The following is a 230686-nucleotide window of genomic DNA, read 5'->3' as shown; positions in this document are numbered from 1 at the left end:
GGCCGCGCCCCCTCACACTCGTTCCCGCTTTCGGGGAGACTTCCTGGCGTCAGGGGGACTCGTAGCGCAACGCGGCCCGCGCGGGCCGCACAGCTGGGAGAGTCGTGTCCATGCAGGTCTGGCCTGGAGAGGCATATCCGCTCGGCGCCACCTATGACGGCGCCGGCACCAACTTCGCGGTCTACACGGAGGCCGCGGACCGAGTAGAGCTGTGTCTGCTGCACGACGACGGCTCGGAGACGGCGGTGGAACTGCGCGAGAGCGACGCGTTCGTGCGGCACGCGTACGTGCCGGGGGTGATGCCCGGGCAGCGGTACGGCTTCCGGGTGCACGGACCGTACGACCCCGGGCGCGGGCTGCGCTGCAACTCGGCGAAGCTGCTGCTCGACCCGTACGCGAAGGCGATCGCCGGCCGCATCCGCTGGGGCGAGGAGGTGTACGGCCACCACTTCGACGCGCCCGAGCGGCGCAACGACCTGGACTCGGCGCCGCACACCATGTCCTCGGTGGTGATCAACCCGTACTTCGACTGGGGCGACGACCGGCCGCCGCGCACCGAGTACCACCACACGGTGATCTACGAGGCGCACGTCAAGGGCCTGACCATGCGCCACCCGGACATCCCGGAGGAGCTGCGCGGCACGTACGCGGGGCTCGCCCACCCCGCCCTGATCGAACACCTGACCAAGCTGGGCGTGACGGCCCTCGAACTGATGCCCGTGCACCAGTTCGTGAACGACCACCGGCTGGTGGACCTGGGCCTGAGCAACTACTGGGGCTACAACACCATCGGCTTCTTCGCCCCGCACAACGCGTACGCCTCCTGGGGCGACCGCGGCCAGCAGGTGCTGGAGTTCAAGTCGGCGGTCCGCGCCCTGCACGAGGCAGGGATCGAGGTCATCCTGGACGTCGTCTACAACCACACCGCCGAGGGCAACCACCTGGGCCCCACCCTGTCGTTCAAGGGCATCGACAACCCGTCGTACTACCGGCTGGCGGACGACCCCCGCTACTACATGGACACCACGGGCACCGGGAACTCGCTGCTGATGCGGTCCCCGCACGTGCTCCAGATGATCATGGACTCGCTGCGCTACTGGGTCACCGAGATGCACGTCGACGGCTTCCGCTTCGACCTCGCCGCCACCCTGGCCCGGCAGTTCCACGAGGTGGACCGGCTGTCCTCGTTCTTCGACCTGGTGCAGCAGGACCCGGTGGTCTCCCAGGTGAAGCTGATCGCCGAGCCCTGGGACGTGGGCGAGGGCGGCTACCAGGTGGGCAACTTCCCGCCGCTGTGGACGGAGTGGAACGGCAAGTACCGGGACACCGTGCGGGACCTGTGGCGGGGCGAGCCGCGCACGCTCGGGGAGTTCGCCTCCCGGCTGACCGGCTCCTCCGACCTCTACCAGGACGACGGCCGCCGCCCGCTCGCCTCCATCAACTTCGTCACCTGCCACGACGGCTTCACCCTGCACGACCTGGTGTCGTACGACGACAAGCACAACGAGGCCAACGGCGAGGACAACCGGGACGGCGAAGGCCACAACCGGTCCTGGAACTGCGGGGCGGAGGGCGGCACCGACGATCCGGCCGTCCTGGAGCTGCGCGCCCGGCAGATGCGGAACTTCGCGGCCACGCTGATGCTGTCCCAGGGCGTGCCGATGATCAGCCACGGCGACGAGTTCGCCCGCACCCAGCACGGCAACAACAACGCCTACTGCCAGGACAACGAGCTGAGCTGGCTGGACTGGCCGGAGGACGGCGGCGAGCTGCTGGAGTTCTGGCGCACGATGGTGTGGCTGCGCCGTGACCACCCGGTGCTGCGCCGGCGCCGCTTCTTCCACGGCCGTCCGGTCGAGGGCACCCACGACGAGCTGTCCGACATCGCCTGGTTCACCCCCGAGGGCGAGGAGATGACCCAGCGGGACTGGCAGTCGGCGCGGGCCTTGGCGCTCACGGTGTTCCTCAACGGCAACGCGATCTCCGAGCCGGGGCCGCGCGGCGAGCGGATCACCGACGACTCGTTCCTGCTGATGTTCAACGCCTCCCCGCAGCCGCTGGACTTCCTGGTGCCGGTGAACCACGGCCGGCAGTGGCAGGTGGTGGTGGACACGGCCCGGCCGCAGGGGGTGCCGCCCGGCTCGGGGGCGAAGGCGGGGGCGGGCGACCGGCTGCGGCTGACCGATCGCAGCCTGACGGTGCTGCGGCGCCCGGCGTAGGGCCTTTCGTCTGGATCAGGCCGGGCTCGCGGCGCCCGGCCCGATCCAAACGAAGACCTAGCCCGAGCGGACCACCCGGTCGGCCCTTCGGCGGTGACAGGGAGGGCGGGATGGGTACCTAGGTTCCCATGACCTCAGCGCGACCCGGACCGGGGGTGCCCACGGCCACCTACCGGCTCCAGCTCCAGCCCGCCTTCCCGTTCTCCGCCGCCGCGGCGGCCGTCCCGTACCTCGCCTCGCTCGGCGTGTCGCACCTGCACCTGTCACCGGTCCTGGAGGCCGTGCCGGGCTCCACGCACGGCTACGACGTCGTGGACCACGGCCGGGTGCGCGCGGAACTCGGCGGGGAGGAAGGGCTGCGGGCGCTGGCCGGCACCGCCCGGGAGCACGGTATGGGCCTGGTGCTGGACATCGTGCCCAACCACATGGCGCTTGCACCCCGGCACAACCGGGCCCTGTGGGAGGTGCTGCGCGAGGGGCCGCGGTCGCCGTACGCGCGCTGGTTCGACATCGACTGGGAGGCCGGGGGCGGCCGGGTGCTGCTGCCGGTGCTGGGCGGGCCGCTCGGCACGCAGCTGGAGCACCTGAGGGTCGACGGCGACGTCCTGCGCTGCCACGACCACGTGCTGCCGCTGCGCGAAGGAACCGCGCGGCTGCCGCTGCCCGAGCTGCTGGACGCCCAGTGGTACCGCCCGGTGTGGTGGCGGCTGGCCCGCACGGAGCTGAACTACCGGCGCTTCTTCAGCATCTCGGAGCTGATCGGGGTGCGGGTGGAGGACCCCGAGGTGTTCGACGCCACCCACGGCAAGATCCTCCAGCTGCTGGCGGAGGGCGTGGTGGACGGGCTGCGCGTGGACCACCCGGACGGGCTCGCCGACCCGGACGCCTATCTCGCGCGGCTGCACGAGGCGACCGGCGGGCGCTGGACGGTGGTGGAGAAGATCCTCGCCGACGGCGAACACCTGCCCTCCTCCTGGCCGGTCGCCGGCACCACCGGCTACGACGCCCTGCGTCAGGTCGACGGCCTGTTCACGGACCCGGACGGCGCGGTGGAACTCCTCGCCGAGTACCGCGACTTCGCCACTCCGCAGCCGGACCGCGGCGGGGTCTGGGACGCCACGGTACGGCGGGCGGCCTACAAGGTGCTCACCCACGAACTCGCCACCGAGACCGACCGGCTCACCCGGGTCGCCGCCCGGCTGTGCGCGACCTCCCCGGACCTGGAGCTGCGCGACCGGGCGCCCTGGGCGCTGCGCACGGCCCTGGAGGAGCTGCTGGTCCGCATGCGGGTCTACCGGCCCTACGCCTCCGGCGACGCGGCCCTCGCGATCACCGAGGAGGCCGCCGAGGAGGCGCGGCTCGCCTTCGTGGTGCCGGAGGAGGCGGCGGCCGTCGACGTCGTGCGCCGGCTGCTGGTGGAGCCGCCCGGCGACCCGGCCGCGCCGGACCACGCCGACCGGGTGGAGCTGCGCACCCGGTTCGCGCAGACCGCCTCCGCGCTGCGCGCCAAGTCGGTGGAGGACACGGCGTTCTACCGCTATGTGCCGCTGCTGTCGGCGGCCGAGGTGGGCGGCGACCCGGGCCGGCCGGGGGTGTCGCCGCGCGAGTTCCACGCCTACTGCGCACGGGTGCAGCGCGACTGGCCGCTCACCGGTACGGCGGTCACCACGCACGACACCAAGCGCAGCGCCGACGTCCGCGCGGCCCTCGCGGTGCTCACCGAATGCCCCTCCCGCTGGGCGGAGCTGGTGGCCGAGGTGACCCGGCAGCAGGAGGGCGTGCCCGACGGGCAGCTGGTCTGGGCGGCCTGGCAGACGGTGTTCGCCCTGGGGCCCGCCGAGGAGGAACGGGTGCGCGAGGCCCTGCTGAAGCATGTGCGCGAGGCGGGCATGTACACCAGCTGGACCGAGCGGGAGGCGCCCTACGAGGAGGCGGTGGCCGCCTTCGTGGCGAGCGGTCCCTGCGGGCCGCCCGGCGACCGTGTGGCCGCCTTCCGCAAGGCCCTGGAGCCGCACATCCGCGCCAATGTCCTCGGCACCGCCCTGGTCCATCTGACGATGCCGGGGGTCCCGGACGTCTACCAGGGCGCCGAGGGCGAGTACCGGGCCCTGGTGGACCCGGACAACCGCCGCCCGGCCGCCTTCCCGCCCGCGTCACCCGGCGAGAAGAACACGCTGACCGCCGCCGCGCTGCGGCTGCGCGCCCGCCGCCCCGACGCCTTCGGCCCCGCCGCCTCCCACACTCCCCTGCCCGCCGAGGGCGCCGCGGCGGAGCACTGCACGGCCTTCACCCGCTCCGGGGAGGTGATCACCGCGGTCACCCGTCTCTCGCTGCGGCTGGCCGAGTCGGGCGGCTGGCGGGACACGTTCCTGCCCCTGCCCCCCGGCCGCTGGACCGACGTCCTCCATCCCGAACGCGAGTTCACCGGCCGCGTCCGGGCGGCGGACCTGTTCGCGCCCCTGCCGGTCGCGCTGCTGGAACGGAGCACGGCGGACTGACCCGCCGGCACGGAGCGGCGGACGCGTCCGCGCCGTCCCGTGCGCCGGGTTTCCGAGCACGGCCGGCCGGATGCCCGAGGGAGTCCGGCTGCGGACGCCCGGACCCGCGCCCCCGGCCGTCACCGCCGGTCCGCGTCACGTGGGGCCGGGCCGCTGCGGAAGCCCGCTCACGCTGGGCCAGACGGCCCGCAGCAACGCGACGAAGGCCTCGGCGGCCCCGGTGGGCGGCACCCGCGCGTAGACGGTGAGCGGGCGCCGCCAGACCGGGTCGGGCGTGAGCACGACGCAGTCCTCGCCGACCGCGCCGCGCACGATGTGGGCGGCCGCGGCGCACACCCCGACCCCGGCGGCCGCCATCCGTACCGCCGTGGACGCCTGCTCGGTCCACACCGCCGTCCGGGGCGTGAACCCGGCCTGCCCGCAGGCCCAGTCGAGGAAGCGCGCGCCGTGCACCACGGGCTCCATCGCGCAGCGGACCCAGGAGCGGTCCGCGAGTTCGGGCAGCGTCACCGTCGTACGCCCCGCCAGCCGGTCGTCGAACGGCACCACCAGGACGATCTCCTCCGCCCCGATCGGCACCACGGTCCCGGGCTGCTCCACGGGCTCGGGGCCCACGGCCAGGTCGGCGGTGCCGCGCCGCACGGCCTCCTCCAGCGCCTCCGACGTGGCGTACTCGTGCAGCCGCAGCAGGACCCTCGGATGGGCGGCGCGCCAGCGGGCGAACACGTCCGGGAGGGCCCCGACGGCGATGGAGTGCAGGGCGGCGACGTGCAGTTCGCCGCCCTCGGCCCCGGCGGCGGCGCGGGCCGCGCGACGGGCCTGGGCGGCGCTGCGGACGGCGAGTTCGGCGTGCGGCAGGAAGGCGCGGCCCATCGGGGTGAGCCGCACGCCCCGGGGCAGCCGCTCCAGCAGCGCCCCGCCGACCGCCTTCTCCAGCGCCTTGATCTGGTGCGAGAGCGCGGGCTGGGTGACGTGCAGGGCGTCCGCCGCGCGTGTGAAGGACGCCTCCTGGACGACCGTCACGAAGTACTCCATCTGCCGCAGGCTCAACTCCCCGCCCTCCCATGAGCGTTCTGCATGGATTCCACAAGAACATTGCCTTGGACGCATGGCAAGGGACGGCCGCAGGGTGGTGACCATGAGCATGGACACAGCGGATGTGATCGTCATCGGCGGTGGCACGGGCGGCTACGGCACCGCCCTGCGCGCCGCCGCCCTCGGCCTGGACGTCGCCCTCGTGGAACGCGACAAGCTGGGCGGCACCTGTCTGCACCGCGGCTGCATCCCGAGCAAGGCGATGCTGCACGCCGCCGAACTGGTCGACGGCATCGCCGAGGCCCGGGAGCGGTGGGGGGTGAAGGCCACGCTGGACGACGTGGACTGGACGGCGCTGGTGGCCACCCGCGACGACATCGTGGAGCGCAACCACAAGGGGGTGGCGGCGCACCTGGAGCACGCGGGCGTGCGGGTGGTGCGGGGCAGCGCGCGGCTGACGGGACCGCGCACGGTGGCGGTGGAGGGCGTGGGGCGGCCGGAGGCTCCGGCTGCCGCGCCCGGCGCGCACCGGCTCACCGCACGCCGGGGCATCGTCCTCGCCACCGGTTCGCGCCCACGCACGCTCCCCGGGCTCGTTCCGGACGGGAGCCGGGTGGTCACCAGTGACGACGCGCTGTTCGCCCCGGGGCTGCCGGACTCGGTCCTGGTGCTCGGCGGGGGCGCGATCGGGGTGGAGTACGCCTCCTTCCACCGGTCGATGGGCGCGGAGGTCACCCTGGTCGAGGCGGCCGAGCGGATCGTGCCGCTGGAGGACGCGGACGTGAGCCGGCATCTGACGCGCGGGCTGCGCAGGCGCGGCATCGACGTGCAGGCGGGGGCCCGGCTGCTGGACGCGGAGGTGCTGGACGGCGGGGTGCGGGCCCGGGTGCGCACCGCGCGCGGCGAGACCCGGACGCTGACCGCGCAACGGCTGCTGGTGGCGGTCGGGCGGGTGCCGGTCACCGAGGGCCTGGACCTGGCCGCCGCGGGCCTCACGGCGGACGCGCGCGGATTCGTCGTACCCGCCGACTGGGACCGGCTGGAGACGGCCGTGCCGGGCATCCATGTCGTCGGCGATCTGCTGCCGCCGCCCTCGCTCGGTCTCGCGCACGCCTCGTTCGCGGAGGCGCTGGTGGTGGCCGAGACGCTCGCCGGGCTGCGGCCGGCGCCGGTCGACTACGCGGCCGTGCCCCGGGTGACGTACTCCTCGCCCCAGACCGCCTCCGTGGGCCTCGGCGAGGAGGAGGCGCGGGCGCGGGGGCACGAGGTGGACGTCAACACCATGCCGCTGACCGCCGTGGCCAAGGGGATGGTGCACGGCCGGGGCGGGATGGTGAAGGTGGTGGCGGAGGCCGGCGGCGGGCGAGTGCTCGGGGTGCATCTGGTCGGCCCGCACGTCTCGGAGATGGTCGCGGAGGGTCAGCTGATCGTCGGCTGGGACGCCGAACCCGCCGATGTGGCCCGGCACATCCACCCGCACCCCACACTCTCCGAGGCGGTGGGCGAGGTGTTCCTGACGCTCGCGGGGCGGGGGCTGCACCAGCGGTGAGCACGGCAGATCCGGTGGCCCGTCCTCCGGTTGGCGCTTGCCGGCGGGGCGTCCCACCGGATGCTTGACAGCCACCCCGTGCCGTGCGGGACTGGGAGGGCGAAGCCGGGTGGGACCAAACGGGGGTGAGTCTTCTGCCGGAGCTGCGCTACCCCAGCGTTCCCGAACTGGTCGCCAGCGCACAGGCGTTGGCCGCTCAGGAACCCGGGCTGTGCACGCTGCGGCAGGTGGGCCTGTCCCGGGCGGGGCGACCGCTGCACCTGCTGTCGGTCGGCCACGCGCGGCGGGCGGTGCTGGTGGTGGCGGGCGCCCACGCCAACGAACCGGCCGGCGGCTCCACCCTGCGGGCGCTGGCCCGACGGGTGCTCGCCGAGCGGGAGTTGCGTGCCGGCGTCTCCTGGCACTTCCTGCTCTGCGCGGACCCGGACGGCGCCGCCCTGCACGTCACCCCGGCCCCGCGCAGCCTGCTCGATTACCACCTCGGCTTCTACCGGCCCACCGGCGCGGAGCAGCCGGAGTGGTCGCCGTCCGTGCTGCCCCCGGACCGGCTGCCGCCCGAGACCCGCGCCCTGACCAGGGTGATAGACGAGCTGCGTCCCTACCTCCAGGTGACGTTGCACGGCACCGATCTGGGCGGCAGCTGGGTGCAGTTGACCAAGGACGTGCCCGGCCTCGCCGAACCGTTCGCCAAGTCGGCGGCGCAGTTGCACATCCCGGTGGAGACGGGCGCCTCGGACGCGGCGGGCTGGCCGGCCTCGGGGCCGGGGGTACATGTGATGCCGGGGCCGGAGACGGGCGCCGCCTACCCGAGCATGCCGGACGACGCCCGCAACAGCACCTGGTACCACGCCCACCGCTACGGCGGGCTGACCGCCGTGGTGGAGGTGCCGATGTGGGCCAGCGATCTGGTGGACGACCCCGCGCCGCATCCGGCGCCCGCGGCGGCGATACGGCGGCTGGCCCAGCGGCTGCTGCGGGACGCGCGGGAGGTGGAGCGGGTACTCGCCGAGGCGCTGCCCCGCCTCGACGGTGCGGACGGGCCGCTGCTGCGGGCCGCCCGGTGGGCGCTGGAGCTGATCCCGGGCCTGGCCGAGGACTGGATCCACACCCCGCCGGCCGGCACGACGATGGCGTACGTGGGCAGCGTGGACGCCTTCGGGCGGCGGCTGCCGCTGCGGGCGGCCGCGATGCTGCTGCGGGTGCTGCGGGAGAGCGACGACCGGGCGGCGCCGCACCTGGAACGGCTCGTCGCCGCCTGGTCGGAGGCGTTCGGCGAGCGCTTCCGGGCCCGCTGGGTGCCGCTGGACCACCAGGTGGAGCACCAGTCCCGCACGGTGCTGCTGGCCGCCCAGCAGGCCCGGGAGCAGGCGGAGGGGTAGGCCGCCGGTCAGTCCCCCAGGGCGAAGACGGCTCCCGTCCGCGCCCGCAGTTCGCAGGAGTTGGTGTACGTCCTGCGGAAGTCGACGGTCCGTCCGTTCCAGTGGCCGCGCGCGGTGGCGATGACCGGGGAGTAGATGCGCGGGCAGAAGACCTTGCGGGCCGGGATGCGGTCGATGTCACCGCGGGCCGCCGTCAGTTCGGCGCAGGCCTCGGCCGCATGCGGGTGGCCCTGGGGTGGGGCGCAGCGCAGCAGCACGTCGTGCGCGCCGCCGGCCCCGGCGCCGTCCCGGGTGACCGTGAGGTGCAGCCGGTTGCCGTGGGGGTGGGACGCCGCCCGGGCCGGGCCCGCGGCGAGGAGACCGGCGGCCGCCAGGAGGGCGCCGGCGGTCGCTGTCGCTCTGGTGAGATACGTCATGCCCGTTGCATCGGCAGGACGCCCGGCGTGCCGCAGGGCGAGTCACCCGTTCGCACCACCGCGGCCGGTACGGGCGCTCAGCTCACCGCCAGCCGGTAAGCCACCCGCCCGAAGGCGACCTGGTCGCCCTCGCGGACCGCGACCGCGCCGATGACCCGGCGGCCGTTGACGGTGGTGCCGTTGGTGGAACCGAGGTCCCTGAGGATCCACAGACCGCCCTGGTGGCTGAGTTCGGCGTGCACCCGGGAGACGGTCTCGTGGGTCAGCCGCAGCCCGTTGCCCGGGTCGCGGCCGATGCGCAGCGGACGCAGGTGCTCCGGTCCGGGCAGCAGCAGCTTGGGCAGCCGCTCGGCCTGCCAGGCGCGGCGCAGTCGTACCGTGAACCCGGAGACCGCCTCGACGCTGCCGAACAGCGCGCGGGAGAAACGGTTCTCGCGGGGCAGGTCGGCGACGAGGACGGCGATCTCGTCGGCGTGGCGGGCGCCGAGCACCAGTTCCATGCGGCGCACGAACGTGTCGTGCGACAGCCGGCCCTTGGCGACCCCGTCCCGCAGCACCTCCAGCGCCCTCTCCCGCTCCGCGTCGGACAACCGCGCGGACGCCGGTACGGGGGCGGAGGAGGTGGAGAACTCGAAGGACGACGTCACGCTTGTGATTGTCGGTCAGCGGACGTCGGGTGTCCAGAAAGCGGGGAACCGGCGCCCGCGCGCGGCCACTTCCGCACGGGCCGCCGGGAAACGTTCCACGACACCTGGGAGGAAAGGCCCCGATTCGAAAGCGGATTGATCGTCCGGACGGCACGATGGGGACGCGGGACATCACGGTGAGCAGACGAAGGGGAACCGTCCGTGCAGTTCGAGGTGTGGGCACCGCAGGCAGACCGAGTGACGCTCCAGTGCGAGGGCGTGGCGCACCCGTTGGGGCGCGATCCCGAGCGGGCGGGCTGGTGGAGGGGGGAGGCGGAGGCCAGCGACGGCGCGCGCTACGGGTTCGCGCTGGACGACGGTCCGGTGCTGCCCGACCCGCGCTCGCGCCGCCAGCCGGACGGCCCGGACGGGCTCAGCGCGGTCGTGGAGCACGAGCGGTACACCTGGCGCGCCGACTGGCCGGGGCGGGCGCTGCCGGGCGCGGTGCTCTACGAGCTGCACGTGGGCACGTACACCCCCGAGGGCACCCTGGACGCGGCCGCCGCCCGCCTCGGCCACCTGGCCGAACTGGGCGTCACGCACGTGGAGTTGATGCCTCTGTGCCCGTTCCCGGGGCGGCACGGCTGGGGGTACGAGGGGGTGTCGCCGTGGGCGGTGCACGAGCCGTACGGCGGCCCCGAGGCGCTGAAGCGGTTCGTGGACCGGGCGCACGAGCTGGGCCTGGCCGTGGTCCTGGACGTGGTGCACAACCATCTGGGGCCCTCCGGGAACCATCTCCCGCGTTTCGGGCCGTACTTCACGGACGCGTACACCACCCCGTGGGGAGCGGCGGTCAACCTGGACGCGCCCGGCTCGGACGAGGTGCGGGCGTTCCTGATCGGCAGCGCGCTGGCCTGGCTGCGGGACTACCGGCTGGACGGGCTGCGCCTGGACGCGGTGCACGCGCTCTACGACACCCGCGCCCGCCACTTCCTGGAGGAGCTGTCCGCCGCGGTGGACGACCTCGCGGCCGAGCTGGGCCGGCCGCTGTCGCTGATCGCCGAGTCCGATCTCAACAACCCCCGGTTCATCACCCCGCGCGCGGAGCACGGGCTCGGGCTGCACGCGCAGTGGAACGACGACTTCCACCACGCCCTGCACACCGCGCTGACCGGCGAGTCCCAGGGCTACTACGCGGACTTCGCGCGCGCCCCCTTCGCCGCGCTGGCCAAGACGCTCACCGGGGGCTACTTCCACGACGGCACCTACTCCAGCTTCCGGGGCCGGCACCACGGGCGTCCGCTGGACCGGGCGCGGGTGGGCGGGCACCGGCTGCTCGGCTACAGCCAGACCCACGACCAGGTCGGCAACCGCGCCCAGGGCGACCGGCTCTCCGCCCACCTCTCCCCCGGACTGCTGGCGTGCGCCGCGACGCTCGTGCTGACCGCGCCGTTCACCCCGATGCTGTTCATGGGCGAGGAGTGGGCGGCCGGCACGCCCTGGCAGTTCTTCACCGACCACACCGACCCCGGGCTGGCGGAGGCGGTACGGCGGGGCAGGCGGCGGGAGTTCGCGGCGCACGGCTGGGCCGAGGAGGACGTACCGGATCCGCAGGACCCGGCGACCCGGGAGCGGTCCTGCCTGGACTGGTCGGAGCCCGGGCGTCCGCCGCACGCCCGGGTGCTGGACTGGTACCGGCGGCTGATCGCACTGCGCCGCGAGCAGCCGGACCTCACCGATCCCGACCTCGCCGACACCAAGGTGGCCTACGACGAGGAGGCCCGCTGGCTGGCCTTCCGGCGCGGGGACGTCCGGGTCGCCGTCAACCTGGGCAAGGACCCGGCCGCCATCCCGCTGGGCAGCCGCCCCGCGCTGGTCCTCGCCGCGTGGGAACCGGTGGCGGCGCCGGGGGCGGACGGGCTGCTCCAGCTCCCCGGCGAGTCCTGCGTGGTGCTCGCCCAGCCCTGATCTCATCCACCGGCCGGGCGTGCCCCGGTGCCCGGGGTGTCCCGCGGCGGGCGGACCAGCCGGGTGGCGAGGCGGTAGTGGACGCGGATGCCGCGGTACTCCCGGCCGGCGGCGACCGTGTCGGGGAGGTTGGTCCGCTCGCTGCGTGACGACGACTCCCGTTCGCCGGTGCCGGGGAAACCGACGGCCGTCCGGGGCTCGTCCTCGAAGCGGAGCCGGTCACCGCGGACGGTCGCCTCGAACGAGATGTCCGGGTGCGGCGGTCGGGCGGTGCCGGCCGCGGGCGGGGAGCGGTCCGCCGCTCCCGGGGTGGGACGTGCGGCCGTTCACGGCGGCTCCTGCCGCCGGCGCGCGGTGCGCCGCCTGCGGGGCGGGGCCGGGTCCTCGTCCGCGCCGTCCTCGTCGCGGGCCCGGCGGGCCCGGGCGGTACGGCCGGGTTCGGTCCGGCCGGCCTCGGTGCGGTCGCCTCGCCGGGTGGCCCGGCGCGCCGCCGAGGTGGCCGTGCGACGAGCCGCGCCGCGCTCCGCCGAGGTGGCGCTCCGCGCGGTTCCCGGGGCACCTTCGACGGCGTCCTCGGCGGTGCCCGCGGCCCGCCGCGCGGTGGGCCCCGCCTCGCCCACGGCCCTCCCGGCCCCCCTCGCGACCCGGCCGGTCTCCCGCACCGCGCCGCCCGCGCCCGTCCCGGCGTCGCTCACGACCCGGCCCGCCCGCTCACCGACGTCCTCCACCATCCGCCCGGCCCCGGCCCCGACGTCCTCGACCACTCGTCCCGCCCCACCACCGACATCCTCCACCGCACGCCCCGCCCCACCACCGACATCCTCCACCGCACGCCCCGCCCCACCACCGACATCCTCGACGGCCGCGCCCGCGCCCGTCCCCACGTCCCGCACGGCGTGTCCGGCGCCGCGGCCGACCTCGTCCACCGCGGAGCCCGCACCCCGGCCCACGTACTCGACCGCGCCCCCGGCGCCGCGTCCGATGTCCCGCACGGCGTACCCGGCACCGTGGCCGACCTCCTCGACGGCCCGGCCCGCCCCGCTGCCGAGTTCGCCGACGGCCTGCCGGGCGCCGCCGCCGACGTCCCGTACCGCCGACCCGAGTCCGCCCGCCAGTTCCTCCAGGATCTGCGGATTGCGGTCGAGGGTGGTGAGCACCCGGTTGATGATCAGCGCGACGTTGTCGAGCCGCACCCTCAGCTGGGCCTGCGCCTCCACGCCCGAGATGCCCAGGTGCACCCGCCCGAGGGAGACGTCGGCGCCCACGTTCAGCCTCAGCAGGTCCAGCACCTCGGCCTGGAGCGAGACGTGGGCGCGCAGGTCCTCCACGTCCAGGTCGATCTCGTCGACCCTCAGCTGCGGGACGTCCAGGAAGACGTCGGGCTCCACGTCGGCCCGGGTGCGCGAGGGCGCCGCGACGTACGCGTCGGCTTCCCCGGCCTCCTCGTCGTACCACTCGGGTTCCGCGTCCTCGTCGGGTTCTTCGGCCGCGTCCTCGTCGTACTCCTCGGGCTCCTCGACGGCTTCCTCGTCGTTCTCGGCGTCGTTCTCGGCGTCGTCGCGCATCCTCGCACCTCCGCGAGCCGGGCGGGCGATCTGTCCGTTCCCTCCCAGTATGGTGAGCGGCGGGGTGGGAGCCACAGGCGGCAGGGCGCCGTCGCCGTCCCCGTGGGCCCGCCCGGACCGCGCCCCGGGCGTTCCCCGGCGGGGCCTCGCGGCACGCGGGCGGTGGCGCGCCGGTGGGCCGGACGGGTGACGGCGGCGGGCGGGCGGATGGTTGACGGCGGCGGGGCGTACGGGGGCCGCGGCGGTTCAGGAGGGTCGGGTCAGGGCTCTTCGCCGGCCGTTTTGAAGTCCGTCAGCCGCTCCAGCAGGATCGGCTCCCAGGCCCGCTGCAGCTGGGTGCGCAGCAGGGGCAGGGAGCCGGTGGCGCGGCCGTCGAGGTGTTCGGTGAGCCGCAGGACGGTGTCGCAGCGGGCGAGCCACAGGCCGCGCAGACAGGGGCGGGCGCCGTAGCCGGCGAGGGTGGCGGCGCGGACGGCGGCCGGGGAGCCGACGGCGACGGCGAGTCCGGCGATGTCCTCGGCGGGGTCGCCGAGCACCGCCTCCGTCCAGTCCAGGATGCCGCGCACCCGCCCGTCCGCGCTGACCACCACGTGTTCGCCGGACAGGCCGTGGTGGGTGAGCACGGCCGCGCCGGGCTTGGTGGCGAGCTGGGCGGCGCCGGCGGGGGTCAGCTGGTGCATCCGCTCGGCGTCGAACTCGTCGGCGGCGGCGAGCCGTTCGGCCGCGTGCACGGCCATCCGGCGCAGCGCCTCCAGGGACCGGGGTGCGGAACGCGGCACGCCGAGCGACTCGGCCTGGCGGGCCGGCACCGCGCGCAGCCCGTTGAGCAGTCCGGCGAGGTCCGCCTCGCCGGCCGCCGAGACGTCGTGTTCCTCGGCGGTGCCGCCGGGCACCACGGTGTCGAGGGTGCAGGCGAGACCGGGCACCCAGTCGGCGTGCGCCACGCTGGTGGGCACGGCCACCGGGACGTGCGGGCGGACCAGGGCGCGCAGCCGCAGTTCCCGGCGGCGGCGGGCGGAGGCCTCCCGGTCGGGGGCGAGGCGCAGCACCCGGCGGGCGCCGACCCACCAGGTGTACGGGTGGCCCGCACGGACGGGCCGGACGTCCGGTGCGTGCGCGCCCTCGGTGTCCTCCGGGTGGTCCTTGAGCAGCGAACGGACCACTGCGCGGACGCTGTCCGGGGTGGGGATCGGTGCCTGGGTCATGGGGTCCTGCGTTGCCGTTCCGGTGTCGTCGGGGTGGCCTCCCGGCCCTTTCCGGGCCTGTCAGTCCACTACGACCATCTCACGGGTGGTGTTGTTGAGGCGGCGGCCACCGTCCTCGGTCACCGTGACGATGTCCTCGATGCGCACCCCGAAGCGGCCGGGCAGATAGATGCCGGGCTCCACGGAGAAGCACATCCCGGGCACCAGCGGCAGTTCCTCGCCCTCGATCATGTACGGCGGCTCGTGCGTGGTGACGCCGATGCCGTGCCCGGTGCGGTGGATGAAGTACTCGCCGTATCCGGCGTCGGTGATCACCGCGCGGGCGGCGCGGTCGACCTCCTGGCAGGCAACGCCCGGCCGCACCGCCTGGCAGCCGGCCTCCTGGGCGGCGCGCACGACGTCGTGGACCCGGCGCTCCTCCTCGGTGGGCTCGCCGACGTGCACCGTGCGCGTGGTGTCGGAGCCGTAGCCGTCCTTCAGGCCGCCGAAGTCGAGGACGACCATGTCGCCGCGCCGGATGACGCGGTCGCCGACCTCGTGGTGCGGGTTGGCGCCGTTGGGTCCGGAGCCGACGATGGTGAAGTCGACCTGGGAGTGGCCGAAGCGGCGCAGCAGCGCGGCGAGGTCATGGCCGACGTCGGACTCGCGGCGCCCGGCGAAGGGCATCTTGCGGATCTCCTCGAACGCCGCGTCGGCCGCGGCCCCGGCGGCCGCGAGCAGTTCCACCTCGGCGGCGTCCTTGACGGCGCGCAGCATGGGCAGGGCCTCGGTGAGGGCGGCGTAGGAGCTGTCCGGCAGGGTGCGCTGGAGGCCCAGCACGTGCATCGCCCAGGTGTTGTCGCTGATGCCGTACCGGCCGCGGCCGTCGAGGAGGTCGGCGGTGACGGCGTAGGGATCCTTGCCGTCGGTCCAGTCGCGCAGCGTCAGCACCTCGCCGGCGGCGGAGTGCTCGGCGTCCGGGGCCTCCAGGGTGGGGACGACGAGCACCGGGTCCCGGCCGGGGGCGAGGACCAGCAGGGTGAGCCGCTCGGTGATCGCGGTGGGGGTGTAGCCGGTCAGCCACACCAGGTCCGGGCCGGGTGCCACGAGCAGCCCGGCGAGACCGGCGTCGGCCGCGGCGCGGGTGGCGCGCTCCATGCGGGCCCTGTGGTCGGCGGCGCTGAAGGGCGTGGTCGTGGTACCGGTCATCCGGGCCTCCGGGCGGATCTCGCTGGTCGGGCGGGTGGCGCGACGGTTTGGTGGCGTCCCGGGCAGCATCCTGCCCGCCCGGCCCGGCCGACGCGAGCCCATTCGGCGATCCCGCGCCCGCGACGGACGCCGCGGGACGCGGCCACCGGACCGGCCCGGCCGGGACCCGACCGGATCGGACCGGTGGCCGGGACCCGGACCGTGGCCGGGACCCGGTCGCGAATGCTCGCCGCAGTTCCCCGAATGCCCCGTTCCGTGCGAGAAGACTCGGAATCTTCCGGTCAGCCCGGTGTGAGCACCGGCCGTGCGGGCATGCGGTCGGGCAGGAAGCGGTGGGCGCGCCGGCTCAGCCACGCGTCCTGGTAACGGTCCACGCTCCGGTGCCAGTTGAGGATGCCGGCCAGCCAGTTCTGCAGATCGAGGACGTAGCCGTCCATCGCCCTGCGGGCCTCCTGCGACAGCTCGAAGTCGTCGTAGAGGACGGGGAGTTCGTGGGCGACCACGTGCTCGAACTGCTGCATGCGCTGGGTGGTGAGGTCGTGCACGACGCCGAGCGCGGTCGGGTAGTCGATGCCGAAGAAGTTCTGCACGACCAGGATCGCGTTGTGGATCTCGCCCTCGTACTCGATCTCCTTCTGGTACGAGAAGATGTCGTTGAGCAGACAGGCGTAGTCGATGGCGGCGTTCTCCAGGGAGCGCACCGGGCCGCTGCGGTACACCTCCGGCGGGATCGCCGGGCCGTGGCCCATCCGGCACAGGCTCAGGGTGAGGTCGGAGCCGAAGGTGGAGCGGCGCATCTCCAGGTAGTCGACCGGGTCGGGGACGCGGTTCTGCACCTGGTTGGACAGTTCCCACACCCAGCTCTCGGTCATGGTGTCCACGGCGGCCTTGAGGGTGCGCCGCTGGTCGGCGGTCATCTCGGCGGTGGTGCGCGCCCACAGGTCGATCAGGGAGCGTTCCATGGCGTTGCCGGGCACGAGCGCGGGCTCGCCCTCGACGGGCATGCAGGCGGACAGCCGGGCGGTGGTCAGGCGGGCGGCGGCCAGGTCCCTGCGGTGCCCGTAGACGAGCGGGTAGTAGTCGTCGCCGTAGGTGCCGAAGGCGAGCCACTGGGCGCTGAGGTCGAGGGCCTCGGGGGTGGCGTCGGGGTCGAGTCCGGCGGAGCACAGGGCGAGGTCGTAGGCGCGCAGCTTGTCCTCGTCCCAGACGCCCTCCTGGAGGATGCCGACCTGGTCGCACCAGGTGCGCAGATTGCGGCGGGCGGCGTCGAGGTGGGGGCTCAGCGTCAGCGGGAACGGCATGTGGAACTCGGGCAGGATCGACGGGCCGACCTTCTGGTAGGGCACGTGCGAGTAGGCGCGCAGGCGCTCCTGGGCGGCGGCGGCGAGCAGGGTGCCGATGTGGGCGGCGGAGGTGCCGGGGCCGCTCGGCAGCTGCCAGGGCGAACTGCTGCGCGCGCCCTGGTTCATGTAGCGGCTGGAGCGCAGGTGCCATTCGTGGCCGCCGGACTGCCAGTCCTGGAGTCCCTTGGTGTACGCGGCGATCGCGGCCGTCTCGGCCGGGGTGAGGCCGTTCTCCAGGGCGACGGCGGGGACTTCGGTGAGCGCGGTGTGCTCGAACTGGTGCAGGCGCGAGGTGAGGATGTCGTTGACGGTGTCGGCGGCCTGCTGCGTGGTGCAGCCGAAGAAGGTCTCCAGGACGAGCACGCCGTTGCTGTTCTCGCCCTCCTCCTCGACCTCGCGCTGGTAGGAGAACAGGTCGTTGCGCAGGTGGACGGCGTCGGCGAAGGTCTCCATGAGCACCCGCAGCGGCCGGCTCCCGGCGACGGCCGCGGGTACCTCGGCGGTGGCGTACTCCACGAGTCCGGCGGACCAGGGGGCGCCGCCGACCTTGCGGCGCATCTCGATGTACTCGACGGGGTTGGCGATGCGCCCCTCGTTGATGTTCGACAGCTCCCACATCGACTCGTTGAGCAGGTGCTCGGTGGCGACGGAGAAGCGGTGGCGCCAGTCCACCGACATCGACGGCACCGTGCGCGCCCACAGGTCCTTCAGGCCTGCCTCGACCGGGTTCTGCGGCTCCGGTACGGGGGTCGCCGGGTCGAGCGGCATGAACAGCGGCAGCCGGTCGAGGTGGGCCTTGCCGGCGGCGCGGTCCTGGGTGCGCTTGTACATGTCCAGGAAGTGGTCGTCGAAGAAGAAGACCCACACGTACCAGTCGGTGATCAGCGAGAGGGCGGGCCCGTCGCAGTCGGGGTGGGTGTAGGCGCACAGCAGTCCGTAGTCGTGCGCCTCCAGATCGGCCTGGTCCCAGATCCCGGAGCCCTCCAGCATGCCCATCTCCCGGGCCCACGCGGTGGAGTGGGCCCGGGCCTCGTCCAGGTGCGGATTGAGCCGTGCGGGATACGGCATGTAGAAGTGCGGGAGTTCGAACGGCTGCGTCATGGCCCGGCCCTACCCGTGCCCCTCAACCCCCATCCGCCACGCGGGACATGATCACACCATCGCGTGAACCAGCGCCGAGGTCCGCCCCGTCCGCGCTCTTGCCGTGCTTCGGCGCGAGGGACACGGTAGGCGCATGAACTCCTTCGTGCTGCCCCATGAGGTGCACGGCGACGGCGCCCACCAGGTGTTCGCCGTGCACGGCTGGTTCGCCGACCGGTCCGCCTACGCGGCCGTGCTGCCGGACCTGGACCGCACCGCCTTCACCTATGTGCCGGTCGATCTGCGCGGCTACGGCGAGGCCCGGGACGTCACCGGGTCCTTCACGACGGCCGAGGCGGCCGCCGATCTCCTCGCGCTGGCCGACCGGCTGGGCTGGGCGCGGTTCTCGGTGATCGGGCACTCCATGGGCGGCGCGGTGGCCCAGCGGCTGCTCGCGCTCGCCCCGGACCGGCTGCGCCGGATCGTCGGCGTCTCCCCGGTGCCCGCCTCGGGCATGCCGCTTTCGGGCGAGCAGGGCGCGCTGTTCACGGAGGCGGCGCACAAGGCGGGGAACCGGCGCGCGATCCTCGACTTCACCACCGGGGGCCGCCGTCCCGCCGCCTGGCTGGACCGGATGGTGGCGCGCTCCCTGGAGCGCAGCGACGCCAAGGCGTTCCGGGCCTGGCTCGACTCGTGGGCGGGCGAGGACTTCCACACCGAGGTGGCGGGCGCCACGGTGCCCGCGCTGGCCGTGGCGGGCGAGCTGGACCCGGCGCTGTCCCCCGCGCTGATGCGGCGGACATGGCTGTCCTGGTACCCGCACGGCCATCTCGTCACCCTGCCCGGCGCCGGCCACTACGCGATGGACGAGGCACCGCTGGACCTGATCCGGGTCGTGGAGGACTTCCTGCGCGCGGACGGGGAGGACAGAGCGGTCGGGGCGGACGGGGGTGATCCGGCGTGAGCGGTGCGGAGTCGGGGCGGGCGCCCGGCCCCGGTGAGGTGCCGGACGTCTTCGACCCGCGCCGATACGCCGCCGCCGTGCCCTACGACGACTACCGCGCGCTGCGCGAGCGGCGGCCGGTGGTCTGGCAGGAGGAGCCCGAGGTGCTGGGCTGGCCGGCCGGGCCCGGGTTCTGGGCGGTGACGCGGCACGCGGACGTCGTACGGGTCCTGAAGGACTCGGGCACGTACTCGTCGTACCTCGGCGCGACCCAGATCCGGGACCCCGACCCGGAGGACCTGCCGTTCATCCGGCGCATGATGCTCAACCAGGACCCGCCGCAGCACGGCAGGCTGCGGCGGCTGGTGAGCCGGGCGTTCACCCCGGGCCGGATCGAGCGGTTCGCGCAGGTCGCCCGGGAGCGGGCCCGGACGCTGCTCGCGGGGGCGCTGGAGCGGGCCGCCGAGGGCGACGGCACGGTCGACCTGGTGGCGGCCGTCACCGACGAGTACGCCCTGCTGAACCTGACCGACCTGCTGGGCGTCCCGGAGCACGACCGGCGGCTGCTGCTGCGGTGGACCCACCGGGTGATCGGCTACCAGGACCCGGACGAGGCCGGCCCCCCGGCGCGGGACCAGGCGGGCCGGCCGGTGAATCCGCGCTCCCCGGCGATGCTGCGGGACATGTTCGGCTACGCGCAACAGTTGGCTGTATACAAACGACGGTATCCCGCCGACGACATCCTGACGACCCTCAGCCACGACGCGGAACTCACCGGCCCCGAGCTGGAGATGTTCTTCTTCCTGCTCACCATCGCCGGCAACGACACCGTCCGCAGCGCGGCCCCCGGCGGACTGCTGGCCCTGGCCGAGCACCCGCAGGCGTACGACCTGTTGCGCACCGGAAGGGCGGAACTCGCACCGGCCGTGGAGGAGTTGCTGCGCTGGCACCCGCCCGTGCTGACCTTCCGGCGCACCGCGGCCGAGGACACCGAGCTGGCGGGCCGGCGCATCAGGGCGGGCGACAAGGTCGTGGTCTTCCACGCCTCCGCCAACCGCGACGAGCGGGTCTTCACCGACCCGGACCGGCTCGACCTCGGCCGCTCCCCCAACCCGCACGTCTCCTTCGGCGACGGTCCGCACGTCTGCATGGGCGCGCACTTCGCCCGGCTGCAACTGCGCGTCCTCTACGAGGAAGTGCTGCGCGCCCTGCCCGTCCTGCGCCCCGCCGGACCGCCCGAGCGGCTGGTGTCCAACTTCATCAACGGCATCAAGTCGCTGCCATTGCGCATCACTTGACCTGGATCAGCGCGTGCGTGCCGGCGGTGCGCCAGCGCTGCTCCTCCGCCGCCACCAGCTCCGCCTCGGTCCCGGCGGACAGGCCGGTGATCACCTCGGACTTCAGGGTGCGCAGCGCGGCGACGGGGCCCGGGAAGTACGCGGTCGCCGCCGCGAAGGACGTGGTCGGCGGCCACATCCGGTCGCCCACCAGCCGGCGGTAGTTGAGGTCGCCCTTGAGCACGGTGAGGGTCGCGGCGGCGAACTCGGCGCGCAGGTCGTCCGGCATCCGCTCGTACGGCAGCGGAGCGCAGGAGAAAGGGTGGGCGCGCACGGCGAGCCGGCCGTCGGACAGCGCCGACCACAGCAGCCGCCCGTACTCGGCGGCCTCGCCGGGAGCGGCGCGGAGCCGGTCCAGGGCGTCGAGCACATCGGCGGTGGTGGCGTCCGAGACGTAGTACGGGTACGGCTTGACGTGCAGCACCGCCCGCGCGGCCCGGCCCCCGGCGAAGAGGTGGGCGATCAGCAGCAGGTCGGGGACGAGTTCGCGGCCCGCGTTGTCCGCGACCAGGACGAGGGTCGCGTCCCCGCCGGGCGGCAGCAGCGCCCACAGCCGTGCGCTGTCGTCCGCGACCAGCGCGGGCGCGGGCGCGCGCTTCTCGGCTCCCTCGGCGGAGAGCCGGAAGCCCAGGTCGGCGCGGTTGCCCCAGAGCGAGCCGTGCAGCAGGGCCCGTCCGCGCTCCGGTTCCGGCAGCTCCCGCAGTCCGTCGAGGGCGGCGAGTTCCCGGTCCGTCTCCGGGGCGTCCAGCTCGGCGCGCTTGACGGGCCGGAAGGGATCGATGCCCTGCCAGGCGCCGGGGCCGAAGTAGCCGACCGCCGCCAGCAGTTGGCGGTAGAAGTAGCTTTCGGACCACAGCCACGGCACGTCGTACCAGCGCTGTCCGGTGTACGCGTCCGCTCCCCACTCCTGCCAGCGCTCGCGGTCCGGGGCGTCGTCGGGCAGCGGCTCGATGGTGCCCTCGGTGCAGCTCGCCAGCAGTGCGTCCAGCGCCCTTTGCTGTACGGGGGCGTACGGGAAGGCGTCGCGCACCTGCCGGATGATCGCCGGGTGCCGCTCGGCCAGGACGCTGTGCGGGAAGGAACCGGGTACGTTGCCGAGGATCACGGGTGCGAACGGGGTGTCGGGCATGTCCGTCACCGTACCGCGCGGTTCAGGCGGTTCTGATCTCCCGCTCCAGCTGCGTGGCGAGGGTGACGTAGCGGGGGCGGCGGTGCACCGGGACCAGGCCGCGGATCATCAGGTGCCACATCTCGGCGACCCGGCGCGGCAGCCGCCCCACCGGTTCGAACCGGCCGGTGACCCGGGTGCCGAAGAAGAAGCAGACGAGCGAGTGGGCGGCGGCGGCGACGTCGAGGTCGCTGTGCACATCGGCCTCCCGCACGGCCCCGCTGAACTTGCGGGCGGCGAACTCCAGCCATTCGGTGTAGGGGTGGCGCAGCGGCGGCCGTACGGCGACGTCGGCGGTGGCGAGGCGGAGCCCGGCGCGCGGCACCGGGTCGTCCACGGCGAGCCGGGCGACGCCGAAGGTGGTGCGCATCAGGCCCTCCAGGGAGGAGTAGCCGCGGCCCTCGACATCGGCCACGAGCTGCCGGGCCGCCCGGGCCTCCAGCTCCAGGATGGCGTGCGCCAGGTCCTCCTTGGCGGCGAAGTGGAAGTAGAGGGCACCCTTGGTGACCTTCGCGTGTGCGACGATGTCGCTGAGGCTGGTGGACTCGTAGCCGTGCTGGTCGAACAGATCCGCGGCGGCGGAGATGATCGTCGACCGGGTCTGTTCGGCGCGTAACTGCCTCGCCATCGTGGGACCCCTCCTCGCGAGAAGAACGAACGGGACATGCGGTTTGTTTTAACCCCTTGCATACGATAACTCACCGAATGCCAACGGGAGTCCGGCGTGCGAGGGCCCGGCACCGGCCTCGAACGGCAGGTCGACGGCCGCCTGGCGCACCCATGATCGCCACGATACGAGGCGGACGGCCGGCTCCTCAACGGGGCCTTGGGGGCGGCCGGGTGCACGCACAGCACGGCGGCGCCGTCCCGGTGGGGGTGCCCACCGGGACGGCGCCGCCTCGCGCCATGTTCAGGCAGTGCCGGTCAAACCACCGTTCGTACAGGTCAGTTGACGAACACCTTGGCCCCGCCGTCGGTCACCGGCGCGTACTTGGCCGAGAAGTAGGCCGTGGAGAAGCACAGCGACGAGCCGGAGATCTTGGTGAACTGCTGGTTGGTGAAGGTGATGCTGTTGTCGCTGTTGTCCGCCTTGCCGGTGAGGCTCGGGCCCTGGTAGACGCAGGTGACGCTGCCCAGCAGGGTGTTGAGCTTGACCGTGGACTGGATGACGGAACCGCTGCGAGGCGTGACGGTGAGGGTGCCGTCGGAGGCGACCGTCGCCGAGTAGGGCAGGTTGTCGATGGTGATGCCGCCGACGCTGAGCACACCGGTGACATTGCTGGTGCAGTTGGTCGCGGTGTGCGCGGTGACGGACTCGGTGGCGGTGCCGGGGGCGGTCGGGTTGCCGGTGACCGAGGCGGTGAACTGGGAGCTGCTGCACTTCACGCCGCTGGTGCCGGTGGCGCTGGAGTAGAAGGTGGCGTTGGTGCCGCTCGCCAGGGGCGCGGTGAGGGTGTCGCCGACCGCGACGGCGGTGCCGCCGGCGCTGCCCGTGGTCAGGACCGCACCGGCCGCGGAGGCGGGGCCGGCCGACACGAGGGCGAGAGCGGTGGCGGTGGCGGTGCCGGCGAGGGCGACGAGGATTCGCGTACGCATGCGGGTGCCTCTCTGCTAAGTGGGGTTGGGGACGTGGGGGGTGGCGGGCGGTGCAGAGGTGGTGCGCCCTGGTACGGGGGTGGTACGCGTCGTACCCGGGTGGTACGCGTCGTACCAGGGGTATTTCGTCGTACTCGGGTGGCGCTCCGCATACCGGGGCGGCATGCGTCGTGCCGGGGCGGTGCGAGCGGTGCCGGTTGGTGCGCGTGCTGCCGCCGGCGCGGGGCCGTCACGCCTTCTCCTTACGCGACGGACCGGCGACGGCGACGGGCCGGACACCGGCCGGTACCCGGAGGAATCGGCCGGGCCGGACGATCTGAGGGATGCCGGTACGGACCCGTGGGGAGCTGCCCGTGCCGTGCTCGCGCGGAGTGCGAAGGGGTGCTCGTGCGAACGGATCACCGTGAGGTCGAGCGTGCCACGAGAGGGCCGGGAACGCGGCCGGTGCCCGTACGGGACACGGCCGCTGCCGCTCGGCGGATCCGGCGCCACGGATCCGGGGAATCTGGGGAAGTTGTAGCCCCGCCAACCATCGGCGTCAAGACGCGCGGCACGGCAACACCGCGGCGGATAAGGCGAGTTGAACGGGCGGATCGGCTCGCACGCACCGTCAACACCCTTTTTTCACATCTCCCTTGACCCCAAAAAGTAACCGGCGGTAACTTCCTCGAAAGGCTACCGCCGCGTAACGAGAAAGCCCTCGCACCCGCCGGGAGTGCGGGGAGGCGTCCGCGGCGGCCGCTGTCCGCGCCAGGACATCGGGCCACTGAAGCCCAACCCGCATTGAATCCATGCCCATGGGAGCAGACATGGCCTTGTCCCCGGACGTCTCGTCCACCGGCAACACCCCCGAGAACCCGGGAAGCGGTTCACCCTCCGACGCACCGAGCAGCACCGCCGCCCCCACCGGGGAGAGACGGGGCCGCGTCCGGGCCCGCCGCGCCGCGGTGATGGCGGTGCCCGCCACGATCGTCGCCGCCGGCCTCGCGGTGCTCACCGCGCAGGGCGCGCTGGGCGTGCAGTTCGCCATCTCCGGCATGCCGTTCACGGTCACCGCGGAGCAGCTGAACGGCACCGGCTTCGAGCAGTTCGGCGGCCTGGACAACATGGCCGACGGCAGCCCGAACGCGGGTGACACCGGCGGCCAGGTGCTGGTCGTCACCTCCGCCATCAAGAGCGCCACGCTGTCCAGGCTGTGCCAGAGCGTCGACCTCGGCGGCACCAACCTGCGGATCACCGCGGGCAACGGCGCCAACAAGGTCACCGCCTCCGATCTGACCACCGACTCCACCGAGATGTCGGGTGACGCGGCGTTCAACAACATCGAGATCGGCAACGACGCCAGCACCCTGACCGAGGCCAACGCGAAGGGCCCGAAGGGCGTCTTCAGCCAGCAGGCCGACAAGGTGCACATCGACAACCTGCGGCAGACCAACTACGCCACGACGGCAGGGGTGTTCAAGCTGCCCGGCCTCAAGCTCGGCTTCAGCGACAAGGCTTGCTGAGCGCCATGGCGGACCGTACGCGCCGGGGCCCGCGGGGCACCTTCCGGGCATGGCGGGCCCGGCGGCCGTTCTGGGGCGGGCTGCTGCTCGCCCTGGGCGGCGGCGAGATCCTGCTGACCGAGAAGGCGTCGCTGAAGGTCGTGATGCACATCGGCATGCAGGGGCTCGCCGGCTATCTGCTGCCGGGCCTGATGGTCCTGCTGGGCCTGCTGCTCCTCTTCAACCCGGCCCAGCGGCTCTTCTACTCCATCACCGGAGCGCTGCTGTCGCTGGGCACCTGGCTCACCTCCAACCTGGGCGGCTTCTTCATCGGACTGCTGCTCGGGGTGGTCGGCAGCTGCCTGGCCTTCGGCTGGCTGCCGGACCAGGAGCCGCGCATGAGCCGCCGCAAGCGCCGCCGGGCGCGGGCCCTCGCCGCACAGGAGGCCGAGGGAACCGCGGCATGACGTCCCGGAACTTTCCGGCCCCACCGGCAGTTTCTACGGTGTTGTAGAAGTTGCCGGTGGGGTGCCGTGGGGCACCCGCCGCGGATACGAGGAGCAAGCATGGCCCTGTGGGACCGCATCAAGGAGTCGGCGTCGCAGATGCAGACCCAGCTGGTGGCGAAGAAGAACGACCTGAAGAGCGGTGCGTTCCGGGACGCGAGCATGGCGATGTGCGCGCTGGTCGCCGCCGCCGACGGCACCGTCGACCCCTCGGAGCGTCAGCGTGTCGCCCAACTGATCGCCACCAACGAGGTGTTGCAGAACTTCCCCGCGGACGATCTGCGGCGCCGCTTCGACGACAACCTGGACAAGCTGACGGCCGACTTCGCCTTCGGCAAGGTGAGTGTGCTCCAGGAGATCGCCAAGGCGAAGAAGAAGCCCGCCGAAGCGCGGGCCGTGGTCCAGATCGGCATCGTCATCGGCGGCGCCGACGGCGACTTCGACAAGACCGAGCAGGCCGTGGTCCGCGAGGCCTGCTACACCCTGGACCTGCCGCCGCACGAGTTCGACCTCTGAGCGAAGCGGAAACGGGGGGCGCGGCCGAGGATCTCGGCCGCGCCCCCCGTGCGTCGGGCCTGCGTCAGTCGAGCCCGGCCGACTTCAGCCAGGTCTTCGCGACGTCCAGCGGGTCCTTGCGCTGGTTCTGCACCTGCGCGTCCAAGTCCAGCAGGGTCGCGGTGTCGAGCTTGGCGGAGACGGCGTTCAGCGCGTCCACGCCCTTCTGGGACACGGCACTCTTGACGACGAGCGGCTGCACGTTCTGGAAGCCGAAGAGGTTCTCCGGGTCCTTGAGGGCGACGAACTTCTCCTTGGCGATGGTCGGGTCGGTGCTGAAGATGTCGGCGACCTGTACGTCGTCCTTCTTCAGGGCGGTCTGGGTGAGCGTGCTGCCCGCGTCCAGCGCCTTGAAGGACTTGAAGTCGAGGCCGTAGACGGACTTCAGGCCCACCAGACCCTGCTGCCGGGTCTGGAACTCCGGCGAGCCGCCGATCACCAGGTCCTTCGCGACGCCCTTCAGGTCCGCGATGGTGGACTTGTCGGTGAGGTGGTACTTCCGCGCGGTGGCGGCGTTGACCGCCAGCGAGTCCTTGTCCTCGGCCGCCGAGGGCGCCAGCAGGGTCAGCTTGGCGTCCAGTTTCGCCTTGATGGCGGCCGTGGTCTCCTCGGCGCTCTTCGGCGTCGCCTTGGGGTCCAGATAGGCCAGCAGCGCGCCGTTGTACTCCGGCAGCACCGAGAGGGAGCCGTTCTTCAGCAGGCCGTAGGTGGTCTCCCGGCTGCCGATGTTCGGCTTGTACGTGACCTTGATCCCCTTGGCCTTGAGGGCTTCGCCGTAGATGTCGGCGAGCAGTGTGCTCTCGGGGAAGTTGTTGGAGCCGACGACCACTTCGCCGCCGCTCGCCTTGCCCCCCGACAGGGGGTCGGATTTTCCGGAGTGGGAGGAGCAGCCTGCCAGCAGGGCCGTCGCCGCCGCGAGGGCGACCACCGCCGCGCCCCGGTTCCTCCGCATGGACCTGCTGATGTCGGTTGTGGAAGTCACCACCTGATCCAATCCAGCCGCTCGACGCCGAGTCAACCGCGTACCGCCGTCTCGTAATCCATTCTTGATGAAGACCGCGCCGCCGGTCGCGCACGCGGATTCCCCGCCGATGACCGCGCCACGCCACGGGGGGGTCAGGCGCTTCCGCGCACCCCCCGGGACACCGTGAGCCGGGACACCGCCCAGAAGAGCGCGAGAGTGGCCAGGGCCAGGGCGGCGACGAGGGCGGCACCGCCCACGACCTTCTCGTAGTCGCGCTGGTACAGGCCGTCGATGATGTAGCGGCCGAGGCCGCCGAGGCTGACGTACGCGGCGATGGTGGCGGTGGAGATGATCTGGATGGCCGCCGTGCGCAGCCCGGAGAGGATCAGCGGCAGCGCGACGGGCACCTCGACCTGGAACAGCACCCGGGCCTCCGACATCCCCATGCCCCGGGCGGCGTCCACCGGGGACGGGTCGACGGAGCGCATCGCCTCGTAGGTGGTGACCAGGATCGGCGGCACGGCGAGCACCACCAGCGGGATCATCACCGGCACCAGCCCGAAGCCGAGCCAGATGAACATCAGCACCAGCAGCCCGAAACTGGGCAGCGCGCGGCCCGCGGTGGCGATCAGCGCGAGCGCGTTGCCGCCCCGGCCGTAGTGGCCGGTGACCAGGCCGACCGGCAGCGCGACCACGGCGGCGAGCAGCAGGGCCTCCAGCGAGTAGGTGAGGTGCTCGACGAGCCGGGCGGGGATGCCGTCGTAGCCGTGCCAGTGGGCGGGGTCGCCGAAGAACGAGTGCGCGAAGTCGAGTACGTTCACCGGGTGGCGCCCTTCCTCGGCATCCAGGGGGTCAGCAGTCGGCGCAGGAGGACCAGCAGCGCGTCGGCGAGGATGCCCAGCACCGCCGTGGTCAGCACCGAGTTAACGGCCAGGGCGGGCCGGTGGTAGGTGTTGGCGTCGTAGAGCATGTTGCCGAGGGCGCCCTGGTTGCCGATCAGCATGCCGACACTGACCAGGGACAGGCTGGAGACGACCGCCACCCGCAGGCCGGCGATGATCGCCGGTGCGGCGATGGGGAGTTGGACCTGGAGGTAGCGGCGCAGCGGGCCGAAGCCCATCGCCTCGGCCGCGGCCAGGGTCTCCCGCGGCACCGAGCGGACGCCGTCCACGATCCCGGGCACCAGCACCACCAGGCTGTAGACGGCGAGCGGGATCATCACCGTGGTCTCGCTCTGCCCGAAGTAGTCGATGAGGACGACGAAGAAGGCCAGCGAGGGGATCGAGTAGAGCACGGTGGTGACGCCGAGCACGGGCGGGTAGATCCAGCGGAACCGCGCGCACAGCTGGGCGACGGGCAGCGCTACCAGCAGCCCGGCCAGCACCGGCAGCAGCGCCTCGCGCAGATGCAGGCCGACGAGTCCGAGGTAGCTGTGCTGGAGGTCGCTCGGCAGATCGAAGAAGCCGTTCATCACGCGGCCTTCACCCCGGCGCCCGCCCGGCCGTGCGCGGCGCGGATCGCCTCCCCGATGACCTGCTGCGAGACGACACCCACGGCGCGCCCCTCCCCGTCCACCGCGACGGCCCAGCCGGTCGGCGACAGCACCGCCCCGTCGAGCGCGGTGCGCAGCGAGTCGGCGCCGGGCCTGAACGGCCGCCCGTGGTCGAGCAGCCGCTCCCGGTCCAGGGGCCCGTCGGGCTCGGCCCAGCCGAGCGGTCTGCCGTCGGCGTCGGTGACCAGGAGGTAGGGGGCGTCGGCACGGGCGGCGCGCTGCGCCGCGTCCGCGTCCAGCGGGACCAGCGGCCCGGTCTGCAACGGCAGTTCGTCGGACGGGAAGAAGGAAAGCCGCCGGATCCCCCGGTCGGCGCCGAGGAAGTCCTCCACGAAGGTGTCGGCGGGCGCGCTGAGCAGCTCGGCGGGCGGCGCGAACTGGGCGAGCCGGCCCCCGGTGCGCAGCACGGCCACCATGGTGCCCAGCTTGATCGCCTCGTCGATGTCGTGCGTGACGAAGACGATCGTCTTGCCCAGCTCGTCCTGGATGCGCAGCAGTTCGTCCTGGAGCCCCTTGCGGACCACCGGGTCGACGGCGGAGAACGGCTCGTCCATCAGCAGCACCGGCGGATCGGCGGCGAGCGCCCGCGCCACCCCGACGCGCTGCTGCTGGCCGCCGGAGAGCTGGTACGGGTAGCGCTTGGCGAGCGAGGTGTCCAGACCGACCCGCTCCATCAGCTCGGCGGCCCGGCCCCGCGCCTTGGGCTTGCTCCAGCCGAGCAGCCGGGGCACGGTGGCGATGTTGTCGAGGATGGTGCGGTGCTGGAAGAGGCCGGCGTTCTGGATGACGTAACCCATCGAGCGGCGCAGGGAGTTGACCGGCTGCTGCCGGATGTCCGCACCGTCCAGCAGGATGCTGCCCTCGGTGGGCTCCACCATCCGGTTGATCATGCGCAGCGTCGTCGTCTTGCCGCAGCCGGAGGGCCCGACGAGGACGGTGATCGCGCGGTCCGGTATGTCCAACGACAGCCGGTCGACCGCGACCGTGCCGTCCGGGTACCGCTTCGTGACTGCATCTATCCGTATCAAAACGCCGAACACCCTTCGGGTCTGGCAGCTTTCCGCCCGTTCGCGGCCACGGGCCGGAAAGGCTCGGGCCGTTGCCGGGAGAGTCTAGGGCCTCTCGTTTGGATCTTGCCGGCCTCGCGGACCCCGGCATCGCGCCCTGATCCGGCCCGATCCGAACGAAAGAACCTGTACGGCCGCCTTCCCCGCACTCCGGCGATCACGCCGCCCGTTCATCTCCCGGTCACAAGCCGCGACGGCGGCGCGCACCGGCCCGGCGCCGCTGCCACCCGGGTCGGCGATCGGCGGGGAGCGGCGACTACTTTCGGTCGGCCCGGCCCGGCGCACCCGTACCGGCCCCCGGAACGCGCCCCGCGCGCACGCCCGCGCACCCCGGCGGGCGCGCGCGGTCCACGAGGAGGGCGCGGTACGCGTGCGTCATCGCCCCGGGGCCGACGCCACTTCCGCATCGCCGGCCACGGGCCGCGCTCGCGCTGCGCCCCCGGCCGGTGATCCGGGCCCCGGCCTCACTCGTCGGCGGGTTCGAGCCGCAGGGAGATCGAGTTGATGCAGTAGCGCTGGTCGGTCGGGGTCGGGTAGCCCTCCCCCTCGAAGACGTGCCCAAGGTGCGAGCCGCAGCGGGCGCAGCGGACCTCGGTGCGCACCATGCCGAGGGAGCGGTCCTCGACCAGCTCCACGGCGTCGGTGTCCTTCGGGTCGTAGAAGGACGGCCAGCCGCAGTGCGAGGCGAACTTGGTCTCCGAGGTGAACAGCTCGGCGCCGCAGGCGCGACAGGAGTAGACGCCCTTGGTGGTGGTGTCCGTGTACTCACCGGTGAACGCGGGTTCGGTGGCGGCCCGGCGCAGTACCGCGTACTCGTTCGGGCTCAGCTCCGCGCGCCACTGTTCGTCCGGCTTCTCGACGTCGTACGACATGAGCCTCAGCCCCTTACTGCTGCGACAGCCGGTCCAGGATCAGCGGGCCCAGGTCGGTCACGTCGCCCGCGCCCATGGTGAGAACGAGATCACCGGGCTTCGCCATTCCCGCGATCGCGGCCGGGATCTCCGCCTTGTCGTGCACCGCGGTGACGTCGGCGCCCGCGGCCCGCGCGGACTCGATGATCAGCTCGCTGGTGACGCCCGGGATCGGGTCCTCGCGGGCCGGGTAGATGTCCAGGACCACCGAGGCGTCGGCGAGCGCCAGGGCCTGCCCCATCTCCTTGCCCAGCTCCTGGGTGCGGGAGAACAGGTGCGGCTGGAAGACGACGAGGATGCGGGCGTCGCCGGCGGCGCCCCGCATGGCCTCCAGGTCCGCGGTCATCTCGGTGGGGTGGTGGGCGTAGGAGTCGATCACCTGGACCCCGGCGGCCTCGCCCTTGAGCTGGAGGCGCCGCTTGACGCCGGTGTAGGCGGCGAGCGCGGGCGCCAGCTCGGCGGCCGGGATGCCGAGCGCGGCACCGGCGGCGAGCGCGGCGACGGCGTTGAGGGCGTAGTGCCGCCCGGGCACGGAGACCGCGAAGGTCAGTTCCTCACCGTCCAGCACCACGGTGACCTGGCTCTTCAGTCCCTGCGGCACGATGGCGGTGACCCGGACACCGGCGTCCTCGGCCTCGCCGTACGTCACCGTCCTGACGGTTCCGGCGAGCCGGCGGGTCAGCTCGCGGGCGCCCTCGTGGTCGGCGGAGATCACCAGGGTGCCGCCGGGCACGATCTTCCCGGCGAAGGCCTCGAAGGACTCGTAGATCTCGTCCATCGAGGCGTAGTTGGCGTGGTGGTCCAGCTCGACGTTGAGGACGATGGCGACCTCGGGCGCGTACTTGTGGAAGCTGCGGTCCGATTCGTCCGCCTCGGCGACGAAGATGTCGCCGTCGCCGTGCAGCGCGTTGGAGCCGGGCCCGTCCAGGTCGCCGCCGATGGCGTACGACGGGTTCAGGCCCAGCTCGCCGAGCGAGACCGCCAGCATCGAGGTGGTGGTGGTCTTGCCGTGGGTGCCGGCGACGGCGATCGGGCGCAGCCCGGCCATCAGCGCGGCCAGCGCGTCCGACCGGTGCACGACCGGGATGCCCAGCTCGGCGGCGCGGGCCAGCTCCGGGTTGTCCTGGCGGATGGCCGACGAGACGACGACACAGCTGGCGTCGTCGGCGAGGTGCTCGGCTGCGTGCCCGATGTGCACGGTGGCGCCGAGCGCCCGCAGCGCCTGCGCGGTCGCCGAGTCCCTGGCGTCGCTGCCGGCCACCTTCGCCCCGCGCTGCGCGAGGATCTTGGCGATCCCCGACATCCCGGCGCCGCCGATGCCGATGAAGTGCGGTCGGTCCATGGCGGTAGGAAGGCCGGGTGCCATGCGTTTCTCCCCAGAGACGGTGCGAGCTTGAGCGGCCCTAGCCTATGCGCTGGCACCCCGGGCTCCGCGCAAGGAGGGCCGGCCGGTCCGGCCCCCGGGCTACGCCTTGCTGTGCGAGAACAGCTTGAGCACGGGCACGCCGACCCGGTGCCGGGCCCGGGAGGCCCAGTCCCGGTGGAAGAACTCCTCCACGTAGTGCGGATCGGTGAGCACGATCACCTCGTCGGCCCCCACCTCGGCGACCATCGACTTCAGCGCGTCCAGTGGGTGGTCCTCGATCAGCCGGCCGTCCGCCGTGCTCCCCGACGCCCGCAGGGCGGTCACGGACACGTCCAGGGCCCGCTGCCCGACGCTCCGCGCGTCCTCGCCCTCCGGCGTCTCGTGTTCCCGCACCGCCTCGTCGAGCTCCCCGAGCGCGATGTCGTCGATGGCGCGCAGCAGGCGGTCCGCCTGGTCGCCGCGCGGCTGGAGGAGCACATGGAAGGTGACGGGCTCGTCCCCGTGCAACGTGGTGACGAACTCGACGTCGGCCGACGTCATGGCCTTCTCGATCATCAGAACGCTTGTGAACACCAGACGCCTCTTCTCCTCCGTGGGCCCGGGCGAGCCCCCCTGCGGAAACCATCCTTCCCCGTGTTCGCACGGGTACTGCCGGTCTAAGTGTGCCCGTCGGAGACTAAACGGAACGACATGTTCCGCCGATCTCAGGGCCGACGGTAACGACCGAACAGAAATCCGTCCTCCTCCAGCAGGGACACGAGCTCGAACCGGCGCGGCACGGCGACCGAGGGCCCCCCGGCGATCCGCTGGGCGTCGCCCGCGGTGAGCGTCGGCGAGAGGGTCAGGCACAGCTCGTCCAGCACCTCGGCGGCGATCAGCTGGCCGAGCAGCCGGGGGCCGCCCTCCGTGAGCAGCCGGGTGTGGCCGAGGGCCGCGAGGGCGCTCACCGCGCGGGCCGGGTCGACGCCCATGCCCTCGCCTGCGACGACCACCCGGGCGCCCGCCCGCTCCGCGGCGGCGACGCGCTCGGGCGCGGCGGCGGCCCCGGTCAGGACCAGGGTGGGCACGAGCGGCGAGGTGAACAGGGGGAGCGAGAAGTCCAGGTCCAGGCTCGCGGTGACGACCGCGATCGCGGGGGCGGGGGTCTGTCCGGCGGCCTCGCGGGCCGCGGCGAAGTCCGTCCGGGCACGGGCCGGCCGGTACCCCTCCTGCCGTACCGTTTCCGCACCGACGACGATCACATCCGCGACCGCCCGCAGGGTGCCGAAGATCCGCATGTCGGCGGCGCTGGAGATGGGCTGGGAGTGCCCGTCGTGCTGGGCGGCGCCGTCGAGCGAGGAGACCATGTTGCCGCGCAGCCAGGGCCGGGGCGCGTCCGAGGCGTGGTCCCGGGGCTCCGGGTAGGCGTAGGCGGCGGCCAGCTCCGCGGGGCTCCACTCCCGGTCGGCGGTCTGGGCTGGTGTTTCGTCGGTCACAGGGAACAGGCGTCGCATGTCGTGCAGTGTGACACGGCGCTTAGCATGGGTAATCGTGTCGTCCTCCACCAGCGCCCCCGGATCCAGCGCCCTGACCGAAGCGGTCCCCCTCTCCCTGTGCGAGCGCGAGCCGCACGTCCCCGCGGACCGGCTGGTCGCCGAGATGGTGCCGCCGCCGCGCTTCGACTCGGTCCGCTTCTCGACCTACATCCCGGACCCGAACCAGCCCAGCCAGAGCGAGGCGGTCACGGTCCTGGAGGGCTTCGCGGCCGGGCTCGGCGGGGCGCACACCTCCGGCTCGGGCCGGCGCGGCTTCCTCGGCTTCGGCCGGGCCAAGGCGCCCAAGACCCCGGCGGGCCCGCGCGGGGTGTACCTGGACGGCGGCTACGGCGTCGGCAAGACCCATCTGCTCGCCTCCCTGTGGCACGCCACCCCCGCCGAGCCCTCCCGCAAGGCGTTCGGCACCTTCGTGGAGCTGACCAACCTGGTGGGCGCCCTCGGCTTCCAGCAGACCGTGCGCACGCTCAGCGACCACCGGCTGCTGTGCATCGACGAGTTCGAGCTGGACGACCCGGGCGACACGGTGCTCGTCTCCACGCTGCTCGGCAAGCTGGTCGAGGCGGGCGTGGCGCTGGCCGCCACCTCCAACACACTGCCCGGCAAGCTGGGCGAGGGCCGGTTCGCCGCCGCCGACTTCCTGCGCGAGATCCAGGGCCTGTCCGCCCACTTCCGCACCCTGCGCATCGACGGCGAGGACTACCGCCACCGCGGCCTGCCCGAGGCGCTGGCGCCGTTCACCGACGAGCAGGTGACCCGGGCGGCGCACGCCACCGAGGGCGCCTCCCTGGACGACTTCCCGCGGCTGCTCGAGCACCTGGCGAAGGTGCACCCGAGCCGGTACGGCGCGCTGACCGACGGACTCAGGGCGGTCTGCCTGACCGACGTGCGGCCGGTGCCGGACCAGTCGACGGCGCTGCGCCTGGTGGTGCTCGCGGACCGGCTCTACGACCGCGAGGTCCCGGTGCTGGCGTCCGGGCTGCCGTTCGACCGGCTGTTCAGCGAGGAGATGCTGAACGGCGGCTACCGCAAGAAGTACTTCCGCGCGATATCCCGGCTCACCGCCCTCGCCCGGGACGCGAAGGGGCTCGTCGGCTCCTGAGCGGAGACCCACAGGTCAGCATCGCCTCTCATCCCCCCATCGGGTGAATTGCCACCCATGGGGGACTTTGCCGCGCTAATGTCTTTCTTGACCATTCATTGACCAGTGATTGGCCTGCGCGAGAGGCATGGTCCGTCTATGCAGCCCCTCATCGACAACGCCCGCGACTTCGGACGGCGCCCCGAGGAGTTCGCCCCGCTCGCCGCGGGCCAGTCCCCCCAGGCCCTGTTCATCACCTGCTCCGACTCCCGGGTCGTCCCCGCCCTGATCACCGGCGCCCGCCCGGGCCAGCTGTTCGAGCTGCGCACCGCGGGCAACATCGTCCCGCCGCACACCTCGGCGCATCCCACCAGCGAGGCGGCCACCATCGAGTACGCCGTCCAGGTGCTCGGCGTCCGCGACATCGTGGTCTGCGGCCACTCGCACTGCGGCGCCGTCGGCGCGCTGGTGCGCGGTGACGACCTGACCGCCGTCCCCGCCGTGCGCGACTGGCTGGCGCACGCGGCGCACCGCCCGTCCGGCGCGACCGAGGACCCGGAGGTCGCCGAGGCGGTGCAGGGCCACGTCCTGACCCAGCTGCTGCGGCTGCGCTCCTACCCCTGCGTGGAGCGCGCTCTGGCGCGGAACCGGCTCGCGCTGCACGGCTGGTACTACGAGGTGCACACCGGCGCCGTGCGGGCGTACCGGGCGGAAACCGACTCCTTCGACTCCCTCTGAGGAGTGACAAAAGTGGCATATCGTTGCATGGACAGATGAAACGGACCTCTGTGCGAGGGGGTCATCATGACCCAGGAGCTGGTGGGGGCGATCGTCGCGCTGATCTGCGTCGCCCTCGTGTACATGGGGATGGCGGCCCGGGTCGTCAAACAGTACGAGCGAGGGGTGCTCTTCCGGCTCGGCCGGGTCGCCGGTGACGTACGGCCACCGGGTCTGACGCTGATCCTGCCCTTCGTGGACCGGCTGCAAAAGGTCAACATGCAGATCGTCACGCTGCCGATCCCCGCCCAGGAGGGCATCACCCGCGACAACGTCACCGTCCGCGTGGACGCGGTCGTCTACTTCCGGGTGGTCGACGCGACGAGCGCGCTGGTGAAGGTCGAGGACTACAAGTTCGCCGTCTCCCAGATGGCCCAGACCTCGCTGCGGTCGATCATCGGCAAGAGCGATCTGGACGACCTGCTGTCCAATCGCGAGAAACTCAACCAGGGCCTGGAGCTGATGATCGACAGCCCGGCCGTGGGCTGGGGCATCCAGGTGGACCGGGTCGAGATCAAGGACGTCTCGCTGCCCGACACCATGAAGCGGTCCATGGCCCGCCAGGCCGAGGCGGACCGGGAGCGCCGGGCCCGGATCATCAACGCCGACGCCGAACTCCAGGCGTCCAAGAAGCTCGCCGAGGCGGCCGAGCAGATGTCGGGCACCCCGGCCGCGCTCCAACTGCGCCTGCTCCAGACGGTGATGGCGGTCTCGGCCGAGAAGAACTCCACCCTCGTCCTGCCGATCCCGGTGGAACTGCTGCACTTCCTGGAGCGGGGCAACCGGGAGCCCGCGCCGAGCGGGCAGTCCGCGGCCCGTGCGGAACCGGTCCCGCTCACGCCCGACGGCGCCGAGCCGGACCCGCGGGAGAAGGTGCCCGACGGCGAGGCGGGGGCGGTTCCCGGCCTGCGGCTGGCCCCGCCGACCGGCGGCCCGGACCTGGAGCAGGCACCCCCGGTCACCGCGCCGAACGGCGAACCGGCGGCGCACCCGGGCCTGCGACTCGACCCACCGGTCGGCGCCCCCGACCTGGAGCCGGGCCTGCGGCACGGCGCGCGGGACGCCGGACCGGGCAGGCGCCCCGACCAGTAGCCTGCCTGGATGTCACGATCCATACCTTCGGACGCACGGGTGAGCGGGGCGCAGGTGCGCGAGGCCGTCGCCCACTGCGTCGAGACCCTTTCCGGGGTGCCGTCCGACCAGTGGGGTGTTCCGGCCGGCGACCTGGAGTGGACCTGCTGGGAGACTCTGGAACACCTCGCGGACGACTTGCTGACCTACGCGTTGCGCTTCGGGCTCGCGCGTCCCATGGACGTCCCGCGGGTGCCGCTGCGGCTGTCCCGTGACCGCGCCGGCGGCCCGGCGAACGTCGTCTTCGGCGACGCGGCGGCGGGGCCCGAAGGACTGCTGACGGTGGTCGAGGCGTGCGGCGGACTGCTCGCGGCGGCCGTGGACGGCGCCGACCCCACCGTGCTGGCCCCGCATGTCTTCGGCGCTTCCGACCCGGAGGGGTTCGCCGCCATGGGTGTCGTCGAGACCCTCGTCCACACCTACGACATCGCCCGGGGAGTGCGGCGCGACGGGACCCCGCCGGAGGACCTGAGCCGCCGCGCCCTGGTCCGGCTCTTCCCGGACGTGACCGTCACCGGCAGCGCCTCGGCCACCCTGCTGTGGGCCACCGGCCGCACCGACACCCCCGAACGGCCCCGCCGAACGGACTGGCGCTGGTACGGCGCCCCCCGAGGAACCCGGTGACCGGCTGAAGGGCCGCGGGGGCTGCCCGGTCCCGCCGCGCGCCTCCCGCTCCGCCCCGGCACCACCGGGGCCGACACGTCTCGTCAGTCCGTGCCCGGCAGGGCGTTCGCCAGGAGCACCTCCGCCGCCGCCCGCGCGTGGCGGCCGTAGTCCGCCTCGCCCAGCACCATGGCACGGCTGGCCGCCCCGTCCGCGAGCGTGACGAGCTGTTCGGCGAGTGCGGCGGGCTCGCGGCAGCCCAGTTCCGTCACCAGCGCGGTCACCAGCCGCACCATCCGCAGTTTCTGTTCGCGGGCGTAGGAGTGGACCGCGCTGTGCGGGTCGGGGAACTCCGCGGCGGCGTCGATGAACGGGCATCCGCGCACCGGGGCCTCGTCCGCCGGGGGCAGGACGAACAGCGCGAGGATCCGCTCCCGCGCCGGGACGTCCTCGCGCAGCAGCACGCTCTCCAGGGTCCGGCCCGTCGTGGCGAGGTCCTGGAGATGGGCGACGACCAGGTCGCTCTTGGTCCGGAAGTGCGCGTAGAGGGTGCGTTTGGACACCGGCGCCTGTTCCGCGACCTGTTCCATGCCGGTCGCGTTGATCCCCTGGCTCGCGAACAGCCGGGCGGCGGCGGCCAGGATGCGTTCGCGCCCACCGCGCCCCTGCCGCCGGGGCGCCGTCGTCACCGTACTCATGCCGCAAGTATACGTTCCCGTTTACTCCAGGGGGCGCGGTTGGGCTACAGTGGCGCCGCAGGTAAACGCATTCGTTTACCTGAGCCTTCCCGAGGAGAGTTCATGAACGGGCTGGATCCCATCGAGCCGAGCCACCACACCGAGCTGAGCCACTACGCGGAGAAGCTGATACGCGGCCGGCACGCGACCCGCGCGTTCCGCCCCGACGCGGTGCCCGAGGACACGATGCGCGCCGTCTTCTCCCTGGCCGGCGCCGCGCCGTCCAACTCCAACGCGCAGCCGTGGCGGGTCGAGGTGGTCAGCGGCGCGCGGCGCGAGCGCCTGGCGGACGCCTTGCTGGCAGCCCACGCCGAACAGCGCACCTCGGTCGACTTCCCGTACTCCGAGGGCATGTACGCCCCCGTGCACCAGGAGCGGCGGGCGGCGTTCGGCGCCGGTCTGTACGGAGCACTGGGCATCGGCCCCGACGACCACGCGGCACGCGCGGCCTACGACGCGGAGAGCCTGCGCTTCTACGGGGCGCCCCATGCCGCGTTCCTGTTCGTCACCGGCGACGGCGGCGCACGGCTGGCCGCCGACGTCGGCGCCTACCTGCAGACGCTGCTGCTGGCCATGGCCGCCTACGGGGTGGACAGCTGCCCGCAGGGCCTGCTCAGCTTCTACGCCGACACCATCCGGCGCGAACTGGGCGTTTCCGAAGGGAAGTTGCTGGTGGGCGTGTCGTTCGGTTACGCCGACGACAGCGCGCCGGTGAACCGGGTCACGACCGAGCGCGCCGCCCTGGAGGCGACCACCGCCTTCCACGACTGACGGCTTCCCGCGGCTCGCCGGTCCCGCTGCCCGCGTCCGCGGCCGGTGGTGAACCTAGGGCCTCTCGTTTGGATCAGGCCGGGCTCGCGGGGCCCGGCACGCACATCTGCCGCGTTGTCGTCAGTCGCCAACTCCCCCACGCTCGGCTTCACTCGCGCGGGGGCACCCCCATCGCGTCGACTCCCTCCTCCGCCTTGCATCTGCACGCACCAGACCCCGCTCCCTGATCCAGCCTGATCCAAACGAAAGGCCCTGGCGTGCCGAGCATGCGCAAGGAAGTGGCGATCATGGCGGCCGTCCTGGCGACCGCCGTCACGGGCTGCGCGGGCGGTGCCGGCGGGGGCTCCCCCACGACCGCCCCGGCCCCCGCATCGGCCCACCGGATGTCCGTGACGAGCCCGGCCTACCCCGACGGCGGCACCATCCCGCGCCGCCACACCTGCGACGGCGAGGACGTCTCGCCCCCGCTCGCCCTGACCGGTGTGCCCGGCGGCACGGACTCGCTGGCCGTGGTGATGCGGGATCTCGACACCCCGCACGGCGGCTTCGCCCACTGGCTGGTGTGGGACATCGGCGCGGGCACCCGCCGGCTGTCCGCCGGGGAGCGCCCGCCGGGGGCGAAGGAGGGCCGCAACGGCTTCGGCACGGACGGGTACCGGGGCCCCTGCCCGCCCCGGGGTGACCACCCGCACCGCTACCTCCTCACGGTCTACGCCACCGACCGCCGTCCGCCCGTCTCCCCCGGCGCCTCCCTCGACACCCTCCGGCGCGCCCTGTCCGGCCACACCCTCGCCACCGGCACCCTGATGGGCCGCTACGGTCACTGAGCGGGGACCATCCGGCGGTTCCCGCGCCGCCCGACGGCACCATGGAAGGACGCGTACGCGGAAGGGGCACCCGTGGCCAGGAAGAGCGAACTGCGCGAGCTGCTCCGTCTCCCGCCGGGCGAGCCCGTCGTGCTGGCCGCGCACGACACGGCGGCCACCCCGGGTGCCCCCGGCGGCAAACGGGCCTCGTGCGCCGATGCCGCCCGCACCGGCAGGAAGCTGGCCCGCCTCCAGGAGCGGCTGTGGGCGGCGGGCACCGCGGGCGACCGGCGCCGGGTGCTGCTGGTGCTCCAGGGGATGGACACCAGCGGCAAGGGCGGCACGGTCAAGCACGTGATCGGCCACCTCGACCCGTCGGGCTGCCGTGTCCACGCCTTCAAGGCGCCCACCGGGGAGGAACTGCGGCACGACTTCCTGTGGCGGGTGCGGCGGGAGCTCCCCGAGCCCGGTGAGATCGGCGTCTTCGACCGCTCGCACTACGAGGACGTCCTGGTCGCCCGCGTCCGGCATCTGGTCCCGCCCGCCGTGGTCGGCAGCCGCTACGGCCTGATCAACGACTTCGAGCGCGCCCTCGCCGAGGACGGCATGACGGTGATCAAGTGCTTCCTCCACCTGTCCCCCGAGGAGCAGCGGCGCCGGCTGCTGCGCCGCCTGGACCGCCCGGACAAGCGCTGGAAGTTCGCCCCTTCCGACATCGACGAACGCACCCGGTGGCCGGCCTACCAGGAGGCGTACGAGCTGGCCCTGGAGCACTGCTCGGCGCCGTACGCGCCCTGGTACCTGGTTCCCGCCGACCACAAGTGGTACCGCAACTGGGCGGTCGGCCGGCTGCTCCTGGAACACCTCCGTGAACTGGACCCGCGCTATCCGGAGGCCGGCTTCGACGTGGCGCGGTGCCGGGAGCGGCTGCTGAAGGAGACGTGAGCCGGGCCGGGGCGGGGGTACCCGGCGGCCATGCGCAAGGTCACCGAGTCGTACTGGCTGGGCACCGCCCCAGGACCCCGGCACCCCGCCCTGACCGAGGACACCGAGACCGACGCGGCGGTGGTGGGCGCCGGGATGGCCGGGCTCTGCACCGCGTACGAGCTGGCCCGGGCCGGGCTGCGGGTGGTGGTGCTGGAGGCCGACCGGGTCGCGGGCGGGGTCACCGGCCGCACCACCGCCAAGCTGACCGCCCAGCACACCCTGATCTACGACCGGCTGCGGCGCACCCGGGGCCCCGAGGGGGCGCGGTTGTACGCCCGTTCGCAGTCGGAGGCGATCGATCACGCGGCCGCCCTGGTGGCCGAGTTGGGCATCGCCTGCGAATGGGAGACCCGGGACGCGTACACGTACGTACGGGACCCGGAGCGGGCGGACGAGGTGCGGGCGGAGGCGCGGGCGGCGCGGGCCGCCGGCCTGGACGCCTCGTTCACGACGGAGACCGGGCTGCCGTTCCCGGTGGCGGGCGCGGTGCGGGTGACCGGGCAGGCGCAGTTCCACCCGGTGAAATACCTGCGGGCGCTCACCGAGGACCTGATCGCGCGCGGCGGCCGGGTGTACGAGGGGACGCGCGTCGTCGGCCTGGACGAGGGCGGCGGTTCGGGTCCCTGCCGGCTGACGACGGAGTCGGGCCGCACCGTGATCGCCCGGGACGTCGTCGTCGCCACCCACTATCCGGTGTTCGACCGGGCCCTGCTGTTCGCCCGGCTGCACCCGCGCCGCGAACTGGTCGTCGCCGGGCCGCTGGGCGACGGCCCGGACCCGGAGGGCATGTACATCACGCCGGAGGAGAACACCCGCTCGGTGCGCACCGCGCCGTACGGCGAGGACGGGCGGCTCCTCGTGGTCACCGGGGAGCACTTCACCCCGGGCACCGGCGATCCGGGGGCCGGTTTCGACGGGCTCGCCGCCTGGGCCGAGAGGCACTTCCCCGGGGTGGCACTGGACCACGCCTGGGCCACGCAGGACAACGACTCCACCGACACCGTGCCGCTGGTCGGCCCGCTGCACCCGGGCGCCCGGCACACCTATGTGGCGACCGGCTTCGGCGGCTGGGGCCTGAGCGGCGGCATCATGGCCGGGCTGCTGCTCACCGCGCTGATCACCGGTCGGGACAGCCCGTGGCGGGAGCTGTACGACCCCCGGCGTCTGAAGTCCGTGGTGCGTGAGGCGCCCTCGCTGCTGAAGACGCAGGCCGAGGTGGCCCGGCACTTCGTCGGCGACCGGCTGAAGCCGCCGGCCGCCCTGGACGACCTGGCACCGGGCGACGGCGCGCTGGTCCGGGCCGGGGACCAGCGGCTCGCGGTGCACCGCGACGACGAGGGCGCCCTGCACGCCGTCTCGGCCCGCTGCACCCACCTGGGCTGCCTGGTCTCCTTCAACCGCGCCGAACGCGCCTGGGAGTGCCCCTGCCACGGATCGCGCTTCGACGTCGACGGCCGGGTGCTGCAAGGGCCCGCGGTGCGCCCGCTGGAGCGGCGGGACATCGGGTCCTCCGAGTGAGGCCGCGCGGGTGACCGTACCGCCACGCCGCGAGTCATATCGGCATACAAACGGGCAATCAGTCCTACGTTCGTAGGGTGATCCCACCAGCACGCCGTATTACCGCCGTCACCGCCGTCTGCGCCCTGGGCGCGGCCCTCGCCGCCTGCGGGACCGAGAGCCCCGCGGGCCCCACCCGCCCGGCCCCGGCCAGGTCCTCCGTCTCCGCCTCCCCGTCCGCCTCCCGTCCGCCCGTGCTCACCCCGGGTCCTAACGGCCTGACCCCGGTCTTCGAACACGGTCCGCGCACGCTGGGCAAGACCGTGGCGTTCACCTTCGACGCCGACATGACCGCCGACGAGGGTCCCCGCGCGGCCGCCGGCGAGCACTTCGACAACCCCGGCCTGATCGGCGCCCTGCGCGCCCTCAAGGTGCCCGCGACCGTCTTCATGACCGGCCGGTGGGCCGAGCAGTACCCGGACGAGGCCCGCAGCCTCGGCGCCGACCCGCAGTTCGAGGTCGCCAACCACTCCTACAGCCACTACGCGTTCACCCCCAGCTGCTACGGCCTGCCCACCATCGACGCCTCGAAGATGCGGGCGGACGTGGAGCGGGCGTACACCGCCTTCCGCAAGGCGGGTCTGCGCGACGCGCTGCCGTACTTCCGTTTCCCGGGCGGCTGCTACAACGACCAGGTGCTGCGCACGCTCGGCGGGCTCGGCATGACCGCGGTGCAGTGGGACGTGGTGAGCGGGGACGCGTTCGCCACGGACGCCGACGCGGTCGCCAAGCAGGTCCTGGACGGGGTGAAGCCGGGCTCGGTGGTCATCATGCACTGCACCCGCAGCGCCGCCCCGACCACCGAGACCGTCGTCCGCACCGTCGTACCGGAACTGCGCAAGCGCGGCTACCGGTTCGTCAAGGTCTCCGAGCTGATCGGCGAGAGCGTCGGCCACCGCTGAGCCGGCTCAGGATGTTCTGCGGGCGGTGAGCGCGCAGGCCAGCGCGAAGGCCGCGGCCGTGAGCAGGGCCGCCCCGGCCAGCGGCAGCAGCGGCACCGGCACCCGGCCGGACTGCGAACCGGTGACCAGATCGCCGACCGCGGCCCGCGCCGGGGAGCCCGCGGCGACCGTGGCCAGCAGCGCGCCCAGCAGCATCGCGGGCACCGCGCGCCCGGCGCCGCGCAGGAGCGGCCAGTGGGTGAGCGCGCCGACGGCCGCGCCGAGCAGCGCGCACACGAGCACGGCCGCCAGCCCCGCGGCCCCGGCCGCCGGGCGGGACACCGGGACCCGGTCGCCGTTGCTCGCCGGATCGCTGATCAGGGTGAGGACGACCGTCGCCGCCGTACCGAGCAGCGCCGCCGCGAGCAGCGCCGTCAGCAGACAGGCGAGGTGCGCCCGGGCGGGCCCGCGCGGGGCGGCGGCGCAGGCGCGGGCGGCGGGCGGCTCGCCGGTGACACAGATCCGCACCAGCCAGGCGGCCACCGGCAGCAGCCCGGCGGCCGTGTAGCCGAGCGAGTCCAGCACCGGCTGGCCGCCCTGCACACCGACCGCGAGGAACGCGGCGTACAGGATCGCCGGGGGCAGCCAGCGCTGGGAACGCAGCAGCAGTTCGGCGTGGTAGCGCAGGAGTGCGGTCATGGCCGGGGCTCCGGGTTCGGGGACGGTGCGGGTCCGACGCTCACCACGTGCCAGGGCGGACGGGCGGTGAGCAGGGCCCGCAGCAGGACGTCGGAGCGCGCGGCCGGCACGGTCAGCCGGTGGCCGCCGTGCCCCGCCGCCTCGGCGGAGACGACGAGCCGTGCCGCGTCGGCCGGCAGCGGCGCCCCGGCCGGGCCCTCCACGACCACGACCGCGCACGCCCCGGCCGCCTCGGGGGCCACGGGCGTACGGCGCTCAAGTGCGCCGTCGACCACGGTGTACGTGGCGTCCGGGGCCCCGGCCAGCCGGCGCGGGTCGTGGTCCACGAAGACGACGGCGCCGCCCGCGGCGGTCCGCTCGGCCACCGCCCGCTCCAGTTCGGCCCGCGCCGCCGCGTCCAGCCCGGTCCAGGCCTCGTCGAGGACCAGCAGCTCGGGGTCGGCGAGCAGCGCCTGCGCGACGGCGACCTTCTGGCTGCCGCCCTTGGACAGCCGTGCCATCGGCGTGCCCGCGTACCCGGCCGCGCCGAACCGCTCCAGCCAGACCCCGGCGGCGCGGGCGGCGGAGGCGCGGGACAGCCCGTGCACGGTGCCGAGTCGGGTGAGGTAGCCGGCGGCGGTGAAGGGCAGCGCGGACGGGAACCGCTCCGGCACGTACGCCGTGCGGGGACGGCCGGTGATCCGGCCCTCGGTGGGCGCGTCGAGCCGGGCGAGCAGCCGCAGCAGGGTCGACTTGCCGCTGCCGTTCGCCCCCTCCACGCGGGTGAGGGTGCCGGGGGCGATGGCGAGGTCGACGCCGCGTAACACCCAGGGGCCGCGCACGCCGTAGCGGCGCCCCACGGCGGTCAGGCGCAGATGACGGTGCATGGGGGTCATTCTCGTGCGGCGCGCCCCGGCGCGGGGCCGTGGCCGGGATGCGGGTCCGCGCGTTGATCGGCGCGCGGGCGGCTTCGTAGGCTGGACCCTCGTGAGCGAAGTTCCCGAGTACGTGCTGCCCCTCGTCGTCCGCATCGAACGCGCCGCGCCGCCCGCGCGCACCGATGCGCTGGAGACCTCCGCGCGGGCGGTGCTGACGCTGCTCGGCGACGAGCGGGCGCGCGGCGACGGCGAGTGGGCCGAGGTGGTGCGCGGCTGGGAGGACGCCCGCATCCGCAAGGTGGTCCGGCGGGCCCGGGGCGCCGAGTGGCGGCGCGCGCAGGCGCTGCCCGGCATCACGGTGACCGGCAAGACCGCGGAGGTACGGGTCTTCCCGCCGGTCCCGCTGGACGGCTGGCCCAAGGACCTGGCGAAGCTCCAGGTCTCCGGCACCGAACTCGACGACCCGGAGCCGCCCCGGCCCGCCGACCCCGGCACGCCGGTCCTCTGGCTCAACCCGGAACTGACGATGTCCGCCGGCAAGACCATGGCCCAGACCGGCCACGGCGCCCAACTGGCCTGGTGGGCCCTGCCCGAAGAGGCCCGCACCACCTGGCGCGCCGCCGGCTACCCCCTCTCCGTCCGCACGGCATCCCCGACCGACTGGCCCCACCTCACCCGGAGCGGCCTGCCGGTGGTCCGCGACGCGGGCTTCACGGAGATCGCGCCGGGGTCGTGCACGGTGGTCGCGGACCATCCGGCACTGCGCTGAGCGGGCCGGGCGTGCGCCGGGTGCCGCGTGCGATTCCCGGCTCGGTCGGCGGCGGCAGCACTCATGGAGTCTGGCGCCTCTTAGCCGACCCCCGGCTTCGCAAAACGATCGTTCCGAGACGAACGACAGCCGAGTGGGCTCGAAGACGCGGCTCTGACCAGCAAAGGTAGCGAACCGCAGCTGGAGCACTAGCCGCGGGCGTGACAGCGGATGAGGTCGATCACCGCGTTCAGAACGGCTTCGAGGGCGACGGTGTCGCGCCGCGTCTGGGTCATGAGAAGACCGCCCTGCAACGCGGTGAGCAGGGCGAGGGAGAGGTCACCGGCATCGGCTTCCTCATCCAGTTCGCCCCGCTCCTGCATGGACGCCAGCCCGTCGCGGATGGCGCCCTCCCACTGCGCGTAGCCCGCCGCGAGCCTCGCACGGGCCTGCGGATCCGCGTCTGACAGTTCCGCGGCCAGGGATCCGATGGGGCAGCCGCCCTTGCATCCGCGCGCACGCTGTGCCTGGACGATGGCATCGCGCCACGCCTCCAGCGCCTCGAAGCTGTCCAGGCGCTGCAGAAGAGGGCGCTGGAACTCGAGAACACACTCGGTCTGGTACTCGATGACGGCTTGGACCAGGGACTTCTTGTCGTCGAAGTAGTGGTACAGCTGCGAGGGACTGGTCACCTGGGCGGCCGCGAGGATGTTGTCCGTGCTGGTGCCTGCCACGCCCTGGTCGTACATGACAGCCGCGGCCGCGGCCACGATGCGGTCGCGCGTTGCACGCCCCTTCGCCGTCAGGCGCCGCGTCTTCGTACTGCTGTTCATCCGCCCAGGCTAACAGCCCCAACCTCCATTTTTAGAGTTGACATTCTAATCTCTGTACGCACAGGATTAGAACCGTCGATCTAAAAAATCGGACCACCACACCTTCCCCTCGTCGCAAGGACGGACATGACCAGCCCTATAGCCGATCAGGTGACTGCCCTCACGCAGACCATGGCCTCACAGGCGCCGACCGACGCCCTGGACGCCTTTCATGCCGAGCAGATGGAACTGGACGCCGCCGGAGTGCCGGCCGGCGTCGCCGCGGAGGGCACTGTCCTCCCGGACGCCTCGTTGCAGGACGCGCACGGAAACCCCACCACCCTGCGGCAAACGCGCGCGGGTCGGCCCGCTGTCATCGTGTTCTACCGCGGTGCGTGGTGCCCGTACTGCAATGTGGCCCTGCGCACCTACGAACGCGAACTGGCCGCGGAGCTGGGCGAACGAGGTGTCGCCCTGATCGCCGTCAGCCCGCAGAAGCCGGACGGTTCGCTGACCATGGCCGAGACCAACGAGTTGTCCTACGCCGTCCTGTCCGACCCCGGCAACGTACTTGGCCACGCCCTGGGAATCGTCACCCGGCCGAACGACCGGGCCCTGCAGGCCCAGGCATCCCTCGGTCTCGACCTCGCCGAGGTCAACGCCGACGGCACCCCTGACATCGTCATGCCGACCGTGGTCGTCGTCGACGCCGAGGGCGTGGTGCGCTGGATCGACGTCCACCCCAACTACACCACTCGCACCGAGCCCGTCCAGATCATCGAGGCCGTCTCGCGGACGATCGGCTGAAACGTCTCGCACATCAGGGTGCCCAACGGCCTCGGCGCTCGTGCCATCCGAACGGAGAGGCACGTGCCCCCGTACGGAAAGGTCGCCCTGGCCACGGGGGCGGGCCGCGGAATCGGACGCCCCCTTGCCGCCGCCCTCGCCGGGTCCGGCGCGCCAACGGCGTCCCCGTACGCCACCCGGCTCATGCCGCTACTGGACGCGATTCAGGCTGTGCGGCGGGCGTAGGCGCGGGCGGCGCGGGCGCGGTCGCCGCAGCGGGTGGAACACCAGTGACGGCGGCCGTAGCGGAGTAGGTAGCGGTTGCAGGGGGCGGAGCCGCAGGCGGTGAGGCGGTCCGCGTCGGGGCCTGTGAGCAGGTCGGCAGCGTCGGCGGCGAGGGCGGCCAGGGCGTGATCCACGATTGCGGTGGTGGGGTGGGGGGCGGCGCGGTAAGGGCCGGTTTCGTCGTCCCACTGCAGCAACGGTGCGGTGGGTACGCGGGTCATCGCGTCGTTGACGGCCTTGACCGCGGCGGGCAGGGCAGGCAGCCGTTCGGTGCGGGCGGCGAACAGTGATCTGATCTGTTCGCGCAGCGAGCGCAGCTGTGTCGCGCACATCTCCCGCATGTCGGCGTCGACCGGTGCGAGACCACGTTCCGTCAGCCAGTGGTTCGCCTGCGTGGGAGTGCCCAGAAGATCGACCATGTGCCCGCCCGTCAGCACCATTGCGCTGTTGACGAGGGCGAGAGAGAGATGCTCTTCCTCGCCCTGAGCAGGCGGCAGTCCGGGTTGGTCGGTCAGGGGCCCCTTCATGCTCCTCACGGTACACCTTGCATGCATCCGTGAGAAGCGGTTACCGTCGCCTCACGGTTAAAAGGACGCTCATCCGTGAGGTGCCGCATGTCTTCCCTTCCCTCCACGACCAACCCGTTTCCCGTCCGGGTCTTCGGCGGCCCGACCGCCCTCTTCGAGTACGGCGGCCTGCGCTTCCTGACCGACCCGACCTTCGACGCCCCGGGCGACTACGCCCGTCCCGACGGCCGGTCCCTCACCAAGACCGCCCCCTCCAGCGGGGCCCCCGCCGATCTCGGCTCCATCGACGTGGTTCTGCTCTCGCACGACGAGCACCCTGACAACCTGGACGTCTCCGGCCGGTCCCTGCTTGCCGACGTCACGCTCACCCTCACCACCCCCGGCGGCGGACAACGCCTCGGGGACAGGGCCAAGGGCCTGGCCGACTGGGAATCCATCGAGCTGAACCGCCCCAACGGCGGCACCATCACCGTGACTGGCGTCCCCGCCGTCCACGGCCCAGGCCCGCGTGAAAAGGTCGAGCCGATCACCGGACAGGTGGTCGGCTTCGTTCTGACCGGAGAGGATCTGCCGACCGTCTACGTCAGCGGCGACAACGCCTCCCTCGACGTGGTCAAGGAGATCGCCGGGCGCTTCGCCCCCATCGACACCGCCCTCCTCTTCGCCGGCGCCCCCCGCTTCCCCGAACTTTTCGACAACCAGCTGATCGTCCTTGACAGCACCCAGGCCGCCGAGGCCGCCCAACTCCTCGGCGCCCGCCGCGTGGTCCCCGTTCACTACGACAGCTGGGCCCACTTCACCGAAGGCCGGGACGAGTTGGTCGCCGCCTTCACCGCTGCCGGTCTGGCCGACCGCCTGGACTGGGGCCGGCGAGGCTGAACTCCGACGCCTGAAACACCAGCGGCGATCGCATCACGCGTGCGAATTCCGGTGCCACTGCCGCGGGTCGAGGCGAGCACCTTGATGGGAGCAACCTCTACGTCGACGTGCGGCCCTCTCCCTGCCCTTCGCCGGGCGGGCGTCCGGATCGTCGTCGCGGGTAAGGGGCGCTCTGGTCGCGCCCGTCGTCTCCGTCTCGGCCGTCCCGCCCCGCCGAACCGGGCGGCCCGGATCCGTGCCCAACCTCAAATGTTGCTCTGAAGCCGGCGAGGGCGGGTTCGGGGTCGGCTCGGTGGGCCATAACCCCCGTCGTGAGATGGGGGGCGGGGATGGATCGGCTGGGGACGGGGATCGGCTGGCGGCCCGAGATCGCCGAGGCCGTGGAGCGCATGCCCGGCGTCGACTGGGTGGAGGTCGTGGCGGAGAACGTCTGCCCGGGCCATCTCCCGGCGTCGCTGCGGCGGTTGCGGGAGCGCGGGGTGGCCGTGGTGCCGCACGGTGTCTCGCTCGGTCTCGGGGGTGCGGAGCCGCCCGACGAGGGGCGGCTGACGGCCCTCGCGGAGCGCGCGGCCGCGCTCGGGTCACCGTTGGTCACCGAGCACATCGCGTTCGTCCGGGCGGGTGGCCCGCTCACCGCCTCGCCGCGTCTCGAAGCGGGCCATCTGCTGCCCGTGCCGCGCACCCGGGACGCACTCGACGTGCTCTGCGCGAACGTGCGGATCGCGCAGGAGGCGCTGCCGGTCCCACTGGCCGTGGAGAACATCGCCGCGCTGTTCTCCTGGCCGGGCGAGGAGCTGACCGAGGGGCAGTTCCTGTACGAGCTGGCCGAGCGGACCGGCGTACGGCTCCTCGTCGACGTGGCCAACCTGCACACCAACCACGTCAACCGCGGCGAGGACCCCGCCGAGGCGCTGGCCGGGCTGCCCCTGGAGGCCATCGCGTACGTCCATGTCGCGGGCGGCTTCGAGCGCGACGGCGTCTGGCACGACAGCCATGCGCACCCCGTGCCCGACGCCGTGCTCGGCATCCTCGCCGACCTCGCCTCCCGGGTCGCCCCGCCCGGAGTGCTGCTGGAACGCGACGAGAACTTCCCCGAACCGGCCGAGCTGGCGCGCGAGTTGGACACCATCAGGGGGGTCGTGGGGGCGTGCGGGGCCGCCGCCGGGAGTGTCGGCGGGGGGCGTAGCGAGGTGGCGGATCCGGGGGACGCGCGGCAGCGGATCGGGGTCGCGCAGGCCGCCGTGCTGTCCTCGCTGGTCGCCGGGACGCCGGTGCCGGAGGGGTTCGACCGGGCGCGGATGGGGGTGCAGGCGCGGGCGCTCGCGAGCAAGCGGGCGGACGTGGTGGCGAAGGTGGCACCGGAGTTGCCGGCGCTGCTGGGAGCCGGGTACCGGGAGGCGTTCCTGGAGTACGCGCGGGACTCGCCGATGCGCGGCGGGTACCGCAGGGACGCGCTCGACTTCGCCGCCTTCCTGCTTAAGCACCGGCGGCCGGGGGTCCCTCGGCGGGAGCTGCGGGAGTGGTGGCTGGACCGGGCGGGACCGGCGCCGCGGGGGCGGCTCGCACGGGCCGCGGGACGGGTGCTGGCGCGCAGATAGTGTCCGTGGTCCGGGGTCCGCGCCCCGCCGCCCGCAAACGGAACGTCACATACCGGCGACACTATGTCCACATGGTGAAAAGAGCATGGCATCCGCCCGGACCCCTGGCATACAAAAAGCGTCATGTTCTGGCTCCTCCTCCTGCTCCTGGCCTGGGCGTTCGCCGGTACGGCCTGTACGCGCCTGTGTGTGACGGCGGTCCGCGCCGCGGACTCGGACCCCGGTCCCGAAAGCGCGGACGGTGGGCCCGATCTGACCCTCTACGAGGCGGCGTTCCTGTCCGGGGGGCCGGAGCGGGTCGCCGATGTCACCCTCGTCTCCATGGCCCGCCAGCGACGGCTGCTCCTCGCGCACACCGGCTGGGCCACGGTCGTGGACCCGTGTGGGCGGGACGAGATCGAACGGTCCGTCATAGGGGCCATAGGTCCGCAGGGTCAGTCCCGGATCGCGCCGGTACGGGCCCGCGCGGCCGGCACGGACGAGGTGCGGCGGCTCGCCGACCGTCTCGTCCGTGCCGGCCTCGCCGTGCCCGAGGGCGCGCCGGCCGTCGGCACCGCCGTGCGCCACGTGCGGGCCGCGGCACTGGCCGTGGCCGTCCTCGGCGCGGTCGCGCTGCTGCTGCCCCTGCAGACCGGCACCTCGCGGCTGATGGTCGGCCTGTGGTTCGCCCTGCCGCTCGTCCTGAGCCTGAGCTGCCTCGCCATAGCCCGCTTCGAGGTGCATCCGTACTCGCCGTGGGCCTCCGCGGCCGGTCAGCGGCGGCTGGGCACGCTGCTGCGCCGGCGGCGGGACGGTGACGAGCCGTCCCTCCTCACCGCGGTCGCCCTGCGCGGCATCCGCGCGATCGGCGAGCCGGGGCTGCGCGCCGCGTTCGCCCACCGCGACGCGCCGCCCCGGGAGTAGGGCGCTTCTGCCGGATCGGGGGCGCATCGGGGCACCGGGGCCGACACCGGCCGGTCGGTGCTTGCCTTCGCCGGCGGCGGGCCGAAACATCCCTTGTGCCGTCGCCGGACGCACCGAAGGGATGCCCGTGAAGACCCTCGCCCTGTACTCGGCCGCCGGGTCCTTGCTGCTGACCACGCTGGGCGCCGCCCCGGCGGGAGGCGCGACCGCCGTCCCCGGCGCCGCCGAGCTGCGCGGCACCATCGTGGCCGCCGTCCGCGCCCGCGCCGCGGGGATCCGCTTCGGCCCCTGCGACCCCGCCGACGTGCCACGGATCCCGCACTCCCCCGCCGGACTGCGCTGCGGCACCGTCGCCGTCCCGCTGGACTACGCCGACCCCGACGGCGCGCGGATCCGGCTCACCGTCAGCCGCACCCCGGCCACCGGGAAGGACGGCGGGCGGACGGTGCCCCGGCAGGGCGCCCTCGTCTACAACCCGGGCGGCCCCGGCGCCTCCGGGATGTACTTCGCGCTGGCCGGCACGCTCCCCGTGTGGCGGCGGATCGCTGCGGCCTACGACCTCGTCGGCTACGCCCCGCGCGGCGTCGGCCGGTCGGCCCCGCTGTCCTGCGAGGACCCGAAGCGGTACGGCAAGGCGCCCACCCAGGCGCCGACGCACCCCTCCCAGGCGTACAAACGGCAGCGCGTCGCCGAGGCGAAGGCGTACGCGCGCGGCTGCGCCCGGCGCTCGGGTCCCGGCCTGCGCTTCTTCAACTCCCTCAACAACGCCCGGGACCTGGACGTCCTGCGGGCCGCGCTGGGCGAGCAGCGGCTGACGTTCATGGGCGCGTCGTACGGCACCTACTTCGGCGCGCTGTACGCGGCGATGTTCCCCACCCATGTGCGGCGGATGGTGCTGGACGCGGCGGTGAACCCGGACCCGGAGAAGGTCTGGTACCGCAGCAACCTCGACCAGTCGGCCGCGTTCGAGGAGCGCTGGGCGGACTTCCGGGACTGGATCGCCCGGCACGACGACGTGTACCGGCTCGGCGGCACGCCGTCGAAGGTGCAGGCCGGTTACGACAGGGCCGCCGCGCGGCTGGCCCGGAGGCCGGCGGGCGGAAAGGTCGGCCCCGGCCAGTTGCAGAACGCGTTCCTGACGGCCGGGTACTACGACACCTACTGGCCGAGCCGGGCCGCCGCCCTCTCGGCGTATCTGCGCGGCGACCCGAAGCCGCTGATCGCGTTGGCCGCGCCGGGCCCCGGCTCGGCCGCGGCGGAGAACGGCGGCGCCGTCTACACGGCCGTCGAGTGCAACGACGCGCCCTGGCCCACGGACTGGGCGGTGTGGGACCGGGACAACACCCGGCTGGCGCGGGTGGCGCCGTTCGAGACGTGGGACAACGCGTGGATGAACCTGCCCTGCGCCTACTGGCCCGCGCCCCGGCAGCGGCCGCTGGACGTGCGCACCGGCCCGGGCGAACTGCCGCCGGTGCTGATCCTGGCGGCCGAGCGGGACGCGGCGGCCCCGTACGCGGGGGCGCTGGAGATGAACCGGCGGCTCGCCGGCTCCCGGCTGGTGACCGAGCGGGACGCGGGCACGCACGGCATCGGAGGCGGCCCCAACACATGCGTCAACACGTACCTGTACGACTATCTGTTGGAGGGCCGCCTCCCCGAACGGCACGCCTCCTGCGCACCGCACGCGGAACCCGAACCGGACGCCCGCCGGAGCTGACCGGCGGGCGTCCGGCCGTCGGGCGGGCGGGCCGTTACGCCAGGTCGGACACCAGCTGGGCGACGTCCTTGCGGCGGCCCGTGAAGAACGGGATCTCCTCGCGGACGTGCATCCGGGCCTCGGAGCCGCGCAGGTGGCGCATCAGGTCGACGATGCGGGCCAGCTCGTTGGCCTCGAAGGCGAGGATCCACTCGTAGTCGCCGAGCGAGAACGAGGCGACGGTGTTGGCGCGCACGTCCGGGAAGCCGCGGGCCATCTTGCCGTGGTCGGCGAGCATGCGGCGGCGGTCCTCGTCGGGCAGCAGGTACCAGTCGTAGGAGCGCACGAAGGGGTAGACGCTCACGTAGTCGCGGGGCGTCTCGTCGGCGAGGAACGCCGGGATGTGCGAGCGGTTGAACTCGGCCGGGCGGTGCAGCGCCATGTTGGACCACACCGGCTCCAGCGAGCGGCCCAGCCTGGTGCGGCGGAAGAGGTTGTACGCCTCCTGGAGCTGGTCGCTGCTCTCGGCGTGCCACCAGATCATCAGGTCCGCGTCGGCCCGCATGCCGGACAGGTCGTACGTGCCGCGGATGGTCACGTCCTTGGCGGCGAGCTGGTCGAACAGCTCCTGGACCTCGTCGGCGTAACCCGCGCGGTCGGCCGGCAGCACGTCCTTCAGCTTGAAGACGGACCACAGGGTGTAGCGGATGACATCGTTGAGGTCCTTGGCCAGCTTGCCCTTGTTGGGGATCCTGCCGGACTCGGTGGTGGGGGCGTCGTCACTCATGTTCCTATTCTCCTGCTCCGCCATGAAGGCTCTGCACCGGGTGGGCCGTCAGCTCCTCGACGCCGCCGAGATCCCCGGACAGCTGGTCCACGGCCGCGTGGGCACTGGCGATGCACCCCGGGATGCCCACGCCGTCGTACTGCGCGCCGCACACCGCGAGGCCCGGCAGCTTCGCGATGTGCTCACGGATCCGGGCCACGCGCGCGTGGTGCCCGACCGGGTACTGGGGCAGTCCGTCGGTCCAGCGGGTGACGCGGGTCTCCACGGGTGCGGCCTCGACGCCGGCGGCCTCGCGCAGGTCGTGCCGGGAGACGTCGACCAGGTCGGCGTCGTCCCGGCCGAGCACCGCGGTCTCGCCGTACCGTCCGACGGAGGTGCGCAGCACGACCGTCTCGGGGTCGTCCTCGGCGATCCAGCCCCACTTCTGGGAGGCGAAGGTGGCGGCCTTGATGGTGCGTCCGTCGACCGGCGGGACCAGGAAGCCGCTGCCCTCGGGCAGGGACAGGTCGGCGCGCCGGTAGGCGAGGGTGATCAGGGCCATCGAGGCGTACTCGACGGCGGACAGTTCGGCGGCGGCCGCCGGGGACTCCTCGCGCAGCAGCCGCGCGGCGGCCGGCGCGGGTACGGCGACGACCACGGCGTCGGCGCGCAGCTCGCGCTCCCCGGCGGTGACGCGCCAGCCGCCGGCGGGCTCGCGGCGCAGCGCGGTGACCGGGGTGCCGGTGAGGATCTCGCCGCCGCGCGCCCGCACCGACTCGGCGACCGCGAGCGGCAGGGTGCCCACGCCGCCCTCGATGCCCATGAAGACGGGCCCGGTCTGCCGGCTCGCCGCCGCCTTCGCCTGGATCTCGCGGACGCCCTCGGTGAGGGAGGTGTGCGCGCGGGCGGCCTGGAAGAGCTGGGGGACGGCCGAGCGCATCGAGAGGCGGTACGCGTCGCCCGCGTACACCCCGCCGAGCAGGGGCTCGACCAGGCGGTCCACGACCTCGCGGCCGAGCCGGGCCGCCACGTACTCGCCCACCGCCACGTCGTCGCCGACCTCGGTGCGGGGCAGTTCGGCGTCCCGCTCGATGCGGGCCAGGCCTTCCTCGGACAGGACGCCGGAGAGGGCGGCGGCGGTGCCGGGCACGCCCATCACATGGCCCTTGGGCATGGGGCGCAGGGCGCCCCGGGTCCAGATGGCGGCGCTCGCGACGGCGGGCGGCCGGAGCCGGTCGGCGAGGCCCGTCTCGCGGGCGAGGGCCACCGCCTCGGGTCGGCGGGCCAGCATCGACTCGGCGCCCAGGTCGACCCGGACGCCCGCGATCTCGCCGGGCAGCAGCTTGCCGCCGACCCGGTCGGCGGCCTCCAGCACCGTCACCCGCGCGCCGCGCGTCAGCAGCCGGTGCGCGGCGGCCAGCCCGGCGATACCGGCTCCGATGACGACGACCTGCCCCGGACTCGTACCCGTTGTGCTCATGGCCCCCACTCTCTCAGACGCCGCCGACCGTGCTGGTAGGGCCACAGGTCCCCCGGTGCCGCGCGGCCCGGTGAGCGTTTAGCGTTGCCCCCATGAGCGTGCATCAGGGGCGGGAGCGGCTGGTCGTCGTCGGCGGGGACGCGGCCGGCATGTCGGCGGCGTCGCAGGCGCGGCGGATGAAGGGGCCCGAGGAGCTGGAGATCGTGGCGTTCGAGCGCGGTCACTTCACCTCCTACTCGGCGTGCGGCATCCCGTACTGGGTGGGCGGCGCGGTCGCCGAGCGGGACGCGCTGATCGCCCGCACCCCCGAGGAGCACCGCGCCCGGGGCATCGACCTGCGGCTGCGCACCGAGGTCACGGAGCTGGACGTGTCCGGCGGGCGGGTGCGGGCGCGGGACGTCGACTCCGGCGCCGAGTCGTGGACGTCGTACGACCGTCTGGTGATCGCCACCGGGGCCCGTCCGGTGCGCCCGGAGCTGCCGGGCGCGGACGCCCCCGGGGTGCACGGGGTGCAGACCCTGGACGACGGGCAGGCGCTCCTGGACACCCTGACCCGGGCCCGGGGGCGGCGCGCGGTGGTCGTGGGCGCCGGGTACATCGGCGTGGAGATGGCCGAGGCCCTGATCGACCGGGGTTTCGAGGTGACGGTCGTCAACCGCGGCCAGGAGCCGATGTCCACCCTGGACCCGGACATGGGCCGCCTGGTGCACCGCGCCATGGAGGGCTTGGGCATCACCATGGTGAACGACGCCGAGGTCACCAAGATCCTCACCGGTGCGGACGGCCGGGTCCGCGCGGTGGCCACCCAGCACGCCGAGTACCCCGCCGACGTGGTGGTCCTCGGCATCGGCGTGCGCCCGGAGACCGCGCTCGCGCGCGCCGCCGGGCTGCCGCTCGGCGCCCACGGGGGGCTGCTCACCGACCTGGCCATGCGGGTGCGCGGTCACGAGAACATCTGGGCGGGCGGGGACTGTGTGGAGGTGCTGAACCTGGTCTCCGGGCAGGAGCAGTACGTCCCGCTGGGCACCCACGCCAACAAGCACGGCCAGGTCATCGGCACCAACGCGGGCGGCGGCTACGCCACCTTCCCGGGGGTGGTCGGCACGGCGGTCAGCAAGGTCTGCGACCTGGAGATCGCCCGCACCGGGCTGCGCGAGAAGGACGCCCGCCGGGTGGGCCTGCGCTACGAGACGGTCACCATCGAGTCGACCAGCCGGGCCGGCTACTACCCGGGCGCCTCCCCGATGACGGTCAAGATGCTCGCCGAGCGCCGCACCGGGCGGCTGCTGGGTGTGCAGATCGTGGGCCGGGAGGGGGCGGCGAAACGGGTGGACATCGCCGCGGTGGCGCTGACCGCGGGGCTGACCGTGGAGCAGATGACCGCCCTCGACCTCGGCTACGCGCCGCCGTTCTCGCCGGTGTGGGACCCGGTGCTGGTGGCGGCGCGCAAGGCGGCCGCGAAGGTGCGGGAAGGCTGACCGGCGCGGGGACCACCCGATTGGCGCAGGGACCGGCGGGCACTACTTGGGTGTGGTCATCCCCGTCCATGACGTCAATCCGGTGCGGCGCACCCCCTGGGTGACGTACGCCCTGATCCTCGCGAACGTCCTCGTGTTCCTGTCCACGCCCGGCATGCCCGGCTCCGTGACCGGCGCGGAGAACCTGGCGCAGCTGTGCCATCTGGAAGCCTTCATGAACCGCTTCGCCGCGGTCCCGAGGGAGCTGGTCCACGGCCAGTTGCCGCATCTGGTGCCGACCGGCCAGGTGGGGATCGGCCCGCACGGCCCGGGCTGTGTGGTGGCGCCGCCCGCCTACCGGAAGTCGCCGCCGCTGTCGGTGTTCACGGCGATGTTCGTGCACGGCAGCTGGCTGCATCTGCTGGGCAACATGCTGTTCCTGCTGATCTTCGGCAACAACGTCGAGGACCGGATGGGCCACATCCGCTTCTTCCTCTTCTACGTGGTCTGCGGCTACGCGGCGGGATACGGCTTCGCGCTGCTCAACGCGGGCTCGGCCGATCCGCTGATCGGTGCGTCCGGCGCGATCGCCGGGGTGCTCGGCGCCTACATCGTGCTGTGGCCGAGGGCGCGGGTCTGGGTGCTGGTGCCGTTCCTGATCTTCCTGCCGCTGCGGCTGCCCGCCTGGCTGGTGCTGGGCTTCTGGTTCGTGCTCCAGGCCGTGTACTCGTCCGGGCAGGCGGTCTCGGACGCCGGGACGGTGGCGTACGCGGCCCATGTGATCGGCTTCCTGGTGGGTCTGCTGATCGCCCTGCCGCTCAAGGCCGGCACCCCGCCCCCGCCGCAGCCGCCCGGCATCCTCTTCGGCGGCAGGGCGCGGCCGCGGCAGGTCTGGTAGGCGCACCGGGGCGGGGCCGACCGGCCGGAACCGGCCCGCGCCGACGCTCCCGGCCCCGACCGGTCGTTTCCTGCCTGACGGCGCACCGTTCTGTTCCGACAGCGCACGTCTGTTCCGACAGGGCACGGCACGCGGGGCGCGTGTCCGCTCGCGCGATTTCTGCCTGCGGTTCTGCCTGGAGACGCGGGGGGTCCGCTGCTTGGCTGTTCGGTGCGGGCGGGAACCCGGGCCTCGCCGATGCGGTCCGGTTGCGCTCCAGCGAGGTCGCTGCCCGTACGACGTACCGTCCGGCTCAGCCGGGCACCGGCCGCGGCCCTCCCGGGCGTCACGCGGCCGGCCGTCCCGTTCCCGTCCGCCACAGCCCCGAAGCAACGCCCCCTGAGGGGAGAACAACGTGAGTACGGTGTTGACGACGGCCTCCGTGCCGGACCGGGACAAGGTCGTGTACTGGAACAACGCGGTGAGCAGGACACTGGTGCCGATGACGGTCGCGCCGCGCGGCGACGGCCCGTTCGACGGCCGGATCGCCACCAACCGTCTCGGGTACCTCCAGGTCTCCACCCTGGAGGCGGACGCCAACCGGGTCAGCCGCACCCCGGCGCTGATCGCCCGTTCGCCGCAGGAACTGGTCGCGGTCGGTGTCCAGGTGTCCGGCACCGCCACCTTCATCCAGGACGGCCGCAGGGCCGAGGTGGGCGAGGGTGATCTCGTCGTCTACGACACCACCCGGCCGTACTCCTTCGACTACCCGCAGCGGTTCACCACGCACATCTTCCAACTGCCGCGGCGCGTGCTGGGCCTGACGGACACCGACATCCGGCAGGTAACGGGCAACGCCATCGGCACCGGGGACGGCTTCGGCGCGATGCTGCTGCCGTTCCTGGCCACCCTGGCCTCCTCGGCGGACGGCTATCCGCCGGCCGTCGCGGACCGGCTGGCCGGCAATGTCGTCGACCTGTTCGCCACTCTGATAGCCGAGCGGGCCCATCCGGGCGGCCCGGACGCGGACACCGCCCGCGGCCACCTGCTGACGCGTATCCGCGAGCACATCAACCGGAACCTGGGCGACCCGGACCTGTCACCGGAGAGCATCGCCCGCACCCACCGGATCTCCGTGCGGTACCTGCACCGGCTGTTCCAGGGCGAGGGCACCACCGTCGGCCGGCTCATCCAGCAGCGGCGCCTGGAGGAGTGCGGCCGGGAGCTGGCCCGCCGCGGCAGGACGACCCCCACCGTGTCCGCGGTCGCCCAGCGCTGGGGCTTCGTCAACCCCGCCCACTTCAGCCGGGCCTTCCGCGCTGCCTACGGTGTCTCCCCCCGTGACTGGCGCAACCAGCGCACCACCCCGGGGGACGGCGGGCGGTCCGCGGCGGCCGCGCCCGCGCCCGGGATCTTCCCGAGCCCGCGTTCGGCGTCCACGGCACCGGCCCACCCGGCGGCCGACCCCGTGCCGGCCAACGGGTAAGGTCCCCGGTCGAAACGTTGCGGACCGCCCTGTGCCCGCGGCGGCGCCCCGGCCCGGCACCCGGCCGGCCCCGTGGTGTACCGCCCTCCCCCAGCCCTCACAGCGAACAGCCCCTTTTCGTCTTTCCGCCCCTTGGCCCTGCCGGCAGGAGATCGTGTGTCCGACTTCGCTCCCTCCTCTGTCCGGCACCCCGTCCTGGACCGCCCCACCCGGGCCCTGGTGGCCCGGCACGCCGGCCTGCCGTCGGCGGGCGGCCGGGACCCGGAACAGGCCCGGCTGGGCCTGGCCCGTCTCCAGGACGTGGGCGACCCGCTCGACGAGGCGGCGACCTCGGCGGAGTGGCTCGCGCTCCCGGGCGGGCCGACCGGGCACGTCCGGGTGAAGGTGGTCAGGCCCGCCGACAGCGTCGGCGAGATCCCCGTCGTGCTGTTCCTGCACGGCCTCGGCTGGGTGCTGGGCGACGCCGGCACCCATGAGCGCCTGGTGCGCGAACTGGCGCTCGGCGCGGACGCGGCGGTGGTCTTCGTGGAGTACGAGCGCGCCCCCGAGGCGCGGTACCCGGTCGCCGTCGAGCAGTGTTACGCGGTCGCGCGGTGGATCCACGAACGGGGCGCCGAGATCGGCCTGGACGGGAGCCGGATGGCCGCGGTGGGCGACTCCGCGGGAGCCAACCTGGTGGCGGCGCTGACCCTGCTCGCCAAGGAGCGCGGCGGAGTGCGGCTGCTCCAGCAGGTGCTGCTCTGCCCGGTCACCGACGCCGACTTCGACACCCCGTCGTACCAGGAGTTCGCCAAGGGCTACTTCCTCGGCCGGGAGACCATGCGCTGGTTCTGGGACCAGTACCTGCCCGACGTACGGCAGCGCAGCGAGGCCACCGCGTCGCCGTTGCAGGCATCCCTGGAGCAGCTGACCGGACTGCCTCCGACTCTGGTGGTCACCAGCGAGGCCGACGTGGTGCGCGACGAGGGCGAGGCCTACGCGGCGAAGCTCCGCGCGGCCGGCGTGGCGGTGGTCTCGATGCGCTACCACGGGACGATCCACGGCTTCATGGTGCTCGCCCCGCTGCACGACACGGACGCCGCCCGGGCGGCCCGCCTCCAGATCCTCGACACCGTGCACGTCGCCCTGCACCGGTACGGCGGCTGATTCCGCCCCGCCGCCGACGGTGGCCGCGTTCCCGGTCGTCGCCCGCGCGGCGGCGGGCCGAAGCGGCCCGTCACGCGTCGTCCGCCAGCAGTTCGGCGAGCACGCGGTCCAGGTCGAGGAACAGCCCCTCGGCACCCGGCGGCACGACCGCGCGGGTCCGTTCCAGGAACGCGGTCACCGCCGAGACCGCGATGTACAGCACGGCCGCTCCGGCCGGGGACCTGACGACGATCCGCACCGCGTGCCGGGGCCCGCCGTGCCGGGGTGTCACCAGGATGTCCCCGACGCCCGCCGGCCGGCTCAGCCCCTGCGACAGGAGGCTGCGTGCGAACACCCAGTCGACCGTGCCGGTCGAGGTCATCCCGATGGAGAGGCACACGGCGTAGGGGTCCGACCGGTCGTAGCGGAGCTCGGCGGGCAGGGACACCGGCGGTTCGTCCGCGACGATGACGTGCACCACCACCTCGTCGGTGACCGAGGTTTCGGCGGCGCTGTGAAACGGCTGAGTCATGTCTACCCGTCCAGCAGGTTCGAGGGGTGGCAGTCTGCGCAATTGACCCTAAAACCCTCGGTGTTCGGGGGTTGCCGGGGAACGTACGGGACGTTGCCCGTCAGAGCACCGGGCGCGGACGCCGCCCGCCCGCGCCGGTCCCGGCCGGCGTGGCTCACTCGGCGGGGAGCGAGTCCAGGAGCCTGCGCGCGGTCTTCAGCGACTCGGGGTCCACCACGTCCTCGCCGAGGTCCAGGAGCTGGCGCAGGCGGGTGCGGGCTTCCTCCGTCTCCCCCAGTTCGATCAGGGCCGGCCCCAGGTACACCAGCGCCTGGCCCGTTCGGTAGGTCAGGCCGATGCGCTCGGACTGGACCAGGGCGTCGCGATAGTGGTCGGCGGCCTCGCGCCAGCGCCCGAGGGCGGCGTGGTCACGGCCGAGGCCGTGGGTCGCATGGGCCCGGGTGAGTGCGGCGACGTGCCCGCGCACCGGGCAGTCGGGAGCGTCGAGGAAGGCGATGAGGCGCGTGTCGTGGGCGAGGGCCTGCTCGGGCCGGCCGAGCAGGCGCAGGGTGGCCGCGTGGCTCAGCATGGCGTTCAGCCAGACCTCGTGCGCCCCGGCGGCTTTCGACACCTCGATGGAGGCCAGGGACTTCTCGGCGGATGCCCGCACCTCGCCGAGATACCGCAGCGCGCTCGCCGCGTGCATCAGGGCCGCGGCTTCCTGGGAGACGTCCCGTGCGCGGCGGGCGCAGTCCAGTGCTTCGTCGGCCCGTTGGAGGGCCTCTCGGTGGCGGCGCTCGCAGACGGTCAGGGCCCAGGCGTGCATGTTGAGGTGGAGGGCCCGCGCCTTCGGGTCGTCAAGCGCGGCGGCGGACTCACCCGACAGCCGGAAGACCTCGGGCCAGTGGCCCCAGAAGACCCACAGGTCGCAGAACCACTCCATGGCGTCGGCGGTCTCCACGACCCGCGTGTGCTCACCCCGGTGCGCGGCATCGCGCAGCGCGGCGAGCCAGGCGGGGGCCTCGCTGCGGAGCCAGGCCCCCGCCTCCTCGGCACTCTCCAGCGGGTGCAGGCCCCGCCAGGACGACGGCGGCGCCCCGTAGGCGGACTTGAACCAGCGGCCGGCGACCGTGGCGGTGTCCAGCAGCCACCGCCGCAGCCGGCCCTCGGCCGCCTCCCGTTCGCCGGGTGTCTCCTCCCCGGACAGCCGGGCACGGGCGAACAGCCGGAGCAGGTCGTGCAGTTGGTAGCGGCCGTGGTAGGCGACCTGCAGCAGCCCGGCCTCGATCAGCTCCTCCATCACGTCCTCGGCCTCGAACACGCCGGTCCCGCCCAGGGCCGCGCCGTAGGCGGCGGTCATGTCCGGCGCCGGGACCAGGCTCAGCAGGCGCAGCAGCCGGGCGGCCTGGGGGGTCAGCTGCCGGTAGGAGAGTTCGAAGGCCGCCTCCACCCGCACGTCGCCGACGGCGAGCGCACCCAGCCGACGCTCCTCGTCGGCCAGGCGCCGGGCCAGGTGGGCCACGCTCCACCCCGAGCGCGCCGTCAGCCAGTTGCCCGCCACGCGCAGGGCCAGCGGCAGCCGCCCGCACAACCGCGCCACCCGCGCGACCTGTTCGGCTTCCGCGTCGGCGCGCTCGGCACCGAGGATCCGGCGCAGCAGCTGCACCGCCTCGGACTGCGCCATCTCGGCCAACGCCAGCCGGTCGACGTCCTCCAGCCCCGTCAGGGGCCGCCGGCTGGTGACCAGGACCAGACTCTCGCCGCCGGCGGGCAGCAGCGACCGTACCTGTCCCTCGTCCCGGGCGTTGTCCAGCACCACCAGACACCGGCGCTCGGCGAGCAGCGCCCGCAGCAGTCCCGCGTGGCCCGGCGCGTCCTCCTGCCCCAGCCGCCGGTCCGACACCCCCAGCGCCCTCAGCAGTTGCAGCGACGCCTCGCCCGGGTCCACCGGGCCCGCCACCCCGTGCAGGTCCACCACGAAGCACCCGTCGGGGAAGGTGCCCGCCAGGTCCGCCGCCGCCTTCAGCGCCAGCGTGGTCTTCCCGCACCCCGGAGGGCCGGAGACCACCGCGACCGACGCGCCCGTGCCGGCGCGGGCGCGTCGCGCCGCCTTCCGCAGGAACGCCAGCTGCGGGCCGCGCCCGGTGAAGTCCCGCACGGACCGCGGCGGCACGGCCGCTCCGGCCGCCACCACACGCGCCGGACGCGCCGACCGCGCCGCCGTGATCAGCGCTTCCCGCTCCGCGTCCGCGAGCCCCAGTCCCTCGGCGAGCGCCACCACCGTGCGCCGCTGCGGGACCCGGCTGCGCCCCCGCTCCATGTCGCCGATCGCCCGGACGCTCACCCCCGACGCCTCGGCCAGTTCCTCCATGGTCAGCCGGCCCCGCTGACGCAGTCCGCGCAGCACGGCCCCGAACGGACTCTCGCCCGACACACCTTCTCCGTCCCCTCGCCCGACGGCAGAATACGGCGCATTCAGGCGTTCACGGCGGTGGGCCGGGACGCCGGCCGTCCTCCGGGGGCGGGGAGTGCGCCGAGCGCGCACGGGTCGTGTGCCGACGGCGCACCGGCCGTGGGGCTCCTTGCGAGGAGGCGGCGGAAGCAGGAGCGGGCCTCGCCGAGGCCGCGGTGGGCTCCGCCGCATACGCCGGTGCCCAGGACCGCCGGAAGGCGTCCTGGGCACAGCGGGCGCACTCAAGCGCCTCATCGGGTGTCCGACGGGCCACGCGGGCTCCGACCGGCCCGCCCCCTCGGTCTCGGGGTTCCTCGACTCCCCGCCGTGCGCGCCCCCTGCACGGTGACCACGGCGGCGAGCAGCGCCGACAGGGCTCCGGTGGCCAGTGCGGGCACCGGGGAGAAGGCCGACGCGAGGACGAGGACGGCCGTGCCGAGGAAGGGTGCTCCCCGCGCGACGCCCCGGTGGTGGGGCCGCAGGTGCAGCGCCCACACCGTGGTCAGGAAGACGGCCGCCGGTACGGCGACCATGGCGCCCGCGGCCTGCGCGGCGATGCCGGTGCGATGGGTGACCTGGTCGGCCTCGACGGCCAGGCCCGCCCCGACGGCGGCGGCCGACGCGAAGATCAGGTAGTGGCCGTAGGCCCACCGGAACCTTCTGCCGGGCCCCCGGTGGGTGGTGGCGAGCAGGGTGTGGGCGGGCCGGGCGAAGTACAGCCACCACATGGCGAAGACCGTCAGCAGACCGCCCGCCGCCACCGCGCACAGCTGCCAGGTGCCGCGGTGCTCGTCGAAGGCGGTGCGCACGGCGGCCGTGGCGGAGGCGACGGACTCGCCGAGCACGATCAGGGTGAACGACGCGTACCGCTCGGCGATGTGACGCGGATGCCAGGGGGTCGTCCCGGCGGCCTGCGCCCACACCGGGACGCACACCTCCCCCACCACCAGCAGCGCGACACCGGCCGGCCGGACCCCCGCGGGCAGGAGCAGCAGCGCCACCCAGCCGAGCTGGCACGCCACCACCCCGGTGGCGAAGCGCAGCGCCGTCCGGCGCCGCCGCGGGTCCGCCCGAGCGGCGCGCAGCCAGAGCCCGGCCAGCGCGCACCGCATCACCACGTACCCCAGGGTGATCACGCTCAGGTCGTCCCCGTCGAACGCCCGCAGCACCCCGGCCGCGAGGATCAGCGACCCGGTGATCTGGGCGAACACCGTCAACCGGTAGGGGACGTCGTCGTCAGGGTCGTAGGCGGAGGCGAACCAGGTGAGGTTCATCCAGGCCCACCACACGCTGAAGAAGACGATCGCGAAGTGCAGCACCCCCGCCGTGCCGTGCCCCGCGCCCACCGCGGCGCGCAGCCCGGCGGACGCCTGGCTCACGGCGACCGCGAAGCACAGGTCGAAGAGGAGTTCCAGAGAGGTGGCGACCCGGTGCTCCTCCCCGGGGTCCCGGGCCCGCATGAGGCCCGGCCCACGCCACCGCCGCGACGGCGCGCGCCGGACCGGGCTCACTTCTCCAGGAAGGCGAGGAGGGCCGCGTTGACCTCGTCGGCGTGGGTCCACAGCAGGCCGTGCGGGGCGCCCTCGATCTCCAGGTAGTCGGCGGACGGCAGCGCCCGGTGGAACGGCCGCGCGGTGCCGTCGGCGGGCAGGATGCGGTCGGCGGTGCCGTGCACGATCAGGGCCGGCACGTCGATGGCGGGGATGTCGGCCCGGAAGTCGGTGTACCAGGTCGACGGTGCGGCGGCCGCGGCGAAGAAGCCGCCGCCCGCCGCGACGTTCCAGCTGTTGCGGACGGCCTCCTCGCTGATCCGCGTGCCGAGGTTCTCGTCGAGGTTGTAGAAGTCCCGGAAGAAGTCGGTGTAGTACGCGTAGCGGTCCGCCTTCACGGCCGCGACGACGCCGTCGAAGAACTCCTTGGGGGCGACCCCGTCCGGGTTGTCGTCGGTCTGGAGCAGGCAGGGCTCCAGCGAGGCCAGGAAGGCGACCTTGGCCACGCGGGCGGAGCCGTGGGCGGACACGTACCGGGCGACCTCGCCGGTGCCCATGGAGAAGCCGACCAGGACGGCGTCCCGCAGGTCGAGGGTCTCCAGCACGGTGTTCAGGTCGGCCGCGAAGGTGTCGTAGTCGTAACCGGTCGTCGGCCGGCTGGACTGCCCGAAGCCGCGGCGGTCGTAGGTGATCACGCGGTAGCCCGCGTCGAGCAGCACCGCGCTCTGCCGCTCCCAGGAGTTGCCGTCGAGCGGGAAGCCGTGGATGAGGACGACCGGCTGCCCGGTTCCGTGGTCCTCGTAGTAGAGGTCGATCGGGGCGGAGTTCTCCTGGCCCACGGTGATGTACGGCATGGCTGTGTGTTCTTTCTTCGGAAGTGTCTGGCGGGGGCGGTCAGCTCAGGGCCTGGCGGAGCCAGTGCCTGACGTCCGGGGTGACCGGGTCGGCGATGTCGGCGAACTCCTCGTGCTTGCGCAGGAACGACGCCACGTAGGGGCAGACCGGCACGACGCGCTTCCCCGCCTGCCGTACGTCGGTCAGGGCCTGCTCGACCAGGCGGGCGGCGAGGCCCTGTCCGGCGAAGGCGTCGCCGACCTCGGTGTGGTAGAAGACGCGCTGCTCGTCACGGTCCAGGTACTCGGTGAAACCCGCGAGTTCGCCGTCGACCAGGATCTCGTAGCGGTGCTTGTCCTCGACTCGTTCGACGACGGGGGCGGCGGGCGTGGCCATGTCAGGGTGCCTTTCCGGGGATCGGGACGCGTGACGGCCGGGTGCCGGGTGGTCGCCGAGGCGGACCGGACCGCGGGCCCACTCGGCCGCCGACGAGAACGCTAGGATCCCTCGCCCTCCCGGTGTTGCCCGTGCGTGCACCGTGACCGGCTCACCAGCGCACCGACGGCGACAGCGGCCGCCCGAAAACGCGTCCGGCCCCCGGCGGTGCCGGGGGCCGGAGGGTGTTCGCCCTGGTGGGTCAGCGGGCGCTCGCGCCGTGCACGTACTCCACGAGGCGGGTCAGCGCGTCCGGGTCGGTGGTGGGGAGCACACCGTGGCCGAGGTTGAAGACGTGCCCCTCCAGACCGGCGGCGGCGTCCAGCACCTCCTGGGCCTTGGTCTCGACGGCGTCCTTGCCTGCGAACAGCACGGTCGGGTCGAGGTTGCCCTGGAGCGCCTTGCCGGGACCGACGCGGCGCACGGCCTCGTCCAGCGGGACGCGCCAGTCGACACCGACGACGTCCGCGCCGGCCTCGCCCATCAGCCCCAGCAGCTCGCCGGTGCCGACGCCGAAGTGGATGCGCGGCACCCCGTACTCCGCGACCGCGTCGAAGACCTTCGCCGAGGCGGGCAGCACCGAGCGCCGGTAGTCGGCGGGGGCGAGCGCACCGGCCCAGGAGTCGAAGAGCTGCACCGCGGAGGCGCCGGCCTCGATCTGCACCTTGAGGAAGGCGGTCGTGATGTCGGCGAGGCGGTCCAGCAGGTCGGCCCAGAGTTCGGGGTCGCCGTACATCATCGCCTTGGCGTTCTCGTACGTGCGCGACGTGCCGCCCTCGACCAGGTAGCTGGCGAGGGTGAAGGGGGCGCCCGCGAAGCCGATCAGCGGGGTGGACCCCAGCTCGCGGGTGAGCATCCCGACGGCCTCGGTGACGTAGGAGACGTCCTCGGGGGTGAGGTCGCGCAGCCGGGCCAGGTCGGCTCGGGTGCGGATGGGCTGCTCGACGACCGGGCCGACGCCGGGCTTGATGTCCAGGTCGAGGCCGATGGCCTTCAGTGGGACGACGATGTCGCTGTAGTAGATCGCCGCGTCCACGTGGTGCCGCCGCACCGGCTGGAGGGTGATCTCGGTGACCAGCTCGGGCCGCGTGCAGGACTCCAGCATGGGGACTCCCTCGCGCACCTTGCGGTACTCGGGCAGGGAGCGGCCGGCCTGGCGCATGAACCAGACGGGGGTGTGCGGCACGGGCTCGCGCCTGCACGCCTTGAGGAAGGCGCTGTCGTACGTCTGGGTCGGCTGCTTGCCCGCAAGGGCCTCGTTGGCGGTCACGGGAAAAGTTTCGCATGCCGCCGCGGGCGGCCGTGCGCAGGCGGCGAGGAAGCGCACGTCGCGGGGTGTCTTGCCTGCGCAGGGGCCCGGTTCCCCTTACTCTTCCCCGCATGGCTGCGGCTCACGGACGAATGTCGGAAGGCGCTGACGGATTGGGCGACGTGAAGGACACCGAGGAGGCGGACCGGCACTCGGGTGCCGCGGGTCCGCCGGCGTTCCGGGCCGCGGTCGACGCCCTGCGCGCCTGCCGGCTGCGGCCGCAGGTCGAGGTGGAGCCGACCCCCGCGCCGCAGCGGCTCGCGCCGTACGCGTACGCGCTGGAGGCGGTGGTGGTCGACGGCGACCAGGAGCTGGCCGACGGGCGTCTGGTGCTGCTGCACGACCCGGCCGGGCATGACGCGTGGCGGGGCACGTTCCGGCTGGTGACGCTGGTGCGGGCGGAGCTGGAGCCGGAGATGGCGGCCGATCCGCTGCTGCCGGAGGTGTGCTGGTCGTGGCTGACCGGGGCGCTCCAGGCGCGCGGCCTCGGCTACGGCGAGCCCAGCGGTACGGTCACGCGGGCCGGCTCCCACTACTTCGGCGGTCTCGCCGACCGGCCGTCCGCCTCGCAGATCGAGATCCGGGCGTCCTGGACGCCCCGCGAGGGGCTGGGCGGGGTGCCGGACGCGGCGGCCCACCTGGCGTCCTGGTGCGATCTGCTGGCGCAGGTCGGGGGGCTGCCGCCGGCCGGTCCCGGCGACGCCTCGGTGGTGACGCTGCCGCAGCGCAGGGGTCCGCAGTCCCGGTGAGGTGACGGCCGGTTTCGGCCGTCGTCATCCTCTTGGGCGCCTTATTGACCATCTCTTTGTCGATACGGCCACATTGCGCTCTCGAATCGCACCCGCTCGGACCGATTCGATCTTCGGGTGATCGATCGCGTGTCCGAATTGCGCAGATTGTTACTCACTAGATCGTGATCACTCCCTAAAGGCGGACACGTTTGCTGCCGAAGACGACTGTGACCTTGAAAGCACGGTTCGTCCCGGCTTCTTCCCCACAAGCCGGCCCCGTCCCCCCACCCAGGAGGCCTGGTGTCCGTTCTCCTTGAGCAACCCGCAAGCCTGGTCGCCTACCGCCCGAACAAGCCGACCGCCATGGTGGTCGTGGCCGACCCGCGCGTGCGCTCCACCGTCACCCGCCATCTGTGGGCGCTCGGTGTGCGCGACGTCATCGAGGCCTCGTCCATCGCGGAGGCTCGTCCCCGCATCGGCAACCCCCGCGACATCTGCGTCGCCGACGTCCACCTGCCCGACGGCTCCGGCCTGACCCTGCTGTCCGAGACCCGCGCGGCGGGCTGGCCCAACGGGCTCGCCCTCTCCGCCGCCGACGACATCGGCGCGGTCCGCAACGCCCTGGCCGGCGGGGTCAAGGGCTATGTCGTCACCGGCACCCGTACCAATATCGGACTCCCCACCCGGCCCGGCGCCGCTCCCCTCGGCGCCGCCGCCCGCATGCACCGCCGCCCCCCGGGTGCCCCGAGCCACCCGGGCGGCTACCGCGAACTGTCCGGACGCGAGGTCGAGGTGCTGCGACTGGTCGCGGAGGGCCAGTCGAACAAGGCCATCGGCGTCTCCATGGGCCTGTCCGCCCTCACCGTGAAGAGCCACCTCGCCCGTATCGCCCGCAAGCTGGGCACCGGTGACCGGGCCGGCATGGTCGCCGTGGCCCTGCGCACCGGGATCATCCACTGACCGCCGACGATGCCCTTGCCCCCTTCCGGAGAGCGGCCGGTTCACCCGCGTGAACCGGCGGTTTCACCGCCCTGACTGGTTTACGACCCCTCGGCGCCCGTCGACGGAACGTTCCGGCGACGGGCGCTGTCCACGCATGGATACCCTTGACAGGTGACCGACGCCCAAGACACCGCAGCAGACAGCACCCGGCGCAGCAACGGAGAAACGCCTCCCGACGAGCCCGGATCTTCTGTGACGGAGGCGCCGACACCCCTGCTCGAACCCCGCGAGGGCATTCCGCCCGTGATCGCCGACGAGGCCGCGCTCGCCGAGGTGGTCGCCGCCTTCGCCGCCGGCTCGGGCCCCGTGGCCGTGGACGCCGAGCGCGCCTCCGGCTACCGCTACGGACAGCGCGCCTATCTGGTGCAGCTGCGCCGCGAGGGCGCCGGCACCGCGCTGATCGACCCCGTCGCCTGCCCCGACCTCTCCGCCCTCGGCGAGGCGCTGTCCGGCGTCGAGTGGGTGCTGCACGCCGCCACCCAGGACCTGCCCTGTCTGCGCGAGATAGGCATGGTGCCGACCCGGCTGTTCGACACCGAGCTGGCCGGCCGGCTCGCCGGGTTCCCCCGGGTGGGCCTCGGCGCCATGGTGGAGAACGTCCTCGGCTTCGTCCTGGAGAAGGGCCACTCCGCGGTCGACTGGTCCACCCGCCCGCTGCCCGAGCCCTGGCTGCGCTACGCCGCGCTGGACGTGGAACTCCTGGTGGACCTGCGCGACGCCCTGGAGAAGGAGCTGGACCGGCAGGGCAAGCTGGAGTGGGCCCTCCAGGAGTTCGACGCCATCGCGAGCGCCCCGCCCGCCGAGCCCCGCAAGGAACCCTGGCGCCGCACCTCCGGGATGCACAAGGTACGGCGCCGCCGGCAGCTGGCCGTCGTGCGGGAGCTGTGGGAGACGCGGGACCGCATCGCCCAGCGGCGCGACGTGTCGCCGGGCAAGGTGCTGCCGGACACCGCGATCGTGGAGGCGGCGCTGGCCCTGCCGGGCAATGTGCACGCCCTCGCCGCGCTGAACGGGTTCGGGCACCGCACCGGGCGCCGGCAGCTGGAGCAGTGGCAGGCCGCCGTGGACCGGGCCAAGGCGCTGCCGGAGGCGGAGCTGCCGCAGCCGGGCCAGCCGGTGACGGGCCCGCCGCCGCCCAGGGCGTGGGCCGACAAGGACCCCTCGGCCGCAGCCCGCCTGTCCGCCGCGCGGGCCGCCGTGACCTCGCTGGCCGAGCAGCTCTCCATGCCCCAGGAGAACCTGATCTCCCCGGACACGGTCCGCCGCCTGTGCTGGCAGCCGCCGGGCGTGGTCGACGCCGCCACCGTCTCGGCCGCGCTGTCCGGCTACGGCGCGCGTCCGTGGCAGGTCGAGCTGGTGACACCCGTGCTGGTCGCGGCGCTGACGAAGGACGCCTGATCGCCGCAGGAGCGAAGGACGCACCACGACGGCCCGAGCACGCTCCGGCGGGGGCGCGCCCGGGCCGTCGAGATCACGCCAACCTGCCGACCGCGGTACTTACCGTGGTGTGACCTTCACCGCTGGCCCCGCCGGGACTGTGCAGCTACATTACTCGCAAGTAGCATGGGCTTAAGCAAGCGCTCAGCGTCCCGCACCATGGAGGAGAGCCATCGTGCCTCGTACCGTCAGGGACGTCGTCTTCGTCGACGGCGTCCGCACCCCGTTCGGCAAGGCGGGCCCGAAGGGCATCTACCACGAGACTCGCGCCGACGACCTCGTCGTGAAGGCGATCCGGGAGCTGCTGCGCCGCAACCCCGGCCTGGACCCCAAGCAGATCGACGAGGTCGCCATCGCCGCGACCACCCAGATCGGCGACCAGGGCCTCACCCTCGGCCGTACCGCCGGGATCCTCGCCGGTCTGCCGCAGTCCGTGCCGGGCTACTCCATCGACCGGATGTGCGCCGGCGCGCTGACCGCCGTGACGACCACCGCCGGTTCGATCGCGTTCGGCGCCTACGACGCCGTCATCGCCGGTGGCGTCGAGCACATGGGCCGCCACCCGATGGGCGAGGGCGTGGACCCGAACCCGCGGTTCGTGAGCGAGAAGCTGGTGGACGAGTCGGCCCTGTTCATGGGCATGACCGCGGAGAACCTGCACGACCGCTACCCGAGCATCACCAAGCAGCGCGCCGACGAGTACGCGGTGCGCTCGCAGGAGAAGGCCGCCAAGGCGTACGCCAACGGCAAGATCCAGCAGGACCTGGTGCCGATCTCGGTGCGCCGCACCAGCCCCGAGGGCGGCGAGACCGGCTGGGGTCTGGTGACCGCCGACGAGCCGATGCGCCCGGGCACCACCCTGGAGAACCTGGCGGGCCTGAAGACGCCGTTCCGGGTGCACGGCCGGGTCACCGCGGGCAACGCGGCCGGTCTGAACGACGGCGCCACCGCGTCGATCATCGCGTCCGAGGACTTCGCCCGCGAGCACGGCCTGCCGGTCAAGATGCGCCTCGTCTCCTACGCCTTCGCGGGCGTGGAGCCGGAGGTCATGGGCTACGGCCCGATCCCGGCCACCGAGAAGGCCCTCGCCAAGGCGGGCCTGTCCATCTCGGACATCGGCCTGTTCGAGATCAACGAGGCCTTCGCCGTCCAGGTCCTGGCCTTCCTGGAGCACTACGGCATCGCGGACGACGACGCGCGCGTCAACCAGTACGGCGGCGCCATCGCGTTCGGCCACCCGCTGGCCTCCTCCGGCGTCCGTCTGATGACGCAGCTGGCCCGCCAGTTCGAGGAGCAGCCGAACGTCCGCTACGGCCTGACCACCATGTGCGTCGGCTTCGGCATGGGCGCGACGGTCATCTGGGAGAACCCGCACTTCGAGGGGGACAAGTGAGCACCACCGCCGAGCTTCTGAAGCAGGCCTCGGACCTGTTCCCCGACGAGGTCGTCACCAGCGCGCACGTACGCCACTTCGAGCTGCCCTTCGGCGCCGGCCGGTTCGCGCTGATCACCCTCGACAACGGCCTGGACCACACCAAGCCCACCACCTTCGGCCCGGCCTCGCTCGCGAACCTCAACACCGCGATCGACCAGGTGGAGAAGGAGGCGGCCGACGGTGAGATCGTCGGCATCGGCATCACCGGCAAGCCGTTCATCTTCGCCGTCGGCGCCGACCTCAAGGGCGTCGAGCTGCTGAAGGAGCACGAGCACGCGCTCGCCATCGGCAAGGGCGGCCACGAGGTCTTCAAGCGCCTGTCCGGGCTCGCCGTGCCGACCTTCGCCTACTACAACGGCGCGGCCATGGGCGGCGGCGTCGAGGTCGGCCTGCACTGCACCTACCGGACCGTCTCCAAGGCGCTCCCCGCGTTCTCGCTGCCCGAGGTCTTCCTCGGCCTGGTCCCCGGCTGGGGCGGCTGCACCCTGCTGCCGAACCTGATCGGCGCCGACAAGGCCGTCTCGGTCATCATCGAGAACTCGCTGAACCAGAACAAGCAGCTCAAGGGCAAGCAGGTCTTCGAACTCGGCATCGCCGACGCGCTGTTCGAGGGCGCCGACTTCCTGGAGCAGTCGCTGATCTGGACCGCCAAGGTCCTCAAGGGCGACGTCGAGGTCGAGCGCCCCGAGGTCGACCGCGGCGAGGCCTGGGACCAGGCCGTGGCAAAGGGCCGCTTCATCGCGGACTCCAAGGTGCACGGCGCGGCCCCGGCCGCCTACCGCGCCCTGGACATCATCGAGGCCGCCAAGAACGGCGACCTCCAGCAGGGCTTCGACGCCGAGGACCAGGCGCTCGCCGACCTGATCATGGGCGGCGAACTGCGCGCCGGCATCTACGCGTTCAACCTGGTGCAGAAGCGCGGCAAGCGGCCTGCGGGCGCCCCGGACAAGAACCTGGCCCGCCCGGTCACCAAGGTGGGCGTCGTCGGCGCCGGTCTGATGGCCAGCCAGCTCGCGCTGCTCTTCCTGCGCCGCCTGGAGGTGCCGGTCGTGCTGACCGACATCGACCAGGAGCGCGTCGACAAGGGTGTGGGCTACGTCCACGCCGAGATCGACAAGCTGCTCGGCAAGGGCCGGATCAACCAGGACAAGGCCAACCGCCTCAAGGCGCTGGTCACCGGTGTCCTGGACAAGGCCGAGGGCTTCGCGGACGCGGACTTCGTCATCGAGGCCGTGTTCGAGGAGATGAGCGTCAAGCAGAAGGTGTTCGCGGAGGTCGAGGCGGTCGCCCCGGCGCACGCGATCCTCGCGACCAACACATCCTCGCTGTCGGTGTCGGAGATGGCGTCGAAGCTCCAGCACCCCGAGCGGGTCGTGGGCTTCCACTTCTTCAACCCGGTCGCGATCCTGCCGCTGCTGGAGATCGTCCGCGGCGAGCAGACCGACGACGCCTCCCTGGCCACCGCCTTCGCGGTCGCCAAGAAGCTGAAGAAGACCGCGGTGCTGGTCAAGGACGCCCCGGCGTTCGTCGTCAACCGCATCCTGACCCGCTTCATGGGCGAGATCCAGAACGTCATCGACGAGGGCACCCCGGTCGCCGTCGCCGAGAAGGCGGTCGAGCCGCTGGGCCTGCCGATGTCCCCGCTGGTCCTGCTGGAGCTGGTCGGCCCGGCGATCGGTCTGCACGTCTCGGAGACCCTCAACCGGGCCTTCCCGGACCGCTTCACGGTGTCCCCGAACCTCAAGGCCGTGGTCGAGGCGGGCAAGCGCGGCTTCTACGTCTACGACAGCGGCAAGCCGGAGCTGGACCCCGAGGTCGCCGCGCTGCTGAAGCAGGGCGACTCCGTGCTGACCGAGGAGCAGGTGCGCACGCGCGTCCTGGACGCGGTCGCGCAGGAGATCGGGCTCATGCTCGACGAGGGCGTCGTCGCCGAGGCCCAGGACATCGACCTGTGCCTGATCACGGGCGCCGGCTGGCCCTTCCACCTGGGCGGCATCACGCCGTACCTGGACCGTGAGGGCGTCTCGGAGCGCGTGAACGGAAGGAAGTTCCTGGCCCCTGGCGTGGCCAGCGTCCCGGCGTAACACCGGAAGGCGGCAGGAAGGGCCCCCGCGGCGGCGGGGGCCCTTTCGCTTGCCCGGCGGAAGCCCTTGGGGCCGCCCCGGCCGTGGTACGGGCTCAGACGGCCCGCCAGGCCTCCAGCGCCAGCCCCGGTTCGTCCTTGCGCCGGGTCAGCAGGAGCGTGCCGGTCGACGGGGACAGCGTGGCGGCCACCACCCGGCCGTCGGCGTCCGTGCCGAGGCTCACCCGGGCGTCCACGGTGAGCTGCGGGCCGGACTCGGTCCACCAGGCGCCCGCGGACTCCAGTTCGGTCGGATAGGCCGCGAAGGCGACCCGGCCGCTCGCCGAACGCTGGGCGAGCAGCGTGCAGTCGTGGCCGTCGAGCTCGCAGCGGACGGCGGCGACCGGGCCGTGCCCGGCGGACGGCAGCAGGGCGACCGGCTCGCCGCCCGGGCGCCAGGCCCACAGCTCGCCCCCGGTACCGGTGTAGTAGAGCGTGGTGCTCGCGGGCGAGGTGGCGAGGGCGTACAGCGTCCCCGGGCGGACCGGCGCCTTGAGCGACTGGACGAGGACCGGGCGGGCGCCGGGCTCCTCCTGACGCCAGTACAGCAGGCCCTCGGGGACGGCCGCGTACAGTTCGACCCTGCCGGACTCCCCCGTCACCGCGGCGAGCCCGTCCTGGACGTCCTTGCCCTGGATGTCCTGCCAGGGCTCCCAGCCGCCCTTCTCCTTCTGCGCGAGCATGCTCACGCCGCCGCCCTTGTTGCGCACGAAGACATGGGCGCGGCCCTCGGCGTCCACGGCGACGGCGGGCGTACCGGTGCGGTCGCCCTTCTTGTTCGGGTGCCCGACCGGGTTCCAGTCCAGGGCCGCGAGCCGGGCGCGGAAGTGCGTGGAGTGCACCAGCCCCGCCTCGCCCTGGACGGTGGGCCGCCAGGCCACCAGATGGGCGTAACCGTCGGTGCCCTGACCGACGGCCAGGACGGGGAGCAGCTTCTGCTCTCCCCCGACCTTGCGCGCCTCGTCCCAGGGCCCGCCGGGCGCGCGCTCCGCGCGGCACAGGACGGCGTCGCCGGACGACTGGTAAACACTGAGCCGGCCGTCTCGGCCACGAAGAAGCCAGTCACCGTTCACCCGGTCACTTTAAGCCGCGGCGGACCGGCACCGGGCGAGGGGGCACCATGGCAGGTATGACGAACCCCTCGGACACCCCCGACGACCCGGACGCCGCGGCCCCGGCCCCGCCCCTGCTGATCGTCGACGGCGCGAACGTCGTCGGGTCCGTGCCCGACGGCTGGTGGCGGGACCGGCGCGGGGCGGCCGAGCGGCTGCGGGACCGGCTGGTGGCGTACGCGCGGGCCGGTACGGCGGAGCTGGCGGGACCCGTCGAGGTGGTGCTGGTGGTGGAGGGGGCCGCCCGCGGGGTGGCCTCGGTGCCCGGGGTGCGGGTGGTGGCGGCGCCCGGCAGCGGGGACGACCGGATCGTGGAGCTGGTGGCCGAGGGTGCGGGCCGTACCTGTCTGGTCGTCACGGCCGATCGGGAGCTGCGGCGGCGGGTGAGCGCGCTGGGCGCGCGGGTGGCCGGTCCGCGTACGGTGCGCGGCTGAACCGGCCCGTGCGGGCCGCTCACGGCGCCGGCGGCGCGGGCTCCGGTTCCTGCCGGCCGCGCTCGGCGAGGCGGCTGTGGGTACGGCCGTAGAGGAAGTAGACGACGAAGCCGACCACCATCCAGATGGCGAACCGCAGCCAGGTCTCGGCGGGCAGATTGAGCATCAGCCAGAGCGTCGCCAGCACGGACACGACGGGCACGAACGGGACCCACGGGGTGCGGAAGGCGCGGGGCAGGTCGGGGCGCGTCCTGCGCAGGATGATCACGCTGATCGCGACGACCACGAAGGCGAACAGGGTGCCGATGTTGACCAGTTCGGCCAGTTCGCTGAGGCTGGTGAAGCCGGCGACGATCGCGATGACCACGCCGAGCAGGATGGTCGGCCGGTGCGGGGTGCGGAACCGGGGGTGGACCCGGGAGAAGAAGCGCGGCAGCAGCCCGTCGCGGCTCATCGCGAAGAACACCCGGGTCTGCCCGAGCAGCAGGATCAGGCACACCGTGGTCAGGCCGACGGCGGCGCCGAAGCTGATCACGCCCGCGTACCAGGGGTGGCCGATGGCCTTGAAGGCGTCGGCGAGCGGGGCGTCCACGGACAGCCGGGTGTACTTCTGCATGCCGGTGACGACGACGGAGACGGCCACGTAGAGCAGGGTGCAGATGAGGAGGGAGCCGAGGATGCCACGCGGCACGTCCCGTTGGGGGTTGCGGGTCTCCTCGGCGGCGGTGGCCACGATGTCGAAGCCGATGAAGGCGAAGAACACCACGGAGGCCGCGGTGAAGATGCCCATCACGCCGAAGTCGGCGGGCGCCCAGCCGAACATCAGCTGCACCAGTGGGGCCTTGAGGCTGCCGCCGGCCGGCACCGGCTGGGCCGGCGGGATGAACGGGCGGTAGTTGTCGGTGTTGACGAAGAAGGCACCGGCGATGATCACGACGAGCACCACGGCCACTTTGATCGCGACGACCAGCGAGGTGATCCGGGCCGAAAGCTTCATGCCGAGGACGAGGATGGCGGTGAGCACCAGCACCAGGATCGCGGCGAGGATGTCGAAGCCGAAGCCGTGGGCGCCGTCCCGGCCGGAGAGGTACGCGGGCAGGTGCCAGCCCGCGTTGTCGAGCAGCGAGCGGATGTAGCCGGACCAGCCGACGGCGACCACCGCGGTACCGAGCGCGAACTCCAGGACCAGGTCCCAGCCGATGATCCAGGCGGGCAGCTCGCCCAGGGAGGCGTAACTGAAGGTGTAGGCCGAGCCCGCCACCGGGACCGTGGAGGCGAACTCCGCGTAGCACAGGGCGGCGAGGGCGCAGACCACGCCGGCCGCGACGAAGGCGAGGGCGACCGCGGGACCGGCGTTGTTCTTGGCGACCTGTCCGGTCAGCACGAAGATACCGGTACCGATGATGACACCGACGCCGAAAACGGTCAGATCGAGCGCGGAGAGCGATTTCTTGAGCGCGTGCTCCGGTTCTTCCGTGTCCCGGATCGACTGCTCGACGTTCTTCGTCCGGAAGAGCGAGCTGCTCACCTTGCTGCCTCCCACGCTTGTCGTCCTCGACCTGGCTCGACACGATCGAGAGGACCGGGACGCGAGTGCCCCGTGACAGGCAGGCTTACGCACCCGAGCCGGTTCCGCCACCGCAAGGAGGGGCGGAACCGGCCCGGCCGGGAGCGCTCGTCCTAGTCGCGCGCGGGTTCCACGGAGTCCACCGTCTGCGCCGTACGGTCGAACCGGCCGTCGAGCTTGGCGACCAGACCGGTGACCTGGCGGGCGATGTCGGGCGCGGTCAGCCCGATCTCGGTGAGCACCTCGGCACGCGAGGCGTGGTCGAGGAAGCGCGGCGGGATGCCGAAGTCGCGCAGCGGCACGTCCACGCCCGCGTCGCGCAGCGCCTGGGCGATGGTCGAGCCGACGCCGCCGACACGGCTGTTGTCCTCGACGGTGACGACGACCCGGTGCCGCTCGGCCAGCGGGGCCATCGCCTCGTCCACCGGCTTGACCCAGCGCGGGTCGACGACCGTGGTGGAGATGCCCTGCCGGTCGAGCAGGCCGGCGATCTCCAGGCACATCGGGGCGAGGGCGCCCACCGAGACCAGCAGCACGTCCGGGCGGTCGGTGCCCGCCTCGCGCAGCACGTCCATGCCGCCGACCTTGCCCACGGCGGGCACGGCGGGGCCGACGGCGCCCTTGGAGAAGCGGACCACGGTCGGCGCGTCCTCGACGGCGACCGCCTCGCGCAGCTGGGCCCGCACCTGGTCGGCGTCGCGCGGCGCGGCCATCCGCAGACCGGGCACGACCTGAAGGATCGACATGTCCCACATGCCGTTGTGCGAGGCGCCGTCGGTGCCGGTGACCCCGGCCCGGTCCAGGACGAAGGTGACGCCGCACTTGTGCAGAGCCACGTCCATCAGGACCTGGTCGAAGGCGCGGTTGAGGAAGGTGGCGTAGACGGCGAAGACGGGGTGCACCCCGGCGTGGGCGAGGCCGGCGGCGGAGACGGCGCCGTGCTGCTCCGCGATGCCGACGTCGTACACCCGGTCGGGGAAGCGCTTGGCGAACTTGTCGAGGCCGACCGGCTGGAGCATGGCCGCGGTGATGGCGACCAGGTCCTCGCGCTCCTCGCCGAGCTTCACCATCTCCTCGCCGAACACGGAGGTCCAGTCGGCGCCGGAGGCGGCGATCGGCAGGCCGGTGTCCGGGTGGATCTTGCCGACGGCGTGGAAGCGGTCGGCCTCGTCCTGGAGGGCGGGCTGGTAGCCGCGGCCCTTCTCGGTGAGGCAGTGCACGATGACCGGTCCGCCGAACCGCTTGGCGCGGGCCAGCGCGGACTCCAGCGCCTCGATGTCGTGGCCGTCGATCGGGCCGACGTACTTCAGGCCCAGGTCCTCGAACATGCCCTGCGGGGCGATGAAGTCCTTCAGGCCCTTCTTGGCGCCGTGCAGCGTCTCGTAGAGCTGCCTGCCGACGACGGGGGTCTTCTCCAGCACCTCGCGGGTGCGGGCGAGGAAGCGCTCGTAGCCGTCGGTGGTGCGCAGGGTGGCCAGGTGGTTGGCGAGGCCGCCGATGGTGGGGGCGTACGACCGCTCGTTGTCGTTGACAACGATGACGAGGGGGCGGTCCTTGGCGGCGGCGATGTTGTTGAGCGCCTCCCAGGCCATGCCGCCGGTGAGCGCGCCGTCACCGATGACGGCGGCGACGTGGCTGTCCCGCTTCATCAGCTGGTTGGCCTTGGCGATGCCGTCGGCCCAGCCGAGCACCGTGGAGGCGTGGCTGTTCTCGATGACGTCGTGCTCGGACTCGGCCTGCGCGGGGTAGCCGGACAGGCCGCCCTTCATCTTCAGCCGGGAGAAGTCCTGCCGGCCGGTGAGCAGCTTGTGCACGTAGGACTGGTGACCTGTGTCCCACAGCACCTTGTCCTTGGGGGATTCGAAGACCCGGTGCAGGGCGATGGTGAGTTCGACCACGCCCAGGTTGGGGCCGAGGTGTCCGCCGGTCTTGGACACGGCGTCGACGAGGAAGGTGCGGATCTCCCCTGCCAGCTGGTCCAGCTCCTCCAGGCTGAGCCGGTCCAGATCGCGCGGTCCCCTGATGCGGGTCAGCAGCGGCACCCGTGCCTCCTTGCAATAGAGCTGATCGAGCTTCCCGGGCTCGCCAGAGTCTAACTTTCCGGTAGCGCCCGGCATGAACGTGCCCGGCACCTTTGCGGGTGCCGGGCACGTGGGTCCGCCGGAACGGGGGGTGTTACGCCCGCCCTGCGGTCTTCTGCGTCTTACGGGTGATCGCGTCGATCACGACGGTCGCGAGCAGCACACCACCGGTGATCATGTACTGCACCGGCGACGCGATGCCCTCGAGCGCGAGGCCGTACTGGATCGAGACGATCACCAGCACACCGAGCAGCGCGTTCCAGGTGCGGCCGCGGCCGCCGAAGAGCGAGGTGCCACCGATGACCGCCGCCGCGATCGCGTTCATCAGCAGGTCACCGCTGCCGGCGCCCTGGTTGGCCGCGGCGATCTTGGAGGCCAGCATCAGACCGCCGATGGCCGCGAAGGTGCCGGAGATCGCGAAGACCGAGATGCGCACCATGTTGACGTTGATACCGGCGCGCCGGGACGCCTCGACGCTGCCGCCGAGCGCGAACACCTTGCGGCCGTAGGCGGTGCGGCGCAGCACGAAGTCCGTGATCACCAGCATCGCGAGGAAGATCACGACGGCCAGCGGCAGGCCCTTGTACTGGTTGTAGACGGCCGCGGCGGCGAAGGACACGACCGCGAGCAGCACCGTGCGCAGGATCGTCTCGCTCAGCGGCCGCGAGGGCACCCCGGCCGCCTCCCGGCGCCGGTTGCCCAGGAAGGAGGTGAGGAAGAACAGCACGGTGGCGACGAGGGCGAGCCCGTAGGCGGCGGCGACGTCGGAGAAGTAGTAGCTGGTCAGCTTGGCGACCAGGCCCTCGCTGTCCAGGTTGATGGTGCCGCTGTCGCCCAGGATCTGGAGCATGAAGCCGTTCCAGAAGAGCAGACCGGCCAGGGTGACGGCGAACGCCGGGACACCGATCTTCGCGAAGAAGAAGCCGTGCAGCGCGCCCGCGACGGTGCCCACCAGGATGGACAGCACCAGGGCGAGCCAGGCGGACATGCCGTGGGTGACCGTCAGCACCGCGTAGGAGGCGCCCGCGACACCGGAGACCGAGCCGACCGAGAGGTCGATCTCGCCGAGCAGCAGGACGAACACGATGCCGACGGCGATCATGCCCGTGCCGACCATGTCGACGGAGATGTCGGAGAGGTTGCCCGCGGTGAGGAAGTTGGAGTTCAGGCTCTGGAAGATGATCCAGATGACCGCGAGGCCGATGATGACCGGGACCGAGCCGAGGTCACCGGCCTTCATCTTCCGCTTGAACTCGGTGACGTAGCCCGCGAAGCCCTGCTCGCGCACGAGCAGGCGGGGGTCCACGGCGGTGACGGTGCCGGCCGCCGCCTCGGGGTTCTCCACGACGGCGTCCTGGGGAGCGTGGTCCTCGGGAGGCGTGGAGGTCTTGTCCAGGCTCACTTCTGGACCTCCTTGGTGCTACGGGCCGCACGCCGGGTGACGGCGTTGTCGGTGGCGCCGGTGATGGCGGAGATGATCTCTTCCTGCGAGGTCGAGGCGACCTCGAACACGCCGTTGTTGCGGCCGAGCCGGAGCACCGCCACCTTGTCGGCGACGGCCTTGACGTCGGCCATGTTGTGGCTGATGAGGATGACGGCGTGGCCGCGTTCGCGCAGCCGCTCCACCAGGTCGAGCACCTGTGCGGTCTGCTCGACGCCGAGGGCCGCGGTGGGCTCGTCCAGGATGACCAGCTTGGGCTCGCCGAGCATGGAGCGGGCGATGGCCACCACCTGGCGCTGACCGCCGGAGAGCGAGGCGATCGGGATGCGGACGCTGGGGATGCGGATCGACAGCTGGTCGAGCAGCGCACGCGAGCGGCGCTCCATCTCGACCTCGTCCAGGACGCCGTACTTGCGCAGCTCCCGCCCGAGGTAGAGGTTGCCGACGACATCGATGTTGTCGCACAGCGCGAGGTCCTGGTAGACCGTCGCGATGCCCAGCGACTGGGCGTCGTTGGGCCGGTTGACCTGAACGGCACGGCCTTCCCATTCGATGACGCCCTCGTCGATGGGATGCACGCCGGCGATCGTCTTGACCAGCGTGGACTTTCCGGCGCCGTTGTCGCCCACCAGGGCGACCACCTCACCGGCGTGGACCTCAAGCTCTACGTCGGTGAGCGCCTGGACGGCACCGAACCGCTTGGAGACCCCGCGCAACGCCAGCACGGGCGTAGCGGACACGTGAACCATCTCCTTCGCCGCCTGACCCGGCGGGAGGTTGTGCAGAAAAAGTTTGGGGGGTTCCGTCCGGCGCCCCGCGCCGAGCTTGCGGGGCTGTATGTGTCGCGGAGCGCCGGAGGACAGTGGGACGCCCTCTCCCCTCACGAAGGGGACACCCCAGGGGTTACGGGAGTGAACTCCCCGAGGACGAAGGCGTGTTGCGGCGGCTTACTTGAGGCCGATCTTGTCGCAGGCGGCCTTGTACTGCGCGGTGCAGATGTCGGCGACCGTGTAGATGCCGTCCTTGACGACGGTGTCCTTGATGTTGTCCTTGGTCAGCGAGGTGACCGGGAGGATGACGGTCGGCACCTGCTTGGTGGTCGGGCTGTCGACCTTGTCCTTGGCGATGGAGTCGAGCGACTTGCCCTGGGCGAGGGCCACGGCCATCTCGGCGGCCGCGTCGGCCTCCGGGGCGTAGGGCTTGTAGACGCTCATGTACTGGTCGCCGGAGACGATGCGCTGGACACCCGCGAGTTCCGCGTCCTGGCCGGTGACCGGGACGGAGATGCCGGCCGCCTTGAGGGCGGTGATGATACCGCCGGCCATGCCGTCGTTGGCGGAGTACACGCCGACGATGTTCTTCTTGCCGAGGGCGGAGATCGCCGCCTGCATATTGGAGTTGGCGTTCTCCGGCTTCCAGTCCTTGGTGTCGTACTCCTTGCCGACGTTCACCTTGCCGTCGAGCACCTCGTGGGCGCCCTTCTTGAACTGCGCGGCGTTCGGGTCGGTGATGGAGCCGTTCATCATCACGATCTTGCCGGACTTCGCCTTGGAGCCCAGGGCCTTCAGCAGGGCCTCGCCCTGGGTCTTGCCGACGGTCTCGTTGTCGAACGAGGTGTAGGCGCTGATCGGGCCCTGCGCGAGACGGTCGTAGGCGACGACGGGGATGCCCGCGTCCTTGGCCTTCTGCACCGAGCTCTTGATGGCGGCCGTGTCCACGGCGTCCACGATGAGCACGTCCACCTTGTTGGTGATCATCGTGTCGACCTGCTGGTTCTGCGTGCTCGCGTCCTGCTTGGCGTTGGCGTAGACCACCTGGGCCTTGCCGTTCGTCAGCTCCTTGACCTTCTTCTCGATCAAGGGGCGGTCGAACTTCTCGTAACGGGCGGTCTGGTTCTCCGGCAGGAGCAGACCAACCTTGATGGCATCGCCCTTCTTGGCGCTGTCGGTGGTCTTGGTCCCGCCCCCCGACTCCTTGGCGCTGCCACAGGCGGCGAGCGAGACGGCCATGGCACCAGCGGCAACGGCGAAGGCCGCACGACGCATACGCGTGTTCACTTCTCAAAACCTCCCTGACGAGGCCGCGTCGTTGCGGCCGAGGTGGCTGGAAGTCAACTCGGCCACACGTGCGACGTCAAGAAGTAAATCCTTAACGAGATGGCAACGGTGCCATCCGTTCTCTAAGTGAAGGCAGGGGTGGCGGCGGTCGGGGCTCCGGTGACGGAACCGTCCAGAAGGGCCGAATCGCCCATCTCGCTCAGAGCCAGGGCGAGCGCGCCCAGCACCTCGGCACGGCCGCCAAGTGCCCCGGGAAGTACGGACAGTTGGCGGGCCGCGCTGGGGATGGCGTAGCGGCTGACGGACTCTCGGATGGGCCCGAGGACCAGCTCGCCGGCCTCGGCGAGATCACCGCCGAGGACCACCCGGCTGGGATTGAGCAGATTGCAGAGGTTGGCCACGCCGCTGCCGATGTGCCGGCCGACGTCGGCGACCACCCGGCGGCATCCCGGGTCGCCCTCCCTGGCGAGCCGTACGACGCCCTCCATGGTCAGGTCCGGCCCGTGGCTCGGCTGGAGCAGCGGGAGCACGTAGCGGGCGGCGGCGAAGGTCTCCAGGCAGCCGCGGTTGCCGCAGCGGCAGACCGGGCCGGACTCGTCGAGGGTGATGTGCCCGATCTCGCCCGCGGTGCCGCCGGGACCGCGGTAGATCTTGCCGTCGATCACCAGGCCGGCGCCGACGCCGCTGGCGACCTTGATGTAGGCGAGGTCGCGCACGCCCTTGCCGCTGCCCCAGACCAGCTCGCCGAGGGCGCCGAGGTTGGCGTCGTTGTCCACGTGCACCGGCACGCCGAGGCGTTCGCGCAGCTCCTCGGCGGGCCTGGTGCCGCCCCAGCCGGGCAGGATCGCGGTGGAGCCGAGGGTGCCGGACTCCAGGTCGATCGGGCCGGGCACGCCGAGGCCCACCCCGGCGACCTTGGACCGGTCGACGCCGGTGGCCGCGATCAGCCGGCTGACCAGCTCCTCGGCCCGGTCGAAGCCCTGCGCGGCGGAGGCGTCCACGTCCAGCGGCTCGGCCTCCTCCGCCAGCACCTGGTGGGCGAGGTTGCCGACGGCGACCCTCAGGTGCATATGGCCGAAGTCGACCCCGATCACGATGCCCGCGTCCCCGCTGAGGCTGACGCTGCGGGCCCGGCGCCCGCCCGCCGAGGTGGGCGTGACCTCGACCGTCCCGCCGTCCTTCAGCTCCCGCACGATGTTGGAGACCGTGGCGGCGGACAGGCCCGTCGTCCGTGCGATCTCCGCCTGCGTGAGCGACCCGGCCAGCCGGACGGCCCGTACCACCCGCTCCAGGTTGGCTCGGTGCAGTGACGACTGCGACCCTGGAGTCTCCACGACGACCTCCTGAGCGCGGGGCCGCTTCGGCGAGGCCCCGGGTATGTCCAACTAGTGAACTCTAAGCTGAGCCGTTCGGGGCGACTCACGTCAAGAGGTTGAGCCGGATCCGGGTCCGCACACGGCGGCGCACGCCGCCCGGATTCCGGAACGGCGTGCGCTCGGCCGATCACTCCTGGTCATCCCACCCGGTGAGGTGCTACTTGAGCGCCCCCGCGGTGAGTCCCTGGACCACCTGCCGCTGGAAGACGATGTATGCCCCGAGCACCGGCAGCATGGCCATCACCAGGCCCGCGAACAGGCCCGACCAGTCACCCTTGTAGCCCTGGCTGACCGCCAGTTGGACGAGGCCCTGGGTGAGCACCTTCTTGTCCGGGTCGGTGTTGAGGACCGTGGGCAGCATGTACTGGTTCCACTGGCCCAGGAAGTTGAAGATGCCCACGCTGATCAGACCGGGCTTGGCCATGGGCAGCATGATCTGGAAGAACGTACGCGAGTGCGAAGCCCCGTCCACGAACGCCGCCTCCGCCACCGAGGTGGGCAGGGTGCGGAAGAACGCCGTGAGGAAGAAGACGGTGAACGGCAGCGAATACGCGATGTAGACCAGGATCAGCCCGTGGATGGTGTTCAGCAGGCCCATGTTGTTCACGACGTAGAACAGCGGGACCAGCGCCAGCATGATCGGGAAGCTCATGCCGCCGATGAACAGGTAGTAGATGAAGCGGTTGCCCGGGAAGTCGAAGCGGGCGAGGACGTAGGCCGCCATGGAGCCGAGCACCAGGGTGCCGACGAGCGAACCGCCGACCACCAGAACGGTGTTGAGGAAGTAGCCGCTCATGTTGGCGTCGGTCCAGGCCCGCGCCCAGTTCTCGAAGTGCAGCCGGTCCGGCAGCGCCCAGGGCGAGCCGAAGATGGAGCTGTCGTTCTTGAAGGACGTCATCACCGCCCACAGCAGCGGCATGACCACCATGATCGCCCAGATGATCAGCACGCCGTGCGAGAAGACGTTGAGGACGCCGCCCTCGCGCTTGTGCGGGGCGGGCCCCGGGGCCGGGGCCCGGGTCTTGGCGACGCTCGCGCCGGGCTCGGCCGGCGGCGGGGCGGGGGTCTCGGTCGTCTTCATCGCTTCAGAACTCCAGCCGCTCGCGACGGCCCAGCCGCATCACGATCGCCGCGAACGCGAGCGTGACGACCAGCAGGGCGACGCCGATGGTGGTGGCGTAGGCGGCCTGACCGTCCCGGAACGCCTTCTGGTACACGTACAGGACCAGCACCGTGGTCGAGTAGTCGGGCCCGCCCGGCCCGGTCGTCATGATCTGTACGACCGCGAACGACTCGGCGCCCAGCGCGAGGATGCCCATGTAGACCCAGCCGGACTGCACGGTGTCCCACAGCAGCGGCAGGGTGATGCGGAAGAAGGTGGTGAAGCGGCTGGCGCCGTCGATCAGCGCCGCCTCGTACAGCTCGGCCGGGATGGAGGCCATGCCCGCCGAGAACAGGACCACGAAGAAGCCGACCGTGGACCAGACGAGCACCGCCATCACACACCACAGGGCGAGGTTCGGGTCGCCCAGCCACAGCGGCTGGACGTGGTCGAGGCCGATGCCGCGCAGGATCGAGTTCACCGCCCCGCTGTCCGGGTTGTACGCGAACTGGAACAGCAGCGCCACGATCGCGATGGACAGCACCTGCGGGAAGAAATAGACGATCTTGTAGAAGGAGGAGCCCCGGACCCCCCTGATCGCGGGGCCGCCCCTTCTGCGCCGCCCGCCCACATTGATCATGAAGGCGAAGAACAGCGCCAGGCTGATCGTGACGACCGGCAGCACCAGGGCGAACAGCAGGCTGTGCTGCAACGACTTCCAGAAGATGTCGTCATGCAGCATCCGCTGGTAATTGTCGAGACCGACCATCTTGAATTCGGGGCTCAGGCCGGTCCAGTCCGTGAACGAGTAATAGATGGACTGGACGAACGGCCACACCACGAAGAGCGCGTACAGTCCCAGGGGCACTGCCAGAAACCCCACGATGAACCGGTACTTGCCGTGCTGCATCGCCACTCCGGTGCGTTCGGGGGTGCTGGTTACTGGTGCTTGTAGTGCTTGATGGAGGTGTCCTTGGCCGCCTCGTCGGCGAATCCCTGGATCTTCTTTATCGCCTCCGCCGGGGTGAGCCGGCCCGCCATCATCTCGCCGAGACCGGACACACCGATCTTTTCCTTCTGGAGCTGCACGTACCAGTCCTGCAGGCGCGGGTTCACCACGTTGGTGCCGGCCAGCTGGAGCGCCGCCACGCCCGACTTCAGGCCCGGGGTGAGGTCGATGCCGCTGGTGCCGCCGTTGTAGGCGGTCAGCGACTTCACCTTGGCGGTGAAGTTCTTCGAGGACGCCTCCGACAGCATGATGCGCAGCTGCTCCATGCCGCCCTCGGGGTTCGCCGCCTTGGAGGGCACGATGAACGGCTCGCCGCCGGAGGCCCAGATGGTGCCGAAGGGCATCTTGTCGCTGCTGTCGATGCCGGAGGGCGCCGAGACCGCGAGGTCGAAGTCCTTCGGGATGACGTTGGCCGACTCGTTCTCCACCCAGGAGCCGTTGGGGATGAACAGGGCCTCGCCCTTGGCCCAGGCGGTCTGCGACTGGATGTGGTCGAGGCCCGGGGTGCCCCGGAGGATGTAGCCCTTCTTGAACAGCTCGTAGTACGCCTCGAAGCACGCCTTGACCGCCGGGTGCTTCCAGGCGTTCGGCTCCAGGTTGTCGATGGCGTCCAGCACCTCGCGCCCGCCGACCTTGCCGATCATCGGGTACAGCGAGAAGGGGATGTAGTACGGGTACTTGCCCGCGTACGTCCAGCCCGCCATGCCCTTCTTCTTGGCCTTCTCGCACACCTGGAGCATCTCGTCCCAGGTCTTCGGGTACTCGGCGTCGAGCGAGTCCAGGGCCTTCTGCGAGTACCAGACGCCGTAGACCGTGTACGCGTAGTACAGGATCCACACCGGCTTGCCGTCGAACTGGCCCATCTCCACGATGCCGGGGCGCAGCGTGTCGCGGACCTTCTTGTTCGGGTCGTCGTACGACGGCGCGTCCAGCAGCGGGGTGAGGTCGGCCAGCTGGTTCTTGCCGACCAGGACGCCCATGTCCATCTGCTCGGCGCCGGAGTTGTCGATGAGGTCCGGCGGGTTGCCCTGGTTGAAGCGGGGCTGGAGGGTGGACTGGATCTTCTGGGTGGCGGAGAACTTCACCGTGGCCTTCGGGAAGTCCTTCTCGTAGATCTTGACCGCGTCCTGGGCGTACTCCTTGCCGAAGCCGCCGTCGAACAGCACGAACTCCATCTTGGCGGTGTCGTTCACGCCGAGCGGGTTCTTCGCGGTCTTCTTGCCCTCCTTGGCCTTGCTCTGGCCGCCGCCCCCGCTGCTCGCGCAGGCCGACATCAGGCCCATCCCCGGGACGGCCACCAGGCCGAGCGCCGCGGAACGCTTGATCAGATCGCGTCGGCCGACACCCTCACGGTCGTGGTGCGCAGTGGATCCCATGCTCAAGTCCTCGCCTTCTCCAGGACTCAGGCGGTGAACCGGATCCTGCCCGGCACCGCGGTCGGGTCAAGCTGGGTGGTGCAGGAAGTTCTTCGTGCATGTACTGCCGGGAGTGCTCTTGTACCGGGCGCCGACAGGTATAGTCCAGTTCCCGCCAGCTGAGCAAGATCGAATGCAGTGTTCCCGGCGCGTCTTTTCCGAGTTGAGACCTCCCGGACATATGGGCGGCCTGTGTGCGGCCCGTGGAAAAGGAACACGGCCGCGACCGCGGGAATGACACGCCCAACGCCCTTGACATCAACGGCCACTTGACCACCTACTTGGTTCCTGCGCCTCGAACTGACAACGTTGTCCGATCGGCGCAGGGAGGGAATCCGTAGATGCAGCGGAGAACTCGGCACAGATGGGGCCGGGCGGTCGTACTCACGGCCGCCTTCGCCATGGCCGCCGGCGCACAGGGCGCCGCGGTCGCGGTGCCCGCCAAGCCCCCGGCGGCCGACCGGGAATTCGCGTCCTCGTTCGAGGCGGGCGATCCCGCACCGGACTGGCTGAGCACCGTCGACACCGGCCCGGACGGCACCCCGCGGGCCTCGGGCGTGGACGGCGGCTACAGCACCGGGATACCGGGCAATGTGAACGACCACGTCACCGACGTCCGCGCGAGCGGCGAGAACACGGGCGCGGGGGAGGTGAAGGAGAACCTGGTCGACGGCGAGCCGGGCACCAAGTGGCTGACCTTCCAGCCCACCGGCTGGGTGGAGTTCGACCTGGACAAGCCGGTCAAGGTGGCCGACTACGCGCTGACCTCGGCCAATGACGCCGCCGAACGCGACCCACGGGACTGGACGCTGCTCGGCTCCACCGACGGCAAGGACTGGAAGAGCCTGGACACCCGCTCGGGGCAGACCTTCTCCGAGCGCTTCCAGACCAGGACGTACCACCTCGGCGGTCCCGCCGAGTACCAGCACTTCCGGCTGGAGGTGAGCCGGAACAACGGCGCGCCGGACATCCTCCAGCTCGCCGATGTGCAGTTGTCCACCGGCGACGGCGGCGGCCCGGTGCCGCAGGACATGCTGACGCTGACCGACAAGGGCCCGACCGCCTCGCCGACGGCCAAGGCGCGCGTCGGGTTCACCGGCACGCGGGCGTTGCGCTACGCCGGCCGGCACACGGCGGCCGGCCGGGCGTACTCGTACAACAAGGTGTTCGACGTCGATGTGAAGGTCGGCGCCGACACCCAGTTGTCGTACCGCGTCTTCCCGTCGATGGCCGACGGCGACCGGGACTACGACGCCACCAACGTCTCCCTGGACCTCGCCTTCACCGACGGCACCTACCTCAGCGACCTGGGTGCGCTGGACCAGCACGGCTTCCCGCTGTCGCCGCGCGGTCAGGGCGCCTCGAAGTCGCTCTACGTCAACCAGTGGAACAACGTCGTCTCGCGGATCGGCTCGGTGGCGGCCGGGAAGACGGTCGACCGGATCCTGGTGGGGTACGACTCCCCCAGCGGGCCGGCGAAGTTCCGCGGCTGGATCGACGACGTGTCGCTGAAGCCGGTGGCGCCCGAGAAGCCGAAGGCGCACCTGTCCGACTACGCGCTGACCACCCGCGGCACCAACTCCAGCGGCAGTTTCTCGCGCGGCAACAACTTCCCGGCGACGGCGCTGCCGCACGGCTTCAACTTCTGGACGCCGGTCACCAACGCCTCGTCGCTGAGCTGGCTGTACGAGTACGCGCACGCGAACAACGACGCCAATCTGCCGACCATCCAGGCGTTCAGCGCGAGCCATGAGCCGAGCCCCTGGATGGGCGACCGGCAGACCTTCCAGGTGATGCCGTCGGCCGCGGCCGGCACCCCGGACACCGGCCGCGAGGCGCGCGCGCTGGCGTTCCGGCACGAGAACGAGACGGCGCGGCCGTACTACTACGGGGTGCGGTTCGAGAACGGGCTCAAGGCGGAGATGACGCCGACCGACCACGCGGCGGTGCTGCGCTTCACCTACCCGGGCTCCGACGCGAGCGTGCTGTTCGACAACGTCACCGAGCAGGCGGGGCTGACGCTGGACAAGGAGCACGGCACCGTCACCGGCTACTCGGACGTCAAGTCGGGTCTGTCGACCGGCGCGACGCGGCTGTTCGTGTACGGCGAGTTCGACAAGCGGGTCACGGACGGGGCGTCGAGCGGGGTGAAGGGCTATCTGCGCTTCGCCGCGGGCGCCGGCCACACCGTGACGCTGCGCCTGGCGACCTCGCTGATCAGCGTCGACCAGGCGAAGGCCAATCTGCGCCAGGAGATCCCTCGGGGCACCTCCTTCGACACGGTGAAGGCGCGGGCGCAGCGCGTCTGGGACCGGCTGCTCGGCAAGGTGGAGGTGGAGGGCGCCACCCCGGACCAGCTGACCACGCTCTACTCCAGCATGTACCGGCTGTACCTGTACCCCAACTCGGGCTACGAGAAGGTGGACGGCAAGAACCGGTACGCCTCGCCCTTCTCCCCCATGCAGAGCCAGGACACCCCGACGCACACCGGCGCGAAGATCGTGGACGGCACGGTGTACGTCAACAACGGTTTCTGGGACACCTACCGGACCACGTGGCCGGCGTACTCGCTGCTGACGCCCTCCCAGGCCGGCGCGATGGTCGACGGCTTCGTGCAGCAGTACAAGGACGGCGGCTGGACCTCGCGCTGGTCCTCCCCCGGCTACGCGGACCTGATGACCGGCACCTCCTCGGACGTGGCGTTCGCCGACGCCTATGTGAAGGGCGTGAAGTTCGACGCGAAGGCGGCGTACGAGGCGGCCCTGAAGAACGCGACGGTGGTCCCCCCGGCGTCCGGAGTGGGCCGCAAGGGCATGAGCACCTCGCCCTTCCTCGGCTACACCGACACCGGCACCGCCGAGGGCCTGTCCTGGGCGATGGAGGGCTACGTCAACGACTACGGCATCGCCGAGATGGGCAAGGCCCTGTACGAGAAGACCGGCGAGAAGCACTACAAGGAGGAGTCCGACTACTTCCTCAACCGGGCCCGTGACTACGTGAACCTCTTCGACCCGGCGGCGGGCTTCTTCCAGGGCAAGGACGCGCAGGGCAACTGGCGCGTGAAGTCCGGCAGTTACGACCCGCGGGTGTGGGGTTACGACTACACGGAGACCAACGGCTGGGGCTACGCCTTCACCGCCCCGCAGGACACCCGGGGCCTGGCGAACCTCTACGGCGGCCGCCAGGGGCTCGCCGACAAGCTGGACGAGTTCTTCGCCACCCCGGAGACGGCCTCCCCGCAGTTCGTCGGCTCCTACGGCGGGGTCATCCACGAGATGACCGAGGCGCGGGACGTGCGCATGGGCATGCTCGGCCAGTCCAACCAGGTCGCCCATCACGTCTCGTACATGTACGACGCGGCCGGGCAGCCCTGGAAGACGCAGGCGACGGTCCGGGAGATCCTGTCCCGGCTCTACCTCGGCAGCGAGATCGGGCAGGGTTACCACGGTGACGAGGACAACGGCGAGCAGTCGGGCTGGTTCCTGTTCTCCGCGCTCGGCTTCTACCCGCTCGTCATGGGCAGCGGCGAGTACGCGATCGGCTCCCCGCTGTTCAAGAAGGCCACCGTGCACCTGGAGAACGGCCGCGACCTGGTGGTGAACGCGCCGAAGAACAGCGCGAAGAACGTGTACGTGCAGAGCGTGACGTTCAACGGCCGTCCCTGGACGTCGACCTCGCTCCCGCACTCGCTGCTGTCCAAGGGCGGTGAGCTGACCTTCGCCATGGGGCCCCGGCCTTCGGCGTGGGGCAGCGGCAAGGACGCGGGTCCGGTCTCGATCACCCGGGACGACAAGGCGCCGACGCCCCGCTCGGACATCCTGAAGGGTGCCGGCCCGCTGTTCGACAACACCTCGGCGACGGAGGCGACGGTCACCTCGGTGGACCTGCCGGCGGGCCGGTCCGCGAAGCCGCTCCAGTACACGCTGACGTCCCCGGCGGACCACACCACGGCCCCGGCCGGGTGGACCCTCCAGGGTTCCGACGACGGCACGACGTGGCGGACGCTGGACCGGCGCTCCGGGGAGTCCTTCACCTGGGACCGCCAGACCCGGGCGTTCACGATCGCGCATCCGGGTGCGTACCGGTCGTACCGGCTGGTGCTGGACCGTCCTTCGACGCTGGCGGAGGTGGAACTGCTGGGCTGACGGGCTCCAGGGGCCGGGTTCCGGGCGCGCACCGCGCCCGGGGCCCGGCCTTCGCGGGCGGCCGGTCCCGCGGGCGCTGGTGACCGTGCTGGGGCCCGGCGGTCGCCAGCTGGTGTCCACGCTGACCGACGCCCGGGGCGAGTACGCCGTGACCGGGCTGCCCGAGCGCTACCTCAGCGTCGTGGCCGCGGTGCCGGGCAGACAGCCGGCGGTCCGGCAGACGCTGCTGGGCTCCGGCGAGGTCGTACGCGCCGACTTCCTGCTGCGGGACCGGCCCGGCACCGTACCCGCCGGGGGTCCCGCGCGGGACTGACACACCGTCTCCGGACGGCGGCGCCCCTGGCCCGCCGTGATCCGGTCGAGCCCGGCCGGGCGCGTGGAACGCCGTCCCGGCCGGGCGCCGTCCGTGCAGGCGCCGGTGCGGATCATCCCGTCCAGGGTGCGCGGACCGTGCACGCCCTCGACGCGCTCCAGCCCGATGTGGGAGGTCGCCGACGGCCCGCCGATCAGCGTCGTTGGCCGCTCCGGGACCAGCCGGGCGACCGCCTCCGGCACCCCGACCACCACCGAGGAGAGGTCCACGACGCAGACGTGCAGGTCCGGCGACAGCGCGCGCCGGACCTGGTCCGGGGAGCCGTCCAGGAAGATGGTGCCGGTCTCCGCGCAGGTCACCGCGGACGCGGTCACCACGCCGTCGACCGCGGCCGGCCGGGGTGCGGGCACATCCGCGCGGGCGGGCCGGACCTCGCCTTCGTAGTCGGCGAGCCAGGTGCCGTCGCGGCCCGTGGGCGCGACGATCCGGCGGGCGCCGCGCTCGCGGAGGGCCTCGGCAATCACCTCGGCGGTGCGGCCGGCGGTGCAGGTGCGCACGAAGCAGCCGGGGGCGGCGACCGGTGCCGGACGCGCCGTGGAGCCACGGGTCCGGGGGGCGTTGAAGGGGTCCGCGCACCGGTCGGCCGGCGGAACCGAGGCGCCGTCGCCCGCTCAGCCCCCAGGACGCCCGTCCAGGTATTGGACGGCGCATGGCCACACCATGAACTCCAGTGCTACAAATGCGGCATGTCGGACACCTCCGTTCGATCCGAGCGCCCCGGCCGGCGCTCCGTGATCGGCAAGGGCCCCCGCAGTGTCGCCGGACAGGTCTTCCTGCTCCAGGTGGCCCTTGTGGTGCTGCTGGTGGTCAGTGGCGTCATCGCGCTGTTCCTCCAGTCCCAGCGGGACACCGGCGCGGAGGCCCGCGACCGTTCCATCGCCGTCGCCCAGACCTTCGCGCACTCCCCCGGCGTCCTCCAGGCACTGCGCACCCCGGACCCGTCCAAGGTGCTCCAGCCGGTCACCGAGGCCGGGCGCAAGGCGGCCGGGGTCGACTTCATCGTGGTCATGGACACGCACGGCATCCGGTACACCCACCCGATCCCGAGCAAGATCGGGCAGCGGTTCGTCGGGCACATCGGGCCGTCGCTGGCGGGCCGGACGTACACCGAGAGCGTCAACGGGCCGCTGGGTCACGAGATGCAGGCGATCGTGCCCGTCGAGGACGCCCGCGGCCGGGTGACCGCCCTCGTCGCCGCCGGGCTCAAGGTCAAGAACGTCACCAACCAGGTGGACCGGCAGATGCCGATCATCCTGGGCGCCGGGGCCGGGGCGCTCGTGGTGTCGACCGGCGGGACCGCGCTGGTGGGACGGCGGCTGCGGCGCCAGACCCACAGCCTCGCACCGGACGAGATGACGCGGATGTACGAGCACCACGACGCGGTGCTGCACTCGGTGCGCGAGGGCGTGCTCATCATCGACGACGACGGGCGGCTGCTGCTCGTCAACGACGAGGGGCGGCGCCTGCTGCGGCTGCCGGCCGACGCCGAGGGGCGGCACCTGTCCGAGCTGCCCGGACTCGACCCGGAGACGGTGGAGCTGCTGGCCTCCGGGCGCGAGGCCACCGACGAGGTGCTGTTCGCCGGGGAGCGGCTGCTGGCGGTCAACCAGCGGCCCACCGACCACGCGGGCGGACCCCGCGGCACTGTGGTCACCCTGCGCGACACCACCGAGCTGCAAGCGCTGTCCGGCCGCGCGGAGGTCGCCCGGGAACGGCTGAAACTGCTCTACGACGCCGGTCTGGGCGTCGGCACCAGCCTGGACGTGCGCCGCACCGCGGAGGAGCTGGCGCGGATCGCCGTACCGCGGTTCGCCGACTTCGTCACCGTGGACCTCGACGACGGCGTGCTCCACGGCGAGGAACCGGCCCCCACCGCCGGCACCCTGCGGCGGCTGGCCGTGCACGGCGTCCGCACGGACCCTCCCCTGTACGAGCAAGACCGGCTGATCCACTTCAAGCCGTCCACCCCCCAGGCGCGCGGCTACCACACCGGCCGCTCCGAGCTGGTCCCCGATCTGTCCGAGGCCGTGGGCTGGCGGGCCCAAGACCCGCCGCGCACCCAGGCCATCCTCGACTACGGCATCCAGTCCCTGGTCTCGGCCCCGATCCGGGCCCGCGGGGTCGCGCTGGGCATCGCCACCTTCTACCGCGCCAAGCGGGACCCCTTCGACGAGGAGGACCTGTCGCTGGCGGAGGAGCTGGTGGCCCGGGCGGCGGTGAGCGTCGACAACGCCCGCCGCTACGCCCGTGAGCACACCCTGGCGGTCACCCTCCAGCGCAGTCTGCTGCCGCGCGCGCTGCCCGAGCAGAGCGCGCTGGACGTCGCCTACCGCTATCTGCCCGCGCAGTCCGGGGTGAGCGGGGACTGGTTCGACGTGATCCCGCTGCCCGGCGGCCGGGTGGCGCTGGCCGTGGGCGACGTGGTCGGCCACGGGCTGCACGCCGCCGCCACGATGGGCCGGCTGCGGACCGCGGTGCACAATTTCTCCACCCTCGACCTGCCGCCCGACGAGCTGCTCAGCCATCTGGACGACCTCGTGGGCCGCATCGACCAGGACGACCTCGGCCCCGAGAGCGCGGGCGAGATCGTGGGCGCCACCTGCCTGTACGCGATCTACGATCCGGTGACCCGCCGGTGCGCCATGGCCCGCGCCGGGCACCTGGCGCCCGCCCTGGTGCGTCCCGACGGCACCGTCACCTACCCCGAGCTGCCGGCCGGGCCGCCGCTCGGCCTCGGGGGCCTGCCGTTCCGGACGGCCGAGCTGGAGCTGGCCGAGGGCACCCAGCTGGTGCTGTACACCGACGGCCTGATCGAGGACCGCAACCGCGACCTGGACGAGGGCATGGAGCTGCTGCGCCGGGCGCTGGCCGGCCATCCCGACCGCTCCCCGGAGGCGGGCTGCCGGGCGGTGCTGGAGGAGCTGCTGCCGGAGGGGCCCAGGGACGACGTGGCCCTGCTGATCGCGCGCACCCGGGCGCTCACCCCGGACCAGGTGGCCGAGTGGGACGTGCCCGCCGATCCGGCCGCCGTGTCGGGGCTGCGGCGCGCCGTGTCCGAACGGCTCGCCCGGTGGGGCCTGGAGGAGGCGGCCTTCGGCATGGAGCTGGTGCTCAGCGAACTGGTCACCAACGCGATCCGGTACGGCTCCGAGCCGGTCCGGCTGCGGCTGATCCGGGACCGGACGCTGATCATCGAGGTGGCCGACGGCAGCAGCACCTCGCCGCACCTGCGGTACGCCGGGACGACGGACGAGGGCGGACGCGGGCTGTTCCTGGTGCAGCAGATGACCGAGCGGTGGGGGACCCGGTACTCGCCGCAGGGGAAGGTGATCTGGGCGGAGATGGCGGTGCGCCAGGGACTGCCGGACTTCCCGGAGATCTCGCTGGACTCGCTCGATTCGCTGGACTCGTTCGATCTGTGAGCGGGAACGGCGGAGGGCCGCACCCCCTGCCCGGGGATGCGGCCCTCGACTGCGTCGCCGTACCGCTTACTTGCGGATCAGGTTGCGCAGCACGTACTGCATGATGCCGCCGTTGCGGTAGTAGTCGGCCTCACCGGGGGTGTCGATGCGGACGACCGCGTCGAACTCGACACCGGTGTCGGTGGTGACCTTGACCGTGCGCGGCGTGGTGCCCTCGTTCAGCTCGGTGACGCCGGAGATGGAGAAGGTCTCCTCGCCGGTCAGGCCGAGGGACGCGGCGGAGGCACCCTCCGGGAACTGCAGCGGCAGGACGCCCATGCCGATGAGGTTCGAGCGGTGGATGCGCTCGTACGACTCGGCGATGACGGCCTTGACGCCGAGGAGCGCGGTGCCCTTGGCCGCCCAGTCGCGGGACGAACCGGAGCCGTACTCCTTGCCGGCCAGGACCACCAGCGGGATGCCGGCGGCCTGGTAGTTCTGCGAGGCGTCGTAGATGAAGGAGACCGGGCCGCCGTCCTGCGTGAAGTCACGCGTGTAGCCGCCCTCGGTGCCCGGCGCGATCTGGTTGCGCAGGCGGATGTTGGCGAACGTACCGCGGATCATGACCTCGTGGTTGCCGCGGCGGGAGCCGTAGCTGTTGAAGTCGCGGCGCTCCACACCGTGCTCGGTGAGGTACTTGCCGGCCGGGGTGTCGGCCTTGATGGCACCGGCCGGGGAGATGTGGTCGGTGGTGACCGAGTCGCCCAGCTTGGCCAGGACGCGGGCGCCGGCGATGTCCTCGACCGGGGCCGGCTCCATGCCCATGCCCTCGAAGTACGGGGGCTTGCGGACGTAGGTGGACTCGGTGTCCCACTCGAAGGTGTCGCCGGTCGGGACCGGGAGGGCCTGCCACTGGGCGTCGCCCGCGAAGACGTCCGAGTACGACTTCTCGAACATGTCCTCGCCGATGGCGGCCGCGACGACCTCGTTGACCTCGGCCTCGGTCGGCCAGATGTCCTTCAGGTAGACCGGGTTGCCGTCCTGGTCGGTGCCCAGGGCGTCACGGGTGATGTCCACCTTCATGGAGCCCGCGATGGAGTAGGCGACGACCAGCGGCGGGGACGCCAGGTAGTTCATCTTGACGTCGGGGTTGATGCGGCCCTCGAAGTTCCGGTTGCCGGAGAGGACCGAAGTGACCGCGAGGTCGTGGTCGTTGACGGCCTTGGAGACCTCCTCCGGCAGCGGGCCGGAGTTGCCGATGCAGGTGGTGCAGCCGTAGCCGACCAGGTTGAAGCCCAGCTTGTCCAGGTACGGCGTGAGGCCGGCCTTCTCGAAGTAGTCGGTGACGACCTTCGAGCCCGGGGCGAGGGTGGACTTGACCCACGGCTTGCGGGTCAGGCCCTTCTCGACCGCCTTCTTGGCGACCAGGGCGGCGCCGATCATGACGTACGGGTTGGACGTGTTGGTGCAGGAGGTGATGGCCGCGACGGTGACCGCACCGTGGTCCAGCTCGTAGGTGGTGCCGTCGGGGGCGGTGACGGTGACCGGCTTGGACGGGGTGCCGTTCGGGATGGTCGACGGGGCGTCGGAGCCGGGGAAGGACTCCTTGCTGGCCTCGTACTCGTCGTTGACGTACGCGCGGACGTCCTGCTTGAACTGCTCGGCGGCGTTGGCGAGGACGATGCGGTCCTGCGGGCGCTTCGGGCCGGCGATGGAGGGGACGACCGTGGACAGGTCGAGCTCCAGCTTCTCGGAGAAGTCCGGCTCGGCCTTCGGGTCCAGCCAGAGGCCCTGCTCCTTGGCATAGGCCTCGACGAGCGCGACCTGCTGCTCGCTGCGGCCGGTCAGACGCAGGTAGTTGAGGGTCTCGTCGTCGATCGGGAAGATCGCGGCGGTGGAGCCGAACTCCGGCGACATGTTGCCGATGGTGGCGCGGTTGGCCAGGGAGGTGGCGGCCACGCCCTCGCCGTAGAACTCCACGAACTTGCCGACGACGCCGTGCTTGCGCAGCATCTCGGTGATGGTGAGCACGAGGTCGGTGGCGGTGGTGCCGGGCTGGAGCTCACCGGTGAGCTTGAAGCCGACGACGCGCGGGATCAGCATGGAGACCGGCTGGCCGAGCATGGCGGCCTCGGCCTCGATGCCGCCGACGCCCCAGCCGAGGACGCCGAGGCCGTTGACCATGGTGGTGTGCGAGTCGGTGCCGACCAGGGTGTCGGGGTAGGCCTTGCCGTCACGGACCATGACGACACGGGCCAGGTGCTCGATGTTCACCTGGTGCACGATGCCGGTGCCCGGCGGGACGACCTTGAACTCGTCGAAGGCGGTCTGGCCCCAGCGCAGGAACTGGTAGCGCTCCTTGTTGCGGCCGTACTCCAGCTCGACGTTCTGCTTGAAGGCGTCGTTGGTGCCGAACTTGTCGGCGATGACGGAGTGGTCGATGACCAGCTCGGCCGGCGCCAGCGGGTTGATCTTGGCCGGGTCGCCGCCCAGCTCCTTGACGGCCTCGCGCATGGTGGCGAGGTCCACGACGCAGGGCACGCCGGTGAAGTCCTGCATGATCACGCGGGCCGGCGTGAACTGGATCTCCTGGCTGGGCTGGGCCTGGGAGTCCCAGCCGCCGAGGGCGCGGATGTGGTCGGCGGTGATGTTCGCGCCGTCCTCGGTGCGGAGCAGGTTCTCCAGCAGGACCTTGAGGCTGTACGGCAGTCGGGCCGAGCCCTCCACCTTGTCCAGCCGGAAGATCTCGTACGACTCGTCGCCCACCTGCAACGTGCTGCGGGCGTCGAAGCTGTTCGCCGACACGACAGTCTCCTTCATTGATGTGCGCGTACCACCGTCAATCGTGCCGCCACGCCGGCTTGGCCGGTCCAGTGAGGTCAGGCTAAGTTAGGCTCGCCTTACCAGAGTGGCGACCGCGGTGCGCCTCGGCAGATATCTCGATGTCGAGATAACTCTAGTACATCGGTGCCGGATGGTCATGCCGGGTCGGGGTGCGGACCCCTGTCCGCCCTGCCGCGCCCGTGGCCGGAACTGTGGCTTCCACCATGGCCCGGCGCCCGCGGCCCTGATGGGATGGGCCGATGCGCAGAGCCACGCCACTCCTCCCGGCCCTCGCCGTGCTGCTGCTCACGCTCACGGCGTGCGGGTCCGAACACGCGGGCGCCCCCGGCGCCGCCGCGCCCGCGTCCGGGATCCCCGTCACCGACCCGCCGGTGGAGGGCGTCCGGATCACCTCGCTCACCCTCCCCTCCGCCACGCCCGCCCCCACCCCCTCCGACCGGTTCCGGGTGCACCCCGACCCGCTCTCCGCCACCGGTGACTCCGGGATCTCGGCCACCTACGAAGTCACCAACAGCGGCACCGGGGCACTGACGTACACGATCCTGTTCGACTTCACCACGGACACCGGCGAGGTCATGGGCGACCACCAGGAGACGGTGCGCTCCCTCGCCCCCGGCGCGACCCGGCGCGGCACGGTCCGGCTGGGGGCGCCGGCCCCCGGCTCGTCCCGGGTGAGCCGGGTCAAGGTCGCCCGGGTGACCCGGGTGCCCGCCGCCGAGGCGCCGCCCGCGCCCGGCCAGTGCCCGCCCTCCGGCCTCCGGCTCACCGCCGACGACGGCGACGCCGCGATGGGACTGCGCGTGGTGGGACTGCACCTGGAGAACTGCGGGAAACGGGACCACACGCTCGACGGCTATCCGCTCCTCGAACTGCTGGACGAGGACCTGGCGCCCGTCCACGGCGTCCGGATCGTGCGCGGGAGCGGGGGCATCAGCAGCGACCCGCAGTTCGACCAGCCGGCCCGGCCGCTGGTCCTGAAGCCCGGCGAGAGCGCCGTCTCGGGCCTCATGTGGCGCAACACCACCGGGTTCGGCACCCCTGTCGACGTCCCGTACGTCAGAGTGCGGGCGGAGCGGGGCGCCGCGCCGGTGACCGTGACGCCCCACCTCGACCTCGGCACCACCGGCAAGCTGGCCGTCCGCGCCTGGGCACGGCCGCCGGCGCGGGACTGAGGCCGGCGGCGGCCGGTCGGCGTCAGCAGCCGCAGGCGGCCGCGGCCGGGGCGGTGAGGGGGTCGGCGGCGGGGTGCCGCGGGCCGTCGGCGGTGTCGTAGGCGAACCCCTCGCGCACCCAGTACTCGAATCCGCCGAGCATCTCCTTGACCTGGTAGCCGAGTTCGGCGAGGGCGAGGGCGGCGCGGGTGGCGCCGTTGCAGCCGGGGCCCCAGCAGTAGGTGACGACGGGGACGGACCTGTCGAGCAGTCCGGCGGCCCGTTCCGGGATGAGCGCGGTGGGGAGGTGGACGGCGCCGGGGATGTGCCCCTGCTCCCAGGACGGCGTGGAGCGGGAGTCGAGGAGGACGAACCCGGGGTCGCCCCCGGCGGCGAGGGCCTCGGCGACGTCGGCGACGTCGGCGTGGAAACGCAGCAGGGCGCGGAAGTGGGCGGCGGCTTCGGCGGGTGCGGCGGGGGCGGTGCGCAGAACGGGGCTGGTCGCGGGCACGGCTCGGGTCCTCTCGGGATGCGGGTCGAACGGCTCGGTCGCCGTCCGGCACCGAATCTATGGGCCCGTTCCGGCACTCTGAAGGCACGATCCACGGCACCTGGGCGAGGTGGGCCGGGGAATCCGTGCTATTTCTCGTCCGTGACCGCGATATCCCTGGACGCCATCGACTGGCGCATTCTCGACGTCCTCCAGCGGGACGGCCGGATCAGCTTCGCCGACCTCGCACGCACCGTCTCCATGTCGGCCAGCGCGGTCACCGAGCGCGTACGGCGACTGGAGGAGGCCGGGGTGATCGGCGGCTACGCGGCGGTCGTGGACCCGGACAAGGTGGGGCTGGCGATCATGGCGTTCGTGCGGCTGCGCTACCCCAACAGCAACTACAAGCCGTTCCACGATCTGGTCGAGGCGATGCCGGAGATCCTGGAGGCGCACCACGTGACGGGCGACGACTGCTTCGTCATCAAGGTGGCGGCGCGCTCGATGCGCCACCTGGAGGAGATTTCCGGCCGGATCGGCGGCCTGGGGTCCGTGACGACCAGCGTCGTCTACTCCTCCCCGCTCCCCCGGCGCCCCGTAAGCGAATAAATCCTCGCTGGACGGCTATACGTAACGAATCACCCACCACCGAGGCATTCCCCCTGAACCCGCAGGCCGTTGACACGCCATCACCCGAATGGACCCCCCAACGAGCACCATCTCATATCTGAGATAACCTCAACCTCATGGCAGACGACTACCTCGTACGCATCGGCAAGCTCATCCGTGACGCCCGGCAACACCGGGGCTGGACACAGACGCAGCTCGCGGAGGCGCTCGGCACCAGCCAGAGCGCGGTGAACCGCATCGAGCGCGGCAACCAGAACATCAGCCTTGAGATGATCGCGCGCATCGGTGAGGCGCTGGACAGCGAGATCGTGTCGCTGGGCTATGCCGGTCCGATGCATCTGCGGGTCGTCGGCGGCCGCCGGCTGTCCGGCGCCATCGACGTCAAGACGAGCAAGAACGCCTGTGTCGCCCTGCTCTGCGCCTCCCTGCTGAACAAGGGCCGCACCGTGCTGCGCCGGGTCGCACGCATCGAGGAGGTGTACCGCCTGCTGGAGGTGCTCAACTCCATCGGCGTACGCACCCGCTGGATCAACGACGGGGTCGACCTGGAACTGGTGCCGCCGGCCGAGCTGGAGATGACGGCGATCGACGCCGAGGCGGCCGTCCGCACCCGCTCCATCATCATGTTCCTCGGCCCGCTGCTGCACCGGATGGACCAGTTCAAGCTGCCCTACGCCGGCGGCTGCGACCTCGGCACCCGCACCATCGAGCCGCACATGATCGCGCTGCGCCGGTTCGGCCTCCAGATCGCGGCGACCGAGAACCAGTACCACGCGCAGGTGGACCGCACGGTCCGCCCCGACCGCCCGATCGTGCTGACCGAGCGCGGGGACACCGTGACGGAGAACGCGCTGCTGGCCGCCGCGCGGCACGACGGCGTGACCGTCATCCGCAACGCCTCCTCCAACTACATGGTCCAGGACCTGTGCTTCTTCCTGGAGGCGCTGGGCGTGAAGGTGGAGGGCATCGGCACCACCACGCTGACCGTGCACGGCGTGCCGAACATCGACGTCGACGTCGACTACTCCCCCTCCGAGGACCCGGTCGAGGCGATGAGCCTGCTGGCCGCCGCGGTGGTCACCGAGTCCGAACTGACCGTGCGCCGCGTGCCGATCGAGTTCCTGGAGATCGAGCTGGCGGTCCTGGAGGAGATGGGCCTGGACCACGACCGCTCCCCGGAGTACTTCGCGGACAACGGCCGCACCCGCCTGGTCGACCTCACGGTCCGCCCCTCCAAGCTGGAGGCGCCGATCGACAAGATCCACCCCATGCCCTTCCCGGGCCTGAACATCGACAACGTCCCCTTCTTCGCCGCCATCGCCGCGGTCGCCTCCGGCCAGACCCTCATCCACGACTGGGTCTACGACAACCGCGCGATCTACCTCACCGACCTCAACCGCCTCGGCGGGCGGCTCCAGTTGCTGGACCCCCACCGCGTGCTGGTGGAAGGCCCCACCCGCTGGCGCGCCGCCGAGATGATGTGCCCCCCGGCCCTGCGCCCCGCCGTGGTCGTCCTGCTGGCGATGATGGCGGCGGAGGGGACGTCGGTGCTGCGCAACGTGTACGTCATCAATCGCGGTTACGAGGACCTCGCGGAGCGGCTGAACTCGATCGGGGCGCAGATCGAGATCTTCCGGGACATCTGATGTACGGATGCCGCCGTACCTCGTCTGACCTGCTATTTAGCGGGTCAGGGAGTGGTACGGCGGCATCTCTGGGACTTTCGGCCTGCGGCAGGCTACGAGCCACGCTCCACGGGCTCTACCGACCGGCCACGGCCTCAGCTACGCGAAGATCGCGTCGATGGCGGCGCTGCCTCGTGCGCCGGCGCGGGGCAGGAAGTGGGAGTACTTCCGCAGCGTGAACCCGGAGTCGGAGTGCCCCAGCCTGCGTGCCAGGGAGACGATCGATTCGCCAGCCTCCAGTTCCTCGGAGGCGTAGAAGTGGCGCAGGGCGTGAAAGCCGTGCTCCCGGGACGGCTCCCACACACGAGCACCGTCGGTGCTGCCCTCGTCCAGCGGGGCGATCACGCCCGCCGTGGCCAGAGCGGGCTTCCACACGTAGGAGTTGAAGTAGTTCCGGTTGATGGCCTTCCGCTCGCGTCCCGTCACCAGGAGGTTGTAGGTCCTCGGCCGCCGATGCTTGGCCTCCACCGGCGTCTCGGCCGGAGTCGGGTCGTCCCAAGGCAGTGCGACCGGCACCGGCGCGAATGGCTCCATGTGCTGCCGGATGGCCTGGGCCACGCTTGACGGCAGCGGCACGTCCCGGACCTTGCGCCCCTTGGGAAGCGCGAAACACAGCTTCGCCCGCACCATCTTGACCTGCCGCCGGACGTGCACGACCTCCTTCTCGAAGTCGATGTCGTCCGCTGAAAGACCGAGCGCCTCCCCTTGGCGGAGCCCGAGACCTGCTCCGATCACGAGGAGGAGCCGGTAGCGATCCGGCAGGGCCCCCCTGTACGGCCAGGACCCGTTCAGGCGGCCACGCCTCGACCCTGCCGGGCGTCGCGGGCGGAGGGCCGACCGTGCTGGACCGGCATGGATTGCGTCCAAGGCGACGGTCCTCGACCGCGGCCTGGAGGACGCTGGAGAGCGTCGCCCAGACCAGACGGATCGAGGTCGGACCGAGGTCCTTCTCCAGCCGCTTCTTCCAGTGGCGCAGGACTTCCGTACCGATGGCGTTGAGCGGCTTAGCACCCAGGTGGGGAATGATGTGCCGCCGTACCCTCTGCTCGATCCGCTCGATCGTGGACGGGTCACCGCTCTGGGTGGGCCACCAGTGGGTCGCGATGTAGTCCTTGAGGGAGATGGCCCCGTCGCGGGGATCGACGAACTCGCCTCGGCGTGCATCGGTCTGGGCCTGGGCGAGCCAGGTCTTGGCGTCCTGGAGTGCGTCGAAGGAACGATCCTTGACGCCGGGGATGCCCTTGACGCGGTAGCGGGTGCACTTGCCTTACATGGCGGTGTGGTAGCGCTTGCCGGTCTTCGGGTTCGGGCGCTTCTTCAGCCATCGGTCTTCTATGTAGCCGGCCAGATGGAACTCCTTTGTGATGAGGCGACGGCGGCGTTCTACGGCGGAGGAAACCGTGTCAGGAAGCGGTAAAGCGGGCGGAACGCTCCTGAGGCCGGACGATGAGCGGGTTGAGGGCGGGGTTGGAGCGGGAGTCGGCCTGCTCCTGTTCGCGGACCCAGGCGTCGAGGGCTTCCACTCGGTACATGACGCGACCTCGGGGGCCCATGCGGAAGCTCGGCGGTCCCTGTCGGCGATGGCGCCAGACGTAGAGGGTGTGGGGCGAGAGGCCGAGGTAATTGGCGGCGTCCTTCACAGTCAGGAAGGCCGTGCGTACAGCTGCGGGGAAAGCAGTGGGGGCAAGCAAGGGTCGTGCAGGCATCGGAGGTTCTCTGTGAGGTATGGGAGAGGGGAGCCCGGCTGGGCGGAAACCGGTGCTCCGCCCAGCCGTTGCCTGTCGTAAGGCAGAGAAGAATCGCGGAGAAGCCGCGACTCGGAGTACCGCTACGGACGCCGCGCGGTCGGAGTCGGCTTGCTCGGCAGGTCAGGAAGGACCAAGGCAGCTTCGAGTCGATCCCAAGGAATTTCGTCCCGTGTCGGCTTGCGAAGGCAGTACGCGAAGCGTTCGGCGAGGCGAGGAGCGCTCATTCCGGCGCATTCGGCCACCGCAAGGATGTGCCCCGCCGTCTGGTCGCCGTTCTTCAGCCACGCCGCAAGGCATGCGTCACGGAGAGCCGAAACATTCCTGCCGAGCGGCGAGTCGATTTCATGCGCTTGCAGTCGGGGACAGGCGCGTCGGCGGGCACAAATTGGTCGCACGGCGCGTACCCCCCCCTGTACGACCGCGGAACGCCGCGTACCTCAATGACGACATGGGCAAGCTCTACCGGCGCTCAGGAAGAGGAAGCCCATCCGCACCCGCTCACGGCAGAAAACCGTGGCCAAGAAGCGTTCTGGAAAGGCGCTCTACGACGCAGAGCTCCCTCTATAAGGTTTTGATGGCCGTCACTAGTAGTGCTTCGTTAGGTTCCGTTCTGTCTGCGGCGCCTTCGTTGGATGGGCAGGGGTCGTCCGCAGGTGGTGCAGGTGCCGGTCCAGCACCTCAGCAGGTCCTGTAGTGCGTCGAGGACGTGGTGGAGGGTCAGGCCGACGTGTGTGCTTTTGGGGCGAGCCGCCGAAGGGTGAGGAATGCCTGGGCGGCGGTGACGAGGGTGACGTGGTGGTGCCAGCCACGCCATGTGCGGCCCTCGAAGTGGTCCAGGCCGAGGCCGTGCTTGAGTTCGCGGTAGTCGTGCTCGATCCGCCAGCGCATCTTGGCCCACCGGACCAGGTCGACGATCGGTGTGGTCGCGGGCAGGTTCGATATCCAAAAGTCCGTCGGAGTGTCCTGGCCGTCCGGCCATTCGACGAGGAGTGTCTGGACGGGCAGGACGCCGTCCCACCGGTTGCGGCCGCCGCCCGCCTCCTGGGCTGCTGCCAGGGACTGCTTGCCCGCGGGCCGCACTCTCAGCACCGCGAACCGCGAGGTCATCGCGCCTTTGCTGCCCTGCCTCCAGGCGAGGCGACCTCGACCGACCACCCCGCCCACGGATACTTCACGGACCGGTACACTTGTGTGCTCGACACGGTCGCAGCTCAGGTCCGCGCGTTCTAGACCAGGGACTCTTCCGCCCTGACCTTGATGCCGAGGCGGAGGCGGCCTGGTTCGCGGCCTTGTGGGACGGGCTTCAATCACATAGGGCACGGTCTCAGCCGCTCGACCTGGGATGCCCGACGGGGGCGCCGAAGTACTGGGCGATCGCCTCGGCCCGACCCGTAACACCGAACTTGCGGTATACGGAGTGCAGATTATTCTTCACCGTGCGCTCCGCAATACCGAGTGTGCGACCTATCTGACGGTTCGACATTCCGGTCACCAGTAGATGGAAAACCTCATTCTCGCGGTCCGTCAGGGATTCGATCCTGTTGTCGGGCAACAGGGATTCAGGGACGGACGAGTCGGAGCCCGGCTGACGCTCCTGAACCAGGATCTGTAACAAACGAACGATCTCATTGACATCCCGGACCAGCGCCCGGAGACTGCACGCAATTTCCTGGCAGCAGAGTTCTTCTTCGTCAGGCATGACGTCGCCCCCGAGGGATGAGTCTGTTGCTCACACACGGGTCAGCGGCATTGACGCCGGTATGCGGTACAGACAGAGCCGTTATTCCCTGGTTCGTGTAACGGGGAACCCACGATCCGGTCAGCGTTGGTTGCCCAGTGGACGTCCACCTCCGCGCCACGTCTCTGCCTCTTCGTCAGGCCGCCCACACCACCGGTGCGCCAGCGCCCCTGTGGCACCTGGAACCACCCGATGGCACTCCTTCGTACGTGCCGGTCTGTGGCTCATTATGAGCGGGGTTGCCGAGCCGTTACGACGGCACGGGTGAATAAGCGACCAAAGGACTTGGTGCCGTATCGAAGGTACCTAATGCTTCACTGTTTCCGGGTACGAGGTGCGGGCACTCGCGGCTGCATCGAACAAAGAAGGAAAATCACTGACGAGGGAATTCATGGATACCGGTCCCGCATCTGCTGCAGCACGGTTACTCTTCGAACAGGAGCAGATCATCAGGCAGCGTGACAACGCATTGCTGCGCTCAGCACGTGACGGCCGGGTAGGCCGACAGGATCTTCGCCGCATGGTGCAGGCCGACCAACTGTGCCTGGAAACCGAGACAGTGGCCTATGCGGTACTTCTTGCCCGGTTCCCGAGTGGACCGGCTGCTGATCTCTTCACCGGGCTGAACGCTGCCCTGCGCTCGCTCAAGCCGAGCCTCGACCGATGCGCGAGGGCTCTGGACTCGTCCCCCTCCTCCGCTCTCGACCCGTCAAAGGACGCCAACGCGTTCGCCTTCCCCAGGGCGGTTTCCTGGATGTGCCTGCACGCCGGACCCGTCGAGGCCGCGCTGGCACTGCGTTCTGACTTCGCGGCCTACGCACGGGAGTCCCGGGAACTCCTGCGGACGCTGACCGACAATGACATCGAGGTGCCCGAGGCATTCCGTGACCACTACAGCCTGCCGACACCCACGGAGCTGCTCGACCTTGCCGCCGCCGTCGTAGAGGGCGGCGTCCGCGAGGGTGAGTCACCTGACCGCGCCACTTCTGTCGCCGACATGCTGCTGGCCGGCCTCGACGGCTTCTGGCTGTTCGCCGCCGGTGCGCGCCGAGCACCGTCCGCGGTCGCCGCAGGCCCACGAAGTCGGCAGGGGTGACTGCCGTGCGCGTAGGAATAGCGGGCGGCGGGATCGCGGGTCTGACGCTGGCCTGGTTACTTGGCGAGAGCCACGAGGTGCTGCTGCTCGAAGAACGGCCAAGGCTCGGCGGGAACGCGGAGTCCGTCCAGACGACCGTACGAGGCGGTACCTGTGTCATCGACCTCGGTGTCAGGGAGACACCCGTAGAGTCGTCTCCGCTCTGGCGGCACATGGCGGCGTCAGTGGGTATTCCTGCGGGGGATCTGGTGGAGACCACGTCCTCTCGCGTGGTGTTCCGCGAGCGCGAGCGCTCGGCCCTGTGGGTCTCCGCCGCAGACCCCACCGACACGGTGCGGCCGGTCACGGCCGGCGGCCCAGCGTACCGGGCCATGGCCCGCTTCGCCGAGGAATCCGCGCGGTGGGAGGCGGAGGGGATGTCCTGGGACCTCACGCTCGACGAGGTCCTGAACTCCTGGTCGCTGCCATCGTCCTCGGTGGAGCACCTCCTGTGCGCACTGCCGGCTTCGCTCCACGGCTGCACACTGGACGAGGTACGGACCCTGTCCGCGCGGGCGGTAGGGGCGACCCTCACCCCACCGGACGCGGTTCCCCGAACGACGTACCTGCGTTTCGGGGCCACGTCCCTCGTCCACGGACTCGCTGCGGGCTCCCCTTCGGTCAGGATACGACTGGGCACCGGCCTGCTGGCGGTGCGCCAAGCAGGGACGGGCTTCGAACTCGTGGACGGAGCCGGGGCCGTTCACCCGGTGGACGCGGTGGCCCTGGCCCTTCCGGCGGACCGTGCCCTGACCGCACTCTCCGGTCTGGCAGGCACGAGTGCCTGGCAAGCCGCGCTGAACTCCGTCGCGTACCGGAAAGTGACCTACGTCCTGCACCGCGACCCGTACGGGATGCCCGAGGACCGGCACCTGTGGTCCGCCGGCAACACGACCGTGGACGAGCACCGGAGTCAGACGACGACCTGGTACGGCCCCTCGCTGGGTGTCGACCTGTTCGTCAGTCAGGTCGATCACCGCAGCGGGCGGTCGCGCGAGGAACTCGCCCGCTCCTCGTTCCGGACGACTCTTCCCACCCCGGCGGCCTGCCGGGCGCGGCAGCGGCTGGGCGAGATCGAAGCCGGGCAGCGCCTGCTCTTTCTCGGACATTGCACGACCCCGGTGGAAACGCAGGAAGCGGCCATGAGATCGGCTCTGGCCGTGGCACTTCACCTCGCGCCCCGCGGCGCACGGCCGCGGAGGCTGCGCGACTACCTGGAAGGCGGATGACTGATGCGGCATGGCAGCAGTACCACGTATTCCCGGGCTCAGGTGGCCCGGCAGGTGATCCCTTGCATCGACGTGCGCGACGGCGTGGCGACCGACCCGTCCGGAATCCCCGGTCTCGCCGATCCCCTCGACGTCGTAGGCATCGCCGTCGGCTACGCGCACGACGGGGCCGGCCAGTTGTTCCTGGATGTCGTCGACCCCTGGGCTGCCGTCGGCTACCTGCCGGACCTCCTGCGCGAGTTGCACAAGACCGGTCTGGAACTGCTCGTCTCCGTGCAGCACGGAGTCTTGCCGTCGCCTGCGGAGTGTGAGGACTTACTGTCCGCGGGCGCGGACGCGCTCTCGGTCAGTACCAGTATGGTCGAGGAGCCCGACCGGGTGGCGGACGCGGTCCGCCTGCTCGGGGGACGACGGTTCGTCGGCGTCGTGAACTGCTCCGGGGACCGGCAGCGGGGATGGCGGGTGCTCGTCCACGGCGGCGCCACCCGCACAGCCGCGGACGCGCTCACGGTGGCCCGTCGGTTCGGCGAGCTGCGTCTGCGCGCGCTGCTCGCCAACAACGTGGACCGTGAGGGCACGGGCATCGGTTACGACCTGGATCTGACTCGCGCCACCGCCCGCGTGTCCCAACTCCCGGTCATCGCCTCCGGCGGCGCGGGCTCCGCGGGGCAACTGGCCGACGCGCTGTGCGGCGGCGACGCCGCCCACGTACTCGTCAACAAGGTCGTCCACAGCGGCCGGGAGACGATCGGTTCGCTGAGCGAGGAACTGTGCCGGCGCCTCCACGGGGAAGCGGGCTGATCGTGCGGGCCTTGGCTTTTCGCGAATACGGCGAACCTTCCCATGTGCTCCGCCTGTTGGACCTTCCACGGCCCGAACCGGGGCCGGGTGAGGTGCGGGTACGGCTCTCCGCCCGCCCGGTCAACCCCTCGGACCTCCTGTTCGTCCAGGGATCCTACGGTCGCGACGCACGCTTCACCCTGCGACCGAACGGTGGCGGCCAGGAGAGCGGCTGGGCTGTCGCCGGGTTCGAGGGCGCAGGCATCGTGGACGCTCTGGGCCCCGGTACGAGCGGCCCTGTACCAGGCACCCTCGTGGCGGTCTCCGCCACGGGGACCTGGCAGGAGCACGTCTGCGTACCCGGCACCTCGGTGATCCCGGTCTCACGCGGCGTTTCCGCCGAGGCCGCCTGCCAGCTCACCGTGAACCCCTTCACCGCCCACCTGCTCGTGCGTGACATCGCCCTCGGCCCCGGCGACACGCTGCTCCTCACCGCGGGTGCCTCCGCGGTGAGCCGAATGGTGATCCGCCTGGCGAGCGAGCGCGGTGTCCGGTGCTTGCCCGTGGTCAGGCACCGCGAGCAAGCACGCGCGCTGACCCGCCCGGGTACGCGGCCCCTGACGGTCGGCTCCGCCGACGCTCTCCTCGGGGCGGTGCGCGGCGCCCTGGAACACGGCCGAGTGGACGCGGTGCTGGACGCGGTCGGTGGGGCTCTCGGCACCGCGGCGCTGCGGTGCCTGCGTCCCGCCGGGCGGTTCGTCTCCTACGGCATGCTGTCCGGTCACCCCCTCCTGGTGCGTCCCGACGACCTGGTCTTCCGACAGGTGAGCATCAGCGGTTTCTGGTTGCCCGCCCGTATGGAGCGTCTGGGCGAGCGCGAGCTGAGCACCCTCACCCGGCAAGTCCAGGAAGCCGTCGTGCGTGGCCTGCCCGGCCTCGATGTCGCGGAGCGCCGTGACCTCGCGGACTTCCAGTCCGCACTCGAACGCACGATGCGGCCCGGACGCGGCGGAAAGGTCGTGCTCACTGGCTGATCACGACCGCTCCCGCACGTGCCGACCGGACCTCTCACGAAAGGACGCACGCATGCCGTCGACGGCGCCCACCCCGGACGGCCGCACCCCCGGGCACGTCCGCGCATACGACAACACCCGTACCGGCTACCCCCGCGACGTCCTGCTCCCGGACTTGTTCACCCAGCGGGTACGGCAGTCCCCCGACAGCGAGGCGCTGGTGTGGAGCGGCGGCCGCTGGACGTTTCGGGAACTCCACGACAGGGTGCTCCGCGCCGCCGAACGGTTACGGGCCCGCGGCGTGGGCAACGGTGACGTCGTCGCCGTGCTCCTGAACCGCTCCCCGCAGTCGGTGGTGACCACGCTCGCCGTCCTGGAGGCAGGCGCCGTCCACCTGCCCCTCGACCCCGGCACCCCCGGCAGACGGCTCGCCGCGATGATCCGGGACGCCGCTGCGAAATGTCTGGTGACCCTGCCCGGCGCCGCTGTCCCTTCGTCCCTCCCGCTCGTCCGTGTCACCACCCACGAGCTGGAAGGGACATGGGCGGCCCGGACGGAACCGTGCCGCACCACGGGACGGCTGGCGACAGACGCCGCGTACCTCATCTACACCTCCGGCTCGACCGGTGTACCCAAGGGCGTGCTGTGCCACCACCGGGGGCTGGTCCGCTTCGTGACCGCCGACCATCCGGCGGTTCCCGGGCCTGGCGACCGCCTGCTCGCCACGGCCAGCCCGACGTTCGACGTCTCCTGCTACGAGATCTTCTGCACCTTGCTCAACGGAGCGTGCCTGGTGCTGCCGGAACCCGACGTCCTGCTCGACACGGAGGCGCTGGCGCAGTGCCTGCGCGATCAGGGCATCACCACCCTGTGGCTGGCTGCCGGGCTGTTCCACGTTCACGCCGGATCCGCGCCCCACATGTTCTCCGGACTGCGCTGTCTGATGGTAGGCGGCGACTCGGTCAGCCCCGGCGCAGTCCGCGCCGTACTGGCCCACGGCGCGCCGGGCGCCATGGTCAACGGCTACGGGCCGACGGAGAACGGCGTCATCAGCACCTCGTACACGGTTCGCGACCTGTCCGAGCAGGCGGAGCTCGTACCTATCGGCAGGCCGGTACCCGCCACCACCGTCCACGTGGTCCGACGCGACGGCAGCCTGGCCGAGGCCGGGGAGGAGGGGGAGCTGTGGGTGGGCGGGGACGGCGTGGCGATCGGCTACCTCAACGACCCGGAACGGACCTCGGAGCGCTTCGTCCCCGACCGTTTCGGTGACGATCCGCGCGGCCGCCTCTACCGGACGGGCGACATCGTGCGCCGGCGGGACGACGGCGTGCTGGAGTTCCTGGGGCGCACGGACAGGCAGGTGAAGCTGCGGGGCTTCCGGATCGAGCTGGACGAGGTCGAGGCCGTGCTGTGCGGCCATCCAGACGTCCGGGAGGCCGCTGTCGACATGCTGGGCGAAGGACCGGGGCAGCACTTGGGCGCGGTCATGGTCGGCCAGCCGGGCATTGACGGCACCGTCCTGGCCGCGCGTCTGCACGACCACGTCCGGGGCCGCCTGCCGGCCCACATGGTGCCCAGCAGGCTGGTCTGCGTCCCGGACCTGCCGCTGACGACGAGCGGCAAGGCGGATCACGCCCGCCTCATGGCCCGGCTCACGCAGCCGGCGGCCGGTGGATGCGGGGGCGGAGCGCCGGCATGCGCGGACGAGAGGGCCGTCGAGCGGATCTGGTGCGAGGCGCTGGACAGGGAAACCCTTTGCCGGGAGGACGACTTCTTCGCTTTGGGCGGCACCTCGCTGACGGCGACACACGTCGCCGCGGCCACCCGCCGCCACTTCGGCATCGCCCCGGCCAACGGCAGTGCCCTCGTCCGCGAGCTGCTGAACAATCCGACCCTCGGGGCTTTCACGGAGCGGGCGCGGCATCTCGCCGAGCAGGGGACGGCGCGGGCGTCACACACCAAGCCGGACTTCCACGCGGAAGCGCGACTGCACCGGGCGATGCCCTTCACCGGGCCCCTGCCCCAAGCCGGAAACCCCGGACGGGCGTTCGTCACCGGTTGCACCGGCTTCCTTGGCGTCCATCTCGTCGATCGGCTCCTGCGGGCCGGTGCGGAACACCTGTACTGCCTCGTCCGCACCCGGGACAAAGCGCACGGCGCCGCGCGCATGGCCGCCCGGATGCGACGCTACGGCCTGGACCCGCACATCCTGGGCGGCCGGGTCACGGTGGTCCCCGGCGACCTGTCCACTGAGCGGTTCGGGCTCGACCGCGCCGCCTGGGAGCGGCTGGCACAAGACACCGATCTCATCGTGCACTGCGGCGCACGGGTCAACTTCGCCTACCCCTACGAAGCGTTGGCTCCGGACAACGTCGGCGGCACACGTACGGTCATCGAACTGGCCGCCACGCACCGGCTCAAACCTCTGCACCACATCTCCACCGTCGATGTGCTCGCCGGCCTTGGCCTCGCGGGCGTCCGACACGCGACGGAGCGCACGCGGCTCGCCCATCCCGACCGGCTGCCAGGCGGTTACGCGCAAACCAAGTGGGTCGCCGAGAAGCTGGTGGCGGAAGCCGCGCGTCGGGGGCTTCCCGCGTCGATCATCCGCCCATGCGAGGTCACGGGCACCAGTGACCGGGGGGTGTGGAACGCCGACACCCTGATGTGCGCGCTGTTCCGCACGATCGCGCAAGGCGGCGAGGCCCCCGACGTGCCGTTGCCGCTCGACCTCGTCCCCGTGGACCACACGGCGGACGTGATCACCCGGGTGGTCACCCACCAGCATCCCGACGGCCGCGTCTACCACCTCACCAATCCCGACCCGGCACGCCTGTCCCTGCTCGTGGACCGTCTGCGTGCCATGTCCTACCGGGTGCGCACGGTCACATACCGGGACTGGGTCTCCGGGGTCGTCCGGGCGATCGATACGGACCCCCGGCACCCGATGACGCCGTACCTCCCCCTGCTCGTCGAGTCCGCGTCCGGCACGGGCATCGCCCCCGAGCAGCCGTACTTCACGAGCACGTTTCCCCGGCTCGGCCGCGACAACACCGGCCGTGTGTCGACGGACGCCGGGCTGGCCTGCCCGCCGGTGGACGCCCGGCTGATCGACCTCTACCTCCGACGTCTCCGGGAGAGCGGGTACCTACCGCCACCGGAAGCCACCGACGTCGTCGCCTGAGGCGTACACCCACCCGAACCGGCGACGGTCGCCCGTCGCCGACCACCACCGAAGGGAATCACATGACCACCCGAAACCACACCGACGCCAAAGCCCTGGCGGAAGACGTCCGGCAGCGCCTCACCGGCGAAGCGCCCGGCAGCCCGCTCGTCCTGGCACCCGTCACGGGCCCCGGCGTCCTGGAACCCCTGCGCCGTCTGGTCGCGGTCGAGTACCAGGCCCACCCGGTCGAACTCGTCGCGTACGGCACCCTGCTGGCCCGGTTCCCCCACCGGCCCGCCGCCGAACTCTGGGTGACTCTGGCACGCATCGTCCACGAGGCCACGCCCAAGCTGCGCGAGGTAGCCCGGGCCCTCGGGATGTCCGAGACCGACTTGGCGGGCCGGACGGCGGACGGCGGCGCCTACGCCTTCCACGGCGCCATGTCCTGGATCGCCACATCCGGAAGCCAGAGCGCGGCAGCCCTGGCCGCCCACACCGACATGCAGGTCTACTACTCCGGCGCCACCGCCGTCGCACGACGCCTGCGGGAGACGGGCGCCCCGGTGCCGCAGGAGTTCCTCGACTACTACGACGACCCCGGCGACGGCGCTCTGGAGGAACTCGCCCTGGCCGTCGCCCAGGACGGCCTCGACCGCGGCGACAACCCCCAAGAGGCGCTGTTCCACGCCCACCGCGTCTCGGACGCGCTGCTGGGCGTCTGGAAGGCCACGACGGCCGACCCGGCCTGAACCAGTGAACCTGCGGCGCCGGAACGACCACCCCGGCACCGCACGACCTATCGAAAGGAAGCCGTCTTGAACGGCACCGACGAATCGACGTACGAGGTACTGCCGAGCCGCCAAAGCGATCCGTTCCGAGACCACGTGGTCCGGGCCTACGAGGACTCCCCGGCAGACTGGCAGAAGGTCATAGGCGAGCAACTGCACTTCCAGTGGGGCGTCTTCGGCCATCCGGACGCGCCTCGCCCCGTGTCCCTCGACGAGGCAGGGCTCCGGTACCTGGAACAGCAACTCGCCCTCGCCACAGGCGAGAGGACCGGACACACGCGCCCGCAACGCATCCTGGACGTGGGATGCGGGTGGGGAGCGACGCTGAGGCACCTCGCGCAGGTCTTCCCCGGCTGTCCACGCCTGGACGGCGTGAACATCAGCGCCGAGCAACTCGCGCACTGCGCCGGCCTCGTGCGCGACGTGCCCCGACCGGGCCGCGTCCGCCTGTATCTGTGCGACGCCGCCGACATCGCCGAGTTGCCCGACCCGGAACAGCCCTACGACCTGGCGCTCGCCCGGGGAGTCATCACGCACCTCCCCCCTCGGGTGTACGAGGCCGCGACCGCGGCGCTGTCCCGGCGCATGCGGCCGGGGTCGCTGCTCGTCGTCTCCGAGACGCTCTACAGCGAGGAGTTCCTGGCCCGTGAGCCGCGGCTGCCCGCGGACGCGGACCATCTGGCGCTGGAGCACCGCAAGTCGCTGCGCTATGTCACCGACGTCATGCGGGACAACGGCTTCCGGATCAGGGACGAGCGAGTGCTGCCCTGCGCGGAGGACGCCGCCCGCTGGGTGCTGGAGCTCAAGAGCAACATCGACGTCCACTTCCCCAAGGAGGCGAGCCCACCCCTGGAGGCGATTCGGCGCATGGCCGCGGATTTGGCGGTCGCCCTGCTCCGACGGGAAGCGTCGGTCCACAGCATCGTCGCCGAACGAATTCCCGCATAGGGCACTCGGTACCGGCCTCCCTTGGCGCGGCGCCGAGCGGCCCCTCCTGGGCGGCGGATCGTGAGGTCCGCCGTCACCGCGGCGCCGAGCGGCAATTCCCGTACGCGCGCCCGACATCTCGCCCCGGGTACTGGCGCGCAAGGTGCCCGACGGGCCGAACCGCACACATCCGCGTCAGCCATCAGCGGATGACGCCGGAGAACGACGACCTCGACCACCTAACCGAATCCAAGGAGTCGACGTGGCAACATCAGGCGAAACCACCCCCACCTCCCTGCCCCAGCATGCTCATGACTGGAATCAGGTGTCCGCGACCTACCCCCGGACGGCCACCATTCCTCTGCTCTTCGCGGAACAGGCCGACGCCCGGCCCGAAGCGACGGCCGTCGAATGGGCGGACGGCGCATGGACTTACCAGGAGCTGGCAGCACGAGTCCGGCGCGGCGCCACGGCGCTGCGGGCGCACGGGATCGGCGCCGGGGATGTGGTAGGGGTGGCAATGCGGCGGTCCCCGGCGGCGGTGGCCGCCATCCTCGCGGTCCTGCACGCGGGCGGGGTGTATCTCCCGCTCGGTCCGGATCAGCCCGCCGACCGGCTGACCGGGATCATGCGGGACGCCGGCGTCCGGGTGGCTGTGCACGGTGCGGACGAACCCGTGGAGGTGCCGGACTCCACGACCGCCGTCTGCGCCGACGACTTGTTCGGTGGCCCCGAGGACGCCGATCCCCGGTGGTGGGGTGAACGTGCCGCCGATGAAGCGGCGTACGTCATCTACACATCGGGATCGACCGGCGCTCCCAAGGGCGTGGTGTGTCCCCACCGCGGCCAGACCAGGCTGGCCCGCGGGGCGGGGGAACTGCGCATCCGGCCCGACGACCGCGTCCTCGCCACCACCGATCTGACGTTCGATGTCTCCTGCTTCGAGATCTTCGCCACTCTGCTGAACGGCGCCTGCCTCCTCCTCGCGCAGGACTCGGAGCTGCTGGACTCCAAGGCGCTGGAGAACGTGGTGAGCGGCCGGGGCGTCAGCGTGATGTGGCTGAGCGCGGGCCTCTTCCACCAGCACGCCCACGTCGCACCCCACCTCTTCGCCGGGCTGCGTCTTCTCGTCGCGGGCGGTGATGTACTCAGCCCTCGCGCCGTGCGGGCCGTTCTGACGGAGAGCCGGCCCGCCGTGTTCCTCAACGGCTACGGGCCCACCGAGAACTCCTCCTTGTCCACCGTCTGCCGGTTGGACGAGCTGTCCTCGCAGGCCGAGAACGTGCCCATCGGGACGCCGGTCGCGGGCTCGACCGCCTACGTGGTGCGCGAGGACGGCACGGTCGCCGCCCCCGGTGAGACGGGCGAACTCTGGGTCGGCGGGGATGGTGTTGCCCTGGGGTACCTCGGCGAACCGCACAGGACGGCGGAACACTTCGTCGAGGACCGATGGAGCCCCGCCGACATACGTGGACGGCTCTACCGCACCGGCGACATGGCACGGTGGCGCGAGGACGGAGCGCTCGAATTCCTCGGGCGGCGCGACCGGCAGGTCAAGATCCGCGGTTACCGCGTCGAGCTGGACGAGGTCGAGTCCGTGCTGTCGGCACATCCGCACGTGCGTCAGGCGGCGGTCGATGTCGTCGGCGAAGGGGCGGGGCAGCGGCTGATGGCCGCTGTCGTGGTGCACAGCGGACGTGACCAGAAGGACCTCACGGCTCACCTGCACGAGCACGTACGCGACCGGCTACCCAGCTACATGACGCCGACGCGCATCGCGCTGGTGGACGCACTCCCCCTCACCTCCAGTGGCAAGGTCGACCGCAGGTCGCTGTCCGCCCTCGCCACACCCGCCGCTTCCGCCCGCGACGACGCGCCCCGCGGAGAGGTGGAGGAGATCCTCGCGAGCGTGTGGCGCGATGTCCTCAATGCGGACATGGTCGGACGCGATGCGCACTTCTTCGCTCTCGGCGGTACGTCGCTGCGTGCCACACAGGTCACCGCCGCGGTGCGCGAACGCCTCGGAGTGCCGGCCGAGTTCGGGCGTGCGATGATCCGCAGCCTGGTCGCGGACCCGTCCCTGCGGGACTTCGCCGCGACGGTGCAGGATTTACTCGACGGTCACGAAGAACCCATCGCCCCGGACACCGACTTCGCGATCGAGAGCCGACTCGACCCGGAGCTGCGTTACACCGCGCCCGCCACGGCCGCGGCCCGGGTCCCGCGCCAGGTGCTGCTGACCGGCTCAACCGGCTTCCTGGGGGTCTACCTCGTCGACCGGCTGCTGCGGGACGGCGTGGAGCGAGTACACTGCCTGATCCGCGCCGACGACTCACCTCGGGCCCTCGCGCGGCTGGCGGCCAGGATGCGGCGCTACGGCCTCGACCCCGAACCGCTGCTGGACCGTGTCGTCCCCGTCTGCGGAGAGCTGGCCGAGCCGCACTTCGGGCTGTCCGACGAAGAGTGGGACCGGCTCGCCCGTGAGATCGACCTGATTGTGCACTGCGGCGCCCGGGTCAACTTCGCCTACCCCTACCACGCGCTCGCGCCGATCAACGTCGGTGGCACCCGCACCGTCCTGGAGCTGGCGGGCGAGCACACCACCAAGCCGCTCCATTACATCTCCACCATCGCGGTGATCGCCGGATTCGGCACCGCCGGTGTGGCGCACGTCGACGAGAACACGCCTCTCGACCACGTCGACCGCTTGTCCCTGGGCTACCCCGAGACCAAATGGGTCGCGGAGAACCTTGTCGTCGAGGCCGGACGACGCGGCCTGCCCACGGCCGTCCACCGCCCCTACGAGGTGACCGGCACCGTGGACCGGGGCGTGTGGAACACCGACACCATGATGTGCGCCCTGTTCCGGACCATCGCCGAGACCGGCCTCGCCCCGGACATGGCCCTGCCGCTGGACTTCGTGCCGGTGGACTACACCGCGGACGCGATCACACACCTCATCACCCACCAGGAACCCGACGGCCGCGTCTACCACCTCACCAACCCTCGCCCCGCCCGCCTGCCGCTAATCGTGGAACGCCTGACCGCCATGGGATATCCGGTACGGACCGTGCCCTACGACGCGTGGACGGAGATGCTCGCCAAGCTGACGGCCCGGCTGCCCGACCACCCCATGGCCCCATATGTCGCCATGTTCATCGAACCGGCCCGGGACAGTGAGGTCTCGGTCAAGCAGATGTACACCGACGGTGTCTTCCCCGCCTTCAGCCGCCACAACACCGACGCCGCACTCGCCGGCAGCGGACTTGTCTGTCCGCCCGTCGATGCCGGGCTGCTCGACACCTACCTGCGCGAATTCAGGCACAGCGGGTTCCTTGCGCCGCCCTCCGCATCCAACCGCGCCGCATCTGATCCCGGGGACATCGCATGACGTCGCGCCACCATATCGGCATGTCGCGTAAGTTGTCGGGTGTCTCCTACAGTCTGCGTGGGCCGCTCGCGGCACAGGCCGAACGCATGCGAGCCGCCGGGGAGGACGTACTCACGCTGAGTCTCGGAGACCCTGCCACGCACGGTCTGCCACCCGCCCGTGAAGTGGTGCAGGCGGTACGTGACCGCCTCGACGACTCCTGCGGATACAGCGGCGCCGCCGGGCTCCCGGAGGCCCGTGATGCGGTGGCCCAGCACTACCGCGGCAAGGGACTCGACACCGTACGGTCGTGCGACGTCTACCTCGGCAACGGAGTTTCGGAACTCGCACCGCTGTCCCTGCACGCGCTCCTGGACCCCCACGACCAGGTTCTCATCCCGGCACCGGACTATCCCATGTGGACCGCCTCCGTCGTCGTGGCAGGCGGGCGGCCGGTGCACTATCCGTGCGACGAAGCCTCCGACTGGTACCCGGACCCGGGTGACATCGCCCGCCGGGTGACCGACCGGACACGGGCCATCGTGGTGATCAACCCCAACAACCCCACCGGCGCAGTATGGCCTCGCGGGGTCCTCGACGGCATCGCCGACATCGCCCGCAGGCACGGCTTGGTCCTCCTGGCCGACGAGATCTACGCCGACTTCCTCTACGACGACACCCGTCACACGCCGCTCGCGAAGTGCGCCCCGGACGTACCCTGCCTGACGTTCGGAGGGTTGTCCAAACGCAGCCGCATCCCCGGCTACCGCATGGGATGGCTGGCACTGACCGGTTGCCGCGGCCCCGCGCGCGACTACGTCGCCGCGCTCGACACCCTCGCGTCGCTGCGGCTGTGCCCGAACGTTCCCGCGCAAGGCGCCGTGGCAGCCGCGCTGCGCATCGACGACACAACGGCGTTGACCGCCCCAGGAGGTGCACTGTGCCTTCGACGAGACCACCTGTGTCGCCTGCTCGCCGACATCCCAGGCGTACGAACCGTCAAACCCCGCGGCGCGTTCTACGTCTTCCCCCGCATCACTCCCGGTCAGTACCGTCTGGGCGACGACGAGAGCCTGGCCTCCGACCTGCTGCACGAGGAGGGGCTGTTCGTCGTTCCCGGGTCCGGCCTCGGACCGGTTCCATCCGGCCACCTGCGCATGGTCACCCTGCCCCCGCCCGACGTCCTCACCGAAGCGACCACCAGGCTGGCTCGTTTCCTTGAGCGCCGCAGAACAACCGGCCCGTCGACGACGAACCGTGGCAGCTCGCCCAGGCCCCTCCGCCGTAACGGTGAGGAGCGTCAGCCTCCTGTCTGAGGAGCACGACGGCACCCCGCCTGGTGCAGCACCTCACCAGCTACGCCGGCCCGCTCTCATCTGCGCTGCAAACGACTCGACTGCCTCATCCCACGGTATGGAATTCCGCGGTGTTGTTGAAGGCTTTCGTGTCCACCTGGATCAGGGCACCGGTCTCCCGCTGCCAGTTCGGTGCCTCGTCGCGTATGTGTTCCACAAGGTCCTTGGTCTTCTCGTCCGCCGGGCCCTTCTTCGGCACGACTTGGACGACCGCGCTCTTGCCGCCGTCGAGGGACTGCGGCCTGCCGACCGCGGCGACGCCCTCGGTGGCCTTCAGCTCCTTGGTGAGAGCGGTTGTACCCTGCCGGGGTCATCCGTGTGCGAGGTGTCCGCGAGGATCAGCAGCGGGCCGTTGAAACTTGGGCCGAACTTCTCCGAGACGACGTCGTACGCCTTGCGTCGGGTGCCGTCGACGGCCGCGGAGCCGTTGTCCGGTAGGGCGGGCTGGAGGTCCCTGGCGCGTACAGCGACGGCGAGCAGGCCGAGCAGCACGGCGAGCAGGGTCGGCATCGGACGCCGTACGGCGGCACGGCCCCAACGTTCGCCGAAGGGCCGCCGCCCACCGTGGTCCGGCTGCTGCGTGGCGCGCTCGCGGCGGGCGGCACGCGAGCCCGGCTTCGGGCGCAGCCACTCTCCTGCGAAGCCCATCATCGCGGGCAGCAGGGTGGTCGAGACGGCGACCGCGATCAGAACGGCGCTGGCCCCGGCCAGCCCCATCACGGTCAGAAAGGGGATGCGGACGACGGCCAGGCCGCACAGCGCGGTGATCACCGTGAGCCCGGCGAAGTGTGCCATCACGGCGGACTTTCCCGCCCATGCCGGGGCAACCCAGCACCAGTAGCCGGCGTCAGCACGGTCCGCAGGGACATCGTGCGCACGGACGGCACTCCGGACAGCGTGTCCGCGCGGCCCACCACAAGGACTGACAGAGTCTGCCAGCGCTGGGAGCCCTCTGGGACTTTTCTGGGACTTCCGGCTGCATCGAGGGGCATGAGCGTGAAACAACCGAAAGCCCATTCGCGCAGGTCAGCGCATCACGACCCGCCATCACCGCAGGTCAAGGCGCCGGCTGGTCTCTTCCGGGACATCTGAACAGCACGGTGTCGTGCCCCTTCCCGGGAAGGGGCACGACACCTCGGCATGCCGTCGGTCCTTTGTGCCGGGAGCCGTCGTCACCGGCCGGGCTGGAAGACGGCGCGTACGCAGCCGTCGAGTTTCTCCTTGAAGAGGTGGTATCCCTTCGGCCCGTCGTCGAGGGACATGACGTGGGTGGCCAGGTGGGCCGTCTCCAGCTCGCCCCTTTCCATGCGCTCCAGGAGCATGGGGATGTAGCGGTGGCCGTGCTGCTGGGCGCCGCGCAGGGTCAGGCCCTTGTTCATCACCGCGCCCAGCGGGAACTTGTCGACGAAGCCCGCGAAGACGCCGAGGATGAACACGCTGCCGCCCTTGCGGCATGCCTGGATGGCCTGGCGCGCGGCGGCGGACCGGTCGGTCTGCAGACGCAGCTGCTGCTTGGCCTGGTCGTAGAGCTGCTGGGCCCCGGAGCTGTGGGCTTCCATGCCGACGGCCTCGATGCACACGTCCGGGCCGCGGCCGCCGCTCATCTCGCGCAACTCGGCGTCGATGTCGGTCTTCTCGTAGTTCAGGGTCTCCGCGCCGACGTGCCGGCGGGTCATGTCCAGACGGTACTCGAAGCGGTCGATGGCGATGACCCGGTCGGCGCCCAGCAGTAGCGCCGCCCGCGCGGCCATCTGGCCGACCGCTCCGCACCCCCACACGGCGACCACGTCGCCCGGTTTCACCCCGCCGAGGTCGGCACCCATCCACCCGGTGGGCGCCGAGTCGGATGCGAACAGCGCCGTGGTGTCGTCCAGGGCGTCCGGCACCGGGAAGGCCCCCTGGTCCGCGTACGGAACGCGGATGTACTCGGCATGGCTGCCGGCGAAGCCGCCCAGGGCGTGGGAGTAGCCGTAGCAGCCGCCCGGGGCGGAACCCCAGAGATGCTCGGTGATGCCGGGATTGGTGTTGCCGTTGTCGCAGAGGGAGAAGAGGCCCTGCTTGCAGTACCAGCAGCGGCCGCAGGAGATGAAGGAGCAGACCACCACGCGGTCGCCCGTCTTGTGCCGCTGCACCCGCGGTCCGGTCTCGACGACCTCGCCGACGAATTCGTGGCCGAGGATGTCGCCGGCCCGCATGAACGGGATGTACCCGCCCAGCAGGTGCAGGTCCGAGCCGCAGGTCACGGTCTGTGACACTTTGACGATCGCGTCCTGCTCGTTGCGGATCGCGGGGTCGGGTGTCTGCTCGACGGACAGGTCGTTGGTGCCCTGCCAGGTCAGTGCCTTCACAGCCGTCCCTCCCCTCGGGCCTTTTCGATCAACTTGTCCAGCGGGCGCCCGGTGACCGTGGGCCGGTTGGTCGACGGCCAGTCGGGGAGGAGGATCTCTCCCGTCTCGACCAGCGCCTTGGCCTGCCGCAGCGCGGTCCGCAGTTCCTGGACCGTGGCGTGTCCGGTCACCGGCTCGGCGTTGCCCTGCGGTCCGGCATGCTCCTTGTCGTGCAGCCGGCAGGCCAGTTCCGTCCCGCGTTCCCCGGGGGCGGGGCGCAGCCGGGTGTCGATGGCGTCGCCGAGCCGGGCGAGCGGCTCCGGCGGTTTCCCGCCGGGCGCCACCTCCTCGGCGGACGCGCACACGGTCATCACGTGCCACCGCCTCTCGGACTCCCCGGCGTGGGAGGTTCCCGGTCGGATGGCTTCGCCGGCGCGGCGGGCCGCCGAGACCGCGGCGCCCAGGGCCTCGGTTCCCATGCTGACCGCGGTGGAGACCGCGCCGCCTGCTGTGGGCTTCTTCACGACTTCGTTCCCTTCCCAACGGCGATGTCCCAGGCCGCCCGTCGCACGGGTCCGCGGGATGTCCTGCGGGCGCGTGGGCGCGGCTCTAGGTGCCGGAGACCGGGCGGCCGGCATGGGAGAACTGCTCGACGATGGCGGCGCAGAAGGCCGGCAGGTCCGCGGGTGACCTGCTCGAGGTGAACTGGCCGTCGATGACGACTTCCTCGTCGACGACCTCGGCTCCCGCATGACGCAGATCCGTGCGGATGCTCGGCCACGAGGTGAGGCGGCGTCCGCGCACGACATCGGCCTCCACCAGGGTCCACGGGCCGTGGCAGATCGTGGCCACGGGCTTGCCCGAGTCCACGAAGGTCTTGACGAAGCCGACGGCGTCCTCGTTGACCCGGAGCTGGTCGGGGTTCATGGTGCCGCCGGGCAGCAGCAGGGCGTCGTAGTCGTCGGCGGAGGCGTCCGAGACGAGCCGGTCGACGGGGAAGGTCCCTGCGGGGTTCAGGTCCCATTGGCGGGCCTGGATTTCGCCGGGGTGGATGGAGAGGACCTCTGTCTCCGCCCCGGCGCCGTGCAGGGCGCCGCGTGGCTGCTCGAGTTCGACGCGTTCGACGCCGTCGGCCGCCAGGATCGCGACCTTCCGGCCGCGCAGTTCGTGTGTCATCGTGCTCATCCCTTCAGTGAAGGACCGGGGAGGCTGCTCGGCGAGGGAGCGGTGAGGGTTGCCGCCCGGTCGCGGTGTGGACGTGACGCGTGCCATGGGATTGACGCGTGTCATCACCAGTGGATCCATGGCTCGACCGCACAAGCGGGTGCAGGTCCGGCCTGCCGAGCGCGCGCGTCAAGCGGGTCCGCCGTCCGCCCCACCGGGCCGGACGCCGTTCGTCGGCCGGCCATGTCCGGGGGAGCAGGCGGACGGCGGACCAGAGGGTCCTTACCGCTTGTGGCCGTTGCCGTGTCCGTCGGGGTGCAGGACCACCTTGGTCCAGCCTTCGTCACGGGCGTCGAAGTGCTCGTAGGCGGTGGGAGCCTCGTCCAGGCTGAGTTCGTGGGAGACGACGAAGCTCGGCTTCGCCTTCCCGCCGACGATCAGGTCCCGCAGCGCCCGGTTGTACCTCTTCACCGGCGCCTGCCCGGTCCCCATGTGCTGGCCCTTGAACCACATCATCCCGAAGTCGATCGGGACCTTGCCGTGCGCCTCCAGCTCGCCCTGGGCCTGCGCGCCGCCGGGGTCCTCGGGCAGGAACACGCCCACCACGCCGATGTCGCCGGTGAACCTGACCGAGTCGATCAGGCCGTTGAGCGTGAGGCTGGCGTCCTCGTGTCCCTGGGGGTCGTGTGCCTGGTAGCCGACGCATTCGCAGCCGTTGTCGGCACCGAGACCGAGGGTGGCCTCCTTGACGACCTCCGCCGGGTTCTGCTCGGCGGTGTTGATCGGGATGGCCCCGATCTCCTCCGCCTTGCGCAGCCGGTCGGGGTGGTGATCGGCCGTCCAGACGCGGCCGGCGCCCTTGAGGAGCGCGGAGTAGGTCGCCATCAGCCCGACGGGACCGGCCCCGAAGACGATGGTCTGGTCGCCCGGTTTGACGTGGGCCATCTCGGTGGCGTGATAGCCGGTGGGGAAGATGTCGGCGAGCATCACGTAGTCGGTCTGCCGCTCGGCGGCGTCCTCGCCCAGACGCAACGCGTTGAAATCGCCGTAGGGTACGCGCAGCAGCTCCGCCTGGCCTCCCTGGTAGGGGCCCATGTCGGCGAATCCGAAGGCGGCTCCGGCGAGTTCGGCTTGCGGTTGCATGGTCAGGCAGTAGTTGGTCAGGCCCCGCTCGCACTGCTTGCAGAAACCGCAGGCGATGTTGAAGGGCAGGACCACGTACTCGCCGACCTGTACCTTGCGGACGGCCGAGCCGACCTCCACCACCTGGCCCATGTTCTCGTGCCCCAGGGTGCGGCCGGACTCGAACGAGGTGCGGCCCTCGTACATGTGCAGGTCCGAACCGCAGATGTTGGTGGTGGTGATCTTGACGATGATGTCGCAGGGATGCTCGATCTTCGCGTCCGGTACGTCCTTCACTGCGACCGTCCGCGGTCCTTCGTATACCGCTGCTTTCATGATGACTTCTCTCGGTGTCACGGCGTGACCGCGGCACGGCGATGACGAGACGGCGCAAGGAGCCCGACTCCCGGAAGTACCACGACGGAGTCCGTGGCTCCGGCACGCCTCTGCGGGCCATTCACCCGGATCAGGTGGACGGGTGGTCCTGCCGCCGGTCCGCCAGGCGGAGCTTCGGCGCTCCAGCGGCGTAGCGTGCGGGTCCCCGTCGGCCTCCGAGGCGAAACAACCACACACCGATCGATCGGGTCAGTTCGCGGGCTGGTCGCCGTGGTCGTCGTGGAGCATGTCGCGACGTTCCTGTTCGCGCTTGGAGAAGGCGGCTGTGCGGATCGCCTCCGCGCTCTCGAAGCCGGATCCCAGCGCCCCGCCCACGGTGGCGATCGAAGAGACGAGCCAGGACAGTGTCCAGTACTCCGTGGCGTGCAGCGGGGATCGCGTCATGGATGCGAACACGCGGTCGTTGAGGATGAACAGCGCCGACACCAGATTGATGACGATCAAGCCTCCGTAGCAGACGATCACTCCGATGCCCACGGTCATGACCGTCGAGGCGTTGTAGAGGCTCGTCCTCTTCTTCTCCTCGGTCGAGGCGTCCGTTGGTCGATGCCACAGGTGCGCGTCCACGATCAGCCAGCCGATCATGAGCGTGACAGACCCGACCATGGCGATCACGAGGCGCGCGGTGCTCAGGGCCTCGGACAGGCTCCAGATGGTGGAGTTGACGGTGGCGATGGCTCCCGTGGCGAGTGCGGCCGCCAGGGCTTTCGACAGGCCCGGCACCAACCGCCACGGCCGGTTGGCACGGACCATACCGCCGAGCACTCTCAGGTAACCGCGCGGCCCGCTGACGACGTACCGCAGGTCAGCGATCTCGTCCTCGCCGATCGGGCCCTGGTGAACGGGTGCGAGACGGCTGACGAAGCGTCCCAGCGGCCGACGCCGCGGAGGTTGCTCGGTACTGGTGGCTCGCGGGCTCGCCAAGCTGAGCACGGTTTCTTTCACCGCCCGCATGGCTCTCGTCTGAAGACGCAGGCCGCCCAGCGGAGGAAGGGACAGCAGCGCCAGGCCGTGTTCATGGCTCAGGTCCACAACGAGCTTGTGCCCGTGCGAGTGCAGCGGAAGGTCGGTGATCGCCACGACGACGTCCCAGTTCTCGGCACGCCCGCGGTCCATGATCCGGCGCATCAACGTGGACAGATCCTCGGTCCCCGCGGTGAAGGGCTCACTGACCACCTCCACATCGAACCGTCGCCCCCGGCCCGACTTCTCGGCGAGCCGGGCGGGCAGTGTCCGAGCCATGCGCCGCGCGATCTCCGTCGGCGCGTCCGGATCCGCCAGGAGAGCCACGACCGTAACGCTCTGTGACGACACCCGCATCACCGGACCCTTCTCACCGGCTGCCCCGGCGATCCCAGTGCCCACAGGATGCCCCCGAGACAACGTCGGCGCCCCCTGACACCCCGCACAGTGAATGCATTTCTTCACTCAACACCTTGTCTGACTGTGACGATTCATGCATGCTGTGGAACCTCCCCAGTCCGGCTGCCCCCGGGAGAACCCCCGTGTCCACGCAAGCCACCTCCACACCGCCTGCCGCTTCCGCTCCCCCCGAGCCGCTGACCGGCTTTCATCTCCGGGTCACCGCAACCACGTTCGGCGCCAACTTTTCCGACGGATACGCGCTGGGCACCATCGGCGCCGTCCTTCCGGCTCTGAGCACCTCGATGCACCTGTCCGGCATCTGGCAGGGCCTGCTCGGCTCCTCCGCGCTCATCGGTCTCTTCTTCGGAAGCATCACGCTCGGCCGGGTCGCCGATGCGATCGGCCGCCAGAAGGTCTACCTCTACAACTTCGTCCTCATCGCCCTCGCCTCCGCCGCCCAGCTGTGGGCGCACGGCCCGGGGCTGCTGTTCGTCCTCCGCCTGCTGATCGGCTTCGGCCTGGGTGCCGACTACGCGGTCGGCCCGACCCTGCTCTCCGAGTTCGCGCCGCGGCGACTGCGCGGCGTCCTGCTCGGCTCGCTGACCGTGCTGTGGACCGTCGGCTACGTCCTTTCCAACATCCTGACCTCCTACCTGCCGCTGACCGACACCGCCGCACACTGGCTGCTCGCCAGCGGTGCCCTGCCCGCCCTGCTGGTCCTGTTGCTGCGGATCGGTATCCCGGAGTCCCCCAGCTGGCTGGCCTCCCAAGGCCGCGCCGACGAGGCCGCGCGGATCCGCCGCCGCTATCTGGGACAGACCTCGCCGACCGCCGAGGAGGCCACGGCATCCACGGCCGAGCCGCCGCCCGCCGCCCGCTACCGTGAGCTCTTCGCCCGCGGACAGGCGGCCAAGACCTGGTTCGGCGTGATCTTCTACAGCGCGCAGGTACTGCCCTACTTCGCGATCTACACCTTCATGTCGCAGATCCTGAGCACGCTGCGCATCAACGACGCGACCGCCCAGAACCTGGTGCTGAACCTCGCGCTCCTGTCCGGCGGCGTACTCGGACTGTGGCCGGTGCAGCGGATGGGGCGGCGACCGTTCACCATCGGCACCTTCGCCGTCCTGACCGTCTGCCTGGCGCTGATGGCCGTGCTCAGCGGCGCCTCCGGCTGGGCGCTGATGATCCCCTTCCTGGTGTACACCTTCGTGATGGCCGGCGCCTCCAACATCACCCAGGTCTACCCGCCCGAGCTGTTTCCCACGGCGCTGCGCGGCTCAGGCGTCGGCTTCCTCAACGGCACCAGCCGGGTCGCCTCCGCCGTCGGCACCTTTGTCCTGCCCGTCAGCCTCACCCGCCTCGGGGTGGGCTGGTCGATGGGCTGGATGGCCCTGGTCCTGCTCCTCGGCACAGCCGTCAGCATGGCGTGGGCCCCGGAGACCCGTGACGCCCCCACCGCGGAAGACTGGCACCACTGATGACACCACAGCAGACAGCCGACACCGTCCCCGCCGCCGTGCCCGACGCGCGCACCCTCGCCCTGGACTCCGTCACCCTGGACGGCCGGTCGTTGACCATTCCCCAGACCGCCGCTCTGGCGCGCGGCACCGCCCGCCCGGTGATCGACGCCGCGGCCCGTGCCCGGCTGGTCGAGGCCGGCCGGGTCGGCCGCGCGGTCGTCCGGCGGCGTCCGGTCTACGGCTACACCACCGGCGTGGGCGCCAACCGCACCACCGTCGTCCCGGAGCAGTCCGCGGAGGACTTCGGTATGCGCCTGTTGCGCAGTCACAGCGGCGGGATCGGCCCACTGGTCCCGGACGAGCAGGTCCGGGCCATGCTCGCGGTACGGCTCAATCAGCTGCTGGCCGGCGGCTCGGCCGTCTCCGCGGCGGTGGCGGACCGGCTGGCCCAGGCCCTGACCAGCGGGCACCTGCCGCGCGTCCACTCCCTGGGGTCGATCGGCACCGGTGATCTGTCGGCCCTCGCCGAGCTCGGACTCACCCTCGCCGGAGAACTGCCCTGGCACGGCGGTTCCGGGCCCGCCCCGGCCGCCCTGCGGCTCACCCGGTGGGACGCGCTGCCGCTCATATCCAGTGGTGCGCTGACCGTCGGCCAGGCCGCCCTGGCCACCGACGACCTGGTCCGTCTGCTGGATCGCGTGCCCTTGGTCGCGGCACTGACCCTCACCGCGGTACGCGGCTCCACCGAGCCCTACGCGGCACACGTACACACCCGCCGCGCTCATCCGGGGGCACAGCACCTCGCCGCACGCATGCGCTCGCTGCTCGCCGCCGCCGACTGGCAGCCCGCCCTGATCCAGGACCCCTTCGGGCTGCGTTGCCTGCCGCAGGTGCACGGCACCGCGCTGGAGGCACTGGACAGCCTGCGGACAGTACTTCACGTCGAACTCAATGCGGCGCTCGAGAACCCACTGCTCGACCCGGACACCCAGGAGTACCACCACCACGGCGGCTTCCACTTCGCCCGCCTGGCGTTGGCCCTGGACCAGCTCCGGCTGGCGCTGCTGAGCACCGCCGAGCTCTCCACCACCCGTCTGGGCATCCTCGTCGAACCGGCCTTCACGTCACTGCCACCGTTCCTCGCCGAGAGGGAAGACGGCAGCAGCGGGGTGATGATCACCGAGTACGCCGCACAGTCCGCCTTGGCCGAACTGCGAGGCGCCGCCCAGCCAGTGACGCTCGGACACGCGGTCATCTCCCGCGGAGTCGAGGAACACGCCAGCTTCGCCTCCACCGGCGCCCGTCGGCTGCTGGAGTCCGCCGAGCATTTCCGTCTGGTGCTGGCCTGCGAACTTCTGGCCGCGGTCAGGGCGCTGCGCATGCGTGGAGTCCTTCCGCCGGGCAACGGCGAACTGCGCGACTTCTACCACCAGGCCGTTGCGCGGCTCGACCCCGCGATCCGCGATCGCAACCTGTCCGCCGACGTGGCGGCCGCGGCCGGACTGCTCTGACCAGGCACGGTTCCACAGCGCGCGGGCGTCTGTCGGCCTGGCCCTGTCGGAGCCGGGGCGGCGTGCGGCGGGCCCCGCGGCGGGTGACCGCGCCGACGCCGGTCGCCGCGGTCGCGGAAGACGGCCGCCTCGATCCGCCGCCCGGCAGGCGGAGTTGGCCGCGCCGATCCCGGCTGCCGGCCGGCTCGGGGCGGTGAAGCCGCCGTACGGGCGCGGCGGCTTCCTGGTCGGGACGGAGCAGGCGGCGGGGCTCGTCGGTGAGTTGGTGAGCTGATCCACGATCTCCGACGGCCGCGACCCCCTGGCCGAGCCGCCCGCCCCCCAGCCCGGCCCGCACCGCGCGGGTCCTGACGCGGGGGCGGCGGCGTTTTCGCCGTGGCCGGCGGCGCCCGGCGTCAGGCGGAGGCCGCGCGCAGGGCCAGTGCGGCCGCCGCGAGCAGGGTGAGGACGACGACCGGGGCCACCGCGAAGTCCTTCACGCGCAGGTGGAAGATCACCGCGCCGACGAAGTAGAGAACCAGACCCACGGCCGCGGCCTCGCCGAGGAGGGGGACGGCCAGGCCGGCGAGGAGGCCGAGGGCGCCCGCCAGCTTGGCGGTGGCGAGCCATGGCAGCCAGGAGTCCGGCACGCCCACCTTGGTCATGCTGCTCACGACCTGCGGATTGCGGGTGAACGTGAGGAACGCGGAGGCGGCGCAGGCGAGCGCGAGCAGCGCGGCCACGACGAGGTAACCAATGAACATGGGTGAACTCCAACGATCCGGGGACGGAAACCGTTGAACCGTATCAATGATTTGCCGGGGTCCATAGTCGGGCCGCTGTTACGGTAGGCGCCATGGCAGCTGCGCATCCGAACGACCGACTCGGCTTTCTCCTCTCCTTCCGCGGGGAGCTCACCGGCGCGCGCATCCGTGCCGCCCTGGCGGTCGCCGGTCTGCACCCGCGCAACGCGATGACCCTGATGCAGCTCGCCCCCGGCCCGACCAGTCAGCGTGAGCTGGCCGTCACGATGGGGGTGGATCCCAGTCAACTGGTCGCGTTCCTCAATGAGTTGGAGTCCTCGGGGCTGTGCGAGCGGCGTCGTGACCCCGCCGACCGGCGGCGGCACATCGTGGAGATCACCCCGGCCGGCCGCGAGGCCCTGGAGCGCATCGACACGGCGGTGAGCGCGGCCGAGCGCGAGCTCTTCGGCGGTCTCACCGAGGCCGAGCAGGCCCAGCTGCGGGACCTGCTCGACCGCGTGGTGGTGGACCCGGCCGCCCACGAGTGCGGCGAGTAGCCGGCGTTCGGCAGGCGGCCCGCAGGACAGTCGGCCGGTGACCGACGGGCGGACCGAGGGAGGGTCAACCGGCGGTCGGCGGGCGCCGGGGGACGGCCAGCCGGTGACCGGCAGGTGGTCCGAGGGGCGGTCAGCAGATGGTCGGCAGGCGGCCCGGAAGGCGGTCAGCCGTTGGACGGCCGGGGCGTGCCGAGGGGGGAGCCGGGTCGGGCCATCAGCGCCTCGACGATCCTCATCAGCCGCTCCCCCGCCCGGTCGATGCTTCCGTTCTGCGCGCTGACCTGAGCGCCTTCGAGGACGAAGGTGATCTCGGCCGCGGTCTGCTCGGGGTCGGGCAGACCGGCCTGCGCGCACATGCCGACCAGCCTGCGGGTCTGCTGGGCCTTGTGCCGCTCGATGACCTGCCGTGCGGGATGGTCGCGGTCGGGCAGTTCGGCGATGGAGTTGATGAACGGGCAGCCCCGGTGTGAGATCGCGGGCAGTCCGTCGGCGATGAAGCGGGCCAGGGCCAGGATCTGCTCGCGGGGCTGCCCGGGGTGTTCGGCCTCGGCCCGGTCGAAGGCCGCCTGGTAGTCGGCGGCGACGATCCGCAGCCACTCCGCGACCAGCGCGTCCTTGGTCTCGAAGTGCCGGTAGATCGCCATCTTGGTGGTCTCGGCCTTCTCGGCGATCGCCTGGACGCCGACCCGCCGGATCCCCTCGCTCTGGAAGAGCTCCTCCGCGGCGTCGAGGATGCGCTCACGGGGCGGCAGCTTCGCCACCCTGCCCGGCCTGCTGGTGGTCGAAGCCATGACTACTCCGTGACGTCCGAGCGGTTCGCGTGTTCCTCAGCCTGTTACGGTACCAGTCCGTCCCGCTCGATACCGCTCGGTATCGCCCGAGACTCATGAGTATCGATCTGCCCGGGGAGAGACAGTGAGAGTGACCGAGTACGTGAGCTTCGACGCGGTCGGGCTCGCGGAGCTGGTGGCCAGGCGTGAGGTGACCCCCGCCGCGCTGGAGGCCGCCGCACGCGAGGCCGCGGCGGCGGTCGGTCCGCGGATCAACGCCGTCGTGGAGACGTGGCCGGCCGACGACGAGCCGCGGCCCGGCAGCACGCCGCTGGCCGGGGTGCCGTTCCTGATCAAGGACATCGGAGTCACCATGGCCGGCCGGCGGTCGGAGCTGGGCAGCCGTCTGGCGGCCGGCCATGTCGCCGGTGCCGACTCCTTCCTGATGGCGCGGCTGCGCCGGGCCGGCCTGGTGACCATCGGACGCACCGCCACGCCGGAGCTGGCGTACGACATCACGACGGAACCGGTGCTCCACGGCGCGACCCGCAACCCGTGGGACCCGGCGCGCACCGCGGGCGGTTCCAGCGGGGGCGCGGGCGCGGCCGTCGCCGCCGGGGTGGTCCCGATCGCGCACGCCACCGACGCCGCCGGCTCGCTCCGCGTCCCCGCCGCGTGCAACGGCCTCTTCGGACTGAAGCCCACCCGTGGGCGGGTCTCCATGGGGCCCGACGCCGACGAGGTGTTCAGCGGCCTGGCCGTGCAGGGCGCCGTCAGCCGCAGCGTGCGCGACAGCGCGGCCCTGCTCGACGCGATCAGCGGCCCGGAGCCCGGCGACCCCTACGTCGCCCCGCAGCCGTCGCGCCCGTACGCGCAGGAGGTCACCCGCCATCCGGGCCGACTGCGCATCGGTGTGCTCGCCGAGGCATGGGGCGGCCGCCGCACCACCCCGCCCGTGGCCGACGCGTTGTCCCGCACCGCCCGGCTGCTCGAATCCCTCGGCCACCACGTGGAGCCGGTCGCGGTCGAACTCGGCGTGGACTGGGAGGAGTTCGTCCTGGCCAACGCCCGGCTGATGACGGTGAACCTGGCGGCCACGGTGGACGGGCTGGCCGCCGCCCTCGGCCGGCCCGTCGACTCCTCGACCCTGGAGCCGGTGAGCCTGGCCGGCTACCGCTACGGGCAGCGGGTCAGCGGCCCCCGGTTCGCCGCAGCCCTCGCGGTCCGCAACCGGGTCGCACGGAGCCTGGCACGCCACTTCGACGGCCACGACGTCCTGCTCACCCCGACCCTGCCGGAGCTTCCGGCGCCGCTGGGCGCCCAGGCCGAGGGCGCGCAGGCGCTGGACGGCCTCGGCTGGATCGCCCGTGTCCTCGACCGCGCGCCGTTCACCATGGCGTTCAACGTGGCGGGCACGCCCGCCATGTCCGTGCCGGTGACGGCCGATCCCGCCACCGGGCTCCCGATCGGCATGCAGTTCGCGGCCGGTCACGGGCGCGAAGGCCGGCTCTTCCGGCTCGCCGGGCAGCTCGAACGGGCCGCGCCGTGGTCGGGCAGGACCCCCGCGGTGTGGGCGGGGCGGTAGCGGGGTCAGGCCGCGAGCGGCACCTCGGTGCCCGGGGCGACGCCCGGGTAGGCGTCGACGACCAGGTTGAGCTGGCGCTGCATGTACCAGATGTTCAGGCCGAAGACGAAGGACAGCCAGGTGCTCACGGCGGGGCTGCACGTCACCGGCAGACCGGCCGCGCGCTGCGCGTTCGCGATGGCCTTGCCGGTGTTGTGGTAGGAGACCAGCGGGGCGATCACGGTCCAGCTCAGGAAGAGCAGGACCAGCATGCTGCCCGCCGGACTGAGGGTCCGGCGCCGGTCGAACTCCTGCAACTCCTTGTGGATCTTGTAGTACCACACCAGCTGGTAGATCCCGAGCGTGACGATCGGCAGCCCCAGCCACACGGCGACGGGCCCGCGGCGCTTCATCGCCAGGCCCGGCAGCCGGTGCACGACCGGGGCGTCCGCGCCCGGCGCGATCGCGCCGCCGTCCGCGAACGGTGCGCTTCGGCTGTGCTCGGCGGTGGGTCTGATCTCGTCCATCTCGTGCTCCCCAACGGCTTGTTCTGATGTCAGACCGAGGAGCATGACAGGAAGTGAAGGGATTGTGAAGGTAGTTGGCGATTCAATGAAGAGTCGTCATGCGTTCGTGATCCAGGGCCTTCCTCAGGTTGTGCTCCGCGATCGACCGCATCGCCGCGCGGTGGGGGAAGTCGCCGTCCAGCAGGCGCAGCGGGCCCGCGGTGAGGGAGAGGTGGTGGGCCAGGGTGTAGAGGGCGAGCCTGCGGGCGTCCAGGCCGGGGGCGGACAGGGGGCCGTAGGAGTCGCCCAGCCGGATGCGCAGATAGGCGTGCTCCCATTCCCGGTCGAAGTACATGGTGCCCTCGATGTCGATCAGGGCCGGACTTCCCGTCTCGTCCACCAGGACGTGGTCCGGGCCCAGTTCGCCGTGGACCACCGTGTGCCGGGTACGGGGGCGCACGTCGGCGGCCAGGGCGAGCAGATGGTCCGTCAGGCGGGTCCTGGCCGCCGCGAGACGGGGCTCGCGCACGGCGGCCTCGGCCAGGTCCTCGAGGGCCCGGGCCAGGACGACCTGCTCGCAGCTGGTGCCGTGCGCGCGGCCCCCGCCGTCGACCAGGGCCACCTTGCCGTAGCCGGGGGCCCGGTGGGCGTGCATCGCCGACAGGGCGTCGCGTAGTCCGGCCATGGTCCGCGCGGCTGTCTCGGGAGCGTCGGCGAGCAGGGCCTGAAGGGTCCGGCCGCCGAGATCCTCCACGATCGCCAGGCCCGAGCCGGTGCGGTCGAGCAGGTGGAGCGCCGGGACGCGGACGCCCACGGCGGTCAGCCGGGTGTGCGCGGCCGCGAAGAGGTCCGGGCCGGTGCCCGGTGCGAGGGGGTCCGCCAGGTCGTCGCCGCCGGCCGCCGCGGGCCAGTGGTTCTCGTCGTCGTCCCAGACGTAGGCGATCGCCGTCGTCGCGTCGTCCATCCGGAGGCGGTAGACGCCCTTCCGGCTGCCGCCCGCCAGCCGCAGCGCCGCTTCCAGCCGGCGGCCGCCGCCGAGCGCGGAGCGCGCCGCGGCGGCCAGCCGGTGCCAGGGCAGCGATCTGGGCGCTCCGTGCTCCGTCACCACAACGATCCTTCGGTAGAGGCGAGTTCACGATCCTTTCGGCCGACGACGCTATGCCAGGACGCGGTGCGCGCGCGAACACTTATGCGGCGGCCACCGGTTGCTCGGCCTGCCGGACGGCGCGCTCGCGCCAGGGGATCCAGGTCGCGGTCAGGGTGACCGCCAGGGCCGAAGCGGCGACCACCGCCATGCCCAGGGTGAGACCGCCCGCGCCCGCCACGAAACCGATCAGGGCCGGGCCCGCCAGCAGGCCCGTGGTGCCCATGGCGGCGACCAACGACAGGGCGTCGGAGCCGTGTTCGGCGGCGGCGACGTAGACGCACGGGGTGATGGCGGCCGCGCCCAGGCCCACGCAGGCGAAGCCGAGGAGGGTCGGGACCACTCCGCCGGTCGACAGCGCCAGGGCCAGGCCCACGGCGGCCAGCGCGCTGCCGGCCCGCACCACCGGACCGTCGCCCCAGCGGTCGCGCCAGCGGTCCGCGCACGCCCGGGCCAGCAGCATCGTCGCGGAGACGACCGCGATGCCCAGCGGGGCCACCGTGGACGACGCCTTGACCGCGTCCTTGAGGTACAGGGTCGACCAGTCGTTCATCGCCCCCTCCGTGATGGTGCCGAACGTCATGGCGCAGCCCATGAGGAGGGTGGTCCAGGAAGGCAGCTTGAGGCGTCTCGGCTGCTTCCCGGTGGTGGCGGGCGGTGGGGAGGTGTCGGGCAGCAGGGCCCGGCGGGCGGCCGCCAGCAGGAGGAGCAGGAGCGCCCCGGCCGCCGCGAAGTGGGCCGGGACCGACTGCGTCAGGGTGGTGGCCCCCGAGGTGAGCAGGGACGCCGCGAGCAGGCCCGCGCTGAACGTGGCGTGCAGCTGGGACATCGCCGTGCGACCGTACGTCGTCTCCAGGGCCGCGCCCTGGGCGTTCATGGCGACGTTGAGACAGCCGACGGCCACGCCGTCCGCGCAGACCGCGAGGAGCGCCAGCGGGTAGTCGGGGACCACCGACAGGGCCGCCAGCACGGCGATCAGGGCCAGCGCCGACAAGAGGGCCAGGCGGCGCGAGCCCAGGCGCCGCATCAGGACCGCGACCAGGGGGAACGCGGCCGCCGCGCCCGCGCCGCAGGCCATCAGGAGAAGGCCCACTTCCCCGGCTCCCAGGTCCAGGCGGGTCTTCAGCGCGGGGAGGCGGGAGACCCAGGTGCCGTACTGGAAGCCGAGGAAGCAGAACAGTGCCGCGATCGACCACTTGGCCCGCGGGAAGGAGGGCATCAGCGTGTCCTCACCGTCTCGCGGGGCAGGAGCGCGGTCGTGGTCGCGGACATGTAGAGGGCGTCCCTGCCGTAGGCCGGCGGGACGCGGGCCTCGTGACGGGGTTCGTAGCCGTTGGCGCGCCAGAACGTCTCCTTGCCGTCGACCGCGACCAGCGAGACGGTCTCGAAGCCCAGGGCGGCGGCCGCCTCGGTCACGTGGCGGGCGAGTCGGGTGCCGAGGCCCCTGCGGCGCAGGGGCGCGCTGATCACGAGGTCGTGCAGGTGGAGGTTGGGGCCGGCGCGGTGCACCGCGGGTTCCGGGCGGGTGGGGTCCGGGCAGTCGAGGTGGGGGTAGGGCAGGGCCAGGGCGTAGCCCGCGAGGCGGCCGTCCGCGTCGAGGGCGAAGCAGGTGGCGGGTGAGGAGGCGGCCCGGGAGCGCAGCAGTTCCTCGCCCTCGGCGAGGGAGAGGTGCGCGTAGGTCTCGTGTTCCAGGGCCGCCAGGCGGGGCCAGTCGCGGGCCGCTATCTCCCGGATGTGTATGCGGTGTTCCATCTCAGGGCCGTTCGTCGTCTGGGGAGTGGTGCGTGCGGACGCAGACGCAGGGCAGCGGGCCGAAGCCGTTGAAGCCCCTGGTGGTGTAGCTGGTGGCGTAGGCGCCGGCGGAGAGGATCCACACCGGGTCGCCGGAGGTGACCGTCCCGGGGACGCGCACCGGGTGGCGGCCCTCCCCGTACGCGTCGTCGCTGTCGCACGTCGGACCGGCGACGATCGCGGGCACCGTGTCCGCCGTCCCGGGGTGGCCGGGGAAGACCATCTCGTGGGTCAGCTGGTCCATCTCGTAGAGGCCGTTGAACTTGCCGCAGCTGAGGTAGAGCCAGTGCGCGTCCTCGCCGTCCGGCTGCCGGCGGCGGGTGAGGCGGGCGACATGGGCGCGGACGGCGCCGTGGTCGGCGACCAGATGGCGGCCGGGTTCCATGACGAAGTCGACGGGGGCGAGGGCGCGCAGGCGCTCCATGCCCTCGCGGAGCACGGTGAGGATCTTGTCGAGGGGCGGGTCGAGGGGGTTGCCGTGGCGGTCCCGGTAGCCGAGTGCGGGCAGGCCGCCGCCGAGGTTGACGTGGTCCGGTGCGATCCCCCGCCCGGCCAGCGCGGTCAGGGTGTCGGCGAGCAGGTCGAAGGCCGCCTGCCAGCCCTCGGCGGTCATCTGCTGGGAGCCGACGTGGACGGAGAGACCGGCCGGGGTCAGGCCCGCCGCGCGGGCGGTCTCCAGTACCCGTACGGCGTCCTCGGGGGCGCAGCCGAACTTGCGGTTCAGGCCCCACAGCGCGCCCTGGCCGCTGGTGGCGAGGCGGCAGAACACCCGGGCGCCGGGGGCGTGCCGGGCGATGGCGGTGACGTCCTCGACGCTGTCGGTGGCGAAGGTGCGCACGCCCAGCCGGTGGGCCTCGGCGATGTCCTGGTCGGACTTGACGGTGTTGCCGTAGTGGACGCGGTCGGGGCCGACGCCGGTGCGGAGGGCCTGGGCGATCTCGGCGGGGCTCGCGGCGTCGAATCCCGCGCCGCGGTCGGCGAGGACGGTGAGGACCTCGTCGACCGGGCAGGCCTTGAGGGCGAAGCGGATCAGGGTGCCGGGCAGCTCGGCCAGCAGTGAGTCGTACTGGCGCTCGATGCCGGTGAGGTCGTAGACGATGCGGTCGGTGTCGGCGGCGGACAGGGCCGCGGTGAGCGCGCCCGCCCGGGTGCGCGGCGGGTGCTCGCGGTCCCGGGCCGGCGGCGTGCCGGGCCCGGCCCGGTGCCCCTGCGGTGCGCTCATGTGCGGGCCGCCTCGATCAGCGCGGGCCAGGACTCGATCAGCCGGGCGTAGTCCTCGATGTCCGAGCGGGCCTCGTCCAGCAGTCCCTCGCGCTCCCCCGCCACCAGGTCGGCGAACTCGGCGTACTTGCCGCCCAGTTTGCGGTAGGCCGTGTCCAGCCGGTCCAGGCGCCAGATGTTCTCGGTGCGGTCCAGGGCAGTGCTTTCGCGGAGGAAGGCCGTGACCGTCTCGGGCCGTACGTGTCCGAGGTCGTCCAGGAGGGCGCTGCCCGCGGCGGTCATGCGGTCGTAGACGTGGTGGAAGTAGCGCATCGACAGCAGGAACTTCACGAAGCGGCGCTGGTAGGCGAGGAAGCCGGCGGGGGTGCGGCGTTCGGGGGTGTGGAAGTTCTCGATGTGGCGGTTGTGCAGGATGCCGGGCAGGGTCGCGTCGTGGACGAGGTGGATGAGGAAGTAGTCGCTGCCGATGGTGTCGGTGGCCGGGGGCAGCGGGACGCGTTCGTAGACCGCCCGGTCGAAGGCGATGTTGCACATGTCCACCCGCATCGGGTCGACCAGGGTGAGGGTGGAGCGGTCGCCGGTGAAGGGGGCGGTGCCCGCGCCCGTGAAGGACTCGGCCACCAGGTCCCGGGTGCGCTCCTCGGGCCAGTCGCCGGGGGCCCAGAGGCTGACCACGTCGTGGTAGACGGCCGGGTCCAGGCTTCGTATCTCGCCGATGTCGACGGAGAGTTCGCCGATGAAGGAGGCGCCGGCCATGGACACCCGGTGGTGGGCGTGGGCCGGGTCGAGGTCGGTGCGCAGGCCGACGGCCGTGGCCTCGGCGGCGGGGCGGCCCAGCCAGGGCAGCTCGTGGTGGACGGGGAACACCGGCTGTCCGGCGTGCACCTGGTAGGTGCTGTCGGAGTCCCTGCGGTGCACGGAGTCGCAGCCGAGGGCGGCGGCGAACAGGAAGGCGCGGTTGGTGCAGGCGCCGTAGGAGACGGTGGGCGGGAGCATCAGGCGCAGCAGGCGGGCGGGCAGGCCCGCCTTCTCGATCAGCTCGCCGAGCCGGGCGCGCTGCTCGGTCTCGTCCAGGTGGTGCACCGTGACGCGCGGTCGCTCGGGCAGTGCGGCGATGACACGGAGGTGGTCGGCTCGGGTGCGCTCGTCGGCGGAGTCGAGGATCAGCAGCTGGACGTCGGCGCCGAAGTGCCGGGCGGCGTAGTCGGCTTCGGCGTGCAGGGCGGTGATCGTGGCGGGGCAGGCCCGGTTGGTGGGCAGGCAGAGGCAGATCCGGTTCACTGTGCGTCGTCCCCGCTGTTCCAGGAGTCGAGGCCGAGCAGCTTGCGCCCGAGCCCGGTCAGTTCGGCGGGCCCGTAGCGCAGGGCCTCCGGTCGGCGGGCGTCACCGAGCAGGGTGGCGTTCCAGTCGGGGGTGGCGAGGGTGCGCCAGGAGTGCACGCGGGCGTCGCGCAGCGCGGTGTGCTCCTCCAGGGCGGGCATCATCGACAGGTACTGCACGGCTCGGACACCGTTGTCAGAGAGGTTCGGGGCGACGCCGTGCGCGAGCAGGCCGTTGAAGATCAGCAGATCGCCGGCCTGGAGGTCGGGGCGGACCACGGGGAACTCGGCGCGGTCGGCGTTCGGGCGGATGGGGTCGCGGCCCGGCGGCTGGGCGACGCGCCATTCCTCGAAGCGCCGGAAGAGTTCCGGGGCACACTGGAAGCCGCCGAGTTCGGGCTGGGTGTCGTTGAGGGCGATGATGCCCTGCACGCGCTGGGGCAGCACGGCGAGGGTGCTGTCGACGTCCCAGTGCAGTTCGATGTCGAAGCCCTCGTCGGTGGGGTCGATCAGGGACCGCGAACGGGTGCGGGTGTTGGGCGGGTTGAGGTTGAGGCGGTCGAGGGTGACCCACAACTCCTCGCAGTCCCAGACGTCCACGAAGGCGTCGTGGACCCGCTGGGTCTGGCGGCTGTTCCAGATGAGCTGGTGGTGGTACGCCTCGACGAAGCCGTAGATGAACAGGTGCTGGTCGAGTTCGGAGCGGAACTCCGGTTCCTCGTACCAGGTGTCCGGCCGGTCGGGGTCGAGACCCTGGAACTGCCAGGCGAAGTCGAGGAGTTGCTTGGCCTCGCCGGGGGTGATGGCCTCGCGGACGACGACGTAGCCGTACGTCTGCCAGAAGGCGAAGTCCTCTTCCGAAAGCACCCGCAGCGGCAGTGACTTCCGGATGTCGCGCAGGGGGGTCGGGGCGAGGTAGGTCTCGCCGTCGGCGCTGAAGTAGGGGCGGTGGGACGCCGCGCGGTGGAGATAGGGGTCGGGTGTCTGCATGCGGGCACTCCGGGATGACGGATGCGGATGGCGGTGAGACATGTGCCGGTGGCATGCGCCGGGGCGCGAGGGGGCCACCAGGTTCCCTGAAAGGCGTGGAGGGCGGCCGCCGCCCGCCGGTCGGGCGTGTGGGGGACGGGCGACGGCCGTGGGGGCGGGGACACGGTCCCCGCCGGGCAGGGGCGAGGAAGCGATCCTCACCGGACTCGGGGCGGAGACACGGTCCCCACCGGACTGAAGGCGAGGAAACGAACCTCACCGGACTCGGGGCGGAGACGCGGTCCCCACCGGACTGAAGGCGAGGAAACGAACCTCACCGGACTCGGGGCGGAGACACGGTCCCCACCGGACTGAAGGCGAGGAAACGAACCTCACCGGACTCGGGGCGAGGACACCGTCCCCGCCGGACTGGAGGCGGGGTACCCCCGCCTTAGTGGGGCGGGGCTCAGCCCGCGACGACGGCCTCGGCGGCCGCGATGCCGCAGACGCGGGCGGCGCCGTAGGTGGCGATGTGCAGGGCACCGCGCGGGGCGGCGCCGGGGAGGCCCATCTCGACGACGACGGTGTCGGGGCGGGCGGCGAGCAGGGTGTCGAGGGCGGTGCGCATCCAGTCGTGGCGGTGTTCGTCGCGGACCACGGCGACGATCCGGCGGCCGTCGGCGGCGGCGAGGGCGAGGGCGCCCGCGTCCGCGCCGGTGAAGGAACCGTCGGAGCTGCCGGGCAGCAGCCGCCGCAGCTCGTCGGCGACGCCCCAGGGGGTCTGGTCGCCGACGGCGATGTTGGGTTCGGGGTTGAACTGGGCCACGTACACGGGCTGGTCGACGGGCGCGGCCGGCCCGGACCGGGTCACGCGCACCGCGCGGCGGGCCGCGGTCAGGCCGATCTCCGGCGCGGGTTCGGTCTTCGCCGCGTCGCCGCGCGCGGCGGCGGTCCAGCTCGCCAGCTCGCGCACCCGGGCGGCCGCGTCGGCGAGCCGCTCCTCGGGCAGTTCGCCGGAGCGTACGGCGGCCACCAGCGCGTCCCGCAGCCCGAGCACGGTGCCCTCGTCGGACGGTCCGCCGCCCACGCAGATGGCGTCGGCGCCGGCCGCGATGGCGAGGACCACGCCGTGCGCCATGCCGTAGGTGCCGGAGATCGCGTGCATGTCGATGCCGTCGGTGACGATCAGCCCCTGGTATCCGAGTTCGCCGCGGAGCAGCTCGGTCAGGACGCGGGGGGAGAGGGTGCCGGGGCGGTCCGGGTCCAGGGCCGGGACGAGGATGTGCGCGCTCATGATCGCCCGGGTGCCGGCGGCGATCGCCGCGCGGAACGGGGGCAGTTCGCGGGCGAAGAGGGTCTCCGCGTCGACGTCGATGCGGGGGACGACGTGGTGGGAGTCCACGTTGGTGTCGCCGTGGCCCGGGAAGTGCTTGGTGCAGGCGGCGACGCCGGTGGACTGGAGTCCCTCGACCCAGGCGGCGGTGTGCCGGGCGACCAGGTCGGTGTCGGCGCCGAAGGAGCGGACACCGATGACGGGGTTGTCCGGGTTGGCGTTGACGTCGGCGGAGGGCGCCCAGTCGAAGTTGACGCCGCAGGCGGCGAGGCGGCGGCCCAGCTCGCGGGAGACGGCGCGGGTCAGGTCCGGGTCGTCGACGGCGCCGAGGGCGTGGTTGCCGGGGAGGGCGGAACCGGTACGCACGTCGAGGCGGGTGACGTCGCCGCTCTCCTCGTCGATGGCGATCAGCAGGTCGTCCCGCTCCGCGCGCAACTGCGCGGTCAGCGCGGTGACCTGGGCCTCGTCGACGACGTTGCGGCCGAACAGGGCGATGGAGGCGAGGCCCTCCCCCAGGCGGCGGCGCACCCAGTCGGGCACGGTGGTGCCGGCGAAGCCCGGTTGCAGCACCGCGAGGGCGTCCCGGGTGAGGGTGTCGCCCGCGGCGGAGCCGCTGCCGGACCCGGTGGTGGCGAGTGTGGTCATGGGGGCGTCATCCCTTCACGGCGCCGTCGGTCAGACCGCTGACAGCCTTGCGTTGCAGGAAGATGAAGAGGATCAGGATGGGCAGCGCGAACAGGGACGACGCGGCCATGGTGGCGCCCCAGTCGTCGCCGAAGGCGGTCTGGAACTGGGACAGCCACAGCGGCAGGGTCTGCTTCTCGATGTCCTTGTTGAGGATCAGGACCAGCGGGAACTCGTTCCAGGCGGTGATGAACCCGAACAGCGAGGTGGCCATCAGGCCGGGCGCGAGCAGCGGGAAGATCACCTTGCGGAAGGCCTGGAGGCGGGTGCAGCCGTCGACCATCGCCGACTCCTCCAGCTCCTTCGGCACGGCGGCGATGTAGCCGCGCAGCGTCAGGACGGTGAGGGGCAGCACCATCATCGTGTAGAAGACCGTGAGCGGCACCAGGCTGTTCAGCATGTCGCCGTCGCGCACGATCATGTAGATGGCGATGATCATGACCTCCCAGGGGGCCATCTGCGCCAGCATGAACGTGATGATGAACCCGCGCCGGCCCTTGAACCGCATCCGGGCGAGGGCGAAGGAGGCGAACAGGGCGATGACGAGCGACAGCACCACCGAACAGACCGTCACGGTGACGGAGTTGACGACCAGCGTCCAGAAGTGGTCCGCGTGGACCGCCTTGTCGAAGTGGCCGAAGGTGACGTGGGTGGGGAACCACACCGGGTTCTCGGTGACGATGTCGCCGGTCGGCTTGAAGGCCGTGGCGAACATCCAGTAGACGGGGAACACGAAGCCGACGAAGAGGACGACGGCGGTCGCGTTGGGCCAGATACGGCCGATGAGCGAGCGCTTCACAGCTCGTCCTCCTCTTGCTTGAGCACCATGCGCAGGTAGTACGAGGTGATGACGAGCAGCACCAGGATGGTCAGGAAGGAGATCGCCGCGCCGACCCCGAAGTGCTGGTTGCCGACGCCCTCGACGTAGGCGTAGATCGGCAGGGTCTCGGTGAGCCGGTCCGGGCCGCCCTCGTTCATGGCGAAGACCTGCGCGAACGCCTTGAAGACCCAGATGACCTCGAGGAAGGTCGTGGAGTAGAGGAAGGGCCGCAGGAAGGGCAGGGTCACGGAGGTGAAGCTCTGCCAGGCGCCGGCGCCGTCCAGGGACGCCGCCTCGTACAGTTCCTTGGGGATGGTGGTGGTGGCGGCGTACAGGTTGATCGCGACGAACGGGACCGACTGCCACACGATGAGCAGGACGATCACGGAGAACGTGGAGAACTGGCTGCCCATCCAGTTGTAGTCGGCCATCGAGTGCCAGCCCAGCTTGTCCAGGACCCAGTTGACGACGCCGAAGCGCTGGGCGAACAGCCACTGGTAGACGGTGGTGGCGGCGATGACGGGCATCGCCCAGGCGAGCACGAGGCCCACCAGGAGGGTGAGCCGCATCTTCTTGCCGAGGCGGGCCAGCAGCAGTCCGATCAGGGTGCCGATCACCATGATCAGGACGACGTTGGCGGCGGTGAAGAAGACCGAGCGCTCGACGACCTTCCAGAAGTCCGAACCGGTCAGGACCTGCTGGTAGTTGTGGAAGCCGTTCCACTCGGTGAGGTGCTGGATGAGCTGCCGCGGGTTGAGGTTCTGGAACGACAGCATGCCGTTCTTGACCAGCGGCCAGCCCAGCAGGACCAGTGTGGCCGCCAGCGCGGGCAGCAGGAGGAGATAGGGGGCGGCGGCGGCACGGCCGGCCGCGGACCGGGAGGCGCCGGCCTCACCGCGCGGGGGCGCCGGCATCCGGGCCTTGCGGACAGCGGGCTCCCCGGCCGTGTCCGTGCCTTCGGTCTGCACTGACATGAGTCGTCATCTCTTCCGTGGCCGTACGGCATTCGTGTGCCCTGCGGGCGCCAGGGGAACGCGCACGGCGCAGGTGAGCCGGGGGCGTCGCGGTGACGCCCCCGGCGTGGGACTAGTTCTGCTGGGCCAGACGCTCGTTGATCTGGCCTTCGACGTCCTTGGCGGCGGCGGCCGGGGACTTACCGTTCAGCACGGCGGTCATGTACGACTTGATGGGGTTCGGGGTGTTCTCCACCGCGGCCCACTCGGGGATCAGCGGGGTGGTGCCGCCGACCGCGGCGCCCGGGGCCGCGGCCTCGGCGGCGCCGTTGCCCTTGAGGTTGCTCTCCAGGGACTCCTTGTTCGGGATGACGCCGCCGAGCTTGGCCAGCTCGCCCTCGTACTGGTCGGACAGGGCGACCTTCAGGAACTCCTTGGCGAGCGACTGCTTCTTGCTGTTCTGGGCGATGGCCAGGTTGGAGCCGCCGAGGAAGACGCCCTCGGGCTTGTCCGCGGTGGCACCCGGGATGGTGAAGTAGCCGAGGTCCTTCTCGATGGCCTTGTTGGCCTGGATGGCGGTGGCGGCCTCCCAGCCCATGCCGATGAAGGCACCGGTCTTGCCCTTGGCGAAGACGGTCGCCTGCTGCGGGGTGGCCTCGTCCTTGTCCTTGGGGGCCTTGGAGTAGGAGGCGTACTTCTTGTAGATCTCCATGGCCGCGCTCACCTTGGGGTCGGCGAGGTTGGAGACGTACTTGTCGCCCTGCTTCTTCACCAGGTCGCCGCCCTGGCCGACGATCAGGCCGTCCAGGAAGTACCAGTTCTGGCCCGGCAGGTAGATCGGCTCGGCGTCCGTCTTCTTGCCGATGGCGTCCAGGTCCTTGAAGAACTCGTCGCGGGTCTTCGGCGTCGTCTTGATGCCGGCCTGGGCCCAGATCTTCTTGTTGTAGATGACGACGCGGTTGGCGAAGTACCAGGGGGCGGCGTACTGCTTGCCGTCGAAGACGGAGGACTGGGAGACGGAGGCGGTCCAGTCGGCGCCGACGGCCTTCTTGACGTCGCTGAGGTCGGCGAGGCCGCCGGTGGAGGCGTAGGCGGGGGTCTGGGTGTTGCCGACCTCCAGGACGTCCGGCGGGTTGTCCTCCGAGAGGGCGGTGGTGATCTTCTGCTGGATCCCGTCCCACTTCTGGATCTCGAACTTCACCTTCGCGCCGGTCTTCTTCTCGAAGGCGGCCTGGACGTCCTTGGTCCACTGCGCCGGAGCGGAGCCGTCCATCGTCCAGACGGTCAGCGTCTGGCCCTTCCAGCTGTCCGGACCCGCGTCCTTGCTGTCGTCGCTCTTGCTCCCGCCGCACGCCGCAACGGAGACCATCATGCCCGCGATCACTATCGCGGCTGCGAGCTTGCGCTTCACGCCACCCTCCTCAGGGATGCCACTAACCCCCCACGCCCTCGGCGGTGACCTGCGTACGACGCTGTTGCACGTAGGGCTCGGGACCCGGCCACTAATGGTGTAGACCAGTAGGGTGGAGCTTGGCCTAGACCTTTCGGGGTGTCAAGGGTGGTCCCGGAGGCGGATGGAGGCCGTTACGAGAAAGTCACCGGAGTGCTTTCGTCCGCTTCGGCGCCCGGGCCCGCGTCCACATCCGTCCCTTTCGCCCGGCCCGTTCTTTTGGACTAGACCATAGGGCACTTGGTCGCTATAACGGGAGCCCATCGACAGAGCCGGGAAGGCAGGCATGACCACCGACGTCAGCAGCGGCCAGCCGCGCGGGGGGCCGGCCGGCCGCAGCGCGCGCGTGCCGAAGTACTACCGGATCAAGCAGCAGTTGCTCGCCATGACCGACGCGCTGCAACCCGGTTGCGCGGTACCGGCGGAACGGCTGCTCGCCGTGCGGTTCGACACGTCCCGGACCACCGTGCGCCAGGCGCTCCAGGAACTGGTCGGCGAGGGACGGCTGGACCGGATCCAAGGCAAGGGCACCTTCGTGGCGCAGCCGAAGCTGTACCGCACGCTCCAACTGACCTCGCACACCGAGGACATGCGGGCGCAGGGGCTGGCACCGGCGTCCCAGGTCCTCGACGTCGGGGAGGTGGCGGCGGACGCGCGGCTGGCGGAGCTGCTGGGCATCGCGGTCGGGGAGCCCGTGCTGCGGATCGAGCGGCTGCGGCTGGCCAGCGGGGAGCCGATGGCGATCGAGACGACGCATCTGTCGGACCGGCGCTTCCCCGGGCTGCGCGGCGTGCTGGACTCCTGCCCCTCGCTGTACACCGCGCTCGCGGAGGTCTACGGGGTGCGGCTGTCGTCGGCCGACGAGACGATCGAGACGTCCTTGTCGACGCCTCGGGAGGCGGAGTTGCTGGCGACCGACGTGGGGCTGCCGATGCTGCTGCTGTCGCGGCACTCGCGGGACGCGGAGGGTTCGCCGGTGGAGTGGGTGCGGGCGGTCTACCGCGGGTCGCGGTACAAGTTCGTGGCCACCCTGCGCCGGCCCCCGCTGGCGACGCCCGTACGCCGGGACTAGGGTCTTTCGTCTGGATCAGGCCGGATCCGCGATGGTGAGCGGCACTTCGGGCCGCCGCCGGAGCCGGGCCGCTCGGCTCGGCTCGGCTCTGGCGGGGAGTGTCCGGCCGGGCCGCCGGTCAGTCCAGGAACGCCTTCTCGATCCACCGCCGTACCGCCCGCGGGCGCATCCGGTGGAGGCGGTCCACCGTGTCGGCGACCTCCTGGGGGCCGCCCACCGCGAGGAACTTCTCGCGGACCAGGTCGGTGTGGTGGGCGCGGGTCTCCGGGCCCGCGGCGCCGACCGGGATCAGCCGGGTGCGGGAGACGACGCGGCCGTCGGTGAGGCGGACGGTGACCCGGGCGCCGGTGGCCTTGGTGGAGCGGGAGAAGTCGCGGTTGTCGGCCCGGGCCGCGCCCACCAGGTCCACGAGTTCGTCGCCGCCGAAGCCGCGCAGCCACGGCACCGCCAGGTCGCCCGCCTCCCGCACCGCCTCGCCGAACGGGGCGTCGGACAGGAAGAGTTCGCGGGTCATCTCGGTGTCGTGCTCCAGCCGGATGCGCTTGGCCAGGGCCCAGCGGTCGAGGTCGTCCACGTTCGGGGAGGAGAAGTCGTCCACCGAGAACTCGCCGGTGAGCAGGGTGGTGGCCACGGGGTAGGGGACGTCGAGGACCAGCGCGCCGAGCGGGGAGCCGGGGCCGGTGACGTAGGCGGCGGCTCGCTCCCCCGCGAACAGGGTGTAGAGGGACGCCTCCACCACGACCTCGGCCACGTCGCTCGGCCGCAGCGGGCCCAGTTCGCGGTGGATCTCGGCGGCGCAGTCCACGGCCGCGTCGATGCCGGGACCGCCGGGGTGCATCTTGAAGGAGAGGGTGTCGGTGTGCCAGCGGCGGCCGAGGCCCTTGGCGACCGCCTGCGGCAGCGGCACGGTGGCGAAGCGGGCGAGGAAGCCGTCGCTGTGCTCCATGATGTCGGGCGCCCCGCGCAGTCCCGCGTACGCCGCGTCGCAGGCGTCCATCGCCGTGCGCACCGGGGTGAAGGTGTTGAACAGCCGGGCGTCGCTGGCCAGGAAGGCGCGCATCAGGGGCCAGTTGGGCATGGCGAAGGCCAGCCCGAAGGCGTTCTCGTACAGGCTCGCCGGGGCCCGGTCGCAGTGCAGCCGGCCGGCGACCGCGCCGGCCAGGTGGGTGTGCACGGCGCTCTGTCCGCGCAGCGGGCCGAGGGTCGCGGAGGCGGTGATGCGGGCCGCGCACTCGTTGGCCACGACCACCGAGGTCAGCAGGGACAGGCCGTCCAGGCGCCGGGCGTAGGCGAAGGCGAGCGGGACGGCGACGGTGGAGTTGGACAGGTGTCCGGCGTACGCCGTGTCGTCGAGGTTGAGCCAGGAGCCGAGCGCGGCGAAGACGCCGGCGGCCTGCCGGGGGTCGCGCTGCATGGGGTGCCCGAAGGCGGCAACCAGCTTGCGGCCGAGCGGGTGCTGGAGTCCGGCGCGGATGGAGGCGATCTGCGACAGCACCTGGCTCGCGGCGAGCTTGAGCACCCGGCACGGGACGTCCTGCGGTCGCAAGGTGGCGGCCCAGTGGGAGAGTTCGCGCAGCGGGGTGTCCGCGCCGGCGGGGCCGTGGGCGGGCCGGGACGGGGCCTGGGCCTGTTCGGCCCAGTCGGCGCACAGCGCCCGGGCGACGCTCTCCGCGAGGACGGCGGTCATGGCGGTACCTTCCGTGCGTGCGTCGAGGGGAACACGACGGCGGGAGCACCGGTGGGCCCGGTGCTCCCGCGGGGTGGTGCGGTGTTACGCGGCCGGGACCTTGTCCAGGAAGCCGTAGACGGCCTTGATCTTGCCGGCCTCGTCGGTGACGAGGACGTCGAAGCCGATGGCGATCGGCTCGGCGCCGGGCTCGGTCACCAGGCCCCACTGGAAGCGGGCCTGGTTGTGGTGGGCGTCGACGGTGCCGTGCAGCTCGAAGGAGAGGCCCTTGAACTGGTCACGGGCGCCGGCCACCACGGCCGCGAAACCCTCGTGACCCTCGACCGCGGCCAGCGGGTCGATGTACGGGGCGTCGGCGGTGAACAGCTCGGCGATGGCCGCGGCGCGCTTCTCGGCGTCCGCCTCGTTCCAGATGTCGAGGTAGCGGGTGACGGTGGTGGTCAGGTCGCTCATGCGGGCGATCTCCTTTTTGGGTGGTGCTTCTTCGGTTCTTCGGACGGGTGGTTCAGGGGGCGGCAGGCGCCCACACGGGGAGGGCTCCGGGGAGCACCTCGAAGGTGGCCGCGGCGCCGATGCCGTGTTGGTACTCACCGTCGTGCTCCAGCGGGAGGCGGCCTCCGTCGGTGCGTTCCACGGTGATCCGGCGGCCCCGTGCGTACACGGTCGCCGGATGGGTCATATGGGCGGCTTCCAGGGTCAGTTCGGGCACCTCGGCGGCCGGCACGTCACCGCCGATGACGCAGACGTCGAGCAGTCCGTCGTCGAGGAGCGAGTCGGGCAGCACGTGGAACAGGCCGCCGCGGTAGGGTCCGCCGCCGACGTTGGCGAGGACCGTGGGGCCCTCGTGCACCACCCGGCCGTCGACCGTGACCCGGCCGGGGTACGGCGCGTAGCCGTCGGCGGTGTCGGCGAAGGCGCGGGCGTAGCGCTCCCGGCCGGTCAGCGGCAGCCCCTTCGCGGTGAGCAGCGCGTCCGCGATGACGCCCGAACAGGCGCCCAGGTAGACGTAGTTGCGGGTCTCGGCGAGGCGGGCCAGGTCGAGCCGGCGCAGCCGGGCGCTGCCGCCGATGCCGGAGTCGGTCAGCACGGCCTTCAGCGACTCGGTCCAGGGCCGTTCGCCCCACAGCATCTTGTAGCCGGAGTTGCCGGTGCCGCCGGGCACCACCGCGAGGGTGGCGCAGCCGTCGGCCGGGACCAGTCCCTGCACGGCCTCGCGGACCGTGCCGTCGCCGCCGATGGCGACGATCAGGTCGGGCGCGTCGTCGGTGCGTTCCAGGGCCCGGCGTACGGCGACCGTCGCGTCGCCCGGTCCGGTGGTCAGGTGGACCTCGGCCCGCTCCAGGTAGGAGGCGCACAACTGGCGTACTTCCTCGACCAGTTCGGGCGAGTGGCTGCCGGATGCGGGGTTGCCCAGGACGAGTGCCCGGGTGGGGGCCGGGGCTGCGGTGTCTGCCATGAGGCGTACTCCTTCGTCGGTCGGCACCGGAGGACCGGGCTGGTGTGCCCCGGCGTCGCGGCGATGTCCACTGTGCCAAGGCGCCCTGTCACGGGGCTGACGCCTCACTGACGCGGCGCCGGGGGCCGGGCGTGGGCCGGGGAACGCGCACGTCCGGCCCCCTTTTTCGGGGGCCGGACGCGGGTGGTGCGGGACGGGCGGGGTCTCACTCCTTGACGAAGGCCAGCAGATCGGCGTTCAGGCGGTCCGCGTGGGTGGCGAACAGCCCGTGCGCCGCGCCCTCGTAGGTGATGAGCCTGCTGTGCGGGATCAGTTCGACGGTGCGCGGGGCGCACAGCGGATAGGGGGCGCCCAGGTCGGCGGTCCCGTGGATCACCAGGGTGGGCACCCGCACCGCGGCCGTCTGCGCGCGCTGGTCGGTGGTCATCAGCGTGCGGTAGATCTCGATGCCGGCTCTCGGCGAGGTGTTCAGGCACATGCCGACCAGCCAGCTCGCCAGCTGCGGGGAGATCGGCGGGTTCTCCGGGTCCGGTTCGGGGCCCGCGAAGAACGGCCAGGTCAGCGCATCGAGCCAGGCGGCCCGGTCGGTCTTGATGGCCTGTTCGACCTGCTCGAAGAGGGCGAGGTCGAGCCCGTCGGGGTTGTCCGGGGCGCGCAGCAGGTACGGGGTGGTCGAGGCGACCAGGGCGAGGCCCGAGACGCGTTGGTCGCCGTACCGGGAGAGGTACTGCACGCACTCCCCGCCGCCCACCGCGTAGCCGACCAGCACGGCGTCCCTCAGGTCGAGGTGGTCGAGCAGGTCGGCGAGGTCGCCGGCCAGGGTGTCGTAGTCGTATCCGGTCCACGGCATGTCCGAACGGCCGCTGCCGCGCCGGTCGTAGGTGACGCAGCGCAGTCCGTTCCCGGCGAGGAACGGGGCCTGGAACTCCCACATGCGCGCGTCCGCCATGGCGGCGCCGAGCAGGACGACGGGGCGTCCGTCACCCCAGTCGTTGTAGTGCAGCCGGGTCCCGTCCCGGGTGGTGAGGTACGGCATTCCTGTGTGCCTCCTTTCCAGTGGTGGGGCGTGCGGGGCGGTACGGGTGCTCGTGCCGGGCGGCCCGGTCAGCGCCGGGCGGCGCGGCCGGGGGCCGCCAGCACCAGCAGGGAGGCGAGGACGCCCAGGCAGACGAGCGGGATCAGGGTGACGGTGAAGGCGTGCGGGTAGGCGTCCGCCTTGCCGCCGGCGTGGGCCAGGGCCGGGAAGAAGACCGTGCCGGCGATGGCCACGCCGACCGCGGCGCCGCCCTCCTGCGCGGTGTTCAGCAGACCGGAGGCCGCGGCGGCGTGCTCGGGGACCGCGCCGCCCAGCACCAGGTTGGTCAGCGGGCCGGTGGTCAGGCCCATGCCGAGCCCGGCGACCAGCAGCATCGGCAGCAGCCAGAGCACGGAGCCGTCCAGTTGCAGGTCCTTGGCGGTCAGCCCGATCGCGGTGTAGCCGAGGGCGAGGACCAGCGGACCGGCGGAGACCCGGCGGGCGTTGACCGTGGCGGCGAACCGCGCCGAGACGAGGGAGGCGCCGAAGTATCCGGCGCCCAGCGCCAGGAACATCAGGCCGGACTCCAACGGGCTGAGGCCACGGCCGAGTTGGAGGTAGAGGGCGAGGGTGAAGAAGAAGGAGCCCATGGCGAGGAAGTAGACGACCGTGGCGACGAGGCCCACCGAGAACAGCCGGGAGCGGAACATGCCCGGCTCGATGAGCGGGCCGCGCCCGGCGGCGGAGCGGCGGCGCAGGTGCCAGACCGTCACGGCGAGCAGGACGGCCGCGGCGGCCAGCGACTCCCACACCCACACCGGCCAGTGCCGCTCCTGGCCCTCCAGCAGCGCGAACACCACGAGGCCGAGGGCCACGGTGATCAGCAGGGCGCCGGTCAGGTCGAGCCGGGTGCCGCCCTGGCCCCGGGACTCGGGGATCGTGCGGCGGGTCAGGGCGAGGGAGATCAGGCACAGCGGGACGTTGATCAGGAAGATCGTGCGCCAGCTGAGTCCGGCGATGTCGACGGAGATCAGCGCGCCGCCGATGAACTGCCCGAAGACGCCGGCGAGTCCGATGACCAGGCCGTAGACGTTGAAGGCGCGGTCGCGGGCGGCTCCGGTGTAGACGGTGCCGATGATGCCGAGGACCTGGGGCACCATCAGCGCGGCGGAGCCGCCCTGGAGGATCCGGGCGACGACGAGCACCGTGACGTTGGGCGCGAAGCTGCAAGCGGCCGAGGCGATCATGAACAGCGCCATGCCGAGCGCGAACAGCCGACGCCGGCCGTAGAGGTCGCCGAGTCGGCCGCCGGTGATCAGGCCCGAGGTGAAGGCGACGCCGTATCCGACGACGATCATCTGGGCCTGGGCCGCGGTGGCGTGCAGGTCGGCCTTGATGGCCGGGACGGCCACGTTGGCGATGAAGAAGTCGAGCACCGTGATGAACGTGCCGACGAGGACCACCACCAGGGCGCCCGCCGAGGGGGCCGCGGCGCTGTCGGAGGCCGTCCGCTCGCGCCCCTCCGCCGCGATGTCCGGGGTTAACTCCTGAGTCATGACGACTCCGTTTCTCGATCTTTCGGTCGGTTGCAGCGGTGACCGTCAGGTCACCAGGTCACGGGGAGATGGGTCACCCCGTGGAAAACGGTGCCCCGGCGGAACAGCGTGCGCGGGTCGGCGGCGAGGCGCAGGTTCGGGAAGCGGCGCAGCAGCGAGCGCAGTGCCAGCTCCATTTCGAGGCGGGCCAGCGGGGCGCCCTGGCAGTAGTGGGGGCCGTAGCCCCACTGGAGGTGGCCGCTGGTGTCGCGTTCGGGGTCGATGCGGTGCGGGCAGGCGAAGACGGTCTCGTCGTGGTTGCCGGCGGGCACCGAGATCACCACGGCGTCGCCCTTCTCGATCCGTACGCCGCCCAGGTCCATGTCCTCGACGGCGAGGCGGACCATGGCGTCCTGGGAGATGGACCAGTAGCGCATCGACTCCTCGATGAAGTTGGGGATCAGTGCCCCGTCGTCGGCGGCGACCCGTGCCCGCAGGTCGTCGTCGCGCAGCAGGGCCAGCACGTTCAGGGCGAGCTGGTTGGTGGTGGTCTCGTGGCCGGCGACCAGCACGAGGCGGGCGATGCCCACGAGTTCGTCCAGGGTGATGGCGCCGGTGTCGTAGTGGCGGACGGCGAGCCGGCTCATCAGGTCGTCGCCGGGTTCGGTGAGCTTGCGCAGCGCCAGTTTGGCGAGGTACTCGGACATCTCGGCGAAGGCGGCCTGGGAGACGGCCGGGTCCTCCTGGGAGATGGTGACGCGGGTCTTCTCGATGAAGAACGGCGAGTCCTCCTCGGGGACGCCCAGCAGCCGGGCGATGACGAGGGTGGGCAGCGCCCGGGAGAAGACCGCGTGCAGGTCGGCGGGCTGGGGCTGGGCGGCCAGGTCGTCCAGCAGCTCGTCCACCAGGCGCTGGACGGGCTCGCGCAGCCGCTTGACCCGGCGCGCGGTGAACTCGGTCTGGATCATGCCGCGCAGCCGGGCGTGCTCGGGGTCGTCGAGCCGCAGGAACGAGCTGGGGTTGCCGCCGGGCGGCACCTGGATGCGCACGGGGGCGCCCGGCAGCGTCTCGTCGGCGCTGAGCCGGGGGTCGGCGAGCGCCTGGCGGACATCGGCGTACCGGGTCACGAGCCAGGCCAGCCGGGCCTCCGCGGCGCCCGCCGGGATGCGGACGACGCACGGGGGTGCCTTGCGCAGTTCGGCCAGGATGGGCGGGGGGGTGCCGTCCTCGGTACGGGCGAAGGGCCAGTCGAGGATGTCGGTGTGGTCGGCGAGCGACATGTTTGTCCTCCAGGTCCGGGGGGCAAAGGCGATCCTCGGCACCGACTCGCTTCCTGTGCTCGACACGATGGGGGGCCATCCGCGCGGCGGCAAGGGAATTCGTCCCTCCGAGCCGTGCACGGACGTCGTGACGCCACCATCGCGCACCGCTCTGACACCGCCCTGACACCGCGCTGACGTAGCACTGACATGGGTCCCTGCGGGGCCCGTGCGCTGATCGGTGTGGGATCTTTCAGGAGCGAAGTTGGTAATGACATTCCCAAGCGCAACTGACCCGGAGCTGATCCGGACCTGACGACGGTGGCCGTTCTCGTCACCAAGTTCACTGTCCCAGAAGGGATTTCAGGTCACCAGGTGGCGGGACGGAGAGTTGCCGCGGGCCGCGGACGAAGGGTTTGTCGCCCTGTTGCGAAAGGGATCGGCCAGTCGTGGCCGACGGCGGGGATGGCGGGATCGGCACCGTCACCCTTGCGGATGCGCGCGCCGCCGGATTCCATGGGGTGCACGGCGTGCGTCCGACGCCCGCGCCTTCGCGGCCGGCGTGCGGGCGGGGCCGTGGTGGGGCACGGCCCTCCTTTGAACCCGGATGGGGCGGGCTGTTACCAGGTCACGTGCAGTGCGGTCAGGCCGTAGTTGATGGTGTTCTGACGGAACACCACCGGCTCCGGCACGTCCGCGAGGCGCAGTGCGGGGAAGCGGTCGAACAGGGCCCGCAGGCAGACCTCCAGCTCCATCCGGCCGAGCGGGGCGCCCGGGCACAGGTGGCGGCCGTGGCCGAAGGCGATGTGCCGGGAGACGTCCTTGCGGTGGATGTCGAAGCGGGCGCCGTCCGCGAAGACGGTCTCGTCGTGGTTGGCGCTCGGGTAGGCGAGGATGACGCCGTCGCCGGGGGCGATGCGCGCGCCGCCCACCTCGGCCTCGGCGACCGCGACGCGGACCTGGTTGTCCTGGGTGATGGACCAGTAGCGCAGCAGTTCCTCGACGGCCTGTCCGTACAGCGAGGGGTCGCGCCGCAGGTCGGCCAGCACGACCAGGAGGGCTCCCCAGGCGGGTGCCCCGGCGGTCTCCTCGATGTCCTGGGGCGGTGCGGCCAGGGCCGCGCTGCCGGTCAGTTCCGCTTCGGTGGTCATGACGACCCTCCTAGGCAGTGTCTTCAAATGATCACTGCTGGTGGATCATGGTGTCGTGATACGTCGTCATGAACTGTCCGATGCTGAGTGGGAGTTCGTCCGGCCGCTGTTGCCCGAGTCGTTGCGGGGGCGGATGCGGCTGGACGACCGCAGGGTCCTGAACGGGATCGTGTGGAAGTTCCGGACCGGGACGGCCTTGTGGGATGTGCCCGATCGCTATGGCCCGTGGGCCACCCTGCATACGCGATTTCGCAGGTGGGCGGCGGACGGGACGTTCGACCGGATGCTGCGGGCCGCGCAGGCGAAGGCGGACGCGGCGGGAGACATCGAGTGGCTGGTGTCGGTCGATTCCACGATCGTCCGCGCTCATCAGCATGCGGCCGGAGCCCGAAAAGGGGACTCCGCGACCCGGCCCTCGGCCGGTCCAGAGGTGGCCTGACCAGCAAGATCCACCTGGCCTGCGACGGCCGGGGCCGCCCACTCGCCTTCGTCGTCACGGGCGGCAACACCAACGACTGCACCCAGTTCACCGCCGTGATGGAAGCGATCCGGGTGCCCCGCCTCGGACCGGGGCGCCCCCGGATCCGGCCCGACCACGTCCTGGGCGACAAGGGCTACAGCTCAAGAGCCATCCGCGGCCGGCTCCGCCGCCACGGCATCCCACACGCGATCCCCGAACGGGCCGACCAGGTCCGCAACCGGGCCCGGCGAGGCAGCCACGGAGGCCGCCCGCCGGCCTTCGACCGCGAGGCATACACACACCGCAACGTCGTGGAACGGTGCTTCAACCGCCTGAAGCAGTGGCGAGGCATCGCCACCCGCTACGACAAGACCGCCCAGTCCTACCAAGCAGCCGTCACCCTCGCATCACTCCTGATGTGGGCGTGACATGTGACGACAGACCCTAGGTCGTGTCGCGCTGATGGGATGCGGGCCGAACAGGGCCCGCTACGCACAGAGGGGCACGGGACGGCAGCCGGGACGACGGTCCCGGTGCACTGTCCCGCGCCCCTCTGATGCGGCGCTGACGAGGCCTTCCCGTGGGGCGCGCTCAGCGCGCGAGGGAGGCCACGGTCCGTTGGAGCCGGTGCGCGAAGTGCGCGGTGACGGCCTGGGCGTGCGTGTCGATGTAGAAGTGGCCGCCCTCGTACTCGTTGTGGCCCAGGTAGGTCGGGGTGCGTGCGGCCCAGTGGGTCATGGCGTCGGGGGCCTCCTGGAGCGGGTCGCTGCGGCCGCCGTAGGAGGCGAGCGGGCAGCTGACGCCGGCGCCGTCGTCGTCGTAGTCCCCGGCGACCCGGAGGTCGGCGCGGAGCGCGGGCACGACCAGGGCGAGCATCTCGGGGTTGTCGTAGACCTCGGCCGGGAAGGACCCCAACTTCTTGATCCACTCGACGAGTTCGTCCTCCGGCATCCGGCTCTGCTCCTCGGTCGGCTTGAAGAAGCCGATGGGCGACCAGCCGGACATGCCGACCATCACCGGGGCCGGGCCGCCCTCCTCCTCCATCCGGATGGCCAGGCGGAACGCCAGCTGCGCGCCGAGGCAGTGGCCGAAGAAAGCGAAGGGACGGTCGTCCAGTTCGTTGAGGACGGCCTCGTGCAGGGCGTCGAGGAGCGGCCAGAAGTTCTCGTAGGTCGGCTCCTCGCGGCGGTTGTGCCGGCCGGGCAGGGTGACGGCCTGCGGGGCGATGTCCGGCGGCAGCAGGCGCTCCCAGTCGCGGTAGATGATGGCGCCGCTGCCCGCGTGGGGCAGCAGGAACAGCCGGATCGAGGCGTCGGGCGAGGGCTCCACGGGGTGGAACCAGTTGCCCTCGCTGGACATCTGGCTGCCGGTGGTGCCGATGGCGGTGGTCACGACTGCGTACTCCCAACGGTGGTGGCGGGGCCGAGGGCGCGTACCGCGGGCAGCAGCACCTCGGCGATCTCCTTCAACTGGGGCTCCGGGTCCAGCGATCCGATGCGGATCACCAGGTGCCGGGCGCCGGCGCGGACGTAGCCGGCGAGCCACTCGGCGCACTTCTCGGCGCTGCCCCAGGCGTAGGCCTGGATGGTGCGCATCTGCTCCAGGGAGCGGCCGTAGTAGTGGCTGATGTAGTGCTCCAGCTCGGCCTCGGCCGCGGCCTCGTCGCGGTTGACGGTGACCGTGGCGTACAGCGCGGGGGTCACCGTCCGGCCCGCCTGTGCGGCGAGTTCGCCGAGGCGGCGGCGGGCGCGGTCGTAGGCGTCGACGTCGGGCAGGAAGGGCAGCCAGCCGTCGTAGCGGGTGGCCGCGCGGGCGAGCACCTTGGGGGTGTCGCTGCCGGCCAGCCACAGCGGCGGGCCGCCGGGGACGGCCGGCGAGGGCAGCCGGTCCAGGTGCTCGGCCTGCCAGAACTTCCCGTCGAACTCGGTGGGTTCGCCGTCCTCGCCGGAGCGCCAGGCGGTGCGCCACAGCGCGATGATCTCGTCCAGGCGGCCGACGCGGCCCTGGAAGGAGGCGCCGACGGAGTTGAACTCCTCCTCGGTCTCGGCCATCGGGAAGCCCGAGCCGAGGCCCAGCACCAGCCGGCCGGCCGCGACGTGGCTGAGGCTCGCGATCATGTTGGCGCCGATGAGCGGGTGGCGCAGGGCGGGGGTGAGGGCCGCGGTGCCGACGGTGATCCGCCGGGTCGCCGCGGCGGCGGCCGACAGCACGACCAGGGGGTCGAGGCGCGGGCGGGCGGTGAGGGAGTCGCCCGCCCACAGGGAGTCGAAGCCGAGGGTCTCCGCCTGCCGGGCGAAGTCCAGCAGCGGGGCGGCGGCGTAGGTGCCGTTGATGGCTTGCTCACGGGTGGGCAGCAGGATGCCGATCCGCAAGGGCTCGTCGGTGCTCATGGGCGGGTCACTCTCCACGGGGGCGTGAGGAACGTGGTCATACGGCACTCCCCAGCGGGTCCCTCGCCGGCGCCGCCAGCCCCTCGCGGACCGCGCGGCGCAGGATCTTGCCCGAGGGGTTGCGCGGCAGGGAGTCGGCGAAGTGGTAGGTGCCGGGGATCTTGTAGTCGGCGATGCGGCCGCGCAGCGACAGCAGGAGCTCGCGGGGGGTGGCCTTGGCGCCGGGCCGCAGCACCACCACGGCGTGCACGCTCTCGCCCCAGCGTTCGTCGGGCAGCCCGACCACGGCCGCGTCGGCGACCGCGGGGTGCGCGGCGAGGGCCTTTTCGACCTCGGCCGGGTAGATGTTCTGCCCGGCGACGATGATCGTGTCGTTGATGCGGTCGCACAGGTGCAGATAGCCGTCCTCGTCGAGGTAGCCGGCGTCGCCCATGTGCAGCCACTCCCCCACCAGGGTGCTGGCGGTGGCCTCGGGCAGGTTCCAGTAGCCGAGCATCCGGGACGGGGCGCGCACGCACACCTGGCCGATGGCGCCGGGCGGCAGGCTCTCGCCGTCGGGGCCGACCACCTTGATCTCGTTGCCGGGGCAGGGCAGCCCCACCGAGGTGAGCTTGGTGCTGCCGGGGTGGTGCGCCTCGGGCGGCAGACAGACCGCGACGCTGCCGGTCTCGGTGCTGGCGTAGATCTGCGCGAACTCGCAGCGGTAGGTCTCCAGGCACTGCTTGAGCAGCGTCTCGGACATGGGCGCCGCGCCGTAGGCGATCTTGCGCAGGGAGGTGAACGCCTCGGGTCCGGCCTCGCGTTCGGCCGCCATCGCCTGGAGCATCGCGGGTGCGGCGAAGGTGGTGGTGACGCCGTGCTCGCGGATGAGGCGGACGGCCTCCTGCGGGTCGAACTGCGGCATGATCACGCTGGTGCCGCCGGCGTTGAAGGTGTGCAGGAACCAGCCGATGCCGGCGACGCCGAAGCCCGGCAGGGAGATCAGGGCGACGTCCTCGGGCAGCCAGTCGATCCAGTCCACGCCCCGCTCGCGGCTGGCGTGCGGCAGGGTGAAGAAGCTGCGGTGGGCGAGGACCGCGCCCTTGGGCAGGCCCGTGGTGCCGCTGGTGTAGATCTGGATGACGGCGTCGTCGGGGCCGGTGCAGGGCGAGAGGTCGGTCTCCGGCTGGTCGGCGGCCCAGGCCAGCAGTCCGGCGCCGCGCGCGGGTTCGCCGTCGGCGTCGGTGCCGTCGACGCGGATCACCCGGCGCAGTCCGCGCAGCTGGTGGCGGACGGTGGCGACGGTGTCCCAGAACTCGTCGTCCACGAAGATCAGCGTGGCGCCGGAGTCGCGCAGGATGTGGTCGACCTCGCCCGGGGTGAGCCGCCAGTTGACCGGCACCAGTACGGCGCCCGCCTTGGCGCAGGCGATCATCACGAGGTAGTAGTTCGTCGACTCGCGGCCCAGGTAGGCGACCCGGTCGCCGCGCCGGACCCCGCTGGTGTGCAGGGCGTGCGCGGCGCGGTTGCTGTCCCGGTGCAGCTTGTCGTAGGTGGTGATGCGGCCCTCGCAGACGATCGCCGGGTGCTCGGGGCGGGTGCCGGCGTGGGCGCGGGCGGAGTGGTGGAGCGTCCAGCGCTCCCTCGGTATGTCGGTCATGGTGTGCCGTCCCTGTCTGACTGTCATGCCGCCGGCGTGGGGGCGAGCTGTCCGTCGACGAAGTGCGCGAGCGCGCGCACCGTGGGGTGGTCGTGGGTGAGGGAGGCCGGCAGGGGCAGCCGGAACGCCTGCTCCAGCGCGGCCTTGACCTGCTGGGCCATCAGGGAGTCCAGGCCCAGCGAGACGAACTCGCTGTTCACGTCCAGTTCGTCGCCGTCCTCCAGGTGCAGGACGGCGCCGACCTTCTCGCTCACCACGGCCGTGACCTTGGCGAGCCGTTCGGCCTCGGGCAGCGCGGTGAGGGCGGCGAGGTCCAGTCCGGTGCCGTCGTCGCCCGCGCCGTGGCGGGCGAGCCGGTCGAAGAACAGGTCGCCGGTGACGCTGCCGGAGACGTAGCGGTCCCAGTCGAACTCGCCGACGATCCGCTGGGTGCGGGGCCGGTCCCAGAGCCGGGCGAGGGTGTCCAGGGCGCGGGTCGGGGAGAAGAAGCGGACACCGCTGCGTTCGATCTCCTGGCTGAGGTGGTCCTCCAGCCGGGCGGACATGCCGACCCGGGCCCAGGCGCCCCAGTTGACCGAGAGGCCCGGCACCCCGCGCCGGCTCCGCCACTCGGCGAGCGCGTCGAGACCGGCGCTGGCCGCGGCGTAGTGGCCCTGGGTGGCGCCGCCGAGGACGGAGGCGATGGAGGAGTAGGTGACGAAGAACTCCAGCTCGGGGAAGGAGGTCTCGGCGGCCTCGTGCAGCAGCCAGCCGCCGTACGCCTTCGCCGCGAGCTGGGCGTCGATCGACTCCCAGGTCAGCTCGGAGATCAGCTTCTTGTCGTAGGAACCGGCGGCGTGCACGATCCCGCCGAGCGGGTACGGTCCCGCCGCCAGGTGCCGGACGAGGCGCCGCACGTCCTCCGGCCGGGAGATGTCGGCGCGTACGACGTCGATCTCGGCGTCGGCCGCGAGATCGCCGAGCAGCGAGGCGGCCTCTTCGGTGGCCTTGCCGCTGCGGCTGACCAGGGTGAGGTGGCGGGCGCCGAGCACGGCCAGCTTGCGGGCGGTGACCAGACCGAGGCCGCCGAGACCGCCGGTGACCAGGTAGGTGCGGTCGGCGCGCAGTGCGCCGGGACCCTCGTCGGCCGGTTCGGGCCGCTCCTGGAGGTCCTCGGGCAGGGTCACCCAGGCGGGTCCGGTCGGGTCGGACAGGGCGGTGCGCAGGGCCTCGCCGGTCTCGTCCAGCCGGAAACGGACCGCGGTGTCGTCGTCGCCGGGGGCCGGGACCACCGCGACCGCGGGCACGGTGAGCGTGGCCCGGAAGGTGCCGTCGTGCCGGACCAGGACCTCGTCGCCGGGCGCGAAGCCGGTGCCGTCGGCGGCGGCGAGCACGGCGCCGCGGGCCAACCGGCCGAGCAGCGGCGGCGGTTCCTCCTCCCCCGTCTCCTCGGCGCGTTCGGCGCGCCCGGTGTCCAGGGCGGTGCGGGCGTCCTCGGCGGTCAGGCCGACGGCGCTCACCCGGACCTGGACCTCGTCGGCGCCCGGGGCCCGATCGGCGACCGGGGCGAGCACCAGGTCGGACAGGTCTCCGGAGTCGGGGGCGCGCAGTTCGAAGCCCCCGGTCCAGGTGAGGCTGGCGTCACCGGCGAGCAGCCGGCGCACGTAGCGGCGGCCGGGCCGGTGGGCGACCTGGTACTCGCCTGCCGGTTCGGCCCGCCATTCCTCGGCCAGCGGGGCGAGGCCGCTGCCCGGGGCGAGGTCCACCAGGGTGGCCCGGTACTGCGGGTACTCGGTGAGCAGCACCCGGCCGAAGCCCCACAGGGTGGCGGCGCCGAGGTGGCCGCCGTCGCCGGCCGGGTCGCCGGGCAGCCACTGGGCGCCCTCGGTGACCAGCCACAGCCGGGGCGGCCGGTTCGCGGACTCCAGCGCGCCGACCAGCGCGAGGAGTTCGCGGTAGTTGTCCTCGCACTCGGCGCGCAGCCGGTCGGCGGACATCGGCTCGGGGCGGCCGTGCCACACCCGGCAGACGTCGGTGACGGTGGGGTCCTCCAGGGCGGCCTTGAGGTCGGTGAGGTCGGGCAGCCAGGTGACCTTGAGCCCGGGTTCGGCGGCCAGTTCGGCGGCGCGCGCGGCCGAGGGGTCGAGGAGGACCACGTGCCGGGCGGCGGTGCCGCCGCGGGCGGGCAGGGCGCGGCGCACCCATTCGGGGCGGTGCAGGAACTGGCGGCGCCCCTCGCGGCCCTCGGGGCGGGCCATGCGCACCCCGAGGAGTTCGGCGACCGGGTCGCCGTTCTCCAGCAGCAGCACGTCGGCCAGTCGCCGGTCCTGCTCGCCGCGGACCCGGGCGAGGACCCGCAGCTGTTCGCCGCGCGGCTTGCGGAAGTGCCGTACGGAGGCGATCTCGCGGGGCACGAACACCGGGCCCTCGGGGTCGAGGACGACCAGCGCGTGGCCGGCGGCCTCCAGCAGTTCGGCCGGGACGTGCTCGACGGCGGTGGCGTCGCGGCCGGTCAGCTCGCCGGTGACCAGGCCGTCGCCGTGCCGGGCGGCGCGCAGCAGCAGCCGCATGCGGGGGCCCTGGGGCCGGCCGACGGAGGCGAGGTCGGTGTAGATGTCCTCGTCGTCGATGTGCTGGGCGGCCGGAGCGAGGGTCGCGTCCAGCTCGGCCAGCTCGGAGACGGGCACGAGGGGTTCGGGCTCGGCGGCGACCGTGGCGGTGGCGTGCAGGTTCTCCTCGCCACCGACCACCGTGTAGACCTCCACCTCGGCACCGCCGCCGGGGCGGGGCCGCCAGCGGGTGGTGAGGGCGGTGACCGTCTCGGCGGGCAGCTCCAGCGGGGCCAGCAGCCGCAGGTCGCGCACCGCGTTGCGGGCGTGGCCCTGGACCGCGTCCTGCACGGCGAGCAGCAGGTCGACGTAGGCGCCGGCGGGCAGCACGGTGCGGTCGTCGGCGGCGAGGTCGGCGAGCGCGCCCAGCTCCTCGGCGGTGAACTCGGCCGTGAACTCCCGCACCCCGCTGGCGAACCGCTCCTCGGTGCCGAGCAGCGGGTGGCGCGCGGTGCCGCCCGCGGCGGTGCGGCGCGGGGTGACGGAGGGCAGCCAGTAGCGCTTGCGCTGGAAGGCGTAGGTGGGCAGGTCCACGCGGGCGGGAGCCGGGTGCCCGGCGTGGTAGCCGTCCCAGGCGACGGTGAGCCCGGCCGCGTAGTACTCGGCGAGGGCGGTCAGGGTGGTGCCGGTGGTGGTGTCGCGGCGGCGCAGGCTGGCCAGCCACAGGTGGTCCTCGACGGTGACCGAGCGGCGGGCGAGCGCGGTGAGCCCGGCCTGCGGGCCGATCTCGATCAGGGCGTGCCGGCCGCGCTTGGCGACGGCGCGGATGCCGTCGAGGAAGCGCACGGGCTCGCCGATGTGCCGCACCCAGTAACCGGCGTTGCCGATCTCGCGGAAGCGGGCCAGCCGGCCGGTGACGTTGGAGATCAGGCTGATCTTCGGCTCGTGGAAGGTGATGCCGTCGAGGGCGGCGCGGAAGTCGTCGTAGACCTCGGCCATCAGCGGGGAGTGGAAGGCGTGGGACACCTTGAGGCGTTCGACGCGCACGCCCCGCTCGGCGAGGACGGCGGTGACCTCGTCCAGGGCCGCGATGCCGCCGGAGACGACCGTCTGGTCGGGGGCGTTGACGCCGGCCACGGCCAGGTCGTCGTGGCCCTCCAGGAGCGGGGCGACGTCCTCCAGCGGCGCGCTGACGGCGGCCATGCCGCCCTCGGCGGTGACGGCCTGCATCAGCCGGGCGCGTGCGGCGACCAGCCGGACCGCGTCGGGGAGGCTGAACAGCCCGGCCACCGCGGCGGCGGCCACCTCGCCGATGCTGTGCCCGATGAGCACGTTGGGCCGGGCGCCCCAGGCCATCCACTGCTGGGCGAGGGCGTACTCCAGGGTGAACAGGGCGGGCTGGGTGTACTCGGTGCGGTCGATGGCCTCGGGGTCGGCGGCGGTGCCGAGCAGCAGCTCGCGCACGGAGCGGCCGAGGTGCTCGGCGAACAGCTCGTCGCAGGCGTCGACCTGGGCGCGGAAGACGGGGAAGGCCGCGTAGAGGGCGGCGCCCATGCCGGCGTACTGGGAGCCCTGGCCGGTGAACATGAAGGCGGTCTTGCGGATGCCGGTCGGGCCCTCGTGCTCGTGCTCGGCCGCGTTGTCGAGCAGCTTTTCGAGCGCGGCGCGGTCGGCGACCGGGGCGGCGATCCGGTAGGGGTGGTGGGCGCGGGTGGTGTTGGCGCTGTGGCAGAGCGCGGCCACCGAGACCTCGGGCCGTTCGTCCAGCAACGCCCGGTACCGCGCGGCGAGTTCGCGCAGCGCGCCGGCGTTCTTCGCGGAGAGGGTGAACACCGGTGCGGCGCCCTCTTCCACGGTGTCCCGCGGCGCGCGCTCCGGGGCCTGCTCCAGCACCACGGCGCCGATGGTCCCGGCGAACCCGAAGCTGTTGACGACGCCGCGCCGGACCTCGGCCTCCCAGGGCTCGCACTCGGTCGGCACCCGCAGCGGGTACAGGTCCCAGGGGATGCGCCCGGAGGGGGTGTTGAGGTTGATGTGCGGGTAGATGGTGCCCGAACGCAGCTGGAGCACCGTCTTGATGACGCCGACGATGCCGGAGGCGGGCTCCATGTGACCGAGGTTGGTCTTCACCGAACCGACCAGCACCGGGCGGTCCTTGGTGTGCGAGTCCACGAAGACGTCGCCGATGGCGCCGAACTCGATGGGGTCGCCGAGCGGGGTGCCGGTGCCGTGCGCCTCGACGTACTGGATGTCCTCGGGCCCGAGGTGGGCGGCGGCCAGCGCGGTGCGGATGACCTTCTCCTGGGCGGGCCCGTTGGGCACGGTGAGGCCGGCGCTGTCGCCGTCCTGACCGACGGCGGTGCCGCGCACCAGGGCGAGGATGCGGTCGCCGTCGCGCTCGGCGTCGGAGAGCCGCTTGAGGACGACGATGCCGCAGCCCTCGGCACGGGCGTACCCGTCGGCGGCCTCGTCGAAGGTCTTGCACTGGCCGTCCGGGGACAGCATCTGGGCGTTGGAGAACATCACCGGGATGCGCGGGTGGTGCAGGGCGTTGACACCGCCGCACAGCGCGATGTCGGTCTCGCCGCCGCGCAGCGCCTGCACGGCCAGGTGCAGGGCGACCAGCGAGGAGGAGCAGGCGGTGTCGACGCTCATGCTCGGGCCGCGCCAGCCCAGGAAGTAGGAGAGCCGGCCGGACAGCGGGAACATGGTGATGCCGGAGGCCAGGTGGCCGTCCAGTTCCTCGTAGGGCAGCGAGTCCAGCTCCAGCGCGTAGTCGATGGAGCTGGCGCCGATGTACACCCCGCCGTTGCCGCGGCGCAGCGGCGCCGGGTCGATGCCCGCGTGCTCCAGGGCCTGCCAGGCGGTCTCCAGCAGCAGCCGCTGCTGCGGGTCCATGTAACGGGCTTCCTTGGGCGAGATGTTGAAGAAGCCCGAGTCGAACAGGTCGATACGGTCGAGGAATCCGCCGGCCGAGGCGCGGATCTTGCCCTTGTCGTCGGGTCCCTCGGGGGTGAAGGCCTCGACGTCCCAGCGGTCGGTCGGGATCGGCCCGATCCCGCTGCGGCCCTCGCGCAAGAACGCGTCGAACTCGTCGGGCGAGCCGCTGCCGCCGGGGAACCGCAGACCGATTCCGACGATCGCTACCGGCTCGGGCGCCTGCTCTGATTCCGTACGCGGCATGGAGCGACTCCTCAAGCTTCCTGGATGGCCTGGGTCAGGTGGTCCACGAGATGGGCGATGGTCGGCTCGTTGAAGAGCACGCTGACGTTGATCGACAGATCCAGGAGCTGTTCCAGGCTCTGGCGGATCTCGGTCAGGCGCAGCGAGGTGAGCCCGAGATCGAAGTAGCTGACGTCGAGGGGGAGGTCCTCGGACTCGTCCATGAGGAGAACGGCCTTGAATTTCTCCAGGACGACTGTCTCGATTTCCTCGGTCAGTTCACTGCGCGGCAGCTCGCGCAACCGCTGGTTGATGCTGTCGACGGGTGACATGCGCCTCATGCAATCAGCGCCGGCTGACGCCCCACTGACAGCGTGCGCGGGGCCGGTTGGCTGGATCAGTCGGGTGTCAGCGCCGGGTCAGATTCCGCTGTCACGCTCGCATTGCTTCAAGAAATCCACACGCCATATCCGAAAGGCTGAAGATGCTTCGCGAAGCCGCGCAGGAGGAGAGTGCTGAGGCACCTTCCGGATTGAAGAGTTACGACCTCTACATCGCGGGCAAGGACGTCGCCGGGGACGGCTGGGTGTACACCGTCAGCGGGCGTTCGCTGCTGGAAGACGTGTTCACCAGCGTGAGCCTGAAGCGCTCCCTCGAACAGGACCCGGAGTCCGAGGCGGCCAAGCACCCCTACGTCGTCGGACGCTGTGCGATCGCGGACGACGCCGCCATCGACCTGGCCACCCAGGCCGCCGCCGCGGCCGCCCCCGACTGGGCGGCGGTGCCGATGGAGCGGCGGATGCGGCTCGGCACCCGGTTCCGCGAGGAACTGATCAAGCACGAGGACGAGTTCCTGGAGATGCTCGTCGCCGAGTCGCACCCGGTCAAGCTCGCCCGCTGGGAGCTGAGCTGCCTGCTCCAGATCTACGCGCCGGGCTCCCTGCGCTGGTACGCCAAGCAGATGCGGGTGGAGAAGGAGTACAACGGCCGCCGGCTGATCCTGCACCGCCAGCCGGACGGTGTGGTCGCCTTCAACCCGCCGCAGAACGCCCCGCTGCCGAGCGCCGCGCTGTGCGTGCTGGCCCTGATGGCCGGCAACTCGGTGGTCGTGCGCGCTCCGCGCAGCATCGCGCTGTCCACCATGTGGCTGCTGCGGGACATCGTCGCCCCGCTGCTGGAGGAGATCGACGCTCCGGCCGGCGTCCTCAACGCGGTCTGCTCCAACCCGAAGCAGACCATGGACCGCTGGATCGCGGACCCGCTGATCAACGACATCTTCTACATCGGCGGCAGCCAGGAGGGCCTGCGCTTCGAGCAGAGCTGCGTGGCGCACGGCAAGAAGCCGATCCTCGAACTGGCCGGCAACGACGGCATCGTTGTCTGGAAGGACGCCGACGTGAAGTGGGCGGCCGAGGCGATCACGGAGGCGTTCTACGGCTCCGGGCAGATCTGCATGGTGCCCAACTACGTGCTGGTGCATCCCGATGTCGCCGAGCGGCTGATCGACGAGGTGAAGGAGCAGGTCAAGGGCATCAAGCCGGGCCTGCCCGAGGAGGAGGACGTGCTGCTGTCGCCGGTGCGGCGCAGCGAGCGGTTCTTCCGGCTGCTGCGCCAGGCGCTGGACAACGGCGCCGAGCTGGTCACCGGCGGCAACCGCACCGAGGTGGACGGCACGGTCTCGGAGACCGGGGTGTTCCTCCAGCCGACGGTGGTACGGGTGGACGGCCTGGACCGGGCGCGGACGTACGACGTGGTCCGCGAGGAGACCTTCTTCCCGCTGATCCCGATCGTGGTCGCCGAGCGGGACAACGACGACGCCCTGCTCGAATCGTTCCTGCAGTTCGTCAACAGCAACGACTACGGGCTGCGCAACTCCCTGTGGTCCCGCTCCGACCACGTGGTCGAGACCTTCGTGCGCCGCACGGTCAACGGCGGTCTGCTGAAGGTCAACGACTCGCACATCGGCTTCCTGCCCTACCTGCCGAGCCACGGCGGCACCGGCCGCACCGGCGGCGCGTTCGGCGAGGCCAACTACCCGATGCTCAAGACCTCCCACGTCCAGGGCGTGAGCATCGCCCGTGACGTGAGCCCGTACGACGCGGTCTTCGGCGCCTGATCCCACCCAGTCCTCGGAGGTTTCCCCGTGCGTTCCCTCGATGTCGCCCGGACCGTGTGCGAGCGGTTCCACCCCGGACTGCTCAAGGAACTGGAGCAAATCCCCTACGACGAGCGCGAGAAGGCCGGCAGCCCGGTGATCGACCTGTTCCGCATCCACGGCGGGGTGGGTCTGCTGATACCCGAGGCCTACGGCGGCCACGGCGCGGCCCCGCTGGAGGCGCTGCGCGTGCAGCTGGCCCTCGGCGCCCTGTCGCCCTCGCTGGTCGCGGCCGTCTCCATGCACCACTTCACCGCCGCCATGCTGTACTCGCTCGCGGTCAAGTCGGGCCGGCTCACGCCCGCCCAGACCAAGCTGCTGCACCAGATCGTGCCCGACCAGCAGGTGCTGGCCTCCGGCTGGTCCGAGGGCCGTACCGCGCAGAACATCCTCAAGCCGGCCGTCACCGCGCGCCCGGTCGAGGGCGGGTTCCTGCTGTCCGGTTCCAAGAAGCCGTGCAGTCTGTCCCGTTCGATGAGCCTGCTGACCGCGTCCACCGCGATCCACGGCGAGGACGGCGGCGAGCCCGAGCTGGCGCTGGCGCTGGTCCCGGCGAACGCGCCGGGCCTGAGCGTGCACGAGTTCTGGGGCAACGACCTGCTGGCCGGCGCCGAGAGCGACGAGGTCCGCCTGGAGGACGTGTTCGTGCCCAGCGAGATGGTGGTGCGGGCCGGCGCGGACGACCCGACCCGCCTGGACGACCTGCAGTCCGCCGGGTTCGTCTGGTTCGAGATGCTGATCTCCGCCGGGTACGCGGGCGCCGCGGCCGCGCTGGTGGAGCAGGTGCTGGAGCGCAAGCGCGGCGGAGCGGCGGAGCGGGCCGCGCTCGCCGTGGACATGGAGGCGGCGCTCGCCCTCCTGGAGGGCGTGGCCCGCGGCACCGGGCCCGAGCCCGGCGACGAGGAGTCGGTGGCACGGGTGCTGGTCGCCCGGTACGCCGTGCAGAACGCGCTGCCCGACATCGTGGGCCGGGCGCTGGAGCTGCTGGGCGGGCTGGAGTTCATCACGAACACCGCGCCCGCGCAGGCCGCCGCGGCGACGCGTGCGCTGGCCTTCCACCCGCCGTCCCGGATCGCCGCGTCCGAACCGCTGCTGACGTACTTCGACGGGGGTCCGCTGGTCCTCGCCTGAGCAGCGTTCGGTCCCGGCCCTGAACACCGATCTTTGGAGAGACACGTGACCGTCATCCAGGACTCCCCGGCGGCGACCGCCGCCGACGACGAGGCGGAGATCCTCAACCTGTACCGGGCCCACCTCAGCAAGGGTCGGGCCACCCTCGCCGAGCTGTTCGGCAGTCACATGGAGGTGGCGTCCGAGGGCGCCTGGCTCACCACCAGTGACGGCGAGCGGTTCCTGAACGCGGGCGGCTACGGCGTGTTCATCATGGGCGCGCGCCACCCGATCGTCATGGAGGAGGTGGAGCGCCAGCTGCGCACCCACCCCACCGCGACCCGCATCCTGCTGGAGCCGACCGTGGCCCGCGCCGCCGAGGCGCTGGTCTCCGTGCTGCCGGCCGGTCTCGACCGGGTGCACTTCGCACTGTCCGGCGCCGAGGCGGTGGAGACCGGCCTGAAGCTGGCCCGCGCGGGCGGCTTCAAGCGCACCATCTCGATGCGCGGCGGCTACCACGGCAAGACGCTGGGCGCCCTGTCGGCCACCGCCAAGGACGTCTACCAGGCGCCGTTCCGCCCGCTCGTGCCCGACTTCCTGCACCTGCCGTTCGGCGACGCCGACGCCCTGGAGGCCGAGCTGAAGGCCCACCCCGGCGAGGTCTGCGTGATCCTGGAGCCGGTCCAGGGCGAGGGCGGGGTCATCATCCCGCCCAAGGGCTACCTCAAGCGGGTCGAGGAACTGGTCCGCGAGTACGAGGGCTTCCTCATCCTGGACGAGGTGCAGTCCGGGTTCGGGCGGCTCGGCGAGTGGTGGGGCGCCGACATCGAGGGCGTCGTACCGGACGTGCTGCTGACCGGCAAGGCGCTCGGCGGCGGTGTGATGCCGGTGTCCGCGGCCGTCGCCACCCGCAAGGCGTTCCGCCCCTTCGACAAGGACCCCTACGTCCACACCGCCACCTTCTCCGGGCAGCCGGTGCTGATGGCCGCGGTGCAGGGCGCGGTGCGGGCCGTCAAGGAGGAGCGCCTGGTCACCAAGGCCATGGACCTCGGCGCCCGGCTGCTGCCGCGGATCGCGGAGGTGGCCCACCGCAACATCCCCGAGCTGGTGGTGGACGTCCGCGGGCAGGGGCTGCTCATCGGTGTGGAGCTGGTCGAGGCGGGCCTCGCCGGCGAGCTGCTGATCGAGCTGTTCAACCACGGCGTGGTCGCCAACCACTCCATGAACGGCAGCTCGGTGGTGCGGTTCACCCCGCCCGCCGTGCTGAGCGACACCGACGTCGACTTCCTCGTCAACTCCTTCGACCTGGCCACCCGTGACCTGATCAAGGGCGCGGCCACTATGCCGGAAGGCGGTAACTGATCGTGCGGCACGTCGAACTCGAAGCCCACATACCCGCGGAGCAGGCCGAGGAGGTCCTGCACGCCGTACGGCGCTGGGAGAAGTACCCGGACCTGGCGCCGCACGTGAACGCCACCACCGTGCACGCCTCCTACCCCGACCCCAAGGCCTCCTCCAGCTGGGAGCTGCACTTCCGCAGCGGACTGCTGCGCTGGACCGAGGACGACACGGTGCTGCCGGAGGCGGGCGAGATCCGCTTCGAGCAGTCCGACGGCGACTTCGACTCCTTCACCGGTGTCTGGTCGATCCGGCAGGACGGCGCGGACGTCACCGTCCGCTTCGACGCCGACTTCGACTTCGGCATCCCGAGCCTGGAGGGCATCCTCGACCCGATCGCCGAGCGGGTCATCAAGGAGACGGTCGCCTGGGCGCTGACCGGCCTGTACCCGTCGGTTCGCGTCCAGGGCGGCATCGAACTGAACACGCCGGCCACGGTCGGCGCGTAACACCGGCGGAAGGAGCTGACCATGGACCAGGCGAACCCCTTCGAGACCCCACGCACCTACTCGCTGCACCGCGCCGAGTACCTGGTGGGCCTCGCCGTCACCACGGGCATGATCGTCTACCACTTCGGCGACATCCGCTGGCTGCCGGCGCTCGGACTGTTCCTCTATATCGACCTGATCGGCTACATCCCCGGCGCCATCGCCTTCCGCAAGAGCGGCGGACGGCCGATCCACAAGGCGTACTACGTCCTGTACAACGTCATGCACAGCCTCATCACGCAGGGCGTCGTCGCCGCGCTGTGGTGCTGGCTGGTCAAGCCGGAGTGGGCGCTGCTGGTGCTGCCGTTCCACCTCTTCGGCGACCGCGGCCTGTTCGGCAACTTCATGAAGTCCTTCGCGCTGCCCTTCGAGCCGGTGCGCCAGGAGGGCTACCTCCGCCTCCTGGACGACCTGGGCCTGCCCCACCCCAAGCCGGTCGGGCACGCGATGGACCCGGTGCCGGTCGGCCACGTCCCCGCGCGTCCCGTCGTCCGCGAGACGGAGGCCGTGCGATGACCACCGCCGCGACCCCGGTGCGCCGGGCGGTGCGTCAGGACCCGGCCGAGCGCCGGCGGGCCCTGTACCACCTGGCCTCCCCGGTGTCCGTGCTGACCACGGGCCCCGAGGAACGGATGCACGGCACCACCGCGAGCACCGTCACCCTGGTGTCGCGCTCGCCCCTGCTGGTCGGGGTGGTGCTGCGGGCGGGCTCGTCCTTCGCCCGGCTCGCCGCCGCCGAGGGCCGGTTCGCGATCAACGTGCTCGGCGGTGAACAGGCCGACGTGGCACGGCGGTTCGCGGACAGCTCGCGGCCCGACGGCAGCGCGGCCTTCGCGGGCCTGGCCTGGACCACCGACCGGTACGCCCACGCCCCGCTGATCGCGGGCGCGCTCGCCCACTACGTCTGCCGGTTCCACTCCGCGCACGCCGCGGGCGACAGCGAGCTGCTGCTCGGCCATGTCGTCCGGGCCACCGCGGACGAGGGCCTGCCGCTGTTCAGCTACACCGGCGGGCTGTACGCCGGTTCCCTGCGTCCGGCGAAGGAGACCGCCGCATCATGACCGCACCCGTTGCCCCCGAGGCGGACTGGGACAAGGCACCCGGTCTGCTGGACGGCGCGAAGGAACTCACCCTCGGCCCCGAGGAGTGCGACCTCGCGTACTGGTTCACCTCCGTCGCCCAGGGCACCCTGCGCGACCGGGGTGCCACCGGCCACCACGTGAACGCCGTCACCCCCGACTTCCTGAAGGCCCCCGGCCCGCTGCGTGACGCGCTGATCCTGGAGTTCGGCTTCCGGGCCCTCTCCGAGGAACTGGCCACCCGGCTGCTCGGCCACTACGTGACCATCGCGCCCGGCATCCCCGAGATGGAGTTCTACGCCACCCAGCTGATCGACGAGGCGCGGCACGCCCGCGTCTTCCGCCAGCACCTGGTGGACCTCGGCATCCCGCAGAGCGCCCTGCTGCGGGAGGTCGAGGAGATGTCCCGGGACTACCGCAAGCGGGTCCTGGACCCGGTGGTGGACTTCACCCTGGACATCGTCCGCGACAAGGCCGACTTCGCCGGCGGCGTCGGCGTGTTCGCCATCATCATCGAGGGTGTCCTCGCCCCCGCCGCCGAACTCAGCGAGCGCAAGTGGACCCCGCTGTCCCCGGCGACCGGCGAGATCTCCCGGGGCACCGCCATCGACGAGATCCGCCACCTCACCGTCGCCAGCACCATCCTGCGCGACCACGTGATCCGGCACCCGGAGTACACCCCGCGGCTGCTGGAGATCCTGCGCTCGGGCGTGAAGCTGTGGGACGAGATCCCGGACCGGGAGTTCGTCATCCACCGCGAGGAGCTGTTCCAGGAAGGCATGTTCGCGCACGCCGACCTGATCGGCGACTACGAGGTGTGGCCCGGTGTCCGGCTCCTCGACACCACCGCCGAGCAGCGCTACGACATGGCCGAGCAGTGGACCGACGAGATGGCCGAGGTCCGCATGAAGTACATGGGCCTGCCCGTCGAGGTCCTCTCCTCGGAGGCCGGCGCATGAGTACCGGGCGGGCCGCCGTCATCACGGGGATCGGATCGTACGTCCCGCCCAACCTCGTCACCAACGACGACCTGTCGCAGCGTCTGGACACCTCCGACGCCTGGATCCGCAGCCGTACCGGCATCGCCGGACGGTATGTGATCACCCCCGGCACCTCCACCGGCGACCTGGCGGTGGAGGCGGGCCTGAGGGCGCTGAAGTCGGCGGGCGACGAGCAGGTGGGGGCGGTGGTGCTGGCCACCACCACCCCGGACCAGCCGTGCCCGGCGACCGCGCCGCAGGTGGCCGCGCGGCTGGGGCTCGGACAGGTGCCCGCCTTCGACGTGGCGGCCGTCTGCTCCGGGTTCCTGTACGGCCTCGCGTCCGCCGCCGGGCTGATCGCGTCCCAGGTCGCCGACAGCGTGCTGCTGATCGCCGCCGACGCCTTCACCACGATCATCAACCCGGAGGACCGCGCCACCGCGGTGATCTTCGCGGACGGCGCGGGCGCGGTGGTGCTGCGGGCCGGCTCGCCGGACGAACCCGGTGCGATCGGGCCGCTGGTGCTCGGCAGCGACGGCGAGCTGAGCCATCTGATCGAGGTTCCGGCGGGCGGCTCCCGGCAGCGCTCGTCGGGCCGCCCGGCCGCCCCGGAGGACCACTACTTCCAGATGCTCGGCCGGGAGACCTACCGGCACGCGGTGGAGTACATGACCAGCACGTCCACCGAGGCCGCCGAGCGGGCCGGCTGGCGTCTGGACGACGTCGACCGGTTCGTGGCCCACCAGGCCAACGCCCGGATCCTGGAAGCCGTCTCGGACCGGCTGGGCATTCCGCCGGAGCGACGCCTCAGCAACATCGAGCGGGTCGGCAACACCGGTGCCGCGTCGATTCCGCTGCTGCTCGCCGAGGCCACCGCCGAGGGCCGGCTCGCCGCCGGACACCGGGTGCTGCTCACCGCCTTCGGCGGCGGGCTGGCCTGGGGTGCGGCCACCGTCGTCTGGCCCGAGCTGCAGACTATCTGACCGACCGTCAGCAAAGCCCTTCGAAAGGAACCGTCATGCTGGAGCAGCTCAAGGAAATCCTGTCCAACAAGCTCAAGGTGTCGCCCGAGGCCATCACCCCCGAGGCCACCCGGGAGGACATCGAGCTGGATTCGCTGGCCGTGGTGGAGCTGTCGCTGCTGCTGAAGTCCGAGCTGGACCTGGACGTCAGCGACGACGACCTCCTGGAGGCCGAGACCGTGGCCGACATGGTCCGGCTCATGGAGGAGCGGAGCGCGAAGGTCTGATGGCCGGGATGGACATCGCCGTCACCGGGCTCGGTCTGGTCACCCCCGGCGGGATCGGGGTCGGGCCGAGCTGGGCGGCGGTCTGCGACGGCAGGCCGGCCGCGGCCCTCGATCCGGTGCTGGCCGACAACCCCGTACGGATCTCCTGCCGGGTGCCCGGCTTCGACCCCGAGACCCTGCTCAGCGCGCGGCGGGCCCACCGCCTCGACAGGTTCGTGCAGTTCGCGCTGGTCGCCGCGCACGAGGCGGTGGCCGACGCGGGCCTGGACCCGCAGACCTGGGACGGCGCGCGGGTGGGCGTGGTCCTCGGTTGCGCCGACGGCGGTCCGGGCACGGTCGAGGAACAGCACCACGTGCTGCGCGAGCAGGGCGCCGACCGTGTGTCGCCGCTGCTGCTGCCGATGCAGCTGCCGAACATGCTGGCCGGTCAGACGGCCATCGAGTTCGGGGCGACCGGACCCAACCTGGTGGTGGCCACCGCGTGCGCGTCCGGCGCGACGGCCATCGGCACCGCCCGGGACCTGCTGGCCCTCGGCCGCTGCGACATCGTGCTCGCCGGGGGCAGCGAGGCCATGATCACCCCCCTGGTCATGGCCGGGTTCGCCCAGATGGGCGCGCTGTCGAAACGGCACGACGACCCGGCCGCCGCGTCCCGCCCGTTCGATGCCGACCGGGACGGGTTCGTGGCCGGCGAGGGCGCCGGGATCCTGGTGATGGAGCGTGTCGCGGACGCGCGTGCCCGTGGTGCGCACGTCCACGGGCGGATCATCGGGTACGGCGCCACGGCCGACGCCCACCACATGACGTCGCCGCATCCCGACGGCGCCGGCATCGAGGCGGCGGTCCGCGCGGCGCTCGCCGACGCGGGGGCCGACCCGGACGACGTGCAGCACGTGAACGCGCACGGCACGTCGACACCGCTCAACGATCTGTCCGAGGCCCGGATGATCCAGCGGACCCTGCGCGGGGATCCGGTGGTGACGTCCACGAAGGGGGTCACCGGGCACCTGCTCGGCGCGGCGGGAGCGGTGGAGGCCGCGTTCGCCGTGCTCAGCGTGGAGCACGAAGTCATCCCGCCCACGGCCAACCTGGTGATGCCGGACCCCCGGATGGAGATCAAGTTGGCCCAGTCCCTCATCGAGATGCCGGTCGACCTGGCGCTGAGCAATTCGCTGGGTTTCGGCGGGCAGAACACCGCGTTGGCCATCGCACCGGCGTAACGCGCCGCGCCCCGCCCGGGGCGCTCCGACAGCCGTCCGCTGAGCTGCTCCGCGGGCGGCTGTTGTCCGTACGTCCCCTTTTTCTCCCCATGTCCTGGAGTCCCCATGTCCACCAGTGGCTCACCGCCCGCCGCCGGGCGGCTCGGTACCGCGCACATCCTCTTCCTGATCGTCGCCGCGGCGGCGCCGTTGTCCGCCATGGTCGGCACGGTCCCGCTCGCGTTCGCCTTCGGCGACGGGGCCGGGGTGCCGGCCGCGTTCCTGTTCGCCGGGGTGACCCTGCTGTGCTTCTCGGTCGGGTACGCCGTCAGCGCGCGCCGCACCGGAGGGTCCGGCGGCTTCTACGCGTCCGTGGCCGACGGGCTCGGACGGCCGCCGGCGGTCGCGGCCGGATATCTGGCCCTGCTGTCCTACAACTGCGCGACCATCGGACTGGCCGGCGCGCTCGGCTACTTCACCAAGCTGGTGCTGGCCGCCCACGGCCTGACCGTGCCGTGGGAGTGGTGCGCGGCGGTCGGGCTGCTGCTCACCGCGGTGCTCGGCTACCGGGAGATCGCGCTCAGCGCCCGGGTGCTGGCCCTGCTGATGCTGGGCGAGATCGGGGTGCTGGCGGCGCTGGACGTGGCGATCCTCGTCCGGCACGGCGCGCACGCGCTGCCGGCCGCCTCGTTCTCCCCGCACACGGCCATGGGCCCGGGCGTCGGCGTCTCGCTGATGTTCGCGTTCGTGTCCTTCATCGGCTTCGAGTCGGCGGCGCTGTACGGCAAGGAGGCCCGCGACCCGCACCGCAGCGTGCCCCGGGCCACGTACGCGGCCGCCGCGCTGATCGCCGGTTTCTACGCGCTGACCAGCTGGCTGGCCGTGGGCGCGATCGGCCAGGACCGGGTGCGGGAGGTCGCGGGCAAGCAGATGGGCGACCTGTTCTTCGGGCTCGGCGACGACTTCCTGGGCACCGCGGGCAGCACCATGCTCCAGGTCCTGCTGTGCACCAGCCTGTTCGCGGCGACGCTGGCCCTGCACAGCGCCGCCAACCGCTACGCCCAGGTGCTCGCGGCGGACGGGCTGCTGCCGCGCCCGCTGGCCGCCGAGCACACCCGGCACCGCTCCCCGCACCGGGCGAGCGTCGCGCAGAGCGCGCTGACCGCGCTGGTGCTGGCCGGGTTCGCGCTCGCGGGCCTGGACCCGTACGCCGACCTGACCACCAGCATGCTGGGCCTCGGCACCCTGGGCATCGTCTCGCTGCAGGCGCTGGCCGCGCTGTCGGTGCTCGGGCTGCGGCTGCGGGCCGGGCAGGGGCACTGGTGGCGGGAGACCCTCGCCCCGCTGCTGGGCTTCGCCGGGCTCGCCGCCTCCGTCTGGCTGGTGGTCGGCAACTTCGACATGCTCACCGGCTCCCCCTCCGAGGTGATCGCCGCGCTGCCCTGGCTGCTGCCGCTGGTGGCGCTCGGCGGCCTGGTGTACGCGCTGCGGCTGCGCACCGCGCATCCGCTGCGCTACCGGCTGCTCGGCACCCGGCACACCGCCGCCGGACCGCTTCCCGCCCCCTCCCCCGCCCCGTCAGGAGACCGCCATGCACGATCCCAATGAGCTGATCGAGGCCGGCGAGGACGCCGTCCGGCGCCTGGCCCGCCGCCGTTACGACCTCGACCTGGCGGCCGTCTCCGGCGCGCTCGGCGCCCGCTCGGCCGCCAACGCGGAGGTGACCCGGCTGCGCACGGAGCTGAACCGGACGGCGAAGGCCCGCCGTTCGGGCCCGCCCAGCGAGGCCGAGAAGGAGGCGGCCCGCGCGCTGCGGGCCGAGGTGCAGCGGGCCGAGGCCGTCGCCCGGACGGCCGCGGGCGAGCTGACCGAGATGCTGCTCGGGATACCCAACCTGCCGCTGGACAGCGTCCCCGACGGCGACTCGGAGAAGGATGCCGTGGAGGTACGGCGGGGCGGCCCCGCGCCGCGTCCGGCCGCCGGCGCCCGGCACCACGCGGAGATCGGCGAGGCCCTCGGCATCCTGGACGCACCCGCCGCGGCCAAGCTGTCCGGCGCCCGGTTCAGCGTGGCGCACGGCGCCGGGGCCCGCCTGGAGCGCGCCCTCGCCGACTTCTTCCTCGATCTGCACACCCGGGAGCACGGCTACACCGAGCAGTCGGTGCCGTTCCTGGTCGGCCGGGACACCATGACCGGCACCGGCCAGCTGCCCAAGTTCGAGGAGGACCTGTTCCGCACCCAGGTGGGCGAGCGGGAGCTGTTCCTGATCCCGACCGCCGAGGTGCCGCTGACCAATCTGGTGGCCGGCGAGCTGCTGGACGCCCGCGCCCTGCCGTACGCCTTCACCGCCCGCACCCCCTGCTTCCGCGCGGAGGCGGGGGCGTACGGCCGCGACACCCGGGGCGTGCTGCGGCTGCACCAGTTCGAGAAGGTGGAGCTGGTGCGCGTGTGCGCCCCGGAACAGGCCCAGGAACAGCTGGAGTTGATGGTCGGGCACGCGGAGGAGTGCCTGCGCCGACTCGAACTGTCCTTCCGTACGGTGCTGTTGCCCGCGGGCGACATGGGCTTCTCGGCGCGGATGACGTACGACATCGAGGTGTGGCTGCCGGGTGGTGACGCCTTCCGGGAGATCTCCTCGGTCTCCGACTGCGGCACCTTCCAGGCGCGCCGCGCGGACATCCGGGTCAAGCGGGCCGACGGCCGCAAGACGCCGGCCGCGACGCTGAACGGCTCGGCGCTGCCGATCGGGCGGACCGTGGCCGCGCTGCTGGAGCAGGGCGTGCAGGACGACGGTTCGGTGCTGCTGCCGCAGGCGCTGGTGCCGTACACCGGGTTCCGACGGATCCTGCCGGGTGGCGCGACCGAGTGAGACACACGGGAAGGGGGCGGAAGCCGGTTCGGCTTCCGCCCCCTTCCCGTGTGTGCGCTCAGGCGCCGGTCATGTGCACCCCGCCGTCCACGTGGACGATCTCGCCCGTGGTGCGCGGGAAGAAGTCCGACAGCAGGGCGACCACCCCGCGTGCGGCCGGGTCGGGGTCGGTGAGGTCCCAGCCGGCCGGGGCCCGGTCGGTGGTCCAGACGTCGGCCAGCTCGCCGAAGCCGGGGATGGACTTGGCGGCCATGGAGCGCAGCGGACCGGCCGCGACCAGGTTGCAGCGGATGCCGAACCCGCCGAGGTCGCGGGCGAGATAGCGGCTGGTGGACTCCAGGGCGGCCTTGGCGACGCCCATCCAGTCGTAGTGCGGCCAGGCCACGGCCGCGTCGAAGGTGAGGCCGACGACCGAGCCGCCGCGCTTCTTCAGCAGCGGCAGGCAGGCGGTGGTCAGGGACTTGAGGGAGTACGCCGAGACGTGTACGGCCGTCGACACGTCGTCCCAGGTGCCGTCGAGGAAGGAGAAGGCGCCCTGGGGGCCGTAGGCGATGGAGTGCACCACGCCGTCGAGGGCGTCGGCGTGGACGCCGATCCGCTCGGCGAGGGTGTCCAGGTGGTCCTGGTCGGTGACGTCGAGTTCGAGTACGGGGGCGGGCTTGGGCAGCTTCTGCGCGAACCGCTCGATGAGGGACAGCCGCCCGAATCCGGTGAGGATCACCTCGGCGCCCTCCTCCTGCGCGATCCGGGCCGCGTGGAAGGCGATGGAGGCGTCCGTGACGACGCCGGTCACCAGGATCCGCTTGCCGGCGAGGATGCCGCTCATGCCGACACTCCCTTCGGCAGGCCGCTGACCAGCGGGGAGTCATGGTCCTGGGGCCCGATGGCGCTGCCGCCGCCGGGCGAGCCGAGGGTGGCGAAGAAGTCCGCGTTGGAGGCGGCGTGGTCGTCGCCCCACTCCTCGGGCAGGTCGTCCTGGAAGTAGATGGCGTCGACCGGGCAGACCGGTTCGCAGGCGCCGCAGTCCACGCATTCCTCCGGGTGGATGTACAGGGCGCGGCGGCCCTCGTAGATGCAGTCCACGGGGCATTCGTCGACGCAGGAGCGGTCCTTGATGTCGACGCAGGGCAGTCCTATGACGTAGGCCATGCTCAACTCCTGGGTGATTAAGGATGGTTCACTTCAGGGACACACCGGTGGTGCGCTCGCCGAGGGCCAGCACGGTGACGGCGAGGACGGCCATGGCGGTGGCGATGACGGCGAACAGGGCGCCCGGTCCGTGGGTGTCGAGGACCGGCAGCAGCACGAACGGCAGTGCTCCGGCGCTGAGTTTGGACAGCGAGTAGGCGGCGCCCGCGGCCGTGGCCCGGATCTCGGTGGGGTACTGCTCGGCGAGGTAGACGTGGGAGACGCTGGAGAAGACGTTGCTGAACAGCGTGTACGCGAACCCGCTGAGCACGATGAGTTCCGCGGAGCCCGCGTAGGCGAAGCCGAGACCCGCGGCCACCATCGCGGCGGCGGACACGGCCACCAGGGTGCGGCGCTCCATGCGGTCCACGACCGGCAGGGCGAGGGCGGAGCCGACCGGGTAGCCGAGGAAGGACAACGCGGTGAAGCCGAGGCCCGCGACGACGCCGTAGCCCTTGGCGGCGACGATCTGCGGGGCGAGGGTGCCGAAGCCGTAGTAGCCGACCACGGACAGGATGCAGAAGACCCACAGCACGAGGGTGCGGCGCAGCAGTCCGGGCTTGAAGACGTCACGCAGCCGGGTGTGCGCGGCGGGGGTCCCGGCCTGCGGGGCGGGCGGGTCCAGGGGCAGCCCGCGTCCGGCCGCCTCGGCCTCCAGACGGGCCACCAGGCGGTCGGCCTCCTCGGTGCGGCCGGCGGCGGCGAGCCAGCGCGGGGACTCGATCAGCTGGCGGCGCAGCACCCAGACGGCGGCCGAGCCGAGCGCGCCGAGCACGAACAGCCAGCGCCAGCCGGCCACCCCGAGCGGGGACAGCGGCACCAGCCACAGCGCGGCGAAGCCGACCGCGGGCACCCCGCAGAAGGCGAGGGTGTAGGCCCAGGCGATGAACCGGCCGCGCTTGTTCGCGGGCAGCACGTCGGCCAGGTAGCAGTCGGACAGGGCCTGCTCGGCGCCGATGCCGAGTCCGGCGAGGAACCGGGTGACGATCAGCCAGGCGGCGTTCGGGGAGAAGGCGCCGAGCAGCGAACAGGCCGAGTAGATGGCCAGGTTGACCAGGAAGGCCCGGCGCCGGCCGAACCGGTCGGCGATCCGGCCGAGCGTCAGGGAACCGATGAACTGGCCCACGAACGCGGAGGCCAGGACGAGTTTGAGCGAGGTCGTGCCGAAGCCGAAGTCGGTCTGGAGCACCTTGCCGATGGTGCCGGACAGGTTGTTCTCGAAGGTGTCGAAGAACAGGCCGACGCCGATGACCGCGGTGAGTCTGCGGTGCAGGGGAGTGATCGGCATGCGGTCCAGTCGGGCGCCGATCGTGGCGGGAGCGGTGAGACCGCCGGCCGCGGCGGTGGTCTGGGACATGGGGCGGGCTCCTAGGAAGCTGGTGTCGCAAGCTGTCGCTGTGCTTCTGGGGAGGGAACCGCCCGGGCCACCGGCGGGCCCGGGCGTGCGGCCCGGGGGCCGGGTGTGGGGGTGGGTGAGAGGCGGACGACGGGGGAAGGGTGGTCAGGCCGCTTCCATGGCCTGGCGCCGGATCTGCTCCTCGACGTCACCGCGCCGCACCGGGACGCTGACCTCGTGCAGGTAGGAGGCGACCTCACGGTACGAGGCCCAGAACCCGACCTCGTGGTACGGCACTCCGCGTTCCGCGCAGTACTGCATGGTCAGTTCGCGGGCGCGGGGCAGGCTCTTCTGCGGCATGGCCGGGAACAGGTGGTGCTCCACCTGGTAGTTGAGGCCGCCGTAGAGGAAGTCGATCAGCAGGCTGGGCCGGATGTTGCGGGAGGTGAGGACCTGCCGCTCCAGCCAGTCCAGGGTCTCCTCCTCGCCGTCGCGGATCTGCATGCCCTTGTGGTTCGGGGCGAAGATCATGCCGAAGTACACGCCGAGGGTGGCGTGCTGGACGACGATGAAGGCGACCGCGAGCGCCGGGGACAGGACGGTGAAGACGCAGGTGAGGTAGACGGCGGTGCGCAGCAGGATGAGGAAGGTCTCCAGCACGGGCCGCTTGGTCTTGCCACCGGCGATGGACTTGACCGCGGTCTTCAGCATCTTGAAGCCCTCGAGCACCAGGAGCACGAAGAACAGCACGCTCTGGTAGCGCACGACGAGCTTCTGGGTGCCCTTGCGGGTCGGGTACTGCTTGATGTCGAAGATGACGGTGCGCCGGCCGATGTCCGGGTCCATGTCCAGGTGGTTGGGGTTGCTGTGGTGCCGGTTGTGGTGGTTGACCCACCAGCCGTAGCTGACGCCGTTGACCAGGTTGGCGTGGATGTAACCGACCGCGGAGGCGGCCTTCTTGCTGCGGAACATGGCCTTGTGGCCGGCGTCGTGCCACATGAACGCCGACTGGCCGCCGCACAGCCCCATCCACAGGGCGGTGAGCATCTGCCACCAGGAGTTGCCCAGCTCGAAGAAGGCGATGAAGCCGACCAGCAGCAGGGCGGTGTTGAGGGCGAGCTTGCCCACGTAGTAGCGCGGGTCCAGGTCGAGGAGACCCTCGGCCTTGACCCGTTTCAGCAGTTCGGCGAACGTGGCCGAGGCGCCGGTGCGTTCGCCGCCCGGGGCGGCCGCGGCCACGGCTTCTTGTACGTGCGGACGCTGCATGTGTTGCTCTCCTTGGGAGAAAGTGCCCGATACGGGCGGCGGCGCCGCTGCCCCGCGGACCTGCGGACCTGCGGGCGCCGCGAGTCGGACTTCAGCTCCCGCGTGGGGTCACCGCCGCGGGCTGTGGCCCGCCCGGCGGACCCGGGCGACGGGAGCACAGTGCGGTGCCCCCGGGCCCGGACCGCCGGGCGAACGTACGTCCAGCGTTCCGTGCGGCACTGATGTGGCACTGATACCGGTCTGATCGGGCCACCTCGGCCCGGCCGCCGGCACCCCGGTGGCCACTCAGGCGGCCGCCTCGGCGCGCAGCCGCTCGTCGAGGGCGCGCACGGACGCGTCGGCGGCCTCGGCGACCTGCTCGTCGTCGGGCGCGCCGATGACGGCCATCAGCTGTCCGACCACGGCGTGCGAGAGTTCCTCGGTGGACTGGCTCATCGCTTCGTCTCCTGTCTGTGAGGGTGGGTTCAGAAGGCCTTGCAGGCGCGGAAGATGTGCGCGAAACCGGGCAGCGAGGCCTGGGGGCCGTCGAAGGCGACGTACTCGGGGATGAGCAGGTCGGGGGCCCACTTCTGCTTGTACGACAGCTGGGTCTGCGCGGGGTACAGCGCGGCACCCTCGGCCCACAGCGCGTGCATCAGCCACTGGAAGGCCGGGCTGTGGCCGTCGAGTTCATGGGCGGCGTCGAGCCCGGTGAACGGGGTGAAGCCGAAGTGCAGCCACTCGACGCCCTCGGCCCGGAAGACCTCGATGGCGTGCGCGTTGATGGCCTCCATCAGGCCCGGGGAGCCCGACGGGATGCGCCGGCTGAGGTCGTGCATCCAGCCGGCCCGGCTGCCGTAGACCGGCGAGTAGGAGATGTAGGCCACCGGCTCGCCGTCGATGGTCCCGGCGAACAGCCGGCGGTGCGCCTGGGCCGGGCCGCCGATCTGGCCGACCAGGAACTCCAGCTGCTGGGCGCCGCCCTTGGAGCCGAGCCACGCCTTGTCGATGACGGCGATGGCCTCGGCGACGTCGGCCGCGTCGACCTCCTGGATCTGCAGGCCGTTGCGCAGCGCCCGGGAAATCTTGTTGCGCAGCTGCATGAACCTGGTGCCGCGCAGGGTGAATTCCGCCAGGCTGACCGCCCAGGAGGCGCCGACCTGGTTGACGACGCAGCCGCGTTCGGCGTACCGCTCGGCGTCGGTGCGCTGGAGCTGCACGCCGACCAGGCTCAGACCCTCGTCCCGGACGTAACTCCGGAAGGCGTCCAGCAGGGTGTCGTAGTCCTGCTCGGCGGCGAACGGACCGCCGAACTGGACCGCCCAGCGGCCGGTGCGGCGGTAGACGACGACACCGTCCGCGCCCGGCACGGTGAAGACGCTGTTTCCGCTGTTGAGCGCCAGGAAGGAACTCGGGTTCTCGCTCGTGGTGTGGGTTCGTATCGCGTCGAGAATCCGGCTGTCGGTGCCGGTCTCGGTGGTGGTCGCGGTCATTCCCGTACCCCTTTCGGGAGCGTTTTCCGTCGAAGGGAGTACAGCACCGCAACGTTGCCCTGGAAAAGAGCAGTTGGGCATTCATTTACCTGTGTCAGAAGCGTGTCAGCTTTAGGTCAGCCGTCGCTGCCATTGTGGTTGACGTGAACGGCACCGGAAGCCGGGGCCGGACACGGGGAGAGGTGCCCGGAGTGGCTTATCGGGGACCGGGTTTTCAACTCTGGTCGGGCCTGACCGGCCCACGCAGGTTCAAATCCTGCCCTCTCCGCCACGGCCGGAACCTCGGCCGGACGCCATCCCGTGTCGACCGGACGGGATTTCGATGGCTCCGGCCCATGAGTTCGGCAATTCCCGGCCGGTGCTTTTCCGAACGAGCACCGGCAGCACCCAGGAACCGCCGGCCGCCCCCCGTCCCGGCGGAGCAGTCGCCCCGGCGGGCCGCGCGAGGAGTCGAGGTCCGCCGGGGCACGGCGCGTTCGGTCGCTCTTTCTTTCACGGCAGCACCAATCCGGAATCACCGTCGGCGAGGAATTGTCATCTAGGGGGAAAGAATGCTGAGGTTCTCCATACTCGGAGCGCTGGAGATACGCACCGACGCCGGTGAGGCGGACGTCTGCGGTGATCTCCAGCGCACGCTGGTGCAGACCCTGCTGGTCAGCGAGGGCCGGCCGGTGTCCGGGGAGAGCCTGGCCGAGGAGATGTGGGGCGATGCGTTGCCGGACCGCCAGGCCAACGCCCTCCAGGCGCACATCAGCCGGCTGCGGCGCAGGCTGCGGGCGCTGGAGCCGGACCGGCCGGCCTCCCGGGTGACCATCCATCCGGCGGGCTACCGGCTCAGTGTCGGCGAGGGCGAGCTGGACGCGGCCGAGTTCGTGCGGACCGTGCGGCAGGCGGAGTCGGCGGCGGCGCACGATCCCGGGGGCACCGCCCGGATGCTGGGCGAGGCCCTGGCGCTGTGGCGGGGGCCGGTCTTCGGCGGCTTCCCCGGCGGCACCCTGTGCCAGCTGGCCGGGGCCCGCTACGAGGAGCACCGGATGCGGGCGATGGAGCTGCTGTTCGACGCCGAGCTGCGGCTCGGGCGGCACGCCTCCGTGCTCGCGGAACTGGCCGAGGCCCACACCAACCATCCACTGCGGGAACGGTTCTGCGAGCAGCTGATGATCGCCCTGTACTGCTCGGGGCGGCAGGCCGACGCCCTGGACGTCTTCCGCCGGATGCGCGGCCGGCTGGACGAGGAGCTGGGCATCCAGCCCTCCCCCGCGCTGCGCCGGATCGAGATGGCGATCCTCTCCCACGACCCCGTCCTCACCGGCGACCCGCGCATCCCGGCGCTCCAGCCGGTGTGACCGCGCGGGCCGGGAAACCGCAAGCGGTCCGTCAGCGTCCGGTCAGCCCGGGTTGTCACGCTCGGATCCGATCGGCGGCCCGCGCGGGCAGCGTCCGAAGTCATGTCACCGCACGCAGAGGCAGGCAGAGATGAACTCCCATGTCGCGGAACTGGCCGACCTACGCGCACGCGTGCTCGCCGGCCCCAGTGAGAAGGCGACCGCGGCCCAGCACGCCAAGGGCAAGCTGACGGCACGGGAGCGGATCGAGCTGCTCCTGGACCCGGGTTCCTTCCAGGAGGTCGAGCAGCTGCGCCGGCACCGGGCGACCGGGTTCGGTCTGGAGGCGAAGAAGCCGTACACCGACGGTGTCGTCACCGGCTGGGGCACGGTCGAGGGTCGTACGGTCTTCGTCTACGCGCACGACTTCCGGATCTTCGGCGGCGCGCTCGGCGAGGCCCACGCCACCAAGATCCACAAGATCATGGACATGGCCATCGCGGCCGGCGCGCCGCTGGTCTCCCTCAACGACGGCGCCGGCGCCCGGATCCAGGAGGGCGTGACCGCGCTGGCGGGCTACGGCGGCATCTTCCGCCGGAACACGGCCGCGTCCGGGGTGATCCCGCAGATCAGCGTGATGCTCGGCCCGTGCGCGGGCGGCGCGGCGTACTCCCCCGCCCTGACGGACTTCGTCTTCATGGTCCGCGAGACGTCCCAGATGTTCATCACCGGCCCGGACGTGGTCAAGGCCGTGACCGGCGAGGAGATCACCCAGAACGGCCTGGGCGGCGCGGACGTCCACGCGGAGACCAGCGGCGTCTGCCACTTCGCCTACGACGACGAGGAGACCTGCCTGGAGGAGGTGCGCTACCTCCTCTCCCTCCTGCCGGGGAACAACCGCGAGAACCCGCCCCAGGTCGAGTGCACCGACCCGGTGGACCGGCGCTGCGAGTCGCTGGCCGACCTGGTGCCGGTGGACGGCAACCAGCCGTACGACATGACGCGGGTGATCGAGGAGATCGTCGACGACGGCGAGTACCTGGAGGTCCACCAGCGCTGGGCCCGCAACATCATCTGCGCGCTGGCCCGCCTCGACGGCCAGGTGGTCGGCATCATCGCCAACCAGCCGCAGGCCCTCGCGGGTGTGCTGGACATCGAGGCCTCGGAGAAGGCCGCACGGTTCGTGCAGATGTGCGACGCCTTCAGCATCCCGCTGGTCACCCTGCTGGACGTGCCCGGGTTCCTGCCCGGCGTCGACCAGGAGCACGGCGGAATCATCCGGCACGGCGCGAAGCTGCTCTACGCCTACTGCAACGCCACCGTGCCGAGGATCTCCCTGATCCTGCGCAAGGCGTACGGCGGTGCGTACATCGTCATGGACTCCCAGTCGATCGGCGCCGACCTCACCTACGCCTGGCCCACGAACGAGATCGCGGTGATGGGCGCGGAGGGCGCGGCCAACGTCATCTTCCGCCGCCAGATCGCCGAGGCGGAGGACCCCGAGGCCATGCGCGCCCGCCTGGTCAAGGAGTACAAGTCCGAGCTGATGCACCCGTACTACGCCGCCGAGCGCGGCCTGGTCGACGACGTCATCGACCCCGCCGAGACCCGCGAGGTCCTGGTGAAGTCGCTGGCGATGCTCCGTACGAAGCACGCGGAGCGCCCCGCCCGCAAACACGGCAACCCCCCTCAGTGACGGAGGTCCCGATGCCCGCGTCCCCCACTCCCCCGATCCGCGTCGAACGGGGCCAGGCCACCGCCGAGGAACTGGCCGCCCTCACCGTCCTCCTCCTCACCCGCGCCGCCCGCCCGGCCCCGGGCGCGGAGCCGACCTCCCCCGGCACCACCTCCTGGCGCCCGCACCCCTTCCACGCACCGCACAGCTGGCAGCGGGCGTAGGCGCTCGACCGCGCCGGCCCCGCCGGGGACACCCGCCCCGGCCCGGGTCCGCACCGGCCGCCACACCCCGGGGCGGGCACCCCGGCGGGGCCGGCCGGCGCGGACACGGCGCGCCCCGGGCGGCGGCCCCGGCAGCGCCGCCGCGTCCGGTCAGGGTGCCGTTCACCCCTGGAGCAGGGTGACGTCCCGTTCGGCGGTCGCGTGGAAGACCGGCAGGGGGATCAGGCCGTGGGCGCGCAGTTCCATCAGCGTGGCCCTGACGTGGGCCCGGCCGGGGACCAGGGTCTCGCTCGTGACCCTGCCGGAGTTGACCCAGCCGTGGGTGAGGCCGTCGCAGCGGGCGAGGCCGCCGCCGATGCCGTGGCCGACCCGGGGGTCGCGCCGGCTGACCGAGGACGTGGTGAAGACCGGGCCGGTGGCACCGGTGCAGCGGTAGGTGCCGGTCAGCGTGAGGGTCCCGTCCGCGGCGAGCCGGCCCGTGGAGTCGACGGTGACGAACTCGCCGGGGGCGGCGCCGGCCGGGCCGACCGCGGTGACCAGCAGGGCGGCGGCGCCCAGAACCGCGGTGAGGGCGGGGCGTACACGCATGGATACCTCCAGGTTTGTACCGTTCTGGACGTATCCACTGGTACCGGGCGCCCATGCCGCGGAGTGTGACCGTCACCCCAACGGTGGCGCGTCACGACCCCGGCTACGGAAGGACCGCGAACCCGTCCAGCTCCACCAGGGCCCGCTCGTCCCACAGCCGTACGACCCCCACCACGGCCATCGCCGGATAGTCCCGGCCCGCCGCCGCCCGCCAGACCCGTCCCAGTTCCCGTGCCTGCTCGCGGTACGCGGCGACGTCCGTGGTGTAGACGGTGACCCGCGCCAGGTCGGCGGGGGCGCCCCCGGCCGCGCGCAGGGCCGTGAGCAGATTGCCGAGGGCCCGCTCGAACTGCTCGGCCAGCGTGCCGCCGGCGATCTTCCCGTCGGCATCGAGCGCGGTCTGCCCCGCGAGGAAGACCACCCGGGACCCGGTCGCGACGACGGCGTGCGAGAACCCCGTCGGCGGGGACAGCTCCGCCGGGTTGACGCGCTCCACCGAGCCGGCCCGCTCGTCCGTCACCGTGCCTCCCGGTCGCTCTCGGCGTACAACTCCTTGGCGATGATGCCCCGTTGGACCTCGCTCGCCCCCTCGTAGATACGCGGCGCCCGCACCTCGCGGTAGAGGTGTTCGAGCAGATGGCCGTGGCGCAGCGCGCGGGCGCCGTGCAACTGGACCGCGGTGTCGACGACGTACTGCGCCGTCTCGGTGGCGAGCAGCTTGGCCATCGCGGACCGCCGGGGCACATCGGCGGCACCCTCGTCATAGGCGGTGGCCGCCGCGTACACCATCAGCCGGGCCGCCTCGGTGCGCAACGCCATCTCCGCCACCTGGTGGGACACCGCCTGGAGGTCCCGCAACCTGCCGCCGAACGCCTGGCGTCGCCGCGTGTGCTCGACGGTCGCGTCCAGCGCCGCCTGCGCCATCCCGACCGCGAACGCCCCGACGCTGGGCCGGAAGAGATTGAGGGTGCCCATGGCGACGGCGAACCCCCGGCCGACCTCGCCGAGCACGTCGTCCGCGCCGACCGGCACACCGTCGAACCGGAGCGCGCCGATGGGGTGCGGGGAGATCATCTCCAGCGCCTGGCCGGTGAGTCCGGGCCGGTCCGCGGGGACGAGGAACGCCGTCACCCCCCGGGCGCCGGCCCGGGGGCCGGTGCGGGCGAAGACGGTGTAGAAGTCGGCCTCGGGCGCGTTGGAGATCCAGCACTTCTCCCCCGTGAGCCGCCACTCGCCCGGTCCGCCCGGTTCGGCCGCGAGGGCGAGGGCGGCCGCGTCCGAACCGGCCCCCGGCTCGCTCAGCGCGAACGCCGCGACCGTGCTGCCGTCGGCGACGTCCGGCAGCCACCGCTCGCGCTGGGCGGCACTGCCGTACGCGTGCACCGGATGGGCGCCGAGGCCCTGGAGGGCGAGCGCGGTCTCGGCCTCGGTGCAGCCCTGCGCCAGGGACTCCCGCATCAGGCACAGATCGAGCGCACCGGAGGTGAACAGCCGCTCCAGCAGGCCGAGTCCGCCCAGCTCGGCGAGGAGCGGCCGGTTGACGCGGCCCGGGGCCCCCTTGTCGGCGAGCGGGCGCAGCCGTTCGGCGGCCAGGGCGCGCAGTTCGGCGCACCAGGCGAGCCGCCGCGGGTCGAGTGAGAATGCGGGCACCGCCGGTCCTCCCTCCGGGACGGACCGGGCGACCGTCCCCACCGCCGACGGTATCGCGCACAGTTGACTGCCGTCATCAACACGATACGCTCCAACGACGAGCCCGCCAGAAATGCCCGTCCGGACGTCCGTCACGGCAAGGGGGCGAACCGCCATGCATCTCTCGGCCCACGTGGACACCTTCGCGCGCGACCATCTGCCGCCCCCGGAGGAGTGGCCCGAGCTGCGCTTCGACCTCCCGGAGCTGCGCTACCCCGCCCGGCTGAACTGCGCGGCCGAACTGCTGGACGGCACGGACGGATCCCGCCCGGCCTTCCGTACCCCGGACGGGCCGGCCTGGACGTACGACGAACTGCGCGCCCGCGTCGACCGGATCGCGCACGTGATCACCGGCGAGCTGGGCGTGGTCCCCGGCAACCGGGTCCTGCTGCGCGGCCCCACCACGCCCTGGCTCGCGGCCTGCTGGCTGGCGGTGCTGAAGGCGGGCGCCATCGCGGTCACCGTGCCGGCCCAGCAGCGCCCGCACGAGCTGGCGACCATCTGCCAGATCGCCCGCGTGGGCCACGCGCTGTGCGACGCCCGCTCGGTGGCCGACCTGACGAAGGCGGGGATCCCCGGGCTGCGTGTCACCACGTACGGCGCCGACGCCCCCGACGACCTCCTGCGCCGCCCCGCGCCCGGCACGCCCTACCCGGCCGTCGACACCGCCTCCGACGACGTCGCCCTGATCGCCTTCACCTCGGGCACCACCGGCCGCCCGAAGGGGTGCATGCACTTCCACCGGGACGTGCTCGCCGTCGCCGACACCTTCTCCCGGCACATCCTGCGCCCCCGCGCGGACGACGTGTTCGCCGGCAGCCCTCCGCTCGGCTTCACCTTCGGCCTCGGTGGACTGGTCGTCTTCCCGTTGCGGGCCGGCGCGAGCGCGCTGCTGCTGGAACGGTCCGGGCCCCGCCACCTCGTCCCGGCGATAGCCGAGCACCGCGTCTCGGTCCTGTTCACCGCCCCGACCGCCTACCGCGCCATGCTGGACGAGCTGGACGGGTACGACGTCTCGTCGCTGCGGCGCTGTGTGTCGGCCGGCGAGAACCTGCCCGCGGCCACCTGGCGGGCCTGGCACGCGCGCACGGGGGTGCGCGTCATCAACGGGATCGGCGCGACCGAGCTGCTGCACATCTTCCTCTCCGCCGCGGACGAGGCGATCAGACCGGGCACCACCGGAGTGCCGGTGCCGGGCTGGCAGGCCCGGGTGCAGGGCCCGGACGGCACCGCGCTGCCCGACGGCGAACCCGGGCTGCTGGCGGTGCGCGGCCCGGTCGGCTGCCGCTACCTCGCCGACCCGCGCCAGCGCGACTACGTACGCGACGGCTGGAACATCACCGGCGACACGTATGTCCGGGAGCCCGACGGCTACTTCCGGTACGTGGCCCGCGCCGACGACATGATCATCTCGGCCGGGTACAACATCGCGGGCCCGGAGGTGGAGGACGCCCTGCTGCGCCACCCGGACGTGCTGGAGACCGCGGTGGTCGGCCGTCCCGACGAGGCCCGCGGCCAGGTGGTGGTCGCCTACACGGTGCTGCGCGACGGCGCCCGACGCGACCCGGAGGCGCTGCGGGCGTTCCTCACCGCCGAGCTGGCGCCGTACAAATGCCCCCGCGAGTTCGTCTTCCTGGACGCCCTGCCGCGCACGGCCACCGGCAAGTTGCAGCGGTTCCGCCTGCGCAACCCTGGTGACCAGCAGTGATACCGACGACTTAAAATGATCAACGTGTCCGACCAGCGCGCTCCCAGGTCCCTCATCGTCACGCTCTACGGCGCGTACGGCCGGTTCGTGCCCGGCCCGGTGCCCGTCGCCGAGCTGATCCGGCTGCTGGCCGCGGTCGGCGTGGACGCGCCCTCGGTCCGCTCCTCGGTGTCCCGGCTCAAACGGCGCGGCCTGCTGCTGCCCGCCCGCACCCCGTCCGGCGCTGCGGGCTACGAACTCTCCGCCGAGGCACGGCAGTTACTGGAGGACGGCGACCGCCGCATCTACGCCTCCGCGCCGCCCGAGGACGCGGGCTGGGTGCTCGCGGTGTTCTCGGTGCCCGAGACGGAACGGCAGAAGCGGCACGTCCTGCGCTCCCGCCTGTCCGCGCTCGGCTTCGGCACGGCGGCGCCGGGTGTGTGGATCGCTCCCGCGCGCCTGTACGAGGAGACCGAACACACCCTGCGCCGCCTCCACTTGGACCCCTACGTCGACTTCTTCCGCGGTGCGCACCTGGGCTTCGCGCCCACGGCCGAGGCGGTGGCGCGCTGGTGGGACCTGCCCGCGATCGCCCGGGAGCACGAGCGCTTCCTGGACGCCCACGCACCGGTGCTGCGCGCCTGGCAGGACCGCCCGGACACCCCGCCCGAGGACGCCTACCGCGACTACCTGCTCGCCCTCGACTCCTGGCGCCACCTCCCCTACGCCGACCCCGGCCTGCCCGCCCACCTCCTGCCCCCGGCCTGGCCGGGTCTGCGTTCGGCCGAGGTCTTCAAGGCCCTGCACGACCGCCTCCGGGACGCGGGCGCGCGGTTCGCCCTCCCGGCCCTGTGAAGCGGGGCCACGACGGCGTCGGGCACGTCCCGGCCGGGAGCCCGGTGTCCGCGGCGGCGAGCCGGGCGCGCGGGACCGGCGACCGCCACGCGGGTCAACCGCCCAGCGACAGCCTGGGTTTCGGCGTGTCGGTGCGGCCCGTGCGGGGGCGGCGGCTGCCGGCGCGGTAGGGGGGCGGCCAGGGGGCGGCGGGGCCGGTGTAGGACTGCTCGGCGGCCGCGTGGAGGGTCCAGTGGGGGTCGTAGAGGTGGGGGCGGCCCAGGGCGCACAGGTCGGCGCGGCCCGCCAGGATCAGCGAGTTGACGTCGTCCCAGGAGGAGATGGCGCCGACGGCGATCACCGGGACGCCCACCTCGTGGCGGATCCGGTCGGCGAACGGGGTCTGGTAGGAGCGGCCGAAGTCGGGCCGTTCGTCGGAGACGACCTGGCCCGTGGAGACGTCGATCGCGTCCGCGCCGTGGTCGGCGAAGGCGCGGGCGATCTCGACCGCGTCCTCGGCCGTCGTGCCCCCTTCCGCCCAGTCGGTGGCGGAGATGCGGACCGTCATCGGGCGGTCGGCCGGCCACACGGTGCGGACGGCGTCGAAGACCTCCAGCGGGAAGCGCAGCCGCTTCTCCGGTGAGCCGCCGTAGGCGTCCGTGCGGTGGTTGGTGAGCGGCGACAGGAAGCCGGAGAGCAGATAGCCGTGGGCGCAGTGGAGTTCGAGCAGGTCGAAGCCGGCCCTCGCGGCACGCCAGGCCGACGCGGCGAACTGCTCGCGGATGTCGGTGAGCTGGGCGCGGGTGACTTCGCGCGGGATCTGGCTGACGGGTTTGTACGGCAACGGGGAGGGTGCGACGATCGGCCAGTTGCCCGTGGGCAGCGGGTCGTCCATGCCCTCCCACATCAGCCTGGTGGAGCCCTTGCGGCCGGAGTGGCCGAGCTGGACGCCGATCGCGGTGCCCGGTGCCTGCCGGTGCACGAAGTCGGTGATCCGGCGCCACGCCTCCGTCTGCCGGCCGGTGTAGAGGCCGGCGCAGCCGGGGGTGATGCGGCCCCGCTCGCTCACGCACACCATCTCGGTCATGACCAGCGCCGCCCCGCCGAGCGCGCGGGCGCCGAGGTGGACGAGGTGGAAGTCGCCGGGCACGCCGTCGGTGGCGGAGTACATGTCCATCGCGGACACCACCACCCGGTTGCGCAGGGTCAGCCCGCGCAGCCGGAACGGCGTGAACATCGGGGGCGTACCGGGCGGGCAGCCGAACTCCCGCTCCACGGACTCGGTGAAGCGGGCGTCGCGCAGCCGGAGGTTGTCGTGGGTGACCCGGCGGCTGCGGGTGAGCAGGTTGAACGCGAACTGGCGGGGCGGCTGGTCCCGGTAGAGGCGCAGGTTCTCGAACCACTCCAGGCTCGCCTTCGCGGCCCGCTGGGTGGAGGCGACGACCGGTTTGCGCTCGGTCTCGTACGCCGACAGCGCGGCGGGCACGTCGGGCTGTTCGGACAGGCACGCGGCCAGTGCCAGCGCGTCCTCCACGGCCAGCTTGGTGCCCGAGCCGATGGAGAAATGGGCGGTGTGGGCCGCGTCGCCGAGCAGCACGACGTTGCCGTGCGACCAGCGCTCGTTGACCACCGTGCGGAAGGTCGTCCACGCCGAGTTGTTGGAGCGCAGGGGCCGGCCGCGCAGCGCCTGGGCGAAGATCTTGGCGCAGCGGTCGGTCGATTCGCGCGGGTCCGTCTCGTCGAAGCCCGCCGCCCGCCAGACCTCCTCGCGCATCTCGACGATGACCGTCGAGGCGTCCGGCGCGAACGGGTAGCCGTGCAGCTGCATCACGCCGTGCTCGGTCTCGGCGATCTCGAAGCGGAAGGCGTCGAAGGCGAAGTCGGCGGCGAGCCAGATGTAGCGGCAGCGGTGGCCGGTGATCGTGGGGCGGAAGACGTCCGCGTAGGTCTCGCGGGTGGCGCTGTGCACCCCGTCGGCGGCGACGACCAGGTCGTGGTCGGCGGCGAGCCGGTCGGGGGGCGGGGCCGGGGTGCGGAACTCGATCCGCACGCCGAGGTCCCGGCAGCGGTCGTGCAGGATCCTCAGGAGGCGGTGTCTGCCGAGGGCCGCGAAGCCGTGACCCCCGGAGGTGTGGCACTCGCCCCGGTGGACGACGTCGATGTCGTCCCAGCGGACGAAGTGCCGCTGCAGGGCCTCGTGCACCACCGGGTCGGCGTCTTCGATGCCGCCCAGGGTCTCGTCGGACAGGACGACCCCGAAGCCGAAGGTCTCGTCCGGGGCGTTGCGCTCCCAGACGGTCACCTCACGGCTGGGGTCAAGGCGCTTGAGCAGGGCGGCGGCGTACAGGCCGCCGGGTCCCCCGCCGATGACGGCGACGCGGGCGGCGGCGGACGCGGCTGACGTCGTCACGACCGGTCACCGCCCCTGCCACTTCGGCGGGCGCTTCTGTGTGAACGACGCGTGGAACTCCCGGTAGTCCTCGCCGTTCATCAGCAGCGCCTGGGTCGCCGCGTCCAGCTCCACGGCGGCCGCCAGCGGCATGTCCAGCTCCGCCGTCAGCAGGGCCTTGGTCTGGGCGTGGGCCAGGGCGGGGCCGGCGGCCAGCCGGCGGGCCAGGGCCTGGGCGGCCTCGTCGGCGTGGCCCTCCTCGGTGAGTTCGCTGATCAGGCCGATGCGCTCGGCCTCGGGAGCGCGGACCGGCTCGCCCAGCATCAGCAGCCGGGTGGCGTGACCGAGGCCGACGACCCGGGGCAGCAGATAGGCCGCGCCCATGTCGCCGCCGGACAGGCCGACCCGGGTGAAGAGGAAGGCGAAGCGGGCGCTCGGGTCCGCGACCCGGAAGTCGGCCGCGAGGGCGAGCACGGCCCCGGCGCCCGCCGCGACCCCGTGCACGGCGGCGATCACCGGGAACGGGCATTCGCGCAGGGCGCGCACCACCTGCCCGGTCATCCGGTTGAAGTCGAGCAGCTGGGCGGTGTCCAGGGCGAGGGTGGCGCCGATGATCTCGTCCACGTCGCCGCCGGAGCAGAAGCCGCGTCCCTCCCCGGCCAGCACCAGGGCGCGCACCGCGCGCTCCCGGGACAGCTCGGCCAGCAGGTCGCGCAGGTCGGCGTAGGCGCCGAAGGTGAGGGCGTTGAGCTTGTCGGGGCGGGCGAGGGTGACCGTGGCGACCCCGTCGGCGATCCGGAGGCGCAGGTGCTCCCAGTCGGCGGTGCGGGCGGCGGAGCCGGTGAAGGGACTCATGACGTGCGGCCTCCTTGGGCGGCGGTGCCGTACGTTGCGCTGTGCCTCGAAGTTATCACTCGTTTGTGACTGTCGTCACGGGGGCGCGACAGGCCGGGTCGCGAGGGTGCCCGTGCGCCGAGTGTCACCGCTTCGCCGCGGGCCCGTAACAGTGCGCCCCGGCGGGCGAGGCGGGGGGCCGGGCCGGGTAGGGCGTCCGGTACCGGGGCGGGGGCCCCGGGCGAAGCCCGCCGACCGTTTGGGGTGGCCGGGCCCGTACCATTCCTACAGTCGAAAGCAGGACAGCCTGCTCCATGAACGGACTCGCCTTGCACGAACGCCCCACCGAATCGGCCTCCTGGCGCCTGGCGCTGCCGCACACCGCCGCGGCGGTGCCGGTGGCCCGCGCACTGGTGCGCACGGCCCTTTCCGAGGTGGAGCAGGCGCCCGACTGCGACACGGCGGAGCTGCTCACGGCCGAGCTGGTGGCCAACGCGGTGGAGCACACCGCGGGCCGCGGGCCGATCGAGCTGGTGGTGGAGGTGGCGCCGACCGGCTGCCAGGTCGAGGTGCACGACCCGGACCCCGCGCCGCCCGGTCAGCTGACCCGGCCGGTCCTGGAGGAGCCCGACGTGTGGCAGGAGGGCGGGCGCGGGCTGCTGCTGATCCGCGCGCTGAGCGCCTCGTGCGGACACCGCCCCACCCCGAGGGGCAAGGCGGTGTGGTTCACACTGCCTGTGGTTCCCGCTCAGCGGCGTCCGCGGTGACGGCCGCGGCGTCGCGGGCCAGCGTGGAGTGCCGGCGCCCGTAGGCGGCGTAGACGGCGAGGCCCACCGCGAGGAAGACGGCGAACTGCACCCAGGTGTGCCAGCCGGTCTCGTACATCAGGTAGAGGCAGAAGGCGATGCCGAGCAGCGGGCCCACGGGGTAGAGCGGCACCCGGAAGCTGCGGCTCAGGCCCGGCTCGCGGCGGCGCAGGGCCATCACCGCGATGTTCACGACGGCCATGATCGCCAGCGTGCCGATGGTGCACAGGTTCATCACGGAGTCCAGGGACGCGAAGGCCGCCGGGAGCGCGAAGACGACCGCGACGATCAGGGTGCCCGCGACCGGCGTGGAGGTCTTCGGGGAGACCTTCTCGAAGACCCGCGGGATCAGGCCGTCCCGGGACATCGACATCAGGATGCGCGTCTGGCCGTACATCACGGCGAGCACCACGGAGGCGATGGCGACGACCGCGCCGAAGGCGATCACGCCGCCGCCGATGGTCGAGCCGGTGACCTCGTTGACGACGTAGGACAGGGCGGCGGGGCGGCCGGCGACCTGCTTGCCGCCGATGGCGCCGATCGCGGCGACCGCGACCGCGCAGTACAGCAGCGTCACGATGCCCATGCAGACCATGATCGCCACGGGGATGTCACGGCGGGGGTTCTTGGCCTCCTCGCCGGCGGTGGTGATCGCGTCGAAGCCGATGTACGAGAAGAACGCGGCGGTGGTGCCCGCGCCGATGCCGCCGAGGCCGGCCGGGGAGAACGGGGTGAGGTTGCCGTGCTTGAAGGCGCTGTAGCCGATGGCGCAGAAGGCGAGCAGGATCGCCAGCTTCACGGCGGCCATGGCGGCGGTCGCCCGGGCGCTCTCGCGCACCCCGCGCACCAGCAGCACCGAGGCCATGGCGATCACCAGGACCGCGGGCAGGTTGACGATCCCTCCGTCGCCGGGGCCGGCGGACAGCAGGGCGGGCAGTTGCCAGCCGGTGAGGCTGTGCAGCAGCTCGTTGACGTACTGGCTCCAGCCGACGGCGACGGCCGAGATGGAGATGCCGTACTCCAGCAGCAGGCACCAGCCGACCAGGAAGGCGGTGGACTCGCCGAGGCCGGCGTAGGCGAAGGAGTACGAGGAGCCGGAGACCGGGATCGCGCCGCCCAGCTCCGCGAAGGAGAAGGCGGTGAAGACGCAGGTGACGGCGGCGAGGACGAAGGAGACGACGACGGCCGGGCCGGCCTGGGCGACGGAGTCGGAGAGGCCGACGAAGATGCCGGTGCCGACGATGGCGCCGACGCCGAAGCAGATGAGCTGGAAGAGCCCCATCGTGCGCTTCAGGCCGTGCCCCTCGCGGTCCGCGCCGGATTCGGCGACGAGCAGGTGGGGGGACTTGATGCGGGGAGCGGGCATTGCGGGTGGTGCTCGTTTCTGGTGGTGCGGGCGACGGGATGACGGTCGCGGCGGCGGTACCGGAAGGGGTGGCTCCGGCCCGCCGATCAGGATAATCGCCGGTCGCGGACGGTGACCAGGACTACCGGCCGAGTGTGGCGACCAGCACGGCCTTGATGGTGTGCAGCCGGTTCTCTGCCTCGTCGAAGACGACGGAGTGCGCCGACTCGAAGACCTCGTCGGTGACCTCCAGGGAGGTCAGGCCGTAGGTCTCGTGGATCTCCCGGCCGACCTTGGTGCCGAGGTCGTGGAAGGCCGGCAGGCAGTGCAGGAACTTGACGTCCGGGTTGCCGGTGGCGCGCAGTACGTCCATCGTCACTGCGTACGGCGCGAGGGCCTTGATCCGCTCGGCCCAGACCTCCTTGGGCTCGCCCATGGAGACCCATACGTCGGTGGCGACGAAGTCGGCCCCGTGCACCCCCTCGGCCACGTCCTCGGTCAGGGTGATCGCGGCGCCGCTGCGCTCGGCCAGTTCGCGGGCGCGGGCCACGATCGCGGCATCCGGCCAGTACTGCTCGGGGGCGACGATCCGGACGTCCATGCCGAGCAGGGCACCGGTGACCAGGTAGGAGTTGCCCATGTTGAAGCGGGCGTCGCCGAGGTAGGCGAAGGCGGTCTCCGTGAGCGGCTTGGCGCTGTGCTCGGTCATGGTGAGCACGTCGGCGAGCATCTGGGTGGGATGCCAGTCGTCGGTGAGGCCGTTGTAGACGGGCACGCCGGCCTCGGCGGCCAGCTCCTCGACCTTGGCCTGGCTGTCGCCCCGGTACTCGATGCCGTCGTACATCCGGCCGAGGACGCGGGCGGTGTCCTTGACGGACTCCTTGTGCCCGATCTGCGAGCCGATCGGGTCGAGGTAGGTGGTGTGGGCGCCCTGGTCGGCGGCGGCGACCTCGAACGCGCAGCGGGTGCGCGTCGAGGTCTTCTCGAAGATCAGCGCGATGTTGCGGCCCCGCAGGTACGGGGTCTCGGTCCCGGCCCGCTTGGCGGCCTTCAGCTCCGCGGCCAGCTCGATCAGACCGCGGAACTCCGCCTCGGTGAAGTCCAGCTCCTTGAGGAAGTGGCGGCCGGCGAGGGCGGTCGGGACTGTCGCCATGGGGGCGCTCCAGGGGTACGACGGTAAGGACGATGGAATTCTATACGACCTTCGGCAAATTTATGCAGCCCTGGGGGGTGAGGTGCACATCCTCACACCGGCGCCCGGTCGTCCGGGCGCCGCCCCCGCGCTCACACCGCGTCCCGCACCACCGGGCAGCTCATGCACCGGGGGCCGCCCCGGCCCCGCCCCAGCTCGCTGCCGGGGATCTCGATGACCTCGATGCCCTGCTTGCGCAGATGGGTGTTGGTGGTGGAGTTCCGCTCGTAGGCGACGACGACCCCGGGCTCGACGGCGAGCACGTTGCAGCCGTCGTCCCACTGCTCGCGCTCGGCCGCGTGCACGTCCTGGGTGGCGGTGAGCACCCGGATCTCGCCGAGCCCGAGGGCGGCGGCGATGGCCCGGTGCATGTGCTCCGGCGGATGGTCGGTGACCTTCAGCTCCTTCTCGCCCACGCCCGGTTCGATGGTGTACGAGCGCAGCATGCCGAGCCCCGCGTACTGGGTGAAGGTGTCGCCGTCGACCATCGTCATCACCGTGTCCAGGTGCATGAAGGCGCGCCGCTTGGGCATGTCGAGCGCCACGATGGTGCGCGCGGAGCCGGCCGCGAACAGCTTGTGCGCGAGCATCTCCACGGCCTGCGGGGTGGTGCGCTCGCTCATTCCGACGAGGACCGCGCCGTTGCCGATCACCAGCACGTCGCCGCCCTCGATGGTCGAGGGGTGGTCGGCCTGCCCCTGGGACCAGACGTGGAACCGCTCTTCGGCGAAGAGCGGGTGGTGCCGGTAGATCGCCTCGAAGTGCACGGTCTCGCGCTGCCGGGCGGGCAGCCGCATGGCGTTGATGGCGACCCCGTCGTAGATCCAGGCGGAGGTGTCGCGGGTGAAGAGGTGGTTGGGGAGCGGGCCGAGCAGGAAGTCGTCCAGCTCCATCACATGGAAGCGCACGGAGGTCGGCTCCGCGTGCGCTTCCAGGAACTCCCGCTTGGTCATGCCGCCGACCAGCGCCTCGGCCAGGTCCCGCGCGGGCAGGTTCTCGAAGGCGGCGCGCAGATGCGCGGTGGCGAGGGGGCCGTACTCGCGCTCGTCGAAGACCCGGTCCAGGACCAGGGCGCGGGCCTCGGGGACCTCCAGGGTCTCGACCAGCAGGTCGCCGAAGAGGTGGACGGCGACGCCGCGATCGCGCAGCACATCGGCGAACCCGTCGTGCTCGGCGCGCGCCCGGCGCACCCAGAGCACGTCGTCGAAGAGGAGGGCGTCCTTGTTGCTGGGGGTGAGCCTTTTGAGCTCGAGGTCCGGCCGGTGCAGGATGACGCGGCGCAGCCGCCCGGCCTCGGAGTCGACATGGAATCCCATGCCCCCATCCTGACCACCGAGGACCGGATTCACCCGCCCCTCGACCATTTTGCGGCGCTCTCGTTGCGACTCCCGCCCCCGCCGGTTCTCGTCACACTGACGGCAATCGGGTGCGGCGGCACGGTTCGGCGGGCGCCTAAGCGTCCGCACTCCGGGGCTGCGCCCTTGCCCCGTCGACGATCCCGAAGGTCCGCCGCCCATGCCGCGGACCTCTCTGAGCCGACGACTCGCCGAGCGCTTCCGAGAGATCGACGGCGGCCACCCGACGACCAGGGCCGACGACGCCTACGTCGTCGGCTTCGGCGGGCGACATCCCGGGACGCCCGCATCACCGCGATGAGGGCCCGCTTCCCGCGGCCGTGAAGCACCGCGGGAAACGACGGGTCCCGCCCCCGGCCGCCGGCCTACAGCCGCGGGTCCACCGGCTCCGACTCCAGTGCCAGCACGCCGAACACCGCCTCGTGCACCCGCCACAGCGGCTCACCCGCGGACAGGCGGTCGAGGGCCTCCAGGCCGAGGGCGTACTCGCGCAGGGCGAGGGAGCGCTTGTGGTTGAGGAACCGGCGGCGCAGCAGGGCGAGGTTGTCGGGGCGGGTGTACTCGGGGCCGTAGATGATGCGCAGGTACTCGCGGCCCCGGCACTTGACGCCGGGCTGGACCAGACGGCCGTCCGGGCGGCGGACCAGGGCGCCGAGCGGCTTGACGACCATGCCCTCGCCGCCCCGGCCGGTCATCTCCAGCCACCAGTCGACACCGGCCCGCACCGACTCGGGGTCGCCCGTGTCGACGTACAGCCGGCGGGTGGTCCCCAGCAGGCCGGAGGCGTCGTGTTCCACCAGGCGGTCCAGCAGCGCCAGTTGCTCGTCGTGCGGGAGCGCGGCGAGGCTGCGGCCCTCGGTGGCGAGGATCTGGAAGGGCGCCAGGCGGACGCCGTCCAGGCCCTCGGTGGTCCAGCAGTAGCGCCGGTACGCGGCCGTGAACGCGGCGGCGTCGGCGGCGCGTTCGCGCTGCCGGTCGAGCAGGGCGCCCACGTCGGCGCCCCGGGCCGCGGCCGCCTCCAGCGCGGCCAGCGCGCCCGGGAACACCGCGCCGGACGCGGCGCCGACCGCCGCGTACTGGCTGCGCAGCAGGCCCTGGGCCTTCAGCGACCAGGGCATCAGCTCGGTGTCCAGCAGCAGCCAGTCCGTGTCCAGTTCGGCCCACAGGCCGGCCTCGGTGATCGCCGCGCGCAGCCGGTCCAGGACCGACTCGGTCATCTCCTCGTCGTCGAAGAAGGGCCGCCCGGTACGGGTGTACAGCGCGCCCGTGGGGCCCTCCACGCCGAACCGCCCGGTGGCCGCCGCCGCGTCCCGGCACACCAGGACCACGGCCCGCGAGCCCATGTGCTTCTCCTCGCACACCACGCGCGCCACCCCGTCGGCCGCGTAACTCGCGAACGCCTCCCGCGGGTGCTCCAGGTAGCCGTCCACCTCGGAGGTGGCCGTCGGCGCCATGGTCGGTGGCAGATACGGCACCAGGCGCGGGTCGAGCGCGAAGCGGCTCATGACCTCCAGGGCCGCCGCCGCGTTCTCCTCGCGCACCGCCACCCTCCCGGCGTGCCGGGTCTCCACCGCCCGGCGCCCGGAGACGTCGGCCAGGTCCAGCGGCCGGCCGTCGCGTCCGCCCGGCGCCTCGGTGCGCAGCGGGCGGGCCGGCTCGTACCAGACGCGCTCGGCCGGCACGTCGACCAGCTCGCGCTCCGGCCAGCGCAGCGCGGTCAGCCGGCCGCCGAAGACGGCACCGGTGTCCAGGCAGATGGTGTTGTTGAGCCAGGTGGCCTCCGGCACCGGCGTGTGGCCGTAGACGACCGCCGCCCGGCCCCGGTAGTCCTCGGCCCACGGGTAGCGCACGGGCAGGCCGAACTCGTCGGTCTCCCCGGTGGTGTCGCCGTACAGCGCGTGCGAGCGGACGCGTCCGGAGGTGCGGCCGTGGTACTTCTCGGGCAGGCCGGCATGGCAGACGACCAGCTTGCCGCCGTCGAGGACGTAGTGGCTGACCAGTCCGTCGATGAACGTGCGCACCCGGGCCCGGAACTCCTCGCTCTCGCCGTCCATCTGGGCGATGGTCTCGGCGAGGCCGTGGGTGTGCTGGACGTTGCGGCCCTTGAGGTGACGGCCGTACTTGTTCTCGTGGTTGCCCGGCACGCACAGCGCGTGGCCCGCCTCCACCATGTCCATCACCCGGCGCAGCACACCGGGGCTGTCCGGGCCGCGGTCGACCAGGTCGCCGACGAACACGGCGGTGCGGCCCTCGGGGTGCACGCCGTCGTCGTAGCCCAGCTTGGACAGCAGCGACTCCAGTTCGGCGGAGCAGCCGTGCACGTCGCCGATGATGTCGAAGGGGCCGGTGAGGTGGGCGAGGTGGTTGAAACGCCGCTCGGTGACGACGGTGGCGGCCTCGGCCTCCTCGACGCCGCGCAGGACGTGCACCTTGCGGAAGCCCTCGCGCTCCAGGTGCCGCAGCGAGCGCCGCAGTTCGCGGATGTGCCGCTGGATGACCCGGCGCGGCATGTCGGCGCGGTCGGTGCGGGCCGCGTTGCGTTCGGCGCACACCTCCTCGGGCATGTCGAGCACGATGGCGATGGGCAGCACGTCGTGCTTCCGCGCCAGTTCGATCAACTGGCGCCGGCTGTCCTGCTGCACGCTGGTGGCGTCCACGACGGTGCGGCGGCCCGCGGCGAGCCGCTTGCCGGCTATGTAGTGCAGGACGTCGAAGGCGTCGCGGCTGGCGCTCTGGTCGTTCTCGTCGTCGGCGACCAGGCCGCGGCAGAAGTCGGAGGAGATCACCTCGGTGGGCTTGAAGTGCCTGCGGGCGAAGGTGGACTTGCCGGAGCCGGAGGCGCCGACGAGGACCACGAGGGAGAGGTCGGTGACGGGGAGGACCCGTCCGGTCCGTGTCTCGGTCATGCCGCCTTCGCCTCCTTCTCGGTCGTGAGGGTGAACAGGGCCAGCTGGGTGGGCGGTCCCACCTCGGGGTCGTCGGGGCCGACGGGCCGGAACTCGACCTCGTAGCCGTGCCGTTCGGCGACCGCGGCGGCCCAGGAGCGGAACTCGGCACGGGTCCACTCGAAGCGGTGGTCGCCGTGCCGGACGTGTCCGGCGGGCAGGGTCTCCCAGCGGACGTTGTACTCGACGTTCGGGGTGGTGACGACGACGGTGCGCGGGCGGGCGTGCCCGAACACCGCGTACTCCAGGGCGGGCAGCCGGGGCAGGTCGAGGTGTTCGATCACCTCGCTGAGCACGGCCGCGTCATAGCCCTTGAGCCGCTTGTCGGTGTAGGCGAGGGAGCCCTGCACCAGCCGGACGCGGGACGCCTGCCGCTCGCCCATGCGGTCGAGCCTCAGCCGCCGGGAGGCGATGGTGAGCGCCCGTACGGACACGTCGACGCCGACGATCTCGGTGAACCGGACGTCCTTCAGCAACTCCTGCACCAACTGGCCCTGTCCGCAGCCGAGGTCGAGCACCCGGGCGGCGCCGCGGGCGCGCAGCGCGGTGACGATCGCCTCGCGGCGCTGGACCGCGAGCGGGGTCGGCTTCTCCTCCGTCTCGGTCTCCTGGCCGACCGCGTTGTCGATCTCCTCGACCTCGCTGTCGTCGGCCTCGGCGAGCCGCACCAGCTCCAGCGCCTCGCGCGCCTGCCGGGTCAGCGACCAGCGGCGGGAGAGATAGCGGCTGGTGATCAGCTGCTGCTCCGGGTGGCCGGGCAGCCAGCCCTCACCGGCACGGAGCAGCTTGTCGACCTCGTCGGCGGAGACCCAGTAGTGCTTGGCGTCGTCGAGGACCGGCAGCAGCACGTACAGGTGGCGCAGCGCCTCGGCGAGGGTCAGCGCGTCCGACTCCAGGACCAGGCGGACGTAGCGCGAGTCGCCCCACTGCGGGAACTCCGGGTCCAGCGGCACCGGTTCGGCGTCCACCGTCCAGCCGAGCGGCTCGAAGAGCCTTCGCACGAGGGGGGCGCCGCCGCGGGCGGGTACGGCCGGGACCTCGATGCGCAGCGGCAGCGGGGCGGCGGCCCGCTCGGGACGGGCGGCGCACACCCCGCGCATGGCGCTGGAGAAGACGCCGCTCAGGGCGACGGCGAGGAGGGAGGAGGCGGCGTAGGGGCGGTCGTTCACGTACTGCGCGAGCGCCGCGTCGGGGGCGCCGCCGCGGCCCTTGCCCTTGCCGCGCCGCACCAGCGCCACCGGATCGGTCTCCAGCAGCAGGGCGGCCGTGCACCGCGCGTCGTCCGCCTCGGGGTAGAAGACGTGCGCGGTGCCGTAGGACGTGGAGAACCTCTGCGCCTTGCCGGGATGCTTGTGCAGCAGGTAGCCGAGGTCGGTGGCCGGGTGGGCGGCGTCGCCGCTGGTGGAGATCGTCAGGAACACGCGTCCGAGTCTCCCCGCTCGGGTTCCCCTGTGACCACCTGTTTTCCGTCCCGCCGCCGGCTCCCTGCGCGGTCGCGCCCACGGCGGCATGCATGATGGATACATGGATCTTCGAGTCTTCACAGAACCCCAGCAGGGCGCGACCTACGACACGCTGCTGCGCGTCGCCAAGACCGCGGAGGAGCTGGGCTACGACGCTTTCTTCCGCTCGGACCACTACCTCCACATGGGCAACGTGGACGGTCTGCCCGGTCCCACCGACGCCTGGATCACTCTCGCCGGCATCGCCCGGGAGACCAGCCGCATCCGGCTCGGCACGCTGATGACGGCGGGCACCTTCCGGCTGCCCGGCGTCCTGGCCATCCAGGTGGCGCAGGTCGACCAGATGTCCGGCGGGCGGGTGGAGCTGGGGCTCGGCTCGGGCTGGTACGAGGACGAGCACAAGGCGTACGGCATCCCCTTCCCGAAGGAGAAGTTCGGGCGTCTGGAGGAGCAACTCGCCATCGTCACGGGGCTGTGGGAGACGCCGGTCGGCGAGCGGTTCGACTACGACGGCACGTTCTACCGGTTGCAGGACTCCCCGGCGCTGCCGAAGCCCGCGCAGGCCAAGGTGCCGGTCCTCATCGGCGGGCACGGCGCCAGGCGGACGCCGGCGCTGGCGGCGCGGTACGCCGACGAGTTCAACATCCCGTTCGCCTCCGTCGAGGACAGTGAGCGCCAGTTCGGCCGGGTCCGGGCCGCGGCCGAGGAGCACGGGCGCAAGGGCGACGACCTCGTCTACTCCAACGCGCTGGTCGCCTGCGTCGGCAGGAACGACGCCGAGGTCAAGCGGCGCGCGGACGCCATCGGTCGCGAGGTGGACGAGCTGAAGGCCAACGGTCTCGCGGGCTCCCCCGCGGAGGTCGTGGAGAAGCTGGGCCGCTACGCCGCGGTCGGCTCGACCCGTGTCTACTTCCAGATGCTGGACCTGGACGACCTGGACCACCTGGAACTGATCGCCGCCGAGGTCATGCCGCAGGTCGCCTGACGACCGCACCCGGCCGGGCCGGCGCGGCCACCGGCCCGGCGGGGCACCTCGACGCGGAGAACCGCCCGGCCGGCGGTCGCCCGGCGGTGCCGGTGACAGACCTTGCCGGCGCGCCGCGCGAGAGTGTCAGGGCCGTTCCAGCTCGGCGCGGCCTTCGCCGCGGGTCACGCGCACGGTGCGCCGCCGAAGGGGCTGCCCTGGTTGTCGTTCGCCGATAACACCTCTTCGCGCGCCGCGAGTTTGCGCAGCATCTCGCGGACGCGGTCGCCTGACTCGTCGGCCGCGTCGATCGCCTCCATGCACTGCCAGTACGTCGTCTCGTCCGCCGCGGTGCTGGCCACGCCGACCAGCGCCATGCCGACCTCGCCGAGCAGGCCGCCGAGGCAGAGCAGGGTCTCGCGGGCGTCGTCCAGCCGGGTGAGCTGGGCCGCGCGCAGGTCGCCGGGGTCCAGTTCGGGCGGATCGAGGACCCCGCAGCCCCGGCCCGCCAGCTCGGTCAGACCGAGCGCCTCGCCGCGCAGCTCCGGCGGCCCGGAGACCGCGAGCCTGCTGCCGATCGCCTGCGCGAGTGCCTGCGCCTGCCACACCTCCGCCAGCAGTCCGGGCGTGTCCGTCCCGCCCGCCAGGGCCCGCCTGCTGGTGAGGATGAGCCGTACCGCGTCCATCCGTCGCCCCCGTCCCTTCACTCACTCGCTCGCATGTTCACTGGCTCTCTTGTCCACTACCCAGAGTGAAGGCCGTTGGGGCGAAAAGCTAGAGGAAGCCCGAAATCTCGGGACAACAATTCGGATTCGGCGAGTACTTCGACTGCGAAGAGTAATAACGGAAGCGGGGTATCCGGTTGTTGGCGGGTGCGCGACGTCCGATCGTGCGACGGTCAGCCGGGTTCGTCCCCCGCCCCCGGCTCCGTCCCCGCCCCCTCCCCCGCTCCCGGCAGCGGGAAGCGCCGTTCGTTGCGGTCGATCTTCTCCGCCAGGGCGGTCAGCGGGTCGATGTCCAGGACCTCGCAGAACTGGAGGAGATAGGCGAGCACGTCGGCGACCTCGTCGCGGACGCGGTGCGCGGTGCCGGGGTCGGCCATCACCCGGACGGACTCCTCCGGGGTCAACCACTGGAAGATCTCGACCAGTTCGGAGGCCTCCACGCTGAGCGCGGCGACGAGGTTCTTGGGCGTGTGGTACGGCCCCCAGTCGCGGGCGGCGGCGAACTCGGCCAGTCGGCGCTGGAGTCGGGGCAGGTCGGGGTGTTCCGTCACGGGTTCAGGTGTACCACCGTGACGCCCTCGGTCCCGGCGGCCCAGGAGGCGTCGTTGACCGCGGCCACACAGCGGATGTGCCCGCGCTCGCCCATCCGGACCGCCAGCCGCAGCAGGGCGCGGCGCTGGGCCGGGTCGAGGCAGCGGTCGAAGCCGTCGGCGAGGACGGTGAGGGAGCGCAGCGCGTCGGGCACCTCGCCCGGCGGGTCGATGTCCAGCACCCCGGGACCGGTGAGCAGCACCAACGCCAGCGCCAGGTAGCGCAGTTCGCCCTCGCCGAGCCGGGCCAGGTCGGTGCGGTGCCCGTCGCCGCGGTCGAGCAGGGCCCGTACCGTGCCGTCGAAGAGCGGTTCGGCGATCAGGTCGGCCACCGGCCCGGCACAGCCCGTGTCCAGCGCCTCGACCAGCCGGGCGTGCCGGCGGGCGCACTCGGCGCGGGTGCGCCACAGCACCTCGGCGAGGTTGTCGCAGCCGCGCGTCAGCCGGCCGGAGCCGATGGGCACGGGGGTGCGCATGCAGTCGGGGCGGGGGTCGCAGGCGAAGACCGAGCGCAGCGCGACGACCATCTGCTCGGCCGCGGCCAGCACCCGGCGCTGCCCGTCCGTCTTGCCGGCCACCCGCAGCGGCAGCAGGGCGGTGCCGAGGCGGTCGTCGGGGAACGGCGCGCGGGTCACCGGCGCGGCGCCCGCGGTGTGCCAGGCGGCCTGCACGGTGCGCCGCCCGGGGTCGCGCAGGGCGGTCTCCAGGAGCACGACGCCGGCCGCGGTGAGCCGTTCGCCCACGATCCGCGGGTGCGGCTCGGCCTGGACGGCGATGTCGAGCCGGACCGGGCCCTCGGCGCCGTCGGCCGTACAGCCGATCCGGAAGCCCCTGCGGCCCTCGGCGTCGGGCCGGGCCCGGTCGGGCACGCAGGCGGCCGGGTCCGGGAACGCCTCCACGAGCGAGGCGCCCCCGCCGAGCCGGGCCAGCCCCTCGTACGCGGCGAGCGCGGTCGTCTTGCCCGCGCCGCTGGGCCCCGCGAACACGGTGACCGGCCCCAGCCGGTACCCGGCCCGCCGGTGTCCCGCGAAGGCCGACAGCCGTAACTCGGCGAGCCGCGGCCGCGCGTCGGGCGGACCGGCGGCCCCGGCGAACGCGTCGCCCACCGCCGTCCCGGCGACGGGCACGGAGGAGACGGAGGACAGGGAGGGCACGGACATGCCCGAACGTTAGGGCCCCGTCCGGGGGACCGAACCGTTTCCCCGGGCAGCGTTCCCACGATCGGGGGGCGCACGGCCCCGGTGATGACCCGCGCGTCACCGGACCGGATGACGGAATCCGGCGTGGCGCGCCGGGCCCGGGCGCCGCGCGCCCCACTCGCCCAAGGCCACCGCGGACCTCGTCAGCCCGCGCCCTCCATCAGTCCACTGACCTCCGTGCCGGGCGGGGTGAGGAGGAACACGTTCCGGTCGACCCGGTGCATTCCGCTGCCCAGGCCGAAGACGACACCCGTGCTGAAGTCGAGGACGCGTTTGGCGACGTCGCCCTCCGCGCCGGAGAGGTCCAGCAGGACCGGCGCGCCGGCCATCACGGTCTCGGCCACCTCGCGGGCGTCCGCGAAGACGTTCACGCGCAGGACCACGAAGCGGCGCCGGGTCTCGGTCTCGTCGTCGGGCAGCGAGCGGTGGTTCACCGCCGACGGCCAGGCGTCCCGGCCCCGCAACGGCACGACCTGGGCGAGCCCTTCCCACTGTTCATCGGTGACGTCGTAACGGCTCACCGGCTCCCCCCGACCTGACTCGCATTCCATGCCTGCACCAGCCAATTCTTACGCCAAGTCACCCGTTCGGCCCAACAACGACACGGGTGGCATCGACCCGATGACGCCGAACCCGCCCCACCCTGGGGCACATGTACGAATACGCCCGCTTCTTACCGCCCTCATACCGGACTCTTCACCTCGCGCCGCGAGCCGTTCACGCGTCGCCGATAGCGTCCGATCCCGTGCACTTGGCAGAAACACAGCAGGTGACGCCCGGCCGGCGGACGCAGTCGGCGGTGTCCGCCGTCCCGGGACCGCGCGCGGAGGTCCCCGGGGCCCCCGCGCAGTGGCACCGCGTGCTCACCCTCCTCGCCGACGTGAGCCTCTTCATCGGCACCCGCTCGGTCTGGACCCAGGCGGCCACGCACCGTCTCGTCCTCGCCGGGGTCATCTCCGTCTGCTACGCCGCGATCCTGGCGACCGGCGTGCTGACGCTGACGGTCCGCCGGGCGCGCTCGCTGGCCCGGCTGGACCTCGTGGTGCTGGTCACGGCGATCGTCCTCACGCTGTGCGCGTGGGCGCTGAACCACGCGGGCGGCGACGAGGCGGTCCTCACCACACAGGCCGCCAAGGAACTGGCCGGCGGGCACACGCTGTACGACCACCCCTGGCCGTGGCTGTTCCACATCAAGGGCGTGGCGCTGACGGCGACGACGAGCGGCGGGTACGACTACACGTACGGCTACCCCCCGCTGGCGCCGCTGCTCACCGTGCCGTTCCTGTGGCTGGGCCACCACGGCGCCCCGGCGACGGCGGCGGCCACGGCGGCGCTGGTCGTGGGCGCGGTGCTGCTGTGGCGGATGCTGCCGGCGCCGTGGCGCTCGGCGGCCACCATGGTGTGCCTGGGCTTCGGCTTCCTGCCGATGTACGCCCGTCAGGGCTACCCGGCGATCGTCGCGCTCGCCCTGCTGGTGCCGGTGGTGGTCCGCTGGCCCCGGCTGGGCGCGGGCGGCCGGCTCGGCGCGGCCGGTGTCGCGCGGGCCGCGTGCCTCGGCGCGGCGTGCGCGGCCCAGCAACTGCCCTGGTTCGTGACACCGTTCCTGCTCGCCGGGATCTACGCGGTGCGCCGCGGCGAGCTGGGCGGGCGGGCGGCCGCGCGGGTGGTGCTGCGGATCGCCGGGATCGCGGTGCTGACCTTCCTCCTGGTCAACGCGTATCTGATCGTGACCGAGCCCGGCCCGTGGCTGCGGGGCATCGCGCTGCCGCTGACCCAGGGCGCGGTGCTGCACGGCCAGGGCCTGGTGGACGTCTCGCTGTACTTCACCCACGGCAGCGACCGGCTCGACTGGTACAGCCACGCCAGCATGCTGCTCGCCGCCGCCCTGCTGGCCCTGTTCGTGCTGTTCGTACGGCGGCTCGGCCCGGCCGCGACCGTGCTGCCGTGGTGCGCGTTCTATCTGGCGACGCGCTCGCAGGACGGCTACTACCTGATGATGACCCCGCTGTGGCTGGCGGCGGCGATCACCGTGCCGCTGTCGGAGTTCGGCAACGCCTGGCAGCCCCGGTCGTGGCTGCCGGCCGGCCCGCGCCGCAGGCCCGCGCTGGCCGCGGCCGTCGTGGTGCTGCTGGCGCCCGCGCTGGTGAGCGCGGTCCTCGCGGCCACGGGGCGCGCGCCGCTGCGGATGGACATCGCCTCGGTCCGGCACCGCTCGGGGCGCACGGTGACCGGGCTGACCCTGAAGGTCGCCAACACCGGCGACACCCCGCTCACCCCGTACTACATGCTGACCACGGGCCAGGGGATGAACCGCTACTGGTCGCGCACGCACGGCCCGGCCACGATCCCCGCGCACACCACAACGACCATCGACCTGCGCGCCCCGTCCGGCCACTTCACCGTCCCGGCGAAGACGAGCACCCATCTGCGCCTGCGCGCCTTCACGGGCACCCCGCAGACGCTGTCCACCCGCGACGTGCACCGCTCCGACCTCGGCATCAGGGACTGACCCGGCCGAAGGCCCGTCCCCGCCCTCCTCACCCGGCATCACCGGAGCGCCCACGGACCACGGTGCGTCGGACCGCGGCCACCCACCACCGCCGCTCCCGCACCGGAGTCCGCCCCGCGGCGCGCCGCGGCGCGCTGTCGTGGCGGGCGGATCGCCGTCGGGAGCGGTGCAGGTCACAGCCGCAAGGGGAGAAAACTCACAAGCGATTGCTCTGCACTCTTCTGAGCGCACTGGCCTAGCATCCGAGCCATGACGGTCCTGCCTGACGACGGGCTCTCACTGGCCGCCGAGTTCCCTGACGCGACACACGAGCAGTGGCAACGCCTGGTGGAGGGTGTGCTGCGCAAGTCGGGCAAGGAAGTCTCGGGCACGGCAGTTGAGGACGCTCTGTCCACGACGCTGGAGGACGGGCTGCGCACCCGCCCCCTGTACACCGCGCGCGACGCCGCGCCCGACCCCGGACTGCCGGGCTTCGCCCCGTACCTGCGGGGCTCACGCCCCGAGGGCGGGGTCGTCGGCGGCTGGGACGTACGGCAGCGGCACACGACGCTCGCCGACGGCGCGGTCCTCGCCGACCTGGAGAACGGCGGCACCTCGCTGTGGCTGGTGCTGGGCGAGGGCGGCATCCCCGTCGCCGAGCTGGGCCGGGCCCTGGAGGGCGTCTATCTCGACCTCGCGCCGGTCGTCCTGGACGCCGGGCGGGACACCGAGGAGGCCGCCGAAACGCTGCTGCGGCTGTACGCGGACCGCGGCGTCGGCCCGGAGGCCGCCCGCGGCAACCTGGGCGGCGACCCGCTCGGGTACGAGGCACGCACCGGCACCGCGCTGGACTTCGCGCCGTACGCCGCCCTGGCCGCGCGCTGCGCCGAAACCCGCCCCGGCGTGCGCGCGCTGACGGTGGACGCGCTGCCGTACCACGAGGCGGGCGGCTCGGCCGCACAGGAGCTGGGTGCCTCGCTCGCCACCGGCGTGGCCTATCTGCGCGCCCTGACCGAAGCGGGCCTGAGCGTCGAACAGGCCGCCGGACAGCTGGAGTTCCGCTACGCGGCCACCGCCGACCAGTTCCTGACCGTCGCCAAGCTGCGCGCGGCGCGCCGGCTGTGGTCCCGGGTCGCCGAGGTCTGCGGGGCGCCCGGGGCGCAGACGCAGCACGTGGTGACCTCGCCGGTGATGATGTCCCGCCGCGATCCGTGGGTGAACATGCTGCGCACCACGGTCGCGACGCTCGCCGCCGGGGTGGGCGGCGCCGATTCCGTGACCGTGCTGCCGTTCGACCACGCGCTCGGCCTGCCGGACGCGTTCGCCCGCCGGATCGCCCGCAACACCTCCACCATCCTGATCGAGGAGTCGCACCTGTCCCGGGTCATCGACCCGGCGGGCGGTTCCTGGTACGTGGAGCGGCTGACCGACGAACTCGCCCAGGCCGCCTGGGAGTTCTTCCGCACCATCGAGCGCGACGGCGGGCAGGCGGCCGTGCTGCGCTCCGGCCGGCTGCGCACCGACCTCGCGACGACCTGGGCGGAGCGCTCCAAGCGGCTCGCCAAGCGCCGCGAACCCATCACCGGCGTCAGCGAGTTCCCGCTGCTCGCCGAGAAGCCGGTGGTGCGCGAGCCCGCGCCCGAGCCGCCGTCCGGCGGGCTGCCGCGGGTGCGCCGCGACGAGGCGTTCGAGGAGCTGCGCGCCCGCTCCGACGCGCACCTGGCCGCCACCGGCGCCCGCCCGCGGATCTTCCTGGCCACGCTGGGCCCGGCCGCCGCCCACACGGCCCGCGCGGCCTTCGCGGCCAATCTGTTCCAGGCGGGCGGCATCGAACCGGTCACCGAGGGCGGCTTCGCGGACAGCGGTGCCACCGAGGCCGTGCTGTGCTCCAGCGACGCGCTCTACGCCGAACAGGCCGAACAGGCCGCCGAGTCGCTGCGCGCGGCCGGCGCCCGGCATGTGTTCCTGGCGGGCCGGGGCGAGTACGCCGGCGTCGACTCGTACGTCTTCGCGGGCTGCGACGCCGTCGATGTGCTGTCCGCGACCCTCGACCGCATGGGAGTGTCCTGATGGGAATCCCCGACTTCTCCGGCATCGAGCTGGGGACCCCGGTGGCCGCCGGCAGCGCCGAGGAGTGGCAGTCGGCCGTCAAGCGGGCCACCGGCGGCGCCGAGCCGCTGTGGGAGACCCCGGAGGGCATCGGGGTCAAGCCGCTGTACACCGGCCGTGACCTGGAGGGCCTGGACTTCCTGGGCACCTACCCGGGCATCGCGCCGTATCTGCGCGGCCCGTACCCGACGATGTACGTCAACCAGCCCTGGACCATCCGCCAGTACGCGGGCTTCTCCACCGCCGAGGAGTCCAACGCCTTCTACCGGCGCAACCTGGCGGCGGGCCAGAAGGGCCTGTCGGTCGCCTTCGACCTGCCCACGCACCGCGGCTACGACAGCGACCACCCCCGGGTGACCGGTGACGTCGGCATGGCGGGCGTGGCCATCGACTCGATCTACGACATGCGGCAACTGTTCGACGGCATCCCGCTGGACCGGATGTCGGTGTCGATGACGATGAACGGCGCCGTGCTGCCGGTGCTGGCGCTGTACATCGTGGCCGCCGAGGAGCAGGGCGTACCGCCCGAGAAGCTGGCCGGGACCATCCAGAACGACATCCTCAAGGAGTTCATGGTCCGCAACACCTACATCTATCCGCCGAAGCCGTCGATGCGGATCATCTCCGACATCTTCGCGTACACCTCGCGGCGGATGCCGCGCTACAACTCCATCTCCATCTCCGGCTACCACATCCAGGAGGCGGGTGCGACGGCCGATCTGGAGCTGGCGTACACCCTCGCGGACGGTGTGGAGTACATCCGCGCGGGTCGCGCGGCCGGCCTGGACGTGGACGCGTTCGCGCCCCGGCTGTCGTTCTTCTGGGCGATCGGCATGAACTTCTTCATGGAGATCGCCAAGTTGCGCGCGGCCCGGCTGCTGTGGGCCAAGCTGGTCTCGCAGTTCGAGCCGGAGAACGCCAAGTCCCTTTCCCTGCGCACCCATTCGCAGACCTCGGGCTGGTCGCTGACCGCGCAGGACGTGTTCAACAACGTCACCCGCACCTGTGTGGAGGCGATGGCGGCGACCCAGGGCCACACCCAGTCGCTGCACACCAACGCCCTGGACGAGGCGCTCGCCCTGCCCACCGACTTCTCGGCGCGCATCGCCCGCAACACCCAGCTGCTCATCCAGCAGGAGTCGGGCACCACCCGGGTCATCGACCCGTGGGGCGGCAGCGCCTACGTGGAGCGTCTGACGTACGACCTCGCGCGCAAGGCCTGGGCGCACATCCAGGAGGTGGAGCGGGCGGGCGGCATGGCGCAGGCCATCGACGCCGGCATCCCCAAGCTGCGCGTGGAGGAGGCGGCGGCCCGCACCCAGGCCCGCATCGACTCCGGGCGCCAGCCGGTGATCGGCGTCAACAAGTACCGGGTCGACAGCGACGAGCAGATCGAGGTGCTCAAGGTCGACAACTCCTCGGTGCGCGCCCAGCAGATCGAGAAGCTGCGCAGGCTGCGCGCGGAGCGCGACGAGCAGGCCTGCCGGGACGCCCTGGACGCGCTCACCCGGGGCGCCGAAGGCAACGAGAACCTGCTGGAGCTGGCGGTGCGGGCGGCCCGCGCCAAGGCGACGGTCGGGGAGATCTCCGACGCCCTGGAGAAGGTGTACGGCCGGCACGCGAGCCAGATCCGTACGATCTCCGGTGTGTACCGCAACGAAGCAGGCGAGTCCCCGTCGGTGGACCGCACCCGGGCCCTGGTGGACGCCTTCGAGGAGGCCGAGGGGCGCCGGCCGCGCATCCTGGTCGCCAAGATGGGCCAGGACGGCCACGACCGCGGCCAGAAGGTGATCGCGACCGCCTTCGCCGACCTGGGCTTCGACGTCGACGTCGGCCCGCTGTTCCAGACCCCGGACGAGGTCGCCCGGCAGGCGGTCGAGGCGGATGTGCACGTGGTCGGCGTGTCCTCACTGGCCGCCGGTCACCTCACCCTCGTGCCGGCGCTGCGCGAGAAGCTGGCGGAGGAGGGCCGCGAGGACATCATGATCGTGGTGGGCGGGGTGATCCCGCCGCAGGACGTGCCGACGCTGCTGGAGATGGGCGCCACGGCCGTGTTCCCGCCCGGGACGGTGATCCCGGACGCGGCCCACGACCTGGTGCGGCGCCTCGCGGCCGACCTCGGCCACGAGCTGTAGGGCCGCGATGGCCGCGATCGACCTCGACACGTATGTGAAGGGTGTGCTCGACGGGAGGCGGGCCCTGGTGGCCCGCGCCATCACGCTCGTCGAGTCCACCCGGCCTCAGCACCGGGCGCTCGCGCAGGAGTTGCTGACCCGGCTGCTGCCGCACAGCGGCCGGGCGCGGCGGATCGGCGTCAGCGGGGTGCCGGGCGTCGGCAAGTCGACCTTCATCGACGCGTTCGGCACCATGCTGACCTCGATCGGCCACCGGGTCGCGGTACTCGCCGTGGACCCGTCCTCCACCCGCACCGGCGGTTCCATCCTGGGCGACAAGACCCGGATGGAGCGGCTGTCGGTCGACCCGGCGGCCTTCGTGCGGCCCTCCCCCAGCGCGGGCACGCTGGGCGGGGTCGCGAAGGCCACCCGGGAGTCGATGGTGGTGATGGAGGCGGCCGGTTACGACGTGATCCTGGTGGAGACCGTCGGCGTCGGGCAGTCGGAGACGGCGGTCGCCGACATGGTCGACTCCTTCCTGCTGCTCACCCTGGCCCGCACCGGCGACCAGTTGCAGGGCATCAAGAAGGGCGTCCTGGAACTCGCCGACGTGATCGCCGTCAACAAGGCGGACGGCCCGCACGAGCGCGACGCGCGGGCCGCGGCACGGGAGCTGGCGGGCGCGCTGCGGCTGATGCACGGCAAGGACGCCTTCTGGACGCCGCCGGTGCTGCACTGCAGCGCCCGCGAGTCGACCGGTCTCGACACGGTGTGGGAGCGGCTGGAGCAGCACCGGCAGCTGCTGGACTCCACCGGCCGGCTCACCGCCAAGCGGCGCGACCAGCAGGTCGACTGGACCTGGGCGATGGTCCGCGACGAACTCCTCGGCCGGCTGCGCGCCAGCCCGGCGGTGCGGGAGGCGGCGCCGGATCTCGAACGGCGGGTCAGGGAGGGCACGTTGACGGCGACGCTGGCGGCGGAGCGGATCCTGGCGGCCTTCGAGGGGCGGACCCCGCCGGTCAGGTGAACCCGCCGTGCTCGCAGATGCGCCGCGCCACGTCCCGGAGTTTGACGTTGTGGTCCTGGGAGTAGCGGCGCAGCACGTCGAAGGCCTGGTCCTCGGTGAGGTCGTGGCGGCCCATGAGGATGCCCATGGCCTCGCCGATGACGTGCCGGGTGGAGACGGCCTGTTCCAGCTGGGAGTGGGTGCGGGCGCTGGAGAAGGCGACGGCGGCGTGTGAGGCCAGCAGCCAGCCGGCCGTCTCCCCGGCCTCGGTGAACGCGCCGGGGTGGCGGGAGTACAGGTTGAGCGCGCCGAGCTCCTCGTCCTCCGTGTAGAGCAGGAAGCCCATCATGCTGCCGAGGCCCAGCTCGCGGGCGGCGGCCACATAGGCGGGCCAGCCCGGATGGTCCTCGCGGAAGTCGGCGATGCGGAAGACCCGCTCCTCGCTGTCGCGCCGGGCGACGTCGTAGCAGGGGCCTTCCTGGAGGCGTTCCTGGAGCTGGTCGCTGTCGATCACCACCTGGTCGGTCGGGGCGAGGGTGCGTACGCCCTTGGACTGCAGGATGAGGATGCCGGCCGCGTCACAGCCGGGGACGATCTCGGTGGCGGAGCGGGTGACCCGTTCCAGGGTGTCGGTCACCGTCTCCTGCGCCAGCAGATCCCGCGCCATGCTCGCGAGCCGTTCGGCGAACATACGCCAGTCCATCGCTCTCCTCCCTGCCGACCCCTCCCGACCACCTGCCCTGTTTCCACCATCGCACCCCTGGCGCCGCCCGGCGCACGGAACGCGGCGGCCCGCACGGCGGGTCGCGGCCGACGGCCGCCGCCAACCGCGCCGTCGGTCCGGGGGTTGCCGTAGCCGGGTCGTCCGGTGGTGGCGGGCGGGGCCGACGGCCGGGGCTGGAGGCCCGGGTCCGTCCGCGTGGCGCGGCGCGGGGCGAGCGGCAGCACGGCGCGAATTGCCCTATTTTCTGATTGATGACCGAAAATTCCGTGTCGCCGTGCCACACCGTGGTCCCAGTTGCTCCGGGGGCACGCGAGGAGGGCGTGATGCACCGCTCCGAGACCGGCCGGCCGGCCGCCGGGTGCCCGTGATGGCCGGGCCCGGGGACGAGGCGTCGCCGAGGCCCTCGAACGATTCCGACCTCCATGTGCGGCTGCGGGCCGAGCTGGGCCGGATGGACGAGCAGATGCGGAGCCTGCTGGAGGCCATGGACCGGCTTCAGGGCCTGCTGGACGCGGTGGTCGCCATCACCCGGGAGAACGAGCTGCCCTCGGTGCTGTACCGCATCGTGACCACCGCCATGGATCTGGTCGGCGCCCGCTACGGAGCGCTCGGCGTGCTCGCCCCGTCCGGGGACGAGCTGGAGCAGTTCGTCACCGCCGGCCTCACCGAGCGGGAACGCGGCGCCCTGGCCGGCGTCGGTTTCCCCCGGGGCCGGGGAGTCCTCGGGCATCTGATCCACCACCCGGAGCCGCTGCGGGTGGAGAGCATCGCGGGGCATCCGTCGTCCGTGGGTTTCCCGCCCGGCCATCCGCACATGGCCACCCTGCTGGGGGTCGCCGTCAGCGTGCGCGGCGAGATCTACGGCGATCTCTACCTCTCCGAGCGGCGGGACGGGCAGCCCTTCGACGCGGACGACGAGAGTGTGGTCATCGCCCTCGCTGGTGCCGCGGGCATCGCCATCGAGAACGTCCGCCTGTTCGAACGGGTCCGTGAAGGCGCCGAGCAGTTCCAGCGCCTGCTGCTGCCCACCCTGCCCGACCTGAGCCCTTTCAGCGCGGCCGCGGTCTACCGGCCCGCCGCCGAGCCCAGCAAGCTCGGTGGCGACTGGTACGACGCCATTCCGCTGCCCGGCGACGTCGTGGCCGTCGTCATCGGGGACGTGGTCGGCCACGACCTGCGGGCCGCGGCCGCGATGGCGTCCACCCGCAACATGCTGCGCGCCCTGCTGTTCGACCGGGACGACGCGCCCGGCGCCATCCTGACCCGGCTCGACCGCACCTTGCAGGCCATCACCGACAACCCGATCACCACCACGACGCTGGCGCGCATCGAGCCGGACGGGCCGGGCTGGCGGCTGTCCTGGAGCACCGCGGGCCATGTCCCCCACCTCCTGATCACCCCGGGCCGACGGGCGGAGTACCTGTTCGCCGAGCCCGGCCTGCCGCTCGGCGTCGACCCCGCTCAGCCGCGCCCCGACCACTCCTGCCCGGTACCGCCGGGCGCCACCGTGGTGTTCTTCACCGACGGCCTGGTCGAGCAGCCGGACCGGCCGATCGACCGGAGCCTGGCGGAACTGGCCGGCCTCGCCACCGAGTACGCCGCCCTGCCGCTGGAGGACTTCGTCCAGGCCCTCGCCGACCACCATCCCAGCGACGGCCACGACGACATGGCGGTTCTCGCCCTGCGAGCCCCGCCCGCCTGACCCGCACACCCGCCCCGTCCACGGCCGGCCCGTGCCGTGGAGGATCCGCGGAAACCGGCGGATGATGGAGGCCGGGGCGATGGTGATGCGGAGGTCGCCCGATGGTTGTCGCGCGGCAGGGAGCACTCCGGCGCGGTTGTACGACCGCTCTGGAGATCCTCGCCGTCACGGGCCTGTACTACGGCTCCGCCAAGCTGGGACTGCTCCAGGAGCTGGTGCGCAACCAGGTCACTCCCCTGTGGCCGCCGACCGGGATCGCCGTGGCGGGCCTGCTGCTGCGCGGGCCCCGACTCTGGCCCGGTATCGCCTTCGGCGCGCTGCTGGCCAACCTCGACCTCGGGCCGTCGTTCGCCGCCCTGTTCCTGATCGTCGTGGGCAACACGCTCGCTCCGCTCTGCTCGTACGGGCTCCTCCAGGTCGCCGGCTTCCGCGCCGGACTGGACCGGCTGTACGACGTGCTCGTCCTGATCTTCCTCGGCGCGTTCGCCGGGATGCTGATCAGTGCGACGGCGGGCAGCGGCACGCTGGTCCTCTCCGGCGCCCTGGCCACGGACCGGTTCTGGCCGACCTGGTGGGTCTGGTGGACCGGTGACGCCATGGGCGTCCTGGTGGTGACGCCGGTGCTGCTGGTGCTCAGTACGGCACACCCGCCGCGGAACGTCCCGGCGTCCCGCTGGCTGGAGGCGGTGCTGCTGGTCGTGGCCATCGCCTGCGTCGGGTTGGTGGAGACCGGCGCCACTCCCCTGCTCTTCCTCGGCTTCCCGCTGCTGATCTGGGCCGCCTTCCGCTTCCGGCTGGCCGGGGCCGCGCCCTGCGCCCTGGCCGTGTCGACCTTCGCGATCTACAACGCCGCCCGAGGAGCGGGGCCGTTCCGCACCCACGGTCTACTCACCGACATGATCACTTTGCAGGCCTTCAACACCTCCTCCGCGCTGACCGCCCTCCTCGTCGCGGCGGCCGTCAGCGAGCGTGAGCGGTCCCAGCGGGAGATCGCCCGGGCCTGCGGCCACCTCGCGGAACTGGTGTCGAGGCTCTCCGACACCGGGTCCCAGCCCGCACTGCCCGCCGTCGACGGTTACGGGGCGCAGCTCCATCCGCCCAGCGGGTCAAGGTCCGCTCCGGCGCCACGCGGCCCGAGTGAGCTGGAGTTACCCGGCCGGACCGGGGCGACGAGACCGGCGATCAGGCCGTGCCGAGTCTCGGGAAGAGGGCCTCCCCGTTGCCGCGGTTGATCGCGTCGAGCTGGCCCGGTCGGTAGCCGTCGTAGTCGTCGAGCATCGAGTCGAAGACTCGGCCCTGCTCCTCGGCGGCGAAGGGGGAGTCGCTGCCATAGAGGACGTGCCCCGGGGCCGCGAAGGCCAGTAGGGAGGGCAGGGTGAAGGGGCCGGCGGACAGCGCGGTGTCGAAGTGGAAGCGCCGCAGGTCGGCCAGAATGCTCTCGGGGGTGGTGCCCGGGTTGAACTGGGAGCCGAGGGTGAACCGCCAGGCCGCGTAGGGCAGGAAACCGCCCGCGTGGGAGAGGATCACCTTCATCCGGGTGTGCCGGGCCATCACGCCGTTGAGCGTCATGTGCAGGGCGGTGCGGGTGGTGTCGTGGGGGAAGTCCACCAGGGGTCCGGGCATGCCGTCGAGCATGGGCAGCGCCGAGCCGGTCGGATGGATGAAGACCACGGCGCCGCGGGCGTCCAGCTCGGCCCACAGGGGTGCGAACGCCTTGTCGCCGAGGTAGCGGCCCTGGACGTTGGACATCAGCACCACGCCGTCGGCACGTAGTTCGTCCAGTGCGTAGGCGGCCTCGGCGAGGGCGCCGTCCACGTCCGGCAGCGGCAGGCTCGCGAAGAGGCCGAAGCGGTCGGGGCGGTCCTTGACCAGCTCCGCGCCGTACTCGTTGACCTCGCGGGCCGTCGCGCGGGCCTCTGCGTCGTCCCCGAAGTGGGTGCCGGGCGAGCTGACCGAGAGGACGCCGGTGGCGATGGAGCGGCGGTCCATCATCGCGATCGCGCTCCGAGGGGTCCAGTCGGGCGTGGGCCAGCCGGCCGCCGTCGCCCCGTGCCGCTCCATGACCTCCCGGTAGGCCGGGGGGACGAGATGTTGATGCACGTCGATGCGCCCAGAATTCGACATCTCCTCTTACCCTCCTAACATTTAGCCTGCTAACGATTGCTTTGCTAAGCTACCACTCATGACCGACAGACGCAACGGCCCCGGCGACGACGAGTTGACGGCGGACGGCGACGTCGACGCGGAGCAGATCTCCCAGGCGGCGGACGCGCTCTTCGTCGCCATGCGCCGGGCCCGTACCGCGAGCGCCGAACACCACGGCGGCCTCTCCCTGGCGCAGGTCGCCCTGCTGGAACCGCTGGCCACGGAGCAGGACATGCCGGTGGGCCGGCTGGCGAGCAGCGCGGACGTCAGCGTGCCCACCGCGACCCGGATGCTGCAGCAGCTGGAGGGGAAGGGGATAGTGGTGCGCCGCCGCTCCCCCGAGGACGAACGGCGCGTCCTGGTCAGCCTCACCGACGACGGCGCCGCACGGCTCGCCGCGCTCCGGAACCGGCTGCGCGACCGCCAGGCCCGCGCCTACGAGGCCTTCACCCCGGCCGAGCGCGCCCTGCTGGTCACGCTGCTGCACCGCCTCACCGACCTGGTCGCCGACCAGGACGACGCCCCCTGACACCGGTTTACCGGGGATCCCGCCCCGGTCACCCATGCGGCATGTCGCCGACGCCGCCACCCGCGCGCTCCTCCTGCGGGGCCGCCGCCCGCCCGGCCCGACCCGTCCCGCCGGCACAGCTCGGCGGGGCGGAGGAACTGCACGGGGTGCGGGGGCTTTTGGCGGGCTGCTGAGCCCCGACTCGCGGAACCCCGTTGTCACAGGCGTGCGCTTGAATGCACCCGTGACCGTTCACGACATCGCCCGGCGGCTGCCCGAGCCGACCGCCCTCCACGCCCACTGCCGCGCCCTCGCCATGCTGGAGGCGGTCCTGGAAAGCGAGTGGGCCTACCGCCACCACTCCTTCGACGCCCGGTGGTCACAGGCGCAGGCCATGGCCTCGATGTCCAACGGATCGGGCGACGAGTACGCGATCGTGTTCTCGGCCGCCGGCGTCTACGTGCGCGGGTTCGCGCACGAATCACCCATGAGTCCTTACGCCGCGGACGGGCCGTGGCCCGGCGTGCTCGACGACGTGCCCGCCGTCTTCCGGCCGTACGTCGAGGAGCCGGCCTTCTCGGACGAGGACGGGATGCCCGTCGTCACGGCCTGTATGTGGCGGGAGGCGGGAGACGACCGCTGGAAGGCCGGAGTGATCGACTTTCCCGAAGAGGCCACGGGAGACCCGGACGGCGCCGCCTTCCTGTTCGGTCTGCTGACGGACCGCTCCCCGGAGGCGTTCCAGCGGTGGGCCGAGGACTACCACGAGGTCCCGGTCGACCTGGCGGCGGTCCGGCACGTCCTGTCCTCCCGTCCGCTGACCGAAGCGGTGGTCCGCGCGCTGAACCCGGAGGTCGCCCTGGCCGACCTGGCGCAGGACATCGCGGAGATCGGCTATCCGGTGGCGTGAGACGGCCGCGAGCCCGGCCCTTCCTCCCGGAATCCTGCGGCGACGCGCCCGCGGGCATGTTGCTGAGGGAACGAAACGGACCCGGAGTTGCCCGCTTGAACCGGTCCCGTCCAAGGCCGGCGCGGCACCGGGGCCGTGAGCCGGCGGGCCGACGGCCCCGGTGCAGGGCCGGTGGGAGGGCGACGGCACCGCATCGCCGTGCCCGCGCCTCTGAAGGGGCGTGTCATCCCCCAAGGGGACGACCACCCCCCTCACGTCAAAGCGCCGTCCCTGGGTTCCGATGGTTGGGTTGGGGTGGGGGCCGGGGTGGTGGGGTGCAGGCGGGTCAGGACGGGGCCGGTCAGGGCGGTGGTGAGCAGGGCCATGAGGACGAGCATCGTGAACACCTCGGCGCCGATGACGTGCATGTCGTAGCCGATGTTCAGGACGATCAGCTCGGTGAGGCCGCGGCAGTTCATCAGGACGCCGATGGCGGCGGCCGAGCGGGTGTCCTGGCCGACCGTGCGGGCGGCCAGGGTGGCGCCGCCCCACTTGCCCGCGACCGCCAGCAGCAGGATGGCGGCGGCCCACAGCCACTCGGTCGCGTCGTGCAGCCCGCCCAGGTCCGTGCGCAGGCCGGTCTGCACGAAGAACAACGGGAGCAGCAGCGGTACGGCCACCGAGCGCAGCTGGCCGGCCGCCCGCTCGACGGCGGGGGTGCCGCGCGGCATCACGGTGCCCAGCAGGAACGCCCCGAAGATGGTGTGCACGCCGATCCGGTCGGTGGCCAGGCCGGCCAGGCACACCGCGCTGAACAGCACGGCGATCACGACGGTCTCGTGCCGCAGGCCGGCGCCCCGCCGCTCGTCGCGGGCCCAGCGGGCGAGCAGCGGCCGTAGTCCGAACACCAGCACGGCGGCGAAGCCCGCGGTGAGCGCGACGGTGTTGACGGCGTCCATCGTGGAGGTGCCGGCGGCGAGCGAGACCACCAGGGCCAGCAGGCACCAGGCGGTCACGTCGCCGATGGCGGCGCAGGCCATGGCGAGGGTGCCCACCCGGGTGCCGTACAGGCCCCGGTCGGCGAGGATCCGGGCCAGCACGGGGAAGGCCGTGATGCTCATCGACACGGCGATGAACAGGACGAACGGCAGCCGGGCGACGTGTTCCGGGGCCTGGGAGCCGTACATGGCCAGGCCCAGTCCCGCGCCGAGGAGCAGCGGCAGGGCGATGGAGGCCTGGCCGATGGCCATGGCGGTGCCGCGATGGCCGCGCAGCACACCGAGGTCGAGTTCCAGGCCGATCAGGAACATGAAGACGAGCAGGCCGAGTTGGCCGAGCACATCGGTGAACGGCAGCACGGACGGGGGCAGCAGCCAGTGCTCCGCGGCCGGCCAGAGCCGGCCGAGGAGGGTGGGGCCGAGCATGATGCCGACGCACATCTCGCCCACCACGGCCGGCTGGCCGAGCCGTTGGAACAGCGCGCCGCCGGCCCGGCAGGCCAGGATCACCACCGGGACGGCGACCAGCACCGCCGACAGTGGTTCAGCGGCCGACACGGCCGGCTCCTTCCTCCCGGTCCGTGGGCGCGTCCCCGGGCACCGCGGCCGTGGCCGTGGACCAGGCCGCGTACTGGCGCAGCCCGTACAGCAGCGGCTCGGGCGCCTCGTCGACGACGGTGATGGCGATCACCTCGCCGAGGACCGCGGTGTGGTCGCCGACCTCGATGGTGCGGCTGACCCGGCAGTCGGCGATGGTGTGGGCGGCGTCCGTCAGATGCGGCCCGCACGCGTCCAGCGGCAGCCGCCACTCGGCGCGGCCGAACCGGTCGGAGGCGCCGGAGGCGAACAGTTCGGAGGTGGCGCGGCCGCGTTCGTGCAGCAGGTTCAGGGCGAACCTGCCGGACTCCCGGACGGCCCGGTGGGTGTGGCTCGCGGTGCGCAGGCAGGCGACGATGGTGGGCGGCGACAGGGCGACGCTCGCGATCGAGGAGCAGGTCATGCCGTGCGGGTTGCCCTCCGCGTCGAGGGCCGCGACGATGCTGACCCCGCTCGGGAAGGACGACATCAGCGGGCGTATGTCGGGTTCGTCGGCGGTGTCGGCGCTCGTTGGCGCCGGGGCGGACAGCGGATTCTGCATGGGTCACTCCGTTGGGATGACGCCGGAAGGGGACGCGGCCCGTCGCCGGCGAGGCGAACGGGCCGCGGGTGGGGGCGTAGGGCTCAGGAGGTGCCGTGGAGCTGGCGCAGGTAGTCGTAGGTGGTGGGCAGCGTGTCCAGCAGGTCCTGCTGCTGGCGCTTGACCCGCTCGAACAGCGGCTGCGCGCCGGCGACGGACTCCGGCTTGTACGACAGCGCGGGCAGCGGCGCGTCGGGGACCAGGCCGAGGCCGGCGAAGATGCAGTAGTAGCTGCCGTTGGTCCAGAAGTTGCGGAACTCGGCCTCGAAGTTGCCGTAGTAGGTGGACTCGTCGGTGACCGGCGAGTTGATCGGCAGACCGGCGCGGTAGGCGTCGATCTTCTCCTGGATGTTCTCGGGCAGCGTCAGTTCCTTGTTGGCGCGCCAGAACGGGGTGTCGTTGCGCGGCGCGAAGTAGAAGTGCGCCTGGATGAAGTCGCGGGTGTCGTCGAACATCACCTCGACCTCGTGGTTGAAGCGGTTGATGAGCGTCTCGTTGAAGCTGCGGTCGGGGAAGTGCTTGGCGAGCTGGTAGATCGCCGCGGTGATGAAGTAGATGCCGGTCGACTCCAGCGGCTCCAGGAAGCAGGAGGACAGGCCGATGCCGACCACGTTCTTCACCCAGGCGCGGCGGTTGCGGCCGACGCGGAAGCGGATGTGGTTGAAGTCCTGGTTCTCCGGGTCCAGGCCCCACATCTCGCTGAACTCGCGGGTGGCCTCGTCCTTGCCGGTGAACTTGCTGGAGTAGACGTAGCCGCTGCCGAAGCGGCCCAGCATCGGGATCTTCCAGGACCAGCCGGAGGACATGGCGATCGCCGAGGTGTAGGGCTCGACGCCGTTGGCCTCGTCGTCGTGCGGGACGGCGGTGGCGACCGCGGAGTCGCACAGCAGGTGGTCGCTCATGTCGATGAACGGCTCGGCCATGGCCTTGTTGATCAGCAGGCCGCGGAAGCCGGAGCAGTCGATGAACAGGTCGGCGTCCAGTATCTTGCCGGACGCGGTGTGCAGGGCGGTGACGAAGCCCCGCTCGTCCTGCTCCACCCGGGTCATCTCGTCCTGGACGTGCCGCACGCCCTGCTTCTCGGTGGCGAACCGGCACAGGAACTTGGCGACCAGGGCGGCGTCGAAGTGCCAGGCGTACCGGGTGGCGTGCCGGCCGTCGAGCCAGCGCGGGGACAGCTTGGCGTCCATCACCGGGGGCTCGCGGAAGCAGGCGTAGTCGAACGGCTCGTCCGTCAGGCCCTCGTACTTGTTCTTGTACCAGTAGTGCGAAAGCGGCGTCTGGTCGTAGTCGGGGAGCAGACCGAACGGGTGGTAGAAGTGGTCCGGTCCGCCCTGCGGGAGCTGCCGGGCAGTGGCCTGGCCCGCGCCCTCGGTGCGCCAGTTCACGAAGCGCACGGCTGTCTTGAAGCTGGCGTTGCACTCGCGCATCCACTCGTCCTCGTTGATGCCGAGGAAGTCGAACAGGACGCGCTGGAGGTTGGGTACGGTGGCCTCGCCGACGCCGATGCGCGCGATGGTGGGAGCCTCCAGCACCGTGATCTCGACGGTGTTCTGCAAGGCCTTGCCGAGGTAGGCGGCGGTCATCCAACCGGCCGTGCCCCCACCGAGGATGACGACCTTCTTGATACGCCTGTCTTCGCCGTTCATGAGCGGCTCTCTCCTCCGGAGGTAAGCGATGGCGGACGGATCGGCCGCGCGGTCCGGTGGCCGGTTCCAGGCCAGCGGGGCAACCGATGCCAGACAGAGTCGCCAGCGCCGCTATGCCGCTTCTATGTGCCGTCCAACGCGGGACGTATGGAGCGGATATAGCGTCCCCGGTCAGCCTGTGGGTGCCGAAGGCCTGCTCGACGGGAGTCGGGCCGGCACCGCCGTCGCGGGTCCTTGCGAGGACCAGCCGACGGACCGCCCACACCCGCAACCGAGGATGGCTTGCACACGATGCCGTACGACGAAGGGAAAGCGGCCGTAGGGCGCCCGTCCCCCGCACCGGGGCTGAAGGGCATCCTCTCGACGGTGGGCGGTACCCCGCTCATCGAACTGGAGCGTCTGGTACCCGGCTTCACCTCCCGGGTCTACGCGAAGGCCGAACGGTTCAATCCCGGCGGCAGCGTCAAGGACCGGTCGGCGCTCAGCATGGTCCTCGGCCGGATCAGGTCGGGTGAGCTGGTGCCGGGCAGGTCGACCGTGGTGGAGTCGAGTTCGGGCAACCTGGCGATCGGACTCGCCCAGATCTGCGGGTACTTCGGGCTGCGTCTCATCTGTGTCGTGGACGCCCGGACGACCGAGCAGAACATCCGGATCCTGCGCGCGTACGGCGCCGAGGTGGAGGTCGTCACCCAGCCGGACCCCGAGACCGGGGAGCTGCTGCCGCAGCGGCTGCGCCGGGTGGCGGAGCTGCTCGCGCGCATCCCGCACGCCTACTGCCCCGACCAGTACGCCAATCCGCTCAACTCCCTGGCCCACCAGTCGACGATGCGGGAGATCGCCGAGGAGCTGGGCGGTGAGATCGACCATCTGGTGCTCGCGGTCGGCACCACCGGCACCCTGAGCGGCTGCGCCGAGTACATTCGCGCCGCCGGGCTGCGCACCACCGTGCACGCGGTGGACGCGGTGGGCAGCCGGCTGTTCGACTCGCCGGTGTCCTGCGCCCGGCTGGTCCCGGGGCACGGGGCCTCGGTGGTGCCGCCGCTGCTCGATCCGTCGGACGCCGACGACGTCGTGCACGTCACGGACCTGGAGTGCGTGGTGGGCTGCCGGCGGCTGGTGCGGCGCGAGGCCATCCTCGCCGGCGGCTCCTCGGGCGCCGTGGTCTCCGCCCTGGAACGGCTGGCCCCCACCGTGCGGCCCGGTTCGAACGTCGTCCTCATCCTGCCGGACGGCGGCGACCGCTATCTCGACACCATCTACGACGACGCCTGGGTGCGCGAGCGGTTCGGTGAGGTCTTCCACCTCTGGAAGGAGCCGGAACGCGGCCCGGGCGGTGGTGACCTCACGGTTCCGCGCGGCGCCTCGCGCACCACAGGGCCCGTGACACGGAAGGAGACCGTGCTGTGCTGATCATCGGCCACCGCGAGGTGCGCGACATTCTCAAGGGGAAGGAGCCGGAGATCCTCTCGCTGGTCGCGGACGCCTACCGGCTGCACGACGAGGGCCGTTCCGCGCTGCCGCACTCGGTCTTCCTCCGCTTCCCCGGCGACGACCGCAACCGCATCATCGGGCTGCCCGCCCACCTCGGCGGCGAGCGGTCGGTCGCCGGCATGAAGTGGATCGCCAGCTTCCCGGGCAACGTGGCGCGGGGGCGGGAGCGGGCCAGCGCCAGCATCGTGCTGAACTCCATGCACGACGGTACGCCGCAGGCGTTCCTGGAGGCGTCGCTGATCTCCGCCAAGCGCACCGCGGCCTCCGCGGCCCTGGCCGCCGGGCTGCTCGGCACCGAGGCGGAGCCGGGCGGCATGGCGCTGATCGGGGCCGGCCCGATCAACCTGGAGGTGCTGCGGTTCACCAAGGCCCGGCTGCCCTCGCTGATCGAGGTGACGCTGTTCGACCTGGACGCGGAGCGGGCCCGGGCGTTCGCGGCCAGGGCGCGCCGCATCGTGCCGGGTCTCGGCGTCAGGTTCGCGGCCACCTGCGAGGAGGCCGTCGCGGCCCATCGCCTGGTCTCCTTCGCGACCACCGCGGGCACCCCCCACGTGGACCTCTCGGCCGCCGCCCCCGGTACGACGGTGCTGCACGTCTCGCTGCGCGACCTGACCGCGGCGGCGGTGCTGGGCGCGCAGAACGTCGTCGACGACACGGACCACGTGTGCCGTGAGCGGACCTCGCTGCACCTGGCCGAACAGGAGTCCGGCGGTCGCGAGTTCGTCGACGCGGAGATCGGCGCGCTGCTGCGGGACCCGGCTGTCTTCCGGCGTGATCCGCGGCGGGTCACGGTGTTCTCGCCGTTCGGTCTCGGCATCCTGGACATGGCGCTCGCCCAGTGGGTGGCGCGGCAGGCCGAGGAGTTCGGAATCGGGACACGCGTGGACGGCTTTCTGCCAATGAGCGCGGCCCAAGCACCCGCCTGAACCAGTGCGGCGTTCTTATCTGTTGGGCGCCGCCGACCTGCCGGCGGGCGCCGTGACCACTCCTCCCCCCACTGGAGAGCCTCCTCGATGAAGATCCGTTTCCGTGCGTTCCTGGTGTCGGGCGCCCTGCTGCTGGCCGTGGCCCCCGTGCTGAGCGCGTGCGACCAGTACGACGACTCCGACTCCCGCTCCTTCGACGTCAAGGACAAGGTGACGGGTGTGACCGTCGACTCGGCGGGCGGTGACATCGACGTGGTCGCCGGCGCCGGTGACGGCGTCCAGGTGACCGAGAACCTCAAGTACAAGAGCGGCAAGCGGCCCAGCACCGAGCACTTCGTGCGGGACGGCGACCTGCACCTCAAGGTCGCCACCAGCTGCGGCAGCAGCCTGGGCTCGGCCAACTGCACGGTGAACTACCGGGTCGAGGTGCCGCGCGGGGTGTCCCTCTCGCTGCACAGCGGCGGCGGCACCGTGCACCTCGACGGCGTCTCCGGGGGCGTCGACGCCTCCACCGGCGGCGGGGAGGTCAAGGCGGAGGACCTGGCGGCCGGGCATCTGACGGCGAGTTCGGGCGGCGGGGCCATCAACGCGTCCTGGTCGAAGGCGCCCGACGACGTCGACGTCAACGCCAAGGGCGGCAACGTCACCCTCCATGTGCCGGACAGCGGCTACCAGGTGTCCGCCTCGACCACGTTGGGGTCGAAAAAGGTGGAGGTGAAAACGGATTCGAGCAGCGAACGGCACATCAAGGCGCGTACGTTCGCCGGAGACGTGAAGGTACTCGTCGCCGGCTGACCGCCCCCGCGCGCTCGCACAACTGGAGAGCCCCCTTTCATGCTGAACATTGCCTGGTACACGCTGCGGAGCCGGCTGTCCGCCTTCACCGGGACCTTCATCGCGCTGATGCTCGGCGCCGCCCTGCTGTCCACGATGGGGCTCGTCCTCGCGGCGAGCGTCACCTCGCACGAGCACGGCCCCGGCCGGTTCGCGAAGGCCCCGGTGATCGTCCGCGGCGAACCGGACCTGAGCATGTCCGATCCGTGGGGCGGCATCGAGAGCGAACCCCTGAAGGAACCGAAGGGCCTGGCGCCCGCGCTGGTCCGCGATGTCTCCGCGGTCGGCAAGGCGGTCGCCGACCGCACCTTCTACGCCCAGCTCGGCGGCTCGGGCACGGCCCGCTCCGGGCCGTCCGACCAGGTCGGGCACCCCTGGTCGTCGGCCGCGTTCGGCGGGTACCGGCTGCTGCGGGGCCAGGCGCCGGCCGGGGCCGGGGAGGTGGCCGTGCCCGCGAAGTCGGGGGCCGCGCCCGGCGAGCGAGTGACCGTGCTGACGGCGTCCGGGCCGCGTCCCTTCACCGTCTCCGGCGTCACGGACGACGTCTCCTTCGAGTCGGCCCTGTTCTTCTCCGACGCCGAGGCCGCCGCCCTGTCCCCGCGGGTGGACGCGCTGGTCTCCTACGGGGACGTGGACAAGGTGCGCACCGCGGTGGAGGACCGGGCCCAGGTGCTGGCCGGCGCGGACCGCGTCCAGGCCGACCCGCGGGCCCACGCCGACGAGGTGGCCCTCGTGGGCGTGTCCACCATGCTCGGCATGGCGACCGGGGTGGCCGCGTTCGTCGCCGCGTTCGTCGTCGGCACCACCTTCGCCTTCTCGGTGGCCCAGCGCCGCCGGGAGCTGGCGGTGCTGCGGGCCACCGGGGCGACCCCGGTGCAGGTCGGCAAGCTGGTGCTGGCCGAGGCGGCGCTGGTCGGCGCGGTGGCCTCGGCCGCGGGCTGTCTGCTGGGGCTGGCCGGCGGGCCTGCGCTGGCGGGCCGGATGAGCGCCTGGGGGCTGGCGCCGGAGTGGTTCCGGGTGCGGCTGGGCTGGAGCACGCTGCTGGTGCTGGTGCTGGCCTTCCTGATCGGCGTGCTGCTCGCGGTGCTGGGCTCCGGGGTCGCGGTGGTGCGGGCGGGCCGCATCCGCCCGCTGGAGGCGCTGCGGGAGTCCGCGGTCGAACGGCGTGCGATGAACGCCCTGCGCTGGCTGGCGGGGATCGCCGCGCTGGCGGTCGGCGGGGTGCTGCTGCTGGCCACGCCGCTGCTGCCGCCCGCCTACTGGGGCGACATCACCCCGATGGCGGCGCCGGCCCTGATCGTGGCGGGCGCGCTGCTGTGCCCGGTGGTCATCCCGTTCGTGGTGCGGGTGGTGACGGCGCCGTTCGCGGCGCTGCGCGGCGCGGGCCCGATGCTGGTGCAGGCCAACACGGTGACGGCGCTGCGCCGTACCGCGGCCACGGTGGCGCCGGTGCTGATCACGGTGGGGCTGTTCTCGGCGCTGTGGAGCACCTCGGGCACGCTGTCCGGGGTGGCCCGCAGCGAGGCGTACGAGCGGGTGCGCGGCAACGACTTCGTGGTGGCGCCGGACCACACGCCGGGCCTGAGCCGGGCCGTGGTGGACAAGGTGCGCGCGGTGCCGGGCATCGAGACGGCCACCACCGTGCCGACCGGTGTGTACACGATTCCCGGCCCCAATCTGCTGGTGTTCCCGGCCGGTGCTCCGCTGCTGCCGTACGACGCGCTCACCGTCGCCCCGAAGGCGCTCGGCGGTCTGCTGACGCTGCCGGTGGTGCACGGTGACGCGCGCGGGCTGGACGACCGGTCGATCATCGTGGACGAGACCTGGAACCGGCACGTCGGCGACACGGTGACGGTGTGGCTCGCGGACGGCACCGAGAAGCGGCTGAAGGTGGTCGCCGTCACCAAGGCGAGCGCCGGCGGCAGCGCGGCGGTGCTGACCCCGAAGTACGCGGGCCGGGCGCTGCCGGACGCGGTGTACGTCAAGCTGGCGAAGGGCGCCGACCGGGCCGCCGTGCAGCGGGAGTTGGGCACGGCCGTGCGGGGCATGTCGGCGCGGGCGGTGCCGATCGCCGGGTACCGGGCCGCGGTGGACGACACCGTCAACCAGCAGACCCGGATGGCCCTGTTGATCGTCGGCGGCATCGCCATGCTCTACACCGGGGTGGCCGTGGCCAACACCCTGACGATGTCGACCGGGCAGCGGGCCCGGGAACTGGCCGTGCTGCGCCTGGGCGGTGCGACGCCCGGGCAGCTGCTGCGCATGGTCGCCGGTGAGAGTGTGCTGGTGGCCGGCACCGGTGTGGTGATGGCCGCGGTGGTGGTCGCGCTCAACGCGGCGGGGCTGTGGGCGGGGCTCCAGCAGCTCGTGGTGAGCACGCGGGTGACGCTGCCGGGGCTGCCGTTCGCGGTGACCGCGGGTGCCTGCGTGGTGGTGGCGCTGCTGGCGACGGTGCTGCCCGCCTGGGTGGCGCTGCGCACCCCCGCGGTCCGGCTGACCACGACGGAATGAGCGGGCGCCCGGCGGCCCCGGGCACCCGTTCACGCCGACGGCGGTTCCGCGACCGGCAGGGACCGCCGTCGTGCCATGCGCGGGTGCGTGTAGCAGGCACCTGACGTACTGGACAGTCGCTTGTCGGCCAACTCGCTGTGTTCAAAGGGTGATTGAGGGCCATTTATAGGGTCCGAATAGCTCGTCGTCGCAGGATCTCCATGAGCTCGCCGAGAGCTCTCCACCGAGAAGACCGGGAGATCGACATGAGCGCTACCAGAGCGGGCAAGGAACTCAGCGCGGAGACCAGAGCGGCGATCAAGAAGATCGTCTGCGACGTCCTCGAAGTGGACCCGGCCGACGTCACCGACACCACCCTCTTCGTCGAGGACCTCGACGCGGACTCGCTCCGGACCATCGAGATCCTGGCCGAGATGGAGCGGACCCTCGGCTTCGACCTGTCGACAGCACCCATCGAAGGCATGACCAACCTGGACGGCGTGTACGCCGTCGTCGCGGAGTCCGAAGCGAAGTGACCGCCGGCCGTAGGGCGGGTGACCGGCGGGTCGTGGTCACCGGAATGGGCGTCGTCTCCGGTCTTGGCACCGGGACCGCCGAATTCGCCCGGTCGCTGCGCGCGGGGCGCAGCGGGATCGGCCCTCTCGAGGAGTTCGGACGCGCCGGCTTCGCGCACTGGAACGTGGGCGAGGTCGGCCGCTTCGAGGCCGCGGACTGGTTCCGCGCCGAAGACCCCCGGGAGTACGGACGGGCCGCCCAGTTCGCGGTGGCGGCCACCAGGCTGGCTGTTCGGGAAGCCGGCCTCGACGAGGAGGAACTGCGGCACCGGCGGGTGCTGGTCTCGGTCGGTACGACCGACGGCGGCACCAAGGAGTCGGACCAGCTCGCCGAGCGGCGGCACCGGACCGGCGAGGTGCGCCCGGACCCGGACATCGCGCGGCGCACGCCGGCCGAGCGGCTCTCCGACGCCGTCGTCAACGAACTGCGGCTGGAGGACGTGGAGTCGGTCACCGTGCCCACCGCCTGCGCGGCGGGCAACTACGCGGTGGGCCAGGGGCTGGACGCGCTGCGCGACGGCGAGGCGGACGTGGCGCTGTGCGGGGGCACGGACGCGCTGTCCCGCAAGACGTTCGCGGGCTTCTACCGGCTCGGCGCGATGTCCCCGGACGTGTGCCGGCCCTTCGACGCCGACCGCAAGGGGATGATCGTCGCGGAGGGCGCCGGGATGCTCGTGCTGGAGCCGCTGGGGGCGGCGCTGGCGCGCGGCGCCCGGATCCTGGCCGAGGTGCTGGGTTACGGGCTGAGCTGCGACGCCCACCACCCGACCGCTCCGGACCGCGACGGGGTGGTCCGCGCGGTCCGTGCCGCGCACCGGGACGCGGGGGTGAGCGGCGCGGACGTCGACTACGTCTCCGCGCACGGCACCGGTACCAAGGCCAACGACATCGTCGAGGCGGCCGCCCTGCGTGAGGTGTTCGGCGCGGACCTGCCTCCGGTGAGCGCCCTGAAGTCGATGCTCGGGCACACCCTGGGCGCGGCCAGCGCCCTCGGCACCATCGCCTGCGTGCTGGCGATGACGGAGGGCTTCCTGCCGCCGACGATCAACCACCGGACCACGGACCCGGAGTGCGACGTGGACTGCGTGCCCAACGTGGCCGTGGCCGCGCGGCCGCGCGTCACCCAGAACAACGGGATGGCCTTCGGCGGCAACAACGCCGTGGTGGTCCTGGGGCGTTACGACGGCCCCGGGGCGGCCGGAGCGGGGGCAGGCGCATGACGACCACCACGGCCGCACGGCCGGTGATCACCGCCTGGTCGGCGCTGTCCCCCTGGGGGGAGGGCGCCGACGCCTTCCGGGCCGGGCTGGCCGCCGGGACGGAGGCCATCGCCACGGTGGACAGCGAGTTCGTGCCCGGCACGCCCGTGCGGGCGGGCATCGTGCCCGGGTTCTCGATGGAGTACCCGGGCACCCGGGGGCTGCGCTCGCTGGACCGGCTGACCCGGCTCACCCTGCGGCTGAGCGAACTGCTGCTCGCCGGGCAGGAGGGCGGCCTCGGCAGCGCCCCGGAGGACACCGGCATGGTGTTCGCCACCTCCGGCAGCCACCGGACCGGCCTGGAGTTCACCGGCCGGTCCTACCGGGAGCGACTGCCCTTCCACGTGGACGTGGCCCGCTTCCCGTCGACCGCGGTCAACTGCGCGGCCAGCCGCAGCGCCATCGTGCACGGTCTCAAGGGGCCCAACACGACGCTGACCGCGGGTCCCGCCGGGGGGCTGCTCGTGCTCGGCCAGGCGGCCAGGCTGCTGCGCCAGGGCCGCGCCCAGGTGCTGCTGGCCGGGGCGGCCGAGGAGTACACCGAGGAGCGGGTGCTGCTGGAGGACGCCCTGCACCGGGGCGAGGGCGCGGCCCCGCCGGTCGCCGAGGGCGGCGCGCTGTTCGTCGTCGAGTCGGCCGACGGCGCCGCGGCACGGGGCCGCGGCCCGCTCGCCACGCTGCTCGGCACCCGGTTCCGGGCGTACCACCCCCGCTCGGGCGGGGAGGCCGGCAAGGCGCTCCACCGCTGTGTGACCGATCTGCTGGACGACGCCCGTACCGGCGCCGACGAGA

General features: G+C 72.2%; 193 protein-coding genes, 1 tRNA gene and 3 pseudogenes (1 of these 197 only partly in view). 91 read left to right on the top strand and 106 right to left on the bottom strand.

All coding sequences use genetic code 11. The features are described from left to right. The first annotated feature begins 110 nt into the window (after positions 1-110). Positions 111-2219 carry a glycogen debranching protein GlgX gene (gene glgX / locus ACSP97_RS27920; RefSeq protein WP_364728086.1) on the top strand — a complete coding sequence of 703 codons (2109 nt, stop codon included), beginning with the start codon at positions 111-113 and terminating at the stop codon, positions 2217-2219. A gap of 128 nt (positions 2220-2347) precedes the next feature. Then, a complete protein-coding gene (gene treY, locus ACSP97_RS27915) occupies positions 2348-4717 on the top strand; it encodes a malto-oligosyltrehalose synthase (protein WP_440554792.1) in 2370 nt (789 codons plus the stop codon). Between the two features lie 135 nt (positions 4718-4852). On the opposite strand, the gene ACSP97_RS27910 is transcribed toward treY, so the two are convergent. Further along, positions 4853-5767, bottom strand: coding sequence for a LysR family transcriptional regulator (locus tag ACSP97_RS27910; protein WP_382013532.1), 915 nt, complete (start codon positions 5765-5767; stop codon positions 4853-4855). A 94-nt stretch (positions 5768-5861) separates the two neighbouring features. Between ACSP97_RS27910 and lpdA the strand changes: the two genes are divergently transcribed. Together lpdA and ACSP97_RS27900 are read left to right on the top strand one after the other, a co-directional pair. After that, positions 5862-7301: a dihydrolipoyl dehydrogenase gene (gene lpdA / locus ACSP97_RS27905; protein ID WP_440558485.1), complete on the top strand. Its 1440-nt coding sequence runs from the start codon at positions 5862-5864 to the stop codon at positions 7299-7301. Between the two features lie 125 nt (positions 7302-7426). Beyond that, entirely contained in the window at positions 7427-8680 is a 1254-nt protein-coding gene (locus ACSP97_RS27900; RefSeq protein ID WP_440554789.1) for a M14 family zinc carboxypeptidase, read from the top strand. Between the two features lie 8 nt (positions 8681-8688). Here ACSP97_RS27900 and ACSP97_RS27895 read toward each other — a convergent pair whose 3' ends face one another. Further along, a complete protein-coding gene (locus ACSP97_RS27895; RefSeq protein ID WP_355532490.1) occupies positions 8689-9096 on the bottom strand; it encodes an SSI family serine proteinase inhibitor in 408 nt (135 codons plus the stop codon). A gap of 77 nt (positions 9097-9173) precedes the next feature. After that, entirely contained in the window at positions 9174-9743 is a 570-nt protein-coding gene (locus ACSP97_RS27890; RefSeq protein ID WP_355148300.1) for a DUF1707 and FHA domain-containing protein, read from the bottom strand. A gap of 201 nt (positions 9744-9944) precedes the next feature. Between ACSP97_RS27890 and treZ the strand changes: the two genes are divergently transcribed. Next, on the top strand, positions 9945-11690 hold the full coding sequence (gene treZ / locus ACSP97_RS27885) for a malto-oligosyltrehalose trehalohydrolase (RefSeq protein ID WP_440554787.1): 1746 nt from the start codon (positions 9945-9947) through the stop codon (positions 11688-11690). A gap of 326 nt (positions 11691-12016) precedes the next feature. On the opposite strand, the gene ACSP97_RS27880 is transcribed toward treZ, so the two are convergent. The 4 genes from ACSP97_RS27880 to cyc2 form a co-directional block, all read right to left on the bottom strand. Beyond that, positions 12017-13255: a hypothetical protein gene (locus ACSP97_RS27880; RefSeq protein ID WP_440554785.1), complete on the bottom strand. Its 1239-nt coding sequence runs from the start codon at positions 13253-13255 to the stop codon at positions 12017-12019. A 260-nt stretch (positions 13256-13515) separates the two neighbouring features. Further along, entirely contained in the window at positions 13516-14460 is a 945-nt protein-coding gene (locus ACSP97_RS27875; RefSeq protein ID WP_355322438.1) for an aminoglycoside phosphotransferase family protein, read from the bottom strand. A gap of 60 nt (positions 14461-14520) precedes the next feature. Further along, positions 14521-15648, bottom strand: a complete 1128-nt coding sequence (locus tag ACSP97_RS27870) for an aminopeptidase P family protein (RefSeq protein WP_355148308.1) — start codon at positions 15646-15648, stop codon at positions 14521-14523. A gap of 281 nt (positions 15649-15929) precedes the next feature. After that, on the bottom strand, positions 15930-18092 hold the full coding sequence (gene cyc2 / locus ACSP97_RS27865; protein ID WP_355322436.1) for a germacradienol/geosmin synthase Cyc2: 2163 nt from the start codon (positions 18090-18092) through the stop codon (positions 15930-15932). 133 nt (positions 18093-18225) lie between these two features. On the opposite strand from cyc2, the gene ACSP97_RS27860 reads away from it, so the two are divergent. Both ACSP97_RS27860 and ACSP97_RS27855 read left to right on the top strand, forming a co-directional pair. Then, positions 18226-19035 (top strand): alpha/beta fold hydrolase, encoded by an 810-nt coding sequence (locus ACSP97_RS27860; protein ID WP_355532484.1) that lies wholly within the window; start codon positions 18226-18228, stop codon positions 19033-19035. After that, positions 19032-20312 carry a cytochrome P450 gene (locus tag ACSP97_RS27855; RefSeq protein WP_440554780.1) on the top strand — a complete coding sequence of 427 codons (1281 nt, stop codon included), beginning with the start codon at positions 19032-19034 and terminating at the stop codon, positions 20310-20312. The genes ACSP97_RS27860 and ACSP97_RS27855 overlap by 4 nt, the downstream gene beginning before the upstream one ends. Here ACSP97_RS27855 and ACSP97_RS27850 read toward each other — a convergent pair. The 3 genes from ACSP97_RS27850 to ACSP97_RS27840 all read right to left on the bottom strand — a co-directional run bounded on the left by ACSP97_RS27850 (position 20305) and on the right by ACSP97_RS27840 (position 23115). Beyond that, the gene (locus ACSP97_RS27850) at positions 20305-21480 is read right to left on the bottom strand and encodes a damage-control phosphatase ARMT1 family protein (protein WP_364728062.1); all 1176 of its coding nucleotides are present in this window, start codon (positions 21478-21480) and stop codon (positions 20305-20307) included. The genes ACSP97_RS27855 and ACSP97_RS27850 overlap by 8 nt on opposite strands. Positions 21481-21502: 22 nt before the next feature. After that, positions 21503-22147, bottom strand: coding sequence for a ScbR family autoregulator-binding transcription factor (locus tag ACSP97_RS27845; RefSeq protein WP_355148318.1), 645 nt, complete (start codon positions 22145-22147; stop codon positions 21503-21505). 317 nt (positions 22148-22464) lie between these two features. Beyond that, a complete protein-coding gene (locus tag ACSP97_RS27840) occupies positions 22465-23115 on the bottom strand; it encodes a Tat pathway signal sequence domain protein (RefSeq protein ID WP_355148320.1) in 651 nt (216 codons plus the stop codon). 809 nt (positions 23116-23924) lie between these two features. Between ACSP97_RS27840 and ACSP97_RS27835 the strand changes: the two genes are divergently transcribed. From ACSP97_RS27835 to ACSP97_RS27825, 3 genes are all read left to right on the top strand, one after another. Next, positions 23925-24620 (top strand): DUF6230 family protein, encoded by a 696-nt coding sequence (locus tag ACSP97_RS27835; RefSeq protein WP_355148322.1) that lies wholly within the window; start codon positions 23925-23927, stop codon positions 24618-24620. 5 nt (positions 24621-24625) lie between these two features. After that, entirely contained in the window at positions 24626-25066 is a 441-nt protein-coding gene (locus ACSP97_RS27830) for a DUF6114 domain-containing protein (protein WP_355322428.1), read from the top strand. Positions 25067-25165: 99 nt separating this feature from the next. Further along, positions 25166-25621: a tellurite resistance TerB family protein gene (locus ACSP97_RS27825; RefSeq protein WP_355148326.1), complete on the top strand. Its 456-nt coding sequence runs from the start codon at positions 25166-25168 to the stop codon at positions 25619-25621. A 64-nt stretch (positions 25622-25685) separates the two neighbouring features. On the opposite strand, the gene ACSP97_RS27820 is transcribed toward ACSP97_RS27825, so the two are convergent. The 8 genes from ACSP97_RS27820 to ACSP97_RS27785 form a co-directional block, all read right to left on the bottom strand. Then, the gene (locus ACSP97_RS27820) at positions 25686-26612 is read right to left on the bottom strand and encodes an ABC transporter substrate-binding protein (RefSeq protein WP_355532520.1); all 927 of its coding nucleotides are present in this window, start codon (positions 26610-26612) and stop codon (positions 25686-25688) included. Positions 26613-26776: 164 nt separating this feature from the next. Then, positions 26777-27445, bottom strand: coding sequence for an ABC transporter permease (locus ACSP97_RS27815; protein WP_355148328.1), 669 nt, complete (start codon positions 27443-27445; stop codon positions 26777-26779). Continuing rightward, positions 27442-28095: an ABC transporter permease gene (locus tag ACSP97_RS27810; protein WP_355148330.1), complete on the bottom strand. Its 654-nt coding sequence runs from the start codon at positions 28093-28095 to the stop codon at positions 27442-27444. Before ACSP97_RS27810 ends, ACSP97_RS27815 begins: the two co-directional genes overlap by 4 nt. Continuing rightward, a complete protein-coding gene (locus ACSP97_RS27805; protein ID WP_355322426.1) occupies positions 28095-29204 on the bottom strand; it encodes an ABC transporter ATP-binding protein in 1110 nt (369 codons plus the stop codon). The genes ACSP97_RS27810 and ACSP97_RS27805 overlap by 1 nt, the downstream gene beginning before the upstream one ends. 503 nt (positions 29205-29707) lie before the next feature. Then, positions 29708-30115 (bottom strand): peptide-methionine (R)-S-oxide reductase MsrB, encoded by a 408-nt coding sequence (msrB, locus tag ACSP97_RS27800; protein ID WP_355148334.1) that lies wholly within the window; start codon positions 30113-30115, stop codon positions 29708-29710. A gap of 13 nt (positions 30116-30128) precedes the next feature. Further along, positions 30129-31520, bottom strand: coding sequence for a UDP-N-acetylmuramate--L-alanine ligase (murC, locus tag ACSP97_RS27795; RefSeq protein ID WP_440554774.1), 1392 nt, complete (start codon positions 31518-31520; stop codon positions 30129-30131). A gap of 99 nt (positions 31521-31619) precedes the next feature. Next, positions 31620-32093: an indole-3-glycerol phosphate synthase gene (locus ACSP97_RS27790; RefSeq protein WP_355148338.1), complete on the bottom strand. Its 474-nt coding sequence runs from the start codon at positions 32091-32093 to the stop codon at positions 31620-31622. Between the two features lie 131 nt (positions 32094-32224). After that, on the bottom strand, positions 32225-33013 hold the full coding sequence (locus ACSP97_RS27785) for a pyrimidine reductase family protein (protein WP_440554772.1): 789 nt from the start codon (positions 33011-33013) through the stop codon (positions 32225-32227). Between the two features lie 37 nt (positions 33014-33050). Between ACSP97_RS27785 and zapE the strand changes: the two genes are divergently transcribed. From zapE to ACSP97_RS27765, 4 genes are all read left to right on the top strand, one after another. After that, on the top strand, positions 33051-34154 hold the full coding sequence (zapE, locus tag ACSP97_RS27780) for a cell division protein ZapE (RefSeq protein ID WP_440554770.1): 1104 nt from the start codon (positions 33051-33053) through the stop codon (positions 34152-34154). Between the two features lie 138 nt (positions 34155-34292). Beyond that, positions 34293-34871, top strand: a complete 579-nt coding sequence (locus ACSP97_RS27775) for a carbonic anhydrase (protein WP_440554768.1) — start codon at positions 34293-34295, stop codon at positions 34869-34871. Positions 34872-34937: 66 nt separating this feature from the next. After that, positions 34938-36002 (top strand): SPFH domain-containing protein, encoded by a 1065-nt coding sequence (locus ACSP97_RS27770; protein WP_440554766.1) that lies wholly within the window; start codon positions 34938-34940, stop codon positions 36000-36002. A 9-nt stretch (positions 36003-36011) separates the two neighbouring features. Beyond that, the gene (locus ACSP97_RS27765) at positions 36012-36665 is read left to right on the top strand and encodes a maleylpyruvate isomerase N-terminal domain-containing protein (RefSeq protein WP_355532470.1); all 654 of its coding nucleotides are present in this window, start codon (positions 36012-36014) and stop codon (positions 36663-36665) included. A gap of 83 nt (positions 36666-36748) precedes the next feature. On the opposite strand, the gene ACSP97_RS27760 is transcribed toward ACSP97_RS27765, so the two are convergent. Further along, on the bottom strand, positions 36749-37342 hold the full coding sequence (locus ACSP97_RS27760) for a TetR/AcrR family transcriptional regulator (protein WP_355322424.1): 594 nt from the start codon (positions 37340-37342) through the stop codon (positions 36749-36751). A gap of 102 nt (positions 37343-37444) precedes the next feature. Here ACSP97_RS27760 and ACSP97_RS27755 point away from each other — a divergent pair, with 102 nt between their 5' ends. The 5 genes from ACSP97_RS27755 to ACSP97_RS27735 all read left to right on the top strand — a co-directional run bounded on the left by ACSP97_RS27755 (position 37445) and on the right by ACSP97_RS27735 (position 42404). Next, the gene (locus ACSP97_RS27755) at positions 37445-38152 is read left to right on the top strand and encodes a nitroreductase (RefSeq protein ID WP_440554763.1); all 708 of its coding nucleotides are present in this window, start codon (positions 37445-37447) and stop codon (positions 38150-38152) included. A 266-nt stretch (positions 38153-38418) separates the two neighbouring features. Next, positions 38419-38979 (top strand): YbhB/YbcL family Raf kinase inhibitor-like protein, encoded by a 561-nt coding sequence (locus ACSP97_RS27750; protein WP_440554760.1) that lies wholly within the window; start codon positions 38419-38421, stop codon positions 38977-38979. 72 nt (positions 38980-39051) lie between these two features. Then, positions 39052-39903 carry a PPK2 family polyphosphate kinase gene (locus ACSP97_RS27745; RefSeq protein WP_355330362.1) on the top strand — a complete coding sequence of 284 codons (852 nt, stop codon included), beginning with the start codon at positions 39052-39054 and terminating at the stop codon, positions 39901-39903. A 30-nt stretch (positions 39904-39933) separates the two neighbouring features. Further along, positions 39934-41463 (top strand): FAD-dependent oxidoreductase, encoded by a 1530-nt coding sequence (locus tag ACSP97_RS27740; protein WP_440554758.1) that lies wholly within the window; start codon positions 39934-39936, stop codon positions 41461-41463. 77 nt (positions 41464-41540) lie between these two features. Then, complete coding sequence (locus ACSP97_RS27735; RefSeq protein WP_440554756.1) at positions 41541-42404, top strand: polysaccharide deacetylase family protein; 864 nt, start codon at positions 41541-41543, stop codon at positions 42402-42404. Positions 42405-42410: 6 nt separating this feature from the next. Here the strand turns inward: ACSP97_RS27735 and ACSP97_RS27730 are convergent, their stop codons facing one another. Continuing rightward, a complete protein-coding gene (locus ACSP97_RS27730) occupies positions 42411-43082 on the bottom strand; it encodes an ABC transporter (protein ID WP_440554754.1) in 672 nt (223 codons plus the stop codon). Next, the gene (locus ACSP97_RS27725) at positions 43079-43948 is read right to left on the bottom strand and encodes an ABC transporter ATP-binding protein (protein ID WP_440554751.1); all 870 of its coding nucleotides are present in this window, start codon (positions 43946-43948) and stop codon (positions 43079-43081) included. Before ACSP97_RS27725 ends, ACSP97_RS27730 begins: the two co-directional genes overlap by 4 nt. 100 nt (positions 43949-44048) lie before the next feature. Between ACSP97_RS27725 and ACSP97_RS27720 the strand changes: the two genes are divergently transcribed. Further along, on the top strand, positions 44049-44708 hold the full coding sequence (locus ACSP97_RS27720; protein ID WP_355330376.1) for a peptidyl-tRNA hydrolase: 660 nt from the start codon (positions 44049-44051) through the stop codon (positions 44706-44708). A 188-nt stretch (positions 44709-44896) separates the two neighbouring features. Here ACSP97_RS27720 and ACSP97_RS27715 read toward each other — a convergent pair whose 3' ends face one another. Continuing rightward, positions 44897-45520 (bottom strand): TetR/AcrR family transcriptional regulator, encoded by a 624-nt coding sequence (locus ACSP97_RS27715; RefSeq protein WP_440554749.1) that lies wholly within the window; start codon positions 45518-45520, stop codon positions 44897-44899. A 126-nt stretch (positions 45521-45646) separates the two neighbouring features. Here ACSP97_RS27715 and ACSP97_RS27710 point away from each other — a divergent pair, with 126 nt between their 5' ends. Beyond that, positions 45647-46306: a peroxiredoxin-like family protein gene (locus ACSP97_RS27710; RefSeq protein WP_355530812.1), complete on the top strand. Its 660-nt coding sequence runs from the start codon at positions 45647-45649 to the stop codon at positions 46304-46306. A gap of 203 nt (positions 46307-46509) precedes the next feature. Here the strand turns inward: ACSP97_RS27710 and ACSP97_RS27705 are convergent, their stop codons facing one another. Then, positions 46510-47097 (bottom strand): CGNR zinc finger domain-containing protein, encoded by a 588-nt coding sequence (locus ACSP97_RS27705; RefSeq protein ID WP_440554746.1) that lies wholly within the window; start codon positions 47095-47097, stop codon positions 46510-46512. Positions 47098-47184: 87 nt separating this feature from the next. On the opposite strand from ACSP97_RS27705, the gene ACSP97_RS27700 reads away from it, so the two are divergent. From ACSP97_RS27700 to ACSP97_RS27685, 4 genes are all read left to right on the top strand, one after another. Further along, positions 47185-47976: an MBL fold metallo-hydrolase gene (locus ACSP97_RS27700; protein ID WP_440554744.1), complete on the top strand. Its 792-nt coding sequence runs from the start codon at positions 47185-47187 to the stop codon at positions 47974-47976. Between the two features lie 329 nt (positions 47977-48305). Next, a complete protein-coding gene (locus ACSP97_RS27695) occupies positions 48306-49574 on the top strand; it encodes a DUF692 domain-containing protein (protein WP_440554742.1) in 1269 nt (422 codons plus the stop codon). A 123-nt stretch (positions 49575-49697) separates the two neighbouring features. Further along, positions 49698-50477: a TIGR04222 domain-containing membrane protein gene (locus ACSP97_RS27690; RefSeq protein WP_440554740.1), complete on the top strand. Its 780-nt coding sequence runs from the start codon at positions 49698-49700 to the stop codon at positions 50475-50477. A gap of 127 nt (positions 50478-50604) precedes the next feature. Continuing rightward, a complete protein-coding gene (locus tag ACSP97_RS27685; RefSeq protein ID WP_440554739.1) occupies positions 50605-52194 on the top strand; it encodes an alpha/beta hydrolase in 1590 nt (529 codons plus the stop codon). A 34-nt stretch (positions 52195-52228) separates the two neighbouring features. Here ACSP97_RS27685 and hemQ read toward each other — a convergent pair whose 3' ends face one another. Continuing rightward, a complete protein-coding gene (gene hemQ / locus ACSP97_RS27680; RefSeq protein ID WP_355530824.1) occupies positions 52229-52960 on the bottom strand; it encodes a hydrogen peroxide-dependent heme synthase in 732 nt (243 codons plus the stop codon). A 4-nt stretch (positions 52961-52964) separates the two neighbouring features. Beyond that, entirely contained in the window at positions 52965-54419 is a 1455-nt protein-coding gene (hemG, locus tag ACSP97_RS27675) for a protoporphyrinogen oxidase (RefSeq protein WP_358674636.1), read from the bottom strand. Between the two features lie 92 nt (positions 54420-54511). On the opposite strand from hemG, the gene ACSP97_RS27670 reads away from it, so the two are divergent. The 4 genes from ACSP97_RS27670 (at position 54512) to ACSP97_RS27655 (ending at position 59385) form a co-directional block, all read left to right on the top strand. After that, positions 54512-55897: an FAD-dependent oxidoreductase gene (locus tag ACSP97_RS27670; protein ID WP_355148399.1), complete on the top strand. Its 1386-nt coding sequence runs from the start codon at positions 54512-54514 to the stop codon at positions 55895-55897. A 52-nt stretch (positions 55898-55949) separates the two neighbouring features. After that, the gene (locus ACSP97_RS27665; protein WP_355530894.1) at positions 55950-56774 is read left to right on the top strand and encodes a rhomboid family intramembrane serine protease; all 825 of its coding nucleotides are present in this window, start codon (positions 55950-55952) and stop codon (positions 56772-56774) included. 394 nt (positions 56775-57168) lie between these two features. Then, the gene (locus tag ACSP97_RS27660; protein ID WP_355148401.1) at positions 57169-58239 is read left to right on the top strand and encodes a helix-turn-helix domain-containing protein; all 1071 of its coding nucleotides are present in this window, start codon (positions 57169-57171) and stop codon (positions 58237-58239) included. 156 nt (positions 58240-58395) lie between these two features. After that, positions 58396-59385: an alpha/beta hydrolase gene (locus ACSP97_RS27655; RefSeq protein ID WP_355148403.1), complete on the top strand. Its 990-nt coding sequence runs from the start codon at positions 58396-58398 to the stop codon at positions 59383-59385. Between the two features lie 70 nt (positions 59386-59455). On the opposite strand, the gene ACSP97_RS27650 is transcribed toward ACSP97_RS27655, so the two are convergent. From ACSP97_RS27650 to hemE, 6 genes are all read right to left on the bottom strand, one after another. Beyond that, positions 59456-59896, bottom strand: a complete 441-nt coding sequence (locus ACSP97_RS27650; RefSeq protein ID WP_440554734.1) for an SsgA family sporulation/cell division regulator — start codon at positions 59894-59896, stop codon at positions 59456-59458. A 154-nt stretch (positions 59897-60050) separates the two neighbouring features. Further along, on the bottom strand, positions 60051-62309 hold the full coding sequence (locus ACSP97_RS27645) for an ATP-binding protein (protein ID WP_440554731.1): 2259 nt from the start codon (positions 62307-62309) through the stop codon (positions 60051-60053). Between the two features lie 269 nt (positions 62310-62578). Next, positions 62579-63787: a low temperature requirement protein A gene (locus ACSP97_RS27640; protein ID WP_440554730.1), complete on the bottom strand. Its 1209-nt coding sequence runs from the start codon at positions 63785-63787 to the stop codon at positions 62579-62581. Between the two features lie 47 nt (positions 63788-63834). Then, positions 63835-64671: an alpha/beta fold hydrolase gene (locus tag ACSP97_RS27635; protein ID WP_355530834.1), complete on the bottom strand. Its 837-nt coding sequence runs from the start codon at positions 64669-64671 to the stop codon at positions 63835-63837. Positions 64672-64711: 40 nt separating this feature from the next. Next, positions 64712-65047, bottom strand: coding sequence for a GNAT family N-acetyltransferase (locus ACSP97_RS27630; protein WP_355148413.1), 336 nt, complete (start codon positions 65045-65047; stop codon positions 64712-64714). A 241-nt stretch (positions 65048-65288) separates the two neighbouring features. Beyond that, positions 65289-66356, bottom strand: a complete 1068-nt coding sequence (gene hemE, locus ACSP97_RS27625) for a uroporphyrinogen decarboxylase (RefSeq protein ID WP_355148415.1) — start codon at positions 66354-66356, stop codon at positions 65289-65291. A 110-nt stretch (positions 66357-66466) separates the two neighbouring features. Here hemE and ACSP97_RS27620 point away from each other — a divergent pair, with 110 nt between their 5' ends. The 5 genes from ACSP97_RS27620 (at position 66467) to ACSP97_RS27600 (ending at position 73084) form a co-directional block, all read left to right on the top strand. Further along, positions 66467-67144 (top strand): DUF3000 domain-containing protein, encoded by a 678-nt coding sequence (locus ACSP97_RS27620; protein WP_355148417.1) that lies wholly within the window; start codon positions 66467-66469, stop codon positions 67142-67144. A 282-nt stretch (positions 67145-67426) separates the two neighbouring features. Then, complete coding sequence (locus tag ACSP97_RS27615) at positions 67427-68086, top strand: response regulator transcription factor (RefSeq protein WP_030777669.1); 660 nt, start codon at positions 67427-67429, stop codon at positions 68084-68086. 153 nt (positions 68087-68239) lie between these two features. After that, positions 68240-69526 carry a ribonuclease D gene (locus ACSP97_RS27610; RefSeq protein ID WP_440554726.1) on the top strand — a complete coding sequence of 429 codons (1287 nt, stop codon included), beginning with the start codon at positions 68240-68242 and terminating at the stop codon, positions 69524-69526. Between the two features lie 214 nt (positions 69527-69740). After that, positions 69741-70958, top strand: a complete 1218-nt coding sequence (locus ACSP97_RS27605) for a thiolase family protein (protein ID WP_355148421.1) — start codon at positions 69741-69743, stop codon at positions 70956-70958. Further along, on the top strand, positions 70955-73084 hold the full coding sequence (locus tag ACSP97_RS27600) for a 3-hydroxyacyl-CoA dehydrogenase NAD-binding domain-containing protein (protein ID WP_355148423.1): 2130 nt from the start codon (positions 70955-70957) through the stop codon (positions 73082-73084). The genes ACSP97_RS27605 and ACSP97_RS27600 overlap by 4 nt, the downstream gene beginning before the upstream one ends. Positions 73085-73178: 94 nt before the next feature. On the opposite strand, the gene ACSP97_RS27595 is transcribed toward ACSP97_RS27600, so the two are convergent. Further along, entirely contained in the window at positions 73179-74195 is a 1017-nt protein-coding gene (locus tag ACSP97_RS27595) for a hypothetical protein (RefSeq protein WP_440554723.1), read from the bottom strand. Positions 74196-74251: 56 nt separating this feature from the next. On the opposite strand from ACSP97_RS27595, the gene ACSP97_RS27590 reads away from it, so the two are divergent. After that, positions 74252-74668 (top strand): NTP pyrophosphohydrolase, encoded by a 417-nt coding sequence (locus ACSP97_RS27590; RefSeq protein ID WP_355330398.1) that lies wholly within the window; start codon positions 74252-74254, stop codon positions 74666-74668. Between the two features lie 19 nt (positions 74669-74687). On the opposite strand, the gene ACSP97_RS27585 is transcribed toward ACSP97_RS27590, so the two are convergent. From ACSP97_RS27585 to ngcE, 9 genes are all read right to left on the bottom strand, one after another. Next, a complete protein-coding gene (locus tag ACSP97_RS27585; RefSeq protein WP_355330422.1) occupies positions 74688-76196 on the bottom strand; it encodes an amino acid permease in 1509 nt (502 codons plus the stop codon). 152 nt (positions 76197-76348) lie between these two features. Then, positions 76349-78277 carry a 1-deoxy-D-xylulose-5-phosphate synthase gene (gene dxs / locus ACSP97_RS27580; protein ID WP_355330400.1) on the bottom strand — a complete coding sequence of 643 codons (1929 nt, stop codon included), beginning with the start codon at positions 78275-78277 and terminating at the stop codon, positions 76349-76351. Positions 78278-78410: 133 nt separating this feature from the next. Next, positions 78411-79718: a sugar ABC transporter permease gene (locus ACSP97_RS27575; RefSeq protein ID WP_355148430.1), complete on the bottom strand. Its 1308-nt coding sequence runs from the start codon at positions 79716-79718 to the stop codon at positions 78411-78413. After that, positions 79715-80506 carry an ATP-binding cassette domain-containing protein gene (locus ACSP97_RS27570; protein WP_180328904.1) on the bottom strand — a complete coding sequence of 264 codons (792 nt, stop codon included), beginning with the start codon at positions 80504-80506 and terminating at the stop codon, positions 79715-79717. The genes ACSP97_RS27575 and ACSP97_RS27570 overlap by 4 nt, the downstream gene beginning before the upstream one ends. A gap of 198 nt (positions 80507-80704) precedes the next feature. Continuing rightward, entirely contained in the window at positions 80705-81802 is a 1098-nt protein-coding gene (locus tag ACSP97_RS27565) for a substrate-binding domain-containing protein (protein ID WP_355148673.1), read from the bottom strand. Positions 81803-81936: 134 nt separating this feature from the next. Continuing rightward, entirely contained in the window at positions 81937-83148 is a 1212-nt protein-coding gene (locus tag ACSP97_RS27560; protein WP_355148432.1) for an ROK family transcriptional regulator, read from the bottom strand. Positions 83149-83347: 199 nt separating this feature from the next. Then, complete coding sequence (locus ACSP97_RS27555; RefSeq protein ID WP_355148434.1) at positions 83348-84271, bottom strand: carbohydrate ABC transporter permease; 924 nt, start codon at positions 84269-84271, stop codon at positions 83348-83350. A 4-nt stretch (positions 84272-84275) separates the two neighbouring features. Further along, the gene (locus tag ACSP97_RS27550; RefSeq protein WP_388314332.1) at positions 84276-85202 is read right to left on the bottom strand and encodes a carbohydrate ABC transporter permease; all 927 of its coding nucleotides are present in this window, start codon (positions 85200-85202) and stop codon (positions 84276-84278) included. 29 nt (positions 85203-85231) lie between these two features. Further along, positions 85232-86677 carry an N-acetylglucosamine/diacetylchitobiose ABC transporter substrate-binding protein gene (ngcE, locus tag ACSP97_RS27545; RefSeq protein WP_355148436.1) on the bottom strand — a complete coding sequence of 482 codons (1446 nt, stop codon included), beginning with the start codon at positions 86675-86677 and terminating at the stop codon, positions 85232-85234. A gap of 380 nt (positions 86678-87057) precedes the next feature. Between ngcE and ACSP97_RS27540 the strand changes: the two genes are divergently transcribed. Together ACSP97_RS27540 and ACSP97_RS27535 are read left to right on the top strand one after the other, a co-directional pair. After that, positions 87058-90861: a GH92 family glycosyl hydrolase gene (locus tag ACSP97_RS27540; RefSeq protein WP_355530844.1), complete on the top strand. Its 3804-nt coding sequence runs from the start codon at positions 87058-87060 to the stop codon at positions 90859-90861. Then, on the top strand, positions 90791-91174 hold the full coding sequence (locus tag ACSP97_RS27535) for a carboxypeptidase-like regulatory domain-containing protein (RefSeq protein ID WP_440554718.1): 384 nt from the start codon (positions 90791-90793) through the stop codon (positions 91172-91174). Before ACSP97_RS27540 ends, ACSP97_RS27535 begins: the two co-directional genes overlap by 71 nt. A gap of 98 nt (positions 91175-91272) precedes the next feature. Here the strand turns inward: ACSP97_RS27535 and ACSP97_RS27530 are convergent. Then, positions 91273-91731, bottom strand: a pseudogene (locus ACSP97_RS27530) (LutC/YkgG family protein); the annotation flags it as partial. Positions 91732-91920: 189 nt separating this feature from the next. Here ACSP97_RS27530 and ACSP97_RS27525 point away from each other — a divergent pair. Next, a complete protein-coding gene (locus tag ACSP97_RS27525; RefSeq protein ID WP_440554716.1) occupies positions 91921-94656 on the top strand; it encodes a SpoIIE family protein phosphatase in 2736 nt (911 codons plus the stop codon). A gap of 66 nt (positions 94657-94722) precedes the next feature. Here ACSP97_RS27525 and acnA read toward each other — a convergent pair whose 3' ends face one another. Next, positions 94723-97440 carry an aconitate hydratase AcnA gene (acnA, locus tag ACSP97_RS27520; protein WP_355148444.1) on the bottom strand — a complete coding sequence of 906 codons (2718 nt, stop codon included), beginning with the start codon at positions 97438-97440 and terminating at the stop codon, positions 94723-94725. Between the two features lie 278 nt (positions 97441-97718). On the opposite strand from acnA, the gene ACSP97_RS27515 reads away from it, so the two are divergent. Next, positions 97719-98651: a DUF4232 domain-containing protein gene (locus ACSP97_RS27515; protein ID WP_440554714.1), complete on the top strand. Its 933-nt coding sequence runs from the start codon at positions 97719-97721 to the stop codon at positions 98649-98651. A 22-nt stretch (positions 98652-98673) separates the two neighbouring features. Here ACSP97_RS27515 and ACSP97_RS27510 read toward each other — a convergent pair whose 3' ends face one another. Then, positions 98674-99141 (bottom strand): rhodanese-like domain-containing protein, encoded by a 468-nt coding sequence (locus ACSP97_RS27510; protein WP_355330415.1) that lies wholly within the window; start codon positions 99139-99141, stop codon positions 98674-98676. 141 nt (positions 99142-99282) lie between these two features. Here ACSP97_RS27510 and ACSP97_RS27505 point away from each other — a divergent pair, with 141 nt between their 5' ends. Both ACSP97_RS27505 and ACSP97_RS27500 read left to right on the top strand, forming a co-directional pair. After that, positions 99283-99729 carry an Lrp/AsnC family transcriptional regulator gene (locus tag ACSP97_RS27505; protein WP_355330417.1) on the top strand — a complete coding sequence of 149 codons (447 nt, stop codon included), beginning with the start codon at positions 99283-99285 and terminating at the stop codon, positions 99727-99729. A 137-nt stretch (positions 99730-99866) separates the two neighbouring features. Beyond that, positions 99867-101396 carry a helix-turn-helix domain-containing protein gene (locus ACSP97_RS27500; protein WP_355148452.1) on the top strand — a complete coding sequence of 510 codons (1530 nt, stop codon included), beginning with the start codon at positions 99867-99869 and terminating at the stop codon, positions 101394-101396. Positions 101397-101534: 138 nt separating this feature from the next. On the opposite strand, the gene ACSP97_RS27495 is transcribed toward ACSP97_RS27500, so the two are convergent. From ACSP97_RS27495 to ACSP97_RS27475, 5 genes and pseudogenes are all read right to left on the bottom strand, one after another. Continuing rightward, positions 101535-102170: a tyrosine-type recombinase/integrase gene (locus ACSP97_RS27495; RefSeq protein ID WP_355148454.1), complete on the bottom strand. Its 636-nt coding sequence runs from the start codon at positions 102168-102170 to the stop codon at positions 101535-101537. A 668-nt stretch (positions 102171-102838) separates the two neighbouring features. Further along, entirely contained in the window at positions 102839-102967 is a 129-nt protein-coding gene (locus ACSP97_RS27490; RefSeq protein ID WP_440558564.1) for a hypothetical protein, read from the bottom strand. A gap of 18 nt (positions 102968-102985) precedes the next feature. Beyond that, positions 102986-103141, bottom strand: a pseudogene (locus tag ACSP97_RS27485) (helix-turn-helix domain-containing protein); the annotation flags it as partial. Positions 103142-103900: 759 nt separating this feature from the next. Continuing rightward, positions 103901-104332 (bottom strand): annotated as a pseudogene (locus ACSP97_RS27480) (IS701 family transposase); the annotation flags it as partial. Positions 104333-104507: 175 nt separating this feature from the next. Beyond that, positions 104508-104882 (bottom strand): helix-turn-helix domain-containing protein, encoded by a 375-nt coding sequence (locus ACSP97_RS27475; RefSeq protein ID WP_078967726.1) that lies wholly within the window; start codon positions 104880-104882, stop codon positions 104508-104510. A gap of 430 nt (positions 104883-105312) precedes the next feature. Between ACSP97_RS27475 and ACSP97_RS27470 the strand changes: the two genes are divergently transcribed. The 9 genes from ACSP97_RS27470 to ACSP97_RS27430 all read left to right on the top strand — a co-directional run bounded on the left by ACSP97_RS27470 (position 105313) and on the right by ACSP97_RS27430 (position 118648). Beyond that, positions 105313-106017, top strand: a complete 705-nt coding sequence (locus tag ACSP97_RS27470) for a hypothetical protein (protein WP_355148458.1) — start codon at positions 105313-105315, stop codon at positions 106015-106017. Positions 106018-106022: 5 nt separating this feature from the next. Beyond that, on the top strand, positions 106023-107285 hold the full coding sequence (locus ACSP97_RS27465; RefSeq protein ID WP_355148460.1) for an NAD(P)-binding protein: 1263 nt from the start codon (positions 106023-106025) through the stop codon (positions 107283-107285). A gap of 54 nt (positions 107286-107339) precedes the next feature. Next, on the top strand, positions 107340-108086 hold the full coding sequence (locus ACSP97_RS27460) for a HisA/HisF-related TIM barrel protein (RefSeq protein ID WP_172636756.1): 747 nt from the start codon (positions 107340-107342) through the stop codon (positions 108084-108086). Positions 108087-108130: 44 nt separating this feature from the next. After that, positions 108131-109099, top strand: a complete 969-nt coding sequence (locus tag ACSP97_RS27455) for a zinc-dependent alcohol dehydrogenase family protein (RefSeq protein WP_440554709.1) — start codon at positions 108131-108133, stop codon at positions 109097-109099. Positions 109100-109151: 52 nt separating this feature from the next. After that, entirely contained in the window at positions 109152-112265 is a 3114-nt protein-coding gene (locus ACSP97_RS27450; RefSeq protein ID WP_440554707.1) for an amino acid adenylation domain-containing protein, read from the top strand. Positions 112266-112327: 62 nt separating this feature from the next. Beyond that, positions 112328-112996, top strand: a complete 669-nt coding sequence (locus ACSP97_RS27445) for a hypothetical protein (protein ID WP_037662891.1) — start codon at positions 112328-112330, stop codon at positions 112994-112996. A 66-nt stretch (positions 112997-113062) separates the two neighbouring features. Next, positions 113063-113983 carry an SAM-dependent methyltransferase gene (locus tag ACSP97_RS27440; protein ID WP_037662890.1) on the top strand — a complete coding sequence of 307 codons (921 nt, stop codon included), beginning with the start codon at positions 113063-113065 and terminating at the stop codon, positions 113981-113983. A gap of 241 nt (positions 113984-114224) precedes the next feature. Then, positions 114225-117353 carry an amino acid adenylation domain-containing protein gene (locus ACSP97_RS27435; protein WP_440554703.1) on the top strand — a complete coding sequence of 1043 codons (3129 nt, stop codon included), beginning with the start codon at positions 114225-114227 and terminating at the stop codon, positions 117351-117353. Next, entirely contained in the window at positions 117350-118648 is a 1299-nt protein-coding gene (locus ACSP97_RS27430; protein WP_355148472.1) for an aminotransferase class I/II-fold pyridoxal phosphate-dependent enzyme, read from the top strand. Before ACSP97_RS27435 ends, ACSP97_RS27430 begins: the two co-directional genes overlap by 4 nt. Positions 118649-118733: 85 nt before the next feature. Here the strand turns inward: ACSP97_RS27430 and ACSP97_RS27425 are convergent, their stop codons facing one another. From ACSP97_RS27425 to ACSP97_RS27395, 7 genes are all read right to left on the bottom strand, one after another. Further along, on the bottom strand, positions 118734-118886 hold the full coding sequence (locus ACSP97_RS27425) for a hypothetical protein (protein WP_157854636.1): 153 nt from the start codon (positions 118884-118886) through the stop codon (positions 118734-118736). A gap of 74 nt (positions 118887-118960) precedes the next feature. Next, positions 118961-119482: an MMPL family transporter gene (locus ACSP97_RS27420; protein WP_355148474.1), complete on the bottom strand. Its 522-nt coding sequence runs from the start codon at positions 119480-119482 to the stop codon at positions 118961-118963. Positions 119483-119859: 377 nt separating this feature from the next. Then, positions 119860-121035 carry a zinc-dependent alcohol dehydrogenase gene (locus ACSP97_RS27415; RefSeq protein WP_355148476.1) on the bottom strand — a complete coding sequence of 392 codons (1176 nt, stop codon included), beginning with the start codon at positions 121033-121035 and terminating at the stop codon, positions 119860-119862. Further along, entirely contained in the window at positions 121032-121538 is a 507-nt protein-coding gene (locus ACSP97_RS27410) for a hypothetical protein (RefSeq protein WP_440554700.1), read from the bottom strand. Before ACSP97_RS27410 ends, ACSP97_RS27415 begins: the two co-directional genes overlap by 4 nt. 85 nt (positions 121539-121623) lie before the next feature. Further along, a complete protein-coding gene (locus ACSP97_RS27405; protein ID WP_355148675.1) occupies positions 121624-122190 on the bottom strand; it encodes a type 1 glutamine amidotransferase domain-containing protein in 567 nt (188 codons plus the stop codon). A gap of 270 nt (positions 122191-122460) precedes the next feature. Next, the gene (locus tag ACSP97_RS27400; protein WP_440554698.1) at positions 122461-123636 is read right to left on the bottom strand and encodes a glutathione-independent formaldehyde dehydrogenase; all 1176 of its coding nucleotides are present in this window, start codon (positions 123634-123636) and stop codon (positions 122461-122463) included. A gap of 249 nt (positions 123637-123885) precedes the next feature. Further along, the gene (locus ACSP97_RS27395; protein WP_440558484.1) at positions 123886-125016 is read right to left on the bottom strand and encodes a hypothetical protein; all 1131 of its coding nucleotides are present in this window, start codon (positions 125014-125016) and stop codon (positions 123886-123888) included. Between the two features lie 140 nt (positions 125017-125156). Between ACSP97_RS27395 and ACSP97_RS27390 the strand changes: the two genes are divergently transcribed. Beyond that, positions 125157-126542, top strand: a complete 1386-nt coding sequence (locus tag ACSP97_RS27390; protein WP_382070200.1) for an MFS transporter — start codon at positions 125157-125159, stop codon at positions 126540-126542. Beyond that, positions 126542-128035: an aromatic amino acid ammonia-lyase gene (locus tag ACSP97_RS27385; protein ID WP_440554695.1), complete on the top strand. Its 1494-nt coding sequence runs from the start codon at positions 126542-126544 to the stop codon at positions 128033-128035. Before ACSP97_RS27390 ends, ACSP97_RS27385 begins: the two co-directional genes overlap by 1 nt. A gap of 395 nt (positions 128036-128430) precedes the next feature. Here ACSP97_RS27385 and ACSP97_RS27380 read toward each other — a convergent pair whose 3' ends face one another. Then, a complete protein-coding gene (locus tag ACSP97_RS27380) occupies positions 128431-128778 on the bottom strand; it encodes a DoxX family protein (RefSeq protein ID WP_355148486.1) in 348 nt (115 codons plus the stop codon). Between the two features lie 92 nt (positions 128779-128870). On the opposite strand from ACSP97_RS27380, the gene ACSP97_RS27375 reads away from it, so the two are divergent. Continuing rightward, positions 128871-129314, top strand: a complete 444-nt coding sequence (locus ACSP97_RS27375; protein WP_355148488.1) for a MarR family winged helix-turn-helix transcriptional regulator — start codon at positions 128871-128873, stop codon at positions 129312-129314. A gap of 164 nt (positions 129315-129478) precedes the next feature. On the opposite strand, the gene ACSP97_RS27370 is transcribed toward ACSP97_RS27375, so the two are convergent. Next, positions 129479-130105, bottom strand: a complete 627-nt coding sequence (locus tag ACSP97_RS27370) for a TetR/AcrR family transcriptional regulator (RefSeq protein WP_355530874.1) — start codon at positions 130103-130105, stop codon at positions 129479-129481. 124 nt (positions 130106-130229) lie between these two features. Here ACSP97_RS27370 and ACSP97_RS27365 point away from each other — a divergent pair, with 124 nt between their 5' ends. After that, positions 130230-131669 (top strand): amidase, encoded by a 1440-nt coding sequence (locus ACSP97_RS27365; RefSeq protein WP_440554692.1) that lies wholly within the window; start codon positions 130230-130232, stop codon positions 131667-131669. A 5-nt stretch (positions 131670-131674) separates the two neighbouring features. Here the strand turns inward: ACSP97_RS27365 and ACSP97_RS27360 are convergent, their stop codons facing one another. From ACSP97_RS27360 to ACSP97_RS27310, 11 genes are all read right to left on the bottom strand, one after another. Then, positions 131675-132175 (bottom strand): DUF4234 domain-containing protein, encoded by a 501-nt coding sequence (locus ACSP97_RS27360; protein WP_382008403.1) that lies wholly within the window; start codon positions 132173-132175, stop codon positions 131675-131677. An 82-nt stretch (positions 132176-132257) separates the two neighbouring features. Next, the gene (locus ACSP97_RS27355) at positions 132258-133232 is read right to left on the bottom strand and encodes a phosphotransferase family protein (RefSeq protein WP_440558483.1); all 975 of its coding nucleotides are present in this window, start codon (positions 133230-133232) and stop codon (positions 132258-132260) included. Between the two features lie 109 nt (positions 133233-133341). Continuing rightward, positions 133342-134517 carry an MFS transporter gene (locus ACSP97_RS27350; RefSeq protein WP_358674586.1) on the bottom strand — a complete coding sequence of 392 codons (1176 nt, stop codon included), beginning with the start codon at positions 134515-134517 and terminating at the stop codon, positions 133342-133344. After that, the gene (locus ACSP97_RS27345; RefSeq protein ID WP_358301458.1) at positions 134517-135050 is read right to left on the bottom strand and encodes a GNAT family N-acetyltransferase; all 534 of its coding nucleotides are present in this window, start codon (positions 135048-135050) and stop codon (positions 134517-134519) included. Before ACSP97_RS27345 ends, ACSP97_RS27350 begins: the two co-directional genes overlap by 1 nt. A gap of 1 nt (position 135051) precedes the next feature. Then, positions 135052-136311, bottom strand: coding sequence for a type III PLP-dependent enzyme (locus ACSP97_RS27340; RefSeq protein WP_358674580.1), 1260 nt, complete (start codon positions 136309-136311; stop codon positions 135052-135054). Continuing rightward, on the bottom strand, positions 136308-137591 hold the full coding sequence (locus ACSP97_RS27335) for a DUF6271 family protein (RefSeq protein ID WP_440554689.1): 1284 nt from the start codon (positions 137589-137591) through the stop codon (positions 136308-136310). Before ACSP97_RS27335 ends, ACSP97_RS27340 begins: the two co-directional genes overlap by 4 nt. Beyond that, the gene (locus ACSP97_RS27330; protein ID WP_355148502.1) at positions 137588-138619 is read right to left on the bottom strand and encodes a phytanoyl-CoA dioxygenase family protein; all 1032 of its coding nucleotides are present in this window, start codon (positions 138617-138619) and stop codon (positions 137588-137590) included. The genes ACSP97_RS27335 and ACSP97_RS27330 overlap by 4 nt, the downstream gene beginning before the upstream one ends. A 445-nt stretch (positions 138620-139064) precedes the next feature. Next, positions 139065-140576 carry a glycoside hydrolase family 3 protein gene (locus tag ACSP97_RS27325; protein WP_355148504.1) on the bottom strand — a complete coding sequence of 504 codons (1512 nt, stop codon included), beginning with the start codon at positions 140574-140576 and terminating at the stop codon, positions 139065-139067. A gap of 7 nt (positions 140577-140583) precedes the next feature. After that, a complete protein-coding gene (locus ACSP97_RS27320) occupies positions 140584-141414 on the bottom strand; it encodes a carbohydrate ABC transporter permease (RefSeq protein WP_355148506.1) in 831 nt (276 codons plus the stop codon). After that, positions 141411-142409: a carbohydrate ABC transporter permease gene (locus ACSP97_RS27315; RefSeq protein WP_355329397.1), complete on the bottom strand. Its 999-nt coding sequence runs from the start codon at positions 142407-142409 to the stop codon at positions 141411-141413. The genes ACSP97_RS27320 and ACSP97_RS27315 overlap by 4 nt, the downstream gene beginning before the upstream one ends. Positions 142410-142521: 112 nt before the next feature. Continuing rightward, entirely contained in the window at positions 142522-143799 is a 1278-nt protein-coding gene (locus ACSP97_RS27310; protein WP_355530886.1) for an extracellular solute-binding protein, read from the bottom strand. Between the two features lie 325 nt (positions 143800-144124). Between ACSP97_RS27310 and ACSP97_RS27305 the strand changes: the two genes are divergently transcribed. Continuing rightward, positions 144125-144910 (top strand): GntR family transcriptional regulator, encoded by a 786-nt coding sequence (locus ACSP97_RS27305; protein WP_440554685.1) that lies wholly within the window; start codon positions 144125-144127, stop codon positions 144908-144910. Between the two features lie 118 nt (positions 144911-145028). Here the strand turns inward: ACSP97_RS27305 and ACSP97_RS27300 are convergent, their stop codons facing one another. The 7 genes from ACSP97_RS27300 to ACSP97_RS27270 all read right to left on the bottom strand — a co-directional run bounded on the left by ACSP97_RS27300 (position 145029) and on the right by ACSP97_RS27270 (position 153013). Continuing rightward, on the bottom strand, positions 145029-146597 hold the full coding sequence (locus ACSP97_RS27300; RefSeq protein WP_355148514.1) for an MmgE/PrpD family protein: 1569 nt from the start codon (positions 146595-146597) through the stop codon (positions 145029-145031). An 84-nt stretch (positions 146598-146681) separates the two neighbouring features. Beyond that, positions 146682-147050: a nuclear transport factor 2 family protein gene (locus tag ACSP97_RS27295; RefSeq protein ID WP_355148516.1), complete on the bottom strand. Its 369-nt coding sequence runs from the start codon at positions 147048-147050 to the stop codon at positions 146682-146684. Between the two features lie 52 nt (positions 147051-147102). Continuing rightward, positions 147103-148053, bottom strand: a complete 951-nt coding sequence (locus tag ACSP97_RS27290; RefSeq protein WP_355329395.1) for a diacylglycerol/lipid kinase family protein — start codon at positions 148051-148053, stop codon at positions 147103-147105. Positions 148054-148258: 205 nt separating this feature from the next. After that, positions 148259-149089: an alpha/beta fold hydrolase gene (locus tag ACSP97_RS27285; protein WP_355148520.1), complete on the bottom strand. Its 831-nt coding sequence runs from the start codon at positions 149087-149089 to the stop codon at positions 148259-148261. A gap of 68 nt (positions 149090-149157) precedes the next feature. Next, positions 149158-150624 (bottom strand): MFS transporter, encoded by a 1467-nt coding sequence (locus tag ACSP97_RS27280; protein WP_355148522.1) that lies wholly within the window; start codon positions 150622-150624, stop codon positions 149158-149160. A 50-nt stretch (positions 150625-150674) separates the two neighbouring features. Beyond that, complete coding sequence (locus ACSP97_RS27275) at positions 150675-151883, bottom strand: cytochrome P450 (protein WP_355530890.1); 1209 nt, start codon at positions 151881-151883, stop codon at positions 150675-150677. Between the two features lie 599 nt (positions 151884-152482). Next, the gene (locus tag ACSP97_RS27270) at positions 152483-153013 is read right to left on the bottom strand and encodes a cytochrome P450 (protein WP_355148526.1); all 531 of its coding nucleotides are present in this window, start codon (positions 153011-153013) and stop codon (positions 152483-152485) included. 58 nt (positions 153014-153071) lie between these two features. Between ACSP97_RS27270 and ACSP97_RS27265 the strand changes: the two genes are divergently transcribed. Continuing rightward, positions 153072-153901, top strand: a protein-coding gene (locus tag ACSP97_RS27265; protein WP_440558482.1) for an IS5 family transposase whose coding sequence is annotated in 2 segments (ribosomal slippage) — positions 153072-153408 and positions 153408-153901 — 831 coding nt in all. Because the reading frame shifts where the segments join, the coding sequence is not laid out codon by codon here. A gap of 163 nt (positions 153902-154064) precedes the next feature. On the opposite strand, the gene ACSP97_RS27260 is transcribed toward ACSP97_RS27265, so the two are convergent. Genes ACSP97_RS27260 through ACSP97_RS27240 form a run of 5 tightly spaced genes read right to left on the bottom strand, consistent with a single transcriptional unit; the run spans position 154065 to position 163524 of the window. Further along, on the bottom strand, positions 154065-154832 hold the full coding sequence (locus ACSP97_RS27260; protein WP_355148685.1) for a thioesterase II family protein: 768 nt from the start codon (positions 154830-154832) through the stop codon (positions 154065-154067). Between the two features lie 29 nt (positions 154833-154861). Beyond that, positions 154862-155863, bottom strand: a complete 1002-nt coding sequence (locus ACSP97_RS27255; protein ID WP_391871097.1) for an LLM class flavin-dependent oxidoreductase — start codon at positions 155861-155863, stop codon at positions 154862-154864. 37 nt (positions 155864-155900) lie between these two features. Continuing rightward, entirely contained in the window at positions 155901-157502 is a 1602-nt protein-coding gene (locus ACSP97_RS27250; protein WP_391871098.1) for a fatty acid--CoA ligase, read from the bottom strand. 23 nt (positions 157503-157525) lie between these two features. Then, positions 157526-163213: an SDR family NAD(P)-dependent oxidoreductase gene (locus ACSP97_RS27245; RefSeq protein WP_440554680.1), complete on the bottom strand. Its 5688-nt coding sequence runs from the start codon at positions 163211-163213 to the stop codon at positions 157526-157528. 11 nt (positions 163214-163224) lie between these two features. Next, positions 163225-163524, bottom strand: a complete 300-nt coding sequence (locus tag ACSP97_RS27240; RefSeq protein WP_355148534.1) for an acyl carrier protein — start codon at positions 163522-163524, stop codon at positions 163225-163227. 152 nt (positions 163525-163676) lie between these two features. On the opposite strand from ACSP97_RS27240, the gene ACSP97_RS27235 reads away from it, so the two are divergent. The 12 genes from ACSP97_RS27235 (at position 163677) to serS (ending at position 175719) form a co-directional block, all read left to right on the top strand. Beyond that, positions 163677-165308, top strand: coding sequence for an aldehyde dehydrogenase family protein (locus ACSP97_RS27235; protein ID WP_355148536.1), 1632 nt, complete (start codon positions 163677-163679; stop codon positions 165306-165308). 27 nt (positions 165309-165335) lie between these two features. Next, positions 165336-166478, top strand: coding sequence for an acyl-CoA dehydrogenase family protein (locus tag ACSP97_RS27230; protein ID WP_355148538.1), 1143 nt, complete (start codon positions 165336-165338; stop codon positions 166476-166478). Between the two features lie 45 nt (positions 166479-166523). Then, on the top strand, positions 166524-167819 hold the full coding sequence (locus ACSP97_RS27225; protein WP_358272375.1) for an aspartate aminotransferase family protein: 1296 nt from the start codon (positions 166524-166526) through the stop codon (positions 167817-167819). A gap of 2 nt (positions 167820-167821) precedes the next feature. Beyond that, positions 167822-168304, top strand: coding sequence for a type II toxin-antitoxin system RatA family toxin (locus ACSP97_RS27220; protein WP_355148542.1), 483 nt, complete (start codon positions 167822-167824; stop codon positions 168302-168304). A gap of 21 nt (positions 168305-168325) precedes the next feature. Next, positions 168326-168859 (top strand): hypothetical protein, encoded by a 534-nt coding sequence (locus tag ACSP97_RS27215; protein ID WP_355148544.1) that lies wholly within the window; start codon positions 168326-168328, stop codon positions 168857-168859. Next, positions 168856-169404, top strand: coding sequence for a flavin reductase family protein (locus tag ACSP97_RS27210; RefSeq protein WP_355148546.1), 549 nt, complete (start codon positions 168856-168858; stop codon positions 169402-169404). The genes ACSP97_RS27215 and ACSP97_RS27210 overlap by 4 nt, the downstream gene beginning before the upstream one ends. Further along, a complete protein-coding gene (locus tag ACSP97_RS27205) occupies positions 169401-170381 on the top strand; it encodes a VlmB-like protein (RefSeq protein WP_355148548.1) in 981 nt (326 codons plus the stop codon). The genes ACSP97_RS27210 and ACSP97_RS27205 overlap by 4 nt, the downstream gene beginning before the upstream one ends. After that, the gene (locus tag ACSP97_RS27200) at positions 170378-171385 is read left to right on the top strand and encodes a beta-ketoacyl-ACP synthase III (protein ID WP_355148550.1); all 1008 of its coding nucleotides are present in this window, start codon (positions 170378-170380) and stop codon (positions 171383-171385) included. Before ACSP97_RS27205 ends, ACSP97_RS27200 begins: the two co-directional genes overlap by 4 nt. Before the next feature lie 35 nt (positions 171386-171420). After that, positions 171421-171651 carry a phosphopantetheine-binding protein gene (locus tag ACSP97_RS27195; protein WP_010983730.1) on the top strand — a complete coding sequence of 77 codons (231 nt, stop codon included), beginning with the start codon at positions 171421-171423 and terminating at the stop codon, positions 171649-171651. Next, a complete protein-coding gene (locus ACSP97_RS27190; protein ID WP_355148552.1) occupies positions 171651-172871 on the top strand; it encodes a beta-ketoacyl-[acyl-carrier-protein] synthase family protein in 1221 nt (406 codons plus the stop codon). Before ACSP97_RS27195 ends, ACSP97_RS27190 begins: the two co-directional genes overlap by 1 nt. A gap of 105 nt (positions 172872-172976) precedes the next feature. Then, positions 172977-174458: an APC family permease gene (locus ACSP97_RS27185; RefSeq protein WP_358677468.1), complete on the top strand. Its 1482-nt coding sequence runs from the start codon at positions 172977-172979 to the stop codon at positions 174456-174458. Then, complete coding sequence (gene serS, locus ACSP97_RS27180; protein WP_355329377.1) at positions 174442-175719, top strand: serine--tRNA ligase; 1278 nt, start codon at positions 174442-174444, stop codon at positions 175717-175719. Before ACSP97_RS27185 ends, serS begins: the two co-directional genes overlap by 17 nt. A gap of 58 nt (positions 175720-175777) precedes the next feature. Here the strand turns inward: serS and fabI are convergent, their stop codons facing one another. The 6 genes from fabI to ACSP97_RS27150 form a co-directional block, all read right to left on the bottom strand. Continuing rightward, positions 175778-176545: an enoyl-ACP reductase FabI gene (gene fabI / locus ACSP97_RS27175; RefSeq protein ID WP_355148558.1), complete on the bottom strand. Its 768-nt coding sequence runs from the start codon at positions 176543-176545 to the stop codon at positions 175778-175780. Further along, positions 176542-176868, bottom strand: a complete 327-nt coding sequence (fdxA, locus tag ACSP97_RS27170) for a ferredoxin (protein ID WP_355148560.1) — start codon at positions 176866-176868, stop codon at positions 176542-176544. Before fdxA ends, fabI begins: the two co-directional genes overlap by 4 nt. Before the next feature lie 28 nt (positions 176869-176896). Beyond that, positions 176897-178264: an MFS transporter gene (locus ACSP97_RS27165; protein WP_440554672.1), complete on the bottom strand. Its 1368-nt coding sequence runs from the start codon at positions 178262-178264 to the stop codon at positions 176897-176899. Between the two features lie 144 nt (positions 178265-178408). Then, the gene (locus tag ACSP97_RS27160; RefSeq protein ID WP_355148564.1) at positions 178409-179509 is read right to left on the bottom strand and encodes a fatty acid desaturase family protein; all 1101 of its coding nucleotides are present in this window, start codon (positions 179507-179509) and stop codon (positions 178409-178411) included. 285 nt (positions 179510-179794) lie between these two features. Further along, positions 179795-179944: a hypothetical protein gene (locus ACSP97_RS27155; protein WP_167381442.1), complete on the bottom strand. Its 150-nt coding sequence runs from the start codon at positions 179942-179944 to the stop codon at positions 179795-179797. Between the two features lie 29 nt (positions 179945-179973). Next, on the bottom strand, positions 179974-180981 hold the full coding sequence (locus ACSP97_RS27150) for a DUF2156 domain-containing protein (protein WP_440554670.1): 1008 nt from the start codon (positions 180979-180981) through the stop codon (positions 179974-179976). 176 nt (positions 180982-181157) lie between these two features. Here ACSP97_RS27150 and ACSP97_RS27145 point away from each other — a divergent pair. The 4 genes from ACSP97_RS27145 (at position 181158) to ACSP97_RS27130 (ending at position 184205) form a co-directional block, all read left to right on the top strand. Beyond that, a tRNA-Glu gene (locus tag ACSP97_RS27145) sits at positions 181158-181252 on the top strand. 280 nt (positions 181253-181532) lie between these two features. Further along, positions 181533-182327: an AfsR/SARP family transcriptional regulator gene (locus ACSP97_RS27140; RefSeq protein WP_355148568.1), complete on the top strand. Its 795-nt coding sequence runs from the start codon at positions 181533-181535 to the stop codon at positions 182325-182327. A 130-nt stretch (positions 182328-182457) separates the two neighbouring features. Next, positions 182458-184002, top strand: a complete 1545-nt coding sequence (locus ACSP97_RS27135; RefSeq protein ID WP_355523935.1) for an acyl-CoA carboxylase subunit beta — start codon at positions 182458-182460, stop codon at positions 184000-184002. An 11-nt stretch (positions 184003-184013) separates the two neighbouring features. Beyond that, positions 184014-184205, top strand: coding sequence for an acyl-CoA carboxylase epsilon subunit (locus ACSP97_RS27130; protein WP_355148572.1), 192 nt, complete (start codon positions 184014-184016; stop codon positions 184203-184205). A 162-nt stretch (positions 184206-184367) separates the two neighbouring features. Here ACSP97_RS27130 and ACSP97_RS27125 read toward each other — a convergent pair whose 3' ends face one another. The 3 genes from ACSP97_RS27125 to ACSP97_RS27115 form a co-directional block, all read right to left on the bottom strand. Further along, complete coding sequence (locus ACSP97_RS27125; protein ID WP_440554667.1) at positions 184368-184793, bottom strand: DUF6299 family protein; 426 nt, start codon at positions 184791-184793, stop codon at positions 184368-184370. 103 nt (positions 184794-184896) lie between these two features. Continuing rightward, positions 184897-185313, bottom strand: coding sequence for a RidA family protein (locus ACSP97_RS27120; protein ID WP_355148576.1), 417 nt, complete (start codon positions 185311-185313; stop codon positions 184897-184899). Beyond that, positions 185310-186443 carry an acyl-CoA dehydrogenase family protein gene (locus ACSP97_RS27115; RefSeq protein ID WP_440554665.1) on the bottom strand — a complete coding sequence of 378 codons (1134 nt, stop codon included), beginning with the start codon at positions 186441-186443 and terminating at the stop codon, positions 185310-185312. Before ACSP97_RS27115 ends, ACSP97_RS27120 begins: the two co-directional genes overlap by 4 nt. Before the next feature lie 154 nt (positions 186444-186597). On the opposite strand from ACSP97_RS27115, the gene ACSP97_RS27110 reads away from it, so the two are divergent. Further along, entirely contained in the window at positions 186598-188190 is a 1593-nt protein-coding gene (locus tag ACSP97_RS27110; RefSeq protein ID WP_440554663.1) for an AMP-binding protein, read from the top strand. Positions 188191-188205: 15 nt separating this feature from the next. Then, positions 188206-189024, top strand: a complete 819-nt coding sequence (locus tag ACSP97_RS27105) for a PaaX family transcriptional regulator (RefSeq protein ID WP_440554661.1) — start codon at positions 188206-188208, stop codon at positions 189022-189024. Positions 189025-189118: 94 nt separating this feature from the next. On the opposite strand, the gene ACSP97_RS27100 is transcribed toward ACSP97_RS27105, so the two are convergent. Both ACSP97_RS27100 and ACSP97_RS27095 read right to left on the bottom strand, forming a co-directional pair. After that, on the bottom strand, positions 189119-191413 hold the full coding sequence (locus ACSP97_RS27100) for a bifunctional salicylyl-CoA 5-hydroxylase/oxidoreductase (RefSeq protein ID WP_440554659.1): 2295 nt from the start codon (positions 191411-191413) through the stop codon (positions 189119-189121). Between the two features lie 6 nt (positions 191414-191419). After that, positions 191420-192247 carry an enoyl-CoA hydratase family protein gene (locus ACSP97_RS27095; RefSeq protein WP_355148586.1) on the bottom strand — a complete coding sequence of 276 codons (828 nt, stop codon included), beginning with the start codon at positions 192245-192247 and terminating at the stop codon, positions 191420-191422. 293 nt (positions 192248-192540) lie between these two features. Between ACSP97_RS27095 and ACSP97_RS27090 the strand changes: the two genes are divergently transcribed. Continuing rightward, positions 192541-192993 carry an ATP-binding protein gene (locus ACSP97_RS27090; protein ID WP_355148588.1) on the top strand — a complete coding sequence of 151 codons (453 nt, stop codon included), beginning with the start codon at positions 192541-192543 and terminating at the stop codon, positions 192991-192993. Here ACSP97_RS27090 and ACSP97_RS27085 read toward each other — a convergent pair. From ACSP97_RS27085 to ACSP97_RS27065, 5 genes are all read right to left on the bottom strand, one after another. Further along, positions 192953-194398 (bottom strand): amino acid permease, encoded by a 1446-nt coding sequence (locus ACSP97_RS27085; protein ID WP_382012643.1) that lies wholly within the window; start codon positions 194396-194398, stop codon positions 192953-192955. The genes ACSP97_RS27090 and ACSP97_RS27085 overlap by 41 nt on opposite strands. A gap of 121 nt (positions 194399-194519) precedes the next feature. Next, complete coding sequence (gene argF, locus ACSP97_RS27080; protein ID WP_382012644.1) at positions 194520-195530, bottom strand: ornithine carbamoyltransferase; 1011 nt, start codon at positions 195528-195530, stop codon at positions 194520-194522. A 131-nt stretch (positions 195531-195661) separates the two neighbouring features. Continuing rightward, positions 195662-196885, bottom strand: a complete 1224-nt coding sequence (locus tag ACSP97_RS27075) for an arginine deiminase (protein ID WP_355148594.1) — start codon at positions 196883-196885, stop codon at positions 195662-195664. 404 nt (positions 196886-197289) lie between these two features. Next, the gene (locus ACSP97_RS27070) at positions 197290-199830 is read right to left on the bottom strand and encodes a polynucleotide kinase-phosphatase (protein ID WP_440554656.1); all 2541 of its coding nucleotides are present in this window, start codon (positions 199828-199830) and stop codon (positions 197290-197292) included. Next, the gene (locus tag ACSP97_RS27065) at positions 199827-201290 is read right to left on the bottom strand and encodes a 3' terminal RNA ribose 2'-O-methyltransferase Hen1 (protein ID WP_355148600.1); all 1464 of its coding nucleotides are present in this window, start codon (positions 201288-201290) and stop codon (positions 199827-199829) included. The genes ACSP97_RS27070 and ACSP97_RS27065 overlap by 4 nt, the downstream gene beginning before the upstream one ends. Before the next feature lie 103 nt (positions 201291-201393). On the opposite strand from ACSP97_RS27065, the gene ACSP97_RS27060 reads away from it, so the two are divergent. After that, entirely contained in the window at positions 201394-202317 is a 924-nt protein-coding gene (locus tag ACSP97_RS27060; protein WP_355523952.1) for an LLM class F420-dependent oxidoreductase, read from the top strand. Between the two features lie 164 nt (positions 202318-202481). Here the strand turns inward: ACSP97_RS27060 and ACSP97_RS27055 are convergent, their stop codons facing one another. From ACSP97_RS27055 to ACSP97_RS27040, 4 genes are all read right to left on the bottom strand, one after another. Beyond that, positions 202482-202982, bottom strand: coding sequence for a DUF6099 family protein (locus tag ACSP97_RS27055; RefSeq protein WP_355148604.1), 501 nt, complete (start codon positions 202980-202982; stop codon positions 202482-202484). Positions 202983-203194: 212 nt separating this feature from the next. Continuing rightward, the gene (locus ACSP97_RS27050) at positions 203195-203572 is read right to left on the bottom strand and encodes a nucleotide pyrophosphohydrolase (RefSeq protein ID WP_440554653.1); all 378 of its coding nucleotides are present in this window, start codon (positions 203570-203572) and stop codon (positions 203195-203197) included. After that, a complete protein-coding gene (locus tag ACSP97_RS27045) occupies positions 203569-204771 on the bottom strand; it encodes an ATP-binding protein (protein ID WP_355523958.1) in 1203 nt (400 codons plus the stop codon). Before ACSP97_RS27045 ends, ACSP97_RS27050 begins: the two co-directional genes overlap by 4 nt. A gap of 182 nt (positions 204772-204953) precedes the next feature. Then, a complete protein-coding gene (locus tag ACSP97_RS27040; protein ID WP_070021935.1) occupies positions 204954-205361 on the bottom strand; it encodes a cell division protein SepF in 408 nt (135 codons plus the stop codon). A 194-nt stretch (positions 205362-205555) separates the two neighbouring features. Here ACSP97_RS27040 and ACSP97_RS27035 point away from each other — a divergent pair, with 194 nt between their 5' ends. The 4 genes from ACSP97_RS27035 to meaB all read left to right on the top strand — a co-directional run bounded on the left by ACSP97_RS27035 (position 205556) and on the right by meaB (position 212548). Continuing rightward, positions 205556-207319: a hypothetical protein gene (locus ACSP97_RS27035; RefSeq protein WP_382075987.1), complete on the top strand. Its 1764-nt coding sequence runs from the start codon at positions 205556-205558 to the stop codon at positions 207317-207319. A 249-nt stretch (positions 207320-207568) separates the two neighbouring features. Then, positions 207569-209368: a methylmalonyl-CoA mutase family protein gene (locus tag ACSP97_RS27030; RefSeq protein ID WP_358677485.1), complete on the top strand. Its 1800-nt coding sequence runs from the start codon at positions 207569-207571 to the stop codon at positions 209366-209368. Next, positions 209368-211542, top strand: a complete 2175-nt coding sequence (scpA, locus tag ACSP97_RS27025; RefSeq protein WP_355148612.1) for a methylmalonyl-CoA mutase — start codon at positions 209368-209370, stop codon at positions 211540-211542. Before ACSP97_RS27030 ends, scpA begins: the two co-directional genes overlap by 1 nt. Positions 211543-211549: 7 nt before the next feature. Next, positions 211550-212548 carry a methylmalonyl Co-A mutase-associated GTPase MeaB gene (meaB, locus tag ACSP97_RS27020; RefSeq protein ID WP_355148614.1) on the top strand — a complete coding sequence of 333 codons (999 nt, stop codon included), beginning with the start codon at positions 211550-211552 and terminating at the stop codon, positions 212546-212548. On the opposite strand, the gene ACSP97_RS27015 is transcribed toward meaB, so the two are convergent. After that, complete coding sequence (locus tag ACSP97_RS27015; protein ID WP_355148616.1) at positions 212541-213230, bottom strand: GAF and ANTAR domain-containing protein; 690 nt, start codon at positions 213228-213230, stop codon at positions 212541-212543. The two genes, meaB and ACSP97_RS27015, sit on opposite strands and share 8 nt — an antisense overlap. 388 nt (positions 213231-213618) lie before the next feature. Between ACSP97_RS27015 and ACSP97_RS27010 the strand changes: the two genes are divergently transcribed. Next, positions 213619-214953, top strand: coding sequence for a PP2C family protein-serine/threonine phosphatase (locus ACSP97_RS27010; protein WP_440554648.1), 1335 nt, complete (start codon positions 213619-213621; stop codon positions 214951-214953). A gap of 101 nt (positions 214954-215054) precedes the next feature. Continuing rightward, positions 215055-216185, top strand: a complete 1131-nt coding sequence (locus ACSP97_RS27005; protein ID WP_440554646.1) for an MASE1 domain-containing protein — start codon at positions 215055-215057, stop codon at positions 216183-216185. Here the strand turns inward: ACSP97_RS27005 and ACSP97_RS27000 are convergent. After that, entirely contained in the window at positions 216136-217077 is a 942-nt protein-coding gene (locus ACSP97_RS27000) for an amidohydrolase family protein (RefSeq protein ID WP_358301542.1), read from the bottom strand. The two genes, ACSP97_RS27005 and ACSP97_RS27000, sit on opposite strands and share 50 nt — an antisense overlap. A 58-nt stretch (positions 217078-217135) precedes the next feature. Between ACSP97_RS27000 and ACSP97_RS26995 the strand changes: the two genes are divergently transcribed. Continuing rightward, complete coding sequence (locus ACSP97_RS26995) at positions 217136-217627, top strand: MarR family winged helix-turn-helix transcriptional regulator (protein ID WP_355329337.1); 492 nt, start codon at positions 217136-217138, stop codon at positions 217625-217627. 223 nt (positions 217628-217850) lie between these two features. Then, positions 217851-218516, top strand: coding sequence for a hypothetical protein (locus ACSP97_RS26990; RefSeq protein ID WP_355523977.1), 666 nt, complete (start codon positions 217851-217853; stop codon positions 218514-218516). 251 nt (positions 218517-218767) lie between these two features. Here ACSP97_RS26990 and ACSP97_RS26985 read toward each other — a convergent pair whose 3' ends face one another. The 3 genes from ACSP97_RS26985 to ACSP97_RS26975 all read right to left on the bottom strand — a co-directional run bounded on the left by ACSP97_RS26985 (position 218768) and on the right by ACSP97_RS26975 (position 222319). Continuing rightward, positions 218768-220051: a cation:proton antiporter domain-containing protein gene (locus tag ACSP97_RS26985; RefSeq protein WP_440554643.1), complete on the bottom strand. Its 1284-nt coding sequence runs from the start codon at positions 220049-220051 to the stop codon at positions 218768-218770. Next, entirely contained in the window at positions 220038-220631 is a 594-nt protein-coding gene (locus ACSP97_RS26980) for a flavin reductase family protein (protein ID WP_355148630.1), read from the bottom strand. Before ACSP97_RS26980 ends, ACSP97_RS26985 begins: the two co-directional genes overlap by 14 nt. A gap of 83 nt (positions 220632-220714) precedes the next feature. Next, positions 220715-222319, bottom strand: a complete 1605-nt coding sequence (locus ACSP97_RS26975) for a tryptophan halogenase family protein (protein ID WP_355148632.1) — start codon at positions 222317-222319, stop codon at positions 220715-220717. A gap of 291 nt (positions 222320-222610) precedes the next feature. Between ACSP97_RS26975 and sbnA the strand changes: the two genes are divergently transcribed. The 7 genes from sbnA to ACSP97_RS26940 all read left to right on the top strand — a co-directional run. Beyond that, the gene (gene sbnA, locus ACSP97_RS26970; protein ID WP_382070424.1) at positions 222611-223729 is read left to right on the top strand and encodes a 2,3-diaminopropionate biosynthesis protein SbnA; all 1119 of its coding nucleotides are present in this window, start codon (positions 222611-222613) and stop codon (positions 223727-223729) included. Beyond that, positions 223723-224736, top strand: coding sequence for a 2,3-diaminopropionate biosynthesis protein SbnB (gene sbnB / locus ACSP97_RS26965; RefSeq protein ID WP_440554640.1), 1014 nt, complete (start codon positions 223723-223725; stop codon positions 224734-224736). Before sbnA ends, sbnB begins: the two co-directional genes overlap by 7 nt. An 87-nt stretch (positions 224737-224823) precedes the next feature. Continuing rightward, entirely contained in the window at positions 224824-225531 is a 708-nt protein-coding gene (locus ACSP97_RS26960) for a DUF4097 family beta strand repeat-containing protein (RefSeq protein ID WP_358677503.1), read from the top strand. Positions 225532-225570: 39 nt separating this feature from the next. Further along, positions 225571-228081, top strand: coding sequence for an FtsX-like permease family protein (locus tag ACSP97_RS26955; protein WP_440554639.1), 2511 nt, complete (start codon positions 225571-225573; stop codon positions 228079-228081). A 245-nt stretch (positions 228082-228326) separates the two neighbouring features. Then, positions 228327-228596 (top strand): acyl carrier protein, encoded by a 270-nt coding sequence (locus tag ACSP97_RS26950; RefSeq protein WP_146463367.1) that lies wholly within the window; start codon positions 228327-228329, stop codon positions 228594-228596. A gap of 44 nt (positions 228597-228640) precedes the next feature. Then, positions 228641-229855 carry a beta-ketoacyl-[acyl-carrier-protein] synthase family protein gene (locus ACSP97_RS26945; protein ID WP_440558481.1) on the top strand — a complete coding sequence of 405 codons (1215 nt, stop codon included), beginning with the start codon at positions 228641-228643 and terminating at the stop codon, positions 229853-229855. After that, on the top strand, positions 229852-230686 hold the 5' portion of the coding sequence (locus ACSP97_RS26940) for a beta-ketoacyl synthase N-terminal-like domain-containing protein (RefSeq protein ID WP_440554636.1). The gene runs 266 nt beyond the window's last position; the window shows 835 of its 1101 coding nt (coding positions 1-835); its start codon is at positions 229852-229854; its stop codon lies off the right edge, out of view. The genes ACSP97_RS26945 and ACSP97_RS26940 overlap by 4 nt, the downstream gene beginning before the upstream one ends.

Origin of the sequence: Streptomyces sp. SCPE 10 (assembly GCF_051980735.1) — a bacterium.
GTDB classification, from domain to species: domain Bacteria; phylum Actinomycetota; class Actinomycetes; order Streptomycetales; family Streptomycetaceae; genus Streptomyces; species Streptomyces misionensis.
This window is presented reverse-complemented; position numbering and strand designations above follow the sequence as displayed.

Bases quoted from the DNA above. Each gene is read 5' to 3' on its own strand.
- meaB (WP_355148614.1), top strand. From the start codon at position 211,550: ATGGCCGCGATCGACCTCGACACGTATGTGAAGGGTGTGCTCGACGGG.
- ACSP97_RS27235 (WP_355148536.1), top strand. From the start codon at position 163,677: ATGCTTCGCGAAGCCGCGCAGGAGGAGAGTGCTGAGGCACCTTCCGGA.
- ACSP97_RS27450 (WP_440554707.1), top strand. From the start codon at position 109,152: ATGCCGTCGACGGCGCCCACCCCGGACGGCCGCACCCCCGGGCACGTC.
- ACSP97_RS27185 (WP_358677468.1), top strand. From the start codon at position 172,977: ATGTCCACCAGTGGCTCACCGCCCGCCGCCGGGCGGCTCGGTACCGCG.
- ACSP97_RS27275 (WP_355530890.1), bottom strand. From the start codon at position 151,883: ATGTCGCTCGCCGACCACACCGACATCCTCGACTGGCCCTTCGCCCGT.
- ACSP97_RS27430 (WP_355148472.1), top strand. From the start codon at position 117,350: ATGACGTCGCGCCACCATATCGGCATGTCGCGTAAGTTGTCGGGTGTC.
- ACSP97_RS27140 (WP_355148568.1), top strand. From the start codon at position 181,533: ATGCTGAGGTTCTCCATACTCGGAGCGCTGGAGATACGCACCGACGCC.
- ACSP97_RS27475 (WP_078967726.1), bottom strand. From the start codon at position 104,882: ATGCCTGACGAAGAAGAACTCTGCTGCCAGGAAATTGCGTGCAGTCTC.
- ACSP97_RS27400 (WP_440554698.1), bottom strand. From the start codon at position 123,636: ATGAAAGCAGCGGTATACGAAGGACCGCGGACGGTCGCAGTGAAGGAC.
- ACSP97_RS27300 (WP_355148514.1), bottom strand. From the start codon at position 146,597: ATGACCGCCGTCCTCGCGGAGAGCGTCGCCCGGGCGCTGTGCGCCGAC.
- ACSP97_RS27325 (WP_355148504.1), bottom strand. From the start codon at position 140,576: ATGACCACACTCGCCACCACCGGGTCCGGCAGCGGCTCCGCCGCGGGC.
- ACSP97_RS27330 (WP_355148502.1), bottom strand. From the start codon at position 138,619: ATGCAGACACCCGACCCCTATCTCCACCGCGCGGCGTCCCACCGCCCC.
- ACSP97_RS26955 (WP_440554639.1), top strand. From the start codon at position 225,571: ATGCTGAACATTGCCTGGTACACGCTGCGGAGCCGGCTGTCCGCCTTC.
- ACSP97_RS27055 (WP_355148604.1), bottom strand. From the start codon at position 202,982: ATGGACGCGGTACGGCTCATCCTCACCAGCAGGCGGGCCCTGGCGGGC.
- ACSP97_RS27715 (WP_440554749.1), bottom strand. From the start codon at position 45,520: ATGAACAGCAGTACGAAGACGCGGCGCCTGACGGCGAAGGGGCGTGCA.
- ACSP97_RS27285 (WP_355148520.1), bottom strand. From the start codon at position 149,089: ATGCCGTACCTCACCACCCGGGACGGGACCCGGCTGCACTACAACGAC.
- ACSP97_RS26995 (WP_355329337.1), top strand. From the start codon at position 217,136: ATGACCGACAGACGCAACGGCCCCGGCGACGACGAGTTGACGGCGGAC.
- ACSP97_RS27085 (WP_382012643.1), bottom strand. From the start codon at position 194,398: ATGCCCGCTCCCCGCATCAAGTCCCCCCACCTGCTCGTCGCCGAATCC.
- ACSP97_RS27470 (WP_355148458.1), top strand. From the start codon at position 105,313: ATGGATACCGGTCCCGCATCTGCTGCAGCACGGTTACTCTTCGAACAG.
- ACSP97_RS27290 (WP_355329395.1), bottom strand. From the start codon at position 148,053: ATGGCAGACACCGCAGCCCCGGCCCCCACCCGGGCACTCGTCCTGGGC.
- ACSP97_RS27755 (WP_440554763.1), top strand. From the start codon at position 37,445: ATGAACGGGCTGGATCCCATCGAGCCGAGCCACCACACCGAGCTGAGC.
- ACSP97_RS27620 (WP_355148417.1), top strand. From the start codon at position 66,467: ATGGCTGCGGCTCACGGACGAATGTCGGAAGGCGCTGACGGATTGGGC.
- ACSP97_RS26960 (WP_358677503.1), top strand. From the start codon at position 224,824: ATGAAGATCCGTTTCCGTGCGTTCCTGGTGTCGGGCGCCCTGCTGCTG.
- ACSP97_RS27380 (WP_355148486.1), bottom strand. From the start codon at position 128,778: ATGTTCATTGGTTACCTCGTCGTGGCCGCGCTGCTCGCGCTCGCCTGC.
- ACSP97_RS27030 (WP_358677485.1), top strand. From the start codon at position 207,569: ATGACGGTCCTGCCTGACGACGGGCTCTCACTGGCCGCCGAGTTCCCT.
- ACSP97_RS27130 (WP_355148572.1), top strand. From the start codon at position 184,014: ATGCCCGCGTCCCCCACTCCCCCGATCCGCGTCGAACGGGGCCAGGCC.
- ACSP97_RS27420 (WP_355148474.1), bottom strand. From the start codon at position 119,482: ATGGCACACTTCGCCGGGCTCACGGTGATCACCGCGCTGTGCGGCCTG.
- ACSP97_RS27515 (WP_440554714.1), top strand. From the start codon at position 97,719: ATGCGCAGAGCCACGCCACTCCTCCCGGCCCTCGCCGTGCTGCTGCTC.
- ACSP97_RS27540 (WP_355530844.1), top strand. From the start codon at position 87,058: ATGCAGCGGAGAACTCGGCACAGATGGGGCCGGGCGGTCGTACTCACG.
- scpA (WP_355148612.1), top strand. From the start codon at position 209,368: ATGGGAATCCCCGACTTCTCCGGCATCGAGCTGGGGACCCCGGTGGCC.
- ACSP97_RS27490 (WP_440558564.1), bottom strand. From the start codon at position 102,967: ATGTACCGAGTGGAAGCCCTCGACGCCTGGGTCCGCGAACAGGAGCAG.
- ngcE (WP_355148436.1), bottom strand. From the start codon at position 86,677: ATGGGATCCACTGCGCACCACGACCGTGAGGGTGTCGGCCGACGCGAT.
- ACSP97_RS27205 (WP_355148548.1), top strand. From the start codon at position 169,401: ATGACCGCACCCGTTGCCCCCGAGGCGGACTGGGACAAGGCACCCGGT.
- argF (WP_382012644.1), bottom strand. From the start codon at position 195,530: ATGGCGACAGTCCCGACCGCCCTCGCCGGCCGCCACTTCCTCAAGGAG.
- ACSP97_RS27360 (WP_382008403.1), bottom strand. From the start codon at position 132,175: ATGGACGAGATCAGACCCACCGCCGAGCACAGCCGAAGCGCACCGTTC.
- ACSP97_RS27850 (WP_364728062.1), bottom strand. From the start codon at position 21,480: ATGCCCGACACCCCGTTCGCACCCGTGATCCTCGGCAACGTACCCGGT.
- ACSP97_RS27730 (WP_440554754.1), bottom strand. From the start codon at position 43,082: ATGACCGCACTCCTGCGCTACCACGCCGAACTGCTGCTGCGTTCCCAG.
- ACSP97_RS27835 (WP_355148322.1), top strand. From the start codon at position 23,925: ATGGCCTTGTCCCCGGACGTCTCGTCCACCGGCAACACCCCCGAGAAC.
- ACSP97_RS27125 (WP_440554667.1), bottom strand. From the start codon at position 184,793: ATGCGTGTACGCCCCGCCCTCACCGCGGTTCTGGGCGCCGCCGCCCTG.
- ACSP97_RS27640 (WP_440554730.1), bottom strand. From the start codon at position 63,787: ATGCGGGCCCGGGACCCCGGGGAGGAGCACCGGGTCGCCACCTCTCTG.
- ACSP97_RS27500 (WP_355148452.1), top strand. From the start codon at position 99,867: ATGGCAGACGACTACCTCGTACGCATCGGCAAGCTCATCCGTGACGCC.
- ACSP97_RS27445 (WP_037662891.1), top strand. From the start codon at position 112,328: ATGACCACCCGAAACCACACCGACGCCAAAGCCCTGGCGGAAGACGTC.
- ACSP97_RS27110 (WP_440554663.1), top strand. From the start codon at position 186,598: ATGCATCTCTCGGCCCACGTGGACACCTTCGCGCGCGACCATCTGCCG.
- ACSP97_RS27090 (WP_355148588.1), top strand. From the start codon at position 192,541: ATGAACGGACTCGCCTTGCACGAACGCCCCACCGAATCGGCCTCCTGG.
- ACSP97_RS27150 (WP_440554670.1), bottom strand. From the start codon at position 180,981: ATGACCGCGACCACCACCGAGACCGGCACCGACAGCCGGATTCTCGAC.
- ACSP97_RS27740 (WP_440554758.1), top strand. From the start codon at position 39,934: ATGCGCAAGGTCACCGAGTCGTACTGGCTGGGCACCGCCCCAGGACCC.
- ACSP97_RS27825 (WP_355148326.1), top strand. From the start codon at position 25,166: ATGGCCCTGTGGGACCGCATCAAGGAGTCGGCGTCGCAGATGCAGACC.
- ACSP97_RS26950 (WP_146463367.1), top strand. From the start codon at position 228,327: ATGAGCGCTACCAGAGCGGGCAAGGAACTCAGCGCGGAGACCAGAGCG.
- ACSP97_RS27345 (WP_358301458.1), bottom strand. From the start codon at position 135,050: ATGGAACACCGCATACACATCCGGGAGATAGCGGCCCGCGACTGGCCC.
- ACSP97_RS27770 (WP_440554766.1), top strand. From the start codon at position 34,938: ATGACCCAGGAGCTGGTGGGGGCGATCGTCGCGCTGATCTGCGTCGCC.
- ACSP97_RS27095 (WP_355148586.1), bottom strand. From the start codon at position 192,247: ATGAGTCCCTTCACCGGCTCCGCCGCCCGCACCGCCGACTGGGAGCAC.
- ACSP97_RS27875 (WP_355322438.1), bottom strand. From the start codon at position 14,460: ATGACCCAGGCACCGATCCCCACCCCGGACAGCGTCCGCGCAGTGGTC.
- ACSP97_RS27105 (WP_440554661.1), top strand. From the start codon at position 188,206: ATGATCAACGTGTCCGACCAGCGCGCTCCCAGGTCCCTCATCGTCACG.
- fdxA (WP_355148560.1), bottom strand. From the start codon at position 176,868: ATGGCCTACGTCATAGGACTGCCCTGCGTCGACATCAAGGACCGCTCC.
- ACSP97_RS27160 (WP_355148564.1), bottom strand. From the start codon at position 179,509: ATGCAGCGTCCGCACGTACAAGAAGCCGTGGCCGCGGCCGCCCCGGGC.
- ACSP97_RS27005 (WP_440554646.1), top strand. From the start codon at position 215,055: ATGGTTGTCGCGCGGCAGGGAGCACTCCGGCGCGGTTGTACGACCGCT.
- glgX (WP_364728086.1), top strand. From the start codon at position 111: ATGCAGGTCTGGCCTGGAGAGGCATATCCGCTCGGCGCCACCTATGAC.
- ACSP97_RS27295 (WP_355148516.1), bottom strand. From the start codon at position 147,050: ATGAGCGACCTGACCACCACCGTCACCCGCTACCTCGACATCTGGAAC.
- sbnA (WP_382070424.1), top strand. From the start codon at position 222,611: ATGCCGTACGACGAAGGGAAAGCGGCCGTAGGGCGCCCGTCCCCCGCA.
- ACSP97_RS27570 (WP_180328904.1), bottom strand. From the start codon at position 80,506: ATGGTTCACGTGTCCGCTACGCCCGTGCTGGCGTTGCGCGGGGTCTCC.
- murC (WP_440554774.1), bottom strand. From the start codon at position 31,520: ATGGCACCCGGCCTTCCTACCGCCATGGACCGACCGCACTTCATCGGC.
- ACSP97_RS27375 (WP_355148488.1), top strand. From the start codon at position 128,871: ATGGCAGCTGCGCATCCGAACGACCGACTCGGCTTTCTCCTCTCCTTC.
- ACSP97_RS27370 (WP_355530874.1), bottom strand. From the start codon at position 130,105: ATGGCTTCGACCACCAGCAGGCCGGGCAGGGTGGCGAAGCTGCCGCCC.
- ACSP97_RS27760 (WP_355322424.1), bottom strand. From the start codon at position 37,342: ATGAGTACGGTGACGACGGCGCCCCGGCGGCAGGGGCGCGGTGGGCGC.
- hemG (WP_358674636.1), bottom strand. From the start codon at position 54,419: ATGAGCACAACGGGTACGAGTCCGGGGCAGGTCGTCGTCATCGGAGCC.
- ACSP97_RS27340 (WP_358674580.1), bottom strand. From the start codon at position 136,311: ATGAGCGCACCGCAGGGGCACCGGGCCGGGCCCGGCACGCCGCCGGCC.
- ACSP97_RS27260 (WP_355148685.1), bottom strand. From the start codon at position 154,832: ATGTCCAGCGAGGGCAACTGGTTCCACCCCGTGGAGCCCTCGCCCGAC.
- ACSP97_RS27250 (WP_391871098.1), bottom strand. From the start codon at position 157,502: ATGACCGACATACCGAGGGAGCGCTGGACGCTCCACCACTCCGCCCGC.
- ACSP97_RS27705 (WP_440554746.1), bottom strand. From the start codon at position 47,097: ATGAAGGGGCCCCTGACCGACCAACCCGGACTGCCGCCTGCTCAGGGC.
- ACSP97_RS27045 (WP_355523958.1), bottom strand. From the start codon at position 204,771: ATGTCCGTGCCCTCCCTGTCCTCCGTCTCCTCCGTGCCCGTCGCCGGG.
- ACSP97_RS27315 (WP_355329397.1), bottom strand. From the start codon at position 142,409: ATGTCAGTGCAGACCGAAGGCACGGACACGGCCGGGGAGCCCGCTGTC.
- ACSP97_RS27650 (WP_440554734.1), bottom strand. From the start codon at position 59,896: ATGACTCAGCCGTTTCACAGCGCCGCCGAAACCTCGGTCACCGACGAG.
- ACSP97_RS27070 (WP_440554656.1), bottom strand. From the start codon at position 199,830: ATGACCGAGACACGGACCGGACGGGTCCTCCCCGTCACCGACCTCTCC.
- ACSP97_RS27830 (WP_355322428.1), top strand. From the start codon at position 24,626: ATGGCGGACCGTACGCGCCGGGGCCCGCGGGGCACCTTCCGGGCATGG.
- cyc2 (WP_355322436.1), bottom strand. From the start codon at position 18,092: ATGACGCAGCCGTTCGAACTCCCGCACTTCTACATGCCGTATCCCGCA.
- ACSP97_RS27590 (WP_355330398.1), top strand. From the start codon at position 74,252: ATGACGAACCCCTCGGACACCCCCGACGACCCGGACGCCGCGGCCCCG.
- ACSP97_RS27550 (WP_388314332.1), bottom strand. From the start codon at position 85,202: ATGCAGCACGGCAAGTACCGGTTCATCGTGGGGTTTCTGGCAGTGCCC.
- ACSP97_RS27240 (WP_355148534.1), bottom strand. From the start codon at position 163,524: ATGTCACCCGTCGACAGCATCAACCAGCGGTTGCGCGAGCTGCCGCGC.
- treY (WP_440554792.1), top strand. From the start codon at position 2,348: ATGACCTCAGCGCGACCCGGACCGGGGGTGCCCACGGCCACCTACCGG.
- ACSP97_RS26975 (WP_355148632.1), bottom strand. From the start codon at position 222,319: ATGAACGGCGAAGACAGGCGTATCAAGAAGGTCGTCATCCTCGGTGGG.
- ACSP97_RS27390 (WP_382070200.1), top strand. From the start codon at position 125,157: ATGCTGTGGAACCTCCCCAGTCCGGCTGCCCCCGGGAGAACCCCCGTG.
- ACSP97_RS27635 (WP_355530834.1), bottom strand. From the start codon at position 64,671: ATGCCGTACATCACCGTGGGCCAGGAGAACTCCGCCCCGATCGACCTC.
- ACSP97_RS27190 (WP_355148552.1), top strand. From the start codon at position 171,651: ATGGCCGGGATGGACATCGCCGTCACCGGGCTCGGTCTGGTCACCCCC.
- ACSP97_RS27155 (WP_167381442.1), bottom strand. From the start codon at position 179,944: ATGAGCCAGTCCACCGAGGAACTCTCGCACGCCGTGGTCGGACAGCTG.
- ACSP97_RS27000 (WP_358301542.1), bottom strand. From the start codon at position 217,077: ATGTCGAATTCTGGGCGCATCGACGTGCATCAACATCTCGTCCCCCCG.
- lpdA (WP_440558485.1), top strand. From the start codon at position 5,862: ATGGACACAGCGGATGTGATCGTCATCGGCGGTGGCACGGGCGGCTAC.
- ACSP97_RS27525 (WP_440554716.1), top strand. From the start codon at position 91,921: ATGTCGGACACCTCCGTTCGATCCGAGCGCCCCGGCCGGCGCTCCGTG.
- ACSP97_RS27870 (WP_355148308.1), bottom strand. From the start codon at position 15,648: ATGACCGGTACCACGACCACGCCCTTCAGCGCCGCCGACCACAGGGCC.
- hemQ (WP_355530824.1), bottom strand. From the start codon at position 52,960: ATGAGTGACGACGCCCCCACCACCGAGTCCGGCAGGATCCCCAACAAG.
- ACSP97_RS27010 (WP_440554648.1), top strand. From the start codon at position 213,619: ATGGCCGGGCCCGGGGACGAGGCGTCGCCGAGGCCCTCGAACGATTCC.
- ACSP97_RS27710 (WP_355530812.1), top strand. From the start codon at position 45,647: ATGACCAGCCCTATAGCCGATCAGGTGACTGCCCTCACGCAGACCATG.
- ACSP97_RS27860 (WP_355532484.1), top strand. From the start codon at position 18,226: ATGAACTCCTTCGTGCTGCCCCATGAGGTGCACGGCGACGGCGCCCAC.
- ACSP97_RS27785 (WP_440554772.1), bottom strand. From the start codon at position 33,013: ATGCGACGCCTGTTCCCTGTGACCGACGAAACACCAGCCCAGACCGCC.
- serS (WP_355329377.1), top strand. From the start codon at position 174,442: ATGCACGATCCCAATGAGCTGATCGAGGCCGGCGAGGACGCCGTCCGG.
- ACSP97_RS27040 (WP_070021935.1), bottom strand. From the start codon at position 205,361: ATGGAATGCGAGTCAGGTCGGGGGGAGCCGGTGAGCCGTTACGACGTC.
- msrB (WP_355148334.1), bottom strand. From the start codon at position 30,115: ATGTCGTACGACGTCGAGAAGCCGGACGAACAGTGGCGCGCGGAGCTG.
- ACSP97_RS27395 (WP_440558484.1), bottom strand. From the start codon at position 125,016: ATGCGGGTGTCGTCACAGAGCGTTACGGTCGTGGCTCTCCTGGCGGAT.
- ACSP97_RS27895 (WP_355532490.1), bottom strand. From the start codon at position 9,096: ATGACGTATCTCACCAGAGCGACAGCGACCGCCGGCGCCCTCCTGGCG.
- ACSP97_RS27765 (WP_355532470.1), top strand. From the start codon at position 36,012: ATGTCACGATCCATACCTTCGGACGCACGGGTGAGCGGGGCGCAGGTG.
- ACSP97_RS27750 (WP_440554760.1), top strand. From the start codon at position 38,419: ATGCGCAAGGAAGTGGCGATCATGGCGGCCGTCCTGGCGACCGCCGTC.
- ACSP97_RS27165 (WP_440554672.1), bottom strand. From the start codon at position 178,264: ATGTCCCAGACCACCGCCGCGGCCGGCGGTCTCACCGCTCCCGCCACG.
- ACSP97_RS27015 (WP_355148616.1), bottom strand. From the start codon at position 213,230: ATGGACTGGCGTATGTTCGCCGAACGGCTCGCGAGCATGGCGCGGGAT.
- ACSP97_RS26945 (WP_440558481.1), top strand. From the start codon at position 228,641: ATGGGCGTCGTCTCCGGTCTTGGCACCGGGACCGCCGAATTCGCCCGG.
- ACSP97_RS27385 (WP_440554695.1), top strand. From the start codon at position 126,542: ATGACACCACAGCAGACAGCCGACACCGTCCCCGCCGCCGTGCCCGAC.
- ACSP97_RS27245 (WP_440554680.1), bottom strand. From the start codon at position 163,213: ATGCCGCGTACGGAATCAGAGCAGGCGCCCGAGCCGGTAGCGATCGTC.
- ACSP97_RS27405 (WP_355148675.1), bottom strand. From the start codon at position 122,190: ATGACACACGAACTGCGCGGCCGGAAGGTCGCGATCCTGGCGGCCGAC.
- ACSP97_RS27845 (WP_355148318.1), bottom strand. From the start codon at position 22,147: ATGGCGAGGCAGTTACGCGCCGAACAGACCCGGTCGACGATCATCTCC.
- ACSP97_RS27215 (WP_355148544.1), top strand. From the start codon at position 168,326: ATGGACCAGGCGAACCCCTTCGAGACCCCACGCACCTACTCGCTGCAC.
- ACSP97_RS27305 (WP_440554685.1), top strand. From the start codon at position 144,125: ATGACCACCGACGTCAGCAGCGGCCAGCCGCGCGGGGGGCCGGCCGGC.
- ACSP97_RS27200 (WP_355148550.1), top strand. From the start codon at position 170,378: ATGAGTACCGGGCGGGCCGCCGTCATCACGGGGATCGGATCGTACGTC.
- ACSP97_RS27075 (WP_355148594.1), bottom strand. From the start codon at position 196,885: ATGGGATTCCATGTCGACTCCGAGGCCGGGCGGCTGCGCCGCGTCATC.
- ACSP97_RS27280 (WP_355148522.1), bottom strand. From the start codon at position 150,624: ATGACTCAGGAGTTAACCCCGGACATCGCGGCGGAGGGGCGCGAGCGG.
- ACSP97_RS27135 (WP_355523935.1), top strand. From the start codon at position 182,458: ATGAACTCCCATGTCGCGGAACTGGCCGACCTACGCGCACGCGTGCTC.
- ACSP97_RS27695 (WP_440554742.1), top strand. From the start codon at position 48,306: ATGGATCGGCTGGGGACGGGGATCGGCTGGCGGCCCGAGATCGCCGAG.
- ACSP97_RS27255 (WP_391871097.1), bottom strand. From the start codon at position 155,863: ATGAGCACCGACGAGCCCTTGCGGATCGGCATCCTGCTGCCCACCCGT.
- ACSP97_RS27210 (WP_355148546.1), top strand. From the start codon at position 168,856: ATGACCACCGCCGCGACCCCGGTGCGCCGGGCGGTGCGTCAGGACCCG.
- ACSP97_RS27555 (WP_355148434.1), bottom strand. From the start codon at position 84,271: ATGAAGACGACCGAGACCCCCGCCCCGCCGCCGGCCGAGCCCGGCGCG.
- ACSP97_RS27810 (WP_355148330.1), bottom strand. From the start codon at position 28,095: ATGAACGGCTTCTTCGATCTGCCGAGCGACCTCCAGCACAGCTACCTC.
- ACSP97_RS27195 (WP_010983730.1), top strand. From the start codon at position 171,421: ATGCTGGAGCAGCTCAAGGAAATCCTGTCCAACAAGCTCAAGGTGTCG.
- ACSP97_RS27690 (WP_440554740.1), top strand. From the start codon at position 49,698: ATGTTCTGGCTCCTCCTCCTGCTCCTGGCCTGGGCGTTCGCCGGTACG.
- ACSP97_RS27670 (WP_355148399.1), top strand. From the start codon at position 54,512: ATGAGCGTGCATCAGGGGCGGGAGCGGCTGGTCGTCGTCGGCGGGGAC.
- ACSP97_RS27270 (WP_355148526.1), bottom strand. From the start codon at position 153,013: ATGACCACCGAAGCGGAACTGACCGGCAGCGCGGCCCTGGCCGCACCG.
- ACSP97_RS27060 (WP_355523952.1), top strand. From the start codon at position 201,394: ATGGATCTTCGAGTCTTCACAGAACCCCAGCAGGGCGCGACCTACGAC.
- fabI (WP_355148558.1), bottom strand. From the start codon at position 176,545: ATGAGCGGCATCCTCGCCGGCAAGCGGATCCTGGTGACCGGCGTCGTC.
- ACSP97_RS27630 (WP_355148413.1), bottom strand. From the start codon at position 65,047: ATGGCCACGCCCGCCGCCCCCGTCGTCGAACGAGTCGAGGACAAGCAC.
- ACSP97_RS27565 (WP_355148673.1), bottom strand. From the start codon at position 81,802: ATGCGTCGTGCGGCCTTCGCCGTTGCCGCTGGTGCCATGGCCGTCTCG.
- ACSP97_RS27725 (WP_440554751.1), bottom strand. From the start codon at position 43,948: ATGCACCGTCATCTGCGCCTGACCGCCGTGGGGCGCCGCTACGGCGTG.
- ACSP97_RS27775 (WP_440554768.1), top strand. From the start codon at position 34,293: ATGCAGCCCCTCATCGACAACGCCCGCGACTTCGGACGGCGCCCCGAG.
- ACSP97_RS27880 (WP_440554785.1), bottom strand. From the start codon at position 13,255: ATGCGCGACGACGCCGAGAACGACGCCGAGAACGACGAGGAAGCCGTC.
- ACSP97_RS27700 (WP_440554744.1), top strand. From the start codon at position 47,185: ATGTCTTCCCTTCCCTCCACGACCAACCCGTTTCCCGTCCGGGTCTTC.
- ACSP97_RS26980 (WP_355148630.1), bottom strand. From the start codon at position 220,631: ATGCAGAATCCGCTGTCCGCCCCGGCGCCAACGAGCGCCGACACCGCC.
- ACSP97_RS27820 (WP_355532520.1), bottom strand. From the start codon at position 26,612: ATGCGGAGGAACCGGGGCGCGGCGGTGGTCGCCCTCGCGGCGGCGACG.
- ACSP97_RS27350 (WP_358674586.1), bottom strand. From the start codon at position 134,517: ATGCCCTCCTTCCCGCGGGCCAAGTGGTCGATCGCGGCACTGTTCTGC.
- ACSP97_RS27840 (WP_355148320.1), bottom strand. From the start codon at position 23,115: ATGCGTACGCGAATCCTCGTCGCCCTCGCCGGCACCGCCACCGCCACC.